This is a genomic window from Paenibacillus rigui (genome assembly GCF_002234615.1).
In the GTDB taxonomy this organism is placed as follows: Bacteria; Bacillota; Bacilli; order Paenibacillales; family NBRC-103111; genus Paenibacillus_S; species Paenibacillus_S rigui.
Genome location: NZ_NMQW01000002.1, coordinates 288357 through 519042 on the forward strand (window position 1 = coordinate 288357; position 230686 = coordinate 519042).

A 230686-nucleotide genomic window follows, 5' to 3' on the forward strand; every position below is an offset into this window, starting at 1 on the left:
TTCTACTATAATACATTATAGAAATCATCATTCATTGGAAAGAGGGATTTACCTATGGCAGAAATACGTATTCGGAATACAAATGAGCGCATTTCCGGCGAGGAAAATGTAAAAGCATTTTTGGATAAGCAAGAGGTTTTGTACGAACATTGGAATGCAGACAAGCTTCCTGCTGAACTGAAAGACAAATTCACATTATCCGATGAAGATAAAGCAACAATCTTATCAACGTTTGACCCGGAGATCAAGGATTTGGCAAGCCGTCGCGGTTATTTGACCTGGGACATCATCGCTTTGTCCGATGCAACACCTAATCTTGATGAATTGCTCAAAAAATTCGAGCAAGTCCACACGCATACCGAGGACGAAGTTCGTGCCATTACAGCGGGTAAAGGTATTTTCATTATTAAAGGAACAGACGATGTAGGTTACTTCGATGTTGAGCTGGAAGCAGGCGATGTGATCTCTGTACCTGAGCATAAACCGCACTTCTTCACTCTTATGGATAACCGCCAAATCGTAGCCGTTCGTTTATTTATCGAAACCGAAGGCTGGATCGCGCATCCATTCGCGGATCCGACTTTTCAAAATGCTTAATAGTTAACAAAAAGGCCCGGTAAACTTGTACATGAGATACAAGACTGCCAGGCCTTTCTTTTTTATTGGATAGAATCAATAATGCCCTGAATTTCACGCAGGTTCTTAATTTCATATACTGGAATAATGTCATCATTTCTTTGCATGTCGTGGCGGTTAATCCACATGTTGCGCATCCCAATTCCATTGGAACCTAGAATATCGGTAGTGAGCTTGTCCCCGATCATAACTCCCTCTTCGGCTGAAATGCCCAACAGGTCCATTGCATGATGGAACAGGGCTGCAGCTGGCTTTCCTTCACCGAAATTGCCAGAAATTACAATGTGATCAAAGTAAGGAGCCAGCTCCGGAACACCTGCGAGCTTCTCTTTTTGCAAATCCGGCGATCCATTCGTCAGCAGCAGAAGCTTGTATTTCTCCTTTAGCTGCTTTAGTACTTCAAATGTTTCCTCATATACGATAGGGCGCTTGCGGCGCTCAGCCGGAAATAACTCCCCAAGTTTATACCCTAGCTCCGGGTCATCAATACCTAATGCTTTGAGGCCCCTTGTCCAAGACTGTGTACGGTAATCGGGAGCCAGCTTCTCGAGCTTACGGAAGTTCTCATTATCCCCTTCAGTAAAATTGGCCCACAGTCCTTCGAAAGGATTAATTCCGATCATCTTGGTAAAAGGGAACGTTTCATAAGACTCATACAAGCTTCGCGCTTCTTGACGCACCGCGTCTTCCAATGCTGCCGGAACGATATCATAATGCTTGGCAGCCTCGGTACAGGTTGCCAGGAACGCCTCCTTTACACTGCGGTCATCCCATAACAAGGTATCGTCCAAATCAAATAATACGGCTTGAATTCTCATCTGCTGCTCTCTTCCCCCTGAAAAATATTAAATCTACGCTTCCACCTTCAGTGGAATGTTATTGTTTGCCGCAAACTCTTTCAGCTTATCCGACATTTGCTCAATGTCTATTCTCTGAATGAAGCGGGTAAACACCCATTTCGTTTTGCTAGTGTTTAATGAAATGACAACCGAGCTTTTGGTAAGCTCAATCTCTTGAATTTGAGATGGCTCTACCCTGCGATCTCCAGCGAAACGGCGGGTAAGAAGATAATTTTTTCCCACTTTGAGAAAGGGCCGGCGCACTGCAAAAATAAATAATGCAAGAACAATGTAGCTTCCGCCGGTAATCCAGTACAAGCTATCCTGCTGCTGCTGAGCCCTAAAAGCTATAAAACAAAATAGGCCAACAAACATCAGCAAAAGAGGTAAAAGCCAACTGCGACCACGGATCGTTACCGCACCGTCGGATGACGCTTCACTTAGCGTTGGCTTACCTTGCTTTTTGCGAATATTGTTAGCTGCTTTGGTGTTCTTCTGCACCATTCTTTCCCACTTACGAGACATACTTCATCTCCCTATTCAATTGATAATTCAGGCTACTGCTTGTCTTCTTCATCTACGAATTTAATATTGTCCAGCTGATTCCGGAGAGAGCTTTTGAAAGCCTCGATATACCGCTTCCTCAGTTCATTACGCTCGTCCAGCTCAGCCTCAGTTAACCCAACTGATTTGGCTTTTCGGGCCAGCTCATTAATTCGTTTGATATACTCGTCGTGTCCAGTCTCACTACTCATGCCAATCCTCCTACATATGTCCGCTTGTATCCGTTGAACAGCATACGAAGAAGTGAACCTCTCTATATGCATCAAACTATACTTTGACATTTCAAGATTCGATTGTCAAGCATGATGATAGTGACACTTGAGTTGAACGATTCGAAGAGAAGAACAACCTGCCCAACTGATCAGGATTAAGGCAAAATTAATAATTGTCCTTCGTGCAGCATGCTTGATTTCAAATGATTCAATGATTTGATTCGATTTATGTATTCTCTAATATCTTGACCCTTGGCCGCATGGGTTTCGGCAATCGTCCATAAGGTATCTCCACTTACGACTTCAACTGATTGGGGGCTGGCTGTTGCAGCCGCGAACGCATCCTGTTCACCAGCAACAATCGAAACACACAGGCTAAACAGACCTACTATAATAAGGACAGCCAGCAAGGCTACAAGCCTCTTCGCCATCCGGTGTCCCAGGTTGATGTACAATTTACCGGATTGAGGATTGCTCTTCGATACTGGCGTTCTGCTCAATAATTGTTCGTTCATATACATATGAATACCCTCCCGCAAACATTTGTTCTCATTTCCCTTAAGAACAAAATAACACGAACACTTGTTTGTGTCAACGATTTATTCGAACTCATGTTTGTACGAACTCCGGTTCTGTGTTATACTTTCAATAATTATTACCAATACTGGAGTGATTCTGATGAGCAAATTATCTAGCCGGCAGCTGGCCATTTTAGATTTTATCAAGAATGAAGTAAAGGATAAGGGCTATCCACCATCTGTACGGGAAATTGGCGAAGCTGTTGGTCTAGCCTCCAGTTCAACGGTGCACGGACATTTAGAACGTTTAGAGAAGAAGGGGCTGATCCGTCGCGATCCGACCAAGCCTCGCGCTATCGAGATTACGGACGGAACATCCACGGATGGGGCTCAGTTTGCTTTATCCGTAACCCGTGTTCCATTGATCGGACGAGTTACGGCCGGGGTACCGATAACGGCTACGGAGAACATCGAGGACTACTTCCCCCTTCCAAGCCACTATGTTGGGGATTATAATGTATTTATGCTTAGCGTCATTGGGGAGAGTATGATAGATGCCGGCATTCACAATGGGGACTATGTTATTGTGCGCCAGCAGCAATCCGCAAACAACGGGGACATCGTTGTAGCCATGACTGAAGATGATGAAGCAACCGTCAAGCGTTTTTACAAGGAGAAGGACCATGTTCGACTTCAACCGGAAAACCCGTCGATGGAGCCTATTCTGTTGAAGAAAGTAACCATCTTAGGCCGGGTCGTCGGCGTGTTCCGCGATATTCATTAAACAAATCCATAACCACCGGAACGCCAAAACAGGCTCTACGGTGGTTTTTTCATTGAATAAAAAAACAAAAGCCCCTGCCGCGTTGCAAACGACTGAATGAACAGATCGGTTGCACATCGGCAGGGGCTCATCTTTTACATTTTTAGTACAGGGTCAAGTACTGCTCCCGCTCCCAAGCGTGAACTTGCGTGCGGTAGATGTCCCACTCGATTTCTTTCAGTTCCACGAAATGGGCCAAAGCATGATCGCCCAGCGCATCGCAAATGACGTCATCACGAAGCATCACATCAAGAGCTTCCTTCAAATCAAGCGGAAGGCTTGGAATACCTTGATCTTCCCTCTCATCCTCAGTCATAACATAAATGTTGCGGTCGGTTGGAGGAGGCAGCTGCATTTTGTGCTTAATGCCGTCCAAGCCGGCTTTCAGCATGACAGCCAAGGCCAGATACGGATTGGCAGCCGGATCCGGGTTACGCACTTCTACGCGAGTGCTAAGGCCGCGGGAAGCAGGAATACGGATCATCGGACTGCGGTTGCTCGCAGACCATGCCACATAGCAAGGCGCTTCGTAGCCTGGAACCAAACGCTTGTAGGAGTTTACCGTCGGGTTTGTGATGGCTGCAAAGGCGCGTGCATGACGCAAAATACCCGCCATGTAATGTCTAGCAGTCGTGCTCAGACCCAATTTATCGTTCTCATCATAGAATGTATTCGTTTTGCCGTTAAACAACGATTGATGACAGTGCATACCGGAGCCATTAACGCCGAACAAAGGCTTAGGCATAAAGGAAGCATGGAGGCCATGCTGTCTCGCAACGGTTTTTACAACCAGCTTGAACGTTTGGATTTGATCCGCAGCTTTAATAGCGCTTGCGTATTTGAAATCAATTTCGTGCTGGCCAGGAGCTACCTCATGATGAGAGGCCTCGATTTCAAAGCCCATTTCCTCAAGCGTCAATACGATCTCGCGGCGGCAGTTTTCACCCAAGTCCATTGGAGCGAGGTCAAAGTATCCGCCCTGGTCGTTCAGCTCGGTAGTCGGATTTCCATTCTCATCCGTTTTGAACAGGAAAAATTCAGGCTCCGGCCCAACATTCATATCCGTGAAACCCATTTCCTCGGCTTCTTTCAAAGCCGCTTTCAAAATGCCGCGCGGATCCCCTGGGAAAGGTCTTCCATCCGGCAGATATATGTCGCAAATAAGACGGGCTACGCGGTCTTCGGTTACCCAAGGGAACACGACCCATGTGCTTAAGTCAGGATATAAGTACATATCGGATTCTTCAATACGAACGTAGCCTTCGATGGAAGAACCGTCGAACATCATTTTGTTGTCGAGCGCTTTCTCCAGCTGACTTACAGGAATCTCAACATTCTTGATCGTTCCCAGCAAATCGGTGAACTGAAGGCGAATGAACCGTACATTCTCTTCCTTCGCAATGCGCATAATATCTTCTTTTGTGTAAACTTTGTCCGTCACGTGTACTCTCCTCCTTAGATTATGTACAAATTCAGAGCATGCTCAAAAGGAAACCTGAACATACTCTGGTCAAGCAACTATTTCTTGAAAAACCGGGAAAGCTCGCCTTGAATCAAAGAAACCTGGCCCCGCTTGCCGCCGCCAAGCAGCTGCTGTTTGAGCATACGGTGCAATTGCGTATCGGTCAATTCCCTGCGCTTGACCTCCGATTGCTCATTGAGAACGGTTGCTTCTTCGGAATCCTTGGAGACCGGCAGGAGCACTTGCTTAATGCCCGCAATGTTTACTCCCTTTTCAATCAAGTCTTTAATCTCCAGCAATCGCTCAACGTCGTTAAACGAATAGAGCCGCTGGTTACCGCCTGTTCTGGCTGGTATGATGAGTTCATGCTGTTCATAATACCGAATTTGTCTTGCTGTCAAATCGGTCAGCTTCATTACGATTCCAATTGGAAAGAGCGCCATATTACGGCGAATTTCATCAGTCATGATCTATCACCTCTGTGGACTGTAAACCTAACTTCATTGTAACCTCCCGGCAAAAACGTGTCAAGTTGTGTTAGGTTTATGCCAAGTGGGAGCAACGACTAAAGCAGATTTTGTTCCATCATATTGCGAAGTGCTGTCAATACCCCCAGCTTACAGTGCGAATAAGTAAGTCCGCCTTGCATATAAGCAATGTAAGGTTCGCGGATCGGTGCATCGGCCGACATTTCCAAGCTTCCACCTTGAATAAATGTTCCTGCCGCCATGATGACAGGATGCTCGTAGCCCGGCATATCCCATGGCTCCGGCACTACATGGGCGTCGACGGCTGCAGACTGCTGAATCCCTTGTACGAAGGCGATCAGGTGCTTGTCGCTCGTGAACTGAATCGCTTGAATCAGATCCGTCCGAGGGTCATTCCAATGCGGATGTGTCACAAAGCCTAGCTCCTCAAACACGGCAGCCGCGAATACGGAGCCTTTGACAGCTTGTCCCACCAGATGAGGAGCCAAAAACAGGCCTTGGTAAATGGAACGCGCCGTTCCCAGCATAGCACCTACCTCGCCTCCGATCCCCGGTGCCGTCAGTCGATAAGAGGCCAGCTCGACATATTTGCTTTTACCCGCGATATATCCTCCGGTTTCGGCTAAGCCACCACCGGGATTTTTGATAAGGGAGCCTGCAATCAGATCCGCGCCTACTTCGGTAGGTTCATGAAGCTCGGTAAATTCTCCGTAACAATTATCCACAAAAACGATCACATCAGCCTTAATCTCTTTGACAAAACGCACCATTTCCCCAATCTGGTCCACGGTAAAAGAAGGTCTCCAAGAATAGCCGCGGGATCGCTGTATGCCTATCACCTTGGTGTTCGGTGTGATCCGGCCGCGAATAGAATCGTAATCCGGCTTACCGTCCTCCAATAGCTCCACTTCATTGTAAATAATACCCCAATCCTGCAAGGAACCCTTGCCGTCTCCCGGCTTGCCAATTACTTTATGCAGCGTATCATAAGGTCTTCCTGTAATCATCAGAAGCTCGTCACCCGGCCTCAGCACGCCGAACAGTGCGGTACTAATCGTATGAGTCCCAGACACAAAATGCGGCCGCACCAAGGCAGCCTCTGCACCGAATACTTCGGCATATACCAGATCCAGCACTTCCCGGCCGCGGTCATTATAACCGTAGCCGGTAGAACCGGAAAAATGATAATCGCTTACCTTATGATTCTGAAATGCACGGATGACCTTCCACTGATTCTGATCGATCGTGCGGTCGATTTCTTTCAACTTTCCTTCAATGACGTGCTCGGCACGCTCCATCCATGCCGTAATGCGTTCGTTAAACATGTTCCGAATTCTCTCCCTTATGCAGCGCCTGCTCTGACGCATATGCAGCCAGCATATAGCCCAGCTTGTCGTATTCTTTGTTGTTAACTCTTACCTGGAACAGCATGTCATTGCCGTCCACCTCATTTTCCAGTACTTCCCCGACACGATATAACAGTGAGATCACGTCTCCCTTTTCGGCAGGAATACGGAAGGTTTTGCAATCTCCCATCAATCTGGACTCGATCAGCTCCCGGATGCGGTCCAAATCTTCTTCACGATAAGCGGAAATCCGCAAAAACTCCCCTTCGGTCGTCAGCATTTCCCTTTGCTCCGGTGTACACAAATCAACCTTATTGAATAACGTGATTTGCTCGGTCTGGTGCGCTTCCAGATCTCTCAGGACTTGGGACACCACTTTCATTTGTGTGGGCATCATGTCGGAGGAGCCGTCCACTACATGCAAAATCAGATCCGCTTCACAAGCTTCCTCCAGGGTGGCCCGGAATGCCGCAACCAGATCATGAGGTAAATTCTGGATAAAGCCTACCGTATCGGTTAGCACAACATCTTTACCACTCGGCAGCTCTAAAGTCCGCGAGGTGGGGTCGAGTGTGGCAAACAATTGATTCTCGACATAGACATCTGCCTGCGTCATCTGGCGCAGCAGCGTCGATTTCCCTGCATTCGTATAGCCTACCAGGGCGACCTGGAATACACCCGTTTTCTTTCTGCGTTCTCTATGTAAGGTACGATGCCGCATAACCTCCTGCAGCTGCTGCTTCAGCTCGCTGATCCGGTCCCGGATATGACGCCGGTCCGTCTCCAGCTTCGTCTCCCCAGGCCCCCGGGTACCAATACCGCCGCCTAGACGCGACAGGTTCTTCCCTTGGCCCGCCAGCCGCGGCAGCAGATAGCTGAGCTGTGCCAGCTCCACCTGAATGATGCCCTCGCGCGTTTTGGCTCGTTGGGCGAATATATCTAGTATGAGCTGCGTACGGTCAATAATTTTGACATCCAAAAACTGCTCCAGGTTGCGTACCTGCGCACCCGACAACTCCTGATCGAAGATGGCCGTATTGGCGTCATGCTCCTCCAGAAGCTGCTTGAGCTCTTCTGCCTTCCCTTTCCCGACAAACCATTTGGAATCGATATTTTCTTTATTTTGGGTTAACGTAGCCAGCACTTCCACTCCGGCGGTTTCGGCAAGACTGACAAGCTCGGCAAGTGAATAATCCGGAGCGTAGGTTTCCTGCCTTTTAATTTGCGGGGTAATCAGACTGACCAGCACCGCGCGGGGTTGTTCGATTGAAATTGTATGGGTCGTTGGTTTCATAGAAATTTATAGTTCTCCTTTGCCGCTTTTCGCTCCAGCCTTACATCCTCAGGTCGGATGATCATCAAATCCTGTTTGCTTGGCTGCTGCGTATTATAATTCAATAGCCGGACCGCATGATTACGCATCGCCTTCTCAATCAGATTGCGTACATATCTGGCGTTGCTAAAACAAGTATCCGTGTCCGTTTGCTGCTTCTCATTGACGATTTGCTGACGTATTTTCAGCTCGGTCTGCGGAATGAGCGCATAATCCCGTTCTTTTATCATCATTTCAGCAATTTGCATCAATTGGTCAACGGAGTAGTCCGGAAAATCCAGCTGGATCGGGAACCGGGAAGGCAAGCCTGGATTCGTCTGCATAAATGTTTCCATTTCGTTCGAGTAGCCGGCGAGGATCAAAATAAATTGATTCTTATGGTCCTCCATCGCTTTGACAAGCGTATCGATCGCTTCCTTGCCGAAGTCCTTTTCGCCGCCCCGGGCCAGACTGTACGCCTCGTCGATAAACAGCACGCCGCCGAGCGCTTTTTTGACCAGTTCCCTCGTCTTCAAGGCCGTGTGCCCGATATATTCGCCGACCAGGTCGGCCCGCTCCACCTCAATTAAATGACCTTTGTTCAGGACCCCCATTGTCTGGAGCAGCTTTGCAATAATTCGCGCCACTGTTGTTTTCCCAGTTCCCGGGTTCCCTTTAAAAATCATATGATACACCTGGGTATTGGCCATCAGACCGACTTCCGCCCGAAAGCCCGCAATGCGCAGCAGCGCATAGATTTCAAACACAAGCTCCTTCACTTGGTCCAATCCGACCATCCGGTCAAGCTCTTTCATGATTTCCCCGAACTGCCCCTGCTGGGACAACGGCTTGCCATGAAAATGAGGCTCCGACTCGGCATTTACGTGTACTTCCGGATTACGTAGCACCACATTGATTTGATGGGCATTTTTCGTTATATGTATCTGATCCGTCGGTACGACACGTCCACTCATGCGCATCACCTCTTTCCTTGGTGTTAGCAGTATACGCAAGAGCCTAGGTGAATGTGCTTTTTTTCTTCTCCTATTGTATAGCCAATTCGCGAAATTTCAAAATCCGCTCCCATTGTCCTATGAAAAATGGTGTATTATCGTGTTAATTTTACATGGCAGAGGACAAATTTTGGGTTCCCATCCATCCATCTAACGGTTCGTTTGTATTATGGATATCACTTCGTCCAGAGTCAGGCTGCTCATGGAATCCATCCGCAGATCAATTTCTCCAAAGACCAAAGACCCCGTAACCGAATTTGGGACAATGACGCAGTGCATCCCTGCTGATTTGGCCGCGAGGGCACCGTTGGGCGAATCCTCAAATGCAATCGCCTCCTTGGGACTTATGCCTAAAGCCCGCAATGTCTGAACATACAAGGCCGGATCCGGCTTGACCTTCTCCACATCCTCCCTGGTGCGGATACATTCGAAATAGTCCAGCAGCCGATGCTGCCTCAAGTACCCGGTTACCCACTCCCTGGAGGAGCTTGATGCCAAGCCTATACGCAGGCCAAGCGACTGCGCCCGCATCAAATAGCTTTCCACACCCGGACGGGGCTGTTGTCCTTCCATACCGGCAGCATACCGCTGCTTGCGAATGCGTCGGGCTTGTTCACGGTCAATCGTTCTTCCCAGGCACGCTTCCAAATGGGAATACGGCTCAAAGGCCGATCCATCGGTGCCTATGCACTTGCCCCACAGCTCAAATGGCAGCTCTACCCCATGATCCCTATACATTGCTTGGAAGCTTTCGTATTCAGCCGTTTCTGTATCTAGCGTTAATCCGTCAAAGTCAAAAACAATTGCTTTGATCACGTCGTCCTTCCCCCTGACTTGTGCATCTATAAGCATCGTACAATGATCAGGCGGAAGAAGGAAGGGATTTTTTCATTATAGCCCAGGATAGCGGCTTTGCGTTTTTCAAGACGGCATGCGTTTGGCAAGGCAGCTGTACAATGAGAAGCATACACTTTCTTATTTACGATGCAAAAAAGCAAACAATCGCCAAACGGATTGTTTGCTTCCCTGTTATCCTTTGTATACGCCTAACGGGTTTCCCGATGCAGTGTCACTTTTTTCAAACGCGGGCAATATTTACGCAGCTCCATACGTCCCGGTTGGTTTCTTTTATTTTTGGTAGTCGTGTAATTCCGGTCCCCACATTCCGTGCAAGCTAATGTTACAATAACTCTCATGCGCTTTGCGCCTCCTCTGCAGCAAATATATCTTGATCAGGCAGTTCATCGTGAAACAAAGACCAGTCCATCTTCATCTCTTCCTCGGTTAAAAGACAAGCATCCAGCTCCGATTCCAGCTGAGTCCGATTCAACTCAATGCCGATGATAACCAGCTTCGTTTCCCGATCACCGTAGACAGGGTCCCATTCCTCTGCAAGCTCAGGCTCCTCCAGTAAAATGTGGTCCCGTTCCTCGGAAGGCAGCTCTGCTACCCAAAAGCCTGCCGGACCGAACTGAATAGACGGTCCGGCTTGTCCTAGGCTCTGTGCCAAGCGATTTCGGCTGGCCAGCCACACAATTCCTTTGGCACGCACAATTTCCTCAGGCCACTCGCTCATCCACTGCGTTAACCGTTCCGGATGGAAAGGGCGTCGACGCTTGTATACAAAAGAAGAGATCCCATATTCTTCCGTCTCCGGTGTATGGTGCTCGTTGTTCAGCTCCTGCATCCAGCCTGCCGATCGGGACGCTTCATCAAAATCGAACAAGCCTGTATTCAAAATCGCGGCTGGCGGGACTTTACCGTGCTCTGCACGAAGGATGTTCGCACGGGGCTGCAGCTTCCTAAGCACTCCTTCCAGCTGCAGCAGGTCAGCTTCCTCTACAAGATCGCATTTATTCAAAATAAGAACATCGCAAAACTCAATTTGGCTAATCAGCAAATCAACGACATCTCTGGAGTCATCCCCGTCTACCGCCTGGAGGCGCTCCAGTAAGCTTTCCCCGGAGCTGTAATCGTGCCAAAACCGGTTGGCATCGACCACCGTAACCATACAATCCAACCGGCAAATTGCAGATAAATCGATTCCTTGCGCTTCATCCACATAAGTAAAGGTCTGTGCAACAGGAATCGGTTCCCCCACGCCGGTTGATTCGATTAAAATATAATCAAACCTGCCTTCCGCGGCCAGCCGTTCTACCTCTTTCAACAGATCATCACGCAGCGTGCAGCATATACAGCCGTTAGACATTTCCACCAGCTTCTCTTCCGTGCGGGAAAGCCCGCCCCCATTGCGAACAAGGTCCGCATCAATATTGACCTCGCTTAAATCATTCACAATGACAGCAACACGCAAGCCTTCCCGATTATTTAATACATGATTCAACAGGGTAGTTTTACCACTGCCTAAATATCCGCTTAAAACCGTAACGGGTATCGTTTGTTTTTGCATAGTAACACCTCTTTGGTTTATATGTAATAATTACGATTTTAAAACAAAAAAAAGAAATCGCCCTGCTTAATAGTAATCATTACGTATATTACTCTAATGAAAACATCGCGAAAAGTCAATATTCTCATAAAAAATTTGCAGGAGAAAAATATTCGTATTCATTTTCATTTTAATGTATATTTATACATAAAATGAAAGGGGCAGTTCTATGCAAATTCACATTCAACAAACCATTCAGCATATTGAAAGACTCGCACTGCATACTTGGCCTGCACAAAATCAGAAGACCTGCGACCGTTGGATTCTCCGTGCGTCCCAAGGTATAACCAAACGAGGCAATTCGGTCTGGACTTCCACAGGGACGATGCCATCGGACCCGGACTGGTTCAGCAAAGCCGAAAGCTTTTATCATTCCCAAGGATTGCCGCTTCGCTTTCACATAAGCGACGCTACGGATCCAGCCCTTCTCACTCTGCTGAAGGAAAAAAAATTTACGGAGGAGGTGCCTTGTTCCGTATTCATTGCAGCTGCAAATCAGGTCATTGAGCAAACACGAAATATACATAATTTATTCACTTATACTATTCAAGAGGAACCCGATGAAGCCTGGCTGTCACATTATATGGACATGGAGGGGTATGGTCAAGACGAACGAAAAAAGATATTTTATGATCGTATATTGAAGGAAATCCCCCCTGTCAAAGGATTTATTACAGTATACTCCGGCAACACGGCCATCGCTGTAGGAACTACGGTCATTGAGGACGGCTGGGCTGGGCTCCTGAATATCGTTGTCCACCCCTTCCACCGTGGCAAAGGGATCGGCAAGGTACTGATCCATCAGCTTGCTGTCTGGAGCCTGGGGCAGGGGGCAAGCCAGCTTTTTTTACAGGTAGTTAACGATAATGAGCCTGCTTGCCGTTTGTACCAAGGTACAGGCTTCACCCCTTTGTTTGCTTACCATTATCGTTGTGAGCCGAATAAGTGCTCATAAATATTGAAAAGCTCCGCACCTCAGGCATCCTTGCCCAGGTAACTGAGCTTACTGCAGCCTAAGCATCAGCTTTTGCAGCTGCCATTTCATCATTGCTAGCGTCTCCCGGGCTTTGTGCCATGGCATAAAGAGCACCTTCGAATCTATCGGGGATACCGTCACTTGATCGTATTCCAGGTAACGTGCCATATCCAGCGCTCGTACGGCGTGGTATCGATGTGTAATAATCAATGCGGTTCGCCAGCCGTTATCCTGCATTAACCGCCCGCTGAAGCTTAAGTTCTCAAAGGTGGTTGCCGATTTGTTTTCCATGGTAATCACCTCGGCAGGTATCCCTAATCGAATCAGTTCCTTACGCATCCCTTCGGCCTCACTTAGCCTGGAGCTGCCCACAGCATTGCCTCCGGCTACGATCAAATGTGAAATGCGACGATCGTTATACAGCTCTACAGCTCTAACGAGACGCTCTTGCAGTGCAGGGCTTGGGGTATCTCCCCAAAGCGCCGCCCCCAATACAATTCCTACATCCGCCCTGCTGTAGGGGTTATCGGGGAAGACAGCCATCTTCCATTGAAAAACACCTCCCCATATCAGCAGCAAAACCGTCATAACTCTCGAAATGATTTTGCGCACTGCCGATCTTCCCGGGTTACGATATCTGGTTGTGATCATTCCGCATTCCACACCTTCATCCGTTCAGTTAAAGTTCCTGTAAACAGCTCGAGCTGATTTTCATCCGGATCCAAAAAATTAAGGCTCCAACCGCCACCCCGATAAACAGGGCCTCTTACGACAGTCGTTCCTGAGGCGAGTAGCGTTTCGACCGCTGCGGGAAAATCGGTCTCATCGATGGAAAACGCCAGATGATCGAGTCCCTTTTCCTCGTTACCGCCGTTCTGATCGTTCTGTGGACGCTCCAGCAAACAAATCCAAGCGGAACCCCATTCAAGATACACATCCGTTCTTCCCTGATGTACGAGTTTCATCCCAAGTATGCCCACATAGAAGGGAAGCGAGCGAGACAGAAGGGAGACCCGCAAGGTCACATGGTTAAAGCCCGTTGCTTTGATCACAGTGTCACCTCCTATATGGTTTGGTTTCTTTATAACCGCAAAAACAGCGTGGCATGACCACGCTGTAAGTTGTCGGCAAAAAGCCTTATTTTTCCGTAATACTAACCGATTGAATCGTGACCTTCTCTGTCGGGGAGCTTGCTTCGCCGGAAGGACCGACAGCGACCGGTGTTGCGGCAATTTTCTTCACAACATCCATACCCTCGGAAATTTTGCCGAAGATCGTATAGTTGGGCTGGTTGTTCAAGCCCTTGCTGTCTTCACCCGTACAAATGAAAAATTGGCTGCCATTTGTGTTCGGCCCGGCATTAGCCATCGCTACGATACCCGGTTCATACTTATATGTTTTGCTCAGTTCATCTGCAAATTTGTAGCCCGGACCTCCACGTCCCGTGCCTGTCGGATCTCCGGTCTGAATCATAAAGGATTCGACGATCCGGTGAAACACCACATTGTTATAAAAGCCTTCCTTGGCAAGGAACACAAAGTTATTTACTGTTTTGGGAGCATCCTTGGCGAACAAATCAATTTTGAACGTTCCCTTAGAGGTCGTTACGGTAGCTTGATACGTTTTGCTGGCATCGATCTTCATCTCCGGCGGAGAGGTCCAGCTCTTAGAAGCAGCTTGTCCCGAGCTTGAGCCGGCTGCAGGCTGCGGTGATGTTTGACCTGTGCCGCCCTGGCTACCGCTTTGCTGTGCACTTCCTTGACTTCCCTGCTGCGTACCTTGCTGTGCGCTTTGCTTATCAGCTGACTTCGTTCCGCAAGCAGATAACACTAAAGCGCAGATCAGCGCAATGGAAGCCCATTTCAAAGTCTTGGCTGCAAACGTTGCTCTCATAGTCCATCCTTCAACTCCATTTAACGAAATTTTATGGACAAGTCCATACCCTTATTATACTACGAACGGGTAAATATTAACAAAGCCTCCAAGCTGACGCGCTGGAGGCTTATGTCCTATGTGCCGCACGGCCATGTGCCGGGCCACGCGGCGCAGCCGCCGCGAAGCCTTCGGCCGCTAGCGCGTGCCGGCCGGCTTCGCCGCATCGGTGCCGGTCTCCGTAGGCACCGTCGTCTTCCGCGGGGAGGTCTGCGTCCCCGCGCCAGCCGGATCGGTCCCCGGGGCGGTGGTGCCGCCCCCTGTGACCGATCCGCCGCCGCTGCCGGTGCCTCCGGCAGCGGGAGTTCCGGTACCGGCGCCGGGCGCAACGGTACCTGTGCCGCCGGTGCCGGTGCTGCCGGCACCGCTTGTGGTTCCTCCGGTACCCGTTGTTCCGGTACCGGTACCGCTGTTCGGCGGCGTTGTCGTGCCGCCGGTGCCTGTGCCGCTCGTGCCCCCGGTGCCCGAGCCCGTTCCCGTACCCCCATTCAAATTCCCATTCGGATTCCCAGTGGTTCCGGTGTTGCCCGTATTGCCGGTACCCGCGCCATTACCGCTGCCATTAAGTCCGCCATTCGTACCGTTCGGGCTGGTGCCATTTCCAGGCTTGCCGCCCTGCTGCGGATTCAACGGATCGGTTCCCGAATCTGCTGGAATAGCCACCGAAACAGCATTCGAACGATCCCCCGTTGAATTATTGTTCGTGTTCACAGGAACAACAACATATTCGTAAGTGACGCCAGGCTTGACTGTAATATCTCGTACTTCCGTCACCGCTGTCGTCAGCATCGGTTCATTCGGGAAGTCCTTATCGGTTGACTCTTTACGCAGGATTTGGTATGTCATTCCTTCTCCCATACCGCTCCATTTCAACACAACGGCACGCGTTTCCTTCGCGTAGTCTGCCTTCAAATCCGTCACACCCTTAGGAGGCTGCACCGGATCGGCCACTCCGCTTGGTTTTGTAAACTGCGTCATCGGCGTCTTCGCCAACGCCTTGGACATCACTTCCTTGAAAATGACAGCCGGCGCACCGCTGCTCATCGAAACGTAATGCTTCGCGTCCGGCTTGTCGAAGCCGATCCATACCGCCGCACTCCATTCCGGCGTATACCCGGTAAACCACAGGTCGCGGTTATATTTCTCCAAGCCTTTAATGACATTTTGCGTAGAGCCTGTTTTCCCGGCAACCGGACGGTCGAACCTCGCGGCGGCCCCTGTACCTCCAGGCTCTACGACGCCTTGCATAAGCAGCGTCATATACCATGCCGTTTTGGGGCTCATGACCGTTTTTTGCTCAGGCTTGTAAGCTGCAACCTGTTCACCCTTATCATTTACAATCTGAATGATCGCGTGCGTCGAATTCATGACGCCATTGTTTGCAAAAGCACCATACGCTTGTGCCATTTGGACCGGTGTAGCCCCTTTGGTCAAACCACCCAATGCAATCGCAAGGTTGCGGTCCTTCGTTTTATCAAGAGGAATCCCCATATTCTCAGAAAATTGCATCGCCTTCGTCAGACCGATCTCGTTCAGCAGCCATATCGCTGGAGCATTGATCGATTTTTTGACGGCATCGAACATGGACACTTGCCCTTGATACACCCCATCATAATTTCGTGGGGTATAGCCGTTATAATTCATTTCTTTATCCTGAAGCATACTGTACGGCGTATAGTTGCCAGTCTCCAATGCCGGCGCATAAGCAATAATAGGCTTGAACGATGAGCCTGGCTGCTGCGGTATCGTTGCCCGGTTCAGCCCCCGCTCCACATAATCGCGGCCCCCGATAATTCCGACAAGCCCGCCGTCCTTATGGTTAACGATGGCCATCGCTCCCTGCATCTTCTGCTCCGGACCATCCTTTTGGAAAAACTTCTCGTTGGCAAACGTCTGCTCCATAATTTTTTGTGCATTCGCATCCATCGTTGTGTAAATTTTATAACCGTTGGTCAGCACATCTTCCTCAGACAATCCGTACTTGTCATTGGCTTCTTCCAATACATAATCGATGTAGGTTAAGTAGTCCTTTTTGCCGGTTGCCGTCTTCGGTGCCACATAATCAACGGCTGCCGCCTTCACACGCTCATCATCGGTGATGTAGCCCTGGTCCTGCATCAGCTTGAGGACTACCGCCCTGCGGTCCTTGGATTTGTCCGGATGAGAAATCGGATTATACGTGCTCGGTGCCTTCGGAATTGCGGCCAATGTGGCCATTTGCCATGTTTCCAGCTTGTTAAGATCCGTCACGCCAAAATATTTTTTGGCTGCCGCCTTAATGCCGAATGAATTTTGCCCGAAAAAGATACGGTTTAAATACATCGTCAGTATCTCTTCCTTGCTGAAATTGTCCTCAAGCGCAACGGCAATGGACATTTCGGTTGCTTTACGGAAAAATGTTTTGTTATTGTTCAGAAAAATATTTTTGGCTAGCTGCTGAGTAATCGTACTGCCGCCTTCTACGGCGCTGCGGGCAACCACGTCTTTGACAAGCGCCCGGCCGATCCCGAGAAAGTCAATTCCCGAGTGCTGACCGAAGCGGCGATCCTCTGTAGCTATGAACGCCTGCTGGAGCTTAAGCGGAATCTCCTCAGGCTTTACAACCTCCCGATTCTCCCGGGCGAGCACAGCTACCTCGTTCTTCGATATGTCATAGACGTGGGAAGCTTCGTTCATGTCCAGCTTATCCGCATTTTCCTTCAAAATTTTATTTCCGTTAATAATGATGAAAATGTACACGCCCAGTGCGCAGATAAGTGCGACAAGCCCTGCTATAAAGGCGAATAATACGGCTTTGCCGGCACTAAATTTACTTTTCTTCTTTTTTTGTTTCGGTTTCGTGGCAGGTGCTTTTTTGTTAGTAGACAACTCTCCGTCACCCCTTATCTCTTTAAAAAACGTCTCCCGACGCGGCAGCTCCCATGTGCAACCGCGTGCAGAGTTGATTCCGCAAGAAACAACAACCTCTTATACCCAAAGTAGAACCCAAGCTAAACATGCTATGGCTTCCAAGTATTGTAAACCTCGATTGTTTGCCGTTACCCTGTCTGCCGAAGAAGCAGAAGGTTTATTCGTCAATCCAATAAGAATTTTGTTTTCCGATTCATCAGAAACTTAGGCATTCTTATGTGCTAACTAAAAGAACAACCCTTACGTTCGGGTTGTTCTTATGAATGCTATTCGATTAGACGAACCGAGAGCCGGAAATGTTGCGTCCCTGATCTCTCTTCCGATCTGCGGAAAGATCAGTTGTCTGCACTGTTATCCTGCATTAAAGAAACCGAACGCTGCGGTGTGAAAGTGGAGATAGCATGCTTATACACCATTTGCTGGCGCCCTTCGCTGTCAATAATAATTGTAAAATTATCGAACGCGCGGATGACCCCGCGGATTTGGAACCCGTTCGTCAAATAGACGGTTACCGGAATCGTTTCCTTGCGCAGCTGGTTCAAAAATGTGTCTTGAATGTTGATCGATTTATTCATCGTGGGCCCCCTCAATTGTATTAACGTTCGAATTTTAACTTATCTGCTATTATAGCATGAATTTGACGCAAATGGGCAGAAAAATTTCCCATATCGGTAACATCTACCCACTCGATATCCTTCATATGCCGAAACCACGATAGCTGTCGTTTGGCAAATCGACGGGTGTCCCGCTTAAGCAATACGATGGTTTCTTCCCATGTCATCGTTCCTTCCAGGAAGGCGATGATCTCCTTGTATCCAAGCCCCTGCATCGAGATGTGATGCTTGGTGTAGCCCTGCTTCAGCAGCTGTTTAACCTCTTCCACCAGGCCTTCCTCAATCATCTGATCGATGCGCTGCTCAATGCGTTGGTACAGGAGCGCTCTATCCATCGTTAGACCAATAATACATAGTTCGTAGGGCGATACCTTTTTCTGTACCTTCAATTGATCGGAAAGCCGTTCTCCCGTCAGATGGTACACCTCCAGCGCCCGAATCAGTCTGCGTTGGTCATTGGGATGCAGACGCTCAGCCGATTCCGGATCGATGGATTTTAACCGCTCCCAGAGCGCATCGTTGCCGAACTGTTCCGCATAACGCAGCTGTTCCTCACGGAATGCTTCGTCGGAACCAACTTCACTGAATTGAAAGTCGTAACAAAGCGATTCCACATAAAGCCCCGTTCCCCCGACGAGAAATGGAAGCTTTCCCCTGGAATGAATGTCACTTATGTACCCGCGCGCCCGTTCCTGGAATTCAGCTGCGGAGAACGGATGATCCGGATCATGAATATCGATCATATGATGCGGTACCTGGGCCTGTTCCTCCAGAGTCGCTTTGGCGGTTCCGATATCCATACCGCGATATACCTGCATGGAATCACCGGAAATAATTTCTGCTCCAAATTCAGCCGCGAGCGTCAGGCTCAGCTTCGTCTTGCCTACGGCCGTTGGCCCGACCAGAACGAGCAGCTTCGGCTTAATGGAAGCCTGTGTCACAATCGTATCACTCCATAAGCAATTTTCGTAGTTGAGCGGTGCAGCTCGTTAAAGCCAAGCCGCTCGAGCTCTCCGCTATCACGGTGCTCTTTCATAATAACGGCTCGACTAGCCACTCTGCAAGCTTCGCGAATCGCTTCATCGGTTACCGGCCTTGGGTCGGCCAATTTGCGGATCGCTTTAATCGAGCTGGACTCATGGATCGGCTTGCGGAACATAGGATCGAAGTATAGGACATCAAAGGAACGATCCGGCTGTTCGTGCAGGAAATCCATGTAATCCTGCTGCAGCACTTGAATTCGCCGCAGAGCTTCATCCAGCCCGTCAATATCGGATTGATACGCCGCCAGTCCCTGCTTCAGCAGCAAATACGGCAGCGGCTGGCTCTCCAAAGCCACAACCGCCCCTGTCGCCTGCGAAGCGTAGGAGAAAACAATCGCATCCGACCCAAGCCCTGCCGTACAATCCAATATACGGTCACCCGGCTTGGTCTGCGCAAGCTCCATCAGTGTATCCTGCTCACCGTTTCGCAGTCTTTTGACGCGAATGGCGGCTGTACTCGGATGGAAAAAGAGGGCAGGCTGCTGTTCATGATAATACTCTATTCGCCTTCGGGTTACAAGCAGAATGTCAGGGTCCTCATACCTTTCCCACAGCTGCTCCATAGAGTAGCGGCGCCGCTCTATGATTCGTGGGGGCGCGTCTACTCCCTTCAGCAGGGTCAGCTGCCGTTGAAGCAGGGCGATTTGCTCTAGTTGCTCTGGAAGCGGATCGTACGAGGTTGTAATCAGCAAATCTACATCACCCTTTTAAACATTTTTTCCAATTCATAGGTAGAAAAGCTTATGACAATAGGCCTGCCGTGAGGACATGTGTAAGGATTGCGGCAAGCGCCTAACCTGTCCAACAGCCCCTCCATCTCTAGGGTGCTTAAGCTTTGATTAGCTTTAATTGACGCTTTGCAGGAGCACATGATCGCCGCTTTCTCTCTCAGCTTACCGAGGTCAATCGCCTTGCGTTCCGTCAGCAGCCACTCCGTCATCTCCTCAACGAGAACCCGTTCTTCGCCCGGAGGGAACCAGTGCGGATACGCTCTAACCAAATAAGCATTGCCACCGAAAGGCTCCATGTATACCCCTGCCTGCTCCAAGAGCGAAATTCTGTCTTTTAGCTGCTCCGCCTCGGATGGCGTGAATTCAAGCGTGATCGGTACCAGCAGCTCTTGACTGGCTACCGCCGGCTTACCGAACTTCTCATAATAGTATTCGTAATTGATCCGCTCATGCGCTGCATGCTGATCAATCAAGAAGAGTCCTTCCTCGTTCTGCGCCACGATATAAGTACCGTGCATTTGCCCGATCGGCGTCAGCTTCGGAAACGCAGGAAGTGACGGTGGAGCAAGCGTCTCATCCGCTTTAAGCGTCTGAAGCAAGGCAGCGCTTGCCGCGGCTTGTTCCCGGCTGCCGGCTCGGTCCAAAGAAGGACGCAAGGATGTGTTTGGGAGGTTGGCCGAATTCGGCGGTGAGGCATAACCCGTTCCGCTGGATCGAACACTAGACCTTTCTTGAAAGACCGTATCATCGGTTTTCTGCGGTTTCCGATCAGGTCCGAATGATGCTCCCGGGCTCGCGTTATAACCGAAGGCATCGGAGGTTTGCGGCAGCTGTTCACGTACACGGTAAGCTTCACCCGCATAAGCCTCCGGTGCTTTCTCCGGCGGTGTCGTCGCATCCAATGAAGCGACGGCTGCGGAATGGTCTGGCAAGCCTTGTGATGAGGGCCGGTACAGCTCCATCTGCTCTTGGATGAGTGCTTCCTGCTTCGGTTTCGCCGGAGCTGCCGCCGGGATCAGCACCTGCTGATTCAGCACGTGCCGCACCTGCTGCTCGACAAACTGAATCAGTTCCTGTTCCTTGCTGAATCGAACCTCCAGCTTGGCTGGATGCACGTTCACGTCGACCAGCGTCGGGTCCATCTCGATATGAAACGCCGCCACTGGAAACCGGTTGATAGGCAGCAGGGTATGGTATCCCTGCAGCAGTGCGTGAATCAGCGTATAGTTGCGGATGTACCGGCCGTTTATGACGGTAGAAATCCCGTTGCGGTTTGCCCGTGTCGTCTCCGGCTTGGCGATGAAGCCGCGGATGGTATAGTCCAGATGCTCGCCTTGAATCGGCAGCATACTTTTAGCCACCGCGGTGCCATAAATGGCTGCGATGACTTGCAGCATATCTCCATTGCCAAGCGTTTGAATCAGCTGGCTTCCGTTATGCTTGAGCGAGAATGCAATGTCCGGATGAGCGAGTGTAAGCCGATAGATGAAATCGGATATATGACCGAGCTCCGTCTGGATTGTCTTCATATATTTGAGCCGGGCCGGCGTATTATAGAACAGCTCGCGAACCTGAATGTCAGTCCCGCGGGATGCCGCCGTTTCCTCCAGAGCCTTGACTGTACCGCCTTCGATGACAAGACGATAGCCTAGCCCCCGGGATTCGGTAGCGGTCACGCATGTTACTTTGGACACCGCTGCAATACTCGGAAGCGCCTCGCCGCGGAACCCTAAAGTACGGATGGAGAATAAATCCTGACTGCTGGATATTTTGCTTGTTGCATGACGAAAAAAAGCGGCCTCGCAATCGTCGCGCTCCATGCCTGAGCCATTATCGCTGACACGGATCAGCTCGAGCCCACCCTCTTCGATGGCAACATCAATTCGGCTGCTTCCCGCATCAATTGCATTCTCCACCAATTCCTTCACAACGGAGGAAGGGCGTTCTACGACTTCCCCCGCTGCGATCTGGTTGGCAATATGTTCATCCAAAATTTTGATTTTGCCCATATAACTTACCCCTTAGAAGCGGTCAAAACTACCTGTTCTCCGTTATCAGACCATTCCAGCTGCGGGTAGCTTTCCGCGAATTTACCGACATTGATATAGCTGGAGCCGTTTTGCAGCAGCAGCTCGCCTGCACCCTCCTGGTACGTGTGGGTTGTTCCGCCTGCTGAAATTTCAACCGACCGGGTTTCGCCGTTCCAAGCGATGCCACCGCCAAGCAGTGCACTGACCAATCGGGTCGGCACATACAGCTGACCGTTATCTTTTATGACATTAAAATAATCGTCCACAGGAATTTGGTTGACAGTTACACCCAGTTTATTCAAAGCGACACTAACCTTCTGGATACCCGTTTCGTGAAGAGCTGTAACAAGCTGAGGCACATCCCCGTCCACTTCAATATCCGGCTTCAAGCCTACCTTGTTCACTTTGCGAAGCTTCGGCGTCAAGTACTCTTCGATGGTTACTTTCAGCGCCCCGCCTTGGGTTAGCGGAATCAGCGTTTGTACGCTTCCTTTGCCGTACGTATTCATGCCGATAACTTTGGTTACGGCATTGTAGTCCTGCAGTGCACCCGTCAGCACTTCCGAAGCGCTGGCGCTGTTCTCGTTCACCAGAATATAAACAGGAAACGGCTGAGTCGTTCCGTTGGAAAACTTGACAGGCTCGTCTACATTGTTTTTGTCCTTCGTATGAATCAGAATGCCTTCCTTGACGAACAATTTGGCCATATTTTGCGCCGTATCGACCAAACCGCCCGGATTGTCGCGAAGGTCCAGGATCAGGCTGTTGATGCCCTGCTGCTTCAGCTCTGCAAGCTGTGCTGCCGTTTCCTCGTCGGCCTCGCTGGAAAATCCGGTGACGCGGATATAGCCTACGCCTGGATCAAATTTTTTGTGCGTAACGACTGGCAGTTGAATCGTTTGACGACTCATGTTCAGCACCAGGCTGTCTTGAAGCCGTTTGACGGTTACGGACACTTTGGAGCCTTCCGGGCCCATAATTTTTTTGGTGACCTCATCAATTTTCAAACCGGCGATGGGCTCGCCCTCTACGGCTGTAATTTGATCCCCCGGCTTCATGCCCGCCTTTTGGGCAGGTCCGTTATCGAACACCTCGGAGACAAACAGGCCTTCCTTCTCATTGCTGATCCGGACGCCGATGCCGACATAATTGTTCTCAAGCGAGCTTTCAAACCGCTTCAAATCCTCCGGTGTAAAATAGACGGTATACGGATCATGCAGCGTCTCGATCATTTCCTCAATCGATTTGCCGGTTAATTGCTGCTTCGTCGGTGCACTCACGTGATTTTTTTCAATTAACTCCATGACTTCCTTCGTCCGGGCAGCTGTTGCATCATTGGCATCAGCGGCTAATGCTGCCGAGGCGGAAGGGAACATCAGAGTAAGGGTCAGCACAACCGAGGCAGTGCTCCGCCAGATGGCACGATAGCCGTTTGTTTGCATAAACATTGTCATCCTTTCATCATAAGAAAAACTAAGATAAGTGCTTCTTTAATTCATACAAAAAGTTCATTGCCATCATAGGCGTCATATTCATCAAATCCGCCGACTTCACCTGCTCTGCGAGCTGTTCTAGTCGGGGATCAGATTTCTTCTTATGCTTGTCCGCCGGAGGCTCGGCTTCCTGGAACAGACTCAGCTGGACTACTCCGGCTTCTTTGACCTGCTCCGGCTGCGGTTTGGGTGCAGCTGGCGCTTCCCCTAGATGATTTGCTGAGAAGTCACCCGGCGCATTCCCTGGCTCCTGCTTGGCAACGGCGGTCCGTGAATGGCTCACAGCTGTCTGCTCCTGCCCCTGCAGCAGCTCGGCCCGAGCCTCGAAGGCATTCAACAGCTCGTAAGAACGGTCAATGATCCCAGCCGGGAGACCGGCAATCTGAGCACAATAAATGCCATAGCTTGTACTCGCCGCCCCGGGAATCAGCTTGCGCAGAAACGTCACCTGACGGCCGCTCTCCTTCACCGCCATACAGCAGTTGCGTAAGCTTCCCAGCGTTTCCTCCAGATGCGCCAGCTCGTGAAAATGAGTCGATACGAGCGTCTTGCAGCCGATCCGGTCATGTAAAAACTCGATGACCGCCTGCGCAATCGCCATGCCCTCGCCTGTGGAGGTGCCTCTGCCCAGCTCATCGATAATGACAAGGCTTCGTTCCGTCGCCTTTTCCGTCATCACCTGAATGTCCATCATCTCGACCATGAACGTGCTTTGGCCGCCGATTAAGTCATCTGCCGCCCCAATCCGGGTAAAGATACGGTCCAGAATCGGCACCTGGGCCTTCGACGCCGGCACGAAGCAGCCGATTTGCGCCATGAGGCAAATCATGGCCACCTGGCGCATGTAGGTGCTCTTCCCGGCCATGTTCGGTCCGGTAATCAGCAGCATGCTGCCCTCTTCTCGACTGAGCGAGGTATCGTTGGCTATAAAGACGCCATCCTCCATCACCGCTTCGACGACGGGATGTCGTCCTTCCTCGATACGGAGCTCATAGAAATCTCCGATCTCGGGCCGTGTATATCGGTTGGCTGCGCTGACCGCAGCCAACGACTGATACACGTCCACTGTCGCAATCCGCTCCGCCAGCAGCTGGAGACGTGAAATGTGGGCGGATAGCCTGTCCCGCAGCTCCATAAACAGCTGGTATTCCAGATCCACCATTTTTTCCTGCGCTTCGAGAATGAGGCCTTCCTTCTCCTTCAGCTCCGGTGTAACGAAGCGCTCGGCATTCGCCAGCGTTTGCTTGCGCTCGTAACGGCCTTCCTCCAAGGAAGGCAGGTTCGCCTTCGTTACTTCAATGTAGTAGCCGAAAACCTTGTTATAGCCGATCTTGAGCGATTTGACGCCGGTGCGCTCCCGCTCCTGGCGCTCGAGCTCAGCAATCCACTGCTTGCCGTTCGTGCTCGCTTCGCGCAGCTGATCCAGATAGGCGTGGTACCCCGCCTTGATCATCCCGCCGTCCCGGATCGAGACGGGCGGCTCCTCGGTGATGGCGTCGTCGATCCACGCCATCACATCGTGGCACGGGTCCATCCGTGCCGTAAGCTGCTCAAGCGTCGCGGAGCCCGACGCAGCGCAAATCTCCTTCAGCAGGGGAACCTGCTGAAGCGAGGCCTTCAACGCGATCAGATCGCGCGCGTTGGCATTGCCGTAAGCGATGCGGGCAACGAGCCGCTCGAGATCGTACACTTCCTTGAGCGACTGCTTCAGCTCGTCGCGGACGATCAGCTGATGATACAGCCGGTCAACGGCTTCAAGCCGCTCCTGAATGGCCGATGCGCTCATCAGCGGCTTCTCGATCCAGCGGCGCAGCAGCCGGCCGCCCATCGCCGTTACCGTTTTGTCCAGCTGCCAGAGCAGGGTTCCTTTCTTGGTCCGGTCTCGGACCGTCTCCACCAGCTCCAGATTGCGGCGGGTGAACGGATCCATAATCATGTATTGATTTTGCTCATACAGCCGAATGTGCTTCAGATGGGTCAAGGATCGCTTCTGCGTCTCGACCAAATAGCCCATCAGCTGCTGTATTGCCTGTTTCGCCTGCGGCGGCAAGGAGGCCAGCTCCTGCTCGGCAAAGTAATCCTCCAAGCGCACAGCCGCATCCGCAGCCGTATGTATCGTTTCTTCCCGGGGCGTCATAACGGTCGTGCTGGCCCAGCCTGCCGCTGCCTGTGCCCTCAGACGGGTCAAAACATCTTGCGGCGCCAATAGCTCCGATGGGTGGTAAACATTGATTTCATCGGCGACGAGCGTCAAGCTTCCCTCCAGGCAGGTGACGAACAGCTCTCCTGTCGAAATGTCACTTGCCGCAAAGCCATAGCTGCCCTCCCGTGTTTCGGTCACGGAAACCATATAGTTGTTGCTTTCGCCGAGGGATCTGGCATCCATCACGGTTCCTGGCGTCACGATCCGGACAATTTCTCTTCGTACGACGCCTTTAGCCTGGGACGGGTCCTCCACCTGCTCGCAAATCGCAACCTTAAAGCCCTTTTCTATCAATCTGGCAATATAGTTATCCGCCGAATGATAGGGAATGCCGCACATAGGAATACGCTCCTCGGCTCCTCCTTCGCGTCCGGTCAGCGTAATTTCCAGCTCTCTGGATGCCTGAACGGCGTCCTCAAAAAACATTTCATAAAAATCACCCAGGCGGAAAAACAAAAATGCGTCCTGCACCTGCGCCTTGATGGCAAGATATTGCTCGATCATCGGCGTATATTTGGCCATGCTGAAACCCCCATGCATCGTTCTTTCTGTAAAGGACTGCCGTTCAAAGCTTTCTTGCCGCCATTGAAAATAGGCCCTCTGCTTGAAACCAATCCATAACAGCCAATCTATGTTCAACAGCGGCTTGAATACACATTCCCGGCAGCAGGAACGTTGATTGTGTGTCATCCTACTACTTATACGCTATTATATCACGAATTAATAGACGATACTTCTTTTCTGGCAAAAGGCCCGATTTTCCATCGCACACGGATATCTTCCTGCTCCTTCCAGCACTCCATATGAAGCATCATCGTTTTTAAAGGAGTGAGGTAACGTTCATGCGTCCGATAGGCAGGAAGCCGGACCAGATCGTTCCAAAGGCCCGGCAGCAGCGGCCGGATTCGTTGTTTATCCCCAAGATAATAGGCTTCCTGAACGAGAGGTTCATCCAATGGCCGGGACCGCAGCTGGCGGTAATGGTCTGCTATCAGCTTGGCAAGTGAAAGCACCCCTCTCGCTAACCTTGGCGATACGAGCCAGCTGGGCAGCACCCGATATTCAAAACCCCCGTGACGCTGTCTGCGAAAATCCCCGAGAAACCCATACCTCGGCTTCCGCAGGCCGGTAGTCGTATCTTCCAGCAATACCAACGGCAGCGCCAAGTAATTGTCGAGCACCCTCAGGAACTCGCTGGATAAGGGAACGCCGCTGAAGTGAATGTGTCCGCCCAAGGGGAAGCCTTTCACCGGCATACCGCCAGCCAACCATTCCAATGACTCATCGGAGATTTTCCTCGAAGCGTTCTGCATCGTACGGTGAATATTTTTGAGCAGCTGTCCAATATCCCGGCTCGGCTCCGGCCGAAGCTCCGCCAAAGGGTAAATTTTGCGAAAGCTCGGCAGTACGATTGCGTCGCAGCCGACAGGTCCGTCTTTTTCCATAAACCTGGAAGCGAAAATGATTTTCCCTTGTGGATTACGCAGCACAAACTCAGGGTCGGCCCCGAGCATCACCGCAGGACGCGGCGTATAGTCCTCCGCTTCCTGTTCTTCTGCGAATCGGTGCAGCGCATCTGAGAAAAGCTCTGCGAGCCGCGCGGTCAGTGTGGGAGCCGTTTCCAGCTCGGTGATGAATAATTCGCCGCCTTTGCCTACACCGATACGTACGACGCCGAAATCAAGTCCCAATGCATAGATTGCCTTCACTGCTTCCCGCTTCGCTCGGATCGCATGATAGGAAGGGGTCTCCTCTGTTACCTCCGTGAAATCATCTGGTGGCTGCTGTGTTTGCATGGGGTGAGGGGCTCCGTAAAATATTCCCTGCTTTCTCTGGAACAGAGTCAACGCTTGCAGATGAAAAACAGGCACAATGTACTCGTAAGTATACTGAGGCGGCTGCAAACGGCCTTCTTGCTGTACCTCAGCGTCTACAAGCTCCTGTTCAGCCGTCTGCTGCCGGGCGGACTCCCAACGGATCCCGTGAAGCTTCAGGACAACCGCTGCTTTTCGGGGATTGTTCGCCCGCAGCTGGCATTTGATCGGCTGCACCAGCAGCCGGCTCGCTTTTTCCGCGTGATAGCATCCCCAATGGATGATGCACGGTTGCTGTTTTTCCTGCTGCGCGGTCAACTGGGTTCCATGGGGGATACGGAGCCGCTCCAGCAGCAAATGCAGCGTCGGTTCGTTGGAGTGCAGCAAGAACACCCTCATGATGATCCCCCCCTCGATTCATTAGTCGAATGCCTAATTTTGTGCGGACAACCGTTTAAAACAAAAAAGAGGGCTGACGCCCTCTGCCGGATTGAACCTAACTGTCATATACTTATAGCAGGAAATCAGTTCAAATCGTCGTCCAACAGATCCGGGTCGAGATCCTCGAAATCTCCTTCATCGGCACTGTCGAAATCCACATGCTTATCGTCGTAATCATCGCCGCCATGTGGAGACACCAAAACATAAACCTTCGTCTCAGCAATCATCTCCACTTTGAATTCACGCTCCACGCGAATAACAACACTGTCCCCGCGGGAGGAAATGCTGGCCTCTACGCAATTCGGCTCCTGAGTGCAGACGGCGGATACTTCCGCCGTTCCCGGTCTGTGCTTCTTATCCAAGTAAGAAAGCCCGACCGACTCGACGTAAGAAATCGTTTCTTTCGCGACATCTGTTTGCGTATTCCGGTCGTACGAATACCAAATGTTGATGTCGTAAGTACCTACTACCTCGACGTGATCTCCCGCCTTCACCGCTTCATATTGGTTGTTAATAATCCAGGCACCCAGAATGCTCGTGGGATTATGAGGCGGCGTGACCGTGTTGGTGATTTGTGAAAATTTGCGACCTTTGCCGCAGACAGCTTTCGTATAGATCTCTCTGCTCTGCAAATCTTTATCTAATGACATCCTTTCAACCTCCTCCATACAATCATTCATTACAATTGTATGCAGGACATTCGTCTAGGGTGACAAAAACTTTTCCATCTTTTTGCGAATTATTCCTACGGATGTGAAGATGGGGGGACCGGATTTGAGATGCCGGTCTCCTTTTGTTTTTTCTCCCGCTTCGCCACGGCAACAAAAGCTTTCAGCTCCATCATAAGCTGCAGCAACGCGGACCGGATCTCGAATTCCTCCCGGCTTTCCGGAAGCTTCATCCGCCGGAATCTGTTTTCCAGCGCAGCAATCTCTTGCTCCGCACGCCCCGTGTAATATTCCCCCTTCACATCCTCACTCAGTTCGATGAATACGCCCGACAGCAGCTCTCCGTGATGGAGGGTTTGGTATACTTGGGCCACAAGCTGCATCATTCGTTCGATGGATTCCAGCTGCTGCTTGCGCATGTAAAAGTACGCCGCCCACGCCGTCTCCTCCCGGAACAGCATATTTTCATTCGAACGCCGGACAAGCGCCAATGCCTCTTCCAGAAGATTCTCCGCCTCCAACAGCTCCGTGCCGCTCCATATGTAGCCGTTATCCTTCAAATGCTTCGAGATCTCGACAAAAATCCGTGAAAACAATTGTTCTAATTGTTCTTTCATCCCAACAAGACGTTTATCTTCACTGGGCATATAAATGATATTTATAACGGAAGCCGTACCCAAACCGACAACCAGCAGCGCGATCTCATTCAGGATTACATCTGTGGTCAGCCTCTCCGCCAAATAGACGTGAAACATGACCACGGAGCCCGTAACTACGCCTTCCTTTAACTGAAACCGGTTCAATAGCGGGTAAAGGATGAGGATATACAGACTGATAACCCAGATGTGAAAACCAAACAGCCAGAACAGCAGCACGGCCAGCAGCAGGCCTCCTATCGATGCCACCAAACGCTGAAAGGAGGTTTGCAGTCCGCGTTTCTTGGTTACATCAATGCCCAGAATAGCAAGTAAGCCGGTCGATAGCGGGGACTGAAGCCCAAGCAGTTGCGATAGTGTAATAGCGGCAAAAACGGCTGCAGCGGTTTTAATGACTCGAATCCCCATGCCAAATTTCCCTTTCATTAACAATGTCTACTTATTTTATCCCTTTTTCATTTAAGCCACAAATAGATATTTGGATGCACCCCCATCGCAAAAAAATAAACATCCGCACGCTATCGCACGAATGCTTACCCTCATTGAGCTTGGAGTCGTCCCAGGGGGAGCAATGCCCCAGCAGCCTTTATTTTTTTCGTATCAGCTTTCCCTCCAAATAGGCGACAGCTTGGTACATCAAGGTTGCGGCAATGGCGATCAAGAGCACGCTGCCGATGACCAATGTAAAGTTGAACACTTGGAAGCCGTAGATGATTAAGTAACCGAGCCCTTCCTTGGACACGAGAAACTCCCCTACGATGACCCCAACCCAAGACAAGCCCACATTCACTTTCAACGTCGATACGATGGTCGGGTACGATGCAGGCAAAATTACTTTTTGAAAAATCATCCGCTTGTTCCCGCCGAACACCCGAATTACCTTGGTGTAATTCGGATCGACTTCCTTGAAGCTGTTATACACGACCAGAATCGTTATAATGACCGTTATCGACAGGGTCGTAGCTATGATTGAAATCACGCCGGGTCCAAGCGCTACGATGAACAAGGGGCCTAATGCAACCTTGGGCAGGCTGTTCGCCACGACGATATACGGATCCAGCACTCGCGATAAAAAAGGAGACCACCAGATCAACGCAGCCGCGGCGGTTCCGAATAACGTCCCGAGAATGAATCCGATCACGGTTTCCCATAATGTGACCCCCATATGCACCCATAAAGAGCCATCCATCGATTTGGCATACAATAAGGCTACGATTTTACTCGGATAACTGAAAAGCAGCGCATCGATCCACTGCAGCCGTCCAGCTGCTTCCCACCAGCTGAGGAACAGCAGGAGGAGCGCCAGCTGTGTCAGGCGGACTTGCCTCGTCGTCTTGCGCTGGAATTCCAAAAACAGGTCATATTCACGGTCTGCCAGCTCCTTAATATCGGGTCTCTCATTGTAGCGGCTCGCCTTCCCCATATGAATGTGCAGGTCCCCTTCTTCCATCGCTCAGCTCCCTCCTTTCGTATCCATTGCTTCGAAATACCCCCATAGCCGATGAAACAAATCGTGAAAGCCGTCAGCTTCCCTAGCCTTCAACGGCAGCGCATCCCGAATCCCCGCTGGCACGTCTACCGTGGTCAGCACTCGACCGGGGTAAGGCTGCAGCACAACGATACGGTCGCTCATGGCAATCGCCTCCGTGATGTCGTGCGTAACGAGTATCGCTGTTTTACCTCGCGACTTCAACGTTATCGCCACGAGATCCTCCAGTTGAAGCTTAGTCTGGTAATCAAGTGCAGAGAACGGTTCATCCAGCAGCAATATATCCGGCTCCACCGCCAGCGTCCGAACCAGTGCCACCCGCTGCCGCATTCCCCCGGACAGCTGATGCGGGTAGCGGTCCGCCACATCCGCCAGTCCCATATCATCCAACAGCTCCATGACCCACTTCCTGGCTGCTTCATCGCGCTTTCCAACCAGCTCCAGACCGATAGAAGCGTTATCGTAGATCGTCCGCCAAGGAAACAAATAGTCCTGCTGCAGCATATAACCGACTTTAGGCGTAGGCTGATGAATTTCCTCCCCGGAGACGCGAATCGTCCCGGCAGCAGGCTTCAACAAGCCGCTGATCAGCGAAAGCAGAGTTGTTTTTCCGCAGCCGCTGGGCCCGATCAAGCTGATAAATTCACCCTGCTCCACATTCAGGCGGATATGCTCCAAGGCCAGAAAGGCGCCCCGCTCGTTCACATACACATGAGATAGATTGTCGATCTCTACGACGTTGCTCATCTGTTCCCCCTCCCCCCTGGTCCGCATAAAATTCAGCTTCGCTATTTCACGGTTTGCTTCGCCTTTTCTGCAAATTGATTGTTTACCAATGCTTTATAGTCCGCCCGCTGTTTCAGCTCGCCTGCCGCCTGCATGACATCCTGCAAGTTATTCCATTCCTGCTCATCGATGATCCCGTCGGTTGCAAACGAGCCTTGGTCCTTATATCTTTTCACGGAGCTTTTAATAATTTCCTTATCCGTGTCGGGAAAATAGGAAGCTATCGCCTCAGTAATATCCTCTACACTGCTCGCTTGCACCCAGTTTTGGGCCTTTTGCAAGGCATTCGCAAATTTCTGCACAACGGCGCTGTTCTTATCGATGTAGCTTTTCTTGGCCATGAACACCGTATAAGGCAAATGCCCGCTCTCCACACCGAAGGAAGCGACGACATACCCTTTGCCCTGCTTCTCGAACACCGACGCTTGCGGCTCAAACAATTGAACATATTCGCCCGTTCCGGAAGCAAACGCAGTAGCAATATTGGCAAAATCGATATTTTGGATCAGATTCAGATCCTTTTGCGGGTTAATGGAGTGTTTCTTGAGCGTAAATTCTCCGGCCATCTGAGGCATCCCCCCTTTGCGCTGGCCAAGGAAGGTGCTCCCCTTGAGGCTGTTCCAATCGAAGCTGCCGGTGATCGCCTTGCGCGACACCAGGAAGGTACCGTCCGTTTGGGTCAGCTGCGCAAAGTTAATAACCGGGTCTCCGCTTCCCTGCTGCTGTACATAAATCGAGGTTTCAGATCCGACGAGCGCAACGTCAATTCCTCCTGACAGCAATGCCGTCATCGTTTTGTCCCCGCCCGGTGTTGTCGTCAGTTCAATATCCAGCCCTTGCTCCTTGAAAAAGCCTTTGGCAACCGCCACATACTCGGGCGCATAGAATAAGGATCTCGTCACCTCTCCGATCCTCACTTTCACCGCTTCCTCCGCTTTCTTCGGCCCGCAAGACGTCAGCAATAACGCCGTGGCCACCAGCAAGGCTATCGCCCCGCTCACCCATTTGCTACGCATAAGCCAGTCCCTCCACCCACAAGATTGTGATTTGTTACGATACTGTATGCGGGCGCCCAGAAAAAGGTTAATCCCCCCTGTGATTGCTAACGAAAAAAAAGCTACCCCCATACCATGAAGGTATAGGAATAGCTTTTATAAAGGACCAGGCGGTTGGAATCTGCGGCCTGGGCCGGTTTATTTTTTCACATCGTATAATTTGTACAGATCGTCCACCATTAGATTGGCTGCCTTTACGCCGCCGGCAGTTGTCCAAATCGCATCGTTGACCTCGGTCAGCTTGTTGTTTTTAACAACCTTCAGGTTTTGCCATAGCGGGTCCTTCATCCATTCTTCCTGCTGCTTCTTCCCTTTGCCGTCTCCGGTATCATAGGTGAAGTAGAAGACACGGTCTGCGGCATCCAGTTCAGGCAAACGTTCTTTCGTGATATCCTCGAACGCTTTCTCATCGTTTTTCGGATCGGAGCGCATAATTCCAGCTTGCTTCAGAATCACACCTGCAAACATATCTCCATAGTAAAAGCGCGTTTTGCCGCCCATAAAGCGGACTACGGCTACTTTCTCTTTCAGCTTGTCGCCTGCTTTGCCTTTGAAATCCTCTACACGCTTGTCGAATGCGGCTACAACCTTGTCGCCTTCCGCTTTTTTATTGACGGCATCGGCATATACCATGAAATTGCTTTTCCATTCGCCGCGCAGCGTCTCGGTATATACCGTCGGAGCAATAGCTTTCAGCTGCTCGTAAATTTTCTCATGACGCATTTTGTTGCCGACAATCAAATCAGGCTTCAATGAAGCGATAATTTCCATATTCGGCTGGGATTCGAGGCCGACAGGCTTAACCCCTTCCATATCGGCTTTGTCATGCTCGTACCATGTATCGCCATAGTAAGCTTGGACAGCGCCGACCGGCTTAATTCCAAGGGCAACCAGCGCCTCCGCCGCTTCGTTCGTCAAAGCCACGACACGTGCCGGATGCGCAGGCACTTCCGCCTCACCCATAATATGCTTGATTTTGCGAGGGCCTTCCGCAGCAGCTCCCTGCTTCGCATCCGCCGCCTGCGACGGAGCAGCCGGTTTATCCCCGCAAGCCGTCAGCCAGACGGACAATAATAAAATTGCCGCGATCATTGCTGCCGGTTTCAATCGTAAAAAACGGTTTCGATTTAACATGATGTGCCTCCCGGAATGAGCTTCTTTGTAAATGATAACAATTATCATTCACCATATTAGTAGAGAGCGGGGCACCTTGTCAATGTTTTTGATAATGATTCTCACAATCATTGACAAGATGTACCCCCGCTTTTACAATTATAGCTAACCGCATGCCTCGGACGGTGTGCCTCATTTATTCTATCGACGGAAAGCAGGCCCCTATTTTATGAGTAACGTAGTTCAGCAGCGTACCTACAAAACGATCGGCTTGGCTGCCGCTCTTTTACTATTGGCCGGTGCCTGCGTAAGCAGTGTCATGTTCGGTATCAACAATTATAGCTGGAATGAAATTATTGCCTCTTACACAAGCTTTGACAGCTCCAATCAACACCTCATCATTCAAACAACCCGCATTCCCCGCGCGCTCATCGCCGCATTGGTCGGCGCAAGTCTGGCTGTCGCCGGGACTTTGATGCAAGCCATTACCCGGAATCCGCTTGCCTCACCAAGCCTTTTTGGCGTCAATGCGGGAGCGGCCTTCGCTATTGTCCTATCTGTCGTTCTGTTCAATGTAACAAGTTCTCTACAGTTCACGTGGATTGCCTTTCTCGGTGCAGCTGTTAGCTCAGCGGGAGTTTACTTCCTCGGCTCGATCGGACGTGACGGATTGACTCCGATCAAAATTACGCTTGCCGGTTCCGCATTAACCGCTTTTTTTGCTTCTTTAACCCAAGGGCTGCTGCTGTCTAACGGCAAAGCATTCGATCAAGTCATGGTCTGGCTCGTCGGCTCCGTCGCAGGGCGCACCATGGAAACATTTCAAGCGGTTTTCCCTTATATGCTGGCTGCACTTCTAGGCTCCTTCCTGCTTGCTTCCCATATGAACGTGCTCTCCATGGGAGACGACGTTGCCAAAGGACTGGGGCAAAACACCTTGATCATCAAGGCTGCGGCCGCTGTCGTCATCGTTATTCTTGCCGGCGGTTCAGTGGCCATGGCCGGACCTGTCGTTTTTGTCGGGATTATCGTGCCCCACATTACCCGATTTTTCGTCGGCATCGATCATCGTTGGGTGATTCCGTACAGCGCTGTCCTGGGAGCCATTCTGCTCGTCAGCGCGGATATCGGAGCCCGCTACATCGCTATGCCTAAAGAAGTGCCTGTCGGCGTCACTACCGCACTCATCGGCGTTCCCTTCTTTGTCTACATCGCGCGAAAAGGAGGCAAAGCCAAATGAAACCGCACAGCGAGCATCTCGTCTTAAGAGGAAAACTGTTCTCTTTTCTCATTCATAAAAAAGCGGTAGCTGTCACGCTTCTTCTGCTGCTGGCTGTTATTGCGATTATGGTAATCAGCACAGGCATAGGCAGCGTATTCATTTCACCCGCGAACGTCGTCCGGGCGATCTTAGGCATCGGTGAAGGGACGAATGACATGATTGTCCGTGTGCTTAGACTGCCGCGTATTGTCGTCGCCGTCATGATAGGGGCAGCGCTTGCCGTATCCGGAGCCATCCTGCAGGGGGTTGTACGCAACTCGCTGGCCTCTCCGGACACGGTCGGAATCACAGGAGGCGCCTCGCTCGGAGCCGTAACATTTTTCTTCTTCTTCTCGGATAAGCTGAGCATCCATGTGCTGCCGATCTTCGCGGTGGCCGGCGCTTTTGCGGCTGCATTGCTCGTTTATATCCTGTCGTGGAAGCAGGGGGTCACGCCGCTTCGGCTCGTGCTGATCGGCATCGGCTTCTCCGCCGCGATGAGCTCTCTGTCTTATATGATGATGATTTCCGGTCCCATCATCCTTGCCAATCAAGCGATGACATTCATGACCGGCAGCGTCTATGGGGTCTCTTGGGCCAAAGCCGTCGTACCACTGCTTCCCTGGATGATCGTCCTTCTGCCGCTTATCTTTGTTTATTCGCGGCATATCAATATCCAGGAGCTCGGCGAGGATGTGGCCCGCAGCATGGGCAGCGCCGTCCAGCGGCAAAGGTTTCTTCTTCTGCTGCTCAGCGTAGCTCTCGCAGGCGCCGCTGTCGCGTTCGGCGGAGCCATCAGCTTCATCGGCCTGATGGCTCCGCATATCGCCCGCAAGCTGGTCGGGCCCAGCTTCGGGGCGCTGCTTCCTGTCTCTGCGTTGATGGGAGCCATTGTCCTGCTGCTCGCAGACCTGGTCGGGCGAAGCCTGTTTGCTCCGCTGGATATACCTGCGGGGGTATTTACCGCATGTATCGGTGCACCCTTTTTCGTCTACTTATTGTATCGCGCCCGGAATTAGTTAGCTTTGTCCTTGCGCTCCACCGAATCCGGCGGGTCTGACCTACCGTCATCAAGAAGGAGAATCTTTATGCCAGCCATTCAATCCAAAGAACTATGCCTCTACTATGGAGATACTTGCATATTCAATAACCTGGATATCACGATACCGAAGGGCAAAATCACCGTATTTATCGGGAGCAACGGCTGCGGAAAATCGACCCTGCTGCGCTCACTCGCCCGGCTGCTTCGCCCCAAAAGCGGACAGGTGGTGCTTGACGGAAGCGATATCGCTTCGCTGTCTACCAAAGAAGTGGCGCGCCGGATGGCCATTTTGCCGCAGGGTCCCGCAGCGCCTGAAGGACTTACCGTGCTGCAGCTGGTGAAGCAGGGACGGTATCCTTATCAAAACTGGCTTCAGCAATGGTCCAGAGAGGACGAAGCCGCGGTCCGTCAAGCGCTGGAGCTGACGCATATGGAGCCGCTTGCCGAGCGTACGGTAGATTCACTCTCGGGCGGACAGCGGCAGCGGGCCTGGATCGCGATGACGTTGGCTCAGGGCACCCCGACGATCCTTCTCGATGAACCGACGACCTATCTGGATTTGGCTCACCAAATCGAAGTGCTGGACCTGCTCTATGATCTGAATGTGAAGGAGCAGCGTACCATTGTGATGGTACTCCATGACATCAACCTCGCATGCCGCTATGCACATAACCTAGTCGCTATCAAGGACCGTAAGGTATATGCGGAGGGGCCCGCCAACACCATCATCAGCGAAAAGCTGATCCAGGATGTTTTCGATCTGCCCTGCCGGATTATCGAGGACCCATTGTTCGCCACGCCGATGGTGGTTCCTTTCGGCAAAGGCATTCAGCCTGTCCTGAACATAAAGCCTGAGGCCGTAACGATAGGCTGATCGGCTGCACTGCCCGAATCCTGCAAAATAATAGCCCGACCGAAGACATCAGATAAATGATCTCTTCGGCCGGGCTTTCCTTTTTATGCAGCTGCAGGCTTGCTATATGAAAAACTTTGCGATAGCATCCTACAGCTTATAAATATCGCTGAACTTCTCGCGGAAATAATGCACCAAATAGTCCGGATTTAATTCTTCTCCCGTGACTTCCGTCATAATCTCAGTCGGGGTCAGCAGCTTTCCATATTGATATATTTTGTCTGACAGCCATTCCTTCACGGGAATCAGGTTGCCGCTGCCGATCAGCTCATCATAGGCAGGCAGCTCCTTGCGGAGGGTGCGGGTGATTTGGGCTGCATACATATTTCCAAGAGCATACGACGGGAAGTATCCGAATGCCCCACCGGCCCAGTGTACATCCTGCAGAACCCCTTCCCCGTCGTTCGAAGGCGTCACACCCAAATATTCGCGGTACTTTTCATTCCACAGCTCCGGCAAGTCAGCGACACGAACACTCTCGCTGAACAGCGCCTTTTCAATCTCATAACGAACCATAATATGTAAATTGTACGTCAATTCATCCGCCTCGATACGAATTAAAGACGGCTTCACCTCGTTGGACGCTCTGTAAAAGTCCTCTACACTCACTTGATCGAACTGCCCCGGATACTGCCTCTGCAGATCCCCATAATAATGGTTCCAGAAGGGACGGCTGCGTCCGATCATATTTTCCCAGAAACGCGATTGCGATTCATGAATTCCCATAGAGGTGCCCGTGCACAGCGGTGTACCGATCAAATCAGCAGAAATGTTCTGCTCGTATAGCGCGTGTCCGCCCTCGTGAATCGTACCGAACAATGCGCTGTTCACATCGTCCAGCAAATAGCGTGTCGTAATTCGCACGTCCCCCGGGTTCAGCCCTGTCGCAAACGGATGCACTGTTTCATCCAACCGGCCCGCTTCGAAGTCATAGCCCATCTGCTTCAAAATAAACAAGCTGAACTGCTTCTGCTTCTCCTTCTCAAACGTCTGCTTCAGGAATTGGGTGTTCGGCTTGTAAGGCGACGCTTGAATAGCTGCTAATAAAGGAACTACCTTCTCGCGCAGCGCGCCGAATACCTGATCCAGCTTATCGACTGTCATGCCGGGCTCATACATATCCAGCAGCGTATTATATTTATGCCCCTCATAGCCCCACAGCTCAATAAATTCAAGATTCGCAGCGACAATCTGCTCCAAATACGGCTGGAACTTGGCATAATCGGAAGCCTCCTTGGCCTCCTCCCATACCGATTCCGCTTTGGAAGTAAGAACGACATACTCCTTGTACTTCTGAGGAGGAATTTTTTTGCTGCGATCGTATTCCTTCTTCGTCTCGGTCACGATCTTGCGATCGACGCGATCCAGCCGGCTGAAAGCAGCCTCTGCGGAAAAATATTCGAGCATTTCCCCCATTTTGTCCGACACGGACATTTTGAAGTGCTCTCCTGAAAGTACGCCTACGGCCTCCGAGCGGGTTGCGATTCCTTTTTTGGGCGCACCTGTCCTCATGTCCCAATACATCAAGCCAATCGCTTCCTCATAACCCTTCATCGTCTTCAAATACTCTTTGAATTCAGCCAGCTTCTGCTCAAACGTGTTCGTCGTCAACAGGTAAGCACCCCTTTCCATATCCTAATTTGATCATACTTGGTATGGAAAAGAGAAGCAAATCTCCAGCCACTTATGGTAAACTGAAATTATACAGAGAGGAGTGGATACCGAATGCATATTACATTCACAGCCCTAGCGGCTGAACAAATAACGAAAAGGCTGGGTCATCAGCCCGGCGAAGTGAAGCTTGTTTTCGACTCGGAAGGCTGCGGCTGCTCGGTAAGCGGCGTACCCACGCTATGGATCGTTCATCAGGCGGGAGACAAAGACTTACGTGCCGAGGGTACGCCGTTTGAGCTGCTATACGAGCAAAAGCATGAGATTTTTTTCGAGGACCGTATGTCCCTCGATTATCAATCAAGCGGCTTCGTGCTGAAGAGCAGCGGCCAAATTTATAACGCCAACATGCGGCTGATTGACAAAAGAGAAGTACAATCATTGGCCTAATGTCTTTTACCGAAGCAAGGGCAGCCGGCTTTACTTCCATTTGTCTTAGACAGCCTGCTGGCTTGCAGCTTAGCTGCATGCTGATGGGTTATGATCGAGCCGGCGCCGAGAAAGCAGCAGTGGGTGCAAAACAAAAAGGAGCTAAGCGGAGAATACAAGCCGCTTAGCTCCTTTTTCATATCATATTCGCTTATTAACGATGGGACCTGTCCCCAACATCTGTAAATGCTACATATCGGACAGCCTCTTCTTCCTATGATTTCGGCAAGCTTAGCTGCTGCTGCTGCCTTTTTCGATAATATCCAAATGTCCCGTCTCCGGATCGATGACTAGTCCATGAACCGGAATATTCGGTACTAACGGATGATTGCGGATCAGCTTCACGCTGCTTCGAACGCTCTCCGTTACTTCATCGAAGCCTTTGAGCCAGCGATCGATATCCAATCCGGAATGCTTGAGGGTCATAAGCGTTTCCTCTTTAATTCCCGTCTCAATGAACTTCTCTCGGATCTTCTCGGTGTTCACATGGCTCATGCCGCAATCGTAATGCCCGATTACGAACACTTCTTCTGCCCCCAGCGCATGGATGGCAACGATAATGCTCCGCATAATGCCTCCGAACGGGGTTGAAACCATGGCTCCAGCAGCTTTAATAATTTTAACATCGCCGTTTTTGATGTTCATGCTGGCAGGCAGCAGCTCGATCAGGCGTGTATCCATACAGGTTAAAATAACAATTTTTTTATCAGGGAATTTGGACGTTAAGTAAGGCTCGTACTTTTTTTGCTCCACGAAAGATTGGTTGTAATTCATAATGTCATCCAGGTATTTACTCAAGTAAATTCCTCCTCATCCAGTAAAATAAAGTCTCTATATACTAAATTGTATGGTCTCTATATATTTTAATTGAAATAGAACGGGAACGCCAGCCATTTGGGCTGAAAAATCATCATTTTGTCCATTTATTTAGTCGGTTCGCTTACCAATCTGCCTTCCAACAATTCAATCAATTGCTGTTCGACGTTATTGGCCCCTCCGCCGCTCCCTCCCGGTATGAAAAAAGCACCCGTTGAACTTAAATCCTCGTCGTCCGTTATGATGTTCATCTCCGGGGTGGACTGATGCCCTTGCTCTTGATCCCTTTGCTGCCTCCGCATTTGAAATTCTTTAATCATCTGTTCCCTTTGCTCTATAGTTAAATCGTCCATGTATTTCCGTTCCGTTAGTGATTGCTTGCGGTTCAATAAATGCTCTTGAAAGTCATCCACATAGGCCTTCTGCTTCTTGGAAAGAAGACTGACAATCAGCTGCTGATCTGCTTGGGACAGCTCGCCGTCTGTACTGTTCCGCCTTACCAGCGGAAGCATGTCCTCCGCTTGTCGTCTACTCAGCATGAGACCGTCCTTTTTGTCCATTTGCACAAGGCTTTGGAACAAAATGACCATATCGCGCTCCTGAGCGCTCTGAATTTCTTCCTGCTTCACAGTTAAAGGGACAGGAGGCTGCTCCGTCGCCTTCGTTACATTGCAACCGCTTAACGCAACGGTCATGCCTAAAAAAATACGTAACCATGGATTTCGCCGATAGCGCACAGCCTTCCCACCCTTCCCTCACACAAATAGGCCGCCCCTGTTGCTTAGAGACAGCATACTTGTTAACTTTGATAAAACTATGAGTGAATTGTGAAAAATGTGTAAAATAAGCAAAGCTCTACCGAGGCCTTATGACGATGAGCAACCGCGTTCATAAAAATCAGTAAAACCCGGATATAATGGAAAGCTGATTTGGAACTGTGTTCCCTCTCCCTGCACACTGGCTACGCTAATCGTTCCCTTGAGCCCGCTCACCAAGTGCTTCACGATCGTTAATCCCAGCCCTGTCCCTTCCGCGGCGGAGGTTCGGGCATGCTCTACTTTGTAGAAGCGATCCCATATCCGATGAAGCTCTTCGTCAGCCATCCCTATGCCGGTATCCTTCACATGAATGATGGCGTGTTCATTGTCGAAATCCAAGGAGACCGTCACCTTGCCGCCTGGCGGCGTGAACTGAATCGCATTGTACAATAAATTTTGCATGATTTGTGAAAAACGATCCGTATCCAGCTCCACCACAATAGGGCCCTCCTCAGGTGACGGCAGCGCATCCAGCAAGATGAGGTTCTTCTCGGCCATCGGTGTTCTAACCAGCTCAAGCACTTCATGAATGACTTCCCTTAGCTCAACCGGGTGTGTCCTGAACACATCCACTCCATTTTGAATGCGTGCCAGGTCCAGCAAATCATTGACCAGCCTCTGCAGCCGCTGAACCTCCTCATCGCAGATGCGCAGGTAGTGTCCGTACTTCTCCTCGGGAATGATCTTATCATTCATTGCGATGATGAAGCCGCGAAGTGTCGTTAGAGGGGATCGCAGCTCATGAGAGACATTGGCAAGAAAATCCTGCCGCGCATCCTCCCACTCGTTCAATTGATCGACCATGAAATTGAAGCTTTTGGCGAGCTCCCCTACTTCATCGTTTGATGTAACCGGAACCCGGGAGGTAAAATCGCCCCCGGCTACTTCCAGTGCTGCGCGGTTCATTTGCTGCAAAGGCCCGGCGAGCTTGCGCGAAAGGACGTACAGGATGATAGCTACCGCAAACAAAGAAAAAATCAGGGGCACCACAATGTTCCAGCGAACGGCGGTCAGCGCCTGACTGATTTCAAGAGCAGGCACATTCATGAAGATGACGATCGGCTCCCCATTCAGCTGCGCCGGTGCATAATAGGTCAGCAGCCCGATTTGATCGACCGCACCAAGCTTGTATTGACCGGCGACAAATCCGGTATGTCCCTTCAAGCCGTCGATGAATAAGCCATCCATAGATGTCGGAATCAGCGAGCCTTCCTTCTCCGACGAGCCGTTCAGAATATTGCCTTTGGCATCCATTAACCATACATGTCCATTGAAGCTGCGGGCAATAATACGGACACCGAAGCGAAGCTCCCGCGTTGAAATCGTACCGTCCTGATAGGAAGCCAATATTTTGTTTACCTCACTTAACCGCGAGGTTAGAAGCTCTTTTTTATCTTTATAAAACATATCTGTGAAATAATAATTCCAAAAAACCGCCAGTCCGATAAAAAACAAAATACAGGTAGCTAGGAAGGACAAAAAGATCTTAATATAAAAGCTGCTGTACCACCGCTTAATCATGCTGTGTTACCTCAAACGAATAACCGATGCCCCATAAGGTTTGAATCGCCCAGTCTTCGCTTGCCCCGAGTTTTTTTCTCAGGTTTTTAACATGGGCGTCCACGGTCCGGGTGCCTCCGCTGAAATCAAAGTTCCACACATAACCAAGCAAATCCTCACGGGAATACACTCTTCCCTGATTCGATGCCAGGAAATGGAGCAGTTCAATTTCCTTGGGAGTCAAATCCACACGAGCTCCGTTCAGCGTCACCTTGTACTGCTCAGGATCGATAATCAGAGAGCCGATGCGTTGAACCTGCTTGATCACCTTCACCTGGGCCGCTGTGCTTCCTCCGTTCTGGTTTTGCGTACGCCGAAGCACGGCCTTGACTCTGGCAATCAGCTCGTTAGGGTCAAACGGCTTCACGATATAATCGTCTACACCCAAATTAAATGCCCTGAGCTTGTCAATCGATTCACCCTTCGCCGTTAAGAATATGATCGGTGTTCCCGCTACAGGCCCCGTTTCATTTCGAATCAACGAGCACAGCTCGAAGCCCGTCCGGTCCGGAAGCATGACATCCAGCAGCACAAGATCCGGAGCCTGTTCCTTCACCGTTTGCAGCACCTCATTGCCCCGGTATGCAATAATCGATTCATACCCCGCATGCTCCAGATACAGACGGATGACTTCCACAATATTCGGTTCATCATCGACGACGACAACTTTTCCGAGTTTTACGTTACTCATGGCCATTCCCTCTTAAGTGTTGTTTCTGTCTCCGGCTTCTTTCCCGTTCCGCTATCACGTGGCTCCGATCCCTCAGCGTATGCTTATGGATCAAATAATCGTCCTGCAGATCGCTTGGGCTTCGCCACACCAGCTTCTGCTCCCTGCAATGCTGCAGGCATAACGATTCCAGCTTCGGATCGGCAATCGGCAAATCAAGATCGGTATAGACAGTTCCCGGCTCATGTAGAAGCCGAAGTCTCTCTTCCAAGCGCTGCCGCATGATGCTTGCATCCAAACCGAGCTGGGTCATGCCTGCATCCGTCAGATTAACGAGCGATTGCGAGAGCATTTTGACAGCGCCATTCCTATTGCCTCTTCGCTCATGATACAAGGAAACCGCTATTTGAATAAGCCCCACATAAGTAGACGCATGCACATCGCCGGGATGGGCCTTCCAGAACTCTTCCATCACTTCATGGCACTCAAAAAAATCCCGCTCCGCATGGAAATAGATTAAATAATCGATATAAGGCTGGGGATATGCCGACATAAACTTCAAACCGCCTCTGCTTGTTCAAAATCTGTTTCATTATTATTGTAACAAGAAGGGATAAAAACTGAAACCTTTGTCTAGATTATTCGTAGTAAACGAATGTAACCGAAATCTCAAAACATTTATGGAGGGTCCAAGCATGTTGAAAAAAATGTCTTTACTTCTTATGGCTTGTCTAGTCGCTTTATCCTTCAGTGCCGTGAGCGCTGTCGGTGTAGCCGATGCAAAAGCATCCTATAAAGCTCCTAAGAAAAGCTACAGCCCGGACACATCGACACAATCGCCGAACACGAACAGCGGTGTCAAAACGGACCCGGCTGCTTCCAAGACTACACCGACTACCGGAACCACCAACCCGACTACGGCGACAAAGCCCGGATTTTTCAGCGGCGGCGGCTTTATGAAAGGCATGCTGATCGGCGGACTGGCCGGTATGCTCTTCGGAGGCTTGTTCGGTAATATGGGCGCCTTGGGCAACATTCTCGGTCTGCTGATCAATGTTATGGCTATCGTAGCTGTCATTGCGATCGTCGTGAAACTCGTTCAATATTTCAGAGAGAAGCGCAAATATAACGAGCAGCCTAAACGCTACTAATTCAGCTTAAAAAGAGGTCATGTACGATGAGATTATCCGAACAAGATATCATTAATGCCATTTGCCTGCATATGGCCGAACGCAAGCAGCTTCAGCCCAATCAAGTCGAGGTCGAAATGATGTGGGACGAAGACTATGGATTCTCCGCTGAGGTGCACACCGAGGGCCGCAGTCAAATTATCGTGGCCGCCAATATTCTGGAAGCGGTAGAGCGCTACTTATTGAATCAAATGAATATGCGTGTCTTCCGAGACCAGATTCACTTGAAGCTTGAGGAAGAAATCGTCGCAGACATCGCATAATATCGGGCTTCTTCTTAGGTCCCCTTATCCCTCAGTTGAGAGGTAAGGGGGCTTTTTTTGCATCCGAATCTCAGACTCTAGCATACTTCTACTATTTTCCTATGCAACTTATTGCTAACTTGGTGCGTTTAAGTTTAATAGGATAGTTTTAGTATTTGTAGAAAGAGGCTGATGCATGTTGAAACGTAAAACCGCGCTGCTCGTTACCGCGATGGCTTTGTTCTTCACCTCCTCCGGTACGGTCATGGCCGCAGTGGACAAGACTTCCAAATACCGTGTCTATCAGGATGATCGCATCCTATGGGAAACGGCAGACTACAAATCGGCAGAAAGCTACGCCAAGCAATTCAAAAGCAGCCACGTGGAGGAAATCGCATCGAGAAAATGGTTGTGGAACAATTATCCCAGGTACAAAGTATATCAGAACGGCAGCAGTAACTCCTCCTGGGAATTTACAACACTCGATCAAGCGATAGCGGAAGCATCCCGGTGGGGGCACGCCAGTGTCCGGGATCTGCAGTCGGATGGATGGGTGTGGAACAATTATCCCAAATACCAGGTATATCAAGGGGATGTAACCCTCGATTCGTGGGCCTTCGGTTCTCTTGCCGAAGCCAAAGCGGAAGCGAGTAAATGGGGCAATGCTCATATCATCGACCTGAACAGCAACAATTGGGTATGGGATAACATCTCGGAAACGCGTAAAGCGGAGCTGCGCGCATCCAGCGACAAAATTTACAGAATTTATCAAGGAACTTATACAGCCAGTGATTGGGCTTATGCTTATCTCGAGGATGCGGTCAAAGCTTCTCTGCAATGGGAAAACTCGACGATCGTCAGTACGGAGAAAAACAATCAGATTGTTTTCTCCAATATGAAAGCGTACCAGGTTTACCAGTACGATACCGCATTGGAATCTTTTCTGAATATGGACGATGCCATCGCCTATGCCAAGCAATTCGATCATACAAAAATTTTGGACAGCAATTCCGCTTCAAAGCTCTCCCTTTGGACGAATTATCCGTATTACCAAGTGTACCAGAGCGACCGGTGGATCGGTGATTTCTCGAATCTGTTGAATGCAGTCAGCTACGCGATGGGCTACAGCAATGCTTCGGTTCGACTGCTTGACGGCGGGCCGAATGTGTGGGACAACTTCCGGAAGCTTCAGTTCTGGGGCTGGAATGGAAGCTCGAGCGATACAACGATCCGCAATCAAGTGAGCACGACAAGCGGGCTGGATGTCGTTTCGCCTACTTATTTTACCCTGGCGGATGCCGCCGGAACCTTAACGGACACATCCAACAAAGATACCGTGGCATGGCTCAAAGCTCAGGGCTACAATGTACAGCCTCTTGTCAACAATCAATTCGACGCAGCCTTGACGTCACAGTTTTTAAGCAGCAGCGACGCGCAGACCAAGTTTATCGATGCACTGGTGAGTAAGGGCGTCTCTCTTGGTGTAAATGGGCTCAATATTGATTTTGAGAGTCTGTCTGGAAAAGACCGTGCCGCCTACACAGCTTTTATTCAAAAATTGACGGATGCCGCTCATGAAAAAGGACTGCTGCTCTCGATTGATCTGCCGCGCGGAAGCGCCAAATGGAATGCACAGACTGCCTTTGATCATGAAAAGCTGGGTGGCATCGTAGATTATATTATCACCATGGCCTATGACCAATATTGGAAGGGCAGCACAGAAGCCGGCTCCGTTGCCGGTCTTCAATGGGCCGAAGAAGGAATTAAAGAATTTCTCGCCTATGGAATTCCTCGGGACAAGCTCATTATGGGGATCCCCTTTTATGTGAGAGAGTGGCAAATCGACAGCTCCGGCAAGCTCGTCAGCAACCGTGCCGTTCTAATGAAGGATATTCCAGCACTGATCACAAGCAAAAATGCGACCCAAACCTGGGACGAGCAGTTCAAGCAGTATAAGGTTCAGTACTCGCAGGATGGCTACACCTACGTATTTTGGCTGGAGAACGAGGATACGGTAAGTGCCCGCTTGGACATCGCGCAGAAATATCAGCTGGTCGGTGTCGCTGCCTGGCGTCTTGGGTATGATTCAACTGACCTGTGGAAAGCAATGCTTCAGAAAAAGTAATTCCTTCTTTTGTCTAGGACTCTGAAGGAACAAACAGCCCCTTGGCATTCGAAACCTTGCTGTGTTATTGCGCAGCCTTTGGTTTCAGCGAGGCCACTGAAAAAGTTACGGCTGCAAGGACGGATCATTCTTCGATCGCTGTTGTCCGCGGATTTTCTCAATTTCATCCCGCTTATTGCGGTCAACATCCGGGGACAAAGGCGAACGTTTACGCTTCTACAGAACGATTCCGTCCACCCCGCCAGCTTATCATTGGCCCCGGTTTCAACCAGGGGCTTTTTTATATTATTTTATGTTTTGTTTACAGGTTGGGCTTCCTCTTCACGGGGATCCAAATTTCACTCCTGAAGGCAGGTGATGACACCTCCTTACTTTCATTCCACAGCATCTCCGGTCCTTCCACTTGTTCATAAGGAGAGGCAGGGAACCACTCCGAATAAACACGTCCCCAAATCTCCTGAAGTGCAGCCGGGAAAGGCCCAACCACCTCGAATACCGCCCAAGTCATCGGAGGAACCTCTAACTTAACGAAGGGAGCCGGGTTCTCCAGTGTCGTAGCGACCCCGATATAATGATCCAGCTCCCCCTTCTCTTCCATCCGCTCCTCGGAAAAGTTTCGTGGAAGCGCTAATGATGCCAGACGGTATGCTATTGGATAAACTCTTCATCAGAGCAATCGATGATTCATCCAAATTCCTCCACATTGCTGCAATTTCAGGGTTGACTCCATGAAATTGAATAGGCACCCTTTTCATAATGCCGACGATCCGGAATGCCTCTTTTTCTACAATACGATAAATCATTTCATTGCCTCCTCGCATGGTCAACTGGAAATATAACCGCGGATACACCTTCAAAGACTGATCGTTGTTTCTCGCTTCTGAAGGCGTTACGCCGTGAAAGGAATGGAACGCTTTGGTAAACGCATCTGGGGATTGGTAACCGTATTTTACAGCCGCATCAATGATTCTGAGCTTGCTACTCTGAAGATCAAATGCAGCCAGCGTGAGTCGCCTGCGGCGAATGTATTCTGATAATGAAAGACCGGCAAGAAACGAAAACATTCTTTTAAAATGATATTCGGAGCATGCCGCATGTCTAGCTGCCTCCTTAAAATCGATCTCCTCCGTTAGATGCTCTTCGATATAGGCCAAAGACTGGTTCAAACCTTCAAGCAAATTCATGGCCTCCCTCCCTTCCTTAGCTCAAGATAACATAAACAGAGAGTTCTCATCCGATGATTCGCGCACCGTTTATGACGTGTATTTTCCAATTATAGGCATTCGACGTTGCGATTTCAAAGTTCTTCAATACATTGGTAAAGATGGAGGGCATGGAACGAAACTAAGTCCTCCGCAACCATACCGAAGGACAGGTGAACATATTCGATGATAAAAGCCAGAAAGGCAAGGACTGCTGCTACAGCACGCAGTAACGGGAATTTCTACACTCAATCCAAGAAATTGCTGCTCCAAAAGCTTCGTTCCTCAAGTTTTGATCCAAACCATTATCGAATTGTCTACATGGGTGACAGCTGGGCTGCCGAGGGGAATAACACGGGCGTTGCAGTTTTAAACGAGGCTCTGAACGTTACCGGCAGAACCAAGCCGTTATATACCTTACATGGAGGCGATGCCGTATTTACGGGATCAAAGGAACAGTTGAATTTTTTTGTAAAAAAAGTGAAAAGCAAGATTCCATCGATTCCTTTGTTCGTTTCGGTCGGTAACCACGAAGCCACCTTTCAGAATGGAACCAGCTCCTTAACCAATTTCAAAAACATCATCGGCCCCAAAGAGCTTCACTTTGTAGTACGGACTCCATTCGTCAAGGTTATTGCTTTAAGCTCCGTCAGTGCCAATGGAGGGCATCCGTACGGACTTAGCCAAAGCGAGCTTAACTTTCTAAAAAAAGAGTTAAACACCAACGTAAAAAATATCATCATTACTACACACGTGCCGCCTAGTGATTGGGAAGTAGGACGTGCCCAATTTAACAAGCTGATCCAAAAGAATAATGTGAAGCTGTTGATCTTCAGCCACGTTCATGCCTATCGTAAATTTAAATATCAGGGGAAAGACGCCATCATTTCCGGTGGAGCCGGTGCAGCGCTGGACAAAAATCAGATTAACCATATCCTCATTCTGACCGTTCGTAACGGCAATATCACAACGAAAAAGGTACCTATCAGCTGGCAGCTGTAAGGCAGCGGGAATATTGAGGTAAAGGACAAACGGCAAAAAAGGGCTCTCGTTGATGAGAACCCTTTTTGATTTGTTCCTTATTTCAGAAATCGGAGCGCCGTGATCCCGGATTTAATTGCCTTTTCCTGGACCAGATCATATACACCGCCACCACGGCTTACAAGGTTATAGTGAAAATAAAGAAGGGTACCGCCAGGGTCATCCTTAATACTTTGTATCGCCGTTGCCATCGTCTTGAATACGGCCCCTTTTGGTGATGTATACTGGATAAATTTTCCATTGTGTGCAATCGTGTTCGTCACTGTGCCGGTTCCATTCTTGTTCATCACAGTGATACTTTGCAAAAAGGCGGCACAGGCGTGATTCGATTCCGGTGCCGTCACCTTTGTAGCGATTCTCACGCCAAAAGGGACGCCTACACTTGGTTTCGGCGGATTTTTCACAGCAGCCTGGTATGATGCCAGTGATGGGTAGAAAAGCAAAGCCGTCGGTTTGGCTTGATTGAATTGCTTCGCATTGCTTACATGTCCAAGAATTAGAATCGAATTTGCCGTCACCACATTTCGTGTAATACCGTTATGAACCCCAACGCTCCATTTCCCATTAACCACCTTATAATACAGGACTCCGACACATGTACCCGCTTGAATTGCCATATTGACCTCCCTGTCCCATCATGTTTAGAAATGCTTACTACAATAGATTCATGCGTGGGTCAATTTGAAAGGGACAACTGTGAGGAATCGTGCCCATAATTGTCAGATGGAGAACAAAATGAAACAAGCGCCCTCCCCTAAGCAGGGAAGACGCGAATGTATGTGCCTCATTTTCACGGGAAAAAGTGATCATTCTGAAGCAATCTCTTGAAGCTGCACGGGACGATTGTCCGCCATGGAACGGTAAGCGGCAAACACCGTCTGCAGTGTGATCAGATGATCTGCTATGCTGTTCTCGGGCTCGCGCTGCTCTTCAATCGAGCGCATGAGCTCTCCCATCGTACCCATAAAGGCGTGAGGAAACCATCTTCCCTCCAATGCTGGAGCATGAGGCTGCCCCGGTGACCATCGGTTGCTGTAAAATCGAATCGTATCTTCTCGCCCTTCCGGATAATTGTAAAGCGCTCCGTTCGTCCCGCTGATGCTCCCTTCCGTCCCTTCGAAACGGAAAGTTGCAAACCAATCCTCTTGAGGCTGGTGGTTGTTATGATTGTCGTGAATGAGCCCTCTGGCCTCGCCCGGGAACTTCAAATGAATCAAAGTCCTTGTTTCTCCTGCATAAGGCTGTCCCGGGTAACGAGCTCCATCGGCATAGACAAAATCCGGCGTCAGTCCAAGCACATAACGGATGGAATCGACATAATGAATGCTGTGGTACATGACTTCCAAAGTGGGGATCGTGACAAGCCAAGGCCAGTTCTCCCAAGCCGTATGTACATTGACTTGGATGGTTCCTTGCAATGGCGTCCCGATCCACCCATTCTTCACTAGATATCTGCTGGCTTGAATACCCGGCGACCAGCGCATCTGCTGATTCACCGCTGCTTTGATATCGAATGCTTTGCAGAAATCCACTACATCCTTCGCTTGCTCATAGCTTTGGGCAAGCGGCTTTTGACATAACAGATGCTTGCCTGCCGCTGCTGCCTGTTTGGCTACTTGCGGCTGAAAAGCAGCAGGTACCGCGATATCTACAATCTCGACGTCCGGATGCTCTAACAGTTCTTGGAGAGAAGCAAATACCTTCATCGGGGGATAGGCTGCTGCCGCTGCGGCTGCTTTGGCACTATTCACATCATAAATGCCTACAACGTGGAAGCCTGCCATTCGATAGGCCGGCAGATGCGCATGCATCACAATTTCACCCGCTCCTACAATGGCAATGCCTCTGGACTTGTTTTGTGGCATTTGCGGCTTATACTCTATCGGCAGGAGAATTCCGTTTCCGTTCAGTTCATTCAAGTCCATACGATTCCGCCTCCATCTGCCCGTGCCCGTTGTATCCAGCCCGGACCAAAATCTGCTGCACTCGCTCAGCTGCCTGCTCCAGCGCCTGTTGCACTTGCACTCTTTGATTCAGCGCATCATTCACCATCTCGGACAGCACTTCATTAATGGCCGGATATTCAGGGATAGGCAAGGGGCTTTTCACCTGTTGATGCACGGCCTCGATCTGTTGGTAGTAAGGAAACTGCTTGCGCACCTCCTCATCTCTCCATGTGGACAAGCGGGTACCGTTCCCTCCACATGTGGAAGTGGCCTTATCCATTGCAGCAGAAGCCGTCTCCTTCATAAAACGGTAAGCCATTTCAGGATTCGGGCTGCCTGCCGGTATGCCCAGCACCCAATAAATGTTGAGTGACATGTGACGTCCGTCGATCCCGTCCCCTCTAGGGATGAGGCCTGTACCTACCTTCCCGACAATACGGGACATGTCCGGCATTTCCGCAACAGCTGCAAAGCCCGCCCAATTCCACATCATGGCGATGCCCCCTTGCGCAAAAACATGGCCGCTCTTCACGCTGTCCATGCTTAAAGCTTCAACAGGAACAACTTGATGCTTATGTATTAGATCCACCAAATACTGCAGCGCTTCCCGACCTGCCTCGTGATGAAAGGCGGGCTTCCAATCGGGCGTAACCAGCTCCCCGCCCCGGCTCCACAGGTGGATAAGAAAATCATACACATTGTTGTGTCCGTCCGGATACGATGCGGTTAATGCGCCATGAAGCCCCTGCTCCGGCCGGGTAAAAAACTGAGCCACATCCAAAAAACGGCTCCAGGTCGCAGGAACCTGAAGCGGATAGCCGAAGCGCTTAATAAAAGCATCCTGCTCGGCAGGGTCCTCGAACAAATCTTTACGGTAAATAAACATCTCGGGCCCGTCGTGGTAAGCGATGCCATAGATGCTTCCGTCCGCAGCCGTCTGCAATCCGCGCATGCTGGGAGCCCAAGCCTCAGGCCAGCCATCGGGCGGGTCCTTGCGAAGGAAGTCATTCAGGGGGAGAAGGAGCTTCTGCTGGATCGCCTCAGGCAGCCAATCCGTTACACAAAGAAATAAGTCATGCGACGTGCTCAGTGCTTCTTTGTCCGCAATCATACGATCATACAGCCGGTGAATTTCTTCGAATTCCCGTTCGACTCTCCAGCCCGTCAGCTGTTCAAAATGCTGAGCCTGTACACCGAACGAGGCCTCGAAGCCGGAGAACTCCCGGGAAATCAGCTTCAATTGCTGAACTTGTGATTGCTGCCTGGTTTCCATGGCATCAGACCTCCTTTTTACGAACCATTAAGATATGCTCGCAAACGAGCACGATATCTCCATGCTGATTGAATACTTCACACTTTTCGGTAACCATACCGAACTGAGGCCGCTTCGCATGATCCTTTTTCTCGCTGATCGTAACCCGAACCTTGATTGTATCGCCGATAAACACCGGCTTAATAAAGCGCAACCGATCGTAGCCATAAGAGAAGGCCTCGGGGTTCATCTCCGTCGCCGTCATGCCGACCGCAACGCTAAATATGAGTGTACCGTGAGCAATCCGCTGCCCGAAATCCTGCGTCTTGCACCACTCCGCATCCATATGATGGGGATAAAAGTCACCCGTCTGCCCCGCGTGCAGGACGATATCCGCCTCAGTAATTGTCCTGCCGAATGATTCACGGGAGGAGTCAAGGTCATATTGTTCGAAATACTGCGCTCGAATCATATAGAGAACACCTCCGCTTTAATCTTGTCATTGTGTTCCCCGATTTTTGGCGCTCCGATCGAAGAAGTCAGCACTTGACCATTGATCCGGATCGGACACCGGGTCGTCGTGAGCTGCGCCCCGCTGCCATTCACTGTTTGCTGTGTCATGTTTAATGAACGAAATGCCTCATGCTCAAGCAATTGGTGCCAGTTCAGCACCTCCGCGCACCAGTAGTCCGCAGGCTCCAAGCGCTCAATCCAATAGGCCGTCGGCCGGGATAATAAATGATCTCGTAAGATGCCTTTGATTTCATCCCTTCGGCTAAACCAGGTCGATGCATCCTCGAATGCTGCGAGCGCGGTGCATTCGAGTAGCTGACCGAGCTGTACAACGGAGCCCATCGCCAAGGCGATATAGCCATCCGCTGTCTTATAAATGCCGTATGGTGCGCCAAGGTAAGCGTTCGCATTATTGACCATGCTTCGCTCAGGCAGCCTGCCGCCGTCGTTCATATGGGTTGTAAGCACCTCGAATTGAACATCGAGGATCGATTCAAGCAGGCTGACCTCCACGTGCCCGCCTCTTCCGGTAATCCCGCGCCGGACCAGACAAGCGAGGATGCCCTGCACCAAATGCGCCCCTGCGAACATATCGGCAATGGATAAGCCGAAAGGCACAGGAGGCTGGTCGCCGTTGCCGTTCAGCCATGCAAGCCCGGAGAGTGATTGCACCAGTAAATCCTGGCCTGGCTTGCCGGACCACGGCCCCATTTTTCCATAACCGGTAATTTCCCCGTAGACGAGGCGCGGGTTCCATTCCCGGACGGCTTCATACTGCAAGCCCATCCGTTCGATGACACCCGGACGAAAATTTTGGATCATGACGTCCGCCTTCTCGATCAAGGAGCGGATCAGCTTGAGATCCTCCGGATTTTTCAAATTGGCCGATACGCTCTCCTTGTTGCGGTTAATGGAATGAAACAACGTGCTGTCCCCGTCCAGCTCCATGTTGGATATATATAAGCGCCGGCACAAATCGCCGCCATCCGGCCGCTCTACCTTAATTACACGCGCCCCAAGGTCCGCAAGCCGCAATGCAGCGGACGGCCCGGACAAAAACTGCGCAAAGTCCAGAACCAGCAAGCCTTCCAGCGGTTTCACATCTTCTCCGGCAGCACTCATTTGCAAGCCTCCTCCCTAAGCTTCAAGGACTCCCTGTACAAGAGGTTCATTTGATCCAGTATATGGTCGGGATTGCCGCCATTCATCATATATTCACGAACGAAATGACCGGCATGATCTTGAAAATGCAAATACCCGTTATACCGTGGGCGTACGTAAGCCCGATCCAGTGCAGGTAGCGTATGTATAAAGTAACTGCCCGTCTGCCGGTTGTTCTCCTCATCCGTCCAAGCCAAGCGGTGCCCCGGCTGTCCTCCGCTGATCGTATAAAGTGTTCTCTGAACTTCGGGGGCTGCAGCAAACTGTGCGTAATCCAGCGCTTCGGACAAATGCTTGCAGGCCGAGGAAACAGCCAGCCCTGTGCCTCCCAAGGTGGATCGAAGAGGTTCATTGCTGCCGAAATGGACTAAATCTCCAAAGGCAAGCTTATGGAGACCATACCCCTCTCGAGCATAATTGGAATAGCCATAGGCAAATGGACAATAAGCTATGGTATCCTTTTGCGACATCGTTTCATAGACTGCAATCGGGTTCCAATGAAACATATCGGGAGGACAAAGAGCCGCTAGCTCACGCAGCGATTCCAGTGCAGCCCGGCCGATTTCCGCCGATACTGTCCTTTCCTCTTGTTGAAAAGGCTCCTCCCCATGGGCCAAACAGAGCATATAAAAATTCATCAGGCTATCGATCGGAATTCCTGGAAATGCCACACACCCTTTGGCGGCCAAGCCCAAAAGCTGTTCCCATGTCTTTGGAACTTCCGCCTCCTTGCGCTGCAGCAAGTCCTCCCGCCAGGAAGCAACAGGTGTGGCAGCATCGATTGCCAATGCCGTCTGCACCCCGTCAAATTGATAGCTGGCATGGGATTGGCCCACCGCATGCACAGCTTGATCTGTAATAAACAATTCCGGCACATGCTTATTTAGTGGCAGCAGTGCACCCGATTGGGCGGCATAGCCCGCCCACGGATGGTCGATAACCAACAAATCATAAGCATCGATCAATTGATGAATCGGCGCGTCGGCGAATTCCTGCAGCGAACGCTTCTCCCATTGGATGGAAACGCCCGGATGAAGCTCTGCGTAGCGCTGGGAGGTTGCCACCATGGGAAGGTAACCACGCGTATGGTTCCATGTAATCCCCTTCAGCACAATACTCATAGTATCTTCCTTTCTGCTTCCGATATGGAGGAGGACACGGCCCTGCCAAGCCTTCCCTCGTCCTCGAGCCAGCGATCCGCATCCGTAAGATCCAGATAGTGCAGCATGCCGGGTATAATATAGCTTAAGGAATCCGTCTCATTATAAAAAGGCTCCCGGATCCAATCAGCCAAACTGTTCATTCGATTTTCCATAAGCACATTCTGAATGCGATGATCCAAGAGTCCGGCCAAGCCTGCATATACCGCATAACGACCGCTTCCATATAATTGGATATCGGAGCTATCCACATTTTTCATGCCTGCTACCGCCTCAACCGCTCGCAGCACGTCGTAGGTGCGCAACGCCGCCATGCTGTCACCCAGCCACATAAGCTCATCGGAAAATCGATCCATCATTCCGAATCGCTTAAATGCATTTTCCGTTGGAGAATTCAGGTGCGGCAGCAGCGGGCCAATTCCCGTCGGATTCAAAACCAACACAATGCGATCCTGGGAGCACGTGTGCTCAATCCATTCTGCGTGAGCGTCAAGCTGACTGGAGCCTCCGTCCCACACCGCAATTGTTACAGGCAATCGGCGTCCCGAATGCTTGGACTCGAAAATTTGCATCCCATGATTCAGCAGTCCGGGCTGGCTCCACCAGACCGAACGGATGAGCCACAGCGATCCAACCTCTCCGCCGCCGGATGGGCGCGGATTAAGATCGCAATACGGACGGTTAGCAATCACACGGTTGCGAAGCCAATCGAGGGCCCGTTTTTTTCTCTCGGAGTTGGACAGCGATTGACGTGCCTTCTCGATCTCCGCCAAGCGTTCCGTATTTTCCACAAAAGTACTTTTGGCAAATGCGAGCTCCCCGATCACTTGACCGCTGCGCGTGCATTTTAACTCCTCAGCCGGAATTAATTGAATCTCCGTTTCCGGGACGGACGCTGGCAAAGGATGCCCCAATAAATATTTGGCGAAAAATTCGGCCGCAGCTTTAGCCAACGGCACGGTAAAGCGGTGGACATTTTCATCCTCGAAAATATCCAACCGCTCCCCTGCTCCATGCATCTCCCAAAACCTGCGGTTGACCGAAACCGTATGCCTCGGTCCCTCAATAGGCACGGAATCATACGTGGTTGCCAGTATGCGGACCGGACGCGGTGCCATCGCCATCACGATATCCTCATGGTCGAAGCCAAGGGCGGAGAAGCCCGGCCATTTCTGCTCGGCATCCTGCGCTTTGCCTGTCAGCAGGAAGTAGGGCCTGTTCATAATAAAGCCCCCTGGAGCTGCGGCAGCAATCCGCTCGTCATACATCATCACAAGAGAGGTTTGCGTCCCGCCCCCTGAATGCCCGGTAACGCCGATTTTCTTGGGATCCACCTCCGGACGGGTGGACAAATAATCGATGGCCCGAACGGCATCATGCAGCATATAGCGGGCCAGACTATCCCCCAGAGGCATACATTGACGGCCGACATTCTCGTGCTCGGTAACACTGGTCATGGGCGCTTCCTTCCGGATCGGATCATAGAATCCGAACCGCTCTCCTTGCCCTACCGGGTCTAGTGACAGAACAACCAAGCCGCTGTGCACCAAATAGTGGCATACCGTCTGGTACTCATCACAATGCTTCGCTTGTTCCCGGTGTCCGCACAACAAAAGCACCGCTCCCGTAGGTCGGGTCGTGTTATCCGGAATGTACAGGTTCGCCGTTGCGTAAACATGCGGTCTCGGCTCGAAAATGACCTTTTCTACCCGAAACCCATTTCCCTGAACTGTCCCTGTAATCACCGGATTAAGTGGCGTATCGGAACCCGGGAGCCCTCCAACGCAGCACTCTATCCCCTCTCTGATATCCCTTTGTCTCTGTTTCAATTCGTCTATGTTCGTAACAGCCCGTCTTGCCTTCTCACCTCTCTCCGCAGCGCGCATAGCGGACTCATACACCCAGCGGGGCAGCTGGCTCTTTACATCAAAATGGGCAACGCCCACTTGTTCGAATTTTTCAAACACGGCTTCCTTCGACTCCTTCCTATCGTTAAGCACGGCTCTCCACAGCCAATAAATCCGCAATGCGAACAGGCTGGTTGCTCTGTACTGACTTCCATATGGCTTCCCCGGTTAATACGGAGGCAGCCCCTGCCTCTGCCCCGGCCAATATCTCATAAGACCGGACTGGATCGGGACCGAGGAACAAATCCTCCAGCAAGAGCGGATCCCCTCCACCATGCCCCCCTTGTCTCGGCACGACATGAATGGTTTCTTTGCCCCCGAACAACGGGAAGTAATCAATCGTCTGCTCGACTTCTTGAGGAAAGGTACGTTTGGACAGCATCTCCTTCGTTTCGATCCTTCCCTTCGTGCCGTTGATTGCAAGCCTGTAGCCCTCATAAGGCAAAGAAAAATTGACCGAATAATTCATAAACGCGCCCTTGTCATACTTGATGACGGCTGCATAAGTATCTTCAATATCAATTTCGGAATCGAAAATACAGGCATCCGCTCGATACCCGGTATAAGCGCTCGGTTTCGTCTCTATTCCAGTAAGATGGTCATCCTCCGGCACGACCTCCTTGCTTCGGGTGGACCATCTCATGAAGTAGCTGCACTGCTGCTTGACATGACAAGCACCGCAATACCTTCCGTCTTCTTTTGACGGATTCATTTCCCCGTCCGGGCCAAAATAATTCAGCGCCCCATAAGCAAACGCTTCCACAGGCTTCTGATCAATCCACCAATTGACCAAGTCGATATGGTGGGTGCTTTTATGTATGGATAGCCCGCCGGAATGGCTTCTTTTACGGTTCCACCTTTTGAAATAGCTGGCGCCGTGATATGTATCGAGGTACCAGTTTAAATCAACGGATGTTACTCTGCCGATCCTCCCCTCCCGAACCAGCTCCTTGATACGGGTGTGAATGGGGGCATACCGGTAATTGAAAGCTACATGAAGCTTTCCCTTGCTATGCTTTTGCGCTTCAATAACTCGCAGACAATCGATTCCTGTCGTCACCATCGGTTTCTCCGAGATGACCTCAAGATCGTGTTCTAGCGCTTTCACGATATATTCCGCATGGGTATGATCCGCCCCGGCGACAATCACTGTATCGGGGTTCGTCTCCCTGATCATCTGATCAAATTGATCCGGCCTATAGACCGGCAGACCGCTTAAGGTCGGAAATTTTCTAAAGCAATTTGCAAATCGGCCGGGATCTGCATCCAGCAGCCCAACGATCTCACAGTGCGACCGGAACGTGTCCAGCATGGGCTTGATAAACATCCCGTTAGCCCTTGTGCTGACACCGCAAATGACGTATTTTTTTGTTGCCAAGGTGCTCCCTCCCATCATAATGTAAGTATACAAATGAAACGATGGTGGAAAATTAGTAAATCCAATCTGAAATATAGGTTGATTGCGCTGGGATGGTGTAAATAGAAAACCCTGACCAGAATCGCCAGGGTTTAAAGTGGAACATCCTTATTTTAGGGTAACAGTAAGTGTAACTGTCCTTTTATCCGGTCCCGTTCCGTTGATTTTAAAGCTTTGCAAGTTAATTTTACCTGAAGTATAGCTGCCGCTTTTAGGTTTGAAAACAAGCTTGTAGTCATCCGTCATATAGAACGTATCTTTATTTGCTTCCGTCGTACCGGCTAGATAAGTAACATCTGATAGAGTAAGGGTGGCTCCAAACCTCCCCAGAAAAGGTGTGAGCGATTCGCTATTTTTATTTTGTGATTTATCTGCGCTGTTAATAAAAGCGTTATTCATATCGTCAATTATTCTTATGCCGTTGGCAATCTTCGTATCCCAGATATAATAACCGTCAAGCTCCGTCAGCTTAGGAATCAGGCTAGTTTTACCAAATTTTAATTCACTGAATGTTAGATCAGAACTGAATACAGTAAAATTAACGTTAATGCTTTTCTGACCGTTCGGTGTTTTAAATACAATGTTTGCGCTAGTACTCCCTGGGTTTAAACCTACCATTTTCGTTGGGGAATCTTTTTTATCTACCGCTACAATTCGTGAATCAGCAAAACTCATGCTCGTAATTTGTGCCGTAGGTATCACTGTTTCATTCCCGTCTTTGTTCTTAGCTGAAATACTCAAGCCTTTGGTGAAGTCACTTTTGTTTTTAAAAATATTCGCAGCATCTGTCTCATCTGCTATAGGATTTTTGTCCTTTTCGTTTTTGTTTACTTTCAGGCCGGAGTCGACCATAAATTTACCGACGGCAAACAAACTTGTATCAGCATTTAAATAATATTTTAATTCGTCGTCATCTGCATCCATCTCTTTCCAAGTATACATTTTTGCTTTGGCTACAATAGAATTCATGCGGGTCTCTATAGGCCATTTGGTAGGATCCGAAATGGAAGGATCTTTTTTTGCTTTGACTAACGTTGCAGTTACTTGATAAGTTCCTTTTTTAATACTATCCGGAGCCATGTTAATATTTTTTTCGTTGGCGTCCATAACTGTTCTTCTTGCAATATTATTGGTGTCATCCAACTTAAAGGCCGGAGATCCTGAAAATGTTCCAGTGAATGCGCCGGTATCTCCACTTAACTTTTCCCATTTGTATTCGATCTGGTATTCATCGTTTTTTATTCCCTTGTAGGACGTATCATATTGGTCTTTTACAATAAATTGCGGTTGAACACCTCTTTTGGCTTCTTGTATAACTGTATAGGTTTGACTTGGTTCAAAGCCCGACTTTTCAAGAACCGCGGGAAGTCTTTTATTTTCAACTGTATATTCAGCCGTTGCTCTTTGGCTCACATTGTCTACGCTTACCTCAATCGATTCTTTACCTTTTCCTGTTACCTCCAAAATGCGAATATTTCCTTTATTTGCTCCGGATAATTCAATTGGCCCCTCTTCTCCTCCAATGATTGAGCCTAATTTCAATGCACTGCTGCTCCGTACCTTGATTTTACCTGCTTTGAAGAGTTCAACTCTTTCATCCGGTGAAAATTCATACCCTTCCGCATCTCGAATGGCCAGCTCGACCGGAATATTAACATCGCCTTCGGCAATGACTGAAGAACTGAGATCTTTAATTTCAATGCTTGCCGGCACTTTAGGAGTGACCATGCTGAAGTCCTTAGTTGCAATGTGTCCTGAGCCTGCGGACATTAAACGTAAAGTGGCAGATGTGTCTTTCTCTATATCTGTAAGTGCCTCCAGTTCAATCTCAGGATACCCATCATAATCATTATCAAAGAAAACAATATCCCCTCTATCCTCGAACAATTGCTCCCCATCGTAGCTAATCAGCATATCCTTATTTAATGTCTCCGTATCATCGAGTCGGTTTCCATACTGATCATATGCAGTAAAAGCCAAGTAGACCTTATCACCAGGCTGCAAATATTTCTTTTTTTCCTTAAATGTTACATCGCCAAAATCCACCTTGGATACCATAACACGGTCCCCTACGGTAAATACTTTATTCGCTGACATATTGTGCTCCCTATCAAAAATAGATATGGATATAGCACTCCCTCTTTTTTCATCGCTTAAGTTCAGACGAAAAGCTTGTTTACCTGTAATGTTTTGTGGTGATAGCTTCGATCCGGCCCGAATTTCAAAACGATGAGCACCTAAATCTGTCTGCTCTCCATACTGATTCAATTGTTTGAAATCTACAATGACTTTGCCCCGTGGCAGCTCGCCCGAAGTATTCGTGAATTCCAGCTTGCTAATTTGTTCATCCTCGGCAGTAAATTCAGCTGTTTTTTTATCCATCACCGTTTCAGCCAAGCCTGAGAGCTCAACAGAGTAGCTTCCTTTTATAAGCTTTTGATCCAATGTCAATATTACTGTCTTTTGATCGTCAGACCAGGAACTTGTAGTACTGAAGGCGGTCCCTTCCTTCTTTACAGCCAATATAATTTTTTCCATCTTTTCGGAATCCAAGGTTCTGTTAAAAGTTACCGATACTTTCTTCGCTCCTACAGGCTTAACCTCCTCGATGGAAACTTTTGCAGTATCTTTTAAATCTGACATAACATTCATGGCATCATATACAGATTCTACTAACATTCTTCTCGTAACCTTACGGTCCGATCCGTGAAAACGACCATCATCCTGGTTTTGCATTATTTTTAACTGCAATGCATAGGTAACAAACCGGGCGGAAGTTTTGTCAACTCTATCTTCATTGGCAATACTCAAATCCACAATGGGGGTAACATTTCTTGCCTCGTTTACCTTACCCAAGGCATAAACTAAATATTTGGCAAGATCCTGCCTGTTCAGATTATCTTCGTAATCGATTACTCCGCCATCTGGATTAATAAGGCCCAGTGTCTCAAAAGATTTAATTAACTCAGGATTTGTAAGCGCTTCATCGGAAGTTGATGTAAAACCAGCTTTTGCCGCCTTGACAAATTCCTCGCGAGTAATCAAATTGTCGGGGCCGAATGTGTTTTCCGACTCAGGAACAAAAACTCCCCTTCGAATAAAAAAATCAAATTTTTCTTTTAAATCTTCGGGTAAACCCGTTAAATCACTGTAATTTTCTGAAAGCTTTACTTCTGAATCAGAAATTTGGGATGCAACATCCGGTTTCACTACCTGGGTAGCGCTTTCATTTGTGTCTGCTTTAATTTCCGTCGCAACCGCCCCATCCGCTTCTTCCGCAGCATAGGCAGCAGGAAGAAGCGACATCGCCACAAGCAAAAAGGATAACGACCAAGCTATGTGTTTCTTCATTTTTCGCACCTTCTTTTCCTTTGTTTTTAATAGATTTCGTGATATCTCTAAAGTATTACGAAATAGTGAAAAATTTATAGGCGTTTTACGGCATGTTTATAGGCACATTTTTTCTTAATCGGGAGGAAGCAGCACAATTTTCCCTTCCTCGAGGGTAACTTGTATTTTATTGGAATTTTTGAGACCAATCGCTTCAAGGTAGCCTGTTGGAATTTGCAGCCTTCCGGCTTGGTCCAGCACGGCATACTCCACATGGGACTCTTCTTCAAGAACACCGGTCTCCTGCCCTTGTTCCATCTCAAGCTGCTCTTGATCGTACGATTTCCGGCGTAAAATCTCAGACGACGTCTTTCCATCTCGTATTGCGACTACACGGTCCACTTTTTTCGCAAGCAAGGGGTCGTGTGTCACGATAACGATCGTAATGCCGAGCTGCTTGGTTAATTGCCGAAACAAATCCAAAATTTGATTCGCCATGTTCGTATCTACCGAACCGGTCGGTTCATCCGCAAGTAACAGCTTGGGATGGTTGGCAAGCGCTATAGCTATGGCTACACGCTGCTGTTCTCCACCCGACAGCTGATTCAAGCGGTTGTTCAAGCGATGGCTTAATCCTACCGCCTCGAGTAGCTCCAGAGCCCTCGCCCGCTTCCGCTGACCTTTGAGAAGAATCGGCAGCTCTACGTTTTCCAACGCAGTCAAATAAGGGATCAGATTCCGTCCGTTATTTTGCCAAACAAAGCCTACTGTTTCTCTTTTGTAAGTGACCAGATCCTTCTCGGACATGTGCAATAAATCCTTACCGTCCACAGTTAAACGTCCTGCAGACGGCCGATCCAGCCCACCAAGCATGTTCAATAGGGTCGATTTACCACTGCCGCTGTTGCCGATAATGGCCATAAGTTCACCGGTATCCACATGCAAATCAAGGCCTTGAAGGGCAACAACCTCAAGATCGGCAATTTTATAAATTTTAACTAAATTTTCACAATGAATCATGCTAATCCTCCCCCAGCTTAACGGCTTGATGAATCCGGATACGTGACACAATATGACCTAATATGACCAGACCTGATGTAATCATCACTGTTACGATCCAATACAGCCTTACCTGGTCATGAGGATCAAAGGTGACTTTAAACGGCGGCACCTGTGTTTTGGGATCAAAGGACATTTCGAACAAAGGTACGAACCATTGACTCGCCATGCTCCCCGTACCGAGCCCTATAAGGATGGCGGCTCCGGATATTAACACCTGTTCTCCAAGCAGCATCGCAAGCAGCTGAAAGAAAGAAATCCCCATCGCGCGCAAAATGCCGAATTGAAGTGTTCTTGCATGAAGTGACAACACCCAATAGAGCAGAAAACCGAAAAAGCAGATTACAATGGAAATGAGGAAGCCCAACGTCATAACCCCATTGATAGCCATTTGGAATGGGTCTTTGATCGCTTTAATTTGCTCCTGTTTGGCATCTCGAAGCGATTCGATATCGTAGCCATGGTCAGCAACAGCCTTGTACACCGCTTGACTGCTCGCCTCCGGCTTCAGCTTCAACCAAACCTCATACGGCTCCAACGCCAAATTGTTCTGAATATAAGGCAAATGCCCCACGACCAGCATTGGCTTCTTGACTTTAGTACTCGTGCCTTGCTTGGTAGTCACCGTCACTTGATCGTTCGCACCCGGGTTTGGGTTCCATGAAGGCCAGTAATCGATAATGCCGAATACAGTAAACTGATTGCCCTCGATTCCATTCCAGCCCAAAGTGATCGTGTCACCTGACTTTAAGCTATACTCCTCCGCCATAGATCTCGATATTAATACAGCCGATGGGCTTGGTGCGATCAGATTCAAATAATCATAAAAATGATGCCCCAGCAGGCCAGGACGAATCCAAGCCGTTTGCCCGAATTCCTGTGTATCGATCCCCATAAGCTGAACGGTATCCTTCGTTTTCCCGCGAGTAAAGGTCGCATCCTTCTTGATGAATACTTTGGCTGCGTGTTCAATGCCTGGCAGTTGAGTAAAAGGGAGAAAGGACGGCTCTGTGTACTGTGTTTTACGTTTCGAGGCTGCCGGATCGGTATTTTCCTCGGTTATTTCCACTCCATCCTCACCGGTAATACCGGTTAAAATCGCCGGAGGTGCATCATTCTCCCATCGAATTTGCATCGTAATATCTGCCCCGGCAGAATAACGAATTTTATCCGAAGTATTCTTGTTGATCGTGCGCGTTGCGCTTGCACTGAACAGTCCTGTTGCAATCGTAATAATCAAGAATACCATAATGAATTGATATTGAATGGTGGAACGACTGACTTGAATTAAAGTAAAATACAAGGCAGGCGACCACCACCGCCGACCGGCTTTGTATACTAGCTGCATAAACAATGGATACAAACGGAGAATGAGCAGGCCACAGCCAAGTATAAAAAATGCCGGGATTAGAAACAACAGCGGATCTACCCTTAAATCGCCGGATTTAAGACCTAACGCTAGCAAGTCTTTAATACGCGTCTTGTAGTTGTATAAGCCATAGAGGGAAACGGCAACTAAGATCACGTCAATAAAATACGTGTGCCAGAACGATTTTTTTTGCTGTCTGGCAGACTGCTGCTTATGGCCGACAATCGTAACCTTGGTTGCGAGAAATACCGGGATCAGTGTCATAACCAAGGAGCAGGCAATGGCTGCCAAAGCATACAGGAAGGCTTCCCGGTTCAAGGAAACATCCAGCTTGGCCCGCTGTACGAACTCGAGAAATCCGCTTGAAGCACCAAGCACTCTTGTCAGATGCATCCCTAGATAGGGGCCGATTAGAAAAGCGATTGTGCCAAGCACCAAGCCCTCTGCCACGTATCCCATAATAATTTGAGTCCGGCTGGCACCACGGCTTCGAAGTACGGCGATTTCCGTCTTTTGACGTTCGGTAATAAGATTGGCCACCATGTACAAATAAAATCCAAGCATGAGAACCACTGGTACATTTAATGACCAGAGCATCATCTTTAAATTGGCTTCTTTTACATAATAAGCTCCCAAAGTTTGCAGTGCCGGAGCGTTATAATTGTGGTTCTCATATCGATCATCCAAGTGCTTATCTATCATAAAGTGGGTCGAAATAAAGCTGCCGATCGTTAACAGCGTCATCTGTGTATAATCCAATGCAAAGTACCAATAGCTGGACTGGACGTTAAGTTTATCCCCCGTTGTAAAATCCTTCTCGAACAAGGCAAAATCAATCACGAAACTGTTCTTGTAGCTGCTTGGGATGTTATACCAGAACAGGTCCGAATAATCTTTGCGGTCGAACACCCCCACAGGCTTAATAAGTACAGGGTCCTTCCTTGTATCGTCCTGAATGACGAACACGGTATCCAGCACCATGCCCAATTCCGTTAATGCCTCGGGTATAACCAATGCTTCATAGATTCCGTTAACGGCTTCTTTGGCAGGCATTCGGCCATCGACCAGCCGGAGATGCCCGTCCATTCCGTCGATAGCGGTAATGTCTGCGGAACGCTGCCGGTTGATATCAACCTTGTCCGTTTCGGCCGGAGCTAAATTGTATCTCTGCGTTGCTCTTTCACGCACAAAATATTGCATCGGTAGGCCGAATCGATCCCCGTTCTTTTGCAAAAACGCGTCGGTTTGCGGTATTTTAACAGACTTTTCCTTCTCCTCCGCAGGCAGGTTAACGGACAGCCAATAAATGCCGGGATATTGGGCATTCGTCGTCTGCAGCTGCTTCAGTTCTTGTATGAGCAGCCTTTGCAATATTGCATTCGTATAAATAGGCATACTGCTCGTTAAGGCGACGGATAAAACCAACCCGAATAACAGACTAAGCTGAAGCCATTTATTATTGACCATTTTGCGAAGGATCATGATAAATAATGCCACTGTCTTAGCCTCCTAATTGGCCAAAATAATTTTTTGGCCTTCCGTGATGCCTTTACGGATTTCCACTTCGGTTGCAGCAACGATTCCTTTTTCCACATCGATTTCTTTACGGCTTTCGCCGTCAAGCACCTGCACATAGTCACGTCCCATATAGCTTCTCAGTCCGGCACGAGGAATGACGACGACATTGTCTCTTTTCTCCGTAACGACTGTAATGTCTGCCTGGGATCCGATTGTTATCTCCTGCGGCAAGTCCAAGACATTGATTACAAGCGATTTATTGTTCTTGTCCTGAACCGTTTTGTTGTCGCTGGGCGCGGCTGACATGGGCGTCTGGACAACTTTGCCGCTGTAGGTTTTGTCCTTTATTTTCACAATGACATCCATATTAATTTCAACCCCGGCAAGGTCGTTCTGGCTTGAAGCTGTATAAATCAATTTCATTTGCTTAGGGTCAGAAAGCGTTACCAATTGTTTATATGCCGCAACATCTTCACCGGGCTTTATAGGTTCAACGAAAGTTACTATGCCATCGGAGGCAGCTACAAGTCTGGAATTTTGCAGCTGGTCCTGAAGCGCTTTCAATTGAATTTGAGCACTTTCCATATCCAGCATCTTCAGCTTCACGGAAGGGTCTTCGGCACCTTTGTCAGCCACTTCCTGCATTAATGAAATTTTAACCTTCTCAATTGCAATTTCTTGAACTCGTATTTTCGTAACAAGCTCGCTGGTTTCAGTGGTCGCAACGACATCACCCGCTTTAACGTAATCCCCCAGCTTTACATTGATTGCAATAAGCTTGCCTGCCGATGTTTTGTAATACAGGTAGTTCGTCTTGTCCGAAGCAAAGGTAGCGACACCGGTAATTTGTTTCGAAATAGCAGCCCGCTTGGCTTCCACAACATTCAATGTCTCTTTTACCGGTTGCACTAACGGCGGCTGCAGGGCCTCCTCCTCCACAGGGAGCAGGGAACAGCCTGTCAAAGCACTTGAGAGCAATGTGACTCCGCCCCATAGTAGCAGATGGGATTTAAGCTTCCTCAACAATTAGACCATCCTCCAATGCGTATACTTGGTCAACTACACTCATAATTGCAGGATCGTGCGTAGTAAGAATAATTGCCATACCTTCATGCTGCACAAGATCGCGAAACACCTTCATGACCTGCATGCCCATCTTGCTATCCAACTCTGCAGTAGGTTCATCCGCCAAAATAAGGGATGGCTTGTGCGCAATAGCTCTGGCAATGGCTACCCGCTGCTGCTCTCCCCCTGACATTTCAAATGGCCGGTGCTGCATCCGGGTTTTCAAACCTACGAGCTCAAGCGCTCTTTCTGTATACGCCTTGTGAAGTGAGGCGGGGATACCGGCGATTCGAAGGCCAAACTCCACATTTTCGTAAGCCGTCATTAAAGGAACTAAGGCAAATGATTGAAAAATGAGCCCCATATGCACCCTTCTATGCTCATTGCGCGCTTTCTCCGAGAGCCCGCTGATTTCCGTCTCATTGAAAAACACTTTACCCTCCGTAGGTCGGTCCAATGCTCCCAATATATTAATTAAGGTCGTCTTGCCGGAGCCCGATCTTCCCTTCAAAGCAACAAGCCGCTTCGGAGGAATCGATAAATTAGCCCCCTTCAATGCATGCACCGCTGCCGAACCTCGTCCGAATACCCTTGTGACCCTCTCGGCTGTGAGAAGGGGGGCCGTAGAAATCACTTGTTCGTTATTCAACCCGAACCACTCTCCTAAGCGCTTTCCTGTTGGAATAATTGCCTCGAAATCAAAAAGTCTACCCCCACCATACTATGAAACCTTTGCGTGGGAGTAGGCGGTTTAGTTCAATTTTATAGGCTGTTTCTGGCATTCATGATGGGATTCACAGTTTATGAATATGAAAAAGCCCCAGTTTGGAAACTGGGACTTAGTCGATGCTGCTATTTTAGATGGGAACTACTTAAGGATTTTGAATGCACCAAAGTGCGGATGCATCAAACAATTTCCAAAGTTCGTCGGTTGCATATTCTTTCATAACAGCATCGTCCTTTAAGCCAAACAAAACAGTGCGTGCTGCTACAGGTTCGTTTAAAATATTTTTCGAACCCTTCTCATAACCAATAATGATCCCTTTTGCTGGATCGTCCTTGGATGCAACAATGATTTTCCCATCACCACTTGGAAAGCCATAGGAAAGAGCTGCTGGCTCATAAAACACTTGTACATCTCCTTTTAAGCCAGCCGCAAGTGGGTGATCGCTATTTTGAATAGTTACCGTTGTCTGTTTCAAAATATCCGATTTCTCAGAAATTTTAGAGAAATCCGCATCGCCGAAAGAAATCGATTTAATGTAGATAATTGGGGCTTTAAGGCCCTTAAGTTTCTTTTGTACATATTTCGAATTGGTAGAGGTTCCGATTACAACCAAATCATATCCTTCAACAGCTTCTGCAGTAATTTTAGTACTAGCTAGGCGAGTAACTTCAAATCCTAGTGATTCCAGACGACTTACCACTGGTTTCTCTTCATCACGTAACTTGGCATTACCAGTGTTCACGTCACTTGTAATAATTGCTTTCTTCCCCTTCGCCGAAACATCTCCACCCTTAGAAGGAGTTGTCGGAGCAGGTGTAGGCGTTGCAGGTTGCGTTCCAGGCGTCTCCGCCGGTTTCTTGACCTCTGCGAACAGCTTCTTCGACTCGAAGCTAGCTAGCGCCAGCATTTTACGTGTTGCCGGTGCTTTGCCTCCGAAGCTGCCATCGTCCAGCTTGGTCAAGATGTTTTTCTCCAAAGCTAGCGCTACATACCCTTTAGCCCAGTCGTCAACCGTGGAGTCTGTAACCGGTGTCGCCTTCTTGGCAGCATCATCCAAGCCGATACCGCGAATGAGGAATGCAGCCAGCTCTTGGCGTGATACGGCACCGGAAGGATTATAAGTTTTGCCTTCGGAGTCGTAGCCGTTAGTTAGTCCGGCTTTTTTCAGCGCCTCGACATAGGTTAGAGACCAGTGGTCCGAAGGCACATCGTTAAAGGTTGAACTTGTAAGCGTTTTATCGACAGACAGTGAAAAAATGAGCGAAGCCACTTTGGCAAACTGGGCGCGATCCATTTGTGCATCCAGACCAAACGTATCGTCAGATAAGCCGCTAAACACACCAGAGGAGATCAGCTCGTCAAACTTGACCTTTTGCTCCTGCGGAAGATTGCCAAGATCCTTAAATTGACTTGAATCTGCTGCTGCTGCAAAGCTAAACGAAAACATGGTCAGAGCCAAAAGGAAAAAACATAAAAGGGACGTAATTTTTTTCATCCAGCACACCTTCCTAAATTTAGTCATCCTACTGAAGCAAATAAAAAACACATCGATTCGGTTTTATAGTAACCGCTTGCAGAACGAAATTAACACCTCCATTCACAATTCCGTAATTCATAATGATTTTATCCTACTCTTTAAAAATAATACGAAATGGAGTACAAACTATAGGCGCATTAACTCGACATTATAGGGTCATTGTTCCTTGATGCGTAGTCAAGCCCTATTTCTTCACAGCCTTTTGCAGCTCAGCTTTGGCAGCCTTCTCAGCAGCTATGGCCTTGGTCTCTCTTTCCTCCGTCATCCGGAGAGCCGTTACCGAATCTTTGGACTCGCTGAAAATAAGCGGTGCAAACACCCCCGGCGTATTCACCAAATGATACGTTAATCCCGCCGCACGGCCAGGGGCTGCAGGAGCATAGTTCCCATAAAAAAGGGATGCGATATTTTTCCCCTTCATGTAAGGAAGATTGGCGCCAAAGGCATCCTTTACCGCCTGCGTTTGCAGCGGTCCTATATTCCCCTCCTTCGCAAGCTCGACTTGCATCTCTTCACTTAACAAATACTCAATGACTTTGAATGCGGCATCCTTCTTTTTCGATTGCTTGGTAATGTAGACGGAAGAAACATTCGGTTGATACCTGTTATTCGGATGATCAATGAAGACCGGAGGCGTCGAGATATCGAAGTTCAGATTCGGGTTATCCTGATGAAACTTGACAATTCTATCTGCCGAGGCGACAGCCATAGCGATATTGCCGAGCGGAAATTTCTCTACTGTGTCAAACTGATTTGCAGGAATATCGTAAAAACGTCTTAGATTGTCAACCATCTTCACCCAGCCCTCCGAGGTCATACTCGCCCTATCTTCGGTTGGATGCAGCGGATTTAATGAAAGCTGATTATAATTCATGTAATGGCCCGGGTGCTGCGAATAGCCCTTATACGTAATTTCACCTTCTACGCGAGTCAGCTTCTTTGCTTTCTCATAAGCCTCGTCGTAGGTCATACCTGCCTTCGGATATTCAACGCCGAATTTATCGAAAATATCTTTGTTATAAAAAAGAATAAAGTCACTCGTTTGGAACGGCAAACCGTAAATGGACCCGTCTGATGCAATGTTCTTCATTCGGTCCATCATCGCCGGATTTAATCGGGAGGTATCAAAATTGTATTTTTTGATCAGCTCCCTCATGTCATATTGAAGGTCGTTATCAATAATATACCGGTTCACATTCAAAAACGAATCGTCCATAATAATGTCGGGAATCGTTCCTGCAGCAATCAAATCCTGGTACTGCCTTCCTGGATTATCCCAATGCACATGCTTAAACTTCAGATCTGGAAACTTCTTTTTTATAAATTGTCCGATCTGCTTCTCGAAAATTTCTTCCTTCACATAATAAGCAGGCCACACGGTGTAAATAAACAACTCATTATCGTTAGAGGTCTCCTCCTGTTTCACGATCCCTCCGACTGGACCGGTTTCGCACCCGGCAAATAGAAGAAATGCCGACATACACGCCACAACTCCCGCAGATTTCCGCATATTCATTACCTCCTAGTTATAATCGCTGTTATTTAACATAGAAAAAAAAGACCATCCATAATGTAAGTACGATTCCCTACGATATGGATGGTCTTTTCTCAAATACTTCGACTATTTCTTCGCAGCCGCTTTGTCCAGATCAGCCTTAGCTGCTTTATTCGTCTCAATCGCTTTAGTAGACTGCTCTTCAATCATACGCAATGCGGTTACCGAATCCTTCGATTCTTTGAAAATAAGCGGGGCAAACACATTCTGCATTGGAACATCATACCAGAGCAGTCCATCAGCCCTGGCTGCCGGAGGCATAGCCGTTTTCCCATGGAAAATGGCGCTCGTGTTTTTGCCTCTCATTTGAGGCAGGTTTTTACCGAAAGCCTCTTGAACCGCCTTGGATTCCATTGGCACGATCACGCCTTCCTTCGCAAGCTCAATCTGATGCTCCTCGGAAAGAAGCGCCGCCATGACCTGGAAGGCCAAATCCTTTTTCTTCGACTGCTTGGTAATGTACATCGAGTATACGTTCGGCTGGTACCTCGTGTCCGGCGCTTCACTGAAGGACGGCACAGAGACGATGTCAAAATTCAAGCTTTTGTTCTGCTCATGATACGTAACCAGGTGGTCCACCGTCGCCACAGCCATAGCGATATTGCCTTTGGTAGCGAAAGTTTCTACCGTGTCAAACTGGTTTGCAGGAATATCGTAGAACCGACGCAAGTTGTCAACGATCTTCTTCCATTCCGGCGAGCTCAGGCTCGCTTTGTCTTCCGTCAAACTGAGCGGAGATTGAGAAAGCTGATTGTAATTCATATAGTGACCCGGATTTTGAGAAAAGCCTTTGTACGTAATCTCGCCTTCAACACGAGTCAGCTTCTTGGCCATCTCATAAATTTCGTCATACGTCATCCCGTTTTTCGGGTAGTCGACGCCGAATTTATCGAAAATATCTTTGTTGTAGAAGAGTACGAAATCGTTGTTATTGAACGGCAAGCCGTAAATGCTCCCGTCTTTTCTCAGATTGCTCATCTGAGCCATAAGGGCTGGATTCAGCTTGGTCGTATCGAAGTTGTATTTTTTGATCAAATCCCGAATGTCGTATTGAAGATCATTATCAATAATCCATCGCTGCACATTCATTCGGGTGTTATCAAATACAAGGTCCGGTACCGTCCCTGCCGCAATGAGGTCCTTATACTGTCTGCCGGGATTGTCCCAGTGGACATGCTTGATCGTAATATCGGGAAACTTTTTTTTCAAAAATTGTCCGATCTGCTTGTCAAAATTTTCTTCTTTTGCATAGAAAGGCGGATTAACGGTGTAAATAAACAGCTCATTTTCTGGTGATGCATTGGACGGTTTATTATCGACTCCACCTGCAGCAGGGTTAGCTCCTAAGCCCTGCTCGCAGCCTGCCAATAAAGTGAGAGAGACGGCAATCGTTAGAAACTTGCTTCCGGATGTGCTCACGTAATACCTCCAAAGGTTGAATTTGGGATTAACCGTTTTGCAATGTCCATAGAACGAGATTATCCAACAGCTTCCAGCCTGCTTCGGTTGTATTCTCCTGCATTCCGTTATTTAAGAAGAAGAAGGAAATGCGTGCCTTCGCTTCATAGCCATTATCGGCTTTAGAGCCTTTATCGTAGTAATAAATCGTCGCCTTGGACTTGTCTCCAGGACCCGTAGCGATAATCTTGGCCTCTTTACTGGGAAGTCCATAGCCGATACCGATTCTTGAGCTGGTTTCCTTGTAAATTTCAACCGCACCGGATAACCCGCCGGCTACCTTATGCTTGCTATCTACAATATCGATCGATTTAACATTCATAATATTCGCATTTTCCTCAATGGAAGAAAGGCCTAAATAAAACATGCCGTGATTTTTCACATAAACCGTAGGGATCGCTACGTCTTTCATAACGCCATCTTTGATGATTTTGGAGTTCAGTGTTTGACTGATATAAATCAAGTCATAGCCTTTCGTTTCGGCAGCGGTAAATTCCCTGTCAATCATGATCGTTACCTTAAAACCAAGTGCCTTCAACCGGCCGGCAACATAAATGTCCTCGGCTGCGTTTTCCCGGCCCACCAGCAGCACCTTTTTCCCTTGAGCCGAAATCTCCGGCTTTTCCGGTGCAGGTGCCGGGGCGGCAGGCTCTGCCTTAGGCGCTTCCGCTTTCGGGGCTTCAGCCTGCTTCGGCGTCTCGGCCGCAGGCTTAGGCTCCTCTGCTTTTGGTGTTTCCGTCGGCTTCGCATCTGCAGCCTTAGGAGCATCCGCAGAGGACTTTGACTCCTCCGGTTTGGTTGATGCCTCCGGGGTCTTGGCTTCTTCGGGCTTCGCTGCATCCGCAGGAGGATTCACCTCTGTGCCCTTGACCGTGTCCGGAGCAGGGGACGGCGAAGGCGTCGGTGTGGGTGTCGGGGCCGGTGTTTGCGACTTTACTGCGGAGTCTACGGCTTTAGGCGGAGCAGCGGTTTCTTTAGTTGATGAGCAGGCAGCCATAGTAAATGCCATCATTGCAGCGAAAAGCAAGATGAGCAGACGTTTCATAGTTTAAATTCCCCCTAGTCGTTAGTTTCAGCACAGCATCTACAAACAAAACCTCCAGCTCCACAGGATTCGTGCTTCTGGAGGTTTGTTATTCACGTTTAGATGCAGAAGCATCGAATCTATTTTGCGTTGGCAGCCTTCTCCGTTTGAATCCCTTTGTTCGTCTGCTCTTCGATCATCCGAAGGGCGGTAGCCGAATCTTTGGATTCACCGAAAATCAATGGCGAGAACACGTTGTGAAGCGGCACGTCCACATAAGTCAAGCCATTGGCACGAGCTGCCGGCGGCATCGCATTTTTACTGTAAAAAATAGCCTGCGTATGTTTCCCTTGCATTTGCGGCAGGTTTTTGCCAAACGCCTCCTGTACCTTCTGGCTTTCCAGCGGTCCGATAATGCCTTCTTTAGCAAAGTTAATTTGCATTTCTTCGGATAACATGTACGCGATAACCTGGAAGGCCTGATCCTTCTTCGTCGATTGCTTCGTGATATAGGTAGCATACATATTCGGCTGTGCTTTCGTCTTCGGAACATCTGCGAAGGAAGGCATCGAAGCAATATCAAAGTTCAGGTTTTTATTTTGCTCATACCATTGGATAATTTTCTCCGAGACATGGACAGCCATCGCCATTTTTCCTTTAGGGAAGTCATCAACGGAAGTAAACTGGTTTGCAGGAATTTCGTAGAACCGTCTCAGGTTGTCGACTTCCTTTTTCCACCCTTCGGTATTCAGCTGAGCCTTATCCTCCGTTAAGCTAAGTGGGGGCAATGATAGCTGATTGTACGTCATGTACAAGCCTGGGTGCTGCTGATACCCTTTATAGGTATTTTCCCCCTCAACTCGGGTCAACTTCTTGGCAAGCTCATACACTTCGTCGTAGGTCATGCCATCCTTCGGATAATCAACACCGAATTTATCAAAAATATCCTTGTTATAGAACAGGACGAAATCGCTCAACTGGAACGGCAAGCCATAAATTTTCCCTTCCGGCGTCATGTTTTTCATCTGCGCCATAGCTGCCGGATTTAGTTTGCTTGTATCGAAATTGAATTTTTTGATTAAATCGGTCATGTCATACTGAAGGTCATTCTTAAGAATATATCTTTCATAGTTCATTCTCGCATTATCAATTACAATATCCGGAATCGTCCCAGCTGCGATCAAATCCTTATATTCTCTACCCTTATCCCAGTGAACGTGCTTGAATGTAAGGTCCGGAAATTTCTTTTTCAAATACTGGCCGACTTGCTTTTCCCAATTTTCCTCTTTGGCATAAAATGCAGGATACGATGTGTAAATAAAAATTTCATTGTCCGGTGCCTTCGTTGTTTTGTTTGGTTCCGTCGTTGTCGTTGCCACAGGATCGGCCGTGCAGCCTACCATTACTGAACAGGTTAATGCCGTAAGCATGGATGCCTTCACATATTTTTTCATGTTTCGTTTGAAACCTCCCTCAATTAGTAACAATGCATGATCATCGGATTGCAGAAAAAGGTGCACCTCCTTACGCTTCTTGTAAGCGCTTGTAAATGCGATAAACAAAAATGAATGGACATCTTCATCAGTTAATTCTTAATCTTACTTTATTACGGATCGACTCTATTTTCATTGGGGGTGGATTTCATTTTTATAGGTTGTTTATTCCATCTTTCGACGCCAAAATGAGAGAATCCACCCTCACTATTTCCCTGCCACCCATGCTACTGCTGATTCAAACAGCTTCCAGCCCGCTTCCGTCTGGTTAATCTCTTCTCCGCCGACCAAGTAAAAGTAGACTTGCCGGGCCGGCAATACTTCGTTACTGCTGTTGCGTCCACCCTTCTCAAATGCCCAAATCACCGCCTTTTGCTTATTGTCAGGGGCTGCTGCTACGATCGTACCTTTGGCGCTCGGGACAATAAAGCCGATTTTGCCGTTCTCCTTATAAATATCCACCTGCCCCTTCAAACCGGCCGCTATGGGATGCTCCGGGGCTTGGATTTCAACGGATTTGCCTGCAAAATCGCCGTTGTCCGTATCCGTTTCCCTGCCTGACAAATCCAGGTCACCTATATTTTGCGACTCGGCATAGATGACCGGGACAGGAGAAGCTTTCAGCTTATTGCTGACTTTACCGGAATTGACAGTAGAGCTGACAAATACAAGCGTATGTCCAACGGCTTTCTCAGCCGTTAGCTCTTTATCGGCAATCACCTCGACTTGATACCCCATCGTTTTGAGATGCTTGATCACTAAGGCATCCCCGCCGCTTTCCCGGCCAACGAAGAGCGCTTTTTGGCTCACAGGCTTCGTTTGGGCCGGGGAGGAGAAGGAACAGGCCGCCATGAACAGCAAAATCACAACGGCAATCATGAAGCTTGATTTTTTAATGAACATCATCCATATCGCCCCTTAAGGATCGTGCTACTTCCCTGTCGCCCATTTTACAGCCGCATCGAAAAGCTTCCAGCCCTCATCGGTTTGATTGATTTCTTCCCCGTTGAATAAATAAAAATAAAGCTCCCGCGCAGCAACCGGGTCTCCCTTAACATTTTTAACCCCTTTTTCGTAAGCAAAAATGGTTGCTTTTTGCTCCTCGTTCGGTACGGTAGCGATGACGATAGCTTCTTTGCCCGGAATGGCAAAGCCCATTTTCCCGTTGTCCTTGTATACATCGATATTGCCCTGCAAGCCGGCTGCCAGAGGGTGCTTGCTGTCTTTGATTTGAATCGTTTTGGCTGCATTGGCTCCAACCAGGGAACCAAAGCTATCGACGTCGGTCATACCCGTATCGCTTGTCGATTGAGGCTCCGCATAAATAACGGGAATCGGTGTTTTTACGAAGATATCCTTGATTTTACCCGAGTTGACGGATTCGCTGACATAAATGAGCATATGACCATTGGCATTTTCCACCTTAAGCTCCTTATCGGCTACAACCGTTACTTCCAGACCGTGCTTTTCCTTCAAACGCTTAATGACCAGGGCGTCGCCACCGCTGTCTCTTCCGACGAACAGCACCTTTTTCCCGCTATTCTGGTTTTTACCGGTGTTTCCGGAAGGCTGCTGCTGTGCTAGTTTATTGACGTCCGCCGGTACGGTATTACAAGCCATTAGAGTGAAAAGCATCATCACAATACAGATAGAACCCAGCAATCGTTTCATCGATAGTTCCCTCCTGGATTAAGTTATTTCTTACCATTTTGCGCAGCCCACTCGATCGCCGCATCGAACAGCTTCCACCCGTTATCCGTCAGCTTCGGTTCCTCACCGCTCGGAAGGGAGAAGAACACCTGGCGTGCCGGTACCGGCGAATTGGAAATATTTTTTGCGCCCTTCTCGTAAGCGAACACCGTTACCTTCTTATTGTCTCCGCTCGTCGGATATTCAGCTATAATAGCTGCCTCCTTGCCCGGGTGAAGTCCATACGAAATTTTCCCATCTTCCTTGTACAAAGCAACCGTATCCTTCAGACCGGCTGCAATCGGATGCTTTGAATCGATAATTTGCACCGTCTTCACGCCTTCATCTTGTCCGAATTGCTGTGGACCGACCAAGCCCGCATCGCTGGCTGCCTGTGTTTTGGCATAGACGACCGGAATGGCAGATTGCCTTAGCTTCGTATCGATTTTGGAAGAGTTGACCGATTCACTGACATAAATGACGCCGTAGCCGGCAGCTTTCTCTACGGTGAAATCTGCATCCACCACATCCATCACTTGATAGCCAAGTTTCTTCAGGTGGTTGATGACAAACGGATCGCCGCCTCCTTCCTTCTTGCGGATCAGCATGATTTTCTTGGCATTGCCCGAGACGGCCCCGTTCGCGTCAGCGGCCGTTCCCTGCGTCGATGCGGAGCACCCGAATAAGGTGAGCGCCATCACAATCGCAAGCAGTAAAGCCATACATTTTTTCATGGTCTGCGTTCCTCCTTCGATATCAATGAGTACGTTCAATAAGTGACATCGCTATGCTGATTGAACCTTCTCTTAAATGACTTTCCGCTTACTCGACCAGGCCCGTTCTCTCCACACCCTCAATGAACCAGCGCTGCGTGAAGGTGTAGAGCAGCATAGGCGGGATAATCATGAGAAACGTCGTTGCCATACGAATCGCTTCGTCATTGACGGATGGTCCGAACTGCTCGGCTTGCTGTTTGAGCGCATTCGCGATTCGGGAGATGCCCATCGACAAGGGCGCGGTTTCAATATCGGCCAAGTACATACTTGGCAAATAAAAATCGTTCCACGTCCAAACGAAGGAAAACAGGAACACAACCAGAATCGCCGGTTTCGCAAGCGGCATCATGACCTTATAAAAAATTTTGAACACGTTGGCTCCGTCAATCCGGGCCGCCTCCTCCAATTCCTTCGGCTGGGTCGAGAAAAATTGGCGGTAGATGATGACAAACAGGGCGCCTTTAAGTCCCAAGCCGAAAAATGCGGGAACGATAATCGGATAAATCGTATTCAGCAGTCCCAGTTCTCTCGCGTAAATAATGTTAGGCAAAATCGTTACCTGCATCGGCACGATAAAAGTGAGGAGAAGGAAAAAAAACATCAGGTTTTTGAACGGAACCTTCAATCTTGCAAAAGCATAGCCTGTCACCGCGCACGACACCGTTTGCAATAAAGCAACAGATAACGACATAATCAGCGTCAGGCTGAGTGCTTTCGGATATTTCAGCCACTCCCAGGCCTCCTGAAGATTGCCTAAATAGATCGTCCTCGGAAACCAGTTGACCGAAGGATCCAGGAGATCGTCCGCATTTTTGACCATGGTCGTAACCATATGCAGGACCGGCTTCAGGTAAATGTAGGCGGTATCCAGCAAAATTAAATAAATGAATAATTTAAACAGCAGGCCCTTATCGGCTTCCCGCCCTAGAATCACATATCGCGCCTTGCTCAGCCAGAGAAGCAGCGGCAGCTGCTCACGTCTTCGTTTCAGCTTCAATTGATTCAAATCTAACATTGTCACTCACCCCTATCCCCTTTCCATCAGGAAAGGCATTGATTCGTAAGCATTCTTGTTAATCCGATTGTCTTTGCGATTTGGTAGCCCTGCTGAATACAATGAAAATAATGGCCAGAAAGAAGCTGATGATTAGAAAATACAACCATATCAAGGCACTGTACTGCCCATATTCACTGTCCCGGACCCTTTGCAAAATCGGATTAGTAGGGAAAGTAAACAGATCGACGACCGTATAAATCAGATTCAAGAATATAAACGGCGTCATCGCAGGCAGCGTAATTTTCCAGAACGTTTCCCAAGGCCCTGCGCCATCAATACGCGCCGCCTCGTATGCTGAGTTCGAAATCGTCTGCCGGCCTCCGAGGAAAATAAGAATTTGTACGCCGGAGTACCACAGGATCAGAACGAAGGAGTCGAGAATCCCTACCAAGGGACCGGACCAGGTAGCCGAAAGATTAGCTTTAATGATGCCGGAAATGTTGTACTTGGACATAAAGGCAAGGTCGCCTTCCCCCTGCGTCAAAAACTCTTTGACCACTTCGCCTGTGGAAAGAATAACCGGCAAAAAGAAGATGGCGCGGAAAAAGGTACGGCCTGCGAATTTTTGATTCAAAATAATGGCGATGAGCAGTGCGAACAATACGATAATCGGTATCATGAACAGCGCTTGCCTTAGAAACGGAAGCAAATCGTTGTACAAAATGCTCCCGTTCTCAAACAAAATGTAACGATAATGGGTTAAGCCTACATATTGCGTCGTCGTTTTGGTCGCCGTAATGGTCACCTTCTGAAAGCTCATAAACAAGGAATAACCGATCGGGAACGCCATAAACACAAGAAAACCGATAAACCAAGGAGCAATAAATAAAGAACCCTCCAGGTATTCGACCAGTGACGAGCGAAGTCTCAGTGTTTTTTTCATCGGCTTCCTCCTCCCTGGATCACAAGATAGCTTTGAGCGGGAACATCCAATCCCCCGTCACGGTAAGGCTCCAAATTATAATTTACGACAATGCGCTTGCCATTCGCGTAAGTCGTCTCTTTGACATTGTCCGCCAAGGTCCGATGCCCGGTAATAAATTGATTCTGCACATCGCCGAGCGCCGCGTTATATGCCTTGTACTGCTCCGCGGCAAACGTTTCCCAATCCGGAAAATGCGTATTGTAGTAGCGGATCCCATAGGCGTTCACATATTCCTTGGAAGCGGCTCGGGTGAAAATGAACGAGGGAATCGCCCCGTATTCGATATCCCGCAAAAAGTCCTTGACGTCCTCCTGCCGGTTATTCGCATACTCGGAGGAGTAAGTAAGCAGCCCATGCGCGGCGATCTGTGCGAAAGGAACCGCTTCATCCGTAAACAGATCGTAGGAATGGTCGTAAATCATCGTTTGAATATGGTTCACATAAGGCCATGCGTAGCTGTTCGAGCTTTTGCCCTGCACGCCGCCTAATGTCTCCTTGATGTTCTTCAGAATGCTTTCCTGAACCTTCCTGGCTTCGTTCCTCGGAGAACCGTAGCCCGTATTATAATCGCTGAACAAACGCTGTCCGGTCCGATTGACCGATAGTCCGTCCACACCCAGCTTTTTATATTCGACTAAATCCTTCTTCACGGCTGCCTCAACGAATTTCTCGCTGGCCATCGCAACCCGTGTATTGTTGTACAGCAGGTTTTGCGTAATGTTCCGGCCCGCCAGATTAACCATTGCGTGGAATTTCTCGTCAAAGCCTCCACCGCCCGTATTGTTTGCAGCGTATTCGGTATCCAGATAAATGCGGTACTTGGATTGATGGGCGCGGTCGATCAATGACTTCATTCCTTGATCTCCGCCGATGCGGGAGTCTACCGGCAATCCTTTGCCCAGAGAGCTGTAGCCGCCTTGCTGCCAGCCCATGAAGGTCAGCGCCATATTTTTGATCCCATTAGCGGATAACTTATCGATCATTTGCTCCGCTTCCCCTGTATGCGTCAGATCAATGTAGCGGTCGCTGACCACACCCTTTTCTTGGTCCCCGCCAATAAAATCGACATGCATCGGCAGGTTGGGATCAGCAGCGGCAACCGGCTTCATGCCTTTCACTTGCATCAAGTAATCGCGGTACGTTTGAGCCATGCCGACATAATCTGTTTTGGCCATATCAAGAATATAGTAGCGAACCGACCGGTCGCCGCCGAACAGCTCATCTTTGTTATAGGCAGCAAAGCCCCATTCATCAGGAGAATTCCGGCTCGTAAACTGCAGGAAGCTGGCCCGGAAATTCATTTGGGCGGTTACCCAGTTGTAGTTGCTGAGCACGCCTGAAGGAGACGCGACGACCTCGGCATATTCTTCTCCTTCATTAAGCACGGCCAGAAAGCCTTTAGGCCCGGATTTCAACCCGAACACTGGCATCATGATACGGTTTCGGTTGTTGCTCATGCCTCCGAAGGCCTGGTCTTGACCATAAACGCTTTCATCGTACAGCTTATTGACATTCAGCTGATTCTCTTTGAAGCGGATCAACGCGCCGGCTCCATCAGGTATGAACAGATAGCCGTCCTGGCCTGCTGAGTAGTCTGCGCCAAGGAAGGGAAACAAGCGCACCCAGACTAGCCCCATCTTCGTTTCCTTGATCCCTTCCCGAACGATCTTCGTTTCAATATAGTCCTTCTCAATTTTGACCTGAACCGGAATCGTAAATCCCGAAGCCGGGAGCTCATACACCAGGGAAAAGCCGCCTGGAATGGATTGAACTTGCGTCACCTTTCCGCCTTCTGCGGCGAAATTCGTTTCCTTGGCTTGCAGAATCGTTTTGGAAAAGTCGACGTACTGCACCATCAGCGGAGAGCTCAGATGCTTTTTCCAGTTCTCCGAAATGGTTTCCTTGCTCCAATGCTCCGGGTTCGGATACGAGCGGTACACATTGCCGTTGCGTTTATCCTCCACGATGAAATGGCCCGTCTTCTCGTCCATACTTAAGCGAAGCGTATCCGTTTCCGCCACATTTTTGAAATCGCCGTCCTTGGGCAGCTGGGCCTGCACACTGTTTTGCGGGGGAGCGGCATCGTTCTGGGCAGCGGCAGCCGTTCGTTCCTGCGGAGCGGTTTTGAACTGAAATTGAACATTCGTCAAAATAAGCAAAATGGCTGCCAAGAGAAGGACCGTCACGATGGTCGCTGTTTTGTTTAGTTTTGTTATCCATGTCATCTTAAGATCAACTCCTGGCCCATTTCATAAATTAACGAAATCATATCACTGGTTAACCCGAGGGTAAGGAACAGCAGCACGCCAATCACCAGCATCGTACACAAGGTAAGGATAATGTTCAACGCGGTTTCAACGACACTGTAGTTGTGAATGCTTTGTATTTTCCAGAACATGAGCAGCCCGATCCATACGATCATTCCCTTGGATACAAAGCCGTACAGCGAGCCTTCAGACATCGTCATCACATTGGATAGGAAAGCCAGCGGCACCCCGATGACAATATAAGGAACCAGCGCATACGCACTGCCGATAAAAATATCCCTGAACCGCCCCTCGCCCCGATAAATGGAGCTAACTAAGTAATTCGATACAATCCAGGCGATCCATACGATGAAAAACTGAGTGAATATGGAATAAATATCAATGCTGGTGGCAGCGTTAAAGGAAAAGCTGGTTACCAGCTCCTTCACTAACAGGGAGCCATATACGCACAGGAGAACAATGACCGCACTCAGATAGCTCCCTTTTCCTTCGTAACGAACCGCAACAAACCCGTCGATCGGGTGCTTCATCGTGTAGAAGGCATGTCGTATATTGGAAAGAAAATTCACCCGCGATTGCTTCCTCCGCTCCCGCCAACGGGTGCGGAATGCCCGTTTCTCCGTAAGCTTATCGGCAATAAAGTAGAAGATCGTACCGAATAGCACAAGACTCGCAAGCAGTGAAAAATGATCCTGGAACCACTTCATCCGGATTTGCCAGAACGCATCGGAGAAGCCCTGCTGATCGCCTGCTTCCCGGAACAGACGCTCCGCCTCCTCATACCGCTCTTTTTTGAAGGCCGATTTGGCTAAACCGAGTATGGCTGGAGTAAACTGGGCGTTCATCCGCAGCACGTCCTGCCATGGCTTCTCTCCCGCCTCATAATATCCTGCCAGAGTCTGTTGGTTGGCCTCGTCAACCTTTTGGCCGAACTCCGATAAGCGGAACACTTGAACGATGTTCTCCTGATCGTCAAGCACGAACAGTTCATTCCTTGCATTCACGTCGATAGCTACCGGGCTTTTGAGCAGGCCGACCTGCGAAGAGCCTACCGCGGATGGTCCTCCCCAGAAGTACAGCAAATTACCCGAAGCGTCATAATTCGTAATGTATTTGAATTGCTGATCTACGACAATCATGTTTCCGTGCTGGTCTACAGCGACATCGATCAGCTGCGGCAGGTTTGCCCCGGCTTTCCCCGCAGCAGTGAGCTGCGCATCCATCGGCCGGTATTCACCGAACGCTTTTTGCGAGCTGCGAAGCAAATTGTCCCCTTTAATATTCAGCTTTTTGAGCTGATCGATTTTGGCCATGCCGCCGGTTACAGTATAAATATAGCCGTTTTTATCTGTAGCGACGCTGTTGATGGTCTCAGGCCGCTTCGCAACCTCATTTGCATACATTTCCCTCGTATACAACCATCGCTTTAACGCATCCAGAGGCGAGAGCGCAGTCCGGTTCGCACCAAAAAATCCTTGAAACTTGCCGTTCGGGTCCAGCAGCAGCAAGCCCTCATAGCCGCCATGTACGGCAATGTACAGGAAGCCGCGTTCATCCACCATCACCTTGCCCGGATCATAAACGAACGTCTCCGGAATGTAACGAGATACAGGACGCACAAATTCCTGCTGCTTCTTCCCATCCTTATCCAGCTTTACGACACGCTTATTGCCCGTATCCGCAATGTAAATATTGCCTTCCTTCGTCACGAACACACCTTCGGGCTTTGACAGTGGGCTGTCCGGAATCGTAATATAACGGATCAGCTGCCCTTTCTCGTTCATATGAACGATCCGGTTATTGCCGGTATCCGCGATGTAAATTTCATTTTTGGCATCCACAAAAATGTCCTTCGGATTTTTCATGGATGATTTTACCTTGACCGTCGGCTTCGCCGGGTCTGTCGTGTACAAATCCTGACCGATGACTCCGATCGGGTAGTAAGCGGGCTGCAGCCAGATTAAATTGTTGTAGCTGTCCTTTGTATAGGTGGAGTATTTCACTGCAGCGTCAGCAGTTCCAGGCAGCAGCAGCGCAGTGCACACAAGAATGGACACAAGTAACCGCTTCCACCTGCTTATTTTTATCATGCCTGAACCTCCGTTTCTTCAATTAGTCGGATTGGAGTGAACAACCCGTAAGGGAGTACTTTATATTGAGGCGAGTAGTAAGTGCCTGTTTTGCGAAAAGAAGCCCAGCTTGTCGAGGATGGCTCGCCAGACACATGATGGAACGGCCCTAGCATATTGCGCGGGCTTCCCATGACTTCGATCGCAATCTCATTGTTCCCGTCGGAAAGGTACGATGTGATATCGAGAGGGTTCGCCGCTCTCCAGGGCACATGTCCGGCTGATACTCCGTTCACATGGATCTCCACCGTCACAGCAGAATATTCCCCCAGCTCCACAAGCATCCGCTTGTTGGCAGCAGGCTGACAGACATTCGCCTCGAAGTGGTATACCATGCTGCCGCAGTAATGAAAGTATCCCTGCGTACACCAGTCGCCCAAAGTCAACGTCTTCGGCTCGGCTATAAGCCTTCTGTCCATATCCACGCCGAAAGGACCGATAAGATAAATATCTTCCACTTCCATACGGTTATGGTAGCTGCAGTTTAGCACCAGCTCGTTCATCCCTAACCTTAGCTCAGGCAGCGGAATGGTGTTGAAGGAACGGTCAAGGAACCAGCCGTCCGCTTCTGTCTGAGCGGCCTTACCGTTCAAATGCAGGTCATATGCCGCCGCATTTTCCACGACCAGGTGTACGGCTCCCTCCGGTATGACCGAAACGTCGAATCGGAACCGGAATTGAACCGGCCTCCCGTTGCCCGGATGCGGATCATGAATCCATCGGTACCTTTGCTCCAGACCGTTGCCATACACCTGTCTCATTCCCAGGGCAGCACGGACATCCCTTTGCGCCTGCCATACATCCGTTTCCTCGGACCAGCCTTCATGGCCGGGCATAAGATAGGAGCAGGTGTCCAATGTCAGCACATTAGGCATCGTACGGGAAACCCGGCCGACCTGAGCCAGCTCTTGAACTACCTGCCGTGTCCTTTTTGTTCTGATATGCTCTGCTTCATGAAACCGGGCCGTGTCAGACGCAGTTTGTAAAATGTACAGCTTCGAGTCGGCAGGTCCGAACTCCGCCTCGAAGTGCAGGCTTCCCATTTGCAGGGATAAAGGATCGACTTGCACCGTCTTCACCGCTCCGCTCAGCGCGCACCATTCCTCCAAGGCTCCAAGCCCCTCCAGCTGGATCCGCACCAAATGTGAGGCGTGCCTGTCGTTGTTCACAACGAACAGTACCTTGCGCCCCCCGTCCAGCTCCCGGAGCATGACGAGAAATTCTGGCGCCTCCTCTCCGCTCTCCGGATACGTCACGCTGACCTGTCGAGGCAGCAACTGCTCCAATACGCTGACCACGGCTGGAGTATCCTCCACCACAGTCAGGTTGGGGTGTTCGTACAGCCTGTTTAACTTGGCTTCCTCCGGCCTTCCCTCCAACCAAACCGGCTGCGGTCCGACAGAGATGATCTTGCCGCCGGCTTCAAGAAAATCGGACAGCAGCTCGTAGGTGCTTTGGAGCAGGGTCCGGATCGGTGGAAGCACCACAATGCGGTATTCAGCCAAATTGACAACCAGCCGGCCCCCCCGTACGGCCCCTGTTTCCGCCATGATGATTTCATCGCCCAAGTCGAAATCGTAGTGGGCTCTGAGCAGCTTTCCAAGAAAGGCGTTGAATTCGTGTCCAAACGCATTCGTCGCCGACACATCTTTATCTTTGCCCCGAGCGGGGAAGCCGTAAGGCCCCGTTCCGACAAGGCTCCAGGCCGTGGTGGACGGATGCAGCACAAGCACGTCGCGTACCGGCTTTCCTTCGGTCAGCACAGCCGAAAGCCGGGCGAAGTAATCCTCTGCCACGTAGTTGTACTTCCACCAGCTCGTATTGTAATTAAATACCGGTGGATAATCCCTCTTGCGGCATCCTTTAATTGAGTAGAGGGCCAAATGCTGTGACCTGCGATTGACACCGAGCACAAACTGAAAGTCGCCGATCCAGCGCTGTCCTTCGAATGTAAAGCCCCAACCGGTACACCCGTACGTTTCCGTGAGCACTTCCGTCCTCCCGTACTGGTTAGCCACGCTGGTGCACTGCTTTACCGTGATATACTCATTCGTCTGCTCCTCCAGCATGTCGATGCCGGGAACCTGCTGAAAACGGTAATTGGGCATAACAGCACCGCAAACGCGGGTAGCTGTGCCCATATTGTTTTCCCATAAATAATGCCCTGTAAAAGCAATTCCGTTCGCTTCGCACCATTCGCCGATCTGCTTGGAGTAGGACTCGCTGAACCTCTCGGTCACCGTCCGCCAATAATCGTGCCGTGCCTGGGGCGAGAACGTTCCATTGAAGAAAAGATACGGGATCAGATCCAAGAGATCATACCCTCTTCTTTCTTGAAAAAACGCCGGAAACGTGCCGCTCCAGGGAAGCCAGCCCCGTCCTTCGGTAAACCGGCAGTGGCGGTCGTGGATGCTGGGCTCATCCGTGAATACGCCGCGCACCGTTTTCCCGAAATAGTCTCCTACCTCCCGCTTGTAGGCTTCGTAGGTAATGTCAATGAATGCACCGACTGCATCAGGGTTCAGATTATCGGGCGGTGCCTCATGATTAAACCACTCGCTTGCTTCCGATACCTCAACCCGAAATACCAGCAGCACTTCATCCTCCGCAAGCGTCGCAAGATCGTCCGCTCCGGCCGGGACCTGAAGCCGTTCGCACCGCAGCAGACTTCTCTCGTCTATGACGGCCCGGAACAAGGCTGCTGCTTCTCCAACTGCCAGGCATACCCCTTCCCGGCATACCTCCAACGTCAGCCCCTTGGCTCGAAAAGCATCGCCTCCGCGGGCCTGGACGAGCCCTCCGGCAAAACCGGATGGCCAACGGTCCTCGTCGTACAGCCAAGCCTGCATACCGAGCTTGTCGGCAGTTTGGACCGCTGTCCGGACGTACTGCATCCACTCCCTGCCCATGTAATCCGTTTCGAGTCCGTCCCGGGAATGGATGAAAAAACCACCCATGCCCTGCTCCTGCATTTGATGAATTTGCCGAATCAGCTCTTCCTCCTGCAATTCATCGTTCCATGCCCAGAAGGGCACCGACCGGTATGCCGCCGGCGGCCGTTCAAACCTGCTGCGCAGCTGCCCGTTTTCCGGCATAAACCATCGCCTCCTTTGGCAGGCGCCCTCCGCTGCGAGCGGGGGACACCTGCTCCATGTATCCGTTTCAATGCAAGTCAGGCGCCTTCGCTTCCTGTGCCCCGTCCAGGCATTGTGATTTACAATGCAACAATCTTAACCTGCTTCGGCGGGAGCTCCAGCTCCCCGCGAACCTCGAGTCCAGTGAGAAGCTCGCGTTGCGGCTCGTTTCCTATATGTACCTTTTGAACATTCCCCGTATGGTTGAGCAGGAAAGTATAGCGTACGCCTTCCTTCTCACGCTGCGTCACCTCGACACCCTCCGGCACTTCCAGGATCGGGGTGATGCCTTTGGATCCGCACAAGAATTGGATCCACTGCTTTTTGAATCCGACGCTTGGATCAGTAGCAACGTACCACGCTTCGCCTTGACCGTACCGGTGGCGCGTCAAGGCAGGTCCGCCTTGATAATAATCGCTGCCGAAGGTGGCGATAGCTTCCGCTCCCTCCAGATGGACAACCTCGCAGGCCAGCCTGCAAGGGTAGGCTCCCTGCATAGAGCCAAGCTCCTGCTCCAGCACCAGCTGGTTGGTTTGATCCGGGAACATCGCATCAATCTCCTCCACCCAAATCCCGAGCAGAGGCCGCAATTCCCCCGGATAACCGCCGGCAATCACCTTGTCGTTCTCATCCGCAATCCCGCTGTAAAAGGTTGTGACGAGCGTCCCGCCATTCGCCACATATTGCTCCAGCTTCGCTGCGTACCCTGACTTCGTCATATATAGCAGCGGTGCAAGCACGAGATCGTAGCGGCTTAAGTCCGTGCCGGTATGAATCATATCGACCTGAATGCCATGGGCATAGCATGCGTCATAGTAGCCTTGGATTTGCTCCAAATATTTCAAATGAACCGACGGTCCGCCTCCGAGCTCCACCGCCCACCAGTTCTCCCAGTCAAACAGGATCGCTACTCGGCTGGTCATTCTGGAATCCAACAGCAGGTCACCCAGCTGCTGCAGCTCCTTGCCAAGCTCTGCACATTCGCGGAATACCCGGGTATGCTCATGCCCGACATGGTCGATGACTGCGCCGTGGAACTTCTCATAAGCGCCAAGTGAACGGCGAAGCTGGAAAAACATCACCGATTCCGCCCCTCTTGCCACCGCCTGATAGCTTCTCAGCCGCATCACACCGGGTCTTTTCGTCGGGTTCACCGTCTTCCAGTTAATTACGCTCGGGCTCTGCTCCATCAGCATGAACGGTGCTCCGTCCTTCAACCCGCGCATCAAGTCGTATCGAAGCGCCATATAGCTTTCCGGCGTATGGTTTTCCGTATAAATATCAAGTGCCGCGATATCCAGAAACGGTGCCCATTGGAAGTAGTCCAACGGCTTATAGGTCCCGTTTCCTTGGAAATTCGTCGTCACGATCGCCTCGGGCATGACCTGCTTGATCGCATCGTATTCCATACGGTAGCACTCCAGCCAGCTGTCGGAGGTGAACCGGTAGAAATCGAGGGTGATGCCTTGAAAAGCTGTCTGGTCGCTATTGCCACCGGACAAACCTTCACTTAGTGCGCTGGGAATGACGATTTCATCCCAATCATAGAACGTGTGCCCCCAAAACCGGGTGTACCAAGCTTGGTTTAATTTCTCCAAAGTACCGTAACGCCGCTCCAGCCACTCCTGGAACGCTTTCTCGCACCGTTCGCAATGACAGCGATTGCCGATTTCATTGTTCACATGCCACAGCAGCAGTGCCGGATGCTCCTTGTAGCGTTCTGCCAGCTTGCGTGCCATAAGCCCGGCATAATGGCGGAAGGTGGGGCTATTCGGACACGAATTGTGCCGCCGTCCGTACTTTCTTTTCTTCCCGTCGGACGTTACCGTCAGCACATCGGGATATTTCTTGGCCATCCATGCCGGATGCGCGGCTGTACTTGTTCCCAGGCAGACACGTATGCCATTCTCATGCAGCTTATCCATTACCTCGTCCAGCCAGCCGAATGCATATGTCTCTTCATCCGGCTGATTCAAGGACCAGGAGAAAACATTAATTGTCGCGATATCTATTCCGGAGAGCCGGAACAATCGCATATCCTCTTCCCAGACTTCCCTGGGAAATTGCTCGGGGTTGTAATCGCCGCCGAACATAATTTTTGGAAATGTGCGGCTACTCATCGCCCCGCCTCCTGTTTCTCGATGCATGCTTCTTCCCCGTCTATCCGGTCTGCTGTGGGTTCCCCCTGACCCATGTGTCCAGCTCGGCCCATCGACGCACCCGCGTGTTCGATTAACGGCTCAGGCTGCAGCTGACTAATCGATACCGGCGATCGTTCTCTTGTTGAGATAGGCTTCAATCGGAACGTGAACGCCATTTCTTGCGCGTGCAGCAAGTAACTGTCAAGCGGCGGCGCCTCCCCGCAGCTGTGATTGCCGATCGGGGCCTGAGCGTAATCCAGGTTCAGGAAGGTTGCTTCCTGCCGCTGCAGATCGTAAGTATGCTTCGCTTTGGTTAAGTCATCGGTGGAATAATGGCTCACTCCAACATTGAGCGTCGGCATACCGCCGATAAAAAATCCGGTTCCGAGCTTATTCGTAACCGCCGCCCAACGCACATCCGCTTTGTTCCCATTCTCTTGGGGCATAATGTAGGGAACATATTGATCCTGTACGGAGCCTGCGTATATCCCGAGTTTGCCGCTTTCCTTGCGGTCCGCATAGCATTCATGGGGACCGAGTCCAAACCAGGTAAACCGGTCGAAGCCGGATGGCATGACCAGCTGCATGCCAAAGCGCGGTAAAGGCGGAAGCTCCTTCTTATGGGGAAGCAGCCTGACCGAAAGGACGATATCTCCTGAACCATATAGGTCGTATGTCGTCCAGACCGTAAAATCAATGCCCAGCGCTGGGGCTCCCAAGGTGGATTTCACCCGGATTTGCGCAGCCTGCTTGGTGATCTGGGTGAATTCGCAAGTATGCACTCTTTGCTGCAAACGATCCCAGCCCAGCGTCTTCCATTGCTTGGACTGACGCGTATCATTATCTATCGGAGCCCGCCACAATTGGACCTGCGGACCCGACGCCAGCAGCGGAATACCGTTGTATTCGAAGGAGGACAGGCGTCCCTTCTTTTTATCAAAGCTCATGGAAAAGTCAACGCCTCGCAGCTCAACGGCTCCTGCCGTCTCGACCGCTTGAAGACCCCGCATGGCCTGCAGGGGAAGGAGGCTGCCGCTGGCTTTGCCATTGGGCGTTCCGGGTATCGGTAAATCCGCCCAAGCCACCTCGTGTCCCCTCAGCGCCCAGCTTGCATCATGCTTCAAGGTAAAGCGCAGATGCAGCCAGTACTCTCCGGCCTTTTGCCCAACAACCGTCTGCCACGGGATATACAAAGCGGCTTCCTCACGCGGACGAATATCCAGCTCCGGCAGCTCCCCTTGCTCCAGTACGATTCCGTCACACAGTAGCGTCCAGGTTGCTGTCAGATGCTCCAGCGTCAAGAAATCGTAACGGTTGCTAATTTTAACAAGACCTGATAACAAATCGACCGGTTCCGCAATGACGGGCTGGATGACTTTTTTCACCTCAAGGATAGAGGATTTTAATTGCCGGTCCGGAAACAACAAGCCGTCGATGCAAAAATGCCCGCTGTTCGGATGATCGTTGAAATCCCCTCCATACGCATACCATGACTCCCCGCTCTCCTGCTTCCGCGCAATGCCATGATCCGTCCATTCCCAGATGAGACCGCCCAGCAGCCGGGGATACGTATAAATTGCATCCCAGTATTCCTTCAAATTGCCTACCGCATTACCCATCGCATGGCCGAACTCACACATCAAGTAAGGGCGAGCGTCCGGTTTCTCACCTTCTTCGATCAGTGCCGCAAGTGAAGGATACATCGAGCTGACAATATCGACGACAGGGGCGTCTTTAGCCCGTTCGTAATGGATTGGGCGGGTTGGATCGGCCTCTCTTACCCATGCCGCCATAGCATCATGGTTAGGGCCATACCCGGATTCGTTACCCAGCGACCATACAATGACGGACGGATGGTTTTTATCCCGCTCCACCATACGAATTGCCCGATCGAGGAACGCATGCTTCCAATCCGGATGCTCAGCCAAATAGCTTTCGTTGTCGATAAAGTGACATCCATGCGTTTCCAGATCGGCTTCATCAATGACGTACATTCCATAACTGTCGCATAAATCAAGCCACCGTGTATCGTTCGGATAGTGCGACAAGCGAACTGTATTCATATTGTGCTGCTTCATCAGGCGAATATCTTCCACCATGGATTCGTAAGGCGTTGTAAACCCGAGCTCCGGATGAAACTCATTGCGGTTTACTCCTTTCAGAATGACAGGTTTGCCGTTGACCAGCAGCTGTCCGTCCCGGATTGCGATGTCGCGGAACCCGACGGAAACCGTTCCTGCTTCGAGTACCTGTCCGTGCTCATCCTCCAAAGTGAAGAGCAATGTATATAAGTAAGGCTGCTCAGCCGACCACAGGCGAGGAGCGGCAACCGGAATGTTCACTGTAAGTGTTTGTTCTCCAATGGATGGAATACGGTACGTCTCTCCAGCCGTGCCTTCAAAAACGGATTGCCCGGTCTCATCCAACAGCCGAAGCTGCAAACGATGCTTATCGGAATCGGCTTTCCCGTAATTTTTGACATGCAATCGAATGTCCAGCTCAGCATTCACATGCTGCTCGTCAAGCCGTGTCTGTACCGATATATCCCGTACATGCACCTCTGGCGCTGCATAAACATACACATCCTTAAAGATCCCGCTTAACCGCCATTTGTCCTGGTCCTCCAGGTAAGTGCCGTCGCTCCACTGATACACCTGAACCGCAATCCGATTAACTCCGGCCCGAAGCAGCTTGGTCACCCGGAATTCCGAATGCAGATGACTTCCTTGGCTGTATCCCGCCATCTGTCCATTAATCCATACATGAAATGCGGAATCCACACCTTCGAAAACAAGGAATACTTGACGCTGGTCCCAATCCTCGGGAATGTAAAAGCTTCTGATGTAGCAACCCACCGGGTTCTCCATCGGAACATGCGGCGGGTCGATCGGAAACGGATAGTAGCTGCTTGAATAAAGGGGGGGTCCATAGCCCTGCATCTGCCAATTGCCCGGTACTTGTATCGAGTTCCAGTCGTCTGCCGCAAAGGAATCTTCATAAAAACCAGCCGGCGCCAGCTCCGGGCTCTCCGCATAATGAAATTTCCAATTGCCGTTCAACGACTGGAACAAGGAGGAGCTCCCGCGCTCCCGCCGAAGGGCGGTTTCGATATCTGCAAAAGGGATGAAGTCCGCGTGCGGCGGCTCCACGTTTCTTCCCAGTACATTAAGATTTTCCCAATCCGGGATCGGGTTATTCTGCATTTGATTCGCCTCCTGTTGATGCTTCATCATTCCACCTCCTCTTGAAAGCGCAGTGCATTGCTTAGAACGGCCGCTATAACCCAGGATGGGTTCCATTTGTTGCTATGTCCGCGGTGGTGCCAATTCGTCTGAAAAAAACCTTCTCCTTGCTCACCGACAATCGTGAAATTCCAATCTCCTGTCCCGGCACAAATGCCCTGTCCCATTGCGTCAAAGCATACCCGGCCCCATTGCTCATAGCGCGGCTTGCCGGCCCGTTTGCCAAAATTCCACATTTCATAGGTAGGAAAAAATACGTCCAGATGATGATTTTGCACACTGACTCCGGGCCATCCGACAGCATTGAAGCCTTTCTCCCTGAAGAGCGTTCCCCGGTTATAAACGGGCTGCCAAACATAGACGAATGTCAAAAGCCAATCGGCTGACAGTTCCGCCCAGGCCGCATATTTGTCCTCGTTCGTTGCAAGATACAGCTCGTAAGCCGCGAGAAAAAAGTACATCCCCGCTTCCTTATCCTCACATTTGGCATCCAGCGTGGAACGGGCAAACGGCCTTTCGAACGTCTCCACGTGAAGCTCAGCATACTTCTGCATCATGGCTTCAGCACGCTTCAGGTACGATGCCTCTCCCGTGACACGGTAGGCTTTTAAGATGGCAATCAGGCACGGCAGGCCTGCCGCGTTGATCATTTCATCCGCCGGTACGCCGTCCAATTGCCATGCCGATGGGACAATACCCGACGGCAGAACTGCTTTCAGGAAAAAATCCGCCGATTCTCGAAGCGCTTCGGTCCAGGATAACGGGACTTCTATCCCGCTGCTTTGAAACAGCAGGATGATTTCGGCAAGGTCCGCTGCGGTTTCACCGGCTGCACGGCTGGAGACGACGGTTTGCTTGTTCCAGCTGAAATCGTCCCACTGCTGCTCCTCCAGCCGATACGCCCCATGGCGCAGTCCCGGTATAGCCGTGCGGCTCTCCCGCACATAGAAATCAACGGCCTGCCGGCAACGGGCAACACGGCGCTCTTCCTCGCGTTTTACCCCAAGCATGGCATCGCACCAGGCCAGCTTCAAGCATTGTCCCGTCCAGCCATACATGTAATGCAGAGGCCGTTTGGAAACATTGCCGAACGTGTTGGAATCGGAGAACTTTATATAGCCGGCTGCCCCCGCATCATTCGTCCTCCAGCGGTCATCCAGCGCGTTCGCCTTGAGGCCGATCATCTCGCTAGGCGTGTGCGGCTTGGCTCCTGCCGAATCGAACAGCTGCAGCCCGGCTCGAACAATCTCCCTGAAGCCTTGACCCGAAACGGCTACAGGGCCCCAATCCAGCGCGTACTCCTTGGACAAGATAAAGCCCGGAGTGAAGTCTGTATAACCGCCGTCATACGGGGCAGTTTTGCTTTTGCCCATGTAGACCGTATCCTTCTCCCCATTAAACATGAGGACGCCGCTCATGGCAGCAATGACAAGGCGCTGCTCCTCCTGAATCGCCCCCATCGAACCGTAATGCACGCTCCCGTCCGATGCTTCCACATACGAAGGAACGGAAAATAAGGAGAAATAGCGGGACTCATTATCTTTCGTCCACTCCATATTCACGCAGGGAATCGGCAGCCGGTGTTCTTCACAAATCAAGCCCAGTCCTTCTCCGATACCCAGCTTCGGTACGATTCGGGACGGATCGGAGGAAGGATTGTTGTTGTAGATCATGTGAGGGATGGTGATCCTCTCACCGCTGTATCTTGGAAGGGGGAACAGCAGGCCGGCCGCCGCATCGCGAAGGGTATCCTCCGTCCCGTTCTCCCATTCCACATCCAGCCTCATTAGGTTCCTTTCATCGAACCGAAGCTCCATCCGAAAGGAAAGCACGGCGATCTTGCCCTGAATCCGAATCGCGCCGGAGCTTAAGGAAACCTGAGTTGACTCCAGTCTGACTTCCCCATGATTCCAGGGCCTGCCGCTTGAATACGTCAGCATTTCATTCAAGCGACCGGCAAAATAAGGGGTTGCATTTCCTTCATTTTTTAGGACAAGCTGAATCCCTTCAGCCGATTCTGTCAGTTCAACACGTTTTTGCTTATTTCTGCTAGTGAGGGTGTACAGGTGCAAGTGGTGTCCCCCCCTTTCCCATTCAATATCGAAATGAACAACCGGTCCAGCGTCGGATTAAATCCTAACCGGCCCGACAACGGAATGCAGGAGAAGACAATTTGCCCCTTTCCTACCGCTGTTCGAGCAACCAGAGGAAGCTTCCGTTTGCCGCTGGTCTCGCTGTTTGGAAGATAGGCGAACACCAGCTCTTCCAGCCCTTCTCCCAGCAGATGGCAGTTCGAAATACCGTCGATCCGATCTGTCGTCAGATGGTACAAATACGATAAATCGTCCGGCCTCAGCCCGATAGCCTGCATAAGCTCCGTTTGAAGCGACAGCGTGTAAACCTCACGAAGCTTTGCTGTCTGCACGCTGGTACCATCTATATCCCAAGGCTCGCTATCGAAGCGATCGAGCAGGAACAAAGCTGTGGCGCCGTTCTTTACTTTTTCGAGAATCGCAGCCTGATGCTGCTGATACATATCCTTCGAAGCAATAACGAGAGGTCCGGTCTGGTCTTCTTCTTCGGAGAACGGTTTTCCATCTATCTCCAGCAGTGAGCAAAGCAGCTCCGCTTCGGTATCGAGAACCATGACCTGATCCGGCGTAAGCGCCTTCGATTTGACGAACACTTCCAATGTGAACCGCTCGCGATTGACGATTTCACCCTTCTCGCTAATCAAGCAGGCATCGACATGCAGGCTTTGTCTGTCCTCCATCTGAGGGACGGAAAAGTGAATTGTGCCCGCATAGAGGGATGAGGCCGCCGGAAGTGTCCTCATGAGCTCGTAGCTTCCGTATTCGCGCGTATCGTCACGCAGTGTCGCAATAACGCGGCATTTATCGTAAGCCCTCACCGTATCGTTCAACAGCCAGGCTTCGATGTCGATCGTCTCCCCCGTATACACCTTCCAACGATCGGTTCTTAGATGAACGCGTACCGGCTCAAGACAATCCCTATAGGTGAAATAGGCGGGCTTAGGAATACGGTCGGCTCCAACAAGGGCCTTCATCCATCCGGACGGCCAGGCATCGATCAGCAAATGAATCGCCGTGGACACCACTGAATCCGCTCTTCTCCGCCAAGCATCCGTCATGAGCTTTGTCGCCAGACATTGATGCTTCTGGCTTGCTTCGATCCATGTCCGAATCGTTCGCTGCTCGGTGTACCAATCCCCATGCAAGCCATAAGTTTGTGCGCCATGAATCCGGTTCGGCATCCATGGCTCCGAATCTTCCGCAGGCAGCCATTCCTTAGGATATCGGCTCATCATCAGCTCGTAATGGTCCAGTCCCTCTGTTCCATACTCCCCGCAGCCCGCTTTCCAGCCGTCCCGGATCGGCGGAAGATATCCTTTGTGCATTTTCCCTACGGAAATGCCATTGTTTGTATACCACATGTTATAGCAGTGAAAATCGGGCAGTCCTTCCCGGGTCGGCGGATTATAATCCCCATCGGCATTTTTGACAACGCGATCGGGGTTTTCAACAAAAATGGCCTGCCGTGCGGCTACAAAAAAAGCTTCCAGCTCGTTCCGGTGCAGATGGCGATGACCCTTGCGGCGTTTTTCCGTTCTCGACGGCTCATTGATCAATGACACGATGACCGAGGACGGGTGGCTGCGGATCAGCCGCTCCATTTCCGCTGCCTGCCGAACCCCTTCAACGAACTGATTGCGGCGGATAAAGCCGAAGGTAGGCAGGTCGCATTGGTGCATCATGCCGAGCATATCGAAATAATCGTAGATTTCCTCCTGAACCGGACGCTGCGTAATACGGTAAAAGTTCATATGAGCCAGCTTCGCAATCAGGATATCGTCAATAAGCTGGTCGTAATCATTTTGCATCACGCACTGCTGCAGGTGGCCCATTTCATTGGCACCCCTCAGCAATACAGGCTCATTGTTCAAATATAACGTTCCTTTGGGTGTATTCTCTTCATCCATATGGAACTTGCGCATGCCGAAATGGCTGTCGTGCAAATCAACATAGGTGTCTTCATTGCGCACCTTCACCCGGGCCGTATACAGGTACGGTGTTTCCGGCGACCACAAATGGCTGCAAGGAAAATCCACCTTATAACGGAAATAGTTGATCCCGGGGCCGGCATAAGCGACCTGGAACGGGATCGGACCAATGCCTTCTCCTTCAAAGTTTTTGGGCAGCAGCTCCAGACACAGCTCAAAGTTTTCCATCAGCCTGTTCGTTGTGTTAATCACGTCGATCCATACTTCCACGAACGCTTCATCGATGTTAGGCCGGATAAATAAGTCCTGGACGAACAACGGATGGCGTTCCTCCAAATACACATTGTTATAAATACCCGCACCCGGCGGGCAATGATTCCATCCGCTGTAGGGATCGTCCCAGCCCGGACCGGTCGCCGCGTACATTTTATCCCCATCCAGCTTCGTTCCGCCCACACCCATCATCGAATAGTCGTTGTTCACTTCGATAACAAGCGTATTCTGCTCCTGCAAATAATCCGTCACGTCAAATTCAAACGGTGCGAAGAAGCCTTCATGACTGCCCAGGCATTTGCGGTTTAAATACACGGTCGCTTTGTAATCGACTCCTTTGAACACAAGATACATTCTCTTATCACCGCGAAGGCCTTCATAACCGAATTCCGTCCGGTAAAAACCCGTCCATTTGCCCTGCTCTCCCGTAGGTCCGCGGAAATCGGGGACGTTCACCGTCTCCCAGTCGCCCTCACCCTCCAGCACCCGGGAGAACCGGGCATCCGCCTCCTCGTAATACCGGAATTGAAATTGGCTGCACGGCTGCCTTTTGCGGGTGATCTCGGCAGGCGGCGTAAGGTTGCGCATATAAGGCCGGTACTTTTCTCGCAGCTGCATCAATTCCTCGTGAAAAAGAGCCATTCGCGCTTCATAGGAAAGTGGTGCAGCGCTGACCGCTTTCTCCGATCCCGGGGCGAAATATTGTTTCTCGTAGACTACGGGAGGCAGCTCCCGCATTTCATTCTTATTTCCCGGATGTTCGCGGAACGCTATTTCCGCAAACGGATCCTGATGCTTGGCTTGCTCCAAACTAATATCCCCCTCACGACTCAAAAATGAACCAGGCAGACCGGCTGCCCGCCATAGATTATCTTTTTAACATATGAATTTCAAAATCTAGCGTGAAGCCCAGGCTGTCCTTCGGCGTCATTCTCACTTCCGCTGCACCGAAGCGCTGTATCCAGCAGTCAGCTTCTCCTAAGAAGGGCTCTACTGCGGTACGAATCGTTTCATCCAAGAAATCGTCCGTCACGAGCCATTGTCCGAAACCTTTGCGTCCGCTGGTTCGCATCTCCTGCGGCGCATCCGTTGGCAGCAGCCAAGCTGCAATTACGACAACGCTTCCATGATTGGCTGCATCGAAAATAGCTGCCAAGCTTTCCGCCGATAGCGAGGAGCCTCCGGCCAAGATGAGCTTCGGCTTGCCCAATCGCTCCCTGCTCACCCGATCGTCATAAGCAACAACGTTATTCACCGGGTAAAACAACGGGTGCACCCCGCGCCCGTTCTCCGTCGCATATCCTCCGGCAAGCGGGAATTTCTCAAGCGGTACATCCCGCTTCAAGCTGTGCCTCGGGAAATCGTAGCCCGGAATATGCATGCAGCTGCCGTGGGCCGGGATGGCTCCTCTGCTGAGCAAATGCCATATATGAAAAATGCTTTCGCTATGATTCGTCTCCGATGTCACAGGTTCCCTGTTTCCGAACAGCCTTTCATTCTGGCCGTAATTGCTGTCATCCGAATGAATGACGACAATGTCCGGGTCGGCCTCCGAGTGCTTCCAGGTTAACGGATGCTCGGGAATGAATTGTTTCGTAAATTCCATCCATACATCGCCAAACTCCGTCTGCTTGAAGCCACTTGGCGTATATTGCATGAGTACGTCTATGTTTTCCGCAAATAAATGGGTCGGGCCCATGAAATAGCCCATCCGCAAGGCCGAAGCAAACTCCTCGGGTGAATGCCCCGGAAATCCAGGAAACCGGGTAAACCAAGTTCCTGTATCCGGCCCCCATAAGTCGGCGCAAATCCAGAGTGATCTTCCGTACTGCTTTGCTGCGCCTAACGCGGTAGCAAGCTGAAGGGACTGGAACGACTCCTTCATTACTTTGGGGCATACATCCATGCCTGCTCTCGCAAGGGTATGAAACATCGTCGGAAACACCTGCTCTGTAATCAGCGGCATGGATGGAGCCGTCACACTCTTTTGCCCGGACACATGCTGTACGTGCTTCACCTGTTCCTGTACGGCCCGCTCCACCTTGCTTCGCGCAGCTTCCAGGCTCATGCCGTCCGTAACGCCCCAGTGCGGAAACCAACCGTCTTTACGGTATTGCGCCGCGTTGATTTGCAAATGCTCCGGCTCATCATACAATAACCCGATGCATCTTCCGGATTCGGCAGCCCGGGTGATCAAAGCATCCGGAACATCATAACGGTTCGTTCCTTCCACCCACGGTCCGTTAATGTTCCCGTATTCGTTGCCAAGACATATATCCAGACCTGCGCGATCGATATCCTCCCATAGGTGCTGCTGATCCTCCTGCCCCGGGATGACATGATGTACATAGAAATCTGCGCTCAGCTCCAGCAACGCTTGAACGAAAGCCCCCGGCTCCGGCTTCGGATCCTGGGAAGGACAGATGCTGCCTGTACCCGTACGCATTACGAGATCGGATGCCTCTCCCGCCCATGGATCCTGCCAAGCTACAACCGGTCCTTGTATGCCCAATTTCGGTTTACGCACCATAGGCATCCTTCGCTTTCCCGCTCGATTCGGCCGCTTCAAAGGCATTTCGAATCAGCTGCAAGCAATCAGCAATCTCCTCCGGCTTCGCATGCTCCAGTATAAGCGGCGTATGCGGCATCCTGTCGGCCAAAAGGGAGGCATATACGTTCCAATCCGCCTGCCCCGCACCAACCCGAGGCGTCGTGAAACCTTCTTTGTCATACAGTGTATCCTTGGCGTGGGCGATCGGACTGTACGAGCCGATGCAGTCAAAAATGCTCGCCATCACCGTTTCCTGCCGCACCAGCTCTTCTTCCTTCAAATAATTGAATGGATCCATAATCAGCCCGAGCCCTTCGGAGCCGAGCTGCTCCATCATGCGTGCCGCCTGCTCCGCCTCTGCCAATACGTTAAGCGCGAAGCCTTCAATCAACAGCACCGATTCGTTACGTACCGCTCTGCTCCTCAGCCGGTCAACGATACGAAGCAGTTCATCCCAAGCCTCGGGGGAACGATTCCCTTCGAAATCCCGCCAAGCATTCGTCGGATGCAGGCTTCCCGTCTCCGTGGCAATATACCTCGTTCCGTACTCAGAGCATAGGTCAATCATCTTTTCGAGCTGCAGCAGCTTGTCTTCCCGTTTGGCCAAATTCGGATTCATCAAATTCGTATAGCCGGACAGACCTACAATGCGAATCCCTTTATCCTCAAAAATGGAGCGAAGCTTCTGTACACGCACCGGTGAAAAGGGCTCCTCATCCATAACCATCAATTTCTGCTTCGGATCAAGCTGTATTGAGGTCAAGCCATGCTTGCAAGCGTTTTCGGCCATGGCTTCGGCTGACCATCCCATGTAAACATAGCTCATAAACCCTAACGGATTCATCCCTGCTCACTTCCTTTTAGCAAGTGTTCTCTCTCCACAACGCGGCCTTCTTGGCTCGAAATGACCATCGCTGTCGTCATCGCTACCGTTTGCAGATTATCCTCCGGTGTGACCGGGGGCTGAGTTCCTTGATCTATTGAGGTGATGAACGCAAGCATGGAGCCTGCGAATGCGTCCGGGAACCAGCTTCCCTTCAGCTTGATTTCGTGAACGACATTCTTGTGCTTCGTCAGTGCCATATATAACGTATCCTGGGTACACCAGGCACTGCCTTCGGTTCCGTCCACCCACCAGGTGTTGCCGTGGGAGCGGTTCGCTTTCGCAATATTGTTAAAATGCAGCGCCGCCATCAATGGATTTCTTCCGCCCTTCGGCCCGAATTCCACATTCGCCGAATAGATCAGCGGATCAATCGCATTTTGTTCCTTCAGCTGCGCCGTGGTGCAATGAACCCGTGACCATTCCTGCCCGGTAGGGTTAAAGTAGCGGCACAAATCGACATAATGAACGCCGTGATCGACGATATTGAAATGGTTCATCTTCGTCCACCACCAGCCGGCTTGATCCTGGAACGAACGCATATGATGATGAATGCTGTAAATGTCCCCGAGCAGCTGCTGCTCGAGCACCAGCTTTAACGCCATGTGCGCCGGGGCCCAGCGGGCTTGCTGATTTACCCCCAGCGTAATACCGAGGCGACTCGCCTCCTCGCTCAGCACCTTCGCATGCTCAAGGTCCAGGTCCAAAGGCTTTTGGCATAATACCGGACGGGGAGCCTTGCTGATCTGCCGAAGCACCTCAAGCCGTGGAGCCGGATGAATAGCCATATCAATGACGGCAACGTCTTCCCTCTCCAGCAGCTCATTGACATCCGTCGTCCAGAACGGGATATCAAATTTCTCTGCGGTCGCCCGCGCTGCTTCCTCGCTTACATCGCAGCAGGCCGCGATACGCAATCCATATTTACGGTATGCGGGCAAATGTGCCGAATTGGCGATGCTTCCGCAGCCGATTAAGCCGATACCATATTTGTTCACATCGCTGATGTGCGATTTTCTCGGCAAATATTGTTCAGGTCTAATAAATTCCATCATTTCACCTCTCTCGGTCAAGCGGCATTGATACTACGTTCCCCCCCTTATCTGGGCCGTCATGAAAGATGCCGCTTCGCCATAATGATTCCAGTTTATTTCTAGGTTGTTATCTGCACCTTTAGATTACACCAGTGCCAAAAATCATGTATAGGTTGTTTATGCTTTTTTAAGGGATTATTGAACTATCGTTATCAGGTGTACGGGGTTCCCGAATTGTACGATAACAAAGAGGCCATCAGATACAATGGCCTCTCTTTGCTTCCGCTTCAATTATATCGTTTCCACAACTTTCGTTTCTGCACTAAACGATTGCTTCTCGGCTATCAATACATACGTTCGACCTTGAACCGCTTCGAATTCCGTTACATACTCCTCAATCCGGGCTGCAACCTGCTGGCCCGCTTCCGTTTTCACAGAAAGCGGAGCCTCGGGATGCCGGCACGTAACCCGGCACTGCTGTGTGCGGTTTGCCCTAATGACACAACGGATTAGTTGCCCATCCTCCCATTCCATATCGAGCTCAAAGCCGCCTCGTGCGCGCAACCCGCTGAATTTGCCTGTCTGCCAGGCGGCAGGCAGGCACGGAAGCAGTGTAAGCTGCCCGCGATGCGACTGCAGCAGCATCTCGGCAATACCGGCGGCCCCTCCGAAATTACCATCGATTTGGAACGGCGGGTGATTGTCAAACAGATTCGGCAGCGTGGAGTTCGTCAGCAGCAGCCGAAGATGCTCATACGCCTGCTCGCTTTCCTCAAGCCGGGCAAAGAAATTGATAATCCAGGCCCGGCTCCAGCCGGTGTGGCCTCCACCATGCTCCAGCCTGCGCTCCAAGGTCCGCTTGGCCGCCTCCGCCCATTCCGGCGTCTCGCGAACATGAATGATTTCCCCCGGATGCAATGCGAATAGATGGGAGATATGGCGGTGACCCGGATGTACCTCATCCCAGTCCTCTACCCATTCCTGCAGCTGCCCATGCTTGCCGATTTGCGGCTTCGGCAGCTTCTTCAGCACTTGCTCCCACTGCTCCCGAACCGGGTCGCCCGGTTGAACAATTTCGGAAGCATCAAGACATGCCCGGATTAAGGAATAGACAATTTGTGTATCCATCGAAGCCCCGATACTGAGACAGCCCACACTGCCGTCAGCACCTATAAATTTATTTTCCGGCGATGGCGACGGACCTGTAATCAGGCGCCCCTTGTCATCCTCGAACAAATAATCGAGGAAAAACTCGGCCGCTTCCTTCATCACCGGGTAGGCTTTATCCCGGAGGAAGCCTTTGTCCAGGCCGAACCGGTAATGCTCCCATAGATGAAGTGACAGCCACGCCGCTCCCATAGGCCAGATCGAGCCCGGCATAAAGTTCCCTTCGATCTGTGTAGCGCCCCACATATCGGTATTGTGATGGGCAACAAACCCGCGACAGCCGTATACCGTTTGTGCGGTTCGTCTCCCATTCGGCCGCATTCGCTCGATTAAATCGAACAAGGGCTCATGACACTCGGCCAAGTTGCATATTTCGGCGTGCCAGTAATTCATTTCTGTATTAATGTTGATCGTATATTTGGACTCCCATGGAGGAGTGAAGCTTTCGTTCCATATGCCTTGCAGATTCGCCGGATTGGAGCCGGGACGAGAGCTTGCCATAAGCAGATAACGCCCATATTGGAAATATAACGCGATGAGCTTCGGATCCTCGCCTCCCTCTTTAAAGCGCTGCAGCCGGACATCGGTCGCTGGAAACGCCGTTTCGCCATCATCCTTGCCTAATTCAAGCTTCACCCTTTGAAATTTACCGACATGGTCGGATACATGGTCCTGCTTCACCTTCGTATATCCCTTGGCAGCCGCTGCATCCAACTGCTTAATGCATTCCGCCTGCGGATCGGCATAACGGAAGGTCGTAGCCGCAGACACGTAGAAGGTTATCGCATCCGCTTGACGAACCGTGAGGAAGTCGCCGATGACCTGGACAGAACCGCCTTCTGGAACGGCTTTAACCGCCGTGCAGAACATAACCCCGTTTTTCCCGCATTCCCCGCTCATTGCGATCGTATCAGGTGAGATGAACTGTGTCCCTTCGTCAAATGGCCGGCGGCTCAAATTGAGCCGGATATTAAGCTTGGCTGGCCATTGACAAGTCAACCGGATGACGATAACTTGATCGACCGCACTGCTGAACAGCTCCCGTTCGTGCAGCATTTCATTCAAGCAATAGCTGACATGAGCAATGCCTTGTTCGATGTCCAAATCTCGATAATAATTCGAGATCATCTTCTTCTCGCCGTCATGGTAAAATTGCAGATCCCCAAGAGGCTGGTATGGATGCAGAGATTTAGGGATCGACATCAAGCCCATTTGGGCCAGCTCCTCGGCCTCAATCTGCTTGCCTTTCATTAACAACCGGCGGACTTCCGGAAAATAGGTTGCCCCATCCGGGTTATCCCCGGCGACCGGCCCTCCATACCATACGGAATCTTCGTTCAGCTGCAGACGCTCCTGATTCACTTTACCGAAAATCATCGCACCTAGACGGCCGTTGCCGATTGGCATTGCCTCAGTCCACGCTCTGGCCGGCTTCTCATACCATAACTTTGAGCTTCCAACGGATTTGCGCACTTGTTCCATGAGTCGATCTCTCCTCGTACAAGTAATTTTTATGAATGCTCTGACACTTTTCGCAGGCGTAACGCATAATAGAGCCGCCCTGGCAGTTCAATACGGAAACGGCCTTCGAAGCTTTCTTGCAGCGGAGTAACCGTAAGATTCCATGTATCGATGACATCGGCCTTGTATTTCCCCTCAGGCAGTGCGAATTCCCTATAGGCAAACTGGTGCGGACCGAAATACTGAAGATAGTACGCGCCCCGTATTTCCAGTGTAGCGGCATCCAGCCGGCCGCTGCTGTATGCCATAGACTCCGGGGCCTCGTACAAAAGCTCCCGCAAGAATTGAATCCGGGGTATACTCTCCCCCTTCAGCTCACCGCCCTGTTCATGCCATAACGGCGTATCTTCACGCACATAGGATTCACAGTAGGCTGCATAACCGCCGCGGAAGTAGCCCTCCCATAAGCGGCTCACTATTTCCTCCGCTGTCAGGCTGCCCCATCGGCTCTCCAGATTGCCTTCACAGCCGCATTCTTCCATAACAACGGGCTTACCGAATTGCTTGGCGCATTCCGAAGCGATCCGGACCTCGGGGGTGCGAAGAGAAACGTGGGTTATCCAATGGGCTCCGTAATCGAAACGTGAACCGGTATGTTGGATAGAACGCAAATGAGCACCGCAATCCAGCTCCTGCACCCATCGTCCCAGCCGATGCCAATCCTCCGGGGTCTTCTCTTCCATTGCTTCCGCTTCATAACCAAGCGACCACCAAACATTGCGGTAGGCCCCAAACCGGGCAATGACATAACGCAGGTAAAGCTCCGCCGCTTCGGGAGGAATGAGCTCGCAGCCATACCCTGCCTCTCCGCCCGGATGAAACAATAGCAATTCCGCCTCGATCCCGATTGCAGCCAGCTGCTGTACCCTTTGCTCCAAATGAGTGTAATAGTCCGGACAAGGCCTCATCCAATCCAAGTCTCTGTCCTTGCTTGACATGCGTTCGAACGGCTCCAGCACCTTGCCCTCTAGAAGAAGATGGTATTGTCTGGGAAGGATAAGCATCCGGACCTTGTTAAAAGGAGAACGCTGAAGTGAATTTAACGTCTGTTCCTGAAGCCGATCGCTTTGCCGATGCCATTCATAGCAATTCGTCCCGAAAGGGATAAAGCGCGTACCGTCCGCATATTGAAAATGAACCGCGTCCCCGATCCGGACGGGTCCATGATTCTCAGGCGACGCCGTGGTGCATTCAAACGTTCCTCCGATCCCATTCAAATCAGGATGGCTGCTGGAGGTGATGTATGTCCAAGTCCCTTCTTCCGTTGGCATAAACCGGATGAGCCAGCTCCCATTCGCATCATAAAAGCCTTCCGCTTCTGCAAAAGCTGTTCCATGCCGGAATTGGGCAGACAGCTGAATCCCGGTAAACGGATTGTCAAGGAACGCCTCATTTGCCTTCAGCTTCAATTCAAATATTCCCCAGCGCTCCACTGCCTTGCTGCAGTTCAGTCGTATCCCCTCCTTCTCATGGTAACTGGTTCGCAGTCATCCTATGATTTTCTCATGCCATACTCTCCCTAAATGGCCGCCGGTTCAAGCGATCGTCACACGCAAAGCGAAATAAGGCTTGCCAGGGAGCCGGATACGGGCTTTCCCGCTGCAGGTCCCTTCCATATGCTCGATAGTCATGTTCCACGTATCGATGAATTCCAGCTTGTACCTTTGATCCTCAGAAAGCTCCAATGTGTAATAAACAGGCTGGCGCCGTCCGAAATAATAAAGCCCGTAAGTGCCATCCTGCTTTGCCTGTATCCAATCCGCAGGGCCTTCTTCCATGAAACGTCGCAAGAAAGCTATACGTTCCACCGCTTCCCCGTACAAAACCCCTCCGGTTGAAATCCATGCCCTTGTCGCCATGCCGTTAAACGATTCGCCGTGACCGACGCTTCCTCCCCTGGACATCGCCTCCCAAAACCGGTGAGTCAATTCCTGACCGGATATATTGCCCCATCGTCTCGAGCTGTTGCCTTCATAGGAGATTTCATCAATGACGACAGGCTTGGGACATGCAGCACGCCAGTCCGTCGTCAGCTCGGGGTCCCAATGCTGTATGCTTTGGTGCGTAATCCACGGCTTGTTGAAATCATACAGCATAGACGATTTATACATCTTCGTTCCATTATGAATCGAGCGGAGATGCTCATAAGGATCGTTACGCCGAACGTACTGGATCAGACGGTCCCAGTCGTCCACCGTTTTATTTTTGTTAAAATCATATTCATTCGACAGTGACCACCATACATTCCGGTAAGCGGCCAGCCGAGAGATCACATATTTCAAGTAAAACGTGTCTTCCTCCCAGCTCATGCCGTCAAAGCCCCAATGCCCCTTATCGTACGGGTGAAAAAGCACAAGATCGGCTTCGATGCCGAGCCGCTGCAAATCGTCCAGCCGCCTTTCCAAATGACGGAAGAACGAAGGATTAAACCGTGTCCTATCCACGTCCTCGGGGCACGTTCCCGCAAAAGCAATTGCTGGAGGACACATGTCGCGGGTCGGCAGGAGGCACATCCGGATTTTATTGAAGGGCGACGTCTGCAAGGTTTGCAGCGTCAGCTCCTCCAGCTGCTCATCCATGTCATGGGTCCAATGGTAACAGGTCGTACCGAATGGAAGGTACCGCTTGCCGTCCTCATAGACAAACCCGAACCGCAGGTTCACCCGGACAGGACCATGGTTGCCTTTTGACGGCCCAACACAGTTAAATTCGCCTGACAGGCCATGAAGCTGCGGGCAATTGCTCCGTGTAACATAACTCCAGGCTCCGGTCCGGTCGGGCATAAATCGAATGCGATACTTGCCTTCTCCGTCGTAGAAGCCGTCGGCTTCTACAACCCGGTTCTTAAATTGAAATCGTGCGCCGAACGTTACTTCCTGAAACGGATTGCCCTCGGAGGGTCCCTCCAGGGTCAGCTCCCATCTTCCCCATTGCTCCACTTTCCGTTTCACTTCAGAATGATTCATGATTTGTTCCTCACTCCTTTTACACCGCCGATGGGTTGCCGTTACTTAATGCCCGAATGAGCCATGGTGGCGATAACCTTACTCTGGAACATGAGAAACGTAATCATATTGGGCAGGAACAACAGCATCGCTGCCGCTGCTGCGGCCCCTTGACGCGCCACATTATTGGCCATCCCCGTCGTCAGCGTATCGATATAGAACGGAAAGGTTTTCATTTCTTCATCCTGCATGAATAAGCTGGAGGTTTCTGTATTGGTCCAGGCACCTTGGAATGCAATAATAGCAATCGTCGCAATTGCCGGCATAATGACCGGAATAACGATCCGGACAAATAGGGTAAACTCCCTCGCACCATCCATTTTGGCCGAATCCAGCAGTTCGTCCGGTACCTGATCGATGAACTGCTTCATTAGAAAGACCCCGGTCGGCACTGCGACCAAAGGCAGCACGTGACCTAAGTACGTATTCATAATCCCCAGCTTGCTGACGACCAAATACCTCGGAATCAGAACGGTTTCCGGCACGAAGACCAAAGTAAGCAGAATGGTGGCAAACACCAGCTTATGGCCTGGAAACTTATGCTTGGATATCGGATAAGCGCACATCGCGCTGACCAATGTGATAAGAAATACGCCCAAGGCAGTCACGACAATACTGTTAAACATATACCGTGTAACCGGAACGGCTGTCCCTTTGGTAATGGCAAGCAGCTCCAAAAAGTTTTGGACCGAGGGATGCCGTACAAAAATATTAGGCGGATAAACGAACAGTTCCTGATAAGGCTTAAACGCATGGTTCAAAATGTACACAATCGGCAGGAGCATAAAGATGCTGAGTAAGACAAGGAACACTGCCGATACCTTCTCGAACGTACTGAGCCGTTTCAGCCTCGACCGTCGCCGCCAAGGAAGGAGCTTGCCGAGCGCGCTCATCTATTCGCCCTCCTTCGTGCCGAACAGCTTATTCGCCAGCTTGTTGGCCAAATACACAATCAGCAGCAGAACTACGGATAAAGCCGTCGCATAGCCGAGCTCAAACCGCTTAAAGCCATAATCGTCTATTTGACTGACAATCATATGGCCCGCATACTGCGGCGTTGGATTCATGCCAGATAAGCTGGACCCGATCCCGCTCGATTGAATGGCCCCGACGATCGCCATAACCGCGCCGAACAGCATTTGCGGCTTGGTTGACGGAATCGTAATGTACCATATTTCTTCCAGCCTGCTGCGAATGCCGTCCAGTCTTCCGGCCTCATAAAGCTCCGGATTGACATTGAGAATACCAGCCAACATCGCCAGAAAGCCGATCCCCATACTTTTCCACAAAGTAACGAGTACCATCGATTGCATCAAATGCTCCTTGCTCGTCACCCACAGCACCGGCTCACTAATGAGACCGGCATTGAGGAGGAAGCTGTTCAGATAACCGATCCGGTCACTCGACAGCAGCGGCGTCCAAATAATGCTCATCGCCACCAACCCGGCCAAGGAAGGCGTGTACAATGCCAATGTAAACCACTTCCGGTAAATCCCCGGCAGGATCGAAATCAGCCAAGCCAGCAGGAAGGCGCATACATAGCCTCCCGGGCCGACAATCAGTGCAAATGTGATCGTATTCGGCAGCGCATACTTGATCAGCAGCAGGTCCTGCGACAGCATATATCTGAAATTGTCCCAGCCGATAAACCGGGGCGTTTCCAGTGCGTTATAGTACATAAAGCTCAGTACAATAGCTGATAAGACGGGGATGAGAATAAAGATAATGAAACAAGCCATGAAGGGCGCGATGAATAAATACGAAGCCCGGTAAGCCCAAAGCGTCTTCAAAGCGTCAACCCATCTTTTTTTCAATTTCATCGTGGACGTATGCGCATTTTGCAGCACAGGCGCTTCATGATTTAACATACTTATCCACTCCTTCCCAAGGCCTCGTAATGGTCGGCAAATTCAAGGACCTAACGACGTTGCCATTAGAATCAATATAATGGAATTCCTGCATTTTACGTTTCATTTCACGGTCAATTTCGGTGATCGCCATTTCGAGTGAGGTTCGGTAATTCATCCCGTCCACTACGGTCCGGTTCCACGCGTTCAGAATCTCCCGGTCCATGTAATAGCTTCCCGGCGAATTCGGAATTTCTCTGAACCATCTCCACTGCTCCAAGATCGCCTTGATATCATCACTCTTCCAAGGCAGCTTTACAAAGGCCTCGATATTGGAGGTATACCAACGGAAGGTGACGCCGTTCAACGTTTCAAGATCTGTTCCGTATCGTTCCTGTGTCTCTGCGGAGGTCCACCATTTGAGGAACTCCCAGCTTTCCTTCGCTTTCTTCGTTTGCTTGAAAATTGCCGACGATTGCATGCCCCCGCCGAGCCAGCGCGCCACGGTCCCATCCTCCTGCTGTACGCCTGGAATCGGAGCGACGCCCCACCAGCCGTTCAGCTCCGGAGCGGCCACGGTCAGCTGTAAATACGTGTTCAGATCGGCAACGCCAATCGGAATCGAGCCGTCGCGGAAGCGCTGGAAGAAGCTGTCTACCTTTTGATCGACCGCATATTTGTTCTGCAAATCCGTCCATTTCTTAAAGGCGTCAAAGCCTTTTTCCGAATTCAGGCCCGACTTGGAGCCATCCTTCGTAATATATTCGGCTCCGTTCTGCTGAAAGAACGCATTATGCTCAATGGTCGAGAAGTTCATTCCGTTCTGTTGAAGAACAGGGAGCATTTTATACAAATCATCCCATGTATTCGGCACCTGCAAGCCCAAGCTTTGCAAAATGTCTTTACGGTAGTACAGCACCTGGAACGTCTGTGTCTCCGGCACACCGTAATAACCTCCGTTATAATAGAAAGGGGTCCACGAGCCGGGAGCGAATCGTTTATAAAACTCATCGAAATCGGAAAATTGCTTTAAGTCATAAATGCCATTTCGAATTGCATAGTCAAAAGGCAAATCCTGCGGAAGCCCCAAGGCCACGTCCGGCGCAATGCCAGCTGCGTTCATGAGCAGCAGCAGCTTTTCATCCGGCAGCAGATTGACCTTTACCTTGATCCCGGTCTTCGCCGTGAAGCTCTCATCCGCCAGACCCTGCAGCAAATTCACATAGTCCCGCCCCCGGTACATCCATACATTCAGCACGCTGTCGTCCATTTCACTCAGCTTTTCCTTGGACTTGAACGAGTTGAAAAAGGTAACGACAGAGCCCTCGAGTTTCTCCCAAAACGTCGCTTCCATCTTCGGAAACGGTTTATCGATAGGCGCGATGTAGATCCGGTCCAGCTGCAGCGGCTGATAGCTAAGCTGCTTAATGAATTCGGCGACCTTGCCCTGCAGCGAGAACAATCGGCTGGATTGATACGGGATATCGTCCGGATTTTTGAGCAGCGCTTCCATATCCTTCCCGACCGTCACCATGCCTTGCGTTACGGCGTCCGGGCGTCCGTTGATCTTCTCCATACGCTCCCGCGTAGCTTGCAAATGATCCTTCACGCCTCGCAATTGCTCGACGAATCCGGGTAAATCCTTTTCCAAATCCCAGGTTCGGTTTTTGTCATCGACGCCGCCTGTCATTGTTTTCAGATCGCTGGACAGCTTAAAGATATCCCCGATCGTTTTCTCCAGCTCAAAAGCAATCGTTTTCAAAGGTGCCTGCGTTACCCTCATCGAGATCGTGTTCGGCCCCTTGTTCAAATAAAACTCATAGGGCTTTCCTTGCTCATCCCCGAGCGTAATCCCTTTCCAGCCGGAGGCATATAAAAAACGGTAAGCCTTCAGCTCGGCAAAAGGAACCTTTCCGTTAATCATGATCGTCCGGAAAGAAGACCGGTTCGAGGTAAACGCCTGCTGCGAGCGCATTGCGATTTTGTAGTAACCGCTTTCCGGCGCATCGAAGCTCCAGCTGACCTCCTGATTGCCTGATGACCAACGGGCGCCATCCAGCGTATTGTAAGTAATGTGGCCTAACTCATACGGCACCGAGGCAATATCGTTATCGTACGCAAGCTGAATCGAGGAATCGTTCTTCCATTGAACCTGCTCCGCTTCAATCACGATCGGCTCTGCCTGTACAGGAGATGCTGCGGCCGGCTGCCCGCTTCTCACTTTGGCGTAGCTGTCTGTTACGGCCGGCGCCTGCAGCGTAATGGCTTCTAGCGCCATTGCATCGCTGCCCGAGAACCTTATGGTGTGCTTGCCCGGCTTCAAATACCAGAGCAGCGGATCCTCATAGGCCCCGGTCAAATCGCGCAGCTGCCAAGACAGCCAGCCGGATATATCCTCGGACATCGGACGGATATCATCGCCCTTGTCGTCCTTGCGGATCGGAAACTTATCCTTCCAATGCCTGTACAGCTCGATGGACTTCGACTCCAGAAACGGATGACCGCCATCGACTGAAACGTTTAAAGCAATCGGCTTCCGGTTTCTCGTGTCCACGAAAGGGTGGTACGACAGCTCGATGCCATACAAGCCGCCCTGCTCCACATCAAACGTATACTCAATCCATTCGTCCCGCTGCGGGTTCCACACCAGCACATTGTCTTTACCCTGATAGGACCCGGCTGTGGCACTGGCTTGATCCGACCGGCCCGAAAGCTTGGTACCCGGAATCGTAATTTTGCCCGTGTGTGCTGCCGAGGCCCCATCCTTTTTCCATTGTTCCAACACATCTACATAATAAGGATCCAATGACTGGTTCCCTCTCGCTTCCATACCAGCGCCCGCCGCCTTCGTTGGTGCGTCCGACGGCAGGCTGCTGTCGGCAGCCAGGCCGGAAAGTGCGGGGCTGAGCATGAAGACGAGGGCCAGCACGGAAACCATCCATCGCCTGGTTCGCAGCAACGCCTTCAACTTCATCCCTCCGCTGAACAATTAGTACATAAGATTTTCCTGAGTATCCTTATCAAAAAAGAGTGCCTTCTGCATATCGATCGTCAGCGTCAGCTTCTCATCTTCCCCGAAGGCATGATCTGAGCGTGCACGAACAATGAACAATTGCGGTGCCCCGATATCCATGTATAAATACATATCCGCCCCCATCAGCTCACTGATCTTCTGGGTGCCGACGATTTGTGCATGAGGCCGTGCCTGCTCGAATGACGAATCCAAGTGAATGTTTTCACTGCGAATGCCAAGAACGACGGTCCGGTTCACTTTCTTCTTCTTCTTCAGCACTTCCGATTGCTCGGCAGGAATCCGCAAATAGTACCGGTTCGTATGAAACTCCAGCAAGCCGTCGGAACGTTCTTCAAGCTTGCCTTCCAGCATATTAATCGGTGGCGTGCCGATAAAGCTCGCGACGAACATATTTCTCGGATTATTATAAATGACTCTTGGCGTATCCACCTGCTGAATGATTCCGTCCTTCATGACCACAATACGGTGCCCCATCGTCATGGCTTCCACCTGATCATGGGTTACATAGACCATGGTTACGCCAAGCTGCTTATGCAGCTTAATGATTTCCGTACGCATCTGCACCCGAAGCTTCGCATCCAGATTGGACAACGGCTCATCCATCAGGAACACGGACGGGTTGCGGACAATGGCACGTCCCAGTGCAACCCGCTGCCTCTGGCCGCCGGACAGCTGCTTCGGCTTGCGCTCCAGGTACGGTTCGATTTCCAGCGTCCGTGCCGTTTTTTTGACCGCTTGATCGATTTCATTCTTGGCCATTTTACGCAGCCTCAGGCCAAAGGCAATGTTCTCATATACACTCATATTCGGATACAGTGCATAGTTCTGAAATACCATCGCAATGTCCCGGTCCTTCGGCGGCAAATGATTGACGAGCTGGTCCCCGATGTACAGCTCGCCCGAGGTAATGTCCTCCAGGCCTGCAATCATACGAAGCGTCGTCGATTTTCCGCAGCCGGAAGGTCCGACCATCACAAGAAATTCCCCATCCTGGATTTCCAGATGGAAATCTTTTACCACATATGCTTTATCTTTACCGTAACGCTTTTCTACATGATTCAGAAGAATGCGTCCCATGATAGCACCTCCATAATTAGTCCTTCCGGTTGATAACGTTTACATATCCAGCTCAATTTGGTGCTGCAAAAGGCCCAATACCGACTAATCGCCCTTTATTTTCATTCATTATACCTCTCGCCGCATAACGGATTATAGGTGATGTTTACTTACCTTATAGGGTAATCATGCTTTCAGCTGCTGCACCAGCCAATCGTAGGAATGGCGCCCGGATACCTCATGTTTCCCCTGGAATAAATCCGTGCCAAACCGATCTGCTGCCTTCTCCGCATCATATATGGCTGCCAGACAATCGATCGCTTCCCTTACGGAAGCAACCGGAAATAAAGGGTCCTCCGTTCCCGATTCGACGAACAACCCCCTTGGAGCGGCAAGTCCGATCAGTTCAGGCAGGTCCGGCCCGGGAAGGATTGCAGGAAAGTAATTGTCAATACAATGGCTCATGGCCAGAAGACTTCCCCGGAATGTACTCGTAAACGCGCTCAGCACCGTGGCCCGGATACGTTCATCCAAGACAGCCGACATCGACGCGATCAGCCCTCCTCCCGAGAAGCCCATACTGCCGATTCGATCCGTATCGACCTCTTCCCGGGTGACGGCATAATCGACGGCCCGCAGCGCTTCGTAGACACGAAGCCCGGCCAGTGTTCTGCCGTACAGCAGCAGCCTGGCAGCAAGCGGAGCGCAGGAGCTGTTTTTCCGCGGATCCTTCACCCGGTCCGAAGGCAGCCGGCGGTCGCCGAACCCGATGACGTCCGGGGCAATCACAACCATCCCCCTTCTGACCAGCTGCACGCCAAAATGCTGATGAATGCCGGGAATCGACTCATCCACCTTCCCATCCGGCAGCAATCCTACGACCTCCCTGCTCCCGTACCCATGTCCATGCCATGCCATTACGGCCGGCGCTTTCCCCTGCAGTCCTTTGGGAATCAGCACATAGGCAGTCGCTTGCAGCGCATGCGCCGTAGTATAAGAGACACGCTCCATCGTGTATTCGCCCTGGTCCATCGTTTCCAGAACGGTCGGCTTCAATGCCACCCGTTCGTTCGGAAGCGGCCCTAAGCTGCGCAGCAGGGCGGCCCGCACGTCGTGTTTCCGCTCCTGCCACGGCTTGCTGTGAAGACCTGTGATGGCCTCCGATGCCTCCTCCTGCTCATACAAATAATCCAAATAATGCTCCGGTCCCCACATGCGAATCCCTCCTGTCTCTACAAAAAAAGAGCTGTAGGAAATCCCTGATCAGCTCCAAAAAGTTAGTATGATGTCGCTTTATCCTCAAATTCCTGAAAGTTTTGCCTGTACTGCCGGGGCGTAATCCCTGTTTTTTTGCGGAACAGCGCATGAAAAAACTTCATATCCAGGTATCCGACCTGATTGGCAATTTGATAAATTGGGATATCCGTTGATTTCAGCAGCTCGCAGCATTTTTGTATTCTGACATTTTGCAAATACTGGGTAAAGGTTAAGCCGGTTGTTTTCTTGAACAGCCTTTGGAAGTGGCTCGCACTCAAATAGAAATAGTCCGCAACATGCTGTACCGTTATATTCTGCGTGTAGTTGAACTTGATGAAATGGACGACCTCATCCAGCTTGCTGAAGGTTGCCGGCTCCGCCTCATTCTTTAATTCGAAGCGCTGCAGCAGCACCAGCATTTGGACAACCATGGCGATGAGCAGCGTTTCGAAACCGACATTTCGCTTCAAATATTCCGTATACATGCTTTGAATCATCGTGGAAAAGGTGTCGTGCTTGTCTTGGAAATGCAGCCAGCGTTCGGAGCATTGGCTCGGTTCGTAGATGATATTATAGGTGTAAGAATCATTCTGCAGCAGGTGTTTCCAGTCATTCAGCAGCTCGACGCGGAAAATGCAGTTGTAGATGACAAGCGTTTTATCCTGTTTGGGAGATGACGGCCGATACACATGGGAAGTACCGATGGGAATAACGAACAGGTCGCCTTGCTTGATAGGAATCACTTGATCCTCCAGATAGTGATACCCGCATCCTTCCCCCACATAGCTAATTTCAACAAAATCATGCGTATGCTGTGTCGTTGTAAACGATTCCAATTCACGATTTAAGAAAATATTCAAATTCTCATCAAAGAATGAATCGCCTCTTAAATGTTTAATTCTCTCCCGCAAAACCAACACCTCGCCTGCTGATTTTTTCTATTCCTCTTTAACCCACTGCTCTTCCGAAATGCACACGTATTTAATCGCTTTTCGCAAATAAGAAAAGGCAATATGCAGCTTCCCATCTCTTGTCGAAATAATCGACGGGTACGAATAGCCGATTTCTCCGCTTTCTTTGTGCTCCAAATCCGCCATTTGCACGTTTTTATAATACGGCCAGGTGTGGCCTTCATCCTCCGATAAGGCCAAGGTCAACGGGGTACGCAGCGTTTTTTTGCGAAACTCGCCCTTCCTCTGCACCCATCGGAACTGATCCCGCTCCAAGGAGGAATTGTTGTAGACCAGCGCCAGATGTCCGTTCGCTAGCTTCGTCATTTGAATCGAGGAATTGTTGTTCGGCAGCTCGCTCTTCGCAGGCACCGTCCAGCTTCTTCCCTTGTCCGTGGAGATGCTCGTATAAATCCGCTTCGACAGACGGCTGCGGAATACCGCAAACAGCGAACCGTCGCTGCGTTCGACTACGCTCATTTGCACACTGTGCAAGCTGTCCTGCACCTCATACTGCTGCCAGGTCTGCCCCTGGTCCTCACTGATCTGCACAACACTGTAATGCCCATCCAACGTGCAGTAGTAAGCCGGCAGCAGCCAATCCCCGTTGCTTAGCACCAGCAGAGGCTGTCTTAAAAAAATGCCTGTGCGGTCAAACAACACCTGAGTAGGTCCCCATGTGAACCCCCGGTCCTCCGAAATGCGGTAAGCAACCCGTGAGGTTCGTTGATTATGAGGCTCATTGGATGTATGGAATAGCCATACTTTGCCGTCCGGCGCTTGAAACAATACCGGGTTTTGCTCCGACCGCTCCGGGTCATCGGATAAAATCGCCGGCTGGCTCCACTGGTCCGATCCCGACGGCAGTCTGGACATCGCAATATTCGTATCCGGGTTGCCCTCCCCGCTTCCTGTAAACCAAACGCAGAGCAGATCGCCGTTATCCAGCTCCAGTAAATTGGAGGCATGATTATCACTCGGCTGTGGTACCGGTAAAAAAGCTTCCCTCCACATCGGCTCTGTCGCGGATGAGGTGACAACCCCATTAAATCGTTGCACTCGCTATCGCTCCTCTCCATTGCTCCCATGTCCATGCTTGCCGGCCTAGCGTTTCTTGATGGAAAACCAGCTTTCCGTCCACATAGAGGCAGTAGCCTACTTCCAGCTCCGGCAATTCCGGGGCTGCCGTGCCCGGACTTTTATACGTAATGCGCAGCTCGCTTCCCTGTACCTTGACCCGATCCAGACTAAAGTAATCCAGTCCGATATGTATCGGATCCAGAACAATGCCCTCCTGACCGATGCTTAAGCCCGCGACATGCGAAATAATTAAATCAATATAATAGGAATGGTTGTATTCCTGCTCATCGCTTAACGGCTCGCCCGTTTCGCTGTTGTAATGCTCAACGATCCCCGGCTGCGACAGGTCTCTGTTCATAAAGTGGAGGAATGAATACTCCCGCAGCAAGTGTCCGAACGATCGGTCGAATATATGACCTCTCCGCTTGCTTTCCTTCGCCAGCGCGTCCAGCGCGATGGAATTGGTATAAGGCCAGCTCGGACCGTCCCACACGCAACCGTTACGCCCTTTGACGAACGTCCCTCTCCAGCCGCCATCCTTCGAGTAGGCCGGACAATCGATCGAGACCGTAGGGAACGGACACGGCGTCAGAAATGCCTCTTCACTCAGCAAATGCTCAATCATCCCGTTATGCTTGTCATCAATGAGCTGCGCCCATCCGGGATAAATGCCTACGATGTTTCGCACCATCGCCATTTCATCTGTCTCATAATGGAGATCATAGAAATATTGCGTCGCTTCATCCCACATTTTGTCAAGAATATCCTGCTTGATAAGTTCGGCTTGCTTGGCATAAACTCCTGCTTCGGGATCCCCGGATGCATCACACAACCGGGCAACGGCAAGCGTGTTTAAGTAGTGATATACGGCCCGATCGACCCTTTTGAGGTGGGTATAGGTCGTTTTGTCCTTCGGATTTTTCGGAAAATCGTGAAAGTACCAATAGCTGGGTTGGTACTCTTTCCCTGTACGGGTATGCTTATGCTCGATCATCAGATGATCGGAAGCGCTGCCATGAACCTCGTTCCAAGCTGCTATATTGCTCTTCATAGCGGGCAAAAGCTCCGCCGCCAATGCATCATTGCCGTGTACCAGATACAACTGGTACGCCGCCCAGCAGGAGAAATTCGCGAAGGAATGCATGATGGTATCCACCGTTAAGCAGCGGAACATCCCGTCCTCGCCCGGGGAATCCTTCATATTCCGCAGCGCGCCCTCGCAAAATGCCGGATCGTGATGCCATCTTGCATCCATAATGTGCAGCGGTACAGATAAATTGATCAGCTTGCTGAACTCCCAGCCGCCCTTGCCGAAGGGCTTCTTGCTTTTCTTGTGGGATCTGCCTTCGTAAAAAAGCGGATGCTGCAAATGCCCGTATTTCGGATCCGCCGCATTGTAACGGAGGACGAACCAGCGGTACGTCCACGTTTTATTCAACACGGGATCACTGCTGTGAAAAGCAGGCGCTTCCTTGAACCAGCGCTCATACGTCTGCTGCTGATGCCGGACTGTTTCCTCCACGGTCCTTCCAGCCCGGGTATACACCGATGCCCGCTCAATCAGCGTTTCCCGAAGGTCTTGGCCTTCAATGCCGTAAGCTGCAGCCACGATCAACTGCTTGGTCTCTCCCGGCTTGACCCTTACTTCCATGAGCAGTGCCGGATCGCTGACAGCGATGACACCTTCTATAATAAAGCTGTAATGCTCCAGCTCAATGCGTCCGTGGATAAAATCCCCATCCAGCTTCGGGAACCGATGTTCATCCGTACCTAGCCGCAGCACGAGCTCCTGCTGGCTCCGGTTCGTCCAGGTTTGGCAGGAAACCGCGCAATCGTCCCACGTAATAAACTTTTGTTCCACCAACGATAACCGGTGATCTTCATAAACCATACGAAGGTGACTCGGATGCCACTCCGTCCGGCACGGCTCGAAGCTGTCCGTCAAATTGGCGGTTACCTGGAACAGCAATGGGATGTTCACCTTATGGATGAAATCAAACCGTCCGGCAAAGCCTGGCTCCGGATTTAAATAATCAGCCCACAGCCTCGCTCCTGTCGGGCCTAGCAAATAAGCGCGGGGCTGCGTGCGCAGCATTTTGGTACCCGCCCGCAATTCATCATCCAGTTTCGTCTCAACCAGCATGAATTCCCCTCCAACTTATAAAAAATGATGGTGTAAATTACCTTCTCATCTAGTATAATTCACGTTCCTTGATCAATAAATGGTGTTTATTCATCCATTCTATAGGTCAATTGCACTCTCCCGACAGTACTGTTACTTTTTGGAACGCGATGCGCTCTCTTTTCCAAGTATACGTTATGAACAGCTCGCTGCCTCTGGCAACAACTGCCGGGTAAGAGTACTGCTTCTCTCCTTCATCCAGCAGCAGCTCATGATCCCACGTCAGACCATTATCCTCCGAAAAGCGGACAACAAGCGGAGTACGGGGACCTTTCTTCTTCCCTTCCTCCGGGCGGGTAGGATTGTAGACAAGCGCAAGCCCTCCTTGTTCCAGCTTAACAAGGTCTATGCCGCTGTTGTTATTAGGCAGCGAGGTCGGATAGGCCTCAAACCAGGTTTTCCCTCCATCGGTGGAATCGCTGCGGTAGATCGCGCCTTCCATACTTCGGGTGAGCATGTGTACCATACCCGGTGCAGATTCCCACAAGGCAGGCTGGATTATGCCCTTGCCCTGCAGATGGCTTCGATCCAAGGGTACGGTTCCACTGCAGGTCCATGTCTTGCCTCCGTCCGTCGACAGATCGACGAATGCATCCCAAGCAGGCTCCAAGGATGCAGGAGCGGCGATTGTACCGTCGTGGAGGGTGATCGGCTTGTTTTTGACCGGCCCCCTTCCGCCACGATCGCCTTCCACCAGTTGAACCGGCTCCGTCCAGGAATGCCCGTTATCACCGGATTGCATGACCATCGTTTGCCATTCCGCGATATCGTTCCCTATTTTATAGTACAGAAAAAGGATGCCATCCTGCCTTCGGAAAAGCACGGGATTCCAATGCGGAATCCTTTCCTGATCCGCAACCTTGCAGGGGGGTGTCCAGCCCTCGCTCCCCCTGCGCGCGGTCCAGATAGCTACGTCCCCCGCCTTCTCCTTCGTCCCCCCGAACCAGGCAGCTATCACTTCCCCATTAGGGAGCAGCTCCAAGGTGGAGGCGTGACAGCTCAGAAACGGTCTGTCATCCTCAAAAATAAACTCCTTTGCCGTAATGATGCCTTTCATACCTGTTATTCTCCTTGTCTTGGGTTTAGGGCCGGGGAACCAACAGCTTTCCGGCTGTCCACAGCCTCATCTTCGGCTTGCCGGCCGATTACAGGAACGATTTCGAAGCACTGGCCGGCCTCGGTCGCAAATTCCATACATCCGGGTGCCGGACTGACGGTATCTACGGCTTCACCATTTCGGCTAATTTGGACCGGATGCCTGGATTGAATCCGGCATACTTGACCCGCCAAGGAGCGAATCCTCGCATATTGCAGCATCCCCTCGCGCCAAGCCAGCTCCACCTCAAAGCCCCCGCGGGCTCTGAGTCCCTTCACCCTGCCGCTGTCCCATTGCGAGGGCAGCGCCGGAAGCAAGCGGATCGCACCTGCATGGCTTTGAAGCAGCATTTCCGTCATCCCTGACATCCCGGCGAAATTTCCGTCAATCTGGAAAATGTTCATTTTGACCTTCGGGTGCCGGTGCGCATTCATCAGATTCGGATGCAGCCCCTCAAGCAGAAGCCGCAAGAAATGAACCGCTTCCTCCGGCTCGCCCAGTCTTGCCCAGAAGTTGACGGTCCAGGCGCAGCTCCAGCCCGTATGGGCTCCGCCATGGGCAAGCCGCCTTTCCAGCGTGCGTCTACACGCTTGCGCCAGCTCCGGCTGCCCATCCGGTGTAACCAGATCCAGCGGATGCAGCCCAATCAAGTGGGCTGTATGCCGATGCCCCGGCTCAACCTCTTCATAATCTTGATCCCATTCCTGTAATTGCCCATGGGAACCGATACGCAGCGGAGGCATCTGATCCAAGGCGTCACGAAGCTGTTGTTGAAAGCTCACATCGCAATCCAGAACCTGGCACGCTTGTATACAATGCTCGAACAAATCCCGAATGAGCAGCAAGTCCGTTGTAGCCCCTTGGGTTACGCTGCTTTTCTGACCGTCCGCCGTAAAGAAATAATTTTCCGGTGAAGTGGACGGGTTGGTCACCCGCTCTCCTTGCGGATTGACGATCAGCCAATCCAAACAAAAGAGCGCCGCTTCTTTCATCGCAGGGTAAGCCTGCTTCAGAAAGTCTTCATCTTGGCCGAAAGCATAATGCTCCCATAAATGCTGGCAGAGCCATGCCCCGGCCATCGGCCAAAACGCCCAGCTCGGCGATCCGCCCACAGGCGTTGCGGTACGCCAGATGTCAATATTGTGATGAGCCGTCCAGCCCCGGCAGCCGTAGTGCACGCTTGCCACCTTGCGCCCCGTCACGCGCAGCCCTTCGAACAGGTCGAACAACGGCAGATGGCATTCCGCTAAATTGCCGACCTCGGCAGGCCAGTAGTTCATTTCGATGTTAATGTTGGTCGTCCAGCTGCTGCACCAGGGCGGCTGCGTTTTATCATTCCAAATGCCCTGCAAATTGGCAGGCTGTGTGCCTGGACGTGAGCTTGATATCAGCAAATACCTTGCATATTGGTAAAATAATACCGACAATCCGGGGTCTGCCTCCCCCTTGCGTATCGCCTGAATTCGGGCGTCCGTCGGCAGAAGGCTTTTATCCTCACCGCCGAGCTGAAGATCAACCCGGTCGAACAGCCTTTTATAATCGCTGAGATGACGTTCCTTCAATCCTTCGTAGCCGACTCGAACGGCCTCGGCTAGCCAGGAACCGCACGGTTCATCCGTCCGTTTCCCGAAGGCGACGGGATCACGGCCATAGCCATTGTAGCTGGTCGCTGCAGTGAGCAGCAGCGTAATCCAGCCTTTGCCGGTGACCGTGATCCTTCCCCCGCTCACTTCGACCTTGCCCTGCTCTGCGATAGCCTGCACTTGAATTTCAAAGCTCATGCCTTTGCCGTCTGCATATTGTACGGGCTCGGGAGACTTCACCGTGTTCGGCAGCACATGAATTGGTGCCCGGCCGTTCAGCGACAGCCGTTGATGGGTCAAACGGCGCACCGCATATTGCAGCTGGCTGTGCAGCACCGCGTAAAACCGGGTTTTGCTTTCACAGAACAGTCGAATCGCAATCACTTGATCCTGCGCCGACGCAAACATTTCCCTCGTACACAGGGCACCATCCCGACGGTAACTGGTGCGAACGATGCCTTCCTGCAGGTCCAGCTCCCTGCGATACCCGGTGATCTCACCCTCACTCTCGCCCTCGTCCTCGAAGACAAGCTCCAGATCGCCTAACGGCAGGAAGGATTCAATCTCTGGGCCGAGCATATGCTGCCCGATGATCTCTTCGGCTTCCGCGTGCTTCCCGTCGAAAATCAATTGTCGGACAGGGTTCAAATGACGTACCGCATCATAACGGATCGTATCGCGCGGCTCCCCTGACCACAGCGTATCCTCGTTCAGTACAATCCGTTCCCGCTGAACACCGCCGTACACCATGCCGCCCAGCCGGCCGTTGCCTATGGGCAGCGCTTCGAACCAATTGCGGGCGGGCTGGTTATACCACAGCGCCAGCTTATTGTTGGTCATCAACATTCCTCCTCCGAGCTTTCCTGTAAGGTCCCCCGCACCTCTCCCTTGCTTTGCTCTACTTTCTGCTTCGTACTACTCATACAACCAATCCAAAGTATCGATCCCGTCGTTCTTATGCTCGACGTCCCGTACCTTCATCACCTGATCGTTAGAAACGACGCCCAGAATCAAGAAAGCGCCCCGGCCAAAATCGAGCGTATGCCGGCCGGCCTCATATTGAAACGCATGCACATTGACGGAAGGATATGCATATAAGCGAAGCCCTTTGCGGAGAATCGGCGCGTAGCCGCCCATATCATCCGCATGCGTATTTTCTTCCAGGCTCGGTGCCTGCAGCCATTGCTGATCCTTGTTATTGAAGTATCCGATCAAAACTTGCGAGGGCTGCTCCAGCTCAATCTCAATGGCAATCCCTTGCAGTCCCGCCTGCATTTGACTGAACCGAATGCCGGTCAGCTCGTGCAGCTCCTCGGCACCGCTGACGATGTGAATGTCGCCGTCCGTAAAGACGGTGCTGCCTTTTTCCACACGGAACAGCTCTGCATTGTCCGAAAGCAGCTTGAATGGAGCTTGCCGGTAAGGGAGGATCGGCTCCTTTACATGTTTAAGCGCTTCGGGCAGCGTCCCCTGCTGAAGCTCCTGAAGATGAAGGCGGAATTGATTCAGCTCCGCTTCGTAAACCGGCAGACATTGCTTCCAATGTCCGAATTCCAGCCCGTTTCGGATCGGCACTTTACGCTGCGGAGTTTGCATGCTGTTGGCAAACAAATACGTCGTCTCCGTCAGCTCGGTCAGCTTGCGATAGCTGGATAAGCTTTGCTCCAGATGGAGAGCGGCTTGCTCCAGCAATGAGAGCTGTTCAAAAAACTCCCCGCGCACCGTATGCTTATAGGTCAATATGAGCATGGCTGCGCGAACCTTGTGAGTGTAAACATCAACCATATATTGAAGCGCATGCATATCAGCGGCTAACCGTTCAAACTCCTCCACATTGCTGACGACAGAACCGCGTGCGCGCTCGATGGCGTCTACGGCCTGACGTGCATGGGCTTCCACCTCCGCAATGATTTCCGGCGGCGTTTCACCGACATGCGGCTCGCGGGCCAGCTCCCTGACCACGTATTCCTCCAGCCGTTCCCCCTGGGGAGCCTGGGATTCCCACAAATCCGGCCACGGCATGTGACGCTCCGGATTCGTTAACTGGCTCATCGTCATACCGAGGCTCATCGTTTGACGGTTCCCCTCGGTGATGCCGAACCGGCGCAGCAACTTCGGCGCACACTCGCCGGAGGCTTCGTACGCATCCAGAATCGCTTCTCCTGCTTCTACACTGCCATACCGTCCAGCCAGTACGGTGCTCCAGAAATGCCGCTCCGCCTGCGGATCCCGATCCGGATTCCAAGCGTAGCGGAACCAGCAGGCGAACCAGATCCAATCGCGGTCGAGCTGTCTTAATCTCGGCTCCACTTTATCCGGTGCGAAAGGCCAATCCCAGAAAAAGAGCGGATACAAATGCAAGCCATTCGCTTTCAGCCGATACTTGGCGGCCTGCATACTTTTTTGAATAAAGGAGGGCGCGCCATAGCGGAAAGGCTCCAAATTCGCCAAAATATGCACATTCACAATATGCACCGATTGCATGGAGCCAAGCTTGTTATGAATGTCCAGCCATTTGCCCCGCGGAGTATACGTTGTAAGCGACTCCCCGTTATATTTCGCCTCGGTATACAAATTCGGGTACAGCGGCAGCGCCGCTTCAATGACCTTCTGCGGCTCGATCGCGTGGGAGCGAAGAATGATCGGCGGCTTTTCCTTCAGGTTCAGATCCTTCAGGCCCTCCAAAACGCCGGCGAGAATCGTATCATTGAACCATTCCACACCATAGATCTGCCCTTGCAGTGCTTCCCCGAGACAAACCATCAGCCCGACATTCGGAAAGGACCGGACAAAGGCTGCAATCGATTTTTTATAATAATCACTCGTCAATGGAAGCGGTTTCGGTTGATGCTGCTTTAGACCGTGCTTTTCGGCAAACGGCAGCGGAATATGAATGTTGTAGAAATTGAGCACGACCCAAATGCCTCGTTTATCCGCTTCCTCCGCTACCCAACGGAACGTGTCCACATTGAGTGCAAACTCCTCATCCGTAACCTCCAGCGCTTCCGGGTAATCCTCCAGACGCACAAGCGAAGCAAACGGGTGACCGGTCCACAGGTAAAAAATATTGCAGCGCTGCTCCAGCATCATGTCAAGAAAATCAAGCCAGAGCGCCCGGTCGTAAAACCACGGAAACCGTCCCGGTGTTATGGGGTATTCATACGTCAGCCGCGGCGGCTCCACGGTCGTCTTCTGCAGCCCGATGGCCGGTCCGCGCAATGCAAATTTCGGTGCATCCCCGTATGCGATATGATCGGAAAGCTTCCCAGCGGTCCGGATTCGCTGTGCCAGCTCCAAACAGCCATACAACAAGCCTGAATCGCTTCCACCGGAAACGATCGTCAAGCTTCCGGGGCACGATGCCAAATAAAAGCCTTCCCCCTGCGGCGTCTCCGAGTGGTACAGCAGCACATCCCGCTCCTCCAGCTGCTGGAGAAACGCAGATTCCAAGCGGTTTCCTACAAAAAGCTTCCGGTCCGGTGAGCGATAGCCGTCCCATGTCCAGCCCCCTGACTCCTCCCGGACCTCATACCCGTTCTCCTGCAGCGACTGTCTCAACAGCTCTATCGCATATTGGACACGCGGGGCAGGATGAAGATCGTAACCCAGTATAACGGTATTCATGTGACCGATAACCTCCTTTTCGCAAAAGCTTATTTTAAGAAAAGCTCGATAACCGGAACCGTGACATTCGGTTTTTTGACCGGAATGGAAAGCACAAGTGTATCCTCATCGCGCCCTTCCTTGAATGCTCCGTTATCGATTCCGCTGGCGACAAAGCCCTGCTTAAAGCGGATTTCGGACGCATCGTTCAAAAGCTGCGCATACTCCACCTTGCCTGCAAAGCCGTGAAGGTGAATATTTTTGAACGGCCAGCTGTATACATGCACATACATCCGGTTTGTCTGCGGATTGTAGGTCAGCCGGCAATCCTGCGGGCAGCTGAACGCTTCAGGCGCCTGTGTGCAGCCATAAATTGACCGGCTGTGCCGTTTCATCCATTCGCCGATCCCTTTCAGCCGGTCTATCGCCCGCTCATCGAACTCACCACGGCCGGTCGGCCCGACATTCAAAAGCAGGTTGCCGCCGTTGCTTACGACATCTATGAGCATTTTGATCAGCAGGTCAACGCTTTTCCAGGATTCCTCCTCCCGGTGATATCCCCAGGAGCCGCTGAACGTGTGGCATGTTTCCCATACAACTCTTTTGCCGTTAACCTGCACCCAACGGGTCGGCATATACTGCTCCGGCGTCGTAATATCCCCACCGATTTGCAGCCGGTCGTTCAACAAAATGCCCGGCTGCAAGGAACGGATGAGCCGGATGAGCTCCTCGCTGTGCCAATCCTCCTTGCCCTTTCCCGGCAGACCGTTCTCGGAAGGAAATGAGAAATCATAGAACAACAGATCAATATCTCCGAATTCTGTCAGCAATTCCTTCGTTTGGCCGAACAAATAATCCCGGTAAATTGAAAAATCCCGCTTCGCGCTTGCTTCAATAAATTGCGGGTCCATTCGCAGCGGATGCTTCGTATCCACCGTATAATGCGGATGGTGCCAGTCGATCAGCGAGTGGTACAGGCCTACTCTCATGTTACGGTTCCGGAACGCATCCACCATCGGCCGCAGCACATCACGTCCTGCCGGCGTGTTCGTCGCCTTGTAATCGGTAAGCTTGCTGTCCCACAAGCAAAAGCCCTCATGATGCTTCGTGGTCACGACGAAATACTTCATCCCTGCATCCGCCGCAAGCTGTGCCCACAGCTCGGGATCATACAAATCAGGATCAAACCTTTTAAAATATTTACTGTACTGCTCCGGTGTCGATCTCTCTCTGGATTGCAGCCATTCATGTCTTGCCCCTAACGTATACAGGCCCCAATGAATAAACAAGCCAAATCGATCCTCTGTAAACCATTCGCTATTTCCTACTGTCGGTTCAACCTCAAAAGTCACACCAATCCCCTCCTTCTTTCCGCGTTTCAGGTATTATGCTTTGCAACAACGTGTGCCGCAGCGACATGCTGTTAAGTGTATAGGAAGTGTTTTCTCTGATTATAGGTCGAATTCATCCTTTTTATAGGCGCTTCTAGCACTATGAACCATTTCCGATAAGATGATATAGGTGGATCGGCGCAAAAGCAGCTTGGTTCACCTATAACATAAGGAATAAAACCCATAACCGTCTATAATCATTTCCGTAGATTCTCATTGCCATCGATAGCTCTTACACAACTTTTATTCGGATGTGCTGTTTGGCGATATAGTTTATTTACAATTAAGCTTACTTTGTGGTACCATTTAGGGCTTTGATCCACGTTGCTGCCATTAAGGTATCTCCCAGCGGAGTCATATGAACGCCATCCGTTGTTAAGTCCTTGCCCGTTTCATACCCGAGGAACGTAAGGAAGGCTTGATGTGTTGGTACCAATATTGCGTTATACTCCTCAGCCAACCGATTCACAATCGAGACGTACGGCTTCAGCAAGCCATTTCCCGTGGAATCGGGGTATTCTTTAATCACCGTCGGCTCCATCAAAATCAGACGGCAATCCGGTAATTCCTTGGTTTGCTCAAGCAAATGACGGTATACTGCCTCGAATTTATCGGGATACACCTGCTCAACGTCGTGATTATCCAGCTGGCGCCATACATCGTTGATGCCGATAGAAATCGAGAGCCACTGCGGCTGATGGTCCAGCACGTCCATGCGCCATCTTTTTTCCAAATCGATGACCCGGTTGCCCGATACCCCTTCATTAATAATTTTCAAAGCTAGCTGCGGATACTCCAGTGAAAGATAGTCGTGAATCATGCGGACGTATCCGCTGCCGAGCTTCAGCGGGTCTTTTTTTCTCCCCTTGTCCGTAATGCTGTCTCCAATAAAAACAATGCGGTCCTTCGCTTGGAATGGCATGCGTGCTCCTCCTTAAATTGAGTTACCGGGAAGACCGGCGGCATCAAAAAGCCCAGCTTCCCTGTATTTTTCCATGACACCTGTTAAAACGGCTTTTGCCTCTGGCGACAGCGGCTGGACAGGCAGCCTCGACTCCCCGGCAGGCAGGCCGATCAGCTTCATCGCTTCTTTCAGCACGGAAGGCAGTGTCCCCAGTGAAAAAGCGCTGCGAAGCGCACGCAGGTGACGCTGCGCCAGCTCCGCCTCCTCCGTCTTGCCCTGCAGCCATAATTCATAAATTGACCGCACGGTCTCAGGGAAAACATTGGCTGTGGCCGCGATTGCACCATGACCCCCGGCCATAAGCGTGGGCAAAATAAGCGAGTCCGTACCTGCCAATACGGCAAAGTCCGGTCCGGTCAGCTCCAAATATTGAAGTATCGTATCAAAGCTGCCGCTGCTGTCCTTAATTCCAACAATCGTAGGCACTTTGCTCAGCTCCCCTACCGTTCGGGGCTGAAGCGAATTCCCCGTCCGGGCCGGGATATTGTACATAATGAGCGGTAGGCTTGTTGCCGCTGCTACTGTCTGATAATGCCCCATCAGCTCCTGCTGCGTAAAGGTCAGAAAATACGGGGTGATGATAGACAGTGCATCCGCTCCAAGACGTTCCAGCCGTTCAGCCAGCCATACCGTCTCCTTCGTACCGGCGCACCCTGCTCCTACATAAACGGGCAATTTGCCCTGCGCTTCGTCGATGACAATCTCTGCGACACGAAGCTTCTCCTCTGCCGTCAAGTAGAAAAACTCTCCGTTCGTCCCCAAGCAAAACAATCCGTGTACCCGTGCTTCGACCAGCCTTCGAACCAGCTGTCTTAAAGCGGTTTCATCAACATGGTGATTGGCATCGAACGGAGTCACCATTGCCGGAATAATCCCTGCAGGCTTAAACATATCAACACTCCCTTTATAAGTTTGGTGTGATCGACAGGAAGCCAAGTTCTATCTTTGCAACCAACGGCTTTTGCTTCCTGTCTGCCGCCCTTGCTCCGAAGCATCACGGCAGCAGCTTGCGGTATACCTCCTGGATCGCATCGAGATCCATCTTCTTCGGATTGTTATTCATCAGCCGTGTTACCTTGGAAGCCGCCAGGGCCAATGGCTCGACATCCCCTTCCGTCACATGGAACACGCGCAGATTTTGCGGAATGTCCAACTCCCGGGTCCATTCGATAATCTGCTCAATGACCGCTTCCGCCGCATGGAAACCGCCTTCCCGGCTTCCGCTCCCAGACAGCCCCATGGCGCGGGCAACCGGCTGAAGCCGCTCCGCAATAGCATCCAGATTATAAGCCATTACATGAGGCAGCAGCATGGAATTCGCTACCCCATGGGGAATGTGGAATTGGCCCCCCAACGGATAGGCCAGTGCATGAACAGCCGCTGTGCCCGCTGCGGTTAAGGCCATGCCGCCGTACATCGATCCCAAAAGCATCTTCTCCCTCGCCGTAATGTCCGATCCATCGCTATAGGATGGAAGCAGACTGCCGGCAATAAGTCGAATCGATTCCAGAGCGAACATGTCGCTGATGGGATTCGCTTTATTCGAAATATACGATTCCAGCGCATGGGTGAAAGCGTCCATTCCCGTAGCCGCCGTAATCGGTTTGGGCAGACTGATTGTCAATACCGGATCGAGAATGACCAGCTTTGGCAGCAAATAAGGGCTGACCACCCCCGCTTTTAGCTGCTGCTCCGGCAGCGTAACGATCGCATTGGGTGTGACCTCTGAGCCTGTGCCAGAGGTTGTAGGTATAAGAACCGTTGGCATACCGGGATTCGCCACCAGATCGGTGCCGACCATGCTTTCCACATCGTCTTCATTGGTCAGCATCACGGAAAAAAGCTTCGTTGCATCAAGCACGCTTCCGCCGCCGATGCCGATCAGCAGATCCGGCTGTGCCGGACTGACCTCAGCTTGAAATACCTCCCGCAATTGATCTGCAGTCGGCTCCGGTCGCACCTCTGTCGTGATGCGAACTTGCATGCCTGCCTGCGACAGCTCGCCGGCAATTTGATCGACAATGCCATTGGCCTTTAGCGAAGGCTGGGCAACAATGAAGACTTGCCGGAATAAGCCCATTCGTTGGATACGTGGTACGAGCTGTATCATCGTATTGCGTCCGGCTACAATAGATCCGGCCGTCTGAAAGCCATAATAAGGTACTGAGTACTGATCCAAAGTATGTCTCCCCCTCCTCATGAGCCCATCTTAATCCAGCGGCAGTGTGCTTTCAATTTGACCATTCCATCATCCATTAGGTGAATCCGACCTATTTCAGCACATTCTATAGCGGCTATTCCGGCAAAAGTGCATTTAACCCATATTTCGGATACGATTCCCCCCACATCCTGCTTTCATCTTGTAGTACTCTATTTGAAAATCCAAACCGTAAGGGGCGCCTCCTGATGAATATTCAGCCTTATGTCACTCCGTATAAGTTAGGAAAACCTGTATTGGCCGGTTCCGGGATACCCGGCCATTTTGATTACCGGGCCGTTGATTGCCCGTTTGTATTTCAGCATCAAGACCGGTTCTATATGATGTACGTCGGCTTTGACGATACCGGATACCAGACCGCATTGGCTACCAGCAGCGATTTGCTGCACTGGGAGCACCTTAGCGTGATTTTGCGGCGGAATGAAGGCTCGGGCTGGGACTCCAAAAACATTGCCGGTACATGGATATTGAAAGAGCATGATTTGGACGCTCCACCTGTTCTGAAGAAATGGGACAATAAATACTGGCTTGTATATCATGCCTATCCCGAATTCGGGTATGAGGAAGGCTCCGCCAAAATCGGGTTGGCCTGGACCGAAGATGAAAATTTGCTGGAATGGCATCGGCTGCCGGAACCGATCCTCACTCCGGAGGAAGGCGCCGACTGGGAGAAGGGCGGATTGTATAAGGAATGCCTGATTGAGGAGGACGGCACGTTTTATTTGTTCTACAATGCCAAGAATACAGACAAAAGATGGATAGAGCAGACGGGTGTCGCGTTCTCGACCGATTTAATCTCATGGCACAGATACGAGCATAACCCCGTGCTGCGCGTTTCGCCGGACCGTTGGGACAGCGGCTTTGTCAGCGATCCATGCGTCCTGAAGCATCAGGATGAGTGGGTTATGTATTACTTCGGGTATAACTACAAGCAAGCACAGGAAGGCTTGGCCCTGTCAAAAGATCTGCTTCATTGGGAAAAATACCCTGAGCCGATTATTTCGGTTGGGGAAAAAGGCACAATCGACTCTATTTTTGCCCATAAACCATCAGTCATCACCCATGAAGGCGTACTGTACCATTTTTATTGCTCATGCAGACTTGTTCAGGAAGGGGATCCGACGGTTAATTATGGAAAAGAATTCCGAACCATCAGTGTAGCCGCTTCCCGCAACCTGTTTGCCCCATTAACCTTAGCAAAGGAGAATGCAGGCGATGCAGATTGAGCACCTGTATGCGGAAAGCAAAGTATGCCCCCTGGGTGTCGATGTAAGCAACCCCGCCTTGGGCTGGAGCTACGCCCCCTCCGTCACCCGCCGCCAAACCCAGAGCGCATACCGGATCCTTGTCTCCGACAGGGAAGAGTTGATTCGACGTGGCATAGGGAATCAGTGGGACACCGACAAGACGGAAAGCAGAAAGCAAGCGCATATTCTATATGATGGAGCACCGCTTCAGTCCCGGACCCGGTACTACTGGCGGGTACAGCTTTGGGCCTCTGACGGAAGCATGACGGAAAGCCCTGTATCCTGGTGGGAAATGGGACTTCTTCACGATTCGGACTGGTCGGCCCGGTGGATCGGAGAGGCGGTGGATGAAGGCTCCGACAATATTAAAGCGCTTCCTTTATTCCGTAACGAATTCGAGCTGTATAAGCCGGTTGCTTCCGCCAGAGCTTATATCTGCGGATTAGGGCATTACGAGCTTCGTCTGAATGGCTCCAAGGTAAGCGACCATGTCCTGGAGCCCGGATGGACGCACTACGACAAGACGTGTCTCTACTGCAGCTACGATATTACCGATCAGGTGCAGGAAGGTATGAACGCGGTAGGGGTCATGCTGGGCAACGGCTTTTACCATGTCCCGGGAGGCCGCTACAGTAAATTCAAAGGCTCCTTCGGCACGCCCAAATGCCTTGTCCAGCTGGAGGTCACCCATACCGACGGCACCGTGGTTACCATAGCCAGCAGCAACCGATGGCTCATGTCGGACGGCCCTCTCACCTTCAGCTGTATTTACGGAGGCGAGGACTATGATGCGGGCCTTGCGCTGGAACAAGCCGGCTGGGACCTGCCTGACCTGGAGCCTGCTGCCTTATCGTCCTGGAGAAGAGCCATAGAGGTTGCTGCCCCGATGGGCAAGCTCAAGTCCCAGGCGCTCTCCCCGCTCAAGGTCATGAGAACGTTCCGGCCGGTATCTATTACACAGCCTGAACCCGACATATATGTCGCCGATTTCGGCCAAAACTTTTCCGGTTGGGTCCATATCACGGTTACAGGCGAGCGTGGCTCGCAGGTTAGGCTATCCCCTGCCGAGCTGCTGAAGGATAATGGAACGGTGAACCAGAAGTGGACCGGCTCCCCGACCCGCTTCAGCTATACATTAAGCGGTCAAGGGGAAGAAAGCTGGTCCCCTCGCTTTAGTTATTCCGGATTTCGCTATGTCCAGATTGAAGGGGCCCTTCCCGCCCAGTGGACTGATCATCGGGCTGACCACCCCCCCGCTGCCCCCGTCCTTCTTCATATTGAGGGGCAAATGATTTATCCGGATTCGCCGGAAACGGGCAGCTTCGACTGCTCCAACCCTCTATTGAACCGCACCCATGAAATCATCAACTGGGCGGTGCTCAGCAATATGAAAAGCATCTTCACCGACTGTCCCCACCGCGAAAAGCTGGGGTGGCTTGAGCAAATCCATCTGATGGGTCCGGCGGTTGCCTATAACACGCATATCGAGCCGCTGCTCGTCAAATCGATGGAGGATATCCGGGACGCGCAACTGCCGAGCGGCATGGTGCCTACAACTGCACCCGAATACGTCGTGTTCGCCGAGCCGTGGGAATGCTTCCGCGATTCGGTGTCGTGGGGCGGTGCTTACGTGCTTATCGGCTGGAACCTGTACCATCAATATGGCAATACCCGTATATTGGCCGAACACTTTGAAGGCATGAAAGCTTATATCGATTACATCGCCGCCAACTCCGATGGGCTCATTGTTCATACGGGACTTGGAGACTGGTACGATGCGACGGATGAAGTTCCCGGATTTGCCAAAAATACGCCGGTTTCCCATACGGAAACCGCCATGTTTTACCATATTGTCGATGTATTTTCCCAAATCGCAAGCCTGCTCGGCCATCATTCGGACAGCGTCGGCTATGCCGGGTTGAAAAATGAAATTAAAGCTGCGTTCAACGCTGCATTTTTCGACCCGGAGCAGGTTCAGTATGCAACAGGCAGCCAAACCTCCCATGCCATGCCCCTAGTACTTGGCTTGGTAGATGAACCCTACAGAGAGCAGGTGCTGTCGCATCTGATCGATGACATCAAGCTTCGCGGATACCACACCACCGCTGGCGATATCGGCCACCGCTATGTCCTGCTCGCTCTTGCCGAAGCCAACCGTTCGGATATCATCTACGAGATGGCATGCCGAACGGACTATCCAAGCTACGGCTATCAGGTCGAACATGGTGCCACGACGTTAACGGAGGCGTGGGACGGTCCGACCGTAGGCAAGTCGCAAAACCATTTCATGCTGGGACACCTCGAAGAATGGCTGTACCGGTATTTGGCCGGCATCGACTGCCAGTACGATTCTGAGCAGGAGGCATTCCAGGTGACCATTCGCCCTTTCCTGCCGGAAGGGTTAAGCCAAGTCTCGGCAAAGCACCGCCATCCCGGCGGGTGCGTACAGGTCCGTTGGCAGCGTGACGCCCAGGATCAGCTGACGCTGGAGGTAGACATTCCGCCCAACAGCCAAGCGGTAGTCTATGTCCCTGCCCCGGCTCTGCACTTTATAACCGAAAGCGGAGCAAGCCTTGAGGAGGCACCAGGCATACAGCAGGTGCGCTGGGAGGGAGATCATGCGGTTATCGGGATCACCTCGGGACAGTATCGCTTCAACCGATTTATTGAATCAAAATAACGAAAACAGTATCCATACCAAATACAGCAGGAGGCTTGGCGATGATTGATCGGACTTCCCTTGTCAGACGTCACAATCCGGTCATAACCGGATTTGACAAATTTTCTTCCCTCTCTGTCGGCAACGGCAATTATGCCTTTACCGTAGACGCAACAGGTTTGCAAACCTTCCCCGAGCTTTATTCGGACGGCGGCGTCCCTCTGGGTCATTTATCCAACTGGGCCTGGCACACCTCGCCCAATCCGAATGGCTATACGTTGGACAAATTTCCGCTGACGCATTACAGCACATTCAACGGAAGAAGCGTCGGGTTCCCCTATATGGCCCCGGGACAAATTAACGACGAATACAAATGGCTCAAGTTCAACCCGCACAAGCTCCATCTGGGCATGATCGGGTTCCGGTTTACGCTGCCTACCGGAGAGCAAGCCGCCGCAGCGGATCTCAGTGATATTCGTCAAACGCTCGATTTGTGGACAGGAACGATCGATAGCAGCTTCACCTTGTCCGGAGAAAAGGTTACCGTTACCACCTGCTGTCATCCCGAGCAGGATTTGATTTCGGTTCAGGTCAGCTCCGTATTGATCCGGCAGGGGCGCCTTCAAATCCAGTTTCATTTCCCATATGGAACATGGAAGTTTGCCGCCGTTCAATGGGGCAAGCCAGACAGTCATTTGACACAGCTGGAATACAGCGGCAGCAACAGGGCCCTGATCCGACGGACATTGGATCAAGACTGCTATGCGATGGCTGCGGAATGGTCGAACGGAGTGCTTGAACGGGATGCGGAGGATCCCCATCTCCTTGTGTACACCCCCTCCTCAGACGACTTTAGCTTCGATCTGCGTATCCGGTTCTCGCCGACAGAGCATGAACCGACCCAGCCGCTGCCCGACCGTGAGGCGGTTCTGAATGCAAGCGAACGGCATTGGGAGCAGTTCTGGACGCAGGGAGCTGCTGTGGAGCTTGCGGGAAGCAAGGATCCGAGAGCGTTGGAGCTCGAACGCCGGATTGTGCTGTCTCAATATTTGACCGCGATTCAATCGTCCGGCTGCCTTCCGCCCCAGGAATCGGGATTGACCCATAACAGCTGGGGCGGCAAGTTCCACCTGGAGATGCATTGGTGGCATTCCGTCCACTTTGCGCTCTGGAACCGTACCGAGCTGCTTGAGAACAACCTGGGCTGGTACCAAACGATCTTGCCCCAGGCCCGGAGGCTCGCCGCCTCCCAACGCTATGAGGGGGCCCGTTGGCCCAAGTGTATAGCTCCGGACGGTATCAATGCGCCCTGCTACATTGAGCCATTCCTCATTTGGCAGCAGCCTCACCCGATTTATTACGCGGAGCTCATTTATAAAATCCGGCGCGACCCCGCTTCGTTAGACCGGTACAGCGAACTTGTTTTTGAATCGGCTGCCTTCATGGCATCCTTCGCGGAGTGGGATCAAGAGGGCAAGCGTTATGTGTTAGGCCCGCCTGTCGCGCCCGCGCAGGAAATATACGACCACGCCACGACGATGAATCCGACCTTTGAGCTGGCCTACTGGGCATTCGGACTATCCGTCGCAAATACATGGAAGGAACGGCTCGGACAGCCGCGCGTGGAGCAATGGGATCACATTGTGGAACATTTAGCGGAGCTTCCTGTTGTAGAAGGCCTCTATGTGGCCGCAGAGACAGCACTGGACACGTTCACGGCCAAAGCCGGCACGAAGGATCATCCGACGATGCTCGCACCGCTCGGTATCCTTCCCGGCGTAAAAGTGGACCCGGACACGATGCGGCGAACGTTCCAAGAAGTGATGAACGCTTGGGATTGGGATGCTACCTGGGGCTGGGATTATCCGATGGCAGCAATGACCGCGGCCCGACTCGGTGAAGGGCACCTGGCCGTCGACACGCTGCTGATGGAGAAAACGACCAATTCCTACTTGCCCAATGGCCATAATTATCAAAGGAAGCCGCTGACGGTTTACCTTCCGGGTAATGGCGGCTTACTGACTGCTGTAGCCATGATGGCCGCCGGTTGGGAGAATGGTCCGGACACGCACGCCCCCGGGTTTCCTCAAGACGGCTCCTGGACGGTCCGGCATGAAGGGCTTGTCCGTATGATATAAAAGATAAAGGCGCTGGTTAGCTCTCCTAAAGCTGATCAGCGCTTTTTGGCATCCGGCAGACTCCTTTTTCCATGTCAATAAGAAACGCTCTTAGTTTTCTCATGAATTTCTAATATAGGCTTGTTATGCTAGATCGGAGTAAGTCTCCAAAGGTTGCAAGCAAATTGTGGAATAAATAGTTGTGGTATTGTAAGGACAGGCGTTAACGCCACCAATACACGATCCAATGGGAGGAACATCATGAAATTAACAATGAACCGTCTCGGTAAATCGGTAATGGGCATAAGCCTATGTCTAACCATGATGATGACCGGTAATGCCCTCGTGCCTCATTCAACCGCATATGCAGCTTCCGCATCGGCATCATCCAAAGCAAGCGACATTATTTCTACAGCCAAACATTATATGGGCGTTCGGTATCAATACGGCGCACCGTCAGGCATCACCAGCTCATTTGACTGCTCTTCCTTTACCCAGTACGTGTTTAAGAAGAATGGTATTTCGCTGCCTCGGGACTCGCGTCAGCAATCCAGGGTCGGAACTTACGTACCGAAGAATCAGCTGAAGCCTGGAGATCTCGTATTTTTCTATTCTCCCATTCATCATGTGGGCATCTACATCGGAAACGGCAAAATGATCAACACGTATGGCAGCCCGGGAGTTACCATTACGGATTTGAATTCAAGCTGGTGGAAGTCCCACTATGCAACGGCACGCAGAGTTTTATAATCCGTCCAAAAAAACCACGCCGTCCCGATGGGGCGGCACTTACATACGATCGGCTTTCCCAGGAACGATAACTATATGATCCCAAATAAACTGCTTTTCCTCCTCGGACAGCGCTGCTTTGGCAAGCAGCCTGGCCACCTCCCTTTCCAGATAAGAAATCATCGTTAAAAAACGGTCCACGTCGGCCAGCGCTTCGTTTCCCATCCTTTGCCCTCCATTCTCTCACATCATCCGACTCTGACAGGGTCTATCCCTTTACGGAATTTTAAGATACAATATAGCTTTCAGCCTGATTTTTGACATTTCAAAAAAAATGAACCGGGTGCCCCTATGAATAACCGTCTGCGTGTGTCTTATGTACTTATATTCAGTTTTCTCTCACTTGTGTGCTTTATTTCCGTCGCTATATTTTTCAACACTCCCCGTGTTGTCCAATGGGATCAAGCCCTCATTTCCGCAATCCGGCTTTGGGAAGGGCCTCAGCTGACACAGCTTATGAAGCTCTTCACTCTTAGCGGTTCATTCGAGGTGTTAGCTTGCCTCTCTATCGTCATTTTACTTTACAGCTGCATTTGGCTGCGTCATCGATTGGAAATATTGCTGTTCATCACCATCCTAGGCGGATCCATCCTCCTCAACCTGCTGCTGAAGCTTGCTTTCCACCGGGACAGGCCTTCGCTGCACCGTTTGATTGAAGAGACCGGCTTCAGCTTTCCCAGCGGCCATTCCATGCAAGCCTTCGCCTTTTACGCGGCCCTCACCTTTCTGCTCTGGAGACATATGCCTAATAAGTATGCCCGGGCTTCCGTTGGGGTCCTGGGTGCTCTATTGACCGTTTGTATCGGTTTAAGCCGTATCTATTTGGGCGTCCATTATCCGAGTGACGTCGTTGGCGGCTTCCTAGCCAGCGGAAGCTGGTTTGCCTTATGTGTTTGGTGCTTTCAATGGTACAACCAAGAGCGTCAATCGAGGGACACAGAATAAAAAAGCTCCAGTCGGCAGCTACGCTGCAAACTGGAGCTTTTTCCAAGTGGGATTTGCTTGATACTGGCGCCCCCGTTCCTTGTTACATCGACACGGGAACCTGCTGATCGATCGACTGAATAATATCACTGACGATGAGTGCGGAAGCATGCTTTCTTTGCAAACTGACCATCCGGCTCTTGATCGCTTCAATTAATCCGGGATTGGACAATACAAACCGAATTTGTGCGGAAAGCTCCTCCACATTATTGGACATGGAGGCAACGCCCCGGCTGGTTAAGTACAATGCATTTTCCCTTTCCTGCCCCGCATAAGGCCTGTAAATAAATATAGGCAGCCGCAGCGCAATAGCTTCCGTTAGGGTAAGGCCACCGGCCTTTGTAATAATACAGGACGATAACGACATCAGCTCATGGATGTTCTCGATATATCCAAGGACCTCAAGGTTAAAATAAGCAGCAAATTGAATTTCAAGCCTTTGCTTTAATTTCTCATTGCGTCCGCATACCACTACGACCCGATATTCCCCCATAAAGAGAAGCACCTGCAGCATTTCCTCGATATAGCTTACCGCACCGCTGTCTGCGGCCATGACAAGAACCGTTTTTTTATGGGCCTGCTTGACCGATGCAGCCCTGCCGGACGACAGCTCGTCGAAGTCCTTGCGGATCGGGATACCGCTCACCTTCACGCGATCCTTGGCGAAGCCTTTTGAAATAATATCCTCCTTCAAATCATCCGTTGCCACATAATATTTATCCACATAAGGATGAATCCAGGTCGAGTGCAGCGCATAATCCGTTATGACGGTAAAATTTTGAATGCCGAGTGTGCTGCATACCTCCGGTGCCGCCCCGAACGGAAAAGCATTCACGACCGCATCGGGACGGATCTGGTGAATGACCTCCGTCAATTTTTTTCTTCCCAATGCCTGCATGGAACGGTTGAACAAAGCCGTATGCTTCGTTTCCCGGGTCAAATAATAGCTCCAGCCGTAATAGTCCAGTCCGATTCTGGAGCTTTGCGGACTTTTTTTATACAAAGACGTCGTAATCTTGTTCAGAAAAGGATGGCCTTCTTTCATCAGATCGATGACGGAAACCTGATCCACCCCTTGCTTGATAAATTGCTGTTGTATCGCTTGAGAGGCTTGTATATGTCCGTTGCCATAACTAGCCGTTAGAATCAAGACACGCGGATTGACATTACTCATCCAGCGAACCCCCTTAACACCGGTTAGATCAGTCTTTGATGCATGTATACTGTCAAACAGCCGTTGTTTAAATTTTAAATCTGCATCCTGCACCCATTTAGTCTAATGTATTGGGAATCGGATCAATCCATGCTGCGTTTTATCATATTCCTGGTTCCATATCAAATTAATAGTACCACAAGTACCGCTGCCTTTTGTACTTTTGTTCTTTATCCTTCCGCCCTAACACGGCTCGTTCCCTTTGGATTCCAGCGGTTGAACGCCGACAGCCGCTTCTATTATAGCATTCATGGTTGGAGTAACGGAAATAGGATAACATTACCGGATGGATGGACAGCGGACTGCCCCGCTCTCATACTATGCACTATCCTTCTCCCCTTTTGCAAGTGCAAAGGGCTGCGGGGAGGCTGAAGCTGTGGCTGTTCTAAACCAAAAAGAACCGCCCCGAAGGGCGGCTGCCGGGGTGGCTTCAGCTCTCATCAATGTATTCGTCTTGATTGCTGCCCCAAATAAAATCCTTGGAATAATCGATCCCGGCTGTGGACTCCGCAAAAGATTGTGCACCTGTCTCAGTGTTACTTTCCTCCAGCTGCTCGGACTCTGTTGAGTTCTCTTCCTCGTACATCCTGTCCCCTCCTTTCATAGACAAACGTTATTGTCACCCTGTCTGACAGATCTATACATTTCTTTAGGAAGGATGTCCATGACCAATCAAATATGAGTGAATTTTCTGAATTTTTAATAAAATGTATTGACTTGAAAATGCTTACTGCTTTACGCTTTTCGTACAGATAAATAGATGAAGAAACAGGGGTGGAGCGGATGAGTTCAATAGGGATCATAATGCCAGTGGTGACAAGCACGAACAGCTGCTACAACGATTACATCAAGTTTAGACAAATGCCACAGTTTGAACTGAAATCGATGCAAACCAAGTATTACGCTGAGCTGCATGCCCTGCAGGATGAGCTGACCGAGCTGCTGGACGAGCTCCGTGAATGGACGCATATGCGATCCCGTACCCTCTTCCAGCATTCTGCCTGAACCTGCCGCTGCAAGCCTCCAGCACACAATCAAATTTGATCGGATTCACCGAGAGTAACGGATTCCTTTGAAAAAAAGCAAAAAACGCCGGAAGGGTTCAACACAAGCCTCCGGCGTTTTTGCTTTGCATTTGCTGCTCTTTCTTCATCCCTAAGATAAGGTATACTATTGGATAGAGGAGGCGAATTCAAACAATGAACCAAACTGCTGCTTTTATCTATGCCCATCCCGATGATGAGACTTTTCTAAGCGGATGTCTGATCCGACAGCTGGCTGACCGTGGCGCGAAGCCGATCTTGCTGCTGGCAACCAAGGGTGATGCCGGGAAAAAGAACGGTTCCTTGCAACAGGCAACGAATGAGGAGCTGGCTGCCGTAAGAGTGAAGGAAATGGACAAGGCGGCACACATTCTAGGCCTGTCTCTGGTAGAGCATCTCGGTTATCCCGACGGGAAACTGAACACCGTCCCTACAGAGGCTGCGGTGGAAGCCATTCTGGCTTTTATCAACACCCATCAACCGGAAAATGTATTCACTTTCGGCGAGGACGGGGGCAACGGGCACCCCGATCATATCGCCATCTCGAAGCTTACCACCTCAGCTGCTACCAGCGGGCGATGCCCATCCGTTCGCAGGCTGTTTTATGTCGCTTCCGAAACCCTGTTGACCCAGGGGCTCTCCCCCGCCATCTCGGTGGATACAGAACCGAACTGGGCTGTTAAAGCAGCTGCGCTTCGTGCCCATGACTCTCAAATGCTGGCTATCGAACGCTACTTCGGCAGCCTGGCCTCTTTTCCCGAGCATCGCCGGTATGAAAGCTTTGTCCTTGCCTGGGAGCAGGGGATCTGGTTTCCTCCCGTTACGGGAGAGGCTTCCAAATCCGTTCCAAAATAATGACCAGCAGCGTACCGACCAAGAGTCCGTTGTTGATAACGTATTGAACGAACACCGGAATATTGTTCAGTGCTGCTGCAGGCAGAAACATAGAGCCTACGCCATAAATAAGCGTAATGCCCAAAATGGTCAGCCTTCTTTCATCCAGCGGCTCCTTGACCAGCGAACGCATGGCGATGCCCATCATTTGAACGAAAGTCACCATCATCGCTCCATAGGCGACAGGACCCGGAAGCAGTGCCAGATAGCCAACGGCGGAAGGAAACAGTGCAACAAAGGCAAGCAGGGCACATGCGATGAGAAAAGGCCGTGTCTTTCTTTGGCCTGTAAGCTGAATGAAGCCGGCTGTGACAGGCAGCGGCACGATGCCTACCGTCGAGAAGACCGCGCATAGCATGTGCGTCAGGCCGCCGGCCCAGCCGCCCCGGTTGACCCGGTTCGCGTCCGCCGCCGCTTCTTCTCCTACCGCCTGCCCCACGCCCGCCACTGCTGCGATCGTGTTGGAGACAAGGGTCAGCGTGAATAAAGCGGTAGTAATAACAACACTGGAGTCCAGCCTCGGTGTTCCCCATGCCAGCGGCATAGGCAGCCTCAGCCAGCTTCCGGCATCGGAGGGGTGTCCCACACCATAGCCGGCGATGACCGCGGCAGCCCACCCGGCCATGATACCAATAAATACGGCATAGCTTTTCATCCAGCCTTTCCCAGCGGTTGACAGGAGAATAACCAATATGAACACGCCGAACGAGATCCACACGGATGCATAGTCCACCCTGAGGGATTGCCCGCTGATCCCAAGCATTCCTTTTAAAAAGACGCCGCTCAGCTGAATGGCCAATATTAGAAGAAACGACCCTGTCACCAGAGGAGTAAATAAGGCAAGAAGCCTTTGCATGAGACCTGTGATGCCAAGCACGAATAGAATGGCTCCGGCCACCAGCAGACCGCCCTCCAGCAGCTGCAGTGTGCCGCGGACGCTTTGTCCCTGACGCACAGCCATGTCGGCGAAAATAACAAACACACTCACCCATGAGCCTGCCGGCCCCTCCGCTATGGGAAGGCGATGACCAAGCCAGCTCTGTATAAATCCGCTCAGGCCGACCACAAAAATGGTGCGCTGCATGAGCTCCGACACTTCCTGTGTCGTTAACTGAAATACTTGCCCGATGACAACAGGCAGTGCAATAGAACTGGCCAGGAGAAAGACAAACCATTGCAACATCCCCCATACATTCCAGCTTCTAGTGCTGCTTTCCTGAAGCAGCGTACGCTTATTCATGCTGTCCAACTACTCTCTGTCTGTAAATTCGAAGGTTCCCACTTCCTAACGGCTATATTACTCCGCAATGGATTGTTTATGCAACTACGAGGGCGAACCATCGTGCACAATTCGCTCGGGATGCGTGTACACATTAAAGGAATGGCCACGAATAAAACCGACGACCGTGATGCCTAAATCTTCAGCCAGCTTTAATGCCAGCTCCGTTGGAGCCGACTTGGAAAGAAGAAGGCCGACGCCGATTTTGGCCGCCTTCAGCAAAATTTCAGAGGAGACCCTGCCGCTGATCGCCAATACTTTGCCCTTCATCGATATTCGGTGCCGAATACAGTGGCCATAAATTTTGTCAATGGCGTTGTGCCGTCCAATGTCGGAACGGGTGAGCAGCAGCCCATCCGCTCCGCCTAAGGCCGCGTTGTGCAGACCGCCCGTTTTATGAAAATCCGCTGAGCCCTGCTGGAGCTCCTGCATCAAAGAAATGCATCGCTCAGCTGAAAGGGAATCGCGCGATACAATCGTTTTCGCTGTACGGGCATCGTTGTGCAAATAAAACTGCCTGCTTTTTCCGCAGCACGAAGCGATAAACCGCTTTTGATGCCAGTCTTTGCCGGTATTTTGCGGCGCCGTCAGCTCGACATCGGCAAAGCCCCGGGACGTATTCAACGACAAGCTCCTGATGTCCTCCATCGATCGAATGAGTCCCTCGGAGGCAAGAAAACCAATCACCAGCTCCTCCATATAGGTCGGTGTGCACACCATGGTAGCGAACTCTTCTCGATCGACCTTCAGTGTCAAAGGAACCTCGGTGACGATGTCGTCCTCCAGTCGGATAAACTGGCCGTGCTTATATTTCCAGACGCCTCGTTTCACGGTAGCCTCTTGATCCATCGTCACTCACCCCATTTCCGTCTCCAGCTCGGCGATCCGCTTCTCCACATATTTGGTGTCCTTGAACGCATGGAACGTTTCGGCCTTCTCGACGACAACTGCCGTATTGTACTCCGGTATTCCTGCATGAGGCTCATAGACTCCCTTGGGGATCAAGCAGTTGCCCTCCGGCCAATGCACCTCCAGATTGCCCCGTTGAACAGGTACAAGCTTAACCCGTCCATGCATTAGGCCATACCGGTTGTAGACGACAATGGCGTCGGCCGGCTTAAGCCCCAGCGATTGCGCATCGTCTGCATTCATCAGCACGTCGTAACGGTCCGCGGCGTTGAATGGATCCGTTTCGCTGTAAATCATCGAATTGAACTGCTTGCCGCGACGAGTCGTCACAAGAAAATGACCCTCAGGCTTGCGCAGCTCAGGCAGCTCGATAGGAATCAGCTGACCGCGGCCATCCTGTGTCGGACAGACGCCCCCTTCACACAGCCAGGCTCCACCCCATTGAAACACATCCCCCCGTTTGCTCAAATGCTGAATGCCGTCATAATAGGGTACGGCTCTTGCGATTTCCTTTCGGATATCGTCGGCACTGCGGAAAGCGACCCGTCGTTCGTTGGCCGGATTCACCCGTGCTGCTAGCTCCGCATATATCGCCCATTCCGGCCTAGCCTCCCCGACGACAGGCCCTCCTTCAATCTGAGGGGAATAATACACCATCCGTTCCGTAGACGTGGAGGTCCCACCGCCCGGCTGCTCGTAGCGGGTCATCGCCGGAAGCACGATCACCGCCTCCTGCGCGTCCGCAAGGGTGGAGGTGTTCAATACGATATCCTGGTGTACCCGAATGTCCACCTGCTCCAAACACCGCCGTACAAAGTCAGGGTCGGGCATCGTTTCCAGGAAATTACCGCCTGACGTATAAAACAGCTTCAGCTTCCTTGAATGCTCCTCGGGCAGCAGCGCATTCTCGAGTGACACGCCCACGATATCCCCCTGCCACTCCGGAAGCTTAAAGCCCCATTCCTTTTCTATCCGCTTCCGGTCCGCGTCCTTGAATTCTCCGCCGGGCAGGCTGAACGGATCCGCTCCCATCTCCCCCGAGCCTTGAACACCGCTGTGGCCGCGGATCGGCATTAAGCCGCAGTGCTCCCGCCCGAGAAAGCCGCGGAGCAGCGCCAGGTTCGCCACCTGCGAGATGTTGTCGGTGCCGAAGCGGTGCTGGGTCAAGCCCATGCTCCAGACGAACACCGCCGATTTCGCTCCGGCCAGCAGTTGGGCGAATTCGAGCATCCGCTCCCGGCTTAAGCCTGAAGACTGCTCCAGCTGTGCCCAATTCTGCTGTAGGACATGCGCTCTCAGCGCTTCATAGCCGTTCGCATGCTCTTCAACAAAAGCATGGTCGATCGCGCTGCCGGGGGACTGCTCCTCCATCTCGAACCAATGCTTCATGACTCCGTTCATGAAGGCAATATCGCCGCCGATGTTTACCTGGTAGAAATCATCGGCCAGCTTGGTGCCGAACAACGCGGACTCCGGTATGGACGGAATCCAGTACTGCTCCATCGACGGCTCATAGTACGGATTGATCACGATGATCTTCGTTCCCTTCCGCTTGGCCGCATACATATATTTGGTCGATACCGGCTGGTTATTCGCCGCTACGCTCCCCCAAAAGACCAGCACGTCCGTGCCGATCCAATCCTTGTAATTGCAGCTGGACGCTCCAATCCCGACAGAACGCTTCAGCGCCGTCTTGGACGGTGAATGACATATGCGTGACGCATTGTCGATGTGATTCGTCCCAAGCAGCCGGGCTACCTTCGCAGCAGCATAATACGACTCATTGGTGATGCCCCTTGCCGTCAAATAAAACGCGAGCTGCATCGGATCGATCGAACGGATTTTGGCCGCAATCGTTTCTAGCGCCTCTTCCCAGGTCAGCCGGGTAAAACGGGCTTCCCCCTTACGCCGAATCAGCGGGTAGGGAATGCGGCCGAGCTTGCGAAGCGCGGTGCTGTCCAGCTTGCGAAGCTGCTCTATTTCCTGATGCAGTGTCGCGGGCTCGATCGCCGGCATCGTATTAAGCCTCAGCACGTTCAACCGCGTAGTGCACAAATGCGGCCCTTCCAAAGTACGGTCATACAGACCGGATACGCCCAGAGCGCACCCGTCACACACACCTTGGGTTAAGATGCGGTAAGCATAAGGCAATTGGTCGCGATTATCCCACGCGATTTTCAGCGTCTCCTTGATGTGGTGCGGCTTGACCTGCCCTAAGCCGAACGGAACTTTATTGACCCATAGCTTGGGGTCCAGCTTTTTGGGCAAACGGATCGGCCCGGTATGTATCGTTTTTCCCATGTTAAATTCCTCCTAAGTGCTTTCCTTTAGGAAAGCTCACTTCGTAAGCATTTGCTAAGCTTTCCGTACTGAAAGCTCACTTCGTTTAATTTCCAACAAAAAAGCCGCAGCAGACCTACCTCCTTTTCATCAAAAAAGAAAGTGTGTCTACTGCGGCTGTTAGTCTTAAGCAGGTTCGCTGCTAAGTGCCAACGGCACCTGTATACAATTATTGCGGCGCAAATTTGCGTTGAATATTTTGATCGAATACAAAAATGGACATCCCGAAATCTTTCTCCAGATCAATATCGAGATAAAGCTCAAGGAACTTGGCACCCAGCAGCTCTTCCATTTCCACAGGCGGATGGTTCCGGTACATGTCCTTGACCATTTCTGTTCTGGCCGTGCGAAGCACCTGCTTGCCCTCGCTGCCGGAGGCGATAAACTTCTCAACCGGAGAGAGGTTGCCTTCCATCTCACAAATCGCCCAATGATTGCAGAAGGTGGTTCGAATTTCCCTAGGCCCTTTGCCCATGTGGCGTTTGCGAAACGCTTTCACCAAATTGCTAAACTCCGCTTCCATTTTGTTCATGCATCTAATCCTCATTTACCCAAGTCTATGAACCAAATTCTAACACGGTCTTCCTCAGAGTTCAATGCTTTCCTAACTAATGTCCTGCCCGGCACTCTCCTTCCATATCAACTCAAAAACAGTCATATTTGTCCCAACCGGACATACACTAGAATTACGTGTCCAATGCCAGCCAAATATAAGACACCGCGTTCAGGGGAGGATGAATCACACATGTGGGAAAGCGTGCTGAAGAAGGAACATTGGGAAATTCAAGTGAATCCGGACAACAAATCGATTCAAATCCACGTGGATCCAAGTGAGACGAAGGAAGAGCGCATCTTTCTGGAGCTTGATCAATCGGAGCTGTTCGAGCTGCTGCATACCTTTCTATCGATCAACCGGTCATTCAATAACGAAACGATGTATTATGATGACCTGGAGACCGATCCCGTATAAATGACTGCCGCGTGCAGACAAATCGTGCCCTTCCATTGCAAAGGGAACGTTACGTTTCACCCAATGTGAAGCCGGCTTGCCAACCCCAGGCAGGCTTCTTCGTCTTTTCTTTTCAGTTTGTCCTATCAGCCTGTCTCCTTAACTCCCTCCAGCACCTCTTGTAAATAACGGGCGACGCCGTCCTCTGAATTCGCTTCAATAATTCGGTCCGCCATGGCCTTAAGTCCCGGCTGTGCATTGCCAACCGCGATTTTGGTCCCTCCCGCCTCAAATAGCCCGATATCATTCAAATTATCTCCAAAAACGATGATTTGCTCCGGCTCACACCCGACTTGCTTTGCCCACATCCTCAAGCCGTGCCGTTTGTTTGCCTCGGGATGGCTCAATTCCAGGAAATAATGATCCTGTAGGTAGCCATCAGGCATCATGTGGATATGCACCTGATCCGCATGCTTCCCTTTTACAGCCTCATAAAGAGGCTTCAGCTCCTCGAAATGCCCGATGTAGGTCAAAATTAATGTTTGAAAATCGTCCGGGCATTGCAGCTCATCGAGCTCTTGAAATCTCGGATCTCCAGGCCTGCTGGCCCTAAACTGTTGATCCCCGCTGCGTCTCAATGGCTCATGAAGCACCCGCTCCGCATCCCTATGGTCCAAAGCAAACAGCAGTGGGCACAATCCGAACGATTTGCCAAAGGCGATCAGTTGATTCGTTATCCCTGTATTCAAAAAGGCGCCATCCAGCTTCACCTTGGCAACGGGATCGAACAGAAGCGCTCCGTTATATAAAACCACCGGATGCCGCCAATGAATCTCCCCTGCTACCGCATGAGAGCTGATATAGCTTCTGGCCGTCGCATAGCTGATCACATGTCCGTCGCGGATGGCATCCGTGACAACCTCTCGACTCAGCTTCGAAAGGGTTGCATCAGGGTGCAGCAGCGTACCGTCCAGATCGGTCAAAACATAGATAGGGTTCAATTCCGCTCCTCCTCTGCAGCTTATCTTTGCTTCATTATAGACAAAACCAACGACGTATCGCCGTTGGCTCTGCACTTTGCTTTATTTACGGGTTTATTCGTTCACCAGCTGCTCATACAGGTCGGCATACTGCTGAGCCGATCTGCGCCAGCTGAAGTCTTTTTTCTTAATATTATCGTGCAGCTTCGTCCATGCCTCTTCATTATTGTAATAACGCACTGCCCGTTCCACCGTATACAGCATGTCATGGGCATTATAATGAGCGAAGCTGAAGCCGGTTCCTTCCCCGGTCACCTCATTGTAAGCCTGTACCGTATCCTTCAAGCCACCCGTTTCCCGAACGATAGGTACGGAGCGGTAACGCATGGCAATCAGTTGGCCGATCCCGCACGGCTCGAATTGAGAAGGCATTAAGAACAGATCGGAGCCGGCATAAATTTGCCTTGCCAGTCCTTCGTCGAACGTAATGCATGCGGACATTTTATCCGGATAACGGTCGGCTGCCCACTTGAACAGCTGCTCATAGCGCTGCTCTCCAGTACCAAGAATGACCCACTGCGCATCCAGCTGCATGAGCTCCTCAATGACTCGATCGATCAGGGCCAAGCCCTTTTGCTCCACCAGCCGCGTTACGAGAGCAATTAACGGAACGTCTTGCCGAGCGGGCAGGCCGAGTCTCTCCTGAAGCTTCAGCTTGTTCAGCTGCTTTTTCTCAAGAGAATCCAGATAGTTAACTTCCAGATGGGGATCGGTCATCGGGTCCAATTCGTCGTAATCGATCCCGTTGATGATACCCTGCAGCCTGTGGCTTTGACTTCTCAGCAGCCCGTCCAAATATTCCCCGTAAAAAGGCGTCTGAATCTCTTCGGCATAAGTAGGACTGACGGTAGTAATGTAATCCGAATAGAGCAGACCTCCCTTCATAAAGCTGGCCCCGCCATACTGCTCCAGCGCGTAGCCTGTGAAGTGCTCGTCACCCAGAGCAAAGAAATCCTTAAACTGTTCTTTGCCGTACACACCCTGGTATTTCAGATTGTGGACCGTCATAACCGTCTTGATATGCGCATACTTCGGCTGGTAGCTGAAATGGGCCCGGTATAGCACCGGAATCATACCTGCCTGCCAATCGTGGCAGTGGATCAAGTCCGGAATAAAATCGATATGCTGCATCGAGTCCATGACCGCCCGGCAAAAATATGCGAACCGCTCGGCGTCATCGCCGTATCCATAGCAGCCTTTCCTGCGGAAATAATACTCATTATCTACGAAGTAAAACGTAATTCCCTCATGAACTACCTTTAAGATTCCGCAGTACAGCTGTCTCCAGCCCATTTGCAGTGTAAAAGTGGCAACCGTCTCCATTCGCTGCGTCCAATGTACCGGAATGTCTTCGTACTTCGGCAGGATGACTCTAACATCAAGCCCCTGCTTGACCAGCTCCTTTGGCAGCGAGCCAATCACATCGGCCAAGCCTCCCGTTTTGACAAAGGGCACCGCTTCCGATGCCGCAAATAATACTTTCATTGGCTCCTGCCACCCCTTTTAGGTTAGGCGTGTGAGGCCCCCTTTCCAGAAATCAGCCTCAGGCACGCAAGTCTCTCTACTATATTACCTTCGTTTTGGATGCGATAAACGGGGCTTGCTTATCACCGGTAAGCACCCGCCCGCGGCTGATGAATACATCCTTATCCAAAATCGCGTTTTCGATAATGACATTTTCTTCAATTTCGCAGTTTTGCAGGATGATGCTGTTCTTCACATACGCTCCCTTGCGAATTTTGACACCGCGGAACAAAATGCTGTTCTCGACCTTTCCCTCAATGATGCAGCCGTTGGCAATCAGAGAGTTGCGGGCATGAGCATTGTCGGTATACTTGGCCGGAGGTTCGTCCTTTACCTTGGTGAAGATCAGGTTTTTCTGGAAGAACAGCTCGCGCCATACCTTCGGGTTCAATAGCTGCATGCTGTGCTTGTAATAGCTCTGAATCGTATTCACAATGCCCGTATGCCCTTCATGCAGGTAACCGTATACGCCCAGCTTGCCGATATTTTTCATAATCCCGTCACGTACGAGATGATCATAGCCCTGTGCCAGGCAGGACTCGACCATATCCAGCAGCAGCTCTTTGCTCATGACATACATTTCCATTGAAATATTGTCCGTACGCAGGCGCCCCGAATGATCCTCCATCAAGGTTACCTGTCCGTCATCCTTCACCGCAAGACGGCGGAACCTGGCGAATTCCTCTTCCTCCGCACGCTTATAAATGACAGTAATGTCAGCGTTTTTCTCCAGGTGATAGTCGAGCACATCGTTCAAATCGATATTGCATATCATATGGCTTCGCGAAATGACCACGTACTCCTCACGCGCCCGGTAAAAGTAATCCCGGTGGCTGTAAAACTGAAACAGGTCCCCGCGCGACATCCCTGTCGTTTCATGAAGTACAGCCGGCAATAAGAACAAGCCGCCCCTCTTGCGGTCCAGATCCCATTCCTTGCCCGAGCCGAGATGATCCATCAAGGAACGGTACTTGTGCTGGGTGAATACCGCTACGTTCTCAAGACCCGAATTGACCATATTGGACAAGGTAAAGTCAATCAGCCTGTATCTCGCCCCGAAAGGTACGGATGCAACGCAGCGTGAATAGGTAAGCTCTTCCAAATCATCCGGCTCGTTGACCAGATTAATAACGCCCATCATCCGTTTCATAAGAACTCACCCTTTCAAGTTTGCCATGGTAGACATAGTAATGTGCTCGTTGCTGCCGATCAATATGATGTTCGGCTGATCCTCCGGCTGACCGATGATACTGCCATCCTCCACCACCGTACCCTCACCGATGATAGCCTTATATATTTTTACGTTGTTCCCGATGCGCACATTCGGCATGATGACGGAATCCTTAATGTAGCTTCCCTCGCCGACCTCCACGCCGTAGAACAAAACGGAATGATCCACTTCGCCGAATACGCAGCAGCCTTCATTCACAAGCGAACGCTTAATTTGTGCGGTAGGCGCTACATATTGCCCGGGTTGGCACGGATTCACCGAATAAATGCGCCATTCCCGGTCATTGAGATTGAATTCGGGCTCGCTTTCCAGCAAATCCATATTCGCTTCCCACAAGCTCTCAATGGTACCAACGTCTTTCCAATAGCCTTGAAAAGGGTAAGCAACCATATTCAGCTGATCGTTCAGCATCAGAGGAATGACATCCTTACCGAAATCTTTGCTGGAATCGGGATTTTCATCATCCTTGGTCAAATATTCCTTCAACACCTTCCAGTTGAAAATATAAATTCCCATGGAAGCCAAATTGCTCTTAGGCTCTTTCGGCTTCTCGGCAAACTCGGTAATCCGTTCATTCTCATCGGTACTCATAATCCCGAATCGGCTTGCCTCCTCCCACTTCACCTCGATGACTGCAATCGTTGCATCCGCATCCTTCGCTTTGTGGAAGTCCAGCATTTGGTCGTAATCCATTTTATAAATGTGATCTCCGGATATAACCAGCACATATTCGGGGTCGTATTGCTCGATGAATGAAATGTTGCGGTAAATGGCATTGGCTGTTCCCCGGTACCAGTCTCCGCCCTTTTGCTCCATATAAGGAGGAAGCACCGTGACGCCGCCGTTTTTACGGTCCAAATCCCAAGGGGTTCCAATGCCGATATACGTATTCAAGACCAGAGGCTGATACTGCGTCAGCACGCCGACCGTGTCAATTCCTGAATTCGTGCAATTGCTAAGCGTAAAATCAATGATGCGGTACTTACCGCCAAAATGTACTGCAGGCTTCGCCAGCTTGCTTGTCAAAACCCCCAGCCTTCTCCCCTCGCCACCCGCGAGCAGCATGGCTACACATTCTTTTTTACGCATGGGTCCTATCCCCTTTCTCTTTTTGCGGTGCTCGCTTTACGACGAAGCTTGGATGGCTTCAATATGACGGTTGCCAAGGGGGGAATCGTCATCCGGACGCTGTATGGCTGATAATGCCATGAAAAAGTTTCGGTTTTCAAAGGCCCTGTATTCATCTGGCCGGAACCGCCGTATACCGGAATGTCGCTGTTGAACCGTTCAATATATTCCCCCGCTCTCGGAACGCCAATACGAAAACCGATATGGGTCACTGGAGTAAAGTTGCACACGATAATCAGGAAATCATCTGGATCGCTTGATTTTCGTATAAAAGATGTGATGCTCTGGCTGCTGTCATCAGCGTCAATCCAGGAGAAGCCCTCCTGTTGATGGTCAAGCTCCCATAACGCTTTCTCTTGCAAATATAAATGGTTTAAATCCCGGACATAATACTGCATTCCGCGATGGCTGTCGTAGCCGAGCATCTCCCACTCCAGATCCTCAAGATCCTTCCATTCATCGAACTGGCCGAATTCGCCGCCCATGAAAAGGAGCTTTTTGCCGGGGTGCCCCATCATATAGCCGTACAGCACACGCAGATTAGCAAATTTTTGCCAGTAATCACCGGGCATTTTATTTAATAACGATTTTTTGCCATGCACCACCTCATCATGGGATAGAGGCAGCACGTAATTTTCGGAATAGGTATACATAAACGAGAACGTGAGCAGGTTATGGCTCCCTTTGCGGAACAGCGGGTCCATCTCCATATATTTCAGCATGTCGTTCATCCAGCCCATATTCCACTTATAATTGAATCCTAGTCCTCCGGCATATACCGGAGCCGTAACCAGCGGCCAATCACTGGAATCTTCCGCCATCATCAGCACCTGAGGGTACTGAGCGAACACGGTTTGATTCAGCTTTTTCAAAAATTCGATGGCCTCGGGGTTCTCGTCCCCTCCGTGCGCATTGCGAATCCATTGCTCGCGGGGCTTGCCGAAATTCAGGTACAGCAGACTCGCCACTGCGTCTACCCGCAGCCCGTCAATATGAAACATGTCCAACCAGAATAAAGCGTTTGAGATCAAAAAGCTGATCACTTCGGGCTTGGTGAAGTCAAAGGATAGCGTCCCCCACTCGGGCTTCTCCGCACGCTGCGGATCATTGTACTCGTATAGCGGCTGTCCGTCGAATTGACGAAGGCCGTGATCGTCCTTCACGAAATGACCTGGCACCCAATCCATAATGACGCCGATTCCCGTCTGATGACAACGATCCACGAAATACATAAAATCCTTCGGGGTCCCGAAACGGCTCGTTACGGCATAGTACCCTGTTGCCTGATAACCCCAGGAACGGTCATACGGATGCTCCGCCAACGGCATCAGCTCGATATGGGTATACCCCATGTGTGCGACATAATCAATGAGCTCGTCAGCAAGCTCGCGATACGTATAGTATTCGCCTTCCGCCTTCTTTTTCCACGTCCCCATGTGCACTTCATAAATATTCATCGGGCGGTTGTAAGAAGAGTGCTGCTGCTTGCCGGCCTGCCACGCTTGATCCTTCCATTCATAGCCGTTCAACTCATAGATGCGGGAAGCGGTACCCGGCTTCAGCTCCGAATAAAATGCATACGGATCGGCCTTCCACACCAATGTTCCGTGCGTGGTGACAATTTCGTATTTGTAGTATTCGCCATCCTTCACTCCGGGCACGAACAAGCTCCAGACGCCCCAGGTACTGACCCGGTTCATCACGTGGCCGCTTCCGTTCCAGAAGTTGAAATCACCGATGACCCGAACCTCGCGGGCATGTGGTGCCCATACGGTAAAACGGACCCCACGGACGCCCTCATGCTCGGTAAAATGCGCCCCCATCACCTTGTAGCTTTGAAACAAGCTCCCCTCGTGAAACAGGTAAAGGTCTTGAGAACCGGGGATTACACTCATCATCTGTTAAACATCCCCTTTTTGCTCAATTTTTTGGTCTCATAAAGACAAATACTACACCGGACCTCAAATTCCTCTTGTTTTATCCAAATTCTTCGGCAATTCAGAAAATAGTGTTTTTTCTACAAATTGTGCAGCAAACAAGGCTGTGCAGATTGCAGGAATTTGTCAATTTAGGTGGAATTGAATAAGGGTTAGGAAACTACCCTGAGAGGAATGAAGCAAGTGAATGATAAAGTAAAAGGGCTCGTGCTCGGGCTGTCGCTAGGTGTCATGCTGACAGGATCCGTAGCATTTGCCAATGGAGCCGGGACACAAATTGAAGTATATTTTAAAAACCTCAAATATATGTTTGACGGAACTGAGAAATCTCCGACCGCCGAGCAGGGGCAAGGCTTCGTGTACAATGGTACGACGTATGTACCGCTTCGCTTCGTTTCGGAAGCTTTGGGTAAAGAAGTGCAGTGGGACGGCGATACCGATACGATCTGGGTCGGCAAGAAGGTGGATTTGTCGGCTGTCATTGCTACATATCAAGGCGGCCAAGTAACCTTGGGCGAATATCAAAAATTCGTATCTGTGCTTGGGTTAGTATACCCGAGCTATGCACAGCATGAAAATGAAGCCGAATACAAGAAGTTTGTTATCGATCAGCTGGTCGGCTACCGCTTGTCCGCAGCCCGCTTAACAGAGGACGAACGAAATTCCTTACCCGCATTAGTGGATAATCAAATCAACGCCGTCAAAAAAAATGTCGAAACAGACGGCCAGACGCTCTCGTCCTTGCTTGGGAAAAGCGGTTTGACGGAAGCGGATTACCGCTCCTATCTTGAGCTGGCGATGGGCTCCGACCTTTGGTTTAAAGGCCAGGTGACCGACGAAAAGGCCAAAGCCGTTTACGATCAAAAAGTAAGCAGTAAAGATGAGAGCCTCATTCGCGCCTCGGTTCGCCACATCCTGATTCAATTGAAGGACGACAAAGGCAATACCCGAACTCAAGAGGAGCTCGACAAGAAAGTGAAGGAAATTCAGGATAAGCTGAAAAACGGTGAGGATTTCGCCGCTTTGGCCAAGCAGTACTCCGAGGATCCTGGCTCCAAGGATAATGGCGGTTTGTACACGAACGCCGCGGTGACCGATTGGGTTGAGCCGTTCAAGAAGGCGGCGATCGAGCTTGAGCTGAACAAGATCAGCGATCCGGTCAAAACCGATTACGGCTATCACATTATGCGTGTAGAATCCAGAAGCAACGTTTCCTTTGAGGACAGCAAAGCGGAGATCGCAGCGAATTTGAAAACCGAGCTCGTCCAAAAGTTTATGTCCACGGAAGTACCATCCTTGATGACGAAAGTCGATTTACCCAAATAATCACGAGTGCGTAAGGGCCGGAACCTGTTCCGGTCTTTTCTTTTGCCCTCACATGGCATAACGTCCATAATTAGTGTAAAATGTGGTATTGATATTATGAAGACAAGATCAACGGTAAAACGTTAGAAGGAAGGTTAGTTCATGTTTGCTGCACACGATTGGAAAGATTACGAATTAATTGATACGGGCGATGGAGAAAAACTGGAGCGCTGGGGTAATATTGTGCTGCGCCGGCCGGACCCGCAAATCATTTGGCCAATTGCCAAAGAAACCGGGCAATGGCGGACTGCCGATGCTCATTATCATAGAAGCTCCAGCGGCGGCGGACAATGGGAGTATAAGAAGGATCTCCCGGAGCGCTGGACGATCAGCTACGATAAGCTGTCGTTTCATATTAAACCGACCAGCTTTAAGCATACCGGATTGTTCCCGGAGCAGGCGGCCAACTGGAAATGGATGATCGATAAAATTAAGGGCTCCGGCCGCAAAATCAAGGTACTGAATCTGTTCGCCTATACAGGCGGAGCCAGTGTAGCGTGCGCTTTTGCAGGTGCGGAGGTCGTACATGTGGATGCCTCCAAGGGGGTTGTCCAGTGGGCCAAAGAAAACTTGCAGCTGTCCGGTCTCGGGGACCGTCCCGTTCGTTTCATTACGGACGACGTATTCAAATTCGTACAGCGCGAGCAGCGCCGCGGAAGTCAATATGATGCCATTATTATGGATCCCCCCTCCTACGGGCGCGGACCGAACGGAGAAACCTGGAAGCTGGAAACGAATCTGTATCCTTTTGTGGAATCGTGCATGCAAATTATGTCGGACAGGCCTCTGTTTATGCTGATCAACTCCTACACAACCGGGATTTCCGCCACCGTATTGAAGAATATTCTTGCCATGTCGATGGGCAAAGCTCATGGCGGCAATATTACATGCGGAGAAATCGGGCTGCCCATCACCGCATCGAAGCTGATGCTGCCCTGCGGCATCCTGGGTCGTTGGGAGGCTTAGGCCATGGCGCAAGTCTCTCTCCCTTCCATCGAGGTGCTGTACGAGGATAATCACGTGATCGTGGTCGTCAAGCCCGTTAATGTACCGACACAGGAGGATGACTCGCACGATCCCGACCTGCTGACGATGATCAAGCAGGATTTGAAGCACCGGCACGGAAAGCCCGGCAACGTGTATTTGGGCCTGGTCCATCGATTGGACAGGCCCGTCGGCGGCGTGATGGTGTTCGCCAAGACATCGAAGGCCGCAAGCCGCCTCTCGGATGCCGTGCGCACGCGCAGCATCCGTAAAATCTATACTGCCGTCGTGAACGGCAAGCCCAAGCAGCCGCAAGGCACGCTGAAGCACTACCTGCTGAAGGACGCCAAGACGAACATGGTTTCGGTCGTCCCTCCTGGCAAACCGGGTGCCAAGGAAGCGATTCTGGACTACCAGGTGACCGATCACCTGGAAGGACTCTCGCTTGTCCGAGTAGAGCTGCACACAGGCAGACCGCATCAAATCCGCGTGCAATTCGCCTCCATCGGCTGCCCTCTGGTCGGAGATCAGCGCTATGGGGCACATTTGACCAAGCCCGGACAGCAGATTGCCTTATGGTCGACTGAGCTCAGCTTCGAGCATCCTACGACCAAAGAGACGCTCAGCTTTACGTCCAAGCCTCCAAAGGCGTACCCTTGGTTTTTATGGGGCGAATCATAGAACCAATTGCATTTAGCCCCCGCAATAGAAGCAGCCTGCCTGTCAGCGTGAACAACTGACAGGAAGGCTGTTTTTGGAATGTTCCGCTTCTACGCAAGCTCTCCTCTGTTGAAAGCGGGGCACGGATGGACTGATATCTGCACAAGACCATTTCAATTAATCTATCCTGCGTTGTAAACCAAAGCCGGACCGTTGATAGTCCTGCACATAGAACAACCCTCTATAGCGCTACGGCTAATGAGGGCCTTCATTTCACGGATCAGCCTCACCAGCTGATTGTTATTTATAGTATGTATACCGTTCCTCTAGCATATGATTATGCGTTGGCAACCTTCCCTAGCAAATACACCAACAGCTGCTGGTTATGAGACGATATGCGACTCAAGTAATTTTGCAGAAAGCGTTCTCTAATTTGAATGCCCCGTTGGCATTCCTCTTTCCCTTTGTCGGTAACCAAAACCCATACAATTCTGCGATCCTTCTCGTCCCGCTCTCGAATGACCAATTCCGCTTTCTCCATACGATCCAGTAATGTGGTAATCGCTGCAGGGGTTGTCGCCAGAAAACTGATGAAATCGGATGGTTTCATCCTCTCCTGACTCATGAGCAGCTCAAGTACAGTCAATTGCCCTTCTGTCAACGTCGGAGCCAGCTCCGTCTCCATATGATGACGTAAATCTTTGGACAGCTTCCACCACAGCTTCGCAAATTCTTGAGTAATCAAAGCCCATCACTCCCGTATTTAACTTGTCCTACGGACTTTCCATAACGAGTTGCGCTTTCCTTATTATACCATCGTCTTCGAACAGTTTAAAGATTAATACCGTAAATATTTTAAGACATTAACCGATAAAAATCAGGCACGTTTGACTCCATTCAACATATAATGCAGTATGGGCAAATAACCAGTGGCGGAGCTTGTCAATATTTGAAATGGAGTGATGCGGCGATGGAAGCGTGGAAACAGCATATAGGGGAAAGGGCATTGGAGAAAGGCATAATAAACGACCCACGCTGGCTCGAGAAGCTCGATGAACCGATGCCAGTATGGGCCGTTCTGGAATTATTTCTTCAATTGCTTGAGTCGATGGAGCCCGAGTATAACAGCTACGATTAAGTCAGCTTAAGCAGCCTTGGTGCGTGCGGCTAATCCGACTTCAGGATGTCTTGAATCAAATCCGATTTCGTTACCGGAACCACTTGTCTTCCGGTGGATTTCCGCTGCTCTATCGGTGTTTTCTCTGATGAGAAGGACGTTCTTTCACCGCTTTGCAGGACAGCCGTAATTAAAATTTCCTCTTTCACGACAAAGGCTTTTACAAGTGCGCTGCCGTTAGGCTTTACCCGTTTGCCATCACGGAATTCAAAGGTAAATATCCCTTTGCCGCCCCTTCCCTGTACCGGATAGTCAAGGATGAGGGAACGCTTCGCGTAACCGAGATCGGAGATGACGAGCAATTCGCCCTCTTCACTGCCGATCCATTCGGCACTGATGATTTCATCCTCGTCCTTCAACTGAATCCCGCGAACACCTGCCGCTGCGCGTCCCATCGGATTGACTTCGTCCTCCCGGAAACGAATCGCATTGCCAAGCTTGGTGATCAGCATAATATCCTGATCATTCTTACTTACCTTCACATCGAGAACAGCATCGGTTTCCCCAACCTTACAAGCCACTATACCGTTGGAACGATTGGTCATATATTCCTTCAGCTCCGTACGCTTGACCTGGCCTCTTCTCGTGATGAAGACGAGTGATTTTCCTGGCTCATCAAAATCTTTGATCGGAATGACATTGACGATGCGGTCATCCTTAGGAATCGGAATGACGTTGACGATCGCCGTCCCGTTATCCTTCCACTTGTATTCCGGAACCTGATGAACCGGCAATAAGTAGTATTGTCCCTTCTGGGTGAAGATCATCAGGTTCTCAAGCGTATTCACCTCCAGAAGGTAGCGGACAAAATCCCCTTCCTTCAAGCCGGTTTTCTCCACTTCCCCGCCCGAGCGGGTAAAAGACAGCTTACTGGTGCGCTTGATGTAGCCTTCGTTAGATAAAGTAACGAATACATCCTCCGCGGTCACCATAACCTCGAGGTTAACCTTAAGCTCTTCCACTTCGTCCTGAATATCGGAACGGCGTTCGATGCCGTATTTAGCGCGGATTTCTGTTAATTCATCCTTGATGACATGCATCAGCTTCTTTTCACTGCCGAGAATCGCTCTCAGATTCGCAATCGTTTTCTGAACGTCCTTCAATTCTTTCTCAATGGAATGAATCTCCAGGTTCGTCAAACGATAAAGCTGTAATGTCAAAATAGCATCCGCCTGCCGTTCGGTAAAGCCGAACTGGGCGACGAGGTTGTTCTGTGCATCCTGGCGGTTTTTGGAAGCCTTAATCGCTGCAATCACTTCATCCAGAATGTTAAGAGCCTTCGCCAAGCCTTCCAGTACATGCGCACGATCCTCCGCCTTCGCGAGATCGAATTGGGTCCTGTAAGTGACCACTTCCTTCTGGTGAGCGATGTAGGCTTCCAAAATTTCTTTGATCCCGAGCTGCTTAGGCGTTTTATTGACGATGGCGACCATATTGAAGTTATAGGTTACCTGCAGATCGGTTTTCTTGAACAAATACGCAAGAATCCCCTGTGCATCGGCATCCCGCTTCAATTCGACTACGATCCGCAAACCGTTGCGCCCGCTTTCGTCCCGTACGACCGAGATGCCTTCGATTTTCTTCTCCAGCCGGATATTTTCCATCGCCGTCACAAGACGGGATTTTACGACTTGATAAGGAATCTCCGTAATCACGATTTGTTGCAAACCACCGCGGACATTTTCGATTTCCGTGCGGGACCGGATATAAATCCGACCTTTACCGGTACGGAATGCCTCACGAATGCCATCCGAGCCCATAATAATACCGCCGGTCGGGAAGTCCGGTCCTTTGACCACCTGCATCAGCTCTTCGACATCCATGCCGGGGCGATCCATTAAAGCAATACAGGCATCAATGACCTCACGGAGATTGTGCGGCGGTATTTCCGTGGCGAAGCCGGAAGAAATCCCACTGACGCCGTTGACAAGCAGATTCGGATACCGGGACGGCAAAACCACCGGTTCCTTTGTCGTGTTATCGAAATTATCCTTGAATTGTACTGTGCGCTTCTCAATGTCGCGCAGCAGCTCCATCGCGATTTCCGATAGGCGGGCTTCCGTATAACGCATCGCCGCAGGCGGATCATCATCCTGTGACCCCCAGTTACCATGGCCGTCGATCAGCATGTGCCCCATCTTCCAGGGCTGAGCCATCCGCACCATGCCGTCATAGATGGAAGCGTCACCGTGCGGATGGTAGTTACCCATCACGTCACCGACGGTTTTTGCCGATTTGCGGTACCCCTTGTCCGGCGTGTTCCCCGCATCGTACATTGCGTAAAGTATACGCCGCTGCACCGGCTTTAAGCCATCCCGCACATCGGGAATCGCGCGGTCTTGAATTATATATTTGGAGTAACGACCAAACCGGTCGCCGACAATTTCTTCTAAAAAAGCGGGTAAAAAGCTTTCCAATATGCTCACGATTTATCTACTCCTCGAACTCGGTAAAGTCGACATTCTCGATAATCCAACGCTTACGCGGGTCTACCTTATCCCCCATGAGCGTAGATACGCGCCGTTCGGCTTTGGCCGCGTCCTCAATCTGCACCTGAAGCAGCGTGCGCGTGGCCGGATCCATGGTCGTTTCCCACAGCTGATCCGGGTTCATCTCACCCAAGCCTTTATAGCGCTGCAGCTCGATGTTTTTGTTGCCAAGCTCCTTGACGACCGCTTCCAGCTGATCATCCGTCCAGGCATATTGAACCGTGCTGTTCTTGCCGGCTTTTTTCGTTACTTTAAACAGCGGCGGCTGAGCAATGTATACTTTGCCGGCATCCAGAAGCGGCTTCATGTAACGGTAGAAGAAGGTCAGCAGCAGCACTTGAATATGCGCGCCATCCGTATCGGCATCCGTCATAATGATGATCTTCGAGTAATTGCTTTCGCTAACGTCGAATTCAGGTCCTACTCCGGCGCCTATCGTAGCGATAATCGCTTTGTACTCATCATTTTTCATGATGTCAATCAGCTTGGACTTCTCGGGATTCATCGGCTTTCCCTTCAAAGGCAGTATCGCCTGATGCTTGGAATCACGGCCCTGCTTGGCCGATCCTCCCGCAGAATCCCCTTCGACGATAAACAGCTCGTTCTTCGTCGCATCCTTGGACTGTGCCGGCGTCAGCTTACCGCCCAGGTTGGAGCTTTCGCTTTTGCCTTTCTTGCCGCTGCGCACTTCCTCTCTGGCTTTGCGCGCCGCTTCGCGTGCTTTGGCCGATTGAACCGCTTTTTTCATGATCATTTGCGCGGTTTGAGGGTTTTCCTCAAGGAATACAGCCATTTTGTCAGACACGATGGAGTCGACTACGCTTCGCGCGGACGCGCTTCCGAGCTGATCCTTCGTCTGCCCGACGAACTCGACCTCGCCCATCTTAATATTAATGACAGCCATCATGCCTTCGCGTAAATCCTGGCCGTCCAAATTTTTATCTTTTTCTTTCAAAACACCGGTTTTACGGGCGTAATCATTCATTACCCGCGTATAAGCGGTTTTGAATCCGGTCTCATGCGTACCGCCGCCCCGTGTCGGGATCGAGTTGACGAACGAGACGAGCGTTTCGGTATACCCGTCGTTATATTGCAGCGCAACCTCGACTTCAATATCGTCCTTTTCCGCCACAAAGTGAATGACTTCGTGGAGAACGGACTTCTCTTCGTTCAAAAACTGGACGAACTGGCTCGCGCCGCCTTCGTATTGGAACGACTCCTGCTTGTCCGCACGCTCGTCCTTTATCGTCACCTGCAGCCCCGAGTTTAAGAAGGCTATTTCTTGTAAGCGCTCCAGCAGCGTATCGTAATTCACCGCCGTTCCGCCCTGGAATACTCTTTTGTCCGGTTTAAACGTAACCTTCGTACCGGTCTGCCTCGTGTTGCCGATGATTTCAAGTCCGGTAGTCGGTTCACCGACATGCTCGACACCTTGGTCATCTACCCAATATTCAAACCGTTGGCGGTGAATTTTACCGTCACGGTAAATTTGAACCTCAAGCCACTCGGACAAGGCATTGGTCACGGATGCCCCTACGCCATGCAAGCCCCCGGATTTCTTGTATCCTCCGCCGCCGAATTTGCCTCCGGCATGTAAAATCGTAAACACAACCTGCGGCGTCGGGATACCCGTTTTATGCATCCCCGTTGGAATACCGCGGCCATTATCCTGTACCGTAATGGATTGATCTTTATGAATGATCACGTCAATTTTCGAGCAAAATTTGGCCAAATGCTCATCGACGGCATTATCTACAATTTCCCACACCAAATGGTGAAGCCCAGACGTGCTGGTGCTCCCTATGTACATCCCCGGTCTTTTTCGAACCGCCACAAGCCCTTCAAGCACTTGTATGTCGTCAGCGTCGTAATCCGTCCGCGTGGTTGTTGTGTTAGCAAACAAATCGACTTGTTCCGCCATCGCAGCCTCCCCTTAATCATGAAGCTCTCTCTAAGCTCTAGTTCTATTGTGCATTATAACATCTCGTGCTGTTAGTTCAATATATCTTTTTTCGTGAAGACGGCAAAAGAAGCTAGGATGGAGAGTCCTCCCCATATAGTCAAGACCGCCAAAGAGAACGGCAAATCCATGCCCTTAATGGGCGGCAGGCTTCCGGTCAAATAGTCGGTCAGCCTCAAATTGACCATAAATAAATATTTTGCCGTTTCCCAGGATGATACCATATTTGTCAAAATTGTGCCGGAAATAAGCACTGCCAGCATCAATCCCATCCCGGCCGCCGTGCTGCGGATCAGAACAGAAATCATCAGCGACATGACCGCGACGATCAAAGCCGAGTACCAAACCAACCCGAATTCCATGATGAGATACAGCCATTGGTCGACGGGCCGGACAAAGCTCGTATCCACTTCCGTGCCTACGATTTTAAAGCCGAAAAACACCGGCATGTCCCAGCCTCCATACCCGAAGACAATCCCTGATATCAGGTAGCATAGCAACGCCGTACTGATGACGATTAACGATGTAAAAAGGATCAGACTGATCAGCTTGCTCATCAGCACCTTCCATCGGGGAACAGGTCTGGTAAGCAGCAGCTTAATCGTCCCGGTTGTATGCTCCGAAGACACGAGATCAGATGCAACGACCATCACCATCAGCGGGATAAAAAGCCCGACAGCGTTTTTTATGAATTCTCTAGTAAAGGTTACCCCGTTCGGCGCCGCCGGATTCACATCTTTATCCAAATAATATTGGGCCAGCATCACTTCGACCCTTCGGAACTGCTTCCATTCCTCAGGAACCCTGGCGCTGCCAATGCTTCTGGTATAATCGACAATTTTCTGCCGCTGCTCCGCTCGCCAGTCGGACGTACCGAACTGCTTCAGATTGTTTTGCGATACTTTCATCTGGGCATAGGTAAACATCGGAATAAGTGCAGCCAATATGAGCAGGACAACCAGCAGCCGTTTCTTTTTAATAATTTTGATACATTCATTTTGGACCAACGGATATAAATTAACCAATTCGCTTCCCCTCCGTCAAGCTCAAAAATAAATCCTCCAGCGTAGGACTCTTTGTTTCCACGCCGTACAGCTCCACTCCAGACTGCACCAGCTGCCTGGTGAGCGACGGAATAAGCTCGGAATTCAGCTGTGTAACAATTTCGTGAAGTGCCGCTTGAGAGTGCACCTCTTCCAGGTCTGAGGAGCTAGCCATGACATCCAGCACCTGCACTTCCCCCTGCTCCCTCATCAGCTGCAGCGCCTTATCCACCGGGGTTACACGCCAAATGACCCTGCTTGCCGCTTCGTCCATCAGCTCCTCCACTTTACCCACCTTAATCACTTCACCGCTTGTGATAATAGCTACCCTGTCGCACATCTGCTGTATCTCGCTGAGTAAGTGGCTGGACACGAAGAGGCTCAAGCCTGTCTTTGCCAGCTGTTGAATAAATTCGCGCATTTCCTTGATGCCCTGAGGATCCAATCCGTTGGTGGGCTCGTCAAGAATAAGCAGCTTCGGACTATTCAACAAGGCTTGCGCAATGCCGAGACGCTGCCGCATTCCCAATGAGTACGTCTTCACTTTATCGTGAATGCGCTCATCCATACCGACAATATTCACAACCTCTGCAATCCGCTTATCCGATACCCCGGGCAGCATACGGGCAAAGTGCTCCAGGTTTTCCCAACCGCTTAGATAAGCATATAGCTCCGGATTTTCCACAATGCAGCCAACATATTGCAGCGCCTGATTGTGATTCTTGTGCACATCATAGCCGCATATCGTAATGGAGCCTTCCGTCGGTGCAATCAGATCCACAAGCATGCGTATTGTAGTTGTTTTGCCGGAGCCGTTCGGACCTAGAAAACCGAATATTTCTCCTGCATATACATCAAAGGAAATCCCTTTAATAATTTCTTTATTTTTAATTTTTTTCTTCACATTGCTGACCGACAGCACGACCTCGGCTTGTCCGTTCCGAATTGTCATCTCCCGCATCTCTCCTAAGTTCAGGTTACTTCACGATTTGAGCGATACGCTCTGCGATTCTCTCGTAGCCGTCCTGATTCGGATGAAAATGATCCGTGTACAAGTACTTGTTCAGGTTCAGCTCAAATAAATCATAGGTCGGCACGATGACCATGTTCGGGTAGCGGTTGGCAATTTCAAATGCCGCAGCATTCCATTTTTGCACGACAAGAGATCCCTCTTTCTTCGTATCCAAATCGAGAAAAGGATGGTACAGCCCTACGTAGCAAATAACGGCGTTCGGGTTCTGCTTGGCGACACGATCCAAAATTTGCTCCAGTCTTTTCATCGCTGCCGGAACGCGCTGCTCCGCTTCCGTCGTGTTAAACCCTTCTCCCGCTTCACCGGAAAAAACACCTTGTCCGCCTGCGAAAATATCATTGCCCCCGATCGTCAGCAAAATAAGATCCGCCTGCGCCAATGCTGTGCCAATATCCTTCTTGGCATCCATATCTGCGAGCACATCGGAAGTTTTAAAGCCGGGGATTGCAAAATTGTTAAAAATAAAAACAGGCTTGCCCCATTGCTTCTCAAGTTTTTCCTTCACCTGGCCAACATAACCGCGGCCGGATAAATCGCCTGTTCCCGCTGTGAGCGAATCGCCAAGCGCAACGATTTGAATCTTGTCCTTGGCCGCTAAAGACGACTCTTTCGGTTTAGCTGCTTCCGTTGGGGGAGCCGTATCAGCCGGCGGCGTCACTGCCTTTGGAAACATGATCTGGTTGACCCCATAGACGAACCCGAAGCCGCACAGCAGCGTAGATAGTAACGCGGCCGAACCAACGGTTCGCCATAAAAAACGCGTTGACAGCAAGAAGACTCCTCCTCATTTTCCATCTTTCGACATCTGCTTCTGCATCCATTTTAGAGTATCGCTTTATGGTTTCATTTGCAAATTTCCGACCTGACCGGGATGAGTGACTGCGCTCAAAAAAGCCGGTCATCGACATGCGATCCCGGCGCTATTTTCTATGTAATTGTATACGTTCCTACTCTGCGGACGGCCTAAGAAAGCGCAGCGGGTTCTCCTGTCTTTCTCCTACGCGAACCTCAAAATGCAGATGCACTCCTGTGGCATTGCCTGTTCTGCCCATGATGCCGATTTTTTCTCCTTTTTCTACTGCTTCCTTGTCAGACACAAGGATTTGGCTCATATGTCCGTAAAGTGTACTATACCCATTTTGATGGTCAATAATGATGCAATTTCCATAACCGCTTTTCCAGCCGGCAAATATGACTTTTCCCCGGTCTGCCGCCAGAATCGCACTTTGCTCCGAAACCATATCCGTCCCAGGGTGGAATGTCCCCCATCGTTTTCCGTATTCACTTGTTAATTTCGCCTGATAGACAGGCCATGCAAAGGAGCCTGTACCGACACCCGGAATGACTTTTGTTCCTCTTTTTACCAGCGCTTGAACAGCCGGTCGAACAATCGTTTCGTTTTCCGCTTGCTCTTCTACCCATTTTCCGTTCATCCTTGTTGTCAAATAAGTCGTCTGCTTCAGGCCGTTTTCACCAAGTGTCATTACCTGCTTTGTGCCTTCTTTTAGCTCAGGCTCATCGACGTATTGGGTATCGAATGGGATCTCTTTCGTTTCCGTCCGTTTTTGAACCGTTTTCACAGTAAGCAGCGGCTGGATCTCTGAAAGAATCAGCTCATCTCCTGCCCGAATTAACGTTCCCTTCAAACTTGGATTCAGCTCATAAATGGTTTGCTGCGTAACGTGAAACTTGTGGGCAATACAGGAAAGACAGTCGCCCTTCTGTACCTGATAGCGGATCGGCTGGGCGGCTCCCGCCTCAATTTTATCCAGCAGCTCCTCATTGCCAGAGATCTGACCAGCATTCAAGGCTACTGGCGCCAGCTCAATGTTCTGTGTGAACTCCGCGGATACCACGTCTTCTCCTGAAGCGAACTTTCGTTTGTACTGTTCCAGAAGCTGAAGAGCGGACGATTCGTCCTTCACTTGTCCCAGCGGTTTGCCGTCAATACGTATTTGTATCCCACTAAGCACAATCCTTATTTTTTGCTCCAATGCCGACTTTATGGCTTCGTTATCATAAGTTGCTTTATAAGCTTGCTCCGTGATATAATGCAAATCACCAATGAGAACATTTGTTTGCACTTCAGGATTTTGCTGCTTTACCTGCTCCTGCTTGAGCCGCAGCCATTCCTCAACGATTCCAGGGCTGCTGACGACACCGACCCTTTCCGTGCCGACCCATACATGATATCGAGTCACCATATGCTGAAGCATATAATAATACAGGGCACTGAAGAGTAAAGCGAGAACGGTCATAAAGCTTGCGCCGACGATGAGCCACTTGTCCTTTTTCCAGCTTGTTAAATGTTCCACGTGAGCCTCCCGTTTACCGGTATGTCGGTGGATATTTATGGATAAGCCGAGCCTCCTCGAGGTTATCGTCTCTGAAGGCTGCGGACGGAATCATACAAGTGCGCGTTGCATGCTTGAAGTTCATACTCTGTAGTCTATTCGAGCTAGTCTTCGAATATCACCATCCTTGCCACATAGAAAAAGACGCCTTCCAAGGCGCCTCTCCATGGGTTCGTGAGGGGGAGCTTGTGAGACTAGCCAACTTCGCGTAAAAAACGATATTGGGCCTGGATCAGACCGTAATAAATGCCATTTAACCGCATTAATTCGTCATGGTTTCCTTCTTCCATTAAGGTTCCGTGATCCAGAACGATAATTTTGTCTGCATTACGAATCGTTGACAAGCGATGTGCAATGATGAAGGAAGTTCTGCCTGCCAAAAGCGTTTTCAGCGCTTCCTGAATTTTCAGCTCGGTCTCGGTATCGATACTGGCTGTCGCTTCATCCAGAATCAAAATACGCGGATCGGCCAGCAGAGCACGTGCAAAGGAGATGAGCTGCCGTTGTCCCATAGACAGCACGTTCCCGCGTTCTTGAACCTCCGTTTCGTAGCCCTGCGGAAGGTTAACGATGAAATCATGCGCTCTGACGGCTTTGGCTGCAAATTCAATTTCTTCATCCGTAGCATCCAACCGTCCGAACCGAATATTATCGCGAATCGAGCCCGAGAAAATAAATGTATCCTGAAGCACAATCCCGACCTGCGAGCGCAAGCTCGGAATGGTCACATCCCTGATATCATGACCGTCTATCGTTATGCTTCCACTCGTGATGTCATAGAACCGGCATAACAGGTTAATGATCGTACTCTTCCCGGATCCTGTATGACCGACGAGAGCGATGGATTGCCCAGCCTGTACCTTAAGATGAATGTCCTTCAGTGCATGTCGGCCCGGCTCATACTCAAACCCTACCTGCTTCAGCTCAATGTCCCCGCGTACCCGCGGAAGCAGCTTCGCGTTCGACGCTTCAGCCACATTTGGCTGTTCATCAATGAATTCAAAAATACGCTCCGACGAAGCCATGGCAATGAGCATTTGAGAATACATTTGCCCAAGCCGGTTAATAGGCTCCCAGAAGTGACCGATATAGGTAGCAAACGCAACAAGCAGACCTACCGTAATCTCGCCTTGCTGAATCAAATACGCCCCGAACCAGAACAAAATACAGTACCCTACCGCACCGGTTACCTCAATAATCGGATTGAACGATTGATTGAGCATCGTCGCCCGATTCCATGATTTGTGATTATCCATATTCATGTCATGGAAAAAATCGATGTTTTCTTTTTCCTGCGTAAAAGCCTGTGTGACTTTGATCCCCTGAATACATTCATTCAAGTGCGCATTGATGCGCGATTGTTTGGTTTGGACCAGCTGCCACGCGCGGCGGATATGTATTCTCAGCTTGGTCGAAATCAGGAACATGACGGGAACCGTAACGATAATGGCGGTACCCAGCTTAATATTATAAAAGAGCAGGATAAGTATAATCCCAACCAACTGAACACAGTCAATCATCAGGTTGACGACACCGTTCGTAAACAAGTCCTGTAAGGAGTTGACATAGTTTGTAATCCGAACCAGAATGGACCCTGCAGGACGTTTATCAAAAAATTTAAACGATAACTGCTGAATATGACTGAATAAATCGTGCCTTAAATCATAGATGACCTTTTGACCAATGTTGTTGGTATAACGAATCCGATAATTATTAGCGGCCCACTGGATGAGATACAAACCTAACATCCCTGCTACGCAGAGCAGCAGCAGCCGCGTATTGCCTTCCTTGAGGGCGTGGTCAATCGCAAATGCAATCAGCAAAGGATTGATCAGCTTCGTTAAAGCACCAACAACCATCATGATGATGATGACAGGAAGCATTTGTCTTGAATAAGGCTTCAAATAATGACCCAGCCGCTTGACCTGATTCCAATCAAATTCTTTGTCCAATACCTCATCGTCTTGATAGACGAACCGTTTTCCCGTTTGCCCGCCTTCCTCTACATTCAGCCGGCTTGATTGGTTAGCTTGCTCCGTTCGACTCACTGTGCGAACCCCCTTATTTTGGCATGACGCGCTGCGGCCACCTGCCCTGCAGCTTTTTCCTGATCCGGTATCGGTACATCCGCTTCCCGATCCGTCTGCAGCGCTCCTGACTCATGCTCCGCAGCAGCTACCGGCGTATCGGCAAACTGAATTTTGTACGTTTCGACATAGCGACCTTCCTGCTGCATCAGCTGCTCGTGTGTGCCCCGCTGCACAATGCGGCCTTCGTCAAGTACGATAATTTCATCAGCATGCCGCAAGGATGAAATTCGGTGGGCGATGATGAAGGTCGTTCTCCCTGCCATAACCTCCTGGAACCCTTGCTGTATTTCATGTTCCGTTTCCATATCGACCGCGCTTGTCGCGTCATCCAATATTAATATTTTCGGATTTTTGATCAAGGCTCTTGCGATTGCAATCCGCTGTTTTTGACCGCCCGAAAGCCCCATGCCCCGCTCCCCGACAATGGTGTCGTACCCAAGGGGCAGCTCCATAATAAAGTCATGCGCTTTAGCCAGCTTAGCCGCCTCCACAATCTGCTCCATTGAAACATTTTGTACACCGTAAGCAATGTTATTGCGGATCGTCGAGGAGAATAAGAACGTCTCCTGGAATACGATGGCCATCTGATCACGAAGGCTTTCCAGTGTCACATCCCGAATATCCCGGCCATCCAAAAGAATGCGTCCCTCTTTTACATTGTAGGCCCGAAGCAGCAGTTGAATCACGGTAGATTTCCCCGATCCTGTCCCCCCGAGCAGCCCAATAACGGAGCCTGCCGGAGCATTCAATTCAAACTTGTGCAGTGCAGGCTGCTTATCCGTATAAGCAAATGTAACGTTTTCAAACCGGACATGCCCTTTTACTTGATCCGCAGAAAGCGCAATTGCCTTCTCCTTATCCTTGACATGCACATATTGGTGAAGTATTTCGAGAACCCGCTCGCCTGCCGCCTTCGACTGCGTAAAGTTATTAATGTGAAAACCTATGCCCCATAACGGACCGATAATGTACCAAATCAGGCTGAAAAAAGCAACGAGCTCGCCCAGACTGATCTTCTGCTGGATCACCATATAACCGCCGATCCCCAGCAGAAGCACGACGCTTAAATTCGCAAAGAGCTCCATGAGCGGAAAATATTTGGCCCAAATGCCGGAGGTCGTCACATTATTTTCCTTGTAATCTTCATTGCGCTCGGCAAATTTAATGATCTCATGAGGCTCCCTGGCAAACGATTTCACCGTCCGTACCCCCGTTATATTTTCCTGAACCGATGTTGTCATCGTACTCATCGATTTGCGGATGGAACGAAAGGCTGGATGAATTTTACTCTCAAAGCGGATCGCTGTAAACACGAGAAAAGGCATCGTGAGCATGGTGAGAAGCGTGAGCTTCCAGTTAATCGATAACATCATCAGCGTGCCGAAGGTAAACATCATGAAAACGTTTAAAATTTGAACAAAGCCGAATCCGACAAAATCCCGCACCGCTTGTAAGTCGGCCGTGAGACGTGACATCAAATCCCCCGTCCGCGCTTGGTCGTAATATTGAAAGGAAAGGTATTGCAGCTTTTTGTACAGCGCATTCCGGAGATTGAACGCCGTATTGTTTCCCAATTTACCGCTTAACGTACCATGCAAAAATTGAAATAGCGCTTTACAGCTGACAACCCCTACTACCAGTAAAGACAAGGAAGGCACCACGGAAAAATTTTGTTTTGATATCACATCGTCAATCAAATAACGCAGCAGGTTCGGATACACCAAGCCTAAGGCTGTGGCGGTCATGAGACAGAAAATCGATCCGAACAAGTATTTCTTCTCCGACCAGTAAAACTCTTTCAGTTGTTTGAAAACTTCCATGGGACCCTCCTAAGAGTTTTTGCGCCAGCAAAAACTGGCTTCGTAAGCTGTTGCTGTGAGTTTTGCCTTTTGGCAAAACTACTTCGTAAGCATAAACTGAGTTTTTGCGCCAGCAAAAACTGGCTTCTTGAACATTTAAAACGCTGTAAAAGCAAAAATGGCTTTCGGTGCAGTGGCTCTGCACTCGAAAGCGTTCGCTTTTTTGAATATTATCACCATCCCTTAGGTGCGGCAACAAACGACCCTTCCATAATCATCCTTCTAACGATAAAAATCCCCGTATCTCCACGAAAAGGATATACAATCCACTTATTTCTCCCGAATGATGCCAAATTCAGCCAAATGTAAACCCTTTCAATAAATCAAGGATAAACGGCTTCGCTATCTCTCCAGATGGCATGCGTTTATCAAGGTAGACGAAGGTTGTGAAACTTATACTTTCTTATCAACCCATGAAAAACGGTTGTCCGCCTTGGGACAACCGTTCACAGGATTCATTGTAAAACTGTCATATCAACCAAAATATTTCAACAATTTGTCGTGCTTGGCTTGCAGTTCTTTGAGATCTACCTGCATCTCCAGCGCATCCAATTGGCCTTGAGCATACTCCTTGAGCTCGGTTTGCAGCTGCTCGGACAAAACACGGTACCAGTTCTGCAGCTGTACCCGATAGGCCTCCTCGAGCCGATTCGCCTGCTGGTCCGCATAGCTGCCTAACGGCTCGTGCAAACGGGCCTCCAGCTCGGTACGCATCGTCTGCTTCCCTTCGCCTTCAAAGAAATGCTTCGCATTTTTGTAAAAGCCTGCGAGCCATTTGCCTGTTACGGCATCCGTCGTGAACATTTCAGATGCATCCGGTGTCTCAAAAGAAGCCGGCTCGTAACGCGAAGGCTCGAAATCGGCTAAATCGCCATCAATGGCTTGAACCCACTGCTCTCTGCGTTTCTTGGCCGTCTTATGGATTGAATTCTCGACCCGTAACGTTGTTGCCAGCACTTCCTGAGAAAGATCGAACGAAATCATCCGGCGCAAATCGTCCCATGCTTCTTGAATAAGTGTCTTTGTGTCTTTCCCCTCTTCGCGAAACACAGCCGGGTTGAAGGCCAAGTTAAACAGCTCACCGAAGCGGTAAACGGAGCGCTGCTTCACGTAGTACAAGAGCTCGTCGATTTCTTTGCGAAGCTCTCGCTCCTCCGGAGCGGTCGATATGCCGCCAAGCATAGTAATGGCCTCGGACAATGACTTCCGCAAAGATGCGGCGCGGCTCTTGCGCTCCGATTCATCCGCTTGCGCACTGGCGATCCAGCGCTTCAACACATCGGCAGCACGGGCCAGATCGGACTCACCGGACCGTATCGCAATCTCCGTCAGCTCTTCAATCGAGAACCGGACAAAATCCTGCTCGAACTGAGCAATACCGGATGCCTGCACCGTCTCTTCCGAAGCAGCCAGCTTGCCTTCCAAGGCGTAATAACTGGATAACGGGTAAATACGCGGCTTCCGTATTCCATGCTGCTGAAGATTGGCTTGAACGTGGTCTACAACCCCTTGCAGCTCCTCTTCTGAGGATGCAAGATCCGCTGCGTTGACGATAAAGAACATTTTATCGAGTTCGAAGCTGTCTTTTACACGTCCGAGCTGCAGCAAAAACTCTTTATCCGCATGTGAAAAGGCATGGTTGTAATAGGTTACGAACAAAATCGCATCCGCATTTTTAATATAGTTAAACGCGACGCCTGTATGGCGGGCATTAATGGAGTCGGCACCCGGCGTATCCACCAGTACAATCCCTTGATCTGTCAAAGGATTCGAATAATACAGCTCAATCAGATCGACAAAGCAGGATTTGGATTCATCTGCGGCATACAGAGCAAACTGCTCGGTATCCACCTTGAGCTCGGTGCCGATGACATCTTTAACTGCGCTCCAGCCCCGTTCCACCGCTTTTAAGAATGTGTAGTGCGGTTTGCCCTTGGGAGAAACCTGCTCCGCCGATAAGCGGCGTATCGCCGCAAGTCCCTGCTCCATGTCGTTTACGGAGATGCCCAGCACCTCCAGCGAGTAACGGACGTCGTCTACGAGCCGGTCGAGACTTTTCATTCGAATTTTGGCCGTACCATGCGGCCACCCGTTCTCTGGCTCAGGCGGCATGATTTTGTTAATTGCCGCCGTTGTCGGGTTCGGCGACACGGGAAGCACCCTTTCACCGATCAGTGCGTTGGCAAACGACGATTTGCCGGCACTGAAGGCGCCGAACAGCGCGATCGTGAAGCGGTTGTTCGTCAGCCGCTCCGCCTTCTCCTGCAGGGAGCGGCAAATGCTTTGCAGCTGCGCGAGCCCCGCCAGCTCCGCTGCGCCTGCGGCGAGCTGGCCCGCCGCTTCGCGCAAGCGGGCGCGGTGCGCGCCCTGCGCGAGCGGCGCGGCGCCCGTGCGCGGCGCACGGCCTGCGGCCGCAGCCACCGCGGCAAGCGCCTCGCGTGCGGCGTCGGCGCTCAGGGCCGCGCTGTCGCCGGCCTGCGGCGCAGCTGCGCGCGGCGTGCCGGGGCCTGCGGCCGCAGGGTCCGGCAGCGCCGGCACCGGCGCAGGCACGGCCGCAAGCGGCGCCTGCAACGCAGCCGCATAGGCGGCCTCCGCCGCCGCGAGCCGCTCAAGCTCGCGCAGGCTGCCGAGGCGCGACTGCAGTGCGTCGAGCTGGGCGCGGTAGCCCGCCAGCTCGGGCTGGCGTGCCGCTGCGAGCGCGTCAGAGAGCGCGTCGATCAGCTCGAACGCAAGCTTGCGGTAGCGCAGCTTGACTTCCCCAGCCACCTGCTTCATATAATTCAGCGTGTAGTCACCGCCAAAACCAGCCGATGTACTAACCTGCTCGGCAAGCCATTGCGGCTCTATCTCCAGATGGAGCCTCTCTACTTGCTCCCTTACCGTATCCGCAGCCACTTGAGAGTAGTCGTCCATCGCCTTACTCAAAGCCTGCTGCAAATGCCGTTCAATCTGTGTCGCCAGCTGTCCGGCGAAATCATTATGAAAAGCGGTTAGCCTGCGTTCCACTTCTTTGGCCGTTTTCGCGGCAGCGGCAAAAAATCCAACTTTAAAGCCCGGCTTCCGGCTTTGCAAATAGTCATGTGCGAGATCACGGGTAACCGCCGGTGTAATATTGGCGTTATCCAGCAGGGCAGCCGTCTCCTTGCGCAGCTCGGCCCGCAAAGCTTCCGGCTCTCCCTCGGAACGAGCCAGCGCATCACTCAGCTCCGCCCACTGCTGCTGGGCAGATTCTGCCCCTTCATCAGCCTCCAGGGCGGCACGCAGCTGCTCCTTGACAGCATCGTTGCGTTCGGCCATCTTCTCCGCATGCGCCTGTGCCAAATGCTTTGCCGACTTTTCCAAACTAAGCTCGGTTAGAGACTCCCGAATATCGATAAGCCTTTTTAACAGCCAATCCAGCTTCTCCCACTCACTGTGCGGGTGATTCGGCACCTTGACCGAAGTATAAATAATACCGTTAGGTTGAATATGCCAGTTGCCGAACGCTTCCCGAACACCAGCCTGATAAGCATCGAAGGAAAGCTCCTGATCGCGATGCTTATCTACCTGGTTTATCAGCAGGTAAAGCGGCTTGCCCCATTCCTGCATTTTTTTCGTAAACGCAAAATTGATTTCCGATTGGACATGATTATAATCCATAACATAGAACACCACGTCCGCCAGATGCAGCGCCGACTCTGTGGCCAGATGATGCGCATCATCCGTTGAATCGATTCCCGGGGTGTCCAAAAGGATCGTATGGTCCCCAAGTAACGGGATCGGATAGCTTAATTCGATCGTTTCGATATCTTCCCCGTTCCTCGCGTATGCGGGAAGCTCCTCTAAGGCTACTCTTTGCACCTTAGGAGCTTCTCCTTCTTTCTGAACTCGATGAATTACCTCTGCCCCCGCTTCACCATCGCGGATACTGACGATATTAGCGCTCGTCGGAATCGGACTTGACGGGAGAAGCATGTGCCCGCACAGCTTGTTGACCAAGCTCGTCTTTCCTGCGGAGAAATGACCGCAAAAAGCAATATACAAGCTGCCCTTCTCCGCCTTTTGCAGCAGCTGCTTCAATTTGGCGCTGTTCTCAGCATCACCTGACTCTACGACTTTCTGCCGTAGTGAGCGGATGACGTCTACCATTGTTTCCTCAAGTAAGCTAGTCTGGTTCATTCCCTTTTCTCCCCATACACACTGTATAAATAGCTTCTAGATTAACCTTTGAACACAAAAAAAACCGAATCGCTTCGGCTTTTAGTGTACCACACTTTCATTCACTGGAATGAAAATTTCGAACAAATTGCGGTGCTGCAATATCGTAATGTCTTTATCCTTGACTTTCATAACGACAACCTCAGGCTTCGTTTTCATTTTATCCAAGTAATTTTCAGGCACATCCCCAGATTCCATCACGGTTACGCCTTCAACTTGAGTTTCTTCATTTTCCGCCAATGGCGTTTCCAGCACTTTCTCATAAATATCGGAGAAAACCTCAAAATCGTTTGTGTACACGGAAATGCATTTCATGTCGATCCCATCCTTATTGTTTGCTGTGGTAATGTTTGCTACTGTATAGGTTTCCTACGACTACCGGATTTCATACGTTTTTTTCCTTCACGGCATGATTCCGCCAGCGGACATCCGTCACATTGCGGATTTTGAGCCTTGCAATGATAACGTCCGAAAAATATAAGCCGATGATGCGTATCCGTCCATTCCTCCCGCGGAACCAGCTTCATGAGCTTCTTTTCCACTTCCAGCACAGAATCCTTCAACAACGCTATGCCCAAACGCTTCGAAACGCGTTCCACATGAGTATCTACTGCGATTGCAGGGACCCCGAAAGCGTTGGATACGACGACATTGGCGGTCTTCCGGCCCACACCAGGCAGCTCTACGAGTTGTTCATGCTGCTCCGGGATGTTACCGTCATACTTGTCCAATATGATAGCGCACAAGGCCTGAATGTTTTTGGCTTTATTCCGGTAGAGTCCGATCCGGCGTATATCCTGCTCCAATTCTTCCAACGGTACGGCAAGATAGTCTTCCGGCCGCCTGTATTTTTGAAACAAGGAAGCTGTCACTTTGTTCACCGTTTCATCCGTACACTGTGCTGACAACAGAACAGCAATAGTAAGTTCAAAAGGATTGGAATGATTCAGCTCACAATGGGCATCCGGAAACATACCGGCAATGGTATCAAGTATGCTGCGAACCTGCTTCTTGTTCATCAGTACAAGCATCCTTTTTTTCAAGTAGTATAAATTTCAGTTTAACGAATCCCTTACAAGGAATCAATGACTTTACTTGACAAAATCCGAACTTTTCACGAATTCCGCCAATATTTTTTCACCCCTTCTACTTGATAAGAAACAAAAGCCGCCCAATCGGCTTGAGAAGAAACTCCCCTTACCTTTTAGACGGCAGATGGCTTCAAAATGTTACCCCAAATCAGGTGTGGAAAAAATTATTTTTCAATTTCGATAATTTTATCATCCAACACATACAACGTGACTTCGTCATTTTCAACAAAGCTGCTTACCGCCACTGGAGTCGTTCCCTGGTGTATGTAAGCTTTGGCATACAAATTATAATTCGTCTTGTCGCCGGCTGTATTCGGCTTCATCTGCAATCGATTCAATACATTGTCATAGCCTGCCACAGTCCTTTTGGATGCAGCTGCAATCGAAATGATCATCTTATCGCCCGCATTGACGATTTCGACACGGTCATTCGATTTGATATTGCCCAGCACGGCCGAGCTTGTGCCGTTCTGCTTCACGGTAAACTGCTTCCCGACGGAGAACGCCTGAACGGTTCCCGCATAATCCTGTACAGTCACAATACCTTTGGCGCTATCCACATTCGTAACTTTACCATGAACTGTGTTCAGCAGCTCCACGCTGTTAAGGGTAATTCCTGTATAAGCGACCTTGACATAATCGTCAACCGCAATGTCCGTAAAGGCATGGGTTGATTTGCCAGGGTTCACAATTCTCTCATCGGTCGCAATGCTGAATTTCAAGGTTGCACCATTCTCATCCTGCACTTCCAACTCTCTGGCGGACGTGTCTGTACGCAACACTTTGTACACCGCTGTTTTCTTCACGGAAACCATGTTGATGACATCCTGATCACGGTTCATTTCACCGACAACGAGATCGCCCACCTGCAAGTCGCTCAGCTTTGAGCCGGACTTGGAGAAAATATTGACGGTAGCCCCGCTTACAACATTAAATGTAATATTTTGTCCGCCGTTCGTACGAATCGTAATTTGATTTGCCGTAGCGTTTACCTGGGATACCGTACCGACAGCTTGCGTTGACAGCTTCACGCTCAGGACCTTATCCGTTGAAACCTTTAGGTCCACCTTGGTCCCTTTGGTCCGCATAAACTTGCTCTCAAAATCGTCAAGCTCCACAGGAATATCCCATGAGCTGATTGCTGTAGACGTTGTTAATTTGTAAGCAAATCCTTTTCCGTCTGTCAGCGTACCGTACAGCTGCTTCTTCGTCGCATCGTAATAATCGATCGTAGCAAAGGACTGCTCAACAATGGAACGGCTCGTTACAGTTGCTTTCACCACTTTGTTGTTGACTAAATCCAGCTGAAGCATATCTCCGACTTCCAGATCCAATACACCTGCTGTGGCCAGACCTTCAATGGAAACGGAAGCATTATCCGCAATATAATAGGCACCCAGGCTGCCATCGGATTTCGTGATGGTAATCGTCTTGGTATCTTCCTTCGTATCCGTCATCAGCGTACCTTGAACCGTAGCCCCGATGTCGGCTTGCTTGGTGATCGTAACAGCTGTCACTTCATTCGCCTTCACCGTGTACTTCACGGTGTCTCCGACTCTGATTTTGGACAAATCACCTGCTGTACCATCCGGTAGCGTGACAGCTACCCGTGCTGCGAACGGATACGTTTCGTTTTGTGTTGTGGATTGCTCCAGGAAAGTGATCGTATTATCCTGATCCTGGATAGTGGCTACGCTGCCTTCGGCCGTTTTGCTGACAGGTACCTGCTTTACGATAATTTTGGAGTACTTGGCGCCAGGAATAAGCAAGTTCCGTTTTAACACAATCATGCTTCCCGGTTGAATCGAGCTTAGGCTCAAGCCCCGGCCATCCTTATCCGTTACGGCAACATTGGCTTCAAGATCCTTCAACGATTCTTCTCCGCCTTGAGTGATGTCTACAAGCATTTTATCTACGTAAACCTTGTTTAACGTTCCCTCGAGCGTCTCCATTTGCTCTGCATCGTTCGTTAATTCAATATATGTAACATTGCCCTGCTCCTGAATCACGTAGACCTCGTTCGTTTCTTTCAATGAACTGGCTGGAATACGGCTGTCATCCTTCGCATTGTAAATCACAACATCCGTTGCAACGGTATACTGGCTGCCTTTGCCTTCCTTGGACAGAAGCGTTAGCTTCCGGTCCTTCAGCTCCATCAAATATCCGATCGTGACACGGTCAGAGCGAGTCGTCAGCTCTTTATCCGCACGGCTGAGAAAAGTAGCCATTTGGGCACGCGTTACGTTCCCTTTCGGCTGAAAATTGTTGTCGTCCACGCCATTGACAATCTTCAGACTTACAGCAGCATTAATGTAACCGACAGCCCAGGAAGACATATCCTTCGCATCACTGAAAATGGATGGATCGGCATTTTTCAAATTCGCCAAATCCTGCTTATCGATGGCCCGGATCACCAGCTTAGCCACCCATTCCCTTGTGGCTGGACGGGAGCCCCACGAGCTTTTGGAAGTCCCCGTTCCATCGGACTCTTCTTTCACATTAATCAATTCCTTATCAAACGCATACGCTACGTACGGCTTGGCATAGCTGTCAACGGAAACAGGCAGAATGGTTTCGGATTTGTTTTTCAGCGCTTCGGATTCAAGACCCATCATACGGATGGCCATAATGATAACGTCCTGCTGGGATACTTGGGTATCCGGGCTGAATTTACCTTTATCAACCCCTTGAATAATTCCAAGTGCGGCCAGCTTTGTAATATGCTTTAACGCCCAGTGCTGAGCTGGAACATCCGTAAACCGGGAGCTCGTATCCGTGACTGAAGTCGTATTGATTGGAGTGGTTGGATTGGTGCTTGAATTCGCCGTTGATTCGGCAGCGTAGGCTGGGCTGCTCATAAGTACGGATAAAGCGATGATGCCTGCGGCCATTTTTTTGCTATTCTTATGTTTGTAAGACATGCGTCGGTTCCTCCCGGTGTTCTTGGTAAATGATCAATAACAAATTATGAGTTTCTTTGAATAGGGTGAGGAAGATCCATGTGCCCCATCAAGCTTTCAACTGCCTTGCCGTCCAATAATACATCAAAGCTATCAATCTCTGAAAATTGGAATAATGTTTTTTTCAAAGCTTCCAGAAGTAGAGCTTCCCCACCTGAGCCCAAGCGGGATTCCGGGGACATGGAAACGTCTACAGTCAGCGTCTTATCCTTCAGTACGACCGAACGGACCGTGAAGCCTTGCAGTAAGGCCAGCTGTTTAGGATCAGGTGACGTGCCAAGAGCCTTCAATGCTTCTGAATACTTTTCGTCTTCTTGTTTGTAACGAATGGAAACTTCCTTTTCCACAAGCTTTTCACCATTCTCGTCCCCGAAATAAGCTTTGATTTTCATTTGCTTGCTTTCATTTACGGGTTGGCTTGTGGATGATGACGCTGGTTGTGAACCTGTCGTCTGTTCCTGCTTGGGTGCTGTTTGTCCATGAGACGTTTGATCCGGTGTTTTGGCTTGTCCGCAGGCCGATAGCAATGCAATGAGCGTCATACTGATGACTGTTATTTGGAGTCGTCTTTTTTGCATCGTTATCTCCTCCTTAATCGATGTTCAACTGTTTTTTGATCCCGGCAACGATGGAAGCGGCAACGCGATTTTGGAATTGTTCCTGGTACATTGCTTCTTCATCCGATCTGTTGGATAAGAACCCGATCTCGAGCAATAGAGATGGCATGGTGGTATTTTTGATAACATAGAAATTGTTCTGCTTCACCTTACGGTCCGTAAATCCCGTTGCAGGGATCAGGACATCATGCATAATATTGGCGAAATCCAGGCTTTGCTCCGTGTAATAATACGTTTCCGTTCCGGAAATGGATTCTTTTCCTGCCGAGTTTCCGTGGATCGATACGAACAAATCGGCTTTCATTTCGTTAGCGAACGCGGTTCTGCCCGATAATTCAATAAAATCATCGGTATCCCGGGTCATTTGCGGGTCGATTCTTGGTTCCTGCTCCAGCAGCTTGTACACCTTCATGCCTAGCGAAAGAACAAAATCCTTCTCATAGCGCTTCGTCACTGAAACGGCTCCCGTATCTTTGCCTCCATGTCCAGGGTCAATAACAACCTTGAACTTGTCCTGCTTCGCTGTAAGCTTCCATGCTAACAATGTCGAGTCGGATGAAGGCTTAACAGAAGTCGGCTTCAAATCTAGCTTTTGAGATGAATCTATTATTATTCTAACGATAGAGGATTCTTTTGAAAATAGCAAATAACGTATTTGGGACACTTTCTCGTTATTTTCTTTCACTACTCCCTCGCCTTTGGAGTTCAGCTTCAGAGCCGGATCCAGCTTGCTGTTAGGGAGGTCAATAATAATCTGGTTCGTATTTGCAGCCGGGGTTACATTCACCTCCGGCTTCTGTTGTCCGTTCGTTTGAACCGAAAGCACATCTCCATCAAGAGAAATGGATTTGATCGTTGCAACGGCTGCTTCCGGCTGATTCCCCGTATCTTTAGGCGAATCCGTTACTTCTGCCGCCGGCTTGTCATTGGTGTTCGAAGCTTCTTTCTCCTGCTGATACAAAAATACGGAACGGGTAAGCTCGTCCCAGGTTACTTTGACACCCAGCTGTTCACTAACAAAGCGCACCGGGAGTAAAGTATTTCCGTCGGTCAATTGAGGTGCTGCTTCAAGCTGTGTTTTCTTATTGTTAACTACCGCTTCGTTCTTATCAATATACAATTGAATGGTAACATCGTCTTTGACTACGGTGACTTTACGGCTCTTTTCTTCCCACTGTACCTTGGAGCCGAGTGTTTCGGCAATAATCCGGATCGGCACCAGCGTATTCCCCTTAACGATGCGGGGAGGCACTTCAGCAGCCAATTGCTTGCCGTTCATAAACAAATGAATGGGCGACTCCGCGGCAAAAGTCATGACAGGAAACGATAACAAAGAAATGAGCAGCATGGATATCAACGTAGTTATAACTCTCATCATACACCTCAGCTTATATAATATAAAATCATAGGTTTCGGGATCGCTTTCATAAATAAAGGCTTAAAATGGCGAATCATACCATATAATAGACGTCTTAACCGGCGAAAAGTTGCGGGAAAACGACAAAAAAGCCCAAAATGACAGGCGTTTCCCGTCATTTCAGGCTAAGATTCAAGAACTAAGCTATTTGCATACGTGATTGTTCCAGCAGTTCACGGAACTGATCTCCGGAGAGAACTTCTTCTTTCACCAGGATGTGCAGTGACTGTTCGAAAACCGGTCTGTGCTGTTCCAGCATCCTTCTTGTGCTCTCCGTCAACTGTTCCAAAATCTTCGCATTTTCCTTCATCAGCTCTTCCTTAGTTACCATTTGCCGATCAATAATGCCCAAATCCGTTAATCCGGAATCCATCATCGTCCCTACCAGGTTAAGAGCCTGTTCAAAGTCGTTGCGCGATCCTGTGCTTCGGCCTCCATAAAACATCTCTTCCGCGACCGAACCGCCTAAAGCGATCATAATTTGATGCTCAATGTGCTCCTTCGTGTACAGGTATTGATCCTGCTGAGGATTATGACGCACGTAGCCTAACGCTTGTCCACGAGGGCTTAAAGCGACCTGCGAAACGGAGCCCGGTCGTACGGTTTCGGCTGCGATAGCATGTCCCAGCTCATGCAGAGCAACACGATCCCGTTCTTCCTTCGTCGATTCGCGGTCTGTCTTCTCACCCATCATTACCTTGTCAACAGCTTGAGACAAATGTCTTTGCTCAATAAACGGCGTTTCATCACGCATTGCGTAGATTGCGGCTTCGTTCATTACGCTCTCCAGCTGTGCGCCCGAGAAATGGAACGTTTCCTCGGCAATCGACTCCAATTGGGCATCTGCTGCTAGGGGCTTGTTCTTCGCATGAATGTTCAAAATATGAAGGCGGCCTTTTTTATCAGGCAAATCCACCTCGATATGACGGTCAAAACGCCCCGGGCGCAGCAATGCGCTGTCCAGCATTTCTTTACGGTTTGTTGCGGCCATAATCAAAACCCGAGGGCTATCCGCCGTATGAATCCCATCCATTTCCGTTAACAGCTGGTTCAGCGTCTGATCGTATTCACGATGCTGCCCGCCGTCCCTTTTACCGCCGATGACGTCGATTTCATCAATAAAAATAATCGCACTCTCTTTATTTTCTTTAACCGCACGTGTGCGTGCTTCTTTAAACATATCCCGAATCCGGCTGGCACCTACACCAACATACATTTCGACAAATTCACTGCCGGAAGCGGCCATGAATACCGAATTCGTGTAATGTGCCGCTGCCTTGGCCATCAAAGTTTTGCCCGTTCCCGGAGGGCCTGTGAGCAAAATCCCTTTGAGCGGACGAATGCCCAGCTTCTTGATCTCTTCATGCTTGATCAGAAAATCAAGTGCTTCTTTCAACTCATTCTTTGCGCGATGCTGCCCGCCGATATCATCAAAGGTCAAATAGCTGGGCGACTGACTGCGTGCCTTGCGGTCGGAGCCCCCAAAGCCGCCGCCTGCTGTACGCGCACGGTTCATATAGAACAAAGAACCTAAAATAATCGCCATAAAAAGAATGGGAACAACGTTTACTCCGATAAAATAAAGGAATACTAAAAGAACCGGAACCGAGCCAATGGCAATTTCCTTATAGATCTTACTCATTAGGCCACACCCCTATTTTATCAGGCGTACGCGGCAGCATGACATATTTGCTTTGAGCTCCGTCACTCATCGTCACGTATACAAACTTATCGTCCATTTCCGTCGATACCTTTAGATTCGAATTGGCTGCACGCGCCTGAAGAGTAGTCGGTATCTGGGAATATTTCTTCGTTTCCATAGCTTGTGCTACATCAAACAATGCGGAGGACCACCAGGCATCCAGCTGTTCGGAAGAGTCGCTATCCACTTTAAGCTTCAGCTTTTTCTGCCCGATTACGGATGAGCCGTCCTTCTGAATACGGTCATATATTTCACGCAAGCTGGCACCAGGCTTCAGCTTCAATTCAATCGTCGTTTCCGTACTTGTAATTTTCGTGTCGACCAGCTCTACGACTCCCGGGGTGCTAGTCACTACGGAAGCCAGTGGATTCTCCATGGCAACACTTTGGTAAACGAAATAACCGCCGAATAATACCGTCGCCGAGATTACAACACTCAAAGAGATAGGCAAGAGACGTAACTTCATGCTAACGTCCCCCTTTCTATAGTATATCATCTGTAATATATAAATAGTATATCACATGATATATACTCAATGTGGATGTAATCTGTGGTAAATCGGTCATTGAATGCTTAATCGGTACGTATCCAGCATAGCTCCGTCTTTAAAAGAATAGTAATCGTAATAATACCGCTCACCGGCCGCATCGTCTTTTACTTTATAGAACACTTCCCAGACCAGCGTTCCGTTCAACACCCCGGGCATCATCCGAACGATATCCGCATCCGCTTGATGAGCAAGCACAGCCGCCTTCACTTGCTCGGCATTAACCCCGTCAGAGGCCATCTGTGAATAGATGACGTCTTCCGCCACCCAGACAATCATCTTTTGCCCAATCTTGTTTTCACCTTGAATAATAGTAAACGGCTTGTCTCCGACGAAGCGGTCCACTTTGTCCGCTTTGGTTAAAATCGTTTTCTGATAAGCGGTTTGAACCGCATTGCGTTGTATCTGCCATTCCTTCTCATGTACGGCATTGAAGAAGCGTACGCCAAAAAACAAAAGAAGAGCAGCTGCAGCGACCGCCGCAACCGCAATTTTAATTTTCATGAAAGCCCATCCTCTACTTTCTGTGCTTATTGGCCGGTAAGCCGTTCAAAGCAGCGCTGTGCCTCGTACAACACTTTTTCTTCATCTAATGTAAGGCATTCGCTGTTCTTGACGATCTGTTTCCCTTCGACCCAAACGTCCGTTACATCTTTCGCCGATGCGGAGTACACCACATGAGAAATATAGTTCGTTTTCGGGAAAAAGTGAGGCTGATCAATATCGAGTGCGATAAAGTCCGCCTTCATGCCAGGCTGCAAAGCACCGACCTGTTCAAGCCAGATCGATTGCGCACCTTCCAACGTCCCCATCCGCAAAGCAGCTTCAGCCGGAACCGCTACAGGATCTCCAGTCACACCCTTATGAATCAAGGCGGCCAGTCGCATTTCTTCGAACATATCCAGATTGTTGTTGCTTGCAGGTCCGTCCGTTCCTAGCGAAACCTTAATGCCTTCCTTTAGTAACTCGGGAACCCGCGCCACGCCGCTAGCCAGCTTCAAATTGCTGCCGGGATTGTGAGACACGCGGACATCATATTTTTTCAAAATTTGAATTTCTTCGTCGGTTAAATGAACGGCATGCGCCACAAGCGTGGGTCTTGTAAACATGCCAAGCTTCTCCAAGTGGGCAACAGGTCTTGAGCCGTATTGCTCGAAATTTTCCTGAACCTCCCTTGCCGTTTCCGACATATGAGTATGCATCGGGAGCTGCAAATCGTGAGCCGCCTGCACGAAGCGCTCAATAAAATCAGGCGGGCAAGTATAAGGAGCATGTGGGGACATCAACGTTGTAATCCGTCCGCCTGCTTTATTGTGCCAATCTTTGGCAAACTGTACAGCCTCGGCCAGCTTCGCATCCTGCACATCCGGAGGACACAGTCCGATTGCACCGCGCGTTAGTACGCCCCGCATTCCGCTTTGCTCCACTGCCAGGGCGACTTCATTCATATGGTCATACATATCGACCACAGCCGTCGTTCCGCCCTTAATCATTTCCAATATTGAGAGCTCCGTACCGACACGTACATCATGAGCGGTAAATTTGCCTTCGATCGGCCACATTTTTTCCTGAAGCCATACCTGCAGAGCCAAATCGTCTCCATAGCCTCTAAGCAGCGACATGGCCGCATGACCGTGGGTGTTCACCAGTCCCGGCATAAACAGCTTGTGCTTCCCATTGATATGCTCGTCATATTGTTCCAGCGGCAGAGGCGCGTGCTCACCGATATATGTAATTTGATTGTCCTCCCACACCATGCAGCCGCGAACAATCGGTTGAACCTCATTTAATGTAATAAAAGTACCGTTAGTGATAATTGTTTTTTTCACTTTCCATTCCTTCCTTTCTCTTACCTGACATTAAATTTTACTGTACATCTTCATCTTATATAAATCAAGTAAGCACAAGACCTCCATTAGTGTCGTACTTACATAATCAACCTTTCATGAACTTCATTTGAAATGGATAAACTATGATTGCAATCCAGCTACAGGATGTGTTATTTTTAATTTTGTGTTAAATTTCACGATCCGTTTTTCAATAACCGATGCTCATTGTGAATTTATCGTTAAGATACTTTAAGGGGGCTGTTTCATGCTTTTCGCTAAAAAAAATGATACCGACTTTCTTCTCTTGCTGATTAAAGCTTCGGAAAACACGCTGCATGCGGCACAAATGTTCCGTAATGCCGTGATGGGAGATCAACCGCCTGCGGCATTTTATCCACAGCTGAAGGATCTGGAAAACAAGGGGGATCAAATTACGCATCAAATTTTCAAAGGCTTGAACAAAGTATTTATCACCCCGTTGGATCGTGAAGATATTATGGAGCTTGCTTCCAAGGTGGATGACGTCATTGACGGAATTGAAGCAACCATCGCTCGCTTCGATTATTTGAATATTACGATGAGCGATAAATATATGAAAGAATTTTCCGCAGTAATCGTAGCCAGCTGCCAGCATATCCTGGATGCCTTCAAGCTGCTTGCCAAAAAGAAATACATACAAATTACCGAGCATACGGTACAAATCAACAGCCTCGAAAATGAAGCCGACCGTCTGATGCGCGAAGGTATTCGGGAAATTTTCACGAATCCGAAAGATCCTTATCATGATTTCAAAATTAAGGAGCTGTATGAAAGGCTTGAACAAACGACAGACGCCTGTGAAGATGTAGCCAATATTTTGGAAAGCGTCGTTTTGCGTTATTCGTAAGCTGGTTCATACCCGTAGGAGGAAATTATGCTAACCCTTTTGTTCATCGTCGTCGGACTGGCTCTGCTGTTTGATTTTATCAACGGCTTTCACGATACGGCTAATGCCATTGCAACATCCATTTCCACTAGGGCTTTAACTCCTAGGTTCGCTGTTTTTTATGCAGCGGTATTGAATTTCATCGGAGCTGTTTATTCTTCTGGGGTCGCGAAGACGGTCGGAGGTAAAGTGGCCAATCCGGCTACCATCGATCACGGCGTGGAAATCGTTATTGCCACTCTGATTACGGCTATTATATGGAATCTCCTAACATGGCTCTATGGTATTCCGTCCTCGTCCTCTCATACACTGATTGGGTCACTGGCGGGTGCGGTTATCTCAGGTGCGGGATTCAATGCTGTGAATTGGGCCGGGTTCAAAGAAATTATATTGATTCTGGTGCTATCTCCCATCGTTGCCTTTGCAACGGGCTTTATTTTGATGTGGATTATCCGACAGCTGATTATTGTGAGTGGCAATCATTCCAGGTCCCGGTTGAACCGTTTGTTCCGTTTCTTTCAAATTTTCTCGGCTGGTTTACTCTCCTTGTCTCATGGCGGTAATGATGCCCAGAAGGCTATGGGGATCATCGTATTCGGCCTTGTCTCCTTAGGGTATCAAACCAATCTGGACGTCCCTATGTGGGTTAAAGTAGCAGCTGCAACCGCAATGGGCCTAGGTACTTCCGTCGGTGGAATGCGAATCATCAAAACCATGAGTAAGAAGCTTATGAAAATCGAACCGATTAACGGCTTTGCTTCGGACTTGAACTCGTCCATCGTTATTCAAACGTCGACTGCATTAGGTATGCCGTTGTCAACGACACATGTTATTTCCTCATCGATCATAGGCACCGGCTCTGTCATGAGATTTCATGATGTAAAATGGGCAACGGTGACCAAGATGGTCATGACCTGGGTTATTACGATACCCATCAGTATGGTGCTCGCTTTCCTGATATACAAAATTGTATTTCAGTTTACTTCTTAACCAGTATGGTTGTCCAGCTTCGCAAATGCGACAAAAGCCTGCATTCCTTCAAGGATTGCAGGCTTTTTTTTGTGAGGAAATCTAATCCAAATAATAGGCAAGACTTTGGAGCTCGGTTGTAAAGTCCGCATGATGGACTCTGACCTCGTTCGGCACTTTTATAATCATCGGCGCAAAATTCAGGATCGCTTCCACTCCGGCGCTTACAAATTCGTTAGCTACGTTTTGCGCTTCGGCAGCCGGAACCGTGATGATCCCGATCCGCACATGTAAGGATTCAATCGTTTCCTTTAAATCACGCATTGGCTTGACATGCAGATTGTTGATCGATTCTCCAATTTTGGACTCATGAGCATCAAAAACAGCTACAATCTTCATATTATCTTTCAAATACGCGTTATAGTTGCACAAGGCTCTGCCTAGGTTCCCCGCGCCTACCAAAGCTACGGGGATCAGCTTATCCAATTTGAGAATTTGGCGAATTTTCTCTATCAGGTAATCGACATCGTACCCGATCCCTTTTTTGCCGAATTCCCCAAAATAAGCTAAGTCTTTACGAATTTGAGCCGGGTTCAAGTCCAGCTTTTGCCCGAGATCCTGAGAAGACACTGTATGCACACTTTTTTTGCTCAATTCATTCAGAAATCTAAGATATACCGGAAGCCTGCGAACTACCGCTTCGGATATTTTCAGCGTCTTCATTCCCCGTTTTCCCCCATCCACTGCTTAATTCGCGGAACCAACTGATTGGTTGGCATATGCTCAATCTTCGGTCCGGGCAGTGAGTACAAAAAGTATTTCCCGTACGTCGTATCAATCACTCGGGTATCGTATATAATAACAATCCCCTTGTCTTTCGCTGTTCGAACAAGCCTGCCGAACCCTTGCTTGAACCGAATCACCGCTTGCGGCACCGATAGCTTCATGAAAGGATTCTGGTTCAGCTTCTTGAGCTTTTCCGTCTTCGCCTCTACCAACGGATGGTTCGGCGGTTGAAACGGCAGTCTCACGATAGCAAGGCAAGTCAGCGCATCGCCGGGAATGTCGACTCCCTCCCAGAAGCTGCTCGTACCTAAAAGCACGCACGAGCTGCTGTTCTGAAACAGCCTGGTGAGCTTGCTGCGGTTGCTGCTGTCTACCCCCTGCCCCAGTACCTGCATGCCAAATGGCGACAAACGGTCCTTCAGGCTGCCGTGAACCAGCTTCAGCATCCGGTTAGACGTAAACAATACGAGCATGCGACCCTTCGTTTCCAATGCCACCTCGGCCAAGGATTGCGTCAAATGCTCCAGAAACTGCTTCTCGCCCGCATTCCCTCGAATGCTTGGAAAGTCCCTCGGAATCGCAACTAATGCCTGCTGACGATAATTAAAGGGCGATGGCAGCTGGACGGTTTTCAGCTTTGCTTCTTCCTCTTTTGCTCCCGTTTCCAGACCCAGCTGCTCACATGTATAATCGAACGATTTGCCGACCGACAACGTAGCCGAGGTCATGATAATACTATCCTTCACATCAAAAAAGTGCTGCTGCAGCATCGGACTTACATCTATGGGGACACTCACAAGCTGCAGTGATTTGCTCTTGTTAAACTGACCTGCTTCCAGCCAATATACGTAGTTATCATCAGGCATCGTCATGAAAAAGTGGAGATTGTCCCGATGACGGTACAATTCCTTCACGGTCCCGGTAATATCGGTTAAGATCCCTTGAAGGTCAAGCTCATCCTGCATTTCTTTCATTTCAGAGAGCAGCTTATCCAGCTTTTTAAGCACTTCGCTTGTCAGCAGGAATATGCTGTCCTCCAGTACCAACAGCTTATCCCAGCCTTGAGGCTGATCGTCCTTCTTAATCCGGAATACCAGCTGCCCGCCCTCCATTGAGGTTGGATCCGCTTTTGAAGCTAACAGCTGATACAGCACCTCCGCCAGCTCATCCCACCGTTCCTTGATCTCAACGAGCTTGGGTGTCAGGCCGTCAATCGTATGACTCCAGCCTTGAACCCGCTCGGATTCATCCCGCTGAAGCCGGGCTCTAAGCGACATTAGCTGTCCGCTGCGGCTATCCTTGAAGAGCCACCACAACGTACCTACGAATGCACCGTAGAACAGCTCAATACCCAAATGCTTGCTTGCCACTTCCTCAAAGTGGTGCGCTTCATCAATAACCAAATGCTTATAGTTTGGCAGCAGCCGATTCTCCGCTTTCGTATCCGTAAACAACATCGAGTGGTTTGTTATTACAACGTCGGCTGTGTTCGCCTCATGGCGTGCACGGTGATAGAAGCATTTTTTAAACCATGGGCACGCCCGATTCAAGCAGGAATCCGTATCGCTTGCGACCGTATGCCAGAACGAAACCCCTTTATTGCCAAAATGCAGCTCCTCTTCGTCCCCATGCTTCGTTTCGCTCAGCCAAACGACCATCTGACCGGCAGTAATCCGGTCTTCCTTTCCGTGCTCGAAGTCCTGCATATTCATCTTTTGCTCAAATTTACGCAAGCATAGATAATGACTGCGTCCCTTTAGCACCGAGGCTTTGAAATCGACCGGAAACAGATCGTGAAGCAGGGGAATATCCCGCTCTCGGATTTGCTCCTGCAAATTGATGGTGTGCGTGCTGACGAGCACCTTCTTGTCTTTCTTCAGCCCGTAATATAAAGACGGAATCAAGTAACCGAGCGATTTTCCTGTCCCGGTTCCCGCCTCAATCATCAGATGCTGGTCATGCTCGAACGCAGCCTCAACCTCATTCAGCATCCGAACCTGTGCCTCACGGTCTTCATAAGAAGCAAAGCGCTGCCGGAGTACAGCCTTCAATTGTTCATAAAATGCAGCAAAGTCTTCCGGAAGGGCTTTGATTTCCCCATCTTCCCGAACCGGCTCTTCCTCGCCCCAATCCTCTACATTCAATTCAAACTGGCGAAAAAACTGACCGCTCTCGTCCGCTGTTCCGAAGGATTCCTTATACAGCCTCATCTCTTGTATAAACCAGCCGAAATCAGACAAGGATTCATCAAAAATAATCGTTAACCGCTGCAGCGTAAGCAAGGATAGGCCCTGAAACCGCTCTAAACAACGAAGCCAAATAAGTGCCGTTGCTTCTGCATCACTATCAGCCTGGTGAGGCCGCTCATGAGGAATGCTGAAGGCATGCGATACCATACTTAGCTGCAAGCTTGACAAAGAAGGGAATAACACGCGAAGCGAATCCATTGTATCCAATACTTTTCCGTCAAAAGGGAAGTACCCGTTCTCATCCAGCGCACGCTGCAAAAATCCTAAATCAAAAGCAATATTATGTCCGACAAGCACGCTGTCCTGCAGCAGCGGAACCATCTCGGCAATGACGGTATCCAGCTCCGGAGCATCCTTGACCATGTCATCGTCTATGCCCGTTAAGGTTGTTATAGAAGAAGGTATACCAATCCCAGGATTTACCAGGGAAGTATACCTGTCTGTTATTTGATCGTCCATTATTATAACGAGGCCAACCTGAATAATGCGGTCCGTAGACTGGCTCCCGGTCGTTTCAAAATCTAAAACCGCGAATTTCATTACCCGTATGTCAATCCCTTCATACCCACTCTCCTACTAAGCATACCAATACTCCAGGGAAAAGGGAATAGTAAACTTCATCCTTACGCTTCATTTTCTCACCGGGCTGTGGAAAAATTGAAGCTCTCCTTTCTTAGAGCAGCAGCATACTCCGGACTCCACAAGTGGCTGGACGCTGGACGGATCACTCCGAAAAGCCATGTTGAAATATTCCAGCGCCTTATCCATATTGTGTTTATATGCTTGAATGCAGCCCATTGCATTAAAAGAAATAGCCTTCATCTGATTATTGTTCGTAATTTGCGATAAAAAATGAAAATGACTGTAGCTTTCCGTTTCTTCTCCATTACGCAAGTAACTCATAGCCAGGTATACGCGTGCTAATGTAAATTCGGGATCATGACGGACCAAGGTAGAGAACTCTTTTATCGCTTCATCAAACATCAGCAGCTTGTAAAAGCCTTGTCCTCTGGCAAAATCTTCAGAATGCTTGCCTGCCAATTCGGGGTCCTGCACACTGTCTGCAAACAATGGATGATGTGTCTGATAAAAAGCAGCCAGCTTCTCTTCAAAAAGCAGCCATTCCTCGATAAACGTGTCGCTCATGGCTTTAAGTGCCTGCAGCTTCTCCTGAAGCTCTTTCTTGTCCGAACCCTTAGCCGTTGCGTACTGTGCACTCACTTCCCCGAGCATCTCGTTCATAGAAGCAAATAAATGTTTGAACATGTATGCACCTCACCTTAACCTGAGCATACACTCATTTTTCGCTCCCGGCGTGCTTTTCATTCGTTACATTACGGTGGAATGAATTTCTTCCTTCAGTACGCTGACTACTTGGTTATTCTCACCCATAATAGCAATTTGCGGATGGTGCTTTCGAGCTTCCTCATCGGTCAGCATGACGTAAGACAAAATAATAACCGTGTCTCCGACATGAACCATCCTCGCAGCAGCGCCATTCAGACAAATAACTCCGGACCCCCGGGGACCGGGAATAATATACGTTTCGAATCTGGCGCCGTTGTTGTTATTCACAATCTGTACCTTTTCATTCGGCAGCATATCGATCATATCAAGCAAGTCCTCATCAATGGTAATGCTTCCTACATAATTAAGATTAGCTTCCGTAACGGTGGCCCGGTGAATTTTGGATTTCAGCATCGTTCTGAACATGGGATGTCCCCCTTGAATTTAAAATGAAATGAGTGTGTTATCAATCAGCCTGGTTTTTCCGAATTTGACCGCCAGAGCAATAAGGACAGATGAAGCATCACGAAGTCTTGCTACGGGCTGGAGCGTCGGATAAGCGACAATCTCAACATAATCGATCTCTGCCAAAGGCGACTGCCGAATGTGCTCTATTATGGCCTTATGCAGCTCCGACACGTCAATGGCTCCTTTAGATTCTGCTACAAGTGACTCAGCCAATTTCAATGATGAAGATAGCACTAATGCCTGGCGCCGCTGCTCAGGCTCCAAGTACACATTTCGTGAGCTTAACGCAAGTCCGTCCGCTTCTCTCACGATAGGACAGGGGACAATTTGTACCGGAATATTCAGGTCCTGCACCATTTGTTGGATAACCGCTACTTGCTGCGCATCCTTTTGACCGAAATAGGCTGCATCCGGCTGTACCATATGGAACAGCTTGCTTACAACCGTAGCTACCCCGTCAAAATGACCCGGACGGGATTCCCCGCACAACCGCTCCGTCACACCAGAAACACTCACGACGGTTTGAGTAGGGGTAGGATACATTTCCTCCACGGAAGGCAAAAACACGATATCCGCCTTCTCCGCCTCGGCAAGGGCAAGATCGCGTTGTTCGTCTCTAGGGTATCTCGATAAATCCTCGTTCGGTCCGAACTGCAGCGGATTGACGAAGATACTCAATACAACCAAATCACACTGCTGGCGGGCTGCTCGAAGCAGACTTGCATGACCCTCATGCAAATACCCCATCGTCGGTACAAAACCGACCCGTAACGTGCTGTCTTTTGCTCTGGCTTGACGAATAGCAGCTCGAAGCTGTTGAATATGACGGATGACTTGCAGCTGATGTACCATTGGCATGGACTCTCGCTCCCCTTTGCATAAATGATTATTTTTTACTTCCGTATAAAAAATCAGCTACGTCTTCCTCCATCCGGAACGAATGCTCCGGCAGAGGGAACGAACGTCCCTTTACTTCATCCACGTACTGCTTCAAGCCTTCTCGAATCTGAGCTCCAATGTCGGCATACGTTTTGACAAATCGTTTAGGTGCAATATTGGAGCCGTAGCCTAAAGCGTCATGGAACACTAACACCTGACCATCACATTGTGGTCCGGCACCAATGCCGATCGTAGGAATCGACAAGGCTTCCGAAATATGCTGAGCCAGCTGCTCCGTTACCAGCTCCAGTACGATAGCGAACGCACCTGCTTTCTCCAGTGCCAAAGCGTCGTCGAGAAGCTTTTGTGCCTGCTCCGAATTTTTCCCTTGAATTTTGAAGCCCCCGATTTGGTGAATCGATTGCGGAGTCAAACCGATATGGCCCATGACCGGAATGCCCGCCTGGGTACAGGCCTCGACCGCGGCACAAATTTCTTGCCCGCCCTCCAGCTTAACAGCTTTGGCCAAGCCTTCCTGCATAATTCTTGCCGCATTGCGCAAGGTCAAATCCAGGCTGCCATGATAGGTCATAAACGGCATATCCGTAACGACGAAGGTAGAGGGAGCGCCGCGTACGACAGAGCGGGTATGATAAATCATATCTTCAATGGTTACAGGGATGGTTGAATCGTATCCGAGTACCACATTGCCCAGCGAGTCGCCGACGAGAATGACATCCACGCCCGCTTCCTCCGAAAGCATCGCAGAAGGGTAATCATAAGCCGTCATTACCGTAATCGGTGTTCCGTCCTGTTTCATTTTTTTCAGCTTCGAGGTCGTGGCCGGTTTTCTTGCTTGCATAGCAACACCTGCTTTCAATAAATTATGGTTAGCCTTAGTATAGACAAAAAAACCTTTTAGCCCACGAAAGCTAAAAGGTTCACATGTTAAATCCATCATATGATCCTTCTGTCTCGGTCCGTTAGGCTCAGAGCAGAATCCGACATATTCCAATTGGGATATTCAGTTCAGTTGGAAACGTTACATTCTAGATCTACAATGGGAGTACGATTCTTGTCAGATATCGCCTCGATTTTCATTATACCAAACTTTTCATCTAGGGGGAAGACATCAAATATCAATTTAGCTGGAGGCGCCAAACTCAATGTTACCGGAGTACCATTTGGTTAGTGACCCGTCCTCCTGCCGGACAATCAACGCCCCGGAATCGTCTATACCCACAGCGAAGCCTTCCTTTAAGCCTTGGGGGGACTGGGTCCGAACTGCTTTGTTCAATGAAACACTGAGCGCCTCCCAGAGCAGTTTGATGGGAGCAAAGCCTTGTTCATGATAAACTTTGTACAACGACTCCAGCTCCTGTAAAAAGTGTACAAGCAGCTCCGATCGATTGACTTCCTTCCCCGCTTCAATGGCTAAGGAGGTAGCTATTCCTCTGATCTCCTCAGGGTAATCCTCTGCTTGCAGATTAACACTAATGCCCACGCCGGCGATGACGTGATGCAGCTTCTCTTCCTCCGCGCTGGATTCGAGAAGAATGCCGCTGATTTTCTTCCCATCGATGAGAAGGTCGTTCGGCCATTTGATTCCTGCCGGCAATTGAGTGAGCTGGCGTATGGTTCGGCAAAGCGCCACGGCGACCAGCAAAGTAAGATGCGGTGTAAAGTGCAGTGGAATACGCGGCTTTAAAATCAAACTCATCCAAAGGCCCTTCCCTTTCGGGGAATGCCATTGGCGGCCCATTCTTCCACGTCCGGCCGTCTGCTTTTCTGCAATGATGAGTGTCCCCTCCACTCCACCTTCTTTAACCAGTGCATTCGCCGTATTATTCGTTGAATCCACCTCGTCAAAATAGCGAATATGGCGGCCGAAGGTCTCCGTCGTAAGCCGCGATGAAATATTCGGAATATCCAGCTTTTCCGGCTTGGATATCATACGATACCCTTTGCGGGAAACCGCTTCAAATACATAGCCTTCCTGTCGAAGACGCTCAATGTGCTTCCATATCGCAGTTCGACTGCAGCCTAATTTCACGCTTAATTGCTCGCCTGAGAGAAACTTGTCCGTATTTTCTTCAAATATTTGAAGCAATTGTTCATCCATTGTGCATGTACCGCTTTCCTGCAAATTTTACGCGGGTTCATTATATAGAACCCATCGTTTGGCTTCCTCAAGAAGTGGTTCCGTTTGATTCTCAATATGTCCCAGCGCCGTTTGTTCAAGCAAGTGCTGCAGAACAGCACTCATCCAGGGTCCGCCCTTACGATTCAAATGAATAAGTAAATCCTTGCCGGACAATTGCAGCTCGGAAAGCGATGTGATCTGCAGTTCTTCAAGCCAGTCAGCTCCGTTGGCAGCCAAAGACTCAAGTAATCCGCTTGGAAAAGACGGAAGCAGCGCTGCTGCACTATCCAAACAAATTAGGCTGTGCAATTCCCACATCGACTTCGTACCGTATTGCAGAGCAGCAAGCTTCCATGAACGCTCCAGGCTGTCACAGTTCTCATCTGCACCCTTATTATATATTACGGCCTGTTCTACTATATAAATGCTTGCAGCCACAATCCATACGATATCTTTGATCTGCTGCTTGGAAAAGGTCAGCCGCTTCAAATCTTCCTCTACACTGTCAGCATCGCCGGCAATCGTTAAATAAATAGCTGCCCAGCGGGCAGCAGGAGCAGCTATTTTCATTAAAGGATTCAGATCTGCAGTCGTCGCCTTTTCATGTGTCAGCTGTGCAAGTCTTAAAGGCTCTTTGGATTGCTGTAAAAGCCCACTTTCAATCAAAAGGCAAATCGCCCGGTGCGGCGCTGCCCCACCTATCATACGTTCGAGTTCCATCCGCACCCGTTCCATGGCAATATGCTTTAACAAAGGCGCGTGACTGCATAGGGAAGCCCATGTCTGTTCCTCAATTTGCAAGCCGTATTCGGAAGCGAAACGGATGCAGCGAAGCATTCGCAATGCATCCTCTTCAAATCGTTCATCCGGTACACCGACACAACGAAGAACCCCCAGACGCAGATCCTCCATCCCGTGGAACGGATCCATCAGCAAGCCGTCCGCGTCCAATGCCATTGCATTCATTGTAAAATCACGGCGGCGCAAATCCTCCAGCAAGCTGTCAATATAGTGCACTTCTGAAGGTCTGCGGTACTGCTCGTAGCCTTCCTCTTTGCGGAACGTCGTTACCTCGTAAGTAAACCCGTCTACGATGACGGTAACCGTCCCGTGCTGCAGTCCCGTGGGAATCGTACGGCTAAAGGTCTTCTGAACTTGTTCAGGACGTGCAGAAGTAGCGATGTCATAATCCTTCACCGGCCGCTGAAGCATTTTATCGCGAACACAACCGCCGACCAAATAAGCCTCATAGCCTTGCTGCTGCAGCGCGTGGAGCACCTTTACCGCTCCGTTTTCCAACGGTTCCTTCATGCCTTCCTCCCGCCTTAACAGTTGAGTGGCTTCAGCTTCAGCTCTTCAGGCATCGGCCGTTCCAGCACCCGGTAATAAATTTGTTCGTATTGTCGTGTAATTGCATCATTGCAGAATGTAAAACGAGCCCGATGCAAACAGGCCGCTTTCATCTTTTCGTATACATCCTGATCCGACAGCAGCTTTCTAGCGTATTCTGCCATCATTTCCACATCACCGATCTCAGCCAAAAAACCGCTTTCTCCATGCGTTATCAATTCAGGAATCCCACCTGCATTGGACGCAATCGTCGGAACACCGCAAGCCATTGCCTCTAGCGCGACAAGACCGAAGCTTTCCTTCTCTGATGGCAGCAGCATAACATCCGATAAAGATAACAGCTGGGCCACATCGTCCTGTTTGCCGCAAAACGTCACCCGGTCGAGCAATCCTAATTCTTTTACTTTACACAACACTTTGGACAGCTCCGGACCTTCTCCCACAAACAATAGTCTTGAAGGAATATCGCGGCTCACCCTGTCAAATATTTCGACGACATCGGTAACCCTTTTCACAGGCCGGAAATTGGATATATGTATAAGAATTTTCTCATCCGGATGGGCGAACTCTTTTCGAAGAGCCTGCACCTCGCGAGGGTAATACACTCTTTTATCTACAAAGTTGTACGCCAAATCAATCGGCTTAGTGATATCCAGCAATCTCCGTGTTTCATGAATCAAATCATCGGACACGGCGGTCACGGCATCGCTTTGGTTAATTGCATAACGAATCAGGTCGCTAAGCGACTCGTCCTGCGCCAATACCGTAATATCGGTTCCGTGCAGCGTGGTAACCACTTTCAATTTATCTCCGACCATTTGTTTGGCCAGCAGTGCGCATACGGCATGAGGGATAGCATAATGAACGTGCAGCAGATCCAGCTCTTCAAGCTGAGCTACCTGTGCCAATTTGCTGGCCAATGACAGATCATAAGGAGGATATTTAAACACGTAATAATCGTTGACTTCCACTTCATGGTAAAATATGTTTTTATCGAATTTCCCCAGTCGGAAAGGCATGCTATGAGTTATAAAATGGACCTCGTGTCCTTTTTCGGCAAGCAGCTTGCCGAGCTCGGTTGCCACTACACCTGAACCACCCAGGGTAGGATAACAGGTAATGCCGATTTTCAACCGTTCCTTCATACGGCTCCCTCCCTTGCCCATAGTATATTCCAATTACTCAAGGATAATTTGCCTGCGGCATCCTGCGAATTTAAAATAAATGGACCAAATACGGCAGCTTGCTTATAAAGCCCTCTGCATAAGGAACCATTCTTTTTTGTCCAAGCATCCGGTCCTTGGCTTCCACCCTTTCCAGATAACCTTGGTTTAACGGAGTCGCTACATAATTGTTGCCGGCAGCGGCACTTTCGAATTGCGTTCGATAAGCTTTCAAAGCGTCCATCTTCTGCTGATGAACATCCGATATATCGACCAAAAGGTCCGCCTCAACGACATCATTAATAAAATAAAAATAGGTCTGCTCGACGTTGTGCGCCTCGGTATCCGGTTCGTACTTGCGAAGCTTTGCATTAAACACCGCTTCTTGAACCAGCTTGCTGCATGCAATATGGTCAGGGTGACGATCCTCCCAGTAAGGCGCAAAGATTATCCTCGGCTTATGCTTCCGAATTTCTCGGGTAATAGAAGCTATAGGCTCAGGTCCTATCCATAAGCCGCGGTCTGGTAAACCCAGGTTAGACCGAAGAGCCAAGCCTAACACGTCCGAAGCCTTGGCTGCTTCTTCCTGACGGGTTTCTACCGTACCGTTAGAAGACATCTCTGCATACGTCAAGTCGCATATCCCGACACGATAACCTTGGGAGGTGTGCTTGACTATCGTGCCTCCCATACCTATTTCCGCATCATCAGGATGCGCACCGAAAATAAGAATGTCCAGTGAGTTACTCATTGTCATCCAACCCCGGTTTATATTTATGGACTAGCTCCCGCCATGCGAAGTCTCCGCGATCCAGAGCCTTCACCAGAATTTCCGCGGTTGCGATGTTGGTAGCTACAGGAATCCCCTGCACATCACACAAACGAAGCAGGGCAATAATATCCGGCTCGTGAGGCTGCGCCATTAACGGATCTCTCAGGAATATAATAAAATCCATCTCATTGGTAGCTACCATGGCTCCGATCTGCTGATCGCCGCCTAGCGGACCTGACATGAAGCGATGAACCTGCAGTTTCGTATTTTCCATGATCCTTGTCCCTGTTGTACCTGTTGCAAACAATTCGTGATGCTGGAACACGGGCTCATAGGCAATTACGAAGTTTACCATCTCATCTTTTTTTCTATCGTGTGCAATCAATGCGATTTTCATAGACATTGTACAGAACCCCTTATATTTTCACTTGATTTAATCTATAAAATGCTCAAAGCCGTAAACAATTCCTTTTAGCTCCATCGCTTTTTTGATAGCGACATTGACTCCAGGCATATAACCTGCACGGTCGTACGAGTCATGACGTATTTTTAAGGTTTGACCAAAGGCGCCAAAGATAACTTCCTGTTGAGCAAAAATGCCCGGTAAACGAACGCTATGTATTCTGAAGCCGTCGTACAAACCGCCGCGTGCACCTTCGATCGTTTCTTCCTCTTTCGGATTACCTTGACGCAGCTCCTGTCTTGTTTCAGAAATAAGCTCCGCGGTTTTGATCGAGGTGCCTGAAGGAGCGTCCAGCTTCTGGTCACCGTGATATTCGATAATCTCAAGATGCGGGAAATATTTTGCCGCTTGAGCCGCAAATTTCATCATAAGAATAGCACCAATGGAAAAATTGGGAGCAATGATGCCTCCGATCCCGAGCTCTTTGCATTGCTTGTCCCAGTTCTCGATGTCCTCCGGTGTGAACCCCGTCGTTCCGATAACCGGACGAACCTTATGTTTAATGGCCAGGGCCGTATTGCTTACGACGGAATGGGGAGTTGTAAAGTCTACCAGCACGTCAGGCTTGCCTTCTACAAGCGCCAGCTCAAGATCGCTGCTCATTTGAACTCCGCAAGCCTCCAGCCCAACAAGCCGACCCGCGTCAATCGTGAGGTCTGCGGATCGGCTTACAGCTGCAGCTAGCTCCAACTCCGGGTCTCCAAGTACCATCTTTACTACTTCTCGGCCCATTCGGCCACTTGCTCCTGCTACTGCTACACGAATTCGACTCATACCTTATCGTTCCTTTCATTACCTGCTAATATAAATGGATCATGACCGCAATAATTGCTTCAGCTTAAGCTGGTATTCATCAAGCAGCTGCCTGCCAATCTCATGCTCAGGGTCCAGCTTCAACAGCTCCCGTATCGCCTGGATGGCTTGACTATACTCCTTTAACCGGGAGTAGGCAAGACCGAGCATAAGGTAGGCTTCCCAGGACAATGAATCGAGCATAATCGCCTGCTTCAATAAAGCCACGGCCATCCACAACTGCTCTTCGGACCCGTTGAAATATTTCTCCGCCTGCCGGATCGTTTGCCTTGCTTGCAGATGCTGCAGGTGAAATATATAATGGTCCTCTTCAGGATCCAGCTTCATCGCTTGAGTTGCATGATGAATCGCTTTATGAAGCTTATTGCTTCTGGAATAAGTAATCGAAAGCTTGTAATGGAAGGTGGCATTATCCGGGTTCATCGCAATTGCGCGCTCGAACCATTCAATCGCCTGCTCAAAATCATTGTTCAATATGGCTTCATACGCCTTCTTGATAAGCCCTTCTCCATCCATCTGCCCATCCTCCTTTGTAAAAGGGTGATGGTACAGCATATGATTTTTACTCGCTTTCGGTGTTCAATTTTGTCCAACGATTCGCATCTCGGGTGTTAAACTTATGCATAATCTTATCATGTGCCTCTGTTAAATCGATCCCAAGGGAATTAGCGAAGCAAATGGTTATGAATAAAATGTCACCTAGCTCTAGCTCAATCGAGTTATCGGCCTCAGTAGGTTTTTTGGGCTTCTCGCCAAAGCGGTGATTCACTTCCCGGGCCAGTTCCCCGACTTCTTCAGACATGCGGGCCAGCATGGACAAGGGCTGAAAGTACCCTTCCTTAAACTGAGATATGTATTGATCCACTTCTTGTTGAAGCTCTTTAAGCGAGCGTTCTGCCATAGACATCAATCCTTTATTGAAATGTACCGTCTGAATACCATGTTATCGCAAAACAGGCAGACATGACAAATTTTTTTTGCCTGAAATGACGCATACTACAAAAAATGCACACTCCCGGCTTCTGCAACAGCCGTTACAATGAGATGCTTTTTGAGGAGAATGCTACTATGAAAACCGACGTATGGACAAGGGACAAGCTGCGGAACCTTCCCCCCATTCTGCTAGGAACCGCCATTTATGCATTCGGCTTACACTATTTTATCATCTCTAACGAGTTGATGGAGGGTGGGGTCACTGGCATTGCACTGCTTTTAAATTACATCTTCCATCTCCCACCATCTTTATCCACTTTGCTTATTAATATCCCTCTATTTTACTTGGGCTGGAGGCATTTAGGAAAAGAATCTATGGCCTATACGATTTTCGGTACCTTGGCCTTGTCGTTTTTTTTATGGATTATGGAATGGCTTATTCATCACCAATGGCTTGAGCCGTTTCGAACGAATAAGGATTACTTCTTGGTGACAGCTTACGCCGGTTTAACCTTGGGGGTTGGGCTCGGGCTTGTATTTCGTTACGGCGGCACGACAGGAGGAGGGGATATCGTTGCCCGTATCGTACAAAAAGCAAGAGGCTGGAGTATGGGACAGGTTATTCTTTGGTTCGATGCGACGGTTATTGGATCGTCACTTTTTTTTATTGACAAGGAAAAGATCTTATACACCTTCGTTGTAGTCTTTATCACGACAAAGGTGATTGACGTTATTATTGAAGGAGCATATGCTGCAAGGGCCTTTACAGTAATCTCAGATCATGCCGAAGAACTGGCCTCTCAAATTACGAAACAAATGGATCGCAGTGCAACCCTCATGCCTGCCATCGGTGCTTATTCCAAGGAACAGAAAAAAGTTCTCTACTGCGTCGTGGCGCGCCAGGAAATGAAAAAGCTTAAAGATCTTGTCCGTTCCGTCGATCCTCGGGCGTTCATTATCATTAACGAGGTTCAAGACGTATTGGGAGAAGGCTTTAAGCCTGAATAATCTATGTCCGAAGCAGGGTTCTAGGCTTCATCTTTTTTACGAACCGGGACGAGCCCGTTATCTTTTCGCGAAAGTCTCCAACCCGCAAATGCGAGAGCAGCTAGTATAAAGGAACCCAGTACCAGAGTCCAATAAATCGGATTTTGTTGATCTACAATTGGTAAATAGGCAGCCGCATCCTTTTTCAAAAACAGCTTGTCAATAATTTGACGCAAAGGAGTAATGACACTTGTTACCGGACTATACGGATCCTGGTCCGAACGCAGCTGGTTAGATAGGAATACCATTAAAGAATCAGCCTGCTCCACGTCACCAGGATTTCTGCTGATAAGCAGACTGGGATGAATAACAGCATAATGCTGTGCTAATTGATTGATGAACTGTGTCAGTCCTTGCTTTTGTTTATCTACTGCACTTCGTTCAATGCCGTTTACATCCTCGATCAAGAGCTTATAATATTGCAGCCACATCGGTTGATTCGTATGCGTTAAGGCATCGGTCGCAAGCCGAATTTTGGCCACATAGACTTGTCCCTCATCCGGTGAGTACTTTGCCGCGTTAAAAGCCCTCTTGGCCTGCGTTACGGTTTCCGCTAAAGCATTCATCCCCTCCACCGAGGCAATACCATAATACTGAATTTGAGTTACCTGATCCCCTAATTGCTGTAAAACCATTCGACCGCCCGTAATATCTCCCTGCATCACTTTGTTATACATGTCATCAGCGGTTTGATTCAGCAGCTCCACCCGTTGTACCTGTTCGGGACTCGGCAGCGTCTCATTGCTCTTGGACGAAGAGCTTTCTCGCTGGCTGCAGCCAATCAAAAGCTGTGTGCCTAACAGGATTGCCATGATTAGGCTTGTACCTCTCCAAGCACCTCTTAACAACATCGGACATCCCTCCTATGAATAAATTTATGGAAGGATGTCCGTATTTAGACCTGTTGCTTTTGCAGATTTATCCGTGCTTTCATTAAAAGAATCGAGACAATAATGCTGATAATACTTAACGCGATCGTAAAAGCAGCAACGCCGGGCAGCTCGTCCCACAACGATTTAGGAAGCCAAGGGAAGACGCCAACCCCGTAATCCATATAATCGTTAGCAAATGCCCAACTCGCTACAGCCAGAATAGCCCCTTTTCGATATGTATAAAGAGAAACATACAAAATAGCTTCTGCAGCCATCCCCAGATGGGATATCGTAAGCATCCAATCCTGCCAACTCACGCCGTCTCCTTGATAGGCAGCAGCCCAAATCATTGAAACAGCCCAAATTCCGTACTTAAATGAAGTGATAACCCCAAAGACTTCAACAAAGCCTCTAAACCAGCTCGTTTTGGGATTTTGAGTACCTTTATACGAATCGACAAGCAAATAAACCAAGGTGCCTATGAAAAATAGACTCGCGGTCGGACTGTCGGGTACAAATGGCAAATAAGCAAAAGATAGCTTTTGGGCGGTAAATTCCAACTGCTTGCCATACCAGATATAACCGTAAATCGTACCTAAAAAGTTTACCCAGAACATACTCCAGAGCATGAACCTGCTCGATAAAAAAGCTTTTGAAACATAGTATCGTAATGACATCCTCAGCAAGTATGCTCCCTTCGTACGTTTATTGAAAAAACCTCCACTGAGGCTTTCAAGATGAGCGACCGCGTTCTATGGTTGGTTTTATCGCCAAATACAATTTTTACATCCGACGACCTTGGAAGCTTATAAATTGTATTGTGGTGAGAAAAGACCTGACCGTTAGTACGGTCAGGTCCTGTAAGTCAGACTACTCTTTTTTCTGTTTGGCTAACCATTCCGCGAGCTTGGTAATGTCCGCATCCGTTAAGCCTTTTTTGATATTGTCATCATATTGAGCAGCCATGTTGCCTTGGCCTTTCTTAATGATGTTCATTATTTCATCCTTGTTGTGCTTATCGCCTACGCCGCGTAGCGCTGGAATACCGGAAGACGGCATACCTTTCAGCTCTCCACCGTGGCAGGAAACGCAAGTCGCTTTTTTGTAAATTTCTGCAGCCGGATCATCCGCAGCAACAATTGCAGCTGCTGCAGCAGGCTTCTTAGCTGCTCCGCCGCCTTCTCCGCCACTGCCTTTACCAGCATGAAGCTCTTCTTCGCGCTTGATATGCTCAGGGATAATGTTCTTCTCCTCAAGCTCTTTCTCATAGTGCGTCCAAGAAACGACAGTCAGGTAAGTACAAGCAACCAAAGTCAAGATCATGAGCAGTGATGCGATCGGACGTCTGTAGAAACGTCTTTCTTTTCCTGTATCTAGGAAAGGAGCGACCATCAATCCACCGAACATGATGGCTGGAACGATAACCGTACCGAATACGACGAATTTATCAGATGTATACGGATACTTCAGCAATTGGTACATGAACAAGAAGTACCAGTCTGGCATTGGGATAAATTGAGTGTTCGTTGGATCGGCAGGGTAACCAAGAGGTGCCGGATCGGAAACAACGAGTACGAGTATCCCTACAAGTACTACAACCCCAACCATCCATTCTTTTAATAGAAAGTTAGGAATAAATACTTCAGATTTCCCAGGAAACGCGGAATAATCCGGCTGGGGAATATGCGAAGATTTAGCACGAACGCGTGAATCTCCAACATAAACGATTTTTTCATCAGACTTATGACCGTGTGCCACCTATTTGCCCCTCCTTACTTCTTATAGTGTCAGAAAGCTCCCCTGCATGACAGCAAAGGGACATTGACTTTCTGCACGCAAGAAAAAATACCTTTCTTACTGCGGACGCTAACTTCAAATGACGTCGTACAACGTTTTCTTAAAGCGGACCGGAAATACCTTGTTTACGAATCATGAAGAAGTGTCCTGCCAACAAGGCAAGCAATGCGCCTGGCAAGAAGAATACGTGCAAGGCAAAGAAACGGGTTAAGGTTTGCGCTCCGACAATCTCGCCACCTTGCAGGAAGGTTTTGATATAGTCACCCAGATAAGGAACGGATGCAGCAATCTTAATACCAACTTGGGTTGCAAAATAAGCTTTGTTATCCCATGGCAGCAGGTAGCCAGTAAAACCAAGACCCAACATGACGAAGAAAATCAATACTCCGACAACCCAGTTCATCTCACGCGGTGCTTTATAAGAACCTGTGAAAAAGACGCGCAGTGTATGTAGGAACATCATAACGATTACCAAACTCGCACCCCAGTGATGCATACCGCGAACGATAACGCCGAATGCCACTTTGTGCTGAAGGTAATCCACGCTTGCGTAAGCGTTAATAATATCCGGCACATAATACATGGTCAGGAACATACCGGACAGAATTTGAATAACCGTGATAAAAAACGTCAATCCACCAAAACAATAAACAAATGCGGAAAAATGGTGCGCCGGATTCACGTGTTCAGGAACCTCATGATCGGCCACATCTCTCCACATTGGCGTGATATCTAGACGTTCATCAATCCAGTTATACATATTTTTAAACATCTGATGTTACGCCTCCTTATTTGACCCTCTTGTTCGGACCGAGCTGTCCTACATAAACGAAGCCGTTCTCCACTTTGAGATCATATTGATCCAAAGGAGCCGGCGCTACAGCAAGGTTCTTACCGTCAACCGTGTAATGCGCACCGTGACAAGGACAGAAATACTGATCCTTATACTCCGGATTGGCATTCCAGTTTACCGTACAACCAAGGTGCTTACAGGTTGGATTCAATGCAAACAGATTGCCGTCCTTATCCTTGGAAATCCACGCTTCCAATTCCGCATCATTTTCAAACCAGCCATCCACTTGGTGGACTTTAAACTTGAAGGATTTCGGCTCGTTCGTGATTTGCCCTGTTTCCACAACCTTAACCCAATCTGCCTTTGATTTAGGTTGAAGTACAGGATCAACAGCAAATCTCACCATAGGTACCAGCATACCGGCTCCCATGAAAGCTGTAGCTCCACCCAGGGTATAGGAAAGAAACTGTCGACGGGACATCTCTCGACGTTTAACCGGCTTTTCTCCCTGATGTTGCGCATCCTGATTATTGTGCTCGCTCATTCTCGTTCTACCCCCTTTTGCAACATATATCACGTCGTTCGACATAACTTTACACCACATACTAGGACATTACTAATAATAGCCTACGAGTTAGGGTGCGTCAAGAATTTTGCCTTGCTTTTCAAGGCCCCAACTCTTGTCCCGGTGGTAACATTTAACGAAATTGTCACATCTGTGAACAAGGTGATTTTGTATGTCCAGTAGATAGAATTAGCAAAAATGCCACTGAACATACACGCTTCGCAAACGTTACCTTCCTGCCCATATTTGCTGCAGTTTCTCTGCAATATTAGACTGGACGGCTGCCTTTGCTTCCTTCAATATTTCAGGCGTTATGACGAATGCTGCGTCAGCATCAGCTGAATCCATCTGGCTTGCAGCCCCTTGCTGAGCTGAGACAAGAACAACGTAGCGGAAGCTTGACTTCAGCTTCTTGCAGATTTGCTGGAGCTGCGGCATTCCCGTATCCGCAGGAACATAATGAAAAGCCGGATAAGTCAAAACTCTACCTTTATAAGGTATTTCCAGAAGGTCCAGAGCATCACGCAAATCTTCCAAGCATTTGGTCGCCTCCCAGGGCTGTTCGTCCCCTGTTAAACCCGTCACTGGAAGCAAGCAGGTATCCACATAGGGCTGCAACTCTTCCCAAGAAGAGGCTTCTACATCACTAAATTTCATTGTTTTCTCCCTTTCCATCCATTTCTGATGAACCCAATGTAACACAAAAAAAAGACATATGAAGGAGTTTCATATGTCTTTCATCAAAATGTCATAATTTAGGCCTCGGAACTTCGGTTGTTTCCATGAGTGTAGAGCGATCTTAGTTCTGTTGTCAGGGCAAGAAACGATTCTTCATCTCCCTTGGCCAAAGCCAAATCAATCTCTTTGTACAAATACTGTTCCCTATACTTGCGTAAGGCCTCATCCCAGACCATTTCCGCAAATAAGCTCAGCATCATATCATTAGAAACGTTCATTTTGCCCATTGAACCTACCTCCAAACCGGGTCTCTCTTCATATTTAGATTTAGAATAGAGCTAAGGGTTACGCCTGCTGCCGATATTCGCTTCCTTTTGTTACATAGCTTTCCGTCGTTCGCTGCATCCGTTGCAAGTCAGCTTCCAGTAAATCACGAACAACCTTGGCAGGGGAACCGAGTGAAAGAGTGTAGGGGGGAATATGTTTATTCTCCGTAACGAGCGAACCTGCCCCTACTAAAGCATATTCACCAATGTTGGCTCCGTTAAGTACAATAGCCCCCATCCCGATTAATGTGCCTTTACCTATATGGCAGCCGTGGATGATAGCGCCGTGTCCGACTGAAACCTCCGCCTCAACAAGAAGAGGCTGATTTACATTGACATGTCCAATACATCCATCCTGTATATTACTGTTGCGCCCGATTCGAATCGGTGCTAAATCTCCACGAAGGACGGTATTGTACCAAATGCTTGCACCTTCCTCAATCACAACATCTCCAATGATTTGTACCCCGGGCGCCAAAAACACAGATTCGTGGATCTGTGGATATATTCCGTTAAAACTGTGCAGCATGCTTATTAATTCACTCCTATTCCAATAGATGGTGGTGTGATTTTAACAATCGCTTTACCTGTTGTCAAACGGAATCGATATCTTGTCCTCTTCGGCAACATAATTGCCTTGGATGATTCGGCTACCCAGTTTAGTTATTTGTATTACCGTTCCATGCTCCTCATGCTCACCTATTCGTAATAAACCCAGATGCATCATCATTTGCAGCACTCGCTGCTCCAATATGGATTCGGGTGTGTCGTAATAAAACGGTCGAATCAGCGGGACCAACACTTCCTTGAGAGATGCCGCTGTGACCCAGTCTCTTGCCAACCGATCCAGCCAAAACACGAGTGATTGAAGATTAGGAATTGCATTTTTGTAAAGCCGCAGCCAGAAGCGGTAAACTTGCATAACATCCTCATGCTGCTTTGCCGCTACTCGCTCTCTGCCTTTTTCCGATAAGACCAGAACTTGGTGAAGCTCTTGAATCAGCTCGGCAAAATAGCAATAATCATAAATGAGCGAGAACCGATTCGGATACTCCTTAAACATCCGTCCATATCCGAAACGCCATGCTGTTTTGCCTACTGGCTCTTCTTTCACGGACAGGCGATCCAGCACTTGCTGCAGCTGCCGCTTATACATAAAATTCTCTGTGGTTAGAGCCGCTTCCTGCTGAGAGATGTACTGCAAAAAATGAGAGATATCGTCGAGTAAAAGCTGCTGCTCGTCCCTGTATACACCAGGTTCTACTGTAAGAATTAAGGACCGCTGAAACTGTTTGGTCATTGCATCTCCGAACCTGCGTTTCAAATCATTCGGAACCTGAAACAAATACTTCGTATCTCTGGAATATCCGTTAAATAACCAGCCCCGCTGCTTGAAACGGGTAATCATTTCCCGAGGATTCCACTCCTCCTTATCATCTTTCACGAACTTGCTTTGCTGCACTCGTGCGAGCAGCTCCTCCAAGCTAAACGAACCGCGTTGATCGAAAATTAATGAATTCAAAAAACGCACATCTTCAATGGACAAATCAACCATTTGGCGCTCGAATACTTCTCTCCGATTCACAGTGGTCAGGATGGACTGGATCAACTCGTTCTTGGAGTGGCCGTTGCATTCACAGTTGTACGTATCGGCAATTCGGCTCAGATCGTGAATATCCGCATAGCTTAACATATCCGCTAAATTCATGGTCCCACCTCCATTACTTGCTTACTACCATTATGGGAAGATATAGCAAATTTAAACGGGCCGCCCTAAAAATATGCCAAAAAAAAGCCTGCAACCCTAACTTGGGTGCAGACTTCCGTATATTATTTATATCTCTTGCAAGTGGGTCGTACAATTTAAAAGCTTGCATAACCACTCACTCTCTACGTGCTCTACGATTGTGAGCGAAGTATTATGAAGATGTGAATCCACCGGTTTACCCAGCAGTCGCTCCAATACTGGCGCAATATACCCGCCATGACTAACAAGAAGAATACGTTGACCTCGATGTTTTTGCTCTAACTCCTCCAGAAATGTAGCCCATCGTTCCAGCAGCAGCTCATCGCTTTCCATTCCGAGTTCCAGCTCTCGCCAATTCTCGCCCCAACGACCGATTCGATCTTCCAGCGTAGTTCCTTCCAATTCTCCAAAATGCCGTTCTCTCAAACGTTTGTCCGTTCCTAATAATGGAGTTCCCGTAATCTCGGAAATGGTCATGGCCGTTTGCTTTGCACGTATCAAATCACTAGAGATGATTCCGTTCCATAACTCACCTTGGAGCCGCTTCGCTAGCTGCTGCGCTTGAAACACCCCCACCTCAGCCAGCTCTGTGTCCATCTGCCCCTGCATCCGCCCTGCCAAATTCCATTCTGTTGTGCCATGTCGTATAAATCCTAAGGTGATCAAAGCGTTCCCCTCTTTCCGATAATACACGGCTAGTAAGAAAAAGACCCCATAGGGGCCTCGTCACAACTATGCTCTATGTGTGTTATACTACGATCTTGTTCGTGATAACCAATTCATGATAAGCAGTGTGCAGGTCAAGCCAAGTAGAGAAACAAAGATCAAATAATCCTTCAGCGTATGAATAGGTCCCGCCTGGTACATAAACGGTTCACTGAATCCCTTGAGACTGGCAACGGCCGATGGCATGGAATGCACGTTCATCGATTCTGTCTTGTTACCTGCAACGACAACCGGCTCTTCAATACGTCCGAAAACGGATGAACTTGCAGCAGAGGCAACTGTCTCGGCCTTTGGTTGATATATTACAGAATAAACAAACGAAAAGATAAATAATGCAAGACATACAGCAATGGCGGCTGTCACATTTCTCCTGAATTTATACGTGATAGAGTACAGCCGGTCCGTTACTGGAACGCGCCAGCTTTCATCCTCATAAATTCGATTCATCACACTTTTCGAGATGGGCCTCATCTCCGCAGCAATCTCTTCTGCTTCAGCCGCAGAGTGAATAAGCCCCATGCTTTCTTTCCACATCTCAAATTCCAATGCACAAGCGCGGCAATGTCTGATGTGCTCATCTACCCGCTGTCTCTTCAAATCATGTTCGGCAAGATCCCAATAGTCACCGAACCATTCCTGAATTTCATCACATTTCATCATCGATTCATCCCTTCATACTCCTCAAAAATCGGATCAAGAAAGTATGGTTCCAACTGGAGCTTAACACTCGCTCTCGCCCTGAACAATAAGGATTTAACCGAGCTTACGGTCTGCCCAAGGATATTGGCAATTTCCTGATAATCAAGTTGATCGTATTCACGCAAAATCAGCGCTGACCGCTGTTTTTCAGGCAAATTGTTAATGGCATCGCGAACCATCGATACTTTCTCGTTACGCAAAACGGTCAATTCCGGCATCGCATCTGCTCCTGCATGAGGTTCAAGACCGCTTTGCTCTAAGGAAACCTTGGTATTCTTATTTTTACGCAGCTCACTTAGAACCGTATTTCTTGCAATCGTGTACAGCCATGTTGAAAAAGTAGCTTCAACCTCTCTAAAGGAATGCAGACTCCGGTACGCCTTATAGAAGGTTTCATTGCACAAATCCTCCGCAAGGGATTCCATTTGCGCACTTTTCAGCATGTGGTATACAAATGCTAATATTTTGCGTTCATAGCGCTGCATTAATTCGTCGTAAAGCTGGACGTTACCGTCCTTGATCTCTCTGATCAACTGGGAATCGGTCATTCAATACGACCCTCCTTGTGATTCCTGCTTACTCCCAGCGATTCTAAATGTATTACCTCAGGGGAGTAAAAAAGTTGCGGCATATTTTAAAAAATTTATAATCCTTTTAACGATTTCTATTCTATATTCGAGAAATGAGTCAAAATTCCTGCTTAATCGACATGATTCAGAAGAATTTCCAAAAAAAGGTGTAAACTTCTACTACTAGTGTACGATAGCACCCTTAAATTCAGGATAAAAACACAAAAAAAATACCACCTTTATAAAAAGGTGGCTGCACATAGTGCCATTATTCGGATAGGAGTGGAGAGAAACCATACTGTACTTTTATTATATGTATACGGTTACAAAATGTCAACGGTTTTTTTGAAAACGTTTCCTAAAAAGATGTAACAAAAAAGAAAACTACACATGGACCGTGTAGTTCTCCTTTTTTAAGAGCTCAATCGCTTTATCCATATGAGCTTCATCACGGAAAGATAGTCTCAAAGCACCATGAATCCCCTCGCGGCTTTCGATAATATGGATGTTGCTCAAATTTACTTTATGATTGCCGAGCAGCATGGTGATCTGTCCAATAATACCCGGGTGGTCCGGTACATCGACATATACTTCGAACACAGATGTCAGAATGCCCTTGCGCCGCTCCGGCAAGCTGCTGCGGAATTCACTCGCTGTGCGAAACTGCTCTTGGATGCCTTCCCCATCGTAGCTTTGAAGCAGCTCTACGAAACGGTCTACCTCATCATTCCAATCGGTTAGAAGCTTCAGCATAACATCCCGGTTATTTATCAAAATATCCCGCCAAATGATGGGGTCGCTGGAGGCGATTCTTGTTATGTCACGGAAACCGCCGGCGGCCAAATTTTGATACAATGGGTTGGTTTCATTATATTTCGCAATTTGGTTTACCAAAGCAACGGCAATGATATGCGGTAAATGACTGATGGCCCCTACTACATCATCATGCAAACGCGGGTCCACCTTGACCAGAATAGCACGGGTCCATTGCAGCAGCTCCGTTAGGCGAAGATACGCTTCCTCAGGGGTCGTTTCATCAGGAGATAGCACATAGTAAGCATTCTCAAACAAATGAGAGGTAGCCGCCTCTACACCTGACTTCTCCTTCCCGGCCATAGGATGACCTCCGATGAAATGCGCATCCTTCAATTGAAGGCGTGATGCGCAAGCCGCCACGGACGCCTTCGTGCTGCCTACGTCTGTAATGATGCAACCCTTCTTCAGAGGCAGGTTAGCCAGCTTAACCAAATATTCCTCTAGATTCCCCACGGGAACGCACAAAAAAATAAAATCCGCATCCTGAACCGCTTCTTCCATCGATGTCGTCGCATGGTCGACCACTTCACGCTTCATGTATTTTTGTACCGAATGGGGATTGTTCGAATGACCTACGACGGTCACTCCCGGCTTGCCTTTGAAGCAGAGCGCAAGAGAACCGCCGATCAGCCCAACGCCGAAAATAGCAATTTTTATCATCCAAAGTTTCCTTTTATCTCATTTTGTAACACAAAGTTTCCTGGCATACACAGCCATTAAGCCTCAACGGGCACCTCATTCAAAGCTTTTTCCAGAGCCGCTATGAATTTTTCATTCTGTTCCCGGCTGCCGACTGTAACACGAATTTTGGTAGGCTCTCCCCAACCCGCATCATGGCGAATAATAATGCCTTTGCAAAGCAAGGAATCAAATACTTGCGCACCCGGGCGCTGCACATCCACCATGATGAAATTGCCGTGTGCAGGATAGTAAGAAAGATTCAGCTTTTTGAATTGCTCCGACAGGTACGCAATGCCTTGAGCATTCGCTTCGCGGCAGTCTTCAATAAACTGATTGTCCTTAAGTGCTGCCAAAGCCGCTTTTTGGGCAAAACCGGTTGTATTGAACGGTTCACGAACTTGGTTGATCGAACGGATCACATCTGCATGTCCGATGCCGTAGCCGATACGTAATGTAGCCAGTCCATAGATTTTGGAAAAGGTACGGAGAATAATGGCGTTTTTGAACTGATTGATCAAAGCGATGCTGTCCGGGTATTCCCCGCTCACGTTATATTCCGCATAAGCTTCGTCCAAAACGACAAGTACGTGTGGAGGCACAGCTTTAAGGAAAGCTTCTACTTCCTGATGCGAATGCATCGTACCTGTAGGATTGTTCGGGTTGCACAGCCACACGATTTTGGTGCGCTCCGTAATGGCGGCCAGCATAGCCTGAAGATCATGAGCTCCGTCCTTCAACGGAACCTCAATGCATACGGCCCCTTCAATCTCGGCATTGTGCTTGTATTGAGGGAATGTCGTCGTGGCCATGATCGTTTCATCGCCCGGCACGAAAAAGGCACGCGCCAGCATTAAAATAATTTCATCCGAGCCCGCACCAAAAATAACTTGATTGGTCTCCACTCCGAAATGCTCCGCTACGGCATTCGTCAATTCCACGGCACCACCGTCGGGATAGATGCTGGCTTGATCAACATGCGCAATAATAGCTTCTTTCGCTTTTGGAGAGCAGCCAAACGGATTTTCGTTGGAAGCCAGTTTAATAACTTCCGTAAGTCCCAACTCACGCTTTACTTCTTCCATAGGTTTGCCCGGCTTATAGACCGGCAGGTGGACAATATTTTTCTTTGGTTGCACCCAGGTCACCTCATTTAAAGTTTGGTATGTTCGTTATCCAGTTAGTTCCCTATTAATTCTCTCACAAAATTATGAATTTGCAAGAGAGCCTGCGGGCGCGTCGATTCCTTTTCAAACAATGGAAGTGCTTCCTCCACCTGGCGAACCAATGCACTTCCGACGACGATGCCGTCACAAGACTCTGAGAATCTAGCAAATTGTTCATGAGTAGAAATCCCGAAGCCTACCGCTATTGGGAGGTTCGTTGCTTCTTTTACCGTAGTCAAAAACTCATCGATCCCGCTATGAAACTGCGTTCTCGTCCCTGTAACCCCCAAGGAGGAAACACAATATACAAAGCCTGACGCTCTGGTTACAATGCGCTTGATCCGATCGTTGGAGGTTGGTGCTACAAGCGGGATTAAATGTATGTTGTTCTTCTCGGCCAGAACACGAACCTCTGCATCTTCTTCCATAGGAAGGTCCGGAATAATAAGGCCGCTAATGTCACTTTCCTTCAGCACTTCAAAAATCCGCTCCAAGCCGTATTGCAGCACTGGATTATAATAAGTGAACAAAATAAAAGGAAGCTTGCAGCCCTCGCTTCTGGCCTGCCGCGCGGCGTCCATTACATCTTGAATGGACACCTGATGATGCTTAAGCGCTCTTTGCGAAGAACGCTGAATGACAGGCCCATCCGCCAACGGATCGGAATAGGGAACGCCCAGCTCCACCATACTCGCACCCGATGTCTCCAACTGCTTCATAATATCAATGGAGGTGCGCACATCCGGATCGCCTATGGTTAAAAAAGGAATGAAGGCCGGCTGACGGCTTTCCTTCAGTTCAGCGAATTTTAGATCAATGCGATTCATTCGGCGTACCTCCCAAATATTTCATGATCGCTTCCACGTCTTTGTCTCCGCGTCCTGACAAGCTCACAACAATAATTTGGTCCTGACTCATCGTCGGTGCCACCTTCATTGTTTGTGCTATAGCGTGCGCGCTCTCCAAAGCAGGAATAATCCCCTCGGTCCGACTAAGCAGCTGCAGCGCTTCTAATGCCTCTGCATCTGTAATCGGATAATATTCAGCACGATTTGTATCCTTCAGGTACGCATGCTCCGGCCCGATGCCCGGATAGTCGAGTCCGGCAGAGATGGAATGCGCTTCTTGTACTTGACCATAAGGATCCTGCAGCAAATAGCTCATTGACCCTTGGAATACGCCGTGGCTTCCCTTCGTCATGGTTGCCGCATGCTTATCCGTATCAATGCCACTTCCTGCAGCTTCGGCGCCAATCAAGCGGACACCTTCATCTTGAACGAATGGGTAGAAAATTCCGATCGCGTTGCTTCCCCCGCCTACAGCGGCAATAATTGTATTCGGCAGACGTCCCTCCAGCTCCATAATTTGTCTGCGGGACTCATCTCCGATAATTCGCTGAAAGTCTCTTACCATCATTGGATAGGGGTGTGGACCGGTTGCAGAGCCTAGAATGTAGAACGTATCGTCTACATGGCTTACCCAGTAACGAAGTGTTTCGTTACAAGCATCCTTCAATGTTTTCGTCCCCGAAGTTACAGGCACAACCTCCGTCCCCAGAAGATTCATACGAAAAACATTCAGCTGTTGACGCTTCGTGTCTTCCTCACCCATGAATACCTTACATTCATAACCGAGCAAAGCTGCTACAGTTGCAGTCGCAACGCCATGCTGGCCCGCTCCCGTTTCGGCGATCAGCTTCTTTTTCCCCATCCATTTGGCAAGCAAGCCTTGACCAAGCGCATTGTTGATTTTGTGAGCACCTGTGTGGTTTAGGTCCTCACGCTTCAAATAAATTTTAGCCCCGCCCAGGTGCTTAGACAGACGTTCTGCATAGTAGAGCGAAGTCGGTCTGCCGGAGTAACGGTGAAGCAAGTAGCTCAGCTCTTGCTGAAATTTTTCTTCCTTGGAAAATTTCTTATAAGCTTCTTCCAATTCAATTAGCGCATTCATCAACGTTTCGGGAACATACCGTCCTCCGAATTTACCAAAGCGGCCCAGTTCATCAGGGACCTGATTCATTGTTGCTTCACCCTTTCGACAAAGCTTGTTATTTTCATTGTATCCTTAACGCCATTCGTTTCAACACCACTCGACACATCTACACCGTCCGGAGCATAAGCTTGAACCAGTTCCCATACATTATCCGCCTCCAAGCCCCCTGCTACAAGCAGTTGAATACCTGCGTTTCTGCACCATTGCTGGTAAGGGGGAATGGTATCCCAGGCAAACGTCTTGCCTGAACCACCACCATATACCGGATCGAATGTATCCAGAAGGATTGCATCGACTGTATGCTTGTACGGCTCAAGCACAGAGGCAATAGCATGCTGCTCGTGCGCGTTCCCAGCATTTGCTTCCGCAGGTGATACATTACCCCCGTTGGCTGCCTTTGCCTGCACGACCGAGATGACCTTCCAAACTTGAACGCCCGGAAAAGTATTCTTAATCCATGCACACAACTCGGCACTCTCATGGCTGTGCAGCTGGATTACGTCCAATTTGGCCACCTGCATTAAAGCCTGAAGCTCCTCGCGGCTGGGATCAACAAAAACACCAACAGAAAGCGGGGTCTGCTCACCAGACTCCCGCCGTTCTTCCATTACGCGAATCATTTCCGCTGTCTGCTGAGGCGTTACCTGCCGTTTGCTTTTTGCAAACACGAATCCGATATAATCTATCGGTAAATGCAGAATGGCCCGGACCAGCTCAGGATCGCGCAGGCCGCATATTTTAACACGGGTTGTTCCCATAGTTTATTCTACCCTTTCGCAGCGTAAACGCCTAGTAAATCATGCACTGCTTGTTCCACGACGGGCTGACGCATGAAATGCTCACCAATCAATACGGCCTTGGCGCCGATCGATTGCAGGTATTCAATTTCAGACGGCTGGGAAATTCCGCTTTCACTGACTACCGTTACCTCATTTGGGATGTAAGAAATAAGCTCTTCCGTTGTTTTCAGATCGGTGACGAACGTTTTTAGATTGCGGTTATTGATACCGATCAGTCTGGAATCCAGCTCCAATACGCGATCTAGCTCTTCTTTATCATGAACCTCGATGAGCACATCCAAGCCGATACTCTTCGCGATGTCGGAAAAATTCCGTAGCTGATCCGTTGTCAGAATTGCAGCAATCAGTAATATAGCATCCGCCCCAATACAACGGGCTTCATAAATTTGATGAGCATCTATCGTAAAATCCTTACGCAAAATCGGAACGTTCACCGCTTGACGTACTTGACTTAAAAAATTATTGGAACCTTGAAAATAATCTACATCCGTTAGAACGGAAATACAGTCCGTACCCGCTCTTTCATAGGCTTGAGCCAGTTGAACCGGTTCAAAATCTTCACGGATCAGGCCTTTGGAAGGCGAAGCCTTTTTCACCTCGGCAATAAGCCCCATAGGACGATGACGTCTCGAAGACAGCGCACTTTCAAAGCCCAGACACGCCGGCAAGGAGGCAATCGTCTTCTCCATCGCTGCAATAGTCAGCTTTTCTTTTAGTACAGCAACCTCACGCTGCTTGGTTTGAACGATCTTATCAAGAAACATATCTGATTTCTCCCGTACATTGGACTAGTTCCTGCAGCTTCGACAGGGCCTGCTTCGAATCGATAATATGAGCGGCATACTTTACGCCTTCCTGCAGAGTACCGCACTTGCCTGTAACGTAGAAGCAAGCCCCTGCATTAGCAAGCACGACATCCCGGCACGCTCCGGTTTCGCCTTGAAAAATATGACGGATAATTTGTGCATTCACTACAGGGTCACCGCCTACAACCTCTTTGACGCTGTAAGATTTGAGGCCCAACACATCTGGGGTTACATCATAAGTGACGATTTGACCGTCTTTGAGTTCAGTAATTTGCGTAGCGTCCGAAATGCTGATTTCATCCAAACCATCGTAGCTTGCCAGCACCAAAGCCCGTTTCACCTGGAGTGCCTGCAATACATGGGCCATCGTTTCCGTCAAGCCGCGGTCAAAAATACCCAATACTTGCCGATCTGCTCCCGCCGGGTTTGTTAAAGGTCCCAGCAGATTAAACACGGTGCGAACTCCGAGCTCCTTCCGCGGGACAGCCGCGTATTTCATTGACTGATGGAAGCGCTGGGCGAACATGAAGCAGATGCCTACCTGCTCCAAGCATCTTGCCGCCTGGACCTCATCGAGCTCGATGTTCACACCAAGCGCTTCCAGCACATCTGCGCTGCCGCTTTTGCTGGACATCGCACGGTTGCCATGCTTCGCTACCCGAATCCCGCCTGCAGCCGCTACGATCGCAGACGCCGTGGAAATATTAAACGTATCCGCTCCGTCACCGCCCGTACCGCATGTGTCAAGCAGATTGGCCTGCTCCGTTTGAACATGATTCGCCTTCAAGCGCATTGCTTCTGCGAAGCCTGTTATTTCCTCTATCGTTTCGCCTTTCATCCGAAGTACCGTCAAAATCCCCCCGATTTGAGCAGGCGTTACATTGCCGTCCATAATGCTCAACATCAGCTCCCGCGCTTCCACACGGGTCAAATGCTGATTTCCGATCACCTTCTGAATTGCTTGCTGAACCGTCATTTGTTTGTCCATGAATACTGCCTCCCCAAAGTATCTTAAGCAGCCGATATAAAGCTCCAAAGGCCGAAGCGAAGCGGCTGTCGGAACATATAGTTGTTAAAAGCTATAAAAGATTAATAGTCGTGATTGATCGCGTGCGCCATCGATTTTTGTTCAAAAACCTGTTCTGCCGTACGAATGGCTTTGAGCATCCCTGTTGCTTTATTGATCGTCTCTTGATACTCGCTCTCAGGTACCGAATCCCATACGATACCGGCACCCGCTTGGACGTAGGCTTTACCGTTCTTGAAAATGATGGTGCGAATCGTAATGCATGTATCCAGATTCCCTGAGAAACCCAGATAGCCGATCGCTCCTGCATAAGCGCCGCGCGATTCATTTTCCACTTCCGCAATAATCTCCATAGCTCTTAGCTTGGGCGCTCCAGATACAGTGCCTGCGGGGAGGCACGAAAGAAATGCATCGAAGAAGTCTTTATCCTTCGCTATTTTCCCAGAAACATTGGACACAATATGCATAACGTGCGAGTAACGCTCAATCTGCATAAACGTATCGCATTTGACGGTACCGAATTCGGATACGCGGCCGATGTCATTGCGCCCCAGGTCAACAAGCATTAGATGCTCCGCACGTTCCTTCTCATCAGCCAATAGCTCGACTTCATAAGCTTGATCCTGCTCCGGCGTCTTTCCTCTAGGACGGGTTCCAGCAATAGGACGGGTTTCGACCTTCTCATCCTCTACCCGAACAAGAAGTTCAGGAGAGGTACCGACGATCACTTCGTCGTCCATTTTCAAGCAATACATATAAGGCGAAGGATTCAAAGTCCGCAAAATTCGATAAACGTGAAGAGGAGACACATCCGTTGCAATTTCAAAGCGCTGCGAGAGCACGACTTGAAAAATATCGCCGGCCCGAATGTACTCCTTCGCTTTCTCCACATTGCTAATAAATTGTTCCTTGGTCAAGTTCGATTTCACTTCACCCAACTCCACATCGGATGGAATCGGCTGCTGTGTCATGGACAACGCAGGCAGAGGCCGTTTCAACCGTTCAATCGTCTCCTCGATTTTCGCGCAGGTAGCTTCATAAGCTTTCACAATTTGAGCGTCCGTTCCTTGAGAAGGGATATGAACATTGGCAATAATTTTCAGCTGTTGTTTAAAGTGATCGAACACAATAACCTGATCGCAGAACATGAATTGGATATCATTCATTTGCAGATCATCTACCCGATGTGCCGGCAATTTTTCATAATATTGCAGTAAATCATAGCCGAAGAATCCAACTGCACCACCTGTAAATCTCGGTAAATCCGGCGAGGATGGGCTGGAATAAGCGCGTAAATACCCTTTTAGCACATCAATCGGCTTTTCCGGGGTTTGGGTTGTCTCCTGCTTTGTCTCGATCTTCGTCACACCGTTTTTTGCGGTTATCATAAGAAACGGATCCGTTCCGATAAAGGAATACCGAGCCCATTTCACGCCGCCTTCCACACTCTCCAGCAAGAAGGCTCTGCTCTCCTGATAAAAATGCTGGAACACCCGAATCGGTGTCTCAGTATCGGCCATCAAAGTTCTGGCAACAGGGATCAGATTATAATCCTTCGATAAACGTATAACTTCCTTCGCTTCCGGTGTGTACATAGACAACTCTCCTCTTCTCGTCTCAAAATGACCTCAATCTGTTCTCTATATCTGATAAAATAAAAAAACCTCTACGTCAAAGTAGAGGTGGTTTCGCAGATGATCATTACCGTAACAGTCCCCTTGAAGTGCCCGAAAAAGACAACATCAAATAAACATAAGTGCAGAAAAATTCTGCGCACGGGGTCTGGACACGTTACTCGGCTCATCTCAACTCTGCTCAACTGCAATGCTCGCTCTACTCTGCTCAACTGATCTTACAACTCACTACTGTAACTATACTATTGGCTTTATGCTTTTGTCAATTTCGATAAATCCGGACGCAAACGCATGGCTTCCTTCAAATAAACATGAACGATCTCGTTCTGTTTCTTGTCCGTATTGACCATCAGCATAAATCGAATGCAATTCGATAATGCCCCGACAACCGGTACTTCGACGGAACACATCAAGGGTACCAGCTCAAAGCCCGGCAATTGACGGATTGCGCTCGCGGGAAATGTCGCCGTTAATTCGGGAGTGACTGTGATATACACAGCACCGATTTCTTCCGGAACAATACCGTTCTGCTCAATAATTTGATTCCACAGTTCTATCGTAGCTGCCAAAATTTCTTCCTTATCATTCTGCTCAACGGTTGTTGCTCCGCGAATTCCACGAACAAACATGCGCTATGCCTCCTGTTTCAATTCCTCAACGATTTCTCTCACCCAAGCTGAAGAAATGTTCTTGTTGATCTCCACCTTGCCGATCTCGGTTGGTACGATGAAAACCATGTTACCTTCCATAAACTTCTTATCATGCAGCATTGCAGACATAATGTCATCCGTATTCAAATGCTGCGACAGCCGTGTCGGCAATCCGTAGGCCTGAAGTATTCTTTTGGTAACCGTATATATATGCTCCGGGTACCCCAATCTCAAGGCAAGCTTCGCTGAACCGACCATGCCGATCGAGATCGCCTCGCCATGAAGCAGTTCGTTGTATCCGCTAACGGCTTCCAATGCATGGCCTATCGTATGGCCAAGATTTAAAATAGCGCGAAGATCGTTTTCTTTCTCATCCTGGGAAACCACAATCGACTTCACTTTACAGCCCATGTACAAGCCGTACTGCAAGGCTTCCTGATCGAGCGAAATCAGCTTCGATGCATTCTCTTCCATCCAGGCAGTAAAGTCTGCATCCCAGATGAGACCATGCTTTATCATCTCAGACAAGCCCGCGCGCACCTCGCGGTCCGGTAATGTACGAAGCGTTGCCGTATCGTACACAACCATTTCCGGCTGATGAAATGCACCAATAATATTTTTTGCCATAGGATGGTTGACAGCAACCTTACCGCCAACACTGCTATCGTGCGCCAAAATCGTTGTAGGCACTTGCACGAACCGAACCCCACGCATATAGCTTGCAGCCACAAAGCCTGCCAGATCGCCTACCACACCTCCGCCCAAGGCGATAACGGTTGATTTGCGGTCAAGGCCCGCTTCCAAAGCAGCCGCTACTACCTTTTCCAACACGCTCAATGATTTGGACTTTTCCCCTGAAGCTACGATATAAGAAGCCACTGTGTAGCCTTCCTCCCGAAGCTTGGTTTCAACGATGGCAAGATGATGCTTAGCTACGTATTCATCCGTCACGATAAGCAAGGGAGATGCCTTACCAATATGATGCTTAGCAAAGAATGACCCGATTTGTTCCAAGATGCCCTCCCCGATATAAATCGGGTAAGAGCGTTCGCCTAACTCCACTTTAAGTTCTCTCATCCGTCCCAACACTCCTTAATTATATGATAAGTGTCCCTATAGGCTTAGGTGAGAATTAATAGCTCTTTACTTGCTCCAAAAAGCTGTTGTAGTTGTTGCGGATTTCTTCCAGCGAATCGCCGCCGAATTTATCCAGGAATGCATTCGCCACTTCCCAAACAACAATGTTCTCCATAATCACGCCGGCTGCCGGTACTGCACAGGTATCGGAACGTTCAACCTGAGCTGTGAAGGCTTCTTTCGTATCAATATCTACGCTTTGCAATGCTTTATATAATGTAGAAATGGGCTTCATGACACCGCGGACAACAATGGGTTCTCCTGTTGTCATACCGCCTTCAAAACCGCCCGCACGATTGGAAGCGCGTTTGAACCCCTCTGCTTCATTGTACAAAATCTCGTCATGCACTTTGGAGCCGCGAAGCTTCGCCGCTTCAAAACCGATCCCGATCTCGCATCCTTTGAAGGCTTGAATGGAAAGAACCGCTTGAGCGATCCGGCCGTCCAGTTTACGGTCCCACTGTACGTGGCTTCCAAGCCCTACCGGTACACCCTCAATAATACACTCCACAATACCGCCCAGTGTATCACCGTCTTCTTTGGCAGCATCGATAGCGGCAATCATTTGAGCTTCAGCTTCTTTATCAACTACACGCAGAGGAGACTCTTCCGTAATACGGATCAATTCCTCCATCGGCAGCTCTTGTCTCTTCACTTCGATTTCACCGATGCGAATCACTTGGCTCGCAACTTTAATTCCAAATGCTGCAAGAAGCTGACGGGCGACTGCCCCTGTAGCTACGCGCATTGTTGTTTCTCTCGCGCTGGAACGCTCCAGAATGTTGCGCAGATCTCTTTGGTTGTATTTCAAGCCGCCGTTCAAATCGGCATGACCCGGGCGAGGACGATTCACACGGCGCTTCGTCTCGTCATTGCCTTCAATCGGTTCAATATTCATAACGCTTGTCCAGTGCTTCCAGTCATTATTCTCAACGACCAAAGCAATGGGGGCCCCTGTTGTTTTGCCATGTCTAACACCACCTACGATGTTAGCGGTATCTTTCTCAATTTGCATCCGGCGTCCGCGGCCATAGCCTTTTTGACGACGTCCTAATTGAAAATTTATCTCTTCAAAATCAATGTTTACGTTACTCGGAAATCCCTCGATGATCGCAGTCAGCTGCGGACCATGGGTTTCACCTGCTGTTAAGTATCTCACTTGGTTGTCCCCTTTCGTTCCTATCCAAAAAGCACATCGGCTAGCCTTCAGCACGCTTTAGCGCTTTTATGTACTCCATTCTTGTAATTATAGTATAGGTGCCCCCGTTTGACAAGAAACGAGGCAACAAAAAAAGACGCGCCATTGGCAGCATGGAAGCCGCAGCGGCGCATCCTTTTGAAGTTAGATCGTGCATTGCTTCATCAAACTATCCGTTCACCGAATGCTTAGAGAACACACGCACACTGTCAGCGAGTTCCGGATCGTTAACCATCCCCATAATTTGCATGGAATCAATGCCTAATATTTGGGCGCATTCCTGCATGGTTATAAAGCCTCTGCGGTATGCCATGATAACCTTTCTTTTGTCCATTGCGTCCTCCTAAGAGTTACTGGCGTAAGCGTGCTTAAGCATCTACTCCTCTTAGTATTGGAAATGTTGGGAAAGGTTATACCTGATCAGCCCTTTTTCATATAGAAAAACGTCTCGGCCGGCTCCAGCTGGTACTGCCCCGGGGAGAAAATTTGCTCGGTGCTGCCTACAAACAGAATGCCGCCCGGCTTCAGCGCATTCGCAAACTTTTGATACAGCAGATGCTTGGCCTCTTCTGTGAAATAGATCATGACATTGCGGCAAATGATTAGATCAAACTGCGTATCGAACGTATCCGTCAGCAAATTTTGCTTTTGAAACCGGATCGACCGTTTAAGCTCATCTGCAATATGAAAGGTTAAATTTTCCTGCTTATAATATTTTTTCAAATAAAGTGCAGGTACATCTCTGACAGAACGGTCGGAATAAATTCCCGTCTTCGCCTTCCCCAGCGCACCGTCGTCAATATCCGTCGCAAGTAAATGGGTATCCTGCAGCGCCTTTAGCTCCGCGAGGATCATAGCCAATGTATACGGCTCCTCCCCTGTTGAGCAAGCTGCACTCCATACCTTTAACCTGCGGTTATTGCGGAGCATTTGAGGGAGAAAATGTTTCTCCAACACTTCCCACCGATTCGGGTTCCGCCAAAATTCAGAAACGTTTATCGTCATCCGGTCTAGAAATTCATAAAATAAGTTCTTATCCTTGGTCATCGCCTCGAAAAAAGCAACAAAAGTATCGTAGCCTTTTTTGGTCCGTAACGTCGTTAAACGGCGCTTCATTTGAGCTTCTTTATACTGCGCCAGGTCAATGGATGTGTAATCCTTCACCTTTTTGATAAAAAGCAGAAAATCCTGATCCTCCATGCATTATCCCCGCCTTAAATCCACTGTTGAATCACCTTTGTATAGGAAACCAATTCCTGGTCACTGAAAAAATTAGCAATTTCACGACGTGCACTTTCAGGTGAATCCGAGCCGTGAATCAGGTTGAAATTCGTATGTACCGCAAAATCGCTGCGAATCGTTCCCGGTGCTGCATCCAGGGCACTCGTTTTTCCAATCATGGCTCTGGATAAAGCAATCACCTCGTCCCCTTCCCAAACCATGGCAAAAACAGGTCCTGAAGTAATGAAATTTACGAGTCTTTCAAAAAAATCTTTACCGAGATGCTCCCCGTAATGAAGCTCTGCCTGCTCTCTGGACAATTGCAAAAGCTTTGCACCGACAAGCTGGAATCCTTTTTGTTCAAAACGTTTAACAATTTCTCCGATCAGCCCCCGTTGAACTCCGTCAGGCTTGACCATCAGAAAGGTACGCTCCTTATTCATCTTTTCATTCCCCCTTTGAAGGTAAATATATCACACCATTCGTATGCAGAACAGTCTTTAGTAGGATCGGTTACCGATAAAATGGGCCACCCCGATCAGGTCCTTTTTGGCCTGAATATTGGGAACGCCGTCCAATGCGGCAATCGCTTTATCAATATAGCGCGAAGCCAGCTGCTCCGCTAATTGGATTCCTCGGCTGCCCCGGATCATTTCGATAAAATAGCTTACATCGGTCTGGCCATCCGCCTCCTGGATTCGATTCAGCTCCTTGAGTACGGGTTCACGCAAATGCGGTTCCCTTAAAGCGAAAATGACCGGAATCGTAATATTGCCCTGCTTAATGTCGCTGCCGGGAGGTTTGCCGATTTCTTTCTCCGTACCGCACAAATCAAGCAAATCGTCCCTCACCTGAAAGGCCATTCCGACGTTGTAGCCGAAGGAATACAACTTTCTGGCGATAGCATCTTCCGCGCCTGCCGCAATGGCTCCAAGCTGACAGCTGATAGCAATAAGCAGCGCAGTCTTCCTCTTGATGCGCAGCAAATAATCTCGAACCGTCTGCTCCGCATGAAAAAAGAATCGGATTTGCTCCATCTCTCCGATGCTCATCTCGACGATAGCTTTAGATAAGATTTGATGCACCGCCGGGTTCGGAAGCTGTGTCGCAACACTCAGTGCTTTGGCAAATATGTAATCGCCCGTGTACATTGCAATCCGGTTATCCCACTTCGATCTTACCGTCAGCTGCCCGCGGCGGGTCAATGCGTCGTCAATTACATCATCATGAACCAATGAAGCCATATGTATTAATTCCAGTGGCACCGCCACATGCTTGATCTTTTCCAGATCATAAGTACCGAATTTAGCCCCAAGCAGCACAAAAACAGGCCGAATCCGCTTGCCTCCCGCTTTTAACAAGTGAAGGGATGCTTCTCGCAGCAAGGCGTGGTCGCTGTCTATGCTGCGTTCCAGCTCTTTCTCGATATACGAGATGTCTTTTTTTAATTTGGCGTACAAATCGATCAGTTTCATTCCGTCACCTGTGTCACAGATTTATCTTTCCATAATTGTATCGGCACTTCTTTGTGCAGGAAGCCTAACTCCCATGCATAGCGGTAATACAGCTTCAGACCCGCCCACTGCTCTGGCCCGAATTCGTAGACTAAGGTTGAAAAATATCGTTCCCAATATTGTTTGGTTCCACCAAGCAATTGTTGTGCGTCATGAACAAGGGAGCCGACGTCTTTTAGCGATTTCTGTTTACTTTCGATAAAGGCATTGTAAATACGGTGTACCCGGTCCGGCTGTTCTTCAACAAGCTGCTTCCGAATGGCACAAACCGCAAAGGATATCCACTGCCCTGTTTGCTTGGTCCATTCATGAGCAAGATCCGTGACCATCCATCCATGCTCTGTCCAGCTTTCCCGTATCGCATGATCCCCAATAAGCAAGGCTGCATCTGAAGAACTCATCATATCTATCAGCACCGGTGCCGCATCATGGTACGAGGGTCGAACGTTGTAGAACTTTTCCAGAATGATCTTGAGCAGATTGACGGAAGTAGCAGAGGTTGTAGGCAACGCTATCGTCGCATCACCAAGCTGATCCAGCGGTTTTCGATGAAACAATAGAATCGATTGAACTTGATCGAAAGCACTGACCGATAAATCGGGAAACAGCATATATTGCTCGAAATGTTCGCCATACGCAAATGAAGAGATAGGACCGATATCAATCTTTCCGCGAGCCATTGCAGCGTTCAGCTGCGTCGGAACTTGAGTTATAACCTCCAGTTCACCCTCAAACCGGCTCATAGGAAAATAATAAAACAACGGCCACACATTCGTAAAATCAATCCGGCCGATGCGAATCGCTCTGTCCAAGCTGCTCATCGGGCATCCCCCATCTTTTGTACAATTGATGCTCGATCTGCATCATGTCCAATACTTTGCCGACCATAAAATCAACGATATCCTCCAACGTCTGAGGTCCTTGGTAAAAGGCAGGCATAGCCGGAATGATACGGACACCCATCCTGGCCAGCTTCAGCATGTTCTCCAGGTGGATCGCATGCAAGGGCGTTTCTCTCGGAACAAGCAGCAAAGGCCTGCCTTCCTTCAGCATGACATCCGCGGTGCGCTCCAGCAAATTATCCGAAGCACCGTTCGCAATCCCGGATAAAGTACCCATTGAACAGGGGATAATGACCATGCCGCCGGTACGAAATGAACCGCTTGCCGTACTTGCGCCGATATCTTGAATCGGATGATATTCGAACGTACCGGGTTGTCCTCCAAGGTTGGCTTCAAGCGTCTCTTTCCTTCGGCTTGCGTCCCATCCCAGCTCCTCTTTCAGCACCCGCCAGCCTGCATCCGTAACCAACAAATGGATATGGAGACCTTGAGAAAGCAAGAAGCGGCAAAGTCGAACTCCATAAGCCGCCCCGCTCGCGCCGGTAATTCCGATAACCCATGGCTTGCTCATTTGTGCAGCACCACCAAATCAATCAGCGTAAATACAAACACCGCGATACTAAGCGTACTGTTCAAAGTAAAGAAGGCTGTATTGACTCGCGTCAAATCCTTCGGATTCACAATTTTATGCTCATAGAACAGCAGTCCTAACGCAATGATAACACCTGTCAGATAGAGCCAGCTTAAATCGGTCAAATAAAACAACGTCAAGAAACCGATAGCGGTAATTGTGTGAAACCAACGGGCTAATCGAAGTGCCCCGTTCACGCCGAAACGGCTTGGAATGGAATGTAACCCTTCCTTACGGTCAAAGTCCACATCCTGCGTAGCATAAATGATATCGAAGCCTGCGGTCCAAAAAGCTATGGCAATATAGAATACTATAGCGGGCAATGTAATGCTGTTCGTTACCGCCACCCATCCGCCAAGCGGTGCCAGACCGATGGTCAGCCCGAGTATAATGTGACATGCCCAAGTAAAGCGCTTCGTATAGGAGTAAAAAACGAGAAAAAAGACTGCTATCGGAAGCAGTTTCACAGCTAACGCGCTTAAGTTGGATGCCGCCCAAAACAATAATGTGAAGGAAATCACAATAAATATGATGGCTTCTTTGGATGAAATCAGGCCCGCAGGTATAGCTCTCATCGCTGTGCGGGGATTTTTGGCATCAATCACCTTATCAATAACCCGGTTCAGCCCCATTGCTGCACTTCGGGCTCCTACCATCGCCATAATAATCCAGCCGATCTGCCCCCAGCTGGGAAGCTTATGGAATATGACCATCGAGCCGAGCAGCGCCCCCATAAAAGCGAAGGGTAATGCAAATAACGTATGCTCCACCTTGATCATTTCCAAAAAAATCTTCATTTTCTTCAACAGCATTGCTCTCCCACTCCCATTCCTATTCCGCTTCCTGCTTCTTGATGCCGATATGAAGTGCTGCGATGCCTCCGGTAAGCGGATAAGCTTGAACATGGGTCAACCCTGTATTTCTGAAAATGTCGGCCAGTTGCTTATGATCAGGAAAATGGATTAACGATTCCGGCAGCCATCTGTACTGCTCATAACGTTTGGCAATCAGTTTGCCCATTAGCGGTAAAATGTTTTGAAAATAAAAATAATAAAGGCCTTTAAACGGCTGCCAGGTTGGTTTGGACAGTTCCAAGGATACAACCATCCCTCCAGGCTTGACAACCCTCTGCATCTCCTTGATTACTTGCACCAGATCCGGTACATTGCGAAGGGCGAAGCCGATTGTAGCGTAATCAAATGTATTATCTTCGTAGGGAAGCTGCATGGCATTGCCCTGTACCAGCTTAATTTGTCGGTCCAGTCCCTCTTCATGAATCTTTACAGCACCATATTCGAGCATGTGTTGGCTGAAGTCCAAACCAACCATCGCTCCGGTACCGCTTGCTTTTGCAAGACTGATTGTCCAGTCACAGGTGCCGCAGCACAAATCGATAGCCGTACTGCCCGGTTTCACCTGCATTTTCTTCATCGTGAAGTTTCTCCAAGCCTTATGTCTGCGGAAACTCAAGATGTCATTCATCAAATCGTATTTGGGTGCTATGCTTTCAAACACCGAATGTACAAACTCTTCTTTGGATTTCGTTTTCGATTGCACAGGGTTCACCTCATATTTCTTCCATCGCTTTAGGTGTCGAGAGGTAGCGCATAAACGGTTCTCCAATTTGCAGAAGCTCCTTGCCCAATTCCTTCGAATCCAGCGTCTGCAGCTTGTCCTGCAGCTGCTTCATACTTGCATTCAGCATCTGATAAAGCTGTGGTGTAATTTTGTATTTTAGCCAAATGGATCTTAGCTTGGACGGGTCTGTTTCCTCCGCCTGGAGATGCTTTTTCTCTTCCTTGGAGGCTTGCTGCATAATATGCCAGTACCCCCAGCCGTCTCTGTATTGCTGTGCCGTTTCACTTCTGTTAATTTCTTGCATCAGTACCTCGCACTGTGTAAACAGCCGAAGTATCTCCGGCCATACGCCATGCACGGATTCCTCCATAAACCCGGCGAAAGCCATAAAAAGCTGCGTTTTGACTTCTACCGTTTGCTTTATGTAGTCGTCCGCCGACATCTTCAGCTGCTTCATCAGCTGGTACAGGTTCATCTTCAACCGGTTGGCTTCACAAATTGCATTTGAAATAATCCCGATCAATTGTATATGCCCTGCATGTGAGAGTAAATAGTAAAATCTGCCGCTGAAATAATCCCCTGCCAACACTTTGAGCTGTCTTGAACGAGAGGCCCTCATCTCTTTGACATTATTGTTAATGCTGACCATATCATGGGTGTCGAGTCCCATTTGAACGAGTGTGGTCACAAGGGTAAACAGCTCGCTGTAATTAGAAAACGTACTGTGCTTGCTTAGAAAGGCATATAACAGCCGCGCTCTGTAATCTGGAAAATGGGGCAGATCCGTATGCTTGGTAATCATGTCATATTCCATATATTTTTGAGCCATTTCCGGTATCCGATAAGAATTCATAGTTAGCCTCCGAACCCATACAAAGAATCACGATATCTCCATCCAAATTATTATAGCACAATCGGACGAATGAAGCATAATAGATGTTTCAACTTTTTATCTCATAACGTTCCTGCCATTTAGAGGTGTAGGTCATCCGAAAGTGTGACTGAAGATAGGCCTCCATTTCGTCCTCACTCTGCGTGGAAGGCTGGTTGTCACTGGGCAGCCACTTCTCTCTTCTTGCATCCGTTGCGATCAGCAGCGAAGCGGCCCTTCCGCTGTCCTTGGAGCTATCCATCACCCTCACAAGCACTTGATTGACATTGGTTGAACGTTGAAACAAGCTGCGCGGCAGCTCATACAAATCCTGTACAATTTCCTTCTTGCCGCTGGAAGGCGAGGCAAGCAAATCAACGGAAATGATCGCATGACTGACCTCGACTTTACGGATTCGAAGGTGCAGCTGCGTTTTGCTCATCACATCGACAATATTGGTTTCCGTGACCGGTTGTGCTTGAACAGCACGAAATACCGATGAGCTTCCCATACGCTCCAGCTGCGGCAGCAAGGAAAGCGCAACGATGAGCACAACCGACAGCAAAGTGGTTAACAGAAGACGGGCAACCCATTTCATCGGACAACTTCCTCCTTCACGAGGGTGAATGCTTGACCGAAAATCCCTCTTCTATCATTGTACAACGAAAAAAAGCAGGCTATGCCTGCTCGGATTGAGAAATTATTCCTCTGTATTGATCACGCCGTATTTCGTCATGACTACAGCCTTGCCACGAATTTTAACGGCTGATGTATGCGCTGTGAACTGGGCGATCATCACTTCGTTCTTGTCCAGCTTTTCCGTATGATGAAACCGGGTATCCTGCCCGCGTGTCATGCCGATAACATGAACCCCGTTTTCCTTGGCTTTAATAACAAAATAGTCGCCTTGATTCTGGTTTTGTCCCTGGTTTGCGTTCTGGCCCTGATTTTGCTTGTTAGCATCCATAGTGTCTCTTCCTTCCTGTCCCAATGTCACTTATTAGTTATGATGCAAAAAAACAAAAGGAATGTCAACAGGCCAGCCTCTCGGCACTGCACTTTACCTGACCGATTTACCAAGAAAAATGGCCGCCTTCTTAGGCAGCCATTGTATCCGTAGCATATTTAGTATCTTTTTTGCCCTCATAAAAAGATTTGAACCAGCTTGGCAGCAGCCTGGAGCCGTAGTTGATAACCAGATCAGCCAGCTTCACTGTACCATAGGCAAACGCCATACCGGCAAACACATCGAGCACCCAGTGGATTTGCAAATACATGGTGGAGAAAATAATGGATGCGCAATAAGTAACCATCATGTATTTGAAAATGCGGTCCTTTTCACGCAAGGCCAGCAGCAGCATCGCAAACGAGATCGAAGTGTGCATGCTTGGGAAGCAGTTCATCACGTTGACAAGCATTTCATTCTCCGTAGCGAAATTACGCCCCAGCAGGTCCGGCTGGCCTTTCACCCACCATACCTCACGAAGCAAAATCAAATTATAAAACGGCAAAATCAAAGGAAATTGCATCAAATGGCCGGAAAGAGCGTAAGATAGCATTTTCTTCATGCTTTTTGTCCAGAAGCTGCGAACGATGCAAATCCATAGTGACAATACGAACCCGTAATTGTAGATCCACACGAATGCTTTATCAAGAGCAGGCGTATTAAAAGCTCTCGCCCAGGCTGCGTTATTGAGCGGAATGCTATTCATTGCGTTATCCCAGGTCCACGGATGACGGTTATTTTCAAACATCCAGTTCGCAATTTTCCACCAAAAACCGTTCCCTGTACCGTAGAAATAATAAAATACCCCAAGCATAGGAATACCAAATACAAAAAAACGTTTCCAATCCACATCTATTTGATCTTTACGGACACCTAACAAACAGACCAATAATAATACCCAGCACGCGGAACTCCAGCCTCCGGCAACACCGATGCGCCAAATTAAAAAGATCGAAACGATTATTCCATACATCGTCCAATCGTTAGACTGCAGCCATAATTTTGTTTTCTCTCTCACTCTAGTTAATCCCCCTCATAAGGTGTCAAACCGTTTAAATCATCGTCAACTCAGTATAACAAAAAAAAAGGCGTATGGCTTCATAAAATTTTAACATTTGTGTGCATGGAATGCCACTGCAAAATCATGAATTGACCTTTGGTAAGCAGAGGATACAAAAGAAAAAGACACCGCTTGAACGATGTCTCTTCCATGGTCGGAGTAACACGATTCGAACGTGCGACCTCACCCACCCCAAGGGTGCGCGCTACCGGGCTGCGCCATACCCCGATTCGTATTTACGAACAATTCATATTATAAATTGGAAGCCGTTTCTTGTAAAGAGTCTATGCTCATAAAAAACACCCGGAACCTCAGGAGGCTCGGGTGTAGTTCGACTCAAGTATAACAGTTCATGTTATGTAGAAAAGCTGCTATTATTGAATTCCGTCTCTCAATGCTTTCCCTGGTTTGAAAGCAGGGATTTTGCTGGAAGGGATTTCGATTTCTTCGCCAGTTTGCGGGTTACGTCCTTTACGAGCGGAACGTTCACGAACTTCAAAGTTTCCGAATCCAACCAGTTGTACTTTATCTCCACCTTGCAAAGCTTCAGAGATCGCTTCGAAAACAGCTTCAACCGCTTTCGTTGCGTCCTTCTTGGAAAGCTCGCTTGTTTCTGCCACTTTGTTAATCAATTCAGATTTATTCATGCCATTCACCTCCCCCCAAAGAAATTGCTATCTCGTTACTCTCTTTGTTAACGGAAATGTTCTAAATTATACATAAGCCTAGTGCAAAACCGAACAAATCAAGTTTATAGTAATACACCAGTGCCACTTTTTCAAGTAAAAACAAAAAAATGCACCCGATGGAGTGCATTTTAAGGGGTTATTGTGACGTGTATTACAGAATAATAGCAATGAGACCGCCGGAGCCTTCATTGATAATCCGGCCGAGCGTTTCCTGCAGCTTGTATCTTGCATTGTCCGGCATCATGGCAAGCTTGCCCTGAATGCCTTCGCGAACGATGGAATGTAAGGATCTTCCGAATATATCCGACTCCCACATTTTGAGCGGGTTGTCCTCGAAATCCTGCATCAAGTAGCGGACAAGCTCCTCGCTCTGCTTCTCCGTACCGATGATCGGCGAAAACTCCGATTCCACATCGACACGTATCATGTGTATGGACGGTGCTGTGGCCTTCAATCTCACGCCAAAGCGGGAGCCTTGACGGATAAGCTCCGGCTCCTCCAGAGCCATATCCGCAAGCGTAGGAGGTGCGATTCCATAGCCCGTCGTCTTCACCATCTCCAGCGCTTCGGCAAAATGGTCATATTCGCGTTTGGCATGGCTGAAGTCCTGCATCAGCTGGAGCAAGTGATCCTTGCCGCGAATCTCCACGCCAACGACTTCCATCAAAATCCGGTCATACAACTCATCTGGAGCATACAAATCGATTTCTGCAACGCCCTGCCCCATGTTCATACCCGCTAAGGCTGCTTTATCAATAAAGTCATATTCCTCGAATTGAGCCACGACACGGTCCACATCCCGAAGTCTGCGAATGTCCTGAACCGTTTCGCGTACGGAATTTTCGAAGTGGGAGCGAAGCCAGTGATTTTCCTCAAGCACCATCACCCAGCTTGGCAAGTTCACGTTCACTTCATGGACAGGGAATTCATACAATACCTCACGAAGCACGGAAGTCATATCATCTTCATTCATATTGGCCACGCTCATAGCTACAACAGGAATATCATGCTGTGCCTGCAGCTGACTGCGAAGCTCCTGGGCGATTTCCCCATTCGGCTTGGTAGAGTTAACGATGACGATAAACGGCTTGCCGACCTCTTTGAGCTCGTTAATGATTCTTGCCTCTGCATCAACATAGGATGAACGCGGAATTTCAGCGATCGAACCGTCCGTTGTAATTACGACACCGAGCGTGGCGTGCTCTTGAATCACTTTGCGAGTACCAATCTCGGCCGCTTCCTGGAACGGAATGGCTTCATCAAACCAAGGGGTGTTAATCATGCGCGGGCCGTTCTCATCCTCATAGCCCTTCGCGCCTTCCACCACGTAGCCTACACAATCCACCAGACGTACATTGACATTCAGTCCTTCAGCCACATGCAGCTGCACTGCATTGTTCGGTACGAATTTCGGCTCTGTCGTCATAATGGTGCGGCCCGCAGCGCTTTGCGGCAGTTCATCCGTCGCCCGGATTCGATCTGATTCGTTCTGAATGTTAGGCAACACGATAGACTCCATAAAGCGCTTGAT

The 230686-nt window shown here is 49.9% G+C and carries 195 protein-coding genes, 1 tRNA gene and 2 pseudogenes (1 of these 198 running past the window's edge); 27 read left to right on the forward strand and 171 right to left on the reverse strand.

Translation table 11 applies throughout. From position 1 onward, the window contains the following. The first annotated feature begins 54 nt into the window (after positions 1 to 54). Positions 55 to 597, forward strand: a complete 543-nt coding sequence (locus tag CF651_RS02050) for a 1,2-dihydroxy-3-keto-5-methylthiopentene dioxygenase (RefSeq protein WP_094013161.1) — start codon at positions 55 to 57, stop codon at positions 595 to 597. Between the two features lie 62 nt (positions 598 to 659). On the opposite strand, the gene CF651_RS02055 is transcribed toward CF651_RS02050, so the two are convergent. The 4 genes from CF651_RS02055 to CF651_RS02070 all read right to left on the reverse strand — a co-directional run bounded on the left by CF651_RS02055 (position 660) and on the right by CF651_RS02070 (position 2772). Next, on the reverse strand, positions 660 to 1454 hold the full coding sequence (locus tag CF651_RS02055; protein WP_094013162.1) for an HAD family hydrolase: 795 nt from the start codon (positions 1452 to 1454) through the stop codon (positions 660 to 662). A 33-nt stretch (positions 1455 to 1487) separates the two neighbouring features. Then, on the reverse strand, positions 1488 to 2000 hold the full coding sequence (locus tag CF651_RS02060) for a hypothetical protein (protein ID WP_094013163.1): 513 nt from the start codon (positions 1998 to 2000) through the stop codon (positions 1488 to 1490). Positions 2001 to 2032: 32 nt separating this feature from the next. Further along, positions 2033 to 2230 carry a DUF896 domain-containing protein gene (locus CF651_RS02065; protein ID WP_094013164.1) on the reverse strand — a complete coding sequence of 66 codons (198 nt, stop codon included), beginning with the start codon at positions 2228 to 2230 and terminating at the stop codon, positions 2033 to 2035. A gap of 176 nt (positions 2231 to 2406) precedes the next feature. Next, positions 2407 to 2772, reverse strand: a complete 366-nt coding sequence (locus CF651_RS02070; protein ID WP_094013165.1) for a LysM peptidoglycan-binding domain-containing protein — start codon at positions 2770 to 2772, stop codon at positions 2407 to 2409. A 157-nt stretch (positions 2773 to 2929) separates the two neighbouring features. Here CF651_RS02070 and lexA point away from each other — a divergent pair, with 157 nt between their 5' ends. After that, entirely contained in the window at positions 2930 to 3553 is a 624-nt protein-coding gene (lexA, locus tag CF651_RS02075; protein WP_094013166.1) for a transcriptional repressor LexA, read from the forward strand. 142 nt (positions 3554 to 3695) lie between these two features. Here lexA and glnA read toward each other — a convergent pair whose 3' ends face one another. The 8 genes from glnA to CF651_RS02115 all read right to left on the reverse strand — a co-directional run bounded on the left by glnA (position 3696) and on the right by CF651_RS02115 (position 11623). Next, a complete protein-coding gene (gene glnA, locus CF651_RS02080; protein WP_094013504.1) occupies positions 3696 to 5000 on the reverse strand; it encodes a type I glutamate--ammonia ligase in 1305 nt (434 codons plus the stop codon). A 110-nt stretch (positions 5001 to 5110) separates the two neighbouring features. Beyond that, positions 5111 to 5521, reverse strand: coding sequence for a MerR family transcriptional regulator (locus tag CF651_RS02085; protein ID WP_094013167.1), 411 nt, complete (start codon positions 5519 to 5521; stop codon positions 5111 to 5113). Between the two features lie 98 nt (positions 5522 to 5619). Continuing rightward, positions 5620 to 6867, reverse strand: a complete 1248-nt coding sequence (locus CF651_RS02090) for a methionine gamma-lyase family protein (protein WP_094013168.1) — start codon at positions 6865 to 6867, stop codon at positions 5620 to 5622. Beyond that, the gene (gene hflX, locus CF651_RS02095; protein WP_094013169.1) at positions 6860 to 8182 is read right to left on the reverse strand and encodes a GTPase HflX; all 1323 of its coding nucleotides are present in this window, start codon (positions 8180 to 8182) and stop codon (positions 6860 to 6862) included. Before hflX ends, CF651_RS02090 begins: the two co-directional genes overlap by 8 nt. Then, positions 8179 to 9174 (reverse strand): AAA family ATPase, encoded by a 996-nt coding sequence (locus CF651_RS02100; RefSeq protein WP_094013170.1) that lies wholly within the window; start codon positions 9172 to 9174, stop codon positions 8179 to 8181. Before CF651_RS02100 ends, hflX begins: the two co-directional genes overlap by 4 nt. Before the next feature lie 189 nt (positions 9175 to 9363). After that, a complete protein-coding gene (locus CF651_RS02105; RefSeq protein ID WP_094013171.1) occupies positions 9364 to 10029 on the reverse strand; it encodes an HAD family hydrolase in 666 nt (221 codons plus the stop codon). Positions 10030 to 10259: 230 nt separating this feature from the next. Continuing rightward, on the reverse strand, positions 10260 to 10409 hold the full coding sequence (rpmG, locus tag CF651_RS02110; RefSeq protein WP_094013172.1) for a 50S ribosomal protein L33: 150 nt from the start codon (positions 10407 to 10409) through the stop codon (positions 10260 to 10262). Then, positions 10406 to 11623: a GTP-binding protein gene (locus CF651_RS02115; protein WP_094013173.1), complete on the reverse strand. Its 1218-nt coding sequence runs from the start codon at positions 11621 to 11623 to the stop codon at positions 10406 to 10408. The genes rpmG and CF651_RS02115 overlap by 4 nt, the downstream gene beginning before the upstream one ends. Before the next feature lie 208 nt (positions 11624 to 11831). Between CF651_RS02115 and CF651_RS02120 the strand changes: the two genes are divergently transcribed. Then, the gene (locus CF651_RS02120) at positions 11832 to 12617 is read left to right on the forward strand and encodes a GNAT family N-acetyltransferase (RefSeq protein WP_094013174.1); all 786 of its coding nucleotides are present in this window, start codon (positions 11832 to 11834) and stop codon (positions 12615 to 12617) included. A 48-nt stretch (positions 12618 to 12665) separates the two neighbouring features. Here CF651_RS02120 and CF651_RS02125 read toward each other — a convergent pair whose 3' ends face one another. The 17 genes from CF651_RS02125 to CF651_RS02205 all read right to left on the reverse strand — a co-directional run bounded on the left by CF651_RS02125 (position 12666) and on the right by CF651_RS02205 (position 33637). Then, positions 12666 to 13289, reverse strand: a complete 624-nt coding sequence (locus tag CF651_RS02125; RefSeq protein WP_094013175.1) for a YdcF family protein — start codon at positions 13287 to 13289, stop codon at positions 12666 to 12668. Next, on the reverse strand, positions 13286 to 13687 hold the full coding sequence (locus CF651_RS02130; protein WP_094013505.1) for a VOC family protein: 402 nt from the start codon (positions 13685 to 13687) through the stop codon (positions 13286 to 13288). Before CF651_RS02130 ends, CF651_RS02125 begins: the two co-directional genes overlap by 4 nt. 88 nt (positions 13688 to 13775) lie before the next feature. Further along, positions 13776 to 14531: a peptidylprolyl isomerase gene (locus CF651_RS02135; RefSeq protein ID WP_094013176.1), complete on the reverse strand. Its 756-nt coding sequence runs from the start codon at positions 14529 to 14531 to the stop codon at positions 13776 to 13778. 177 nt (positions 14532 to 14708) lie between these two features. Next, positions 14709 to 17438, reverse strand: a complete 2730-nt coding sequence (locus CF651_RS02140; protein WP_245855624.1) for a transglycosylase domain-containing protein — start codon at positions 17436 to 17438, stop codon at positions 14709 to 14711. A 377-nt stretch (positions 17439 to 17815) separates the two neighbouring features. Beyond that, positions 17816 to 18055 (reverse strand): RNA chaperone Hfq, encoded by a 240-nt coding sequence (hfq, locus tag CF651_RS02145; RefSeq protein ID WP_094013178.1) that lies wholly within the window; start codon positions 18053 to 18055, stop codon positions 17816 to 17818. 20 nt (positions 18056 to 18075) lie between these two features. Next, positions 18076 to 19035 carry a tRNA (adenosine(37)-N6)-dimethylallyltransferase MiaA gene (miaA, locus tag CF651_RS02150; protein WP_094013179.1) on the reverse strand — a complete coding sequence of 320 codons (960 nt, stop codon included), beginning with the start codon at positions 19033 to 19035 and terminating at the stop codon, positions 18076 to 18078. Continuing rightward, a complete protein-coding gene (locus CF651_RS02155; RefSeq protein WP_094013180.1) occupies positions 19032 to 19829 on the reverse strand; it encodes a class I SAM-dependent methyltransferase in 798 nt (265 codons plus the stop codon). The genes miaA and CF651_RS02155 overlap by 4 nt, the downstream gene beginning before the upstream one ends. Before the next feature lie 2 nt (positions 19830 to 19831). After that, positions 19832 to 21877, reverse strand: a complete 2046-nt coding sequence (gene mutL / locus CF651_RS02160; RefSeq protein ID WP_094013181.1) for a DNA mismatch repair endonuclease MutL — start codon at positions 21875 to 21877, stop codon at positions 19832 to 19834. Positions 21878 to 21882: 5 nt separating this feature from the next. Beyond that, positions 21883 to 23340, reverse strand: coding sequence for a S41 family peptidase (locus tag CF651_RS02165; RefSeq protein ID WP_094013182.1), 1458 nt, complete (start codon positions 23338 to 23340; stop codon positions 21883 to 21885). A 31-nt stretch (positions 23341 to 23371) separates the two neighbouring features. Next, on the reverse strand, positions 23372 to 26116 hold the full coding sequence (mutS, locus tag CF651_RS02170; protein WP_094013506.1) for a DNA mismatch repair protein MutS: 2745 nt from the start codon (positions 26114 to 26116) through the stop codon (positions 23372 to 23374). 191 nt (positions 26117 to 26307) lie between these two features. After that, positions 26308 to 27807, reverse strand: coding sequence for a putative amidoligase domain-containing protein (locus CF651_RS02175; RefSeq protein WP_094013183.1), 1500 nt, complete (start codon positions 27805 to 27807; stop codon positions 26308 to 26310). A 125-nt stretch (positions 27808 to 27932) separates the two neighbouring features. Then, the gene (locus tag CF651_RS02180) at positions 27933 to 28499 is read right to left on the reverse strand and encodes an outer spore coat protein CotE (protein ID WP_094013184.1); all 567 of its coding nucleotides are present in this window, start codon (positions 28497 to 28499) and stop codon (positions 27933 to 27935) included. Positions 28500 to 28594: 95 nt separating this feature from the next. Further along, on the reverse strand, positions 28595 to 29599 hold the full coding sequence (locus CF651_RS02185) for an aromatic acid exporter family protein (protein ID WP_245855626.1): 1005 nt from the start codon (positions 29597 to 29599) through the stop codon (positions 28595 to 28597). A 160-nt stretch (positions 29600 to 29759) separates the two neighbouring features. Continuing rightward, positions 29760 to 30596: an ABC transporter permease gene (locus tag CF651_RS02190; RefSeq protein WP_094013508.1), complete on the reverse strand. Its 837-nt coding sequence runs from the start codon at positions 30594 to 30596 to the stop codon at positions 29760 to 29762. A 30-nt stretch (positions 30597 to 30626) separates the two neighbouring features. Next, positions 30627 to 31409 (reverse strand): ABC transporter ATP-binding protein, encoded by a 783-nt coding sequence (locus CF651_RS02195; RefSeq protein WP_094013185.1) that lies wholly within the window; start codon positions 31407 to 31409, stop codon positions 30627 to 30629. Between the two features lie 41 nt (positions 31410 to 31450). Further along, complete coding sequence (locus CF651_RS02200; RefSeq protein WP_094013186.1) at positions 31451 to 32464, reverse strand: ABC transporter substrate-binding protein; 1014 nt, start codon at positions 32462 to 32464, stop codon at positions 31451 to 31453. A gap of 177 nt (positions 32465 to 32641) precedes the next feature. Next, complete coding sequence (locus CF651_RS02205) at positions 32642 to 33637, reverse strand: ABC transporter substrate-binding protein (RefSeq protein WP_094013187.1); 996 nt, start codon at positions 33635 to 33637, stop codon at positions 32642 to 32644. 208 nt (positions 33638 to 33845) lie between these two features. Between CF651_RS02205 and CF651_RS02210 the strand changes: the two genes are divergently transcribed. The 3 genes from CF651_RS02210 to CF651_RS02220 all read left to right on the forward strand — a co-directional run bounded on the left by CF651_RS02210 (position 33846) and on the right by CF651_RS02220 (position 36793). After that, positions 33846 to 34856 (forward strand): FecCD family ABC transporter permease, encoded by a 1011-nt coding sequence (locus CF651_RS02210; RefSeq protein WP_094013188.1) that lies wholly within the window; start codon positions 33846 to 33848, stop codon positions 34854 to 34856. Next, a complete protein-coding gene (locus CF651_RS02215; RefSeq protein ID WP_094013189.1) occupies positions 34853 to 35896 on the forward strand; it encodes a FecCD family ABC transporter permease in 1044 nt (347 codons plus the stop codon). The genes CF651_RS02210 and CF651_RS02215 overlap by 4 nt, the downstream gene beginning before the upstream one ends. A gap of 69 nt (positions 35897 to 35965) precedes the next feature. Further along, the gene (locus CF651_RS02220; protein ID WP_094013190.1) at positions 35966 to 36793 is read left to right on the forward strand and encodes an ABC transporter ATP-binding protein; all 828 of its coding nucleotides are present in this window, start codon (positions 35966 to 35968) and stop codon (positions 36791 to 36793) included. Positions 36794 to 36922: 129 nt separating this feature from the next. Here CF651_RS02220 and CF651_RS02225 read toward each other — a convergent pair whose 3' ends face one another. Continuing rightward, positions 36923 to 38464, reverse strand: coding sequence for a carboxypeptidase M32 (locus tag CF651_RS02225; RefSeq protein WP_094013191.1), 1542 nt, complete (start codon positions 38462 to 38464; stop codon positions 36923 to 36925). Positions 38465 to 38557: 93 nt separating this feature from the next. On the opposite strand from CF651_RS02225, the gene CF651_RS02230 reads away from it, so the two are divergent. After that, a complete protein-coding gene (locus tag CF651_RS02230) occupies positions 38558 to 38893 on the forward strand; it encodes an iron-sulfur cluster biosynthesis family protein (protein WP_094013192.1) in 336 nt (111 codons plus the stop codon). Positions 38894 to 39163: 270 nt separating this feature from the next. Here CF651_RS02230 and CF651_RS02235 read toward each other — a convergent pair whose 3' ends face one another. From CF651_RS02235 to CF651_RS02255, 5 genes are all read right to left on the reverse strand, one after another. Continuing rightward, on the reverse strand, positions 39164 to 39706 hold the full coding sequence (locus CF651_RS02235) for a beta-class carbonic anhydrase (protein ID WP_179232664.1): 543 nt from the start codon (positions 39704 to 39706) through the stop codon (positions 39164 to 39166). 149 nt (positions 39707 to 39855) lie between these two features. Continuing rightward, a complete protein-coding gene (locus CF651_RS02240; RefSeq protein ID WP_094013194.1) occupies positions 39856 to 40485 on the reverse strand; it encodes a hypothetical protein in 630 nt (209 codons plus the stop codon). A 129-nt stretch (positions 40486 to 40614) separates the two neighbouring features. After that, positions 40615 to 42087: a sensor histidine kinase gene (locus CF651_RS02245; protein ID WP_094013195.1), complete on the reverse strand. Its 1473-nt coding sequence runs from the start codon at positions 42085 to 42087 to the stop codon at positions 40615 to 40617. Further along, a complete protein-coding gene (locus CF651_RS02250; protein WP_094013196.1) occupies positions 42080 to 42817 on the reverse strand; it encodes a response regulator transcription factor in 738 nt (245 codons plus the stop codon). The genes CF651_RS02245 and CF651_RS02250 overlap by 8 nt, the downstream gene beginning before the upstream one ends. After that, complete coding sequence (locus CF651_RS02255) at positions 42810 to 43349, reverse strand: DUF309 domain-containing protein (RefSeq protein WP_094013197.1); 540 nt, start codon at positions 43347 to 43349, stop codon at positions 42810 to 42812. Before CF651_RS02255 ends, CF651_RS02250 begins: the two co-directional genes overlap by 8 nt. A gap of 142 nt (positions 43350 to 43491) precedes the next feature. Here CF651_RS02255 and CF651_RS02260 point away from each other — a divergent pair, with 142 nt between their 5' ends. The 4 genes from CF651_RS02260 (at position 43492) to CF651_RS32125 (ending at position 46766) form a co-directional block, all read left to right on the forward strand. Then, positions 43492 to 43947, forward strand: coding sequence for a hypothetical protein (locus CF651_RS02260; protein WP_094013198.1), 456 nt, complete (start codon positions 43492 to 43494; stop codon positions 43945 to 43947). Positions 43948 to 43973: 26 nt separating this feature from the next. Then, a complete protein-coding gene (locus CF651_RS02265; RefSeq protein ID WP_094013199.1) occupies positions 43974 to 44249 on the forward strand; it encodes a YxcD family protein in 276 nt (91 codons plus the stop codon). Positions 44250 to 44424: 175 nt separating this feature from the next. Beyond that, entirely contained in the window at positions 44425 to 46353 is a 1929-nt protein-coding gene (locus CF651_RS02270) for a glycosyl hydrolase family 18 protein (RefSeq protein WP_179232650.1), read from the forward strand. Between the two features lie 41 nt (positions 46354 to 46394). After that, positions 46395 to 46766 carry a hypothetical protein gene (locus tag CF651_RS32125; protein ID WP_179232637.1) on the forward strand — a complete coding sequence of 124 codons (372 nt, stop codon included), beginning with the start codon at positions 46395 to 46397 and terminating at the stop codon, positions 46764 to 46766. Here the strand turns inward: CF651_RS32125 and CF651_RS02275 are convergent. Then, positions 46655 to 47537: pseudogene (locus CF651_RS02275) on the reverse strand (AraC family transcriptional regulator). The gene CF651_RS32125 and the pseudogene CF651_RS02275 sit on opposite strands and share 112 nt — an antisense overlap. Before the next feature lie 204 nt (positions 47538 to 47741). Here CF651_RS02275 and CF651_RS02280 point away from each other — a divergent pair. After that, entirely contained in the window at positions 47742 to 48557 is an 816-nt protein-coding gene (locus CF651_RS02280) for a metallophosphoesterase family protein (RefSeq protein WP_094013200.1), read from the forward strand. A 77-nt stretch (positions 48558 to 48634) separates the two neighbouring features. Here CF651_RS02280 and CF651_RS02285 read toward each other — a convergent pair whose 3' ends face one another. The 51 genes from CF651_RS02285 to CF651_RS02535 form a co-directional block, all read right to left on the reverse strand. Further along, a complete protein-coding gene (locus CF651_RS02285; RefSeq protein WP_094013201.1) occupies positions 48635 to 49213 on the reverse strand; it encodes a hypothetical protein in 579 nt (192 codons plus the stop codon). Between the two features lie 189 nt (positions 49214 to 49402). After that, entirely contained in the window at positions 49403 to 50521 is a 1119-nt protein-coding gene (locus tag CF651_RS02290) for a Gfo/Idh/MocA family protein (RefSeq protein WP_245855628.1), read from the reverse strand. Beyond that, positions 50508 to 51815 carry an extracellular solute-binding protein gene (locus CF651_RS02295; protein ID WP_094013202.1) on the reverse strand — a complete coding sequence of 436 codons (1308 nt, stop codon included), beginning with the start codon at positions 51813 to 51815 and terminating at the stop codon, positions 50508 to 50510. Before CF651_RS02295 ends, CF651_RS02290 begins: the two co-directional genes overlap by 14 nt. Positions 51816 to 51819: 4 nt before the next feature. After that, entirely contained in the window at positions 51820 to 52266 is a 447-nt protein-coding gene (locus CF651_RS02300; protein ID WP_094013203.1) for a MaoC family dehydratase, read from the reverse strand. After that, positions 52263 to 53429, reverse strand: a complete 1167-nt coding sequence (locus tag CF651_RS02305) for a CaiB/BaiF CoA transferase family protein (RefSeq protein ID WP_245855630.1) — start codon at positions 53427 to 53429, stop codon at positions 52263 to 52265. Before CF651_RS02305 ends, CF651_RS02300 begins: the two co-directional genes overlap by 4 nt. After that, positions 53426 to 54589, reverse strand: coding sequence for an ABC transporter substrate-binding protein (locus CF651_RS02310; protein WP_094013204.1), 1164 nt, complete (start codon positions 54587 to 54589; stop codon positions 53426 to 53428). Before CF651_RS02310 ends, CF651_RS02305 begins: the two co-directional genes overlap by 4 nt. Then, positions 54586 to 56595 carry an alpha/beta hydrolase family protein gene (locus CF651_RS02315; protein ID WP_094013205.1) on the reverse strand — a complete coding sequence of 670 codons (2010 nt, stop codon included), beginning with the start codon at positions 56593 to 56595 and terminating at the stop codon, positions 54586 to 54588. The genes CF651_RS02310 and CF651_RS02315 overlap by 4 nt, the downstream gene beginning before the upstream one ends. 25 nt (positions 56596 to 56620) lie before the next feature. Continuing rightward, the gene (locus CF651_RS02320) at positions 56621 to 57913 is read right to left on the reverse strand and encodes a Gfo/Idh/MocA family oxidoreductase (protein WP_094013206.1); all 1293 of its coding nucleotides are present in this window, start codon (positions 57911 to 57913) and stop codon (positions 56621 to 56623) included. Between the two features lie 147 nt (positions 57914 to 58060). Further along, complete coding sequence (locus CF651_RS02325; RefSeq protein WP_094013207.1) at positions 58061 to 61303, reverse strand: S-layer homology domain-containing protein; 3243 nt, start codon at positions 61301 to 61303, stop codon at positions 58061 to 58063. Positions 61304 to 61417: 114 nt separating this feature from the next. Further along, on the reverse strand, positions 61418 to 62302 hold the full coding sequence (locus CF651_RS02330; RefSeq protein WP_094013208.1) for an ABC transporter ATP-binding protein: 885 nt from the start codon (positions 62300 to 62302) through the stop codon (positions 61418 to 61420). A 1-nt stretch (position 62303) separates the two neighbouring features. Beyond that, a complete protein-coding gene (locus CF651_RS02335; RefSeq protein WP_094013209.1) occupies positions 62304 to 65207 on the reverse strand; it encodes an ABC transporter permease in 2904 nt (967 codons plus the stop codon). A 12-nt stretch (positions 65208 to 65219) separates the two neighbouring features. After that, positions 65220 to 66251 carry an efflux RND transporter periplasmic adaptor subunit gene (locus tag CF651_RS02340; RefSeq protein WP_094013512.1) on the reverse strand — a complete coding sequence of 344 codons (1032 nt, stop codon included), beginning with the start codon at positions 66249 to 66251 and terminating at the stop codon, positions 65220 to 65222. Further along, on the reverse strand, positions 66238 to 66942 hold the full coding sequence (locus CF651_RS02345) for an ABC transporter ATP-binding protein (protein ID WP_094013210.1): 705 nt from the start codon (positions 66940 to 66942) through the stop codon (positions 66238 to 66240). The genes CF651_RS02340 and CF651_RS02345 overlap by 14 nt, the downstream gene beginning before the upstream one ends. Positions 66943 to 67165: 223 nt before the next feature. Next, on the reverse strand, positions 67166 to 68515 hold the full coding sequence (locus tag CF651_RS02350; protein ID WP_094013211.1) for an S-layer homology domain-containing protein: 1350 nt from the start codon (positions 68513 to 68515) through the stop codon (positions 67166 to 67168). A gap of 226 nt (positions 68516 to 68741) precedes the next feature. After that, positions 68742 to 70067, reverse strand: coding sequence for an ABC transporter substrate-binding protein (locus CF651_RS02355; RefSeq protein ID WP_245855631.1), 1326 nt, complete (start codon positions 70065 to 70067; stop codon positions 68742 to 68744). Positions 70068 to 70178: 111 nt separating this feature from the next. Further along, positions 70179 to 71531, reverse strand: a complete 1353-nt coding sequence (locus CF651_RS02360) for an ABC transporter substrate-binding protein (RefSeq protein WP_094013213.1) — start codon at positions 71529 to 71531, stop codon at positions 70179 to 70181. Positions 71532 to 71559: 28 nt separating this feature from the next. Continuing rightward, positions 71560 to 72615: a hypothetical protein gene (locus CF651_RS02365; protein WP_094013214.1), complete on the reverse strand. Its 1056-nt coding sequence runs from the start codon at positions 72613 to 72615 to the stop codon at positions 71560 to 71562. Between the two features lie 119 nt (positions 72616 to 72734). After that, on the reverse strand, positions 72735 to 74048 hold the full coding sequence (locus CF651_RS02370) for an ABC transporter substrate-binding protein (protein ID WP_094013513.1): 1314 nt from the start codon (positions 74046 to 74048) through the stop codon (positions 72735 to 72737). Between the two features lie 246 nt (positions 74049 to 74294). After that, entirely contained in the window at positions 74295 to 74993 is a 699-nt protein-coding gene (locus tag CF651_RS02375; RefSeq protein ID WP_094013215.1) for a hypothetical protein, read from the reverse strand. Between the two features lie 24 nt (positions 74994 to 75017). Beyond that, complete coding sequence (locus CF651_RS02380) at positions 75018 to 75758, reverse strand: hypothetical protein (protein WP_179232651.1); 741 nt, start codon at positions 75756 to 75758, stop codon at positions 75018 to 75020. Positions 75759 to 75781: 23 nt separating this feature from the next. Beyond that, complete coding sequence (locus tag CF651_RS02385; RefSeq protein WP_094013216.1) at positions 75782 to 76510, reverse strand: hypothetical protein; 729 nt, start codon at positions 76508 to 76510, stop codon at positions 75782 to 75784. A gap of 88 nt (positions 76511 to 76598) precedes the next feature. Continuing rightward, positions 76599 to 77567 (reverse strand): carbohydrate ABC transporter permease, encoded by a 969-nt coding sequence (locus CF651_RS02390; RefSeq protein WP_094013217.1) that lies wholly within the window; start codon positions 77565 to 77567, stop codon positions 76599 to 76601. A gap of 58 nt (positions 77568 to 77625) precedes the next feature. Next, on the reverse strand, positions 77626 to 78492 hold the full coding sequence (locus tag CF651_RS02395; protein WP_094013218.1) for a carbohydrate ABC transporter permease: 867 nt from the start codon (positions 78490 to 78492) through the stop codon (positions 77626 to 77628). Further along, positions 78489 to 80759, reverse strand: coding sequence for a DUF5696 domain-containing protein (locus CF651_RS02400; RefSeq protein WP_094013219.1), 2271 nt, complete (start codon positions 80757 to 80759; stop codon positions 78489 to 78491). The genes CF651_RS02395 and CF651_RS02400 overlap by 4 nt, the downstream gene beginning before the upstream one ends. Then, complete coding sequence (locus CF651_RS02405; protein WP_094013220.1) at positions 80756 to 82891, reverse strand: YIP1 family protein; 2136 nt, start codon at positions 82889 to 82891, stop codon at positions 80756 to 80758. The genes CF651_RS02400 and CF651_RS02405 overlap by 4 nt, the downstream gene beginning before the upstream one ends. Beyond that, a complete protein-coding gene (locus CF651_RS02410) occupies positions 82888 to 86025 on the reverse strand; it encodes a glycosyl hydrolase (RefSeq protein WP_094013221.1) in 3138 nt (1045 codons plus the stop codon). The genes CF651_RS02405 and CF651_RS02410 overlap by 4 nt, the downstream gene beginning before the upstream one ends. 119 nt (positions 86026 to 86144) lie before the next feature. Then, the gene (locus tag CF651_RS02415) at positions 86145 to 88184 is read right to left on the reverse strand and encodes a beta-galactosidase (protein WP_094013222.1); all 2040 of its coding nucleotides are present in this window, start codon (positions 88182 to 88184) and stop codon (positions 86145 to 86147) included. Next, complete coding sequence (lacZ, locus tag CF651_RS02420) at positions 88181 to 91438, reverse strand: beta-galactosidase, LacZ type (RefSeq protein ID WP_245855632.1); 3258 nt, start codon at positions 91436 to 91438, stop codon at positions 88181 to 88183. The genes CF651_RS02415 and lacZ overlap by 4 nt, the downstream gene beginning before the upstream one ends. After that, a complete protein-coding gene (locus tag CF651_RS02425) occupies positions 91435 to 93519 on the reverse strand; it encodes a glycoside hydrolase family 88 protein (RefSeq protein WP_245855633.1) in 2085 nt (694 codons plus the stop codon). The genes lacZ and CF651_RS02425 overlap by 4 nt, the downstream gene beginning before the upstream one ends. Then, complete coding sequence (locus tag CF651_RS02430; protein WP_245855634.1) at positions 93468 to 96551, reverse strand: glycoside hydrolase family 2 protein; 3084 nt, start codon at positions 96549 to 96551, stop codon at positions 93468 to 93470. The genes CF651_RS02425 and CF651_RS02430 overlap by 52 nt, the downstream gene beginning before the upstream one ends. 58 nt (positions 96552 to 96609) lie before the next feature. Beyond that, the gene (locus CF651_RS02435; protein ID WP_245855635.1) at positions 96610 to 98277 is read right to left on the reverse strand and encodes a hypothetical protein; all 1668 of its coding nucleotides are present in this window, start codon (positions 98275 to 98277) and stop codon (positions 96610 to 96612) included. Then, positions 98261 to 99136: a sugar phosphate isomerase/epimerase family protein gene (locus tag CF651_RS02440; RefSeq protein ID WP_094013225.1), complete on the reverse strand. Its 876-nt coding sequence runs from the start codon at positions 99134 to 99136 to the stop codon at positions 98261 to 98263. The genes CF651_RS02435 and CF651_RS02440 overlap by 17 nt, the downstream gene beginning before the upstream one ends. Then, a complete protein-coding gene (locus CF651_RS02445; protein WP_245855637.1) occupies positions 99133 to 100230 on the reverse strand; it encodes a Gfo/Idh/MocA family protein in 1098 nt (365 codons plus the stop codon). The genes CF651_RS02440 and CF651_RS02445 overlap by 4 nt, the downstream gene beginning before the upstream one ends. Before the next feature lie 270 nt (positions 100231 to 100500). Then, positions 100501 to 102858, reverse strand: a complete 2358-nt coding sequence (locus CF651_RS02450) for a glycoside hydrolase family 95 protein (protein ID WP_094013227.1) — start codon at positions 102856 to 102858, stop codon at positions 100501 to 100503. A gap of 29 nt (positions 102859 to 102887) precedes the next feature. Next, the gene (locus tag CF651_RS02455; protein WP_281254431.1) at positions 102888 to 104330 is read right to left on the reverse strand and encodes a DUF5605 domain-containing protein; all 1443 of its coding nucleotides are present in this window, start codon (positions 104328 to 104330) and stop codon (positions 102888 to 102890) included. Between the two features lie 102 nt (positions 104331 to 104432). Continuing rightward, a complete protein-coding gene (locus CF651_RS02460; protein ID WP_094013228.1) occupies positions 104433 to 105863 on the reverse strand; it encodes a DUF5060 domain-containing protein in 1431 nt (476 codons plus the stop codon). Positions 105864 to 105904: 41 nt separating this feature from the next. Then, complete coding sequence (locus CF651_RS02465; protein ID WP_094013229.1) at positions 105905 to 106795, reverse strand: carbohydrate ABC transporter permease; 891 nt, start codon at positions 106793 to 106795, stop codon at positions 105905 to 105907. After that, positions 106796 to 107770 carry a carbohydrate ABC transporter permease gene (locus CF651_RS02470; RefSeq protein ID WP_094013230.1) on the reverse strand — a complete coding sequence of 325 codons (975 nt, stop codon included), beginning with the start codon at positions 107768 to 107770 and terminating at the stop codon, positions 106796 to 106798. Further along, complete coding sequence (locus CF651_RS02475) at positions 107757 to 110723, reverse strand: extracellular solute-binding protein (protein ID WP_094013517.1); 2967 nt, start codon at positions 110721 to 110723, stop codon at positions 107757 to 107759. The genes CF651_RS02470 and CF651_RS02475 overlap by 14 nt, the downstream gene beginning before the upstream one ends. 15 nt (positions 110724 to 110738) lie before the next feature. Continuing rightward, positions 110739 to 111860 carry an ABC transporter ATP-binding protein gene (locus CF651_RS02480; protein ID WP_094013231.1) on the reverse strand — a complete coding sequence of 374 codons (1122 nt, stop codon included), beginning with the start codon at positions 111858 to 111860 and terminating at the stop codon, positions 110739 to 110741. 165 nt (positions 111861 to 112025) lie between these two features. Next, the gene (locus CF651_RS02485) at positions 112026 to 113054 is read right to left on the reverse strand and encodes a dienelactone hydrolase family protein (RefSeq protein WP_094013232.1); all 1029 of its coding nucleotides are present in this window, start codon (positions 113052 to 113054) and stop codon (positions 112026 to 112028) included. Positions 113055 to 113116: 62 nt separating this feature from the next. Further along, positions 113117 to 114007, reverse strand: coding sequence for an AraC family transcriptional regulator (locus CF651_RS02490; protein WP_094013518.1), 891 nt, complete (start codon positions 114005 to 114007; stop codon positions 113117 to 113119). Positions 114008 to 114034: 27 nt separating this feature from the next. Continuing rightward, on the reverse strand, positions 114035 to 115105 hold the full coding sequence (locus tag CF651_RS02495; RefSeq protein WP_094013233.1) for a sialidase family protein: 1071 nt from the start codon (positions 115103 to 115105) through the stop codon (positions 114035 to 114037). Then, entirely contained in the window at positions 115092 to 117269 is a 2178-nt protein-coding gene (locus tag CF651_RS02500; RefSeq protein WP_094013234.1) for an MGH1-like glycoside hydrolase domain-containing protein, read from the reverse strand. The genes CF651_RS02495 and CF651_RS02500 overlap by 14 nt, the downstream gene beginning before the upstream one ends. 106 nt (positions 117270 to 117375) lie before the next feature. Continuing rightward, positions 117376 to 118365: a sialidase family protein gene (locus CF651_RS02505; protein WP_094013235.1), complete on the reverse strand. Its 990-nt coding sequence runs from the start codon at positions 118363 to 118365 to the stop codon at positions 117376 to 117378. A gap of 5 nt (positions 118366 to 118370) precedes the next feature. Continuing rightward, the gene (locus CF651_RS02510) at positions 118371 to 120827 is read right to left on the reverse strand and encodes a glycoside hydrolase family 95 protein (protein WP_094013236.1); all 2457 of its coding nucleotides are present in this window, start codon (positions 120825 to 120827) and stop codon (positions 118371 to 118373) included. Positions 120828 to 120902: 75 nt separating this feature from the next. Beyond that, the gene (locus CF651_RS02515) at positions 120903 to 123611 is read right to left on the reverse strand and encodes a hypothetical protein (protein ID WP_094013237.1); all 2709 of its coding nucleotides are present in this window, start codon (positions 123609 to 123611) and stop codon (positions 120903 to 120905) included. Between the two features lie 29 nt (positions 123612 to 123640). Continuing rightward, positions 123641 to 124942, reverse strand: a complete 1302-nt coding sequence (locus CF651_RS02520) for an alpha-L-fucosidase (protein WP_094013238.1) — start codon at positions 124940 to 124942, stop codon at positions 123641 to 123643. A gap of 328 nt (positions 124943 to 125270) precedes the next feature. Further along, positions 125271 to 125903 carry an SGNH/GDSL hydrolase family protein gene (locus CF651_RS02525; protein ID WP_094013239.1) on the reverse strand — a complete coding sequence of 211 codons (633 nt, stop codon included), beginning with the start codon at positions 125901 to 125903 and terminating at the stop codon, positions 125271 to 125273. Between the two features lie 12 nt (positions 125904 to 125915). Beyond that, the gene (gene dapA / locus CF651_RS02530; RefSeq protein WP_094013240.1) at positions 125916 to 126836 is read right to left on the reverse strand and encodes a 4-hydroxy-tetrahydrodipicolinate synthase; all 921 of its coding nucleotides are present in this window, start codon (positions 126834 to 126836) and stop codon (positions 125916 to 125918) included. Between the two features lie 103 nt (positions 126837 to 126939). Beyond that, a complete protein-coding gene (locus tag CF651_RS02535) occupies positions 126940 to 128124 on the reverse strand; it encodes an iron-containing alcohol dehydrogenase (protein WP_281254432.1) in 1185 nt (394 codons plus the stop codon). Positions 128125 to 128351: 227 nt separating this feature from the next. Between CF651_RS02535 and CF651_RS02540 the strand changes: the two genes are divergently transcribed. The 4 genes from CF651_RS02540 (at position 128352) to CF651_RS02555 (ending at position 134936) form a co-directional block, all read left to right on the forward strand. Further along, complete coding sequence (locus CF651_RS02540; RefSeq protein ID WP_094013242.1) at positions 128352 to 129389, forward strand: family 43 glycosylhydrolase; 1038 nt, start codon at positions 128352 to 128354, stop codon at positions 129387 to 129389. Further along, positions 129379 to 132090, forward strand: a complete 2712-nt coding sequence (locus tag CF651_RS02545) for an alpha-L-rhamnosidase (protein WP_094013243.1) — start codon at positions 129379 to 129381, stop codon at positions 132088 to 132090. Before CF651_RS02540 ends, CF651_RS02545 begins: the two co-directional genes overlap by 11 nt. Positions 132091 to 132131: 41 nt before the next feature. Further along, entirely contained in the window at positions 132132 to 134207 is a 2076-nt protein-coding gene (locus tag CF651_RS02550) for a glycoside hydrolase family 65 (protein WP_094013244.1), read from the forward strand. 240 nt (positions 134208 to 134447) lie between these two features. Then, on the forward strand, positions 134448 to 134936 hold the full coding sequence (locus tag CF651_RS02555) for a C40 family peptidase (protein ID WP_425436181.1): 489 nt from the start codon (positions 134448 to 134450) through the stop codon (positions 134934 to 134936). 39 nt (positions 134937 to 134975) lie between these two features. On the opposite strand, the gene CF651_RS32130 is transcribed toward CF651_RS02555, so the two are convergent. Beyond that, positions 134976 to 135140 (reverse strand): hypothetical protein, encoded by a 165-nt coding sequence (locus tag CF651_RS32130; RefSeq protein ID WP_179232652.1) that lies wholly within the window; start codon positions 135138 to 135140, stop codon positions 134976 to 134978. A gap of 291 nt (positions 135141 to 135431) precedes the next feature. On the opposite strand from CF651_RS32130, the gene CF651_RS02560 reads away from it, so the two are divergent. After that, entirely contained in the window at positions 135432 to 135920 is a 489-nt protein-coding gene (locus CF651_RS02560; protein WP_179232653.1) for a phosphatase PAP2 family protein, read from the forward strand. A gap of 82 nt (positions 135921 to 136002) precedes the next feature. Here CF651_RS02560 and CF651_RS02565 read toward each other — a convergent pair whose 3' ends face one another. Together CF651_RS02565 and CF651_RS32135 are read right to left on the reverse strand one after the other, a co-directional pair. Next, positions 136003 to 137133 (reverse strand): MGDG synthase family glycosyltransferase, encoded by a 1131-nt coding sequence (locus CF651_RS02565; protein WP_094013246.1) that lies wholly within the window; start codon positions 137131 to 137133, stop codon positions 136003 to 136005. 469 nt (positions 137134 to 137602) lie between these two features. Next, positions 137603 to 137758 (reverse strand): hypothetical protein, encoded by a 156-nt coding sequence (locus CF651_RS32135; RefSeq protein ID WP_179232654.1) that lies wholly within the window; start codon positions 137756 to 137758, stop codon positions 137603 to 137605. A 197-nt stretch (positions 137759 to 137955) separates the two neighbouring features. Between CF651_RS32135 and CF651_RS02570 the strand changes: the two genes are divergently transcribed. Both CF651_RS02570 and CF651_RS02575 read left to right on the forward strand, forming a co-directional pair. Next, on the forward strand, positions 137956 to 138177 hold the full coding sequence (locus CF651_RS02570) for a hypothetical protein (RefSeq protein WP_094013247.1): 222 nt from the start codon (positions 137956 to 137958) through the stop codon (positions 138175 to 138177). 194 nt (positions 138178 to 138371) lie between these two features. Continuing rightward, positions 138372 to 139070 carry a PIG-L deacetylase family protein gene (locus CF651_RS02575; protein WP_094013248.1) on the forward strand — a complete coding sequence of 233 codons (699 nt, stop codon included), beginning with the start codon at positions 138372 to 138374 and terminating at the stop codon, positions 139068 to 139070. On the opposite strand, the gene CF651_RS02580 is transcribed toward CF651_RS02575, so the two are convergent. The 4 genes from CF651_RS02580 to CF651_RS02595 all read right to left on the reverse strand — a co-directional run bounded on the left by CF651_RS02580 (position 139036) and on the right by CF651_RS02595 (position 144169). Further along, the gene (locus tag CF651_RS02580) at positions 139036 to 140349 is read right to left on the reverse strand and encodes a purine/pyrimidine permease (protein WP_094013520.1); all 1314 of its coding nucleotides are present in this window, start codon (positions 140347 to 140349) and stop codon (positions 139036 to 139038) included. The genes CF651_RS02575 and CF651_RS02580 overlap by 35 nt on opposite strands. 84 nt (positions 140350 to 140433) lie before the next feature. Further along, a complete protein-coding gene (gene fdhD / locus CF651_RS02585; RefSeq protein ID WP_094013521.1) occupies positions 140434 to 141237 on the reverse strand; it encodes a formate dehydrogenase accessory sulfurtransferase FdhD in 804 nt (267 codons plus the stop codon). 6 nt (positions 141238 to 141243) lie between these two features. Beyond that, positions 141244 to 143598 carry an FdhF/YdeP family oxidoreductase gene (locus CF651_RS02590; RefSeq protein WP_094013249.1) on the reverse strand — a complete coding sequence of 785 codons (2355 nt, stop codon included), beginning with the start codon at positions 143596 to 143598 and terminating at the stop codon, positions 141244 to 141246. A gap of 208 nt (positions 143599 to 143806) precedes the next feature. After that, entirely contained in the window at positions 143807 to 144169 is a 363-nt protein-coding gene (locus CF651_RS02595) for a Na-translocating system protein MpsC family protein (RefSeq protein ID WP_094013250.1), read from the reverse strand. Positions 144170 to 144382: 213 nt separating this feature from the next. On the opposite strand from CF651_RS02595, the gene CF651_RS02600 reads away from it, so the two are divergent. Continuing rightward, a complete protein-coding gene (locus CF651_RS02600; RefSeq protein WP_094013251.1) occupies positions 144383 to 144607 on the forward strand; it encodes a hypothetical protein in 225 nt (74 codons plus the stop codon). Positions 144608 to 144732: 125 nt separating this feature from the next. Here CF651_RS02600 and CF651_RS02605 read toward each other — a convergent pair whose 3' ends face one another. From CF651_RS02605 to glgB, 5 genes are all read right to left on the reverse strand, one after another. Further along, the gene (locus tag CF651_RS02605) at positions 144733 to 145587 is read right to left on the reverse strand and encodes an HAD hydrolase family protein (RefSeq protein ID WP_094013252.1); all 855 of its coding nucleotides are present in this window, start codon (positions 145585 to 145587) and stop codon (positions 144733 to 144735) included. A gap of 93 nt (positions 145588 to 145680) precedes the next feature. Next, positions 145681 to 147111: a glycogen synthase GlgA gene (gene glgA, locus CF651_RS02610; protein WP_094013253.1), complete on the reverse strand. Its 1431-nt coding sequence runs from the start codon at positions 147109 to 147111 to the stop codon at positions 145681 to 145683. A gap of 79 nt (positions 147112 to 147190) precedes the next feature. After that, positions 147191 to 148291, reverse strand: a complete 1101-nt coding sequence (gene glgD / locus CF651_RS02615) for a glucose-1-phosphate adenylyltransferase subunit GlgD (protein WP_094013522.1) — start codon at positions 148289 to 148291, stop codon at positions 147191 to 147193. A gap of 15 nt (positions 148292 to 148306) precedes the next feature. Further along, complete coding sequence (locus tag CF651_RS02620) at positions 148307 to 149470, reverse strand: glucose-1-phosphate adenylyltransferase (protein ID WP_094013254.1); 1164 nt, start codon at positions 149468 to 149470, stop codon at positions 148307 to 148309. 5 nt (positions 149471 to 149475) lie between these two features. After that, positions 149476 to 151407 (reverse strand): 1,4-alpha-glucan branching protein GlgB, encoded by a 1932-nt coding sequence (gene glgB, locus CF651_RS02625; protein ID WP_094013255.1) that lies wholly within the window; start codon positions 151405 to 151407, stop codon positions 149476 to 149478. A gap of 222 nt (positions 151408 to 151629) precedes the next feature. Here glgB and CF651_RS02630 point away from each other — a divergent pair, with 222 nt between their 5' ends. The 3 genes from CF651_RS02630 to CF651_RS02640 all read left to right on the forward strand — a co-directional run bounded on the left by CF651_RS02630 (position 151630) and on the right by CF651_RS02640 (position 154476). Then, a complete protein-coding gene (locus tag CF651_RS02630; protein WP_094013523.1) occupies positions 151630 to 152772 on the forward strand; it encodes a peptidylprolyl isomerase in 1143 nt (380 codons plus the stop codon). 141 nt (positions 152773 to 152913) lie between these two features. After that, positions 152914 to 153777: a class I SAM-dependent methyltransferase gene (locus tag CF651_RS02635; RefSeq protein ID WP_094013256.1), complete on the forward strand. Its 864-nt coding sequence runs from the start codon at positions 152914 to 152916 to the stop codon at positions 153775 to 153777. Positions 153778 to 153780: 3 nt separating this feature from the next. Further along, a complete protein-coding gene (locus tag CF651_RS02640; RefSeq protein ID WP_094013257.1) occupies positions 153781 to 154476 on the forward strand; it encodes an RluA family pseudouridine synthase in 696 nt (231 codons plus the stop codon). Between the two features lie 316 nt (positions 154477 to 154792). Here CF651_RS02640 and CF651_RS02645 read toward each other — a convergent pair whose 3' ends face one another. Continuing rightward, positions 154793 to 155200: a MarR family winged helix-turn-helix transcriptional regulator gene (locus CF651_RS02645; RefSeq protein ID WP_094013258.1), complete on the reverse strand. Its 408-nt coding sequence runs from the start codon at positions 155198 to 155200 to the stop codon at positions 154793 to 154795. Between the two features lie 204 nt (positions 155201 to 155404). On the opposite strand from CF651_RS02645, the gene CF651_RS31865 reads away from it, so the two are divergent. Further along, positions 155405 to 155593, forward strand: a complete 189-nt coding sequence (locus CF651_RS31865) for a hypothetical protein (protein ID WP_144029004.1) — start codon at positions 155405 to 155407, stop codon at positions 155591 to 155593. Positions 155594 to 155622: 29 nt separating this feature from the next. On the opposite strand, the gene gyrA is transcribed toward CF651_RS31865, so the two are convergent. The 19 genes and pseudogenes from gyrA to CF651_RS02735 all read right to left on the reverse strand — a co-directional run bounded on the left by gyrA (position 155623) and on the right by CF651_RS02735 (position 182820). After that, entirely contained in the window at positions 155623 to 158058 is a 2436-nt protein-coding gene (gyrA, locus tag CF651_RS02650) for a DNA gyrase subunit A (RefSeq protein ID WP_094013259.1), read from the reverse strand. A 7-nt stretch (positions 158059 to 158065) separates the two neighbouring features. Then, entirely contained in the window at positions 158066 to 160042 is a 1977-nt protein-coding gene (gene parE, locus CF651_RS02655) for a DNA topoisomerase IV subunit B (protein WP_094013260.1), read from the reverse strand. A gap of 71 nt (positions 160043 to 160113) precedes the next feature. Further along, complete coding sequence (locus CF651_RS02660) at positions 160114 to 161106, reverse strand: ABC transporter permease (RefSeq protein ID WP_094013261.1); 993 nt, start codon at positions 161104 to 161106, stop codon at positions 160114 to 160116. Next, complete coding sequence (locus tag CF651_RS02665) at positions 161099 to 162076, reverse strand: ABC transporter ATP-binding protein (protein WP_245855640.1); 978 nt, start codon at positions 162074 to 162076, stop codon at positions 161099 to 161101. Before CF651_RS02665 ends, CF651_RS02660 begins: the two co-directional genes overlap by 8 nt. A 25-nt stretch (positions 162077 to 162101) precedes the next feature. Beyond that, a complete protein-coding gene (locus CF651_RS02670; protein WP_094013263.1) occupies positions 162102 to 162929 on the reverse strand; it encodes a GDSL-type esterase/lipase family protein in 828 nt (275 codons plus the stop codon). Between the two features lie 175 nt (positions 162930 to 163104). Next, positions 163105 to 163524, reverse strand: a complete 420-nt coding sequence (locus tag CF651_RS33345) for a M23 family metallopeptidase (RefSeq protein ID WP_425436191.1) — start codon at positions 163522 to 163524, stop codon at positions 163105 to 163107. After that, positions 163516 to 164415: pseudogene (locus tag CF651_RS02675) on the reverse strand (G5 domain-containing protein); the annotation flags it as partial. The pseudogene CF651_RS02675 and the gene CF651_RS33345, both read right to left, overlap by 9 nt. Positions 164416 to 164705: 290 nt before the next feature. Then, on the reverse strand, positions 164706 to 166523 hold the full coding sequence (locus CF651_RS02680; protein WP_245855672.1) for an ABC transporter ATP-binding protein: 1818 nt from the start codon (positions 166521 to 166523) through the stop codon (positions 164706 to 164708). Positions 166524 to 166555: 32 nt separating this feature from the next. Then, positions 166556 to 168421 carry an ABC transporter ATP-binding protein gene (locus CF651_RS02685; RefSeq protein ID WP_094013266.1) on the reverse strand — a complete coding sequence of 622 codons (1866 nt, stop codon included), beginning with the start codon at positions 168419 to 168421 and terminating at the stop codon, positions 166556 to 166558. A gap of 513 nt (positions 168422 to 168934) precedes the next feature. Then, entirely contained in the window at positions 168935 to 172618 is a 3684-nt protein-coding gene (locus tag CF651_RS02690; RefSeq protein ID WP_094013267.1) for a dynamin family protein, read from the reverse strand. Positions 172619 to 172699: 81 nt separating this feature from the next. Further along, complete coding sequence (locus CF651_RS02695) at positions 172700 to 172972, reverse strand: NAD/NADP transhydrogenase alpha subunit (RefSeq protein ID WP_094013268.1); 273 nt, start codon at positions 172970 to 172972, stop codon at positions 172700 to 172702. 38 nt (positions 172973 to 173010) lie between these two features. Beyond that, on the reverse strand, positions 173011 to 173676 hold the full coding sequence (gene nth / locus CF651_RS02700) for an endonuclease III (protein WP_094013269.1): 666 nt from the start codon (positions 173674 to 173676) through the stop codon (positions 173011 to 173013). A gap of 236 nt (positions 173677 to 173912) precedes the next feature. After that, positions 173913 to 176669, reverse strand: a complete 2757-nt coding sequence (locus CF651_RS02705) for an S-layer homology domain-containing protein (RefSeq protein WP_094013270.1) — start codon at positions 176667 to 176669, stop codon at positions 173913 to 173915. Positions 176670 to 176713: 44 nt separating this feature from the next. Further along, the gene (locus CF651_RS02710) at positions 176714 to 177250 is read right to left on the reverse strand and encodes a GerMN domain-containing protein (protein WP_245855641.1); all 537 of its coding nucleotides are present in this window, start codon (positions 177248 to 177250) and stop codon (positions 176714 to 176716) included. 49 nt (positions 177251 to 177299) lie between these two features. Beyond that, positions 177300 to 178703 carry an N-acetylmuramoyl-L-alanine amidase gene (locus CF651_RS02715; protein WP_245855642.1) on the reverse strand — a complete coding sequence of 468 codons (1404 nt, stop codon included), beginning with the start codon at positions 178701 to 178703 and terminating at the stop codon, positions 177300 to 177302. 178 nt (positions 178704 to 178881) lie between these two features. Further along, complete coding sequence (locus CF651_RS02720; RefSeq protein WP_094013273.1) at positions 178882 to 180384, reverse strand: AAA family ATPase; 1503 nt, start codon at positions 180382 to 180384, stop codon at positions 178882 to 178884. After that, positions 180377 to 180910, reverse strand: a complete 534-nt coding sequence (locus CF651_RS02725) for a hypothetical protein (protein ID WP_094013274.1) — start codon at positions 180908 to 180910, stop codon at positions 180377 to 180379. The genes CF651_RS02720 and CF651_RS02725 overlap by 8 nt, the downstream gene beginning before the upstream one ends. 96 nt (positions 180911 to 181006) lie before the next feature. After that, positions 181007 to 181495: a cell wall elongation regulator TseB-like domain-containing protein gene (locus tag CF651_RS02730; protein WP_094013275.1), complete on the reverse strand. Its 489-nt coding sequence runs from the start codon at positions 181493 to 181495 to the stop codon at positions 181007 to 181009. 26 nt (positions 181496 to 181521) lie between these two features. After that, entirely contained in the window at positions 181522 to 182820 is a 1299-nt protein-coding gene (locus CF651_RS02735) for an amidohydrolase (protein ID WP_094013276.1), read from the reverse strand. A 265-nt stretch (positions 182821 to 183085) separates the two neighbouring features. Between CF651_RS02735 and CF651_RS02740 the strand changes: the two genes are divergently transcribed. Further along, complete coding sequence (locus CF651_RS02740) at positions 183086 to 183706, forward strand: DUF47 domain-containing protein (protein WP_094013277.1); 621 nt, start codon at positions 183086 to 183088, stop codon at positions 183704 to 183706. 27 nt (positions 183707 to 183733) lie between these two features. Continuing rightward, on the forward strand, positions 183734 to 184735 hold the full coding sequence (locus tag CF651_RS02745) for an inorganic phosphate transporter (protein WP_094013278.1): 1002 nt from the start codon (positions 183734 to 183736) through the stop codon (positions 184733 to 184735). Positions 184736 to 184816: 81 nt separating this feature from the next. Here the strand turns inward: CF651_RS02745 and CF651_RS02750 are convergent, their stop codons facing one another. The 14 genes from CF651_RS02750 to CF651_RS02815 all read right to left on the reverse strand — a co-directional run bounded on the left by CF651_RS02750 (position 184817) and on the right by CF651_RS02815 (position 197988). Then, positions 184817 to 185437 carry a redox-sensing transcriptional repressor Rex gene (locus CF651_RS02750; RefSeq protein WP_094013279.1) on the reverse strand — a complete coding sequence of 207 codons (621 nt, stop codon included), beginning with the start codon at positions 185435 to 185437 and terminating at the stop codon, positions 184817 to 184819. Next, the gene (dinG, locus tag CF651_RS02755) at positions 185434 to 188289 is read right to left on the reverse strand and encodes an ATP-dependent DNA helicase DinG (RefSeq protein WP_094013280.1); all 2856 of its coding nucleotides are present in this window, start codon (positions 188287 to 188289) and stop codon (positions 185434 to 185436) included. Before dinG ends, CF651_RS02750 begins: the two co-directional genes overlap by 4 nt. Positions 188290 to 188379: 90 nt before the next feature. Beyond that, positions 188380 to 189015 carry a hypothetical protein gene (locus tag CF651_RS02760; protein ID WP_094013281.1) on the reverse strand — a complete coding sequence of 212 codons (636 nt, stop codon included), beginning with the start codon at positions 189013 to 189015 and terminating at the stop codon, positions 188380 to 188382. 63 nt (positions 189016 to 189078) lie between these two features. Then, positions 189079 to 189462: an aspartate 1-decarboxylase gene (gene panD / locus CF651_RS02765; RefSeq protein ID WP_094013282.1), complete on the reverse strand. Its 384-nt coding sequence runs from the start codon at positions 189460 to 189462 to the stop codon at positions 189079 to 189081. A gap of 18 nt (positions 189463 to 189480) precedes the next feature. Continuing rightward, complete coding sequence (panC, locus tag CF651_RS02770; protein ID WP_094013524.1) at positions 189481 to 190356, reverse strand: pantoate--beta-alanine ligase; 876 nt, start codon at positions 190354 to 190356, stop codon at positions 189481 to 189483. Positions 190357 to 190390: 34 nt separating this feature from the next. Further along, positions 190391 to 191245 (reverse strand): 3-methyl-2-oxobutanoate hydroxymethyltransferase, encoded by an 855-nt coding sequence (gene panB, locus CF651_RS02775; protein WP_094013525.1) that lies wholly within the window; start codon positions 191243 to 191245, stop codon positions 190391 to 190393. 282 nt (positions 191246 to 191527) lie between these two features. Next, on the reverse strand, positions 191528 to 192505 hold the full coding sequence (locus CF651_RS02780; protein WP_094013283.1) for a biotin--[acetyl-CoA-carboxylase] ligase: 978 nt from the start codon (positions 192503 to 192505) through the stop codon (positions 191528 to 191530). Between the two features lie 27 nt (positions 192506 to 192532). Then, positions 192533 to 193837 carry a CCA tRNA nucleotidyltransferase gene (locus tag CF651_RS02785; RefSeq protein ID WP_094013284.1) on the reverse strand — a complete coding sequence of 435 codons (1305 nt, stop codon included), beginning with the start codon at positions 193835 to 193837 and terminating at the stop codon, positions 192533 to 192535. Between the two features lie 14 nt (positions 193838 to 193851). Next, on the reverse strand, positions 193852 to 195021 hold the full coding sequence (gene bshA / locus CF651_RS02790) for an N-acetyl-alpha-D-glucosaminyl L-malate synthase BshA (protein WP_094013285.1): 1170 nt from the start codon (positions 195019 to 195021) through the stop codon (positions 193852 to 193854). 70 nt (positions 195022 to 195091) lie between these two features. Next, the gene (gene bshB1, locus CF651_RS02795) at positions 195092 to 195790 is read right to left on the reverse strand and encodes a bacillithiol biosynthesis deacetylase BshB1 (protein ID WP_094013286.1); all 699 of its coding nucleotides are present in this window, start codon (positions 195788 to 195790) and stop codon (positions 195092 to 195094) included. Continuing rightward, entirely contained in the window at positions 195783 to 196208 is a 426-nt protein-coding gene (locus tag CF651_RS02800) for a methylglyoxal synthase (RefSeq protein WP_179232667.1), read from the reverse strand. The genes bshB1 and CF651_RS02800 overlap by 8 nt, the downstream gene beginning before the upstream one ends. A gap of 36 nt (positions 196209 to 196244) precedes the next feature. After that, positions 196245 to 197048, reverse strand: a complete 804-nt coding sequence (dapB, locus tag CF651_RS02805) for a 4-hydroxy-tetrahydrodipicolinate reductase (RefSeq protein ID WP_094013288.1) — start codon at positions 197046 to 197048, stop codon at positions 196245 to 196247. Between the two features lie 39 nt (positions 197049 to 197087). After that, positions 197088 to 197603 (reverse strand): tetratricopeptide repeat protein, encoded by a 516-nt coding sequence (locus CF651_RS02810; RefSeq protein WP_094013289.1) that lies wholly within the window; start codon positions 197601 to 197603, stop codon positions 197088 to 197090. A 46-nt stretch (positions 197604 to 197649) separates the two neighbouring features. Further along, positions 197650 to 197988 (reverse strand): nucleotide pyrophosphohydrolase, encoded by a 339-nt coding sequence (locus tag CF651_RS02815; protein WP_094013290.1) that lies wholly within the window; start codon positions 197986 to 197988, stop codon positions 197650 to 197652. A gap of 167 nt (positions 197989 to 198155) precedes the next feature. Between CF651_RS02815 and CF651_RS02820 the strand changes: the two genes are divergently transcribed. Then, positions 198156 to 199028, forward strand: coding sequence for a YitT family protein (locus CF651_RS02820; protein WP_094013291.1), 873 nt, complete (start codon positions 198156 to 198158; stop codon positions 199026 to 199028). Positions 199029 to 199048: 20 nt separating this feature from the next. Here CF651_RS02820 and CF651_RS02825 read toward each other — a convergent pair whose 3' ends face one another. From CF651_RS02825 to spoIVA, 38 genes are all read right to left on the reverse strand, one after another. Further along, a complete protein-coding gene (locus tag CF651_RS02825) occupies positions 199049 to 199918 on the reverse strand; it encodes a sporulation protein YpjB (protein ID WP_245855643.1) in 870 nt (289 codons plus the stop codon). 44 nt (positions 199919 to 199962) lie between these two features. Next, a complete protein-coding gene (locus CF651_RS02830; protein WP_245855644.1) occupies positions 199963 to 200616 on the reverse strand; it encodes a DUF1405 domain-containing protein in 654 nt (217 codons plus the stop codon). Positions 200617 to 200809: 193 nt separating this feature from the next. Further along, positions 200810 to 201697 carry a c-type cytochrome gene (locus tag CF651_RS02835; RefSeq protein WP_094013293.1) on the reverse strand — a complete coding sequence of 296 codons (888 nt, stop codon included), beginning with the start codon at positions 201695 to 201697 and terminating at the stop codon, positions 200810 to 200812. 139 nt (positions 201698 to 201836) lie between these two features. Beyond that, a complete protein-coding gene (gene qcrB, locus CF651_RS02840) occupies positions 201837 to 202508 on the reverse strand; it encodes a menaquinol-cytochrome c reductase cytochrome b subunit (protein ID WP_094013294.1) in 672 nt (223 codons plus the stop codon). Positions 202509 to 202524: 16 nt separating this feature from the next. After that, a complete protein-coding gene (locus CF651_RS02845; protein WP_094013295.1) occupies positions 202525 to 203073 on the reverse strand; it encodes a Rieske (2Fe-2S) protein in 549 nt (182 codons plus the stop codon). A gap of 249 nt (positions 203074 to 203322) precedes the next feature. After that, positions 203323 to 203751: a DUF2487 family protein gene (locus CF651_RS02850; protein WP_094013296.1), complete on the reverse strand. Its 429-nt coding sequence runs from the start codon at positions 203749 to 203751 to the stop codon at positions 203323 to 203325. A gap of 98 nt (positions 203752 to 203849) precedes the next feature. Then, entirely contained in the window at positions 203850 to 204059 is a 210-nt protein-coding gene (locus CF651_RS02855; RefSeq protein WP_094013297.1) for an IDEAL domain-containing protein, read from the reverse strand. Positions 204060 to 204117: 58 nt separating this feature from the next. After that, positions 204118 to 204627 (reverse strand): gamma carbonic anhydrase family protein, encoded by a 510-nt coding sequence (locus CF651_RS02860; RefSeq protein WP_094013298.1) that lies wholly within the window; start codon positions 204625 to 204627, stop codon positions 204118 to 204120. A 54-nt stretch (positions 204628 to 204681) separates the two neighbouring features. Then, the gene (locus CF651_RS02865; RefSeq protein WP_094013299.1) at positions 204682 to 205806 is read right to left on the reverse strand and encodes a hypothetical protein; all 1125 of its coding nucleotides are present in this window, start codon (positions 205804 to 205806) and stop codon (positions 204682 to 204684) included. A gap of 126 nt (positions 205807 to 205932) precedes the next feature. Further along, entirely contained in the window at positions 205933 to 206511 is a 579-nt protein-coding gene (locus CF651_RS02870; RefSeq protein WP_094013300.1) for a histidine phosphatase family protein, read from the reverse strand. Between the two features lie 87 nt (positions 206512 to 206598). Continuing rightward, on the reverse strand, positions 206599 to 207231 hold the full coding sequence (locus CF651_RS02875; protein ID WP_245855645.1) for an anti-sigma factor family protein: 633 nt from the start codon (positions 207229 to 207231) through the stop codon (positions 206599 to 206601). Next, entirely contained in the window at positions 207228 to 207818 is a 591-nt protein-coding gene (locus tag CF651_RS02880; RefSeq protein ID WP_094013301.1) for an RNA polymerase sigma factor, read from the reverse strand. Before CF651_RS02880 ends, CF651_RS02875 begins: the two co-directional genes overlap by 4 nt. Positions 207819 to 208223: 405 nt before the next feature. Beyond that, a complete protein-coding gene (locus CF651_RS02885; protein WP_094013302.1) occupies positions 208224 to 209315 on the reverse strand; it encodes a prephenate dehydrogenase in 1092 nt (363 codons plus the stop codon). Positions 209316 to 209371: 56 nt separating this feature from the next. Continuing rightward, positions 209372 to 210472 (reverse strand): histidinol-phosphate transaminase, encoded by a 1101-nt coding sequence (hisC, locus tag CF651_RS02890; RefSeq protein WP_094013303.1) that lies wholly within the window; start codon positions 210470 to 210472, stop codon positions 209372 to 209374. 41 nt (positions 210473 to 210513) lie between these two features. Next, positions 210514 to 211326 carry a tryptophan synthase subunit alpha gene (gene trpA, locus CF651_RS02895; RefSeq protein WP_094013304.1) on the reverse strand — a complete coding sequence of 271 codons (813 nt, stop codon included), beginning with the start codon at positions 211324 to 211326 and terminating at the stop codon, positions 210514 to 210516. Further along, positions 211313 to 212518, reverse strand: a complete 1206-nt coding sequence (gene trpB / locus CF651_RS02900; protein ID WP_094013305.1) for a tryptophan synthase subunit beta — start codon at positions 212516 to 212518, stop codon at positions 211313 to 211315. The genes trpA and trpB overlap by 14 nt, the downstream gene beginning before the upstream one ends. Next, on the reverse strand, positions 212515 to 213249 hold the full coding sequence (locus CF651_RS02905; RefSeq protein ID WP_094013306.1) for a phosphoribosylanthranilate isomerase: 735 nt from the start codon (positions 213247 to 213249) through the stop codon (positions 212515 to 212517). Before CF651_RS02905 ends, trpB begins: the two co-directional genes overlap by 4 nt. A gap of 8 nt (positions 213250 to 213257) precedes the next feature. Then, positions 213258 to 214055, reverse strand: a complete 798-nt coding sequence (gene trpC, locus CF651_RS02910) for an indole-3-glycerol phosphate synthase TrpC (protein ID WP_094013307.1) — start codon at positions 214053 to 214055, stop codon at positions 213258 to 213260. Next, positions 214045 to 215085, reverse strand: a complete 1041-nt coding sequence (gene trpD, locus CF651_RS02915) for an anthranilate phosphoribosyltransferase (protein WP_094013308.1) — start codon at positions 215083 to 215085, stop codon at positions 214045 to 214047. The genes trpC and trpD overlap by 11 nt, the downstream gene beginning before the upstream one ends. Before the next feature lie 101 nt (positions 215086 to 215186). Next, positions 215187 to 216719 (reverse strand): anthranilate synthase component I, encoded by a 1533-nt coding sequence (trpE, locus tag CF651_RS02920; protein WP_094013309.1) that lies wholly within the window; start codon positions 216717 to 216719, stop codon positions 215187 to 215189. Between the two features lie 290 nt (positions 216720 to 217009). Continuing rightward, on the reverse strand, positions 217010 to 217387 hold the full coding sequence (aroH, locus tag CF651_RS02925) for a chorismate mutase (protein ID WP_094013310.1): 378 nt from the start codon (positions 217385 to 217387) through the stop codon (positions 217010 to 217012). Between the two features lie 3 nt (positions 217388 to 217390). Continuing rightward, entirely contained in the window at positions 217391 to 218485 is a 1095-nt protein-coding gene (aroB, locus tag CF651_RS02930) for a 3-dehydroquinate synthase (RefSeq protein WP_094013311.1), read from the reverse strand. 55 nt (positions 218486 to 218540) lie between these two features. Then, on the reverse strand, positions 218541 to 219704 hold the full coding sequence (gene aroC, locus CF651_RS02935) for a chorismate synthase (protein WP_094013312.1): 1164 nt from the start codon (positions 219702 to 219704) through the stop codon (positions 218541 to 218543). A 208-nt stretch (positions 219705 to 219912) separates the two neighbouring features. Beyond that, entirely contained in the window at positions 219913 to 220077 is a 165-nt protein-coding gene (locus tag CF651_RS32140; protein WP_179232655.1) for a hypothetical protein, read from the reverse strand. An 86-nt stretch (positions 220078 to 220163) separates the two neighbouring features. Next, positions 220164 to 220943, reverse strand: coding sequence for a CheR family methyltransferase (locus CF651_RS02940; protein ID WP_094013313.1), 780 nt, complete (start codon positions 220941 to 220943; stop codon positions 220164 to 220166). Between the two features lie 14 nt (positions 220944 to 220957). Beyond that, positions 220958 to 221407: a nucleoside-diphosphate kinase gene (ndk, locus tag CF651_RS02945; RefSeq protein ID WP_094013314.1), complete on the reverse strand. Its 450-nt coding sequence runs from the start codon at positions 221405 to 221407 to the stop codon at positions 220958 to 220960. A 57-nt stretch (positions 221408 to 221464) separates the two neighbouring features. Next, on the reverse strand, positions 221465 to 222439 hold the full coding sequence (hepT, locus tag CF651_RS02950) for a heptaprenyl diphosphate synthase component II (RefSeq protein ID WP_094013315.1): 975 nt from the start codon (positions 222437 to 222439) through the stop codon (positions 221465 to 221467). Then, entirely contained in the window at positions 222436 to 223299 is an 864-nt protein-coding gene (locus CF651_RS02955) for a menaquinone biosynthesis protein (protein WP_094013316.1), read from the reverse strand. Before CF651_RS02955 ends, hepT begins: the two co-directional genes overlap by 4 nt. Further along, positions 223259 to 223891 (reverse strand): UbiX family flavin prenyltransferase, encoded by a 633-nt coding sequence (locus CF651_RS02960; protein ID WP_094013317.1) that lies wholly within the window; start codon positions 223889 to 223891, stop codon positions 223259 to 223261. Before CF651_RS02960 ends, CF651_RS02955 begins: the two co-directional genes overlap by 41 nt. Next, positions 223888 to 224760: a UbiA-like polyprenyltransferase gene (locus CF651_RS02965; protein WP_094013528.1), complete on the reverse strand. Its 873-nt coding sequence runs from the start codon at positions 224758 to 224760 to the stop codon at positions 223888 to 223890. The genes CF651_RS02960 and CF651_RS02965 overlap by 4 nt, the downstream gene beginning before the upstream one ends. Positions 224761 to 224782: 22 nt before the next feature. Then, a complete protein-coding gene (locus CF651_RS02970) occupies positions 224783 to 225508 on the reverse strand; it encodes a demethylmenaquinone methyltransferase (protein ID WP_425436184.1) in 726 nt (241 codons plus the stop codon). 10 nt (positions 225509 to 225518) lie between these two features. After that, the gene (locus tag CF651_RS02975) at positions 225519 to 226382 is read right to left on the reverse strand and encodes a heptaprenyl diphosphate synthase component 1 (protein ID WP_094013319.1); all 864 of its coding nucleotides are present in this window, start codon (positions 226380 to 226382) and stop codon (positions 225519 to 225521) included. Positions 226383 to 226470: 88 nt separating this feature from the next. Next, on the reverse strand, positions 226471 to 226998 hold the full coding sequence (locus CF651_RS02980; RefSeq protein ID WP_094013320.1) for a hypothetical protein: 528 nt from the start codon (positions 226996 to 226998) through the stop codon (positions 226471 to 226473). A 102-nt stretch (positions 226999 to 227100) separates the two neighbouring features. Continuing rightward, positions 227101 to 227367 carry a trp RNA-binding attenuation protein MtrB gene (gene mtrB, locus CF651_RS02985; RefSeq protein WP_094013321.1) on the reverse strand — a complete coding sequence of 89 codons (267 nt, stop codon included), beginning with the start codon at positions 227365 to 227367 and terminating at the stop codon, positions 227101 to 227103. A gap of 130 nt (positions 227368 to 227497) precedes the next feature. Further along, a complete protein-coding gene (locus CF651_RS02990) occupies positions 227498 to 228424 on the reverse strand; it encodes a phosphatase PAP2 family protein (protein ID WP_245855646.1) in 927 nt (308 codons plus the stop codon). Between the two features lie 193 nt (positions 228425 to 228617). After that, a tRNA-Pro gene (locus tag CF651_RS02995) sits at positions 228618 to 228694 on the reverse strand. Positions 228695 to 228840: 146 nt separating this feature from the next. Beyond that, complete coding sequence (locus CF651_RS03000; RefSeq protein ID WP_094013322.1) at positions 228841 to 229113, reverse strand: HU family DNA-binding protein; 273 nt, start codon at positions 229111 to 229113, stop codon at positions 228841 to 228843. A 193-nt stretch (positions 229114 to 229306) separates the two neighbouring features. Continuing rightward, positions 229307 to 230686: the 3' portion of a stage IV sporulation protein A gene (gene spoIVA, locus CF651_RS03005; protein WP_094013323.1), read on the reverse strand. Its footprint extends 99 nt past the window's final position; the window shows 1380 of its 1479 coding nt (coding positions 100-1479); its start codon lies beyond the right edge, outside the window; it ends in the stop codon at positions 229307 to 229309.

Bases quoted from the DNA above. Each gene is read 5' to 3' on its own strand.
- CF651_RS02435 (WP_245855635.1), bottom strand. From the start codon at position 98,277: ATGCCTATGGTGCGTAAACCGAAATTGGGCATACAAGGACCGGTTGTA.
- CF651_RS02195 (WP_094013185.1), bottom strand. From the start codon at position 31,409: ATGAGCAACGTCGTAGAGATCGACAATCTATCTCATGTGTATGTGAAC.
- CF651_RS02270 (WP_179232650.1), top strand. From the start codon at position 44,425: ATGTTGAAACGTAAAACCGCGCTGCTCGTTACCGCGATGGCTTTGTTC.
- panB (WP_094013525.1), bottom strand. From the start codon at position 191,245: ATGCAAGCAAGAAAACCGGCCACGACCTCGAAGCTGAAAAAAATGAAA.
- CF651_RS02855 (WP_094013297.1), bottom strand. From the start codon at position 204,059: ATGGGCAAAATGAACGTTTCTAATGATATGATGCTGAGCTTATTTGCG.
- CF651_RS02100 (WP_094013170.1), bottom strand. From the start codon at position 9,174: ATGAGTGGACGTGTCGTACCGACGGATCAGATACATATAACGAAAAAT.
- dapA (WP_094013240.1), bottom strand. From the start codon at position 126,836: ATGTTTAAGCCTGCAGGGATTATTCCGGCAATGGTGACTCCGTTCGAT.
- CF651_RS02785 (WP_094013284.1), bottom strand. From the start codon at position 193,837: ATGAAGGAACCGTTGGAAAACGGAGCGGTAAAGGTGCTCCACGCGCTG.
- CF651_RS02980 (WP_094013320.1), bottom strand. From the start codon at position 226,998: ATGAAATGGGTTGCCCGTCTTCTGTTAACCACTTTGCTGTCGGTTGTG.
- CF651_RS02265 (WP_094013199.1), top strand. From the start codon at position 43,974: ATGAGATTATCCGAACAAGATATCATTAATGCCATTTGCCTGCATATG.
- CF651_RS02410 (WP_094013221.1), bottom strand. From the start codon at position 86,025: ATGCCGGAAAACGGGCAGCTGCGCAGCAGGTTTGAACGGCCGCCGGCG.
- CF651_RS02705 (WP_094013270.1), bottom strand. From the start codon at position 176,669: ATGTCTTACAAACATAAGAATAGCAAAAAAATGGCCGCAGGCATCATC.
- CF651_RS02525 (WP_094013239.1), bottom strand. From the start codon at position 125,903: ATGCCATTCCAAGCGAAGGACCGCATTGTTTTTATTGGAGACAGCATT.
- CF651_RS02595 (WP_094013250.1), bottom strand. From the start codon at position 144,169: ATGAACAAAATGGAAGCGGAGTTTAGCAATTTGGTGAAAGCGTTTCGC.
- glgA (WP_094013253.1), bottom strand. From the start codon at position 147,111: ATGAAAGTATTATTTGCGGCATCGGAAGCGGTGCCCTTTGTCAAAACG.
- CF651_RS02635 (WP_094013256.1), top strand. From the start codon at position 152,914: ATGTTTGCTGCACACGATTGGAAAGATTACGAATTAATTGATACGGGC.
- CF651_RS02780 (WP_094013283.1), bottom strand. From the start codon at position 192,505: ATGGATGAACAATTGCTTCAAATATTTGAAGAAAATACGGACAAGTTT.
- CF651_RS02640 (WP_094013257.1), top strand. From the start codon at position 153,781: ATGGCGCAAGTCTCTCTCCCTTCCATCGAGGTGCTGTACGAGGATAAT.
- CF651_RS02295 (WP_094013202.1), bottom strand. From the start codon at position 51,815: ATGGAAACCAGGCAGCAATCACAAGTTCAGCAATTGAAGCTGATTTCC.
- CF651_RS02725 (WP_094013274.1), bottom strand. From the start codon at position 180,910: ATGAAGTTACGTCTCTTGCCTATCTCTTTGAGTGTTGTAATCTCGGCG.
- CF651_RS32140 (WP_179232655.1), bottom strand. From the start codon at position 220,077: ATGGACAAAAGAAAGGTTATCATGGCATACCGCAGAGGCTTTATAACC.
- CF651_RS02200 (WP_094013186.1), bottom strand. From the start codon at position 32,464: ATGCGTAGCAAATGGGTGAGCGGGGCGATAGCCTTGCTGGTGGCCACG.
- CF651_RS02875 (WP_245855645.1), bottom strand. From the start codon at position 207,231: ATGATGAAATGTGATGAAATTCAGGAATGGTTCGGTGACTATTGGGAT.
- trpC (WP_094013307.1), bottom strand. From the start codon at position 214,055: ATGTTTCTTGATAAGATCGTTCAAACCAAGCAGCGTGAGGTTGCTGTA.
- CF651_RS02055 (WP_094013162.1), bottom strand. From the start codon at position 1,454: ATGAGAATTCAAGCCGTATTATTTGATTTGGACGATACCTTGTTATGG.
- CF651_RS02255 (WP_094013197.1), bottom strand. From the start codon at position 43,349: ATGTCGGCATATCCCCAGCCTTATATCGATTATTTAATCTATTTCCAT.
- CF651_RS02590 (WP_094013249.1), bottom strand. From the start codon at position 143,598: ATGGGAAAAACGATACATACCGGGCCGATCCGTTTGCCCAAAAAGCTG.
- lexA (WP_094013166.1), top strand. From the start codon at position 2,930: ATGAGCAAATTATCTAGCCGGCAGCTGGCCATTTTAGATTTTATCAAG.
- CF651_RS02280 (WP_094013200.1), top strand. From the start codon at position 47,742: ATGATAAAAGCCAGAAAGGCAAGGACTGCTGCTACAGCACGCAGTAAC.
- CF651_RS02125 (WP_094013175.1), bottom strand. From the start codon at position 13,289: ATGATCACAACCAGATATCGTAACCCGGGAAGATCGGCAGTGCGCAAA.
- nth (WP_094013269.1), bottom strand. From the start codon at position 173,676: ATGAACAAGAAGCAGGTTCGCAGCATACTTGATACCATTGCCGGTATG.
- CF651_RS02235 (WP_179232664.1), bottom strand. From the start codon at position 39,706: ATGAATTACAACCAATCTTTCGTGGAGCAAAAAAAGTACGAGCCTTAC.
- CF651_RS02475 (WP_094013517.1), bottom strand. From the start codon at position 110,723: ATGAAGTTGAAGGCGTTGCTGCGAACCAGGCGATGGATGGTTTCCGTG.
- CF651_RS32135 (WP_179232654.1), bottom strand. From the start codon at position 137,758: ATGTACGAGGAAGAGAACTCAACAGAGTCCGAGCAGCTGGAGGAAAGT.
- CF651_RS02960 (WP_094013317.1), bottom strand. From the start codon at position 223,891: ATGAGCAAGCCATGGGTTATCGGAATTACCGGCGCGAGCGGGGCGGCT.
- mutS (WP_094013506.1), bottom strand. From the start codon at position 26,116: ATGGCCAAATATACGCCGATGATCGAGCAATATCTTGCCATCAAGGCG.
- CF651_RS02550 (WP_094013244.1), top strand. From the start codon at position 132,132: ATGATTGATCGGACTTCCCTTGTCAGACGTCACAATCCGGTCATAACC.
- CF651_RS02260 (WP_094013198.1), top strand. From the start codon at position 43,492: ATGTTGAAAAAAATGTCTTTACTTCTTATGGCTTGTCTAGTCGCTTTA.
- CF651_RS02085 (WP_094013167.1), bottom strand. From the start codon at position 5,521: ATGACTGATGAAATTCGCCGTAATATGGCGCTCTTTCCAATTGGAATC.
- CF651_RS02115 (WP_094013173.1), bottom strand. From the start codon at position 11,623: ATGCAAAAACAAACGATACCCGTTACGGTTTTAAGCGGATATTTAGGC.
- hepT (WP_094013315.1), bottom strand. From the start codon at position 222,439: ATGAAACTGATCGATTTGTACGCCAAATTAAAAAAAGACATCTCGTAT.
- CF651_RS02885 (WP_094013302.1), bottom strand. From the start codon at position 209,315: ATGATAAAAATTGCTATTTTCGGCGTTGGGCTGATCGGCGGTTCTCTT.
- CF651_RS02395 (WP_094013218.1), bottom strand. From the start codon at position 78,492: ATGAAAAAAACACTGAGACTTCGCTCGTCACTGGTCGAATACCTGGAG.
- CF651_RS02555 (WP_425436181.1), top strand. From the start codon at position 134,448: ATGAAATTAACAATGAACCGTCTCGGTAAATCGGTAATGGGCATAAGC.
- CF651_RS02815 (WP_094013290.1), bottom strand. From the start codon at position 197,988: ATGGCAGAACGCTCGCTTAAAGAGCTTCAACAAGAAGTGGATCAATAC.
- CF651_RS02325 (WP_094013207.1), bottom strand. From the start codon at position 61,303: ATGAAGAAACACATAGCTTGGTCGTTATCCTTTTTGCTTGTGGCGATG.
- CF651_RS02400 (WP_094013219.1), bottom strand. From the start codon at position 80,759: ATGACATGGATAACAAAACTAAACAAAACAGCGACCATCGTGACGGTC.
- glnA (WP_094013504.1), bottom strand. From the start codon at position 5,000: ATGCGCATTGCGAAGGAAGAGAATGTACGGTTCATTCGCCTTCAGTTC.
- CF651_RS02415 (WP_094013222.1), bottom strand. From the start codon at position 88,184: ATGAGTAGCCGCACATTTCCAAAAATTATGTTCGGCGGCGATTACAAC.
- bshA (WP_094013285.1), bottom strand. From the start codon at position 195,021: ATGAAGGAACGGTTGAAAATCGGCATTACCTGTTATCCTACCCTGGGT.
- CF651_RS02050 (WP_094013161.1), top strand. From the start codon at position 55: ATGGCAGAAATACGTATTCGGAATACAAATGAGCGCATTTCCGGCGAG.
- CF651_RS02365 (WP_094013214.1), bottom strand. From the start codon at position 72,615: ATGAAACGTCTGCTCATCTTGCTTTTCGCTGCAATGATGGCATTTACT.
- qcrB (WP_094013294.1), bottom strand. From the start codon at position 202,508: ATGTTTAAAAATATGTATAACTGGATTGATGAACGTCTAGATATCACG.
- CF651_RS02355 (WP_245855631.1), bottom strand. From the start codon at position 70,067: ATGCGGAAATCTGCGGGAGTTGTGGCGTGTATGTCGGCATTTCTTCTA.
- CF651_RS02450 (WP_094013227.1), bottom strand. From the start codon at position 102,858: ATGGAACAAGTGCGCAAATCCGTTGGAAGCTCAAAGTTATGGTATGAG.
- CF651_RS02290 (WP_245855628.1), bottom strand. From the start codon at position 50,521: ATGGACTTGAATGAACTGAACGGAAACGGAATTCTCCTGCCGATAGAG.
- CF651_RS02175 (WP_094013183.1), bottom strand. From the start codon at position 27,807: ATGAGGGTGTTCTTGCTGCACTCCAACGAACCGACGCTGCATTTGCTG.
- ndk (WP_094013314.1), bottom strand. From the start codon at position 221,407: ATGAATAAGGAGCGTACCTTTCTGATGGTCAAGCCTGACGGAGTTCAA.
- CF651_RS02560 (WP_179232653.1), top strand. From the start codon at position 135,432: ATGAAGCTCTTCACTCTTAGCGGTTCATTCGAGGTGTTAGCTTGCCTC.
- CF651_RS02190 (WP_094013508.1), bottom strand. From the start codon at position 30,596: ATGGGGAAGGCGAGCCGCTACAATGAGAGACCCGATATTAAGGAGCTG.
- CF651_RS02810 (WP_094013289.1), bottom strand. From the start codon at position 197,603: ATGGATGGAGAAGGGCTTATCAAGAAGGCGTATGAAGCCATATTGAAC.
- CF651_RS02460 (WP_094013228.1), bottom strand. From the start codon at position 105,863: ATGAATCATTCTGAAGTGAAACGGAAAGTGGAGCAATGGGGAAGATGG.
- dapB (WP_094013288.1), bottom strand. From the start codon at position 197,048: ATGAGTCGAATTCGTGTAGCAGTAGCAGGAGCAAGTGGCCGAATGGGC.
- hflX (WP_094013169.1), bottom strand. From the start codon at position 8,182: ATGAAACCAACGACCCATACAATTTCAATCGAACAACCCCGCGCGGTG.
- CF651_RS02465 (WP_094013229.1), bottom strand. From the start codon at position 106,795: ATGAGCGCGCTCGGCAAGCTCCTTCCTTGGCGGCGACGGTCGAGGCTG.
- trpD (WP_094013308.1), bottom strand. From the start codon at position 215,085: ATGGACAAACAAATGACGGTTCAGCAAGCAATTCAGAAGGTGATCGGA.
- panC (WP_094013524.1), bottom strand. From the start codon at position 190,356: ATGGTACATCAGCTGCAAGTCATCCGTCATATTCAACAGCTTCGAGCT.
- mtrB (WP_094013321.1), bottom strand. From the start codon at position 227,367: ATGGATGCTAACAAGCAAAATCAGGGCCAGAACGCAAACCAGGGACAA.
- CF651_RS02350 (WP_094013211.1), bottom strand. From the start codon at position 68,515: ATGAAAAAAATTACGTCCCTTTTATGTTTTTTCCTTTTGGCTCTGACC.
- CF651_RS02380 (WP_179232651.1), bottom strand. From the start codon at position 75,758: ATGAAACGATTGCTGGGTTCTATCTGTATTGTGATGATGCTTTTCACT.
- dinG (WP_094013280.1), bottom strand. From the start codon at position 188,289: ATGAAATTCGCGGTTTTAGATTTTGAAACGACCGGGAGCCAGTCTACG.
- CF651_RS02820 (WP_094013291.1), top strand. From the start codon at position 198,156: ATGAAAACCGACGTATGGACAAGGGACAAGCTGCGGAACCTTCCCCCC.
- CF651_RS02305 (WP_245855630.1), bottom strand. From the start codon at position 53,429: ATGAGTGCTGCCGGAGAAGATGTGAAACCGCTGGAAGGCTTGCTGGTT.
- glgD (WP_094013522.1), bottom strand. From the start codon at position 148,291: ATGATGGGCGTTATTAATCTGGTCAACGAGCCGGATGATTTGGAAGAG.
- CF651_RS02065 (WP_094013164.1), bottom strand. From the start codon at position 2,230: ATGAGTAGTGAGACTGGACACGACGAGTATATCAAACGAATTAATGAG.
- CF651_RS02135 (WP_094013176.1), bottom strand. From the start codon at position 14,531: ATGAGAGCAACGTTTGCAGCCAAGACTTTGAAATGGGCTTCCATTGCG.
- trpA (WP_094013304.1), bottom strand. From the start codon at position 211,326: ATGAATCGCATTGATCTAAAATTCGCTGAACTGAAGGAAAGCCGTCAG.
- CF651_RS02690 (WP_094013267.1), bottom strand. From the start codon at position 172,618: ATGAACCAGACTAGCTTACTTGAGGAAACAATGGTAGACGTCATCCGC.
- CF651_RS02300 (WP_094013203.1), bottom strand. From the start codon at position 52,266: ATGATTCGAGCGCAGTATTTCGAACAATATGACCTTGACTCCTCCCGT.
- CF651_RS02385 (WP_094013216.1), bottom strand. From the start codon at position 76,510: ATGAAAAAATGTATGGCTTTACTGCTTGCGATTGTGATGGCGCTCACC.
- CF651_RS02485 (WP_094013232.1), bottom strand. From the start codon at position 113,054: ATGTGGGGACCGGAGCATTATTTGGATTATTTGTATGAGCAGGAGGAG.
- CF651_RS02330 (WP_094013208.1), bottom strand. From the start codon at position 62,302: ATGATTCATTGTGAAAATTTAGTTAAAATTTATAAAATTGCCGATCTT.
- CF651_RS02480 (WP_094013231.1), bottom strand. From the start codon at position 111,860: ATGGGACGCATTCTTCTGAATCATGTAGAAAAGCGTTACGGTAAAGAT.
- CF651_RS02685 (WP_094013266.1), bottom strand. From the start codon at position 168,421: ATGGAAGTTTTCAAACAACTGAAAGAGTTTTACTGGTCGGAGAAGAAA.
- CF651_RS02695 (WP_094013268.1), bottom strand. From the start codon at position 172,972: ATGAAATGCATTTCCGTGTACACAAACGATTTTGAGGTTTTCTCCGAT.
- bshB1 (WP_094013286.1), bottom strand. From the start codon at position 195,790: ATGAGTAACTCACTGGACATTCTTATTTTCGGTGCGCATCCTGATGAT.
- aroH (WP_094013310.1), bottom strand. From the start codon at position 217,387: ATGTTTGTTCGTGGAATTCGCGGAGCAACAACCGTTGAGCAGAATGAT.
- CF651_RS02515 (WP_094013237.1), bottom strand. From the start codon at position 123,611: ATGAATACCGTTATACTGGGTTACGATCTTCATCCTGCCCCGCGTGTC.
- CF651_RS02740 (WP_094013277.1), top strand. From the start codon at position 183,086: ATGCTTTTCGCTAAAAAAAATGATACCGACTTTCTTCTCTTGCTGATT.
- lacZ (WP_245855632.1), bottom strand. From the start codon at position 91,438: ATGATGAAGCATCAACAGGAGGCGAATCAAATGCAGAATAACCCGATC.
- CF651_RS02830 (WP_245855644.1), bottom strand. From the start codon at position 200,616: ATGTCATTACGATACTATGTTTCAAAAGCTTTTTTATCGAGCAGGTTC.
- CF651_RS02390 (WP_094013217.1), bottom strand. From the start codon at position 77,567: ATGTTAGATTTGAATCAATTGAAGCTGAAACGAAGACGTGAGCAGCTG.
- CF651_RS02180 (WP_094013184.1), bottom strand. From the start codon at position 28,499: ATGTCATTAGATAAAGATTTGCAGAGCAGAGAGATCTATACGAAAGCT.
- trpE (WP_094013309.1), bottom strand. From the start codon at position 216,719: ATGTACACACCGGAAGCGAAGGAAGTTATACGTTTATCGAAGGATTAT.
- CF651_RS02565 (WP_094013246.1), bottom strand. From the start codon at position 137,133: ATGAGTAATGTCAATCCGCGTGTCTTGATTCTAACGGCTAGTTATGGC.
- CF651_RS02800 (WP_179232667.1), bottom strand. From the start codon at position 196,208: ATGAAAATCGCATTGATTGCACACGATAGAAAAAAAGATGAGATGGTA.
- CF651_RS02825 (WP_245855643.1), bottom strand. From the start codon at position 199,918: ATGTTGTTAAGAGGTGCTTGGAGAGGTACAAGCCTAATCATGGCAATC.
- CF651_RS02730 (WP_094013275.1), bottom strand. From the start codon at position 181,495: ATGAAAATTAAAATTGCGGTTGCGGCGGTCGCTGCAGCTGCTCTTCTT.
- aroB (WP_094013311.1), bottom strand. From the start codon at position 218,485: ATGAGAGAACTTAAAGTGGAGTTAGGCGAACGCTCTTACCCGATTTAT.
- CF651_RS02540 (WP_094013242.1), top strand. From the start codon at position 128,352: ATGAATATTCAGCCTTATGTCACTCCGTATAAGTTAGGAAAACCTGTA.
- CF651_RS02215 (WP_094013189.1), top strand. From the start codon at position 34,853: ATGAAACCGCACAGCGAGCATCTCGTCTTAAGAGGAAAACTGTTCTCT.
- CF651_RS02250 (WP_094013196.1), bottom strand. From the start codon at position 42,817: ATGAGTAACGTAAAACTCGGAAAAGTTGTCGTCGTCGATGATGAACCG.
- mutL (WP_094013181.1), bottom strand. From the start codon at position 21,877: ATGGGCAAAATCAAAATTTTGGATGAACATATTGCCAACCAGATCGCA.
- CF651_RS02310 (WP_094013204.1), bottom strand. From the start codon at position 54,589: ATGAGTATTGTGCTGAAGGGGATTACATGGAACCATACGCGTGGTTAC.
- CF651_RS02500 (WP_094013234.1), bottom strand. From the start codon at position 117,269: ATGCTGGTTGAGACGAAACTGGATGATGAATTGCGGGCGGGTACCAAA.
- CF651_RS02375 (WP_094013215.1), bottom strand. From the start codon at position 74,993: ATGATGTTCATTAAAAAATCAAGCTTCATGATTGCCGTTGTGATTTTG.
- CF651_RS02955 (WP_094013316.1), bottom strand. From the start codon at position 223,299: ATGAGCAGCTTGGACAGAGCGATTCGCATCGGCCGGATTGATTTTACG.
- CF651_RS02370 (WP_094013513.1), bottom strand. From the start codon at position 74,048: ATGAAAAAATATGTGAAGGCATCCATGCTTACGGCATTAACCTGTTCA.
- CF651_RS02570 (WP_094013247.1), top strand. From the start codon at position 137,956: ATGAGTTCAATAGGGATCATAATGCCAGTGGTGACAAGCACGAACAGC.
- fdhD (WP_094013521.1), bottom strand. From the start codon at position 141,237: ATGGATCAAGAGGCTACCGTGAAACGAGGCGTCTGGAAATATAAGCAC.
- CF651_RS02120 (WP_094013174.1), top strand. From the start codon at position 11,832: ATGCAAATTCACATTCAACAAACCATTCAGCATATTGAAAGACTCGCA.
- CF651_RS02470 (WP_094013230.1), bottom strand. From the start codon at position 107,770: ATGTTAAATCATGAAGCGCCTGTGCTGCAAAATGCGCATACGTCCACG.
- trpB (WP_094013305.1), bottom strand. From the start codon at position 212,518: ATGAATCAGGTCCCTGATGAACTGGGCCGCTTTGGTAAATTCGGAGGA.
- CF651_RS32130 (WP_179232652.1), bottom strand. From the start codon at position 135,140: ATGGGAAACGAAGCGCTGGCCGACGTGGACCGTTTTTTAACGATGATT.
- CF651_RS02440 (WP_094013225.1), bottom strand. From the start codon at position 99,136: ATGAATCCGTTAGGGTTTATGAGCTATGTTTACATGGGATGGTCAGCC.
- CF651_RS02185 (WP_245855626.1), bottom strand. From the start codon at position 29,599: ATGAAAGGGAAATTTGGCATGGGGATTCGAGTCATTAAAACCGCTGCA.
- CF651_RS02880 (WP_094013301.1), bottom strand. From the start codon at position 207,818: ATGACCGATTCCCAGTTGATCAGAGAGATCAAGGACGGTAACGTCCAG.
- hfq (WP_094013178.1), bottom strand. From the start codon at position 18,055: ATGAATAAATCGATCAACATTCAAGACACATTTTTGAACCAGCTGCGC.
- CF651_RS02070 (WP_094013165.1), bottom strand. From the start codon at position 2,772: ATGTATATGAACGAACAATTATTGAGCAGAACGCCAGTATCGAAGAGC.
- CF651_RS02760 (WP_094013281.1), bottom strand. From the start codon at position 189,015: ATGTTCAAACATTTATTTGCTTCTATGAACGAGATGCTCGGGGAAGTG.
- CF651_RS02245 (WP_094013195.1), bottom strand. From the start codon at position 42,087: ATGATTAAGCGGTGGTACAGCAGCTTTTATATTAAGATCTTTTTGTCC.
- CF651_RS02580 (WP_094013520.1), bottom strand. From the start codon at position 140,349: ATGAATAAGCGTACGCTGCTTCAGGAAAGCAGCACTAGAAGCTGGAAT.
- CF651_RS02230 (WP_094013192.1), top strand. From the start codon at position 38,558: ATGCATATTACATTCACAGCCCTAGCGGCTGAACAAATAACGAAAAGG.
- CF651_RS02865 (WP_094013299.1), bottom strand. From the start codon at position 205,806: ATGAATTTAGCGGATATGTTAAGCTATGCGGATATTCACGATCTGAGC.
- CF651_RS02665 (WP_245855640.1), bottom strand. From the start codon at position 162,076: ATGACAATTCGGAACGGACAAGCCGAGGTCGTGCTGTCGGTCAGCAAT.
- CF651_RS02445 (WP_245855637.1), bottom strand. From the start codon at position 100,230: ATGATGGAATTTATTAGACCTGAACAATATTTGCCGAGAAAATCGCAC.
- CF651_RS02710 (WP_245855641.1), bottom strand. From the start codon at position 177,250: ATGACGCTCATTGCATTGCTATCGGCCTGCGGACAAGCCAAAACACCG.
- CF651_RS02600 (WP_094013251.1), top strand. From the start codon at position 144,383: ATGTGGGAAAGCGTGCTGAAGAAGGAACATTGGGAAATTCAAGTGAAT.
- CF651_RS02545 (WP_094013243.1), top strand. From the start codon at position 129,379: ATGCAGATTGAGCACCTGTATGCGGAAAGCAAAGTATGCCCCCTGGGT.
- rpmG (WP_094013172.1), bottom strand. From the start codon at position 10,409: ATGAGAGTTATTGTAACATTAGCTTGCACGGAATGTGGGGACCGGAAT.
- CF651_RS02505 (WP_094013235.1), bottom strand. From the start codon at position 118,365: ATGAAAGGCATCATTACGGCAAAGGAGTTTATTTTTGAGGATGACAGA.
- CF651_RS02090 (WP_094013168.1), bottom strand. From the start codon at position 6,867: ATGTTTAACGAACGCATTACGGCATGGATGGAGCGTGCCGAGCACGTC.
- CF651_RS02210 (WP_094013188.1), top strand. From the start codon at position 33,846: ATGAGTAACGTAGTTCAGCAGCGTACCTACAAAACGATCGGCTTGGCT.
- CF651_RS02940 (WP_094013313.1), bottom strand. From the start codon at position 220,943: ATGGAGGATCAGGATTTTCTGCTTTTTATCAAAAAGGTGAAGGATTAC.
- CF651_RS03000 (WP_094013322.1), bottom strand. From the start codon at position 229,113: ATGAATAAATCTGAATTGATTAACAAAGTGGCAGAAACAAGCGAGCTT.
- CF651_RS02715 (WP_245855642.1), bottom strand. From the start codon at position 178,703: ATGATGAGAGTTATAACTACGTTGATATCCATGCTGCTCATTTCTTTG.
- CF651_RS02750 (WP_094013279.1), bottom strand. From the start codon at position 185,437: ATGAAGACGCTGAAAATATCCGAAGCGGTAGTTCGCAGGCTTCCGGTA.
- CF651_RS02575 (WP_094013248.1), top strand. From the start codon at position 138,372: ATGAACCAAACTGCTGCTTTTATCTATGCCCATCCCGATGATGAGACT.
- parE (WP_094013260.1), bottom strand. From the start codon at position 160,042: ATGGCGGAACAAGTCGATTTGTTTGCTAACACAACAACCACGCGGACG.
- CF651_RS02860 (WP_094013298.1), bottom strand. From the start codon at position 204,627: ATGCTGCACAGTTTTAACGGAATATATCCACAGATCCACGAATCTGTG.
- CF651_RS02975 (WP_094013319.1), bottom strand. From the start codon at position 226,382: ATGAATTCTTATCGGATACCGGAAATGGCTCAAAAATATATGGAATAT.
- CF651_RS02220 (WP_094013190.1), top strand. From the start codon at position 35,966: ATGCCAGCCATTCAATCCAAAGAACTATGCCTCTACTATGGAGATACT.
- glgB (WP_094013255.1), bottom strand. From the start codon at position 151,407: ATGATGAGTGTAATCCCCGGTTCTCAAGACCTTTACCTGTTTCACGAG.
- CF651_RS02405 (WP_094013220.1), bottom strand. From the start codon at position 82,891: ATGATAAAAATAAGCAGGTGGAAGCGGTTACTTGTGTCCATTCTTGTG.
- CF651_RS02905 (WP_094013306.1), bottom strand. From the start codon at position 213,249: ATGGGAACAACCCGTGTTAAAATATGCGGCCTGCGCGATCCTGAGCTG.
- CF651_RS02620 (WP_094013254.1), bottom strand. From the start codon at position 149,470: ATGCGTAAAAAAGAATGTGTAGCCATGCTGCTCGCGGGTGGCGAGGGG.
- CF651_RS02060 (WP_094013163.1), bottom strand. From the start codon at position 2,000: ATGTCTCGTAAGTGGGAAAGAATGGTGCAGAAGAACACCAAAGCAGCT.
- CF651_RS02225 (WP_094013191.1), bottom strand. From the start codon at position 38,464: ATGGAAAGGGGTGCTTACCTGTTGACGACGAACACGTTTGAGCAGAAG.
- CF651_RS02510 (WP_094013236.1), bottom strand. From the start codon at position 120,827: ATGACCAACAATAAGCTGGCGCTGTGGTATAACCAGCCCGCCCGCAAT.
- panD (WP_094013282.1), bottom strand. From the start codon at position 189,462: ATGTTCAGAACGATGCTGAAATCCAAAATTCACCGGGCCACCGTTACG.
- CF651_RS02165 (WP_094013182.1), bottom strand. From the start codon at position 23,340: ATGCAAACAAACGGCTATCGTGCCATCTGGCGGAGCACTGCCTCGGTT.
- CF651_RS02845 (WP_094013295.1), bottom strand. From the start codon at position 203,073: ATGAGCGAGCACAATAATCAGGATGCGCAACATCAGGGAGAAAAGCCG.
- CF651_RS02720 (WP_094013273.1), bottom strand. From the start codon at position 180,384: ATGAGTAAGATCTATAAGGAAATTGCCATTGGCTCGGTTCCGGTTCTT.
- CF651_RS02205 (WP_094013187.1), bottom strand. From the start codon at position 33,637: ATGTTAAATCGAAACCGTTTTTTACGATTGAAACCGGCAGCAATGATC.
- CF651_RS02285 (WP_094013201.1), bottom strand. From the start codon at position 49,213: ATGGCAATTCAAGCGGGTACATGTGTCGGAGTCCTGTATTATAAGGTG.
- CF651_RS02850 (WP_094013296.1), bottom strand. From the start codon at position 203,751: ATGAAATTTAGTGATGTAGAAGCCTCTTCTTGGGAAGAGTTGCAGCCC.
- CF651_RS02745 (WP_094013278.1), top strand. From the start codon at position 183,734: ATGCTAACCCTTTTGTTCATCGTCGTCGGACTGGCTCTGCTGTTTGAT.